Raw genomic sequence first — 202053 nt, 5'->3', positions numbered from 1 at the left:
CCGGGATCGTCATGAACAGCACCAGCGCGGTGGAGGTCAGCATCCATGCGGTGTCGCCGGAGTTGATCTTCGATGAATCGACCGAGAACGGCGCGGTCGGGGTGGCCGGCGCGGCCGCGGCGGCGGCCGATGCATCGGCGGCGGGAGCCGAGGCCGCCGGGGCAGCGGCTGCGGCGGAGGCGTCCGGTGCGGGCGCGCTCGCCGTCGTATCGGGAGCGGAGGCGGCTGCGGGAGCGGACGCATCGTCCGCGAGGGCGGTGCCGACACCGCCCGCGAGCAGCGAGCCGGCCATCAGCAGGGACATCATTAGTTTGCGCATCTTGGTTTTCCTCTTGTCGCTATCCGTGTCGCTATGTTCTGGTCTTTTACAGTGCGTCCGCGCCGGTCTCGCCGGTGCGGATCCGAACCACCTGCTCGATTGGCGTGACGAAGATCTTGCCGTCGCCGATCTTGCCGGTACGCGCGGCGCGCTCGAGCGCCTCGATCGCCTGATCGACGATGTCGTCGGATACCGCCGCTTCGATCTTCACCTTCGGCAGAAAGTCGACGACGTATTCGGCGCCCCGATACAGCTCGGTGTGGCCCTTCTGTCTTCCGAAGCCTTTGACTTCGGTCACCGTGATGCCCGACACGCCGATCGCCGACAGGGCTTCGCGCGCTTCATCCAGCTTGAACGGCTTGATGATTGCGGTAATGAGTTTCATGAAATCCTCGCTAGTTATTGCTGATCCGTTGTGCCCCGTGGCGTACCCGTGACGGCGGTCTCCTGCGCTACCGGGAAAAGCGCCCTGGCAGTGCGCGCGCGGGGCAGTAACAGCAACTCCTATGCCATGTTGTGTCGGAGCGCGCCTCGCGCGCGTGGCGCAGCGCGCCCGAGCGGCCTTGTCCGAACGGCCAGCGGCGCGGCGGGCGGTGGCGCGGCGGGGGGATCGTTGCTAGAGTGTTCGAACGTTCTGAACGCGAGGGCGCGCACCAAACACGCTCACGCGGCCGCGGCAACCAATCTGTCGCACGCACCAGAATCGCCCGTTCGCCGTAATGGGGCACGGGCGCAATGAAACATGCACATTTTTTGTGCACCAAGGGGAACACGATGAAACAACCGAACGACGTTTTTAACGACTTCCAGGCCCGCGTCAGCGATCTGTTCAAGAATTCGCCGGCCAAGGATGTCGAACGCAACGTCAAGGCAATGCTGTCGCAGGGCTTCTCGAAGCTCGATCTGGTCACGCGCGAGGAATTCGATACGCAGACCCATGTGCTCGTGCGTACGCGCGCGCGCCTCGAAGAACTCGAGCGCCGCGTCGCCGAGCTCGAGCAGAAACTGCCGCTCACGCAGACGCCGTAAGCGCTGCTCGCAGCCTTCGCGCTGCGCAGTGCCGCCCATCACAGGCAAGCGGGCCGTGACGTCATCAGCGTTTTAGGGGATTTGCGCGCGATGTGAGCGCGCCCTCCGACGGGAGAGAATATGTCGCTTGCCGTGGTGCGCAGCCGCGCGCCGGCCGCTGGCCGTGCGCCCGAAGTGACCGTCGAGGTTCACCTCGCCAATGGACTGCCGTCCTTTTCGATCGTCGGCCTGCCCGACCTGGAAGTGCGCGAGAGCCGTGAACGCGTGCGCGCGGCGCTCCAGAACTGCGGTTTCGATTTTCCAGTCCGCCGCATCACCGTCAACCTCGCGCCGGCCGATCTACCGAAAGAATCCGGTCGTTTCGATCTGCCGATCGCGCTCGGCATCCTCGCCGCAAGCGGGCAGATTCCCGCCGAATCGCTGCTCCATCGCGAGTTTGCCGGCGAGCTGTCGCTGACCGGCGCGCTGCGGCCGATGCGCGGCGCGTTCGCGATGGCCTGCGGCACCGCGCGCGGCGCTCTGGCGAACGCCGGCGACGCCGACGCTTCATCTGAAGCGCGTTCTGCGTTGCCCGCCCTCCTCGATCAATCAGCCGCACCGGCCTTCCATACCCCACAGCTTTACCTGCCGGCCGCGAGCGCGGCGGAAGCGGCGCTCGTGCCCGGCGTCGACGTGTTCGGCGCCGCCGATCTGCCGTCGCTATGCGCGCATCTCGCAGGCTCGCCGGACGCGCGTCTTAGTCCGGTCGCCGCGCCCGAGCTCAACGAGCACGCCGCTGCCCCGGCGCCGGACATGGCCGACGTGATTGGCCAGCGCGCCGCTCGGCGCGCCCTCGAAGTCGCGGCGGCCGGCGGCCATCACGTGCTGCTGATCGGACCGCCCGGCGCCGGCAAGTCGATGCTCGCGGCACGCCTGCCCAGCTTGCTGCCGCCCATGACCGACGACGAAGCGCTCGCCTCCGCCGCGCTACTGTCCGCGAGCCGCATCGGCTTCAAGCCGTCGCAGTGGCGCCAGCGGCCGTTTCGCGCGCCGCACCATTCGTCGAGCGCGGCGGCGCTGGTTGGCGGACGCAATCCGCCGCAGCCTGGCGAGATCACGCTCGCGCATCTGGGCGTGCTTTTTCTGGACGAGCTTCCCGAATTCGATCGCGTGGTGCTCGAAACGCTGCGCGAGCCGCTCGAAGCTGGCCGCATCACGATCTCGCGCGCCGCCTGGCAAGCGGATTTCCCCGCCGCCTGCCAACTGATCGCCGCAATGAACCCGTGCCCGTGCGGCTGGCGCGGCGATCCGGGCGGGCGCTGCCGCTGTACGCCTGAAGTTGCGGCGCGCTATTTGCGTAAGTTGTCGGGACCGCTGCTCGACCGCATCGACATCCAGCTCGAAATTCCAGCACTGACCGCCACCGAACTCGCGGCACGCGCCGCCACCACCGGCGAAGCAAGCGTGGCGATCGCACAGCGCGTGAGCGCTGCGCGCGAGCGGCAACTGGCCCGGCAAGGCAAGACCAACCGCGAGCTGGACGGACGCGAAGTGGACGATGTATGCCGCCCGGACGCAGCGGGCGAGGCGCTGCTGCGCGAAGCCGGCGAGCGCTTTGGCTGGTCGGCGCGGGCGTACTACCGGGTGTTGAAGGTCGCGCGCACCGTCGCGGACCTGGCTGGCGCGGCGATGCCGAGCGCCGCGCAGGTCGCCGAGGCAATCCAATACCGCCGCGCTTTTGGCTCGTTATGAGGAGAAAAAACGACTGTCAAGACTTGACTTATTCACACACGCGCGATCCTGTTAGATTTTGATACAACTCAAAAGCGCGCAGACGAGCGTCCATCCAAGCCATTGATTTAATTGTATTTTTTTAAATTCCCTACGCCTGTGGATTTTGCCGGGAGGCCCGCCTGATGGGCTTTTGCGGCCATTGAGGCCGACTTCTCAACAGAGTTATCCACAGGCTGTGCGCGCAACTCAAAAATCTCAACGTAAACCGGCAATTAGCGTACAAACCTGCGAAGGAACTTTCACTGCGTTCGGCACCTCTGAGGTGCGCCCGACCGGCCAAAAATACCGCATTCAGTACAGCTGGAACGACGAAAAAAACTGGTCGACCTGGTCTTGCGGCAGCGGTTGATCGGCGATGATCGCCGCCTGGTACACGTGCCGGCCGCGCGCGACGAGCCGCGCATATACCGTGCGCGCCTCGTGTTTGGCGCCCGCCGCGCCGCTCACCGTCATTTCCAGCCCCGGTATCTTGCCGCCCGCCGCCAGCGGGATTTGCGCTGGGTGAGCATCGGGCGTCGCGCCGATGTTGCGCGCCAGTCCCGCGCGCAGGAAATCGAGCGCGGCACGCTGGGTCGCGTCGCTGTCGTCGGGCAGCATCACGGTGCCCACCGCAAAGACCGCATTGCCCGCTTCGGCGGTCTGCATTGCCATCTGCATCGGTGTGCCGCCGATCTGCACCGCACGCTGATCGTTGCCCGGCTTGGCTGGGAAGTCGACCGTGTAGCCCTTGTCGTTGTTCATCACGGTGCGCCAGTCGAAGGTCGGTGAGCAGGCGCTGAGCGCGACGCCGAGCGCCAACGCGGCCGTCGCCGCGCCGATCACGGTTCGAGCGTGACCGGATCGCGTGAATGCGCGGAAAAATAGGCCCGCCGGTTGGAAGACGCCCGCACGGCGGGCGGACAATCGGCTGATCAACGGAAAACGGCAAGAAACGCGGGCAACTAAAGAGCAGACGCGAAGAACGGTTCGGAGCATGGGACGGAAGATCGGGCTTCTCGGAGCGTAAAGCGCCATTATCCGCTGATCGACTGCCGGGCCGACGCGCGGAGCGCAGCCGTCCCGCCATTTCGGCGCAGCCGAACCCATTGGAGCTACAATAGAAAAGCTATTCAGTACCGGCCCGCGGGCCATCACACCGCCCCATTGTTCCGCGCCGCGCGCGACTCACGAGGTTCCGTCCATGAGTTCCAATTCACCGACCGCCGTCCGGCGCACGAACCCGCTTCGCTATCTGATTGCGGTGGCCGTGGCCATTGCGCTCGCCGTCGCCGGTTACTTCGCGTTTGCCGGCCAGCAGCGCGTACCCGATGCGACCTTCACGCTGCTATCGGGACAGAAGCTCACGACCGCGGACCTCAAAGGCAAGGTTTATCTGGTCAACTTCTGGGCAACGAGTTGCGACACCTGCATGAAGGAAATGCCGCAGATGGTCGAGACCTATAACCGCTTCAAGGGCCAGGGCCTCGAATTCGTCGCGGTGGCAATGAACTACGACGCGCCGATGTACGTGACCAATTACACGCAAACGCGTCAGCTGCCGTTCAAGGTCGCGATGGACGACGGCTCCGCCGCCAAGCGGTTCGGCAACGTGCAGCTCACGCCGACCACCTTCGTCGTCGATAAAGACGGCAAGATCCTGAAGCGCTATGTCGGCGAGCCGCAGTTCGCGGAACTCGACCAGTTGCTCGCGAAAGCGCTGAAGGCTGGCGCGGCTTAAGCCGGCGCAAGCAGATCCCCACGCGCCGGCGCAACCTCCCGCCGCCGGCGTCCGCCTCCTCACCGCTCCCCTTCCCCTTTGGCCGCAAGGCCATATCGCTTGATCTTCTCGTAGAGCGTCGCCTTGCCGAGTTGCAGCCGGTCCGCCGCGACCGCGACCACGCCGCCCGCCTGCTCCAACGCCTCGGCGATCATCGCGCGCTCGAACTGCTCGACACGCTCCTTCAGCGGATGGGTGGCCCCGCCGTCTTCGCCGAACGACAGCACCGGTTCGTCGGCGATGCCGAGCACGAAGCGGTCGGCGGCATTACGCAGCTCGCGCACGTTGCCCGGCCAGTCTCGCTGCATCAGACTCGCACGTTGGCGATCGGTGAGCATCGGCGCCGGCCGCTGATAACGGACGGCAGCATCGAGCAGGAAATGCTCGAACAGCGGCACGATGTCCTCGCGACGCTCGCTCAAAGGCGGCAGCGCGATCGTCACCACGTTGAGCCGGTACAGCAGATCGCGACGGAACGAGCCATCCGCGACGTGCTCGGCCATGTCGCCTTTTGCAGCCGCGACCACGCGGCAATTGACGCGAATCGGCTGATTCGAGCCGAGCCGTTCCAGCACGCCGTCCTGCAGCACACGCAGCAGCTTGACCTGCAGCGCGAGCGGCATGCTCTCGATCTCGTCGAGAAACAGCGTGCCGCCCGACGCATGTTCGAGCTTGCCGATCCGCCGTTTGGCCGCGCCGGTGAACGCGCCCGGCTCGTAGCCGAACATCTCCGATTCGAACATCGGCTCGGGCAGCGCGCCGCAGTTCACTGCGATGAACGGCTTGTCACGCCGCGGCGACAACTCGTGCAGGCTGCGCGCGATCAGCTCCTTGCCCGCGCCGGTATCACCGTTGATCAGGACGGACGCATCGGTCGGCGCGACGTTGGCGATCAGCCGCCGCACCTGCTCGATCGCCGGACTGCGGCCGATGATGCGCGGCGCGACCGCGTTCTGCCCGGCCAGCTCACGGCGCAGCGCGAGGTTTTCGAGCACGAGCTTGCGGCGCTCCAGCGCGCGCCGCACGGTTTCGATCAGCCGCTCGGACGCGAACGGCTTTTCGATGAAGTCGTAGGCGCCGTCGCGCATCGCCTGCACGGCCATCGAGATATCGCCGTGGCCGGTGACCAGAATCACCGGCACGTCGGGCGCGCGCTCGTGGCACTGCGCGAGCAGGTCGAGACCGCTCGCGCCGGGCAGCCGGATATCGCTGACGATCACGCCGGAGAAGTCCGCGCTGATCAGCTTCGCCGCGGCCTCGACCGACGCATGGCCGACCACGTCGAAGCCCGCCAGTTGCAGGCTCTGCACGCTCGCGCGGCGCACCAGTTCGTCGTCTTCGATATACAGCACTTGCAGGCCGTCGTTCATTGCGTGTTCCGGGTGATGCTTCGGAGTGAAATCAGGAGCCCGCGGTCAGCGGATCGTGCGAGGGGCTGGTCTGCACACGCGCACGACGCAGCGTCAACACGAATGATGCGCCACCGTGCGGCGCGTTGCGCGCGACGAGCGAGCCGCCGCAATCGCGCGCGATCGACGATGAAATCGCGAGGCCAAGGCCGAGCCCCTGGCCCATTTCCTTCGTCGTGAAAAACGGCTCGAACAGGTGCGGCAACACGTCGTCGGGAATGCCGGGGCCGTTGTCGCCGACCGCGATCGACAGGTTCGCGACGCCGGCCTCCACCTCGACCGTGATATGCGGCGGGTTCATGCCGGCGGTTGCGTCGAGCGCGTTGCCGAGCAGGTTGATCAGCACCTGTTCGAGCCGCAGATCGTCGCAATTCGCGACTAGCTCCGGATGATCGTCGGCGAGATTCAGCGGCGTGCGCGCGCCGCCCGCCGCAGCGGCGGCGGCGGTGTCGGTGTCGGCCGCGATATCGATCAGCACGAACTCGAGTTCGACGCCCCGCAGGCGCTTTTGCAGCAACGCGACGACATTGCGCAGAGCCCGCACGATCGACGAGCGCGCGCTGCGCGGCCGCGCGCGGCCGACGAACAGCTTCAGCTGGTTCGTGATCTTGCCCATGCGCTCGGTGAGCGCCGCGATCGCTTCGAGATTCTCGCGCGCCGATGCCTGATCGCCGCGTTCGAGCAGCACGCGCGTGTTATCGGAAAAACTGCGCAGCGCGGCGAGCGGCTGGTTCAGCTCGTGCGTGATGCCGGCCGCCATCTGACCGAGCGCGGCCAGCTTGCTCGCCTGGATCAGTTCGTCTTGCGCGGCGCGCAGTTCCTGCTCGGCGCGTGTACGCTCGGCGACTTCCTTGTGCAACTGCTCGTTCGCCTCGGACAGATCGGCGGTGCGCTCGGCGACGCGCTGGTTCAGCTCGGCATAGGCCTTCTGCAGCAGCGCGCGGCTGCGCATCATTTCGCGCACACGCGCGCGCCGCATGCGCCAGTAGAACGCGAGCAGCACCAGCGACACATAGCCGAAGCCGGTGACGATGGTCGCCTTGCGCGCGTCGGCATCGACCGGATCGACCGGCGACATCGTGATCAGATGCCAGTCCGGCTCGCCCATGGCGTGACGCGACGCGAGGAAGCGCGGCGCGGAGCGCCCGCCGCCGATGCGCAGGATCTGCGCATTGCCTTCGAGTATGCGCTCGACCGTCACCGGTAGCGGCTCGATCGGCTGCTGCGCGTACTGGCGAGCCTGGTAAATCGAATTGGCGATCTGGCCGGGCAGCGGCCGAATCGTGTGGTACTTCCATGCCGGCACCGACGACAGAAAGATCACGCCATGATCGTCGGTGACGACGAGCGGCTCGGACGCGTCGGCGCCCTGAAACCATTCGAGATCGAGCTTGACGACCGCCACACCGACGATTTTGCCGTCGCGCCGCACCGGCTGCGAGATGTAATAGCCGGGCGCCTGCGAAATCGTGCCGATGCCGAAGAAGCGGCCGACGCCGCCTTTCACCGCATCGACGAAATATGGCCGGAACTGATAGCCCGCGCCGACGAAGCTGCCCGGCCCGCGCCAGTTGCTGGCGGCGACGCAGTAGCCGTCGAGCGAAATGATGTAGGTGACCGTCGCGCGCGCGTGGCGGTTCAGGTCTTCGAGATAGAGATTCGCGCGCTTGACGTTGGCTGGGTTCGGATCGATCAGCACGTCCTGCACGATCGGATGCTCGGCGAGCAGATACGGCAGCGATTCGTAGCGTTCGAGCGTGCTCTTCAGGACGCTCGCGGTGCGCTCGGCGCGCACCGCGGCATTGCGCCGCAGCGTGTCGACGCCGCTTTTCCACGCGAGGCTGTAGGTGAGCCAGCATGCCGCCGCGAGCCCGGCTGCGAGCGCGAAGAGAATCAGCAGGCGGCGGGTCACGTTGGCAAAGTCCGATCGATGTGCATCGGACATTGTGGCATAGGGCGGCAAGGCGTCGCCGCCAGACGCGTCGCGGGCTGGGCCGCGACTTTTGCCGGCGGTCTCGCCGGCAGACGCCTCGGAAGATCGCGCGGACGCAGGTTTCATCCTCAAGCGTCCGCGCTGGTCACGACAGGGTTGGCGAGGCGCGACTCAAACGCCGGCCGGCTCTTTGACCGCGACCTCGCCGCGCAGCATCTTGTTCAGCTTGCTGCGATCGAGCTCCTTTTCCCAGGCCGACACGACGACCGTCGCGACACCGTTGCCGACGATGTTCGTCAGCGCGCGGCACTCGCTCATGAAGCGGTCGATGCCAAGGATCAGCACCATGCCGGACAGCGGAATCGTCGGCACCACGGCCAGCGTCGCCGCGAGCGTGATGAAGCCCGCGCCGGTCACGCCGCTCGCGCCCTTCGAGGTCAGCATCGTCACCGCGAGCAGCGTCAGCTGCTGGCCCCAGGTGAGGTCGATGTTGGTCGCCTGGGCAATGAACAGCACCGCCATCGTCATGTAGATGTTGGTGCCGTCGAGGTTGAACGAGTAGCCGGTCGGCACCACGAGGCCCACCACCGAGCGCGAGCAGCCGAGATTTTCCAGCTTCAGCATCAGCTGCGGCAGCGCGGCTTCGGACGAGCTCGTGCCGAGCACGATCAGCATTTCCTCCTTGATGTATGCGACGAAACGCAGGATGTTGAAGCCCACCGCCCGCGCGATCGCGCCGAGCACGACCACCACGAACACGATCGAGGTCAGATAGAACGTGCCGACCAGCTTGAGCATCGGCAGCAGCGAGCCGATGCCGTACTTGCCGATCGTGAAGGCCATCGCACCGAACGCGCCGATCGGCGCGAGCTTCGTGATGATGCGCACCATGCCGAACAGGATGTGCGAGAGCCCTTCGATGAAGTTGGTCACCGGCTTGCCCTTCTCACCGGCCGTCGCGAGCACGGCGCCGAACAGCAGCGCGATCAGCAGGATCTGCAGGATCTCACCCTGCGCGAACGCCGACAACAGCGTGTCCGGAATGATGTGCATGAAGAAGTCGACCGTCGACTGGCCGTGCGCCTTCGCGGCATACGACGCAACCGCGCGGCCGTCGAGCGAGGCCGGATCGACGTTGAAGCCGGCGCCGGGTCGCAGCAGGTGCGTGGCGGCGAGGCCGAGCACCAGCGCGAAGGTCGAGACGATTTCGAAGTACAACAGCGCCTTGCCGCCGACGCGTCCAACCTTCTTCATGTCCTCCATGCCGGCGATGCCCGTCACGACCGTGCAGAAGATGATCGGCCCGATCACCATCTTGATCAGCTTGATGAAGCCATCGCCGAGCGGCTTCATGTCAATGGCGAGGTTCGGGTAGAAATGCCCGAGTACGATGCCGACGATGATCGCCACGATCACCTGGACGTACAGCACTTTATGGATAGGTTTCTTCACGATGGTTCCTGCGAGGGATATGAGCTGATGACCCGCCGCGAGGCGCGACACGCGAACGAAACGTCGTCGCGCGGGCGCACGTTGGCGGACCGCTGCAAAGACGACGAATTCAGAAATACCGGGAAGGGAAATCGGACATTTTGTCTCCTTGCTTTTTTGTCGGGCCGTGGCGGCCACGAGCTTTCTTTCGCAAGGTCGATGCCAGTTTGATTTCAGACTGGAAGCCTTGATTTTTATGGGTTTTCCGGCACAGCTCGGCGCGCGCCGTCCGGGTTTCCGGAAATCCGGACGAGCGCCGTCGGGGAATCCGGAATTCGGTGCGCGCGCGTTTGCGGGGAAACCCGCAGGGGTTTGTGCGGAGCTTGCGAGCGCAACGTCACGTCAACAGATCGATCCGGTCCGTGCAGATCATGTCGACGCCCCATTCTTCGAGCAACCGCGCGCGCGCCGGATCGTTCACCGTGTAGGCGAGCACGCGCAGCCCGGCCGCGCGGATCCGCGCGACCAGCGGTTCGCTCAGATAGCGGTGACTCGCGTGCAGCGAGACGCAGTCGAGTTCGCGCACGATGCGCAGCCAGTCCGCCGGCACCCGCTCGAACAGCATGCCGCGCGGCAGCGACGGCGCGGCATCGCGCGCGGCGGCGAGCGCGTCGAACGAAAACGACGACACCAGCGGCGGCGTCTGCCCTTGCCAAAGCTCGAGCGCGCCCTGGGCGACCAGTGCGCCGGTGATGACTTCGCGGCCCGGACACGGCTTGATCTCGAGGTTCGCCGCGATGCCCTCGCGCGCGCAACGCTCGGCCGCGTCGGCCAGCGTCGGCAGCCGCGTGCCGGCGAACTCCGCGCCGCGCCACGCGCCGGCATCCAGAGCGGCGAGTTGCTGCCATGTGTGCGTGGCCGCCGGCCCGTGGCCGTTGGTCGTGCGATCTAGCGTGTCGTCATGCAGCAGGAACAGCGCGTTGTCGGCGGACAGCTTCGCGTCGAATTCGACCATGCGATAGCCGTAGCGCACGCAGGCGTCGAAACCGGCCAAGGTGTTTTCCGGCGCAAGCGTACCGCCGCAGCGGTGCGCGATCAGCCGCGGATAAGGCCATTGTGCGGAGGTCCCGCGATCCCTCGGGGTTGCCACGTGTCGTTTCCTTGCTGATAGTAGAGCGGTCTATGAAAAAAGCCCGCACATCGGCGGGCTTTTCGTTTCTGCGGGCGTGAAGCGAGGCAACAGCGGCGAGGCAACAGCGGCAAGGCGCCAGCGCGTCAGACCACGCCGGCTCCATGCGCCTGCACGTCGGCGTGATAGCTCGAACGAACCATCGCGCCCACCGCGGCGTGCGTGAAGCCCATCTTGTACGCCTCTTCCTCGTACATCTTGAAGGTGTCCGGATGCACGTAAGCGCGGACCGGCAGATGGTGCTCCGACGGCTGCAGATACTGGCCGATCGTCAGCATGTCGACGTCGTGCTCGCGCAGATCGCGCATCACTTGCAGGATTTCCTCTTCGGTTTCGCCGAGGCCGACCATCAGGCCGGACTTGGTCGCGACGTGCGGATGCAGCGCCTTGAAGTCCTTCAGCAGCTTCAGCGAATGCGCGTAATCCGACCCCGGCCGCGCTTCCTTGTACAGACGCGGCACCGTTTCGAGGTTGTGGTTCATCACGTCGGGCGGCGCCGCATTCAGGATGCCGAGCGCGCGGTCGAGGCGGCCACGGAAGTCCGGCGTCAGGATTTCGATACGCGTTTGCGGCGACAGCTCGCGCGTCTGACGGATACATTCGACGAAGTGCGCCGCGCCACCGTCGCGCAGATCATCACGGTCGACGCTGGTGATCACCACGTACTTCAACTTCAGCGCAGCGATGGTGCGCGCGAGGTTGGCCGGTTCGTCGGCGTCGAGCGGATCGGGACGGCCGTGGCCGACGTCGCAGAACGGGCAGCGGCGCGTGCACTTGTCGCCCATGATCATGAAGGTCGCGGTGCCCTTGCCGAAACATTCGCCGATGTTCGGGCAGCTCGCCTCTTCACACACCGTGTGAAGATTGTGCTCGCGCAGGATCTGCTTGATCTCGTAGAAGCGCGAATTGCCGGTGGCCGCCTTCACGCGGATCCAGTCCGGCTTCTTCAGCTTTTCGATCGGAACGACCTTGATCGGGATGCGCGCGGTCTTGGCTTGCGCTTTCTGCTTCACGGTGGCGTCGTAGGCGGCGGGGGCCGGCACGCCTTCGGGCGCGGGGGTGGCTGCTGCGGAATTCGCGGTTACGTCAGTCATTCGTTCGATCCAGTCAGGCGGTGAGCGCACCGGCCTGCGGTTGGGCGACGGCCGCGGGATTGCCGTCGAGGTTTGCGGTGAGACTTGCTGCGAGGGTACGGGCCACGTCGTCCCAGCCGGCGGCGACGCCGAGCGTCGCCATGTCGACCGTTTCGAGCCCCGCGTAGCCGCATGGATTGATCGCGAGAAACGGCCGCAGGTCCATGTTCACGTTCAGACTCACGCCGTGATAGCTGCAGCCGTTGCGGATTTTCAGGCCAAGCGCCGCGATCTTGGCGCCGGCATGGAGCCCGGCGTCGGGCCCAGGCGCCACGTAGATGCCGGGGGCGCCCGCCTTGCGTTCTCCGGCGAGATTATACGCCGCGAGGGTGTCGATCACGGCCTGCTCGATCCGGGTGACCAGTTCGCGCACCATCAGCTTGCGCCGACGCAGGTCGAGCAGCAGATAGGCGACCACCTGGCCGGGCCCGTGATACGTGATCTGCCCGCCGCGGTCGACCTTGACGAGCGGAATATTGCTGTCTGCCGCGAGCAGGTGCGCCGGATCGCCGGCCTGGCCGAGCGTGAAGACGGGCGGATGCTCGACGAGCCAGATTTCGTCGGCGGTGTCGGCGGTGCGGGCGTCGGTGAAGGTGCGCATCGCGTCGAAACTGGCTTCGTAGGGTTCGCGGCCGAGCCAGCGCAGCATGGGCGGCTCGATGGCAGGTAGAGGAGACGGAGAGACCGGGGTGGCGCACATGATTCCGGGAGTTTACCGAAATCTCGGAAACCGCGCCCGCAGCCACCGGGAGCCTGCACAGGCGGGGCCGGTACCCTGCCGGCCCCGGCCTGGTACCCTGCCGGCCCCGGCCTCATGCACGGCTTTTGCGCCGCGCCACCGTCAAACGGTGTGCCAGCCGCCGCGCACACGCATCATCCAGCGCTCGCCGATGCGAGCGAGCCAGTTCAGCACGCGCTCGTCGCAGCGCGTCGGCACCGAGAACGTAACCTTCGCGAACGTGGCGCCCTCGGCGCTGAGCCAGAGCCGCTCGCCGCGCCGCAGATGCAGCGTCTGCCCGGGCTGCAGCCAGTAGTCCTTCGTGTCGTCGCTGCGCGTGACCCACACCGCGCCGCCATGCACGCGCAACTTCGTGCTGCGCGCGACCTTCAGCGGCAGCGTGTCGCCAGTGCGGATTTCATATGCAATGCTAGAGGAAATTTCTCGCATGAGGCCCTCGCCAAAAATCGTTTCATGACTAGAATCCTATGTGCAGCAAGGACTTGGGCAAAACGATCAATTTTCACCTCTATGTGAGAAATATTGCGATGGACCTGCGTCAACTCCCCGCCCTGAACGCGATCAAGGCGTTCGAAGCCGCCGCCCGCCACGAAAGCTTTTCGCGCGCCGCCGACGAGTTGTTCGTCACGCACGGCGCGGTCAGCCACCAGATCCGCGCGCTCGAGGCCGAGCTCGGCGTGTCGCTGTTCGCGCGCGACGGCAAGCGCGTGCGCCTCACCGAAACCGGCCGTCGCTACGCCACCCAGGTGCGCGCCGCGTTGATGGAGCTCGCCGACGCGACTCGCGCGATCCGTGCCGGCGACCGCGAGCGGCGCCTCGTAATATCGATGCTGTCGTCGTTCGCGGCCCGCTGGGTGACGCCGCGCATCGGCAGCTTTATCGAGGCAAATCCGCAGTGGGATCTCGAGTTGCTGACCACCAATGCGCTGACGGACTTCGCGCGCGACGACGTCGACGTCGCGATCCGTTTCGGCTTCGGCAAATATCCGGGGCTGCACGCCGAGCTGCTGCTCGACGAGATTTTCTTCCCCGCCTGCTCGCCCAACTTCAACGGCGGCAAGCTGCCGCAAACCCCGGCCGATCTCGCCAAAGTCCCGCTGCTGCGCTCCGACGACGAGCTATGGCGCCCATGGTTCGACGCCGCCGGCCTCACCGACTGGCCGGAGCCGAAGCGCGGCGCGCTGTATCAGGATTCGTCGAATCTGTTGCAGGCGGCCGTCGACGGCCAGGGGGTCGCGCTGACGCGCCGCTCGCTCGCGATGCACGAAATCGCGGCGGGCCGGCTCGTGCGGCTCTTTGATGTGGATGGGCCGAGCCCGTGGCAATACTATTTGGTCTGCCTGCCGCAGACGCTGGGGACCGCGCGGGTCAAGGCGTTTCGCGACTGGTTGTTCGACGAGGTGGCGCGCTTCAGGCTGCTGTTCGATCTCGCCTGCGAGGCGGGTCCCGCGGCGAGCGCGCGCCTGGCGGCGCAGGGAGTGACGGCGGACGCGTTGCGCGTCGCGCCGTAAGGTGAAAAACCGCGCGGTGTTACAGCACGACCTTGACCATCGGATGGCCGGTCAGCGCGCGATAGATGTCGTCGAGATGCGCGCGGCTCGTCGCCCGCACGTGGACGGTCAGCCCCGTGTAGGTGCCGCTGCTCGACGGCCGCGTCTCGACGCGCGACGCATCGACCTCGGTATCGAACACGCGCACCACTTCGACGATCGTCGCGGCAAACTTGGGGTGCGATTTGCCCATGATCTTGATCGGGAAATCGCAGGGGAATTCAAACAGTGAGTCGTTCTCGGGATTCATTCTCTACTCCTTCTTCCGCCGCGGCTTCAGCCGCCTTGGCTCGCTGATACGCCGCATACAGCTCCGCAAACACCGCGCCCGGGCGGCCCGCGCCGACCGGCGCGCCATCGAGCCGCGTGACCGGCAGCACTTCCCTGGTCGCCGAGCTGACGATGATTTCATCGGCCGCGCGCACTTCAGCTTCGGTGATCTCGCGCGCTTCGAAGCGGATACCGCATTCGGCCGTCAGCTCCTCGATGAGCCCATAGCGGATCCCTTCGAGAATCCTGTTGCTGCGCGGCGGCGCGGCCAGCACGCCATCCTTCACGATCCACACGTTCGACGACGACCCTTCGGTCAGCAAACCATCGCGGAACTGCAGCGTCTCGAAGGCGTCGTTTTCGGCCGCGTATTGCGCCATCAGCACGTTGCCGAGCAGCGACACCGACTTGATGTCGCAATTGAGCCAGCGACGATCCTCGGCGCTCACGCACGCGACACCGCTCGCGCGCTGCGCGGCGGCGGGCAGGTTCAGCGCGGTGACCATCACGAACACGGTCGGCTTCACGCCGGCCGGAAATGCGTGAGCGCGCTTCGCGACGCCACGCGTCACCTGGATGTATGCGATCGCGTCCTGATCGGCACGCAAGCCGCCGTCCGTTTCGTTGGCCTCGGCCACGCGTCCGATCAGCTCGCGCCAGCCAGCGTCGTCGAGCGGATTGGCGATGCCGATCTTGCCGACCGAGCGCGCGAGACGCGCCAGATGCTGCTTCAGACGAAACGCGGTGCGCCGTCCGCTCGCGTGCGCGTACAACGGCGCCACTTCGTAAATGCCGTCGCCGAAAATGAAGCCGCGGTCGAGCACCGGCACGCGCGCTTCGGACAACGGCACCAGTTCGCCGTTCAGATGAACGATCGGGTCCGGCGAAACCTCGGAGACAACGGTCATTGCGACGTAGCCCTTACTTTTTCTTGTTGAACATCAGCATCAGCGAATCCCACACGCGGCCCACCACACCGGCTTGCTGCACCGGCTGCAGCGCGACCACCGGGAATTGCGCGAGCACCTTGCCGTCGGCGACGAGCTTGGCGGTGCCGATCTGCTGGCCGTTGGCGATCGGCGCGACGAGCGGATCGTTGAGTTCGATCTGCGGCTTCGCCTTGTCGGCGGCGCCCTTCGGCAGCGTGATGTACTGGTCGCTCTTCACGCCGACCTGCACGCTGTCCTGCGAACCCTTGTAGACGCGCGGCGTGGCCACGACCTGGTTCGCCTTGTACAGACGCGTCGTGTCGTATGCGGTGTAGCCGTAGTTCAGCATCTTCAGGCTGTCCTGCACGCGGTCGTGCTCCTTGGTCTCGCCCATCATCACCGAGACGAGACGGCGCGACGCGTCGGTCGTGCCCGGCAGCGGACGCTTCGCGCTCGCGATCAGGCAGTAGCCGGCCGCTTGCGTGTGACCGGTCTTCAGACCGTCGACGGTCGGGTCGATCCACAGCAGACGGTTGCGGTTCGGCTGCTTGATCTTGTTGTACGTGAATTCCTTGACCGAGAAGATGTTGTAGTACTCGGGATAGTCGCGAATCAGGCGGGCCGACAGGATCGCGAGATCGCCCGCGGTCGTGTAGTGCTGCGGGTCGGGCATGCCGTTCACGTCGGCGAAATGCGTGTGCGTCATGCCGAGCTTTTGCGCCTCCTTGTTCATCATGTCGACGAACTGCGCCTCGCTGCCGCCCACCAGTTCGGCGAGCGCGATCGCCGCGTCGTTGCCCGACTGCACGATCATGCCGTACACGAGGTCGTGCACGGTCACCGGCTTGAGCGCCTCGATGAACATGCGCGATTCGTCGTTGCGCACGCGCCGCACGGCTTCGCTCGGCTCGATGCTCTGATCCATCGTGATCTTCTTCGTGTCGAGCGCCTCGAACACGAGATACGCGGTCATCAGCTTGGTCAACGACGCCGGCTCGACGCGCTCGTCGGCATTGGCGGACGCGAGCACCTGGTTGCTGGTCGCGTCGACGAGCACCCACGAGCGCGCGTTGACGCCCGGCGGCGGCACCTGCGCGAACGCGGTGCCGGCGACGAGCGTGGCCGGCAACACGAGGCCGACGGCGATGGCGCGATTGAGCGAAGCGGGAACGAAAGAAGCGAGTGACGGGAATGACGTGCGGCCAGAGGAGGAGAAACGCATAGGATCGATTCGTGCAGAAAAATTCGTTGCGCGACAGCGCGCGGAGTTGGGGGAGCCGGTCGGCGGGGCATCTGGCCGTAAAACGGCGGGCGCCCGTTGGACTGATGGCGACGCAATCGGTTCGCGAGCGCAGCGCTGCGCACCCGGCCGCGCCCTCCCGCGAAATGATTCCGCGGCGCGCGATTCTGCCGGCTGGGCGGCGCTGTGCCCAAAAAAAGAGCGCCCATTATACGCGCGCTACCTGGTCAGCTTCGCGCGCGTGTCGTCGATTTGCACACGTTTGCGCGCACCTGTCCCCCGCAAAATGCGCGTCGCGCGTTTTCAGCGCCAGGCGTCGACGATGATCCGCTTCAGGATGTGAAGCTTGCGATGCAAAAAGTGCTCGGCGCCCGGAATCACGACGACCGGCAGTTCCTGCGGCCGCGCCCAGTCGAACACGGACTGGACGGGGACGGTCTCGTCGACTTCGCCGTGGATCACGAGTGTGCTTTCGGGCACGGGTGCGACGTCCCAGCGGCTCGCCGCGGTACCGACGAACACGATGCGCTCGATTTCCCGGCCTTCATCGCGCAGCTTCGCCGCGACGTGCGACAGCACCACGGTGCCGAACGAAAAGCCCGCCAATACGAGCGGCAGATCGCCGTAGTCCGGATCTGCGCGCATGTGCTCGAGCACCGCGCGCAGATCGTCGCGCTCGCCGACGCCCGCGTCGTGCTCGCCCTGGGTCTGGCCGACGCCGCGGAAATTCGACCGGTAAGTGACGTAGTTCAGCTGCACGAGCGTGCGCGCGAGGGTCTGCGCGACCTTGTTGTCCATCGTGCCGCCAAACAGCGGATGCGGATGCGCGACGAGCGCGATGCCGCGTGGCGCGGCGCCTTTTTCGCGCACGCCGTCGGGCAGGTCCAGCGCGACCTCGATCTTGCCGACCGGGCCGTCGATCAGATACTTCTTCGTGTTGACGTTCATCGGGATGGATCGTTTTGTGGTTCGCGTTATTGATCGATCTTCAGACGCTCGACGATCTTGCCGTTCGCAAGATGCGATTCGACGATCTCGTCGATGTCGCTCTCGTCGACGTAGGTGTACCAGACCGCCTCGGGATACACGACGAGCGTCGGGCCCAGTTCGCAGCGATCGAGGCAGCCGGCCTTGTTGATGCGCACCTGGCCGGGCCCGGCGAGGCCGAGTTGCTTCACGCGTTGTTTCGCGTATTCCTGCATCGCCTGTGCGTTGCAGTTCGCGCAGCTCGGACGCTCGGCGCCGGGGTCGCGTTGATTCAGACAGAAGAAAACGTGGTGCTTGTAGAAGGAATCCATGATGTTCGGGAGGCGAGCCTGAAAGGAAGTGCAATGGCGGTGCGGACGATTATAGCGACCGGGCTGTACAGGCGTCGGGACCTGGCGGCAGGCGCAAGCACGTCACGCCCGCCTCGCGCGCCGCTTGAGCCACGCCCGCTCGACCGCGAACGCGAGCCACACCAGCGCCGCATAGGGCCATATCCATGCGAGCCAGCGCGCGAGCCCGTTGAAATGCAGATAGCGTCCCTGCCGCCAGTCGGCGAGCACGGCGTCGAAATACGGGTTCACCGGCAGCAGATTGACGAACCCGAGTGCGACGACCAGCGCGACCCCGGCGAGCGTCGCACGCAACCGCCGCCGCAGCGGCAGCGCGACGAGCGCCGCGACGGTGCCGCACACGAGTCCGATTAGCGCGCCGGGCGTCGCCCAGTCGAACGCGAGGCCCGATTGCGATTGCAGGAACGTCGCGCCGGCCTTCACGCACAAGGTCGCGACGATGAACACGAACAGCAGGCGCACGCGTGGCGCATGACGGCGCGCCGGCAGCGATGCAAGCGCGAGCGCCGCGAACAGGTTTAGCGCCGTGATCAGCGCTTCCCATGTGTCGTCGTCCAGCCACGCGGCGGCCACCGCCGGCCATGCGCCGACATGCCACGCGGACGGCGTCCACGCGAGCAGCGCGTCCTGGGTGGCCGGATCGACGCTCAGCCACAGCGCGCGCGGCCAGTTGCCGAGACCGAACAGACGCGGCGACGGATACATCGTCGCAAACGGCCATGCGGCGACGAGGCACGCGAGCGTCGCATGGCCGCGCTCGAACCACAGCAACCGCAAACGCCTGAGCAGGCCGCGGTCGAGCAGCGCGCCGGTCAACGGCGACATCACCGACGCGCCGACGAGCGCGCCCAGCGTGTTGGCGGCGAGATCGAGATTGGAGGCGACGCGTATCGGCAGATAGGTCTGCACGGCTTCCATCGTGCCTGACAGCAGACCGCCCAACACGAACGCGAGCGCGACGGCCAGCGTGCCGCGCCAACGCGGGTACACCGCGAGCACCACCAGCGCGCCGAACGGCATATAGCCGAGCACGTTGGTGACGACGTCGAACGCCGTCAGGTACTGCGGCATCGGATCGAACAGATAGGCGAACGGCGTGATGCCGAGCGAGCGCCAGCCCGAGAACGGATACCACGACCCGTAGACGATCAGCGCCGTGTAAAGCAGCAGCGCCTGACGGGCCAGCGTCGACGGGCGGCGCAGCCAGGGGCGTTCGCTCATGCAGCGCTCCGTTGCGTGCGCTGCCCGCCCGTCATTGCGCGGCGACCAGCGCCTGCGAGCCAAGCCACGTGGTGATCTGCGCGACGAGGTCGTCGCTGGCCGCGGCGAGCGCCCGCGCGCCGCCGGCCGCATCCGCCGAATGCGCGGGCGCGTGCGCGACGAAGGTCCGCTGGCCGATCACCTTGCCGCCTTGCATCAGCGTCGCGCGCGCGGTGATCGCGCCGTGGCTGTCCGCCTGGCTGTCGAACACCTGCTCGAACTCGGTCAGATCGACCCGCAGCACCGGCGCGCTCACGCCGTCCGCGCCCGTCAGCACGGTGCCGCGCTCGCTCAGCGCGTTGCGCAGGCGCTGCGTCAGCAGTTGCGACGGCATCATCGTCCAGTGGCTGTTGGCGTAGGCGGCCGTCTGCTGCGCGTCGGCATAGCTCAGCCGATAAGTCAGCCGGTCGGATTCGAGCACGGACGGCGCGCTGACCTCCAGCACCTTGACGGCCGGCAGCCGGCTCGCCGCGGCGGCCTGCGGCGGTGGTCCGAAGTCGTAGCGGACATCCGACACCACCGCGGAGGTGCCCGCGCAGCCCGCCGCCAGCACGCCGAACGCAAGCAGCGCCGCGAGCGCGGCGCGCGAGGACAACAGTCGGTCAATCGAGCGTGACATGGGTATCTTCCTCTGTTCTAGCCTGCGGATTTAGTGAGCTGCGGGCGCGGCGGCGGCGGGCCACGCGAAGCCGGCCTCGCCCGGACCCGGCGCCGGGCGAGGCGCGCCAAACAGCACGCTGCGCGGATTGGTGTTGAAGGTGTCGGCGGCGCGGTCGATCGATTGCGCCGCCGCGCGCACGTCCTCGGTCAGCGAATTGACGCGCGGCAGCGTCTCGTAGCCGACCCGCGCGGACAGGTCCTGCAGCGACATGTTCATCTGCGTGAGCGCATCGCCCGCCTGCTGCGCGGCCGTACCGACCTTGTTCAGATTGCGCTCGAGGGGCCCGTCCGGACGGTTCAGGCTCGTGATCATCTGGTTGGTCGACGCGAGCGTGCGGTTCAGCTGGTCGACCGTGCCGGGCAGCTTGCTGGCGACGGGCGCCATCTCACGAGTCAGCGTCGCGACCCCCGAGGCCGCCTGCGCGATGCTCGCCGCGGTGTCGTGCAGCTGCGCGACCATTTCCGGCGACAGCATGTCGTTCACGTTGTCGGTCACTTTTTCGAGCTTGCGCAGCAGCACCTCGCCGCGTCGCTGCAACTGGTCGAACAGACCCGGACGCATCGGCAATTGCGCGACCTTTTGGGCCGACGACGGCAGCGGCGTCAGATCGCGCCCGGTATCGTCGAGCTGGATGAACGCGATGCCGGTCACGCCCTGCAAGCCGAGGCTGCCGAACGTCGAATGCGTGATCGGCGCGTGCTCGTCGACCATGATGCGGATCAGAATCTGCCCCGGATGTGTCGGATCGAACTTGATCGACTGCACACGGCCGACGTCGAGCCCGCGAAAGCGCACCGCCGCGTCGGCAAAGAGGCCGGTCACGTTGGTACGCGCGATCAGGTCGTACGGCACCCGCACGGTGCGGTCGACGTTGAACAGATACGCCGCCAGCGCGATCGCCGCCGTCAGCACGACCGTGAAGAGCCCGGCCCAGAACGCATGCGCTTTGTTTTCCATTGTCAGTTTCCCTGGTTCATAGCGGCCCGGTTCATGGCGGCCCGGTTCATGGCGGCCCGCCTCACAGCGGCAACTCGGACGACGCCGGCTCGAGCGCCGCCTGCGGCAGCTTCGCGCGGCGCTCCGGCGGCAGCGCCTGCAGCGCGCGGCGCCCGCGCAGGCCGAGGAAATATTCGTGGATGAACGGATGGTCGACGCCCGCGGCCTCCTCGACCGGCGCGTTGACGAGCACTTTGCGATCGGCCAGCACGGCCACGCGGGTCGACAGTGCGACCATCGTATCGAGATCGTGCGTGATCATCACGACCGTCAGACCGAGCGCGCGATGCAGCCCCGAGATCAGCTCGACGAATTCGTCGGACGCCTCCGGGTCGAGGCCGGCGGTCGGTTCGTCGAGGAACAGCAGTTCGGGTTCGAGCGCGATCGCGCGCGCGATGCCAACCCGCTTGATCATGCCGCCCGACAGCGCCGATGGCATCTTCGACGCGTGCTTGCACGGCAGCCCGACCATTTCGAGCTTCAGCATCACGATGTCGCGCAGCAGGTCTTCGGGCACCTTGCCGAGCTCGCGCACCGGTTGCGCGACGTTGTCGAACACGGACAGCGACGAGAACAGCGCGCCGCGCTGGAACAGCATGCCCGAGCGGCTGCGCATCAGCAGCGCGGTGTCGGGCGAGATCGTTGCGAGGTCTTCGCCGAACAGCTTGATCGTGCCCCTCGACGGGCGCTCGAGGCCGAGAATCTGCCGCACCAGCGTGGTTTTGCCCGAGCCCGAGCCGCCGACGATCGACACGATCTCGCCGCGCCGCACGTCGAGGCTCAGATGCTGATGCACGATGTTGCGGCCGTAGCGCTTGGTGATGTCGATCACCTCGATCACCGGCTCGGCGATCGACGGTACGGGTTGGCCGCGTACGGCTTCGGTGAGTGGCGCGATCATCCTAGCCCCACGTTCTGAAAGAGGATCGCGAACACCGCGTCCGCGAGAATCACGATGGTGATCGACGTGACCACCGAGGTCGTCGTGCCTTCGCCGAGACTCTGCGAATTGGCTTTGATACGGAAGCCGAAATGACAGCCGGCGATCGCGATCAGCATGCCGAATACCGCGCCCTTGCCAAGCCCGATCCACAGGTTCGCGATCGGCACGACGTTCGGCAGCTGGCGCGCGAAGAAGCTCATGTCGATGCCGAGCACGAGCTTCGCGGCGAGCGCGCCGCCCGTCAACGAGATCACGTTGGTCCACATCACGAGCAGCGGCATCGCGACGGCCAGTGCGATCACGCGCGGCAGGATCAGCCGCAGGCCGTGCGGGATGCCCATTACGCGCATCGCGTCGAGCTCCTCGGTCACGCGCATCACGCCGATCTGCGCGGTGATCGCCGAGCCCGAGCGGCCTGCCACCAGAATCGCCGACAGCACCGGGCCGAGTTCGCGAATCACCGCGAGGCCGAGAATATTGACGATGAACTGGTTCGCGCCAAACATGCGCAATTGCTGTGCCGACAGATAGCTCAACACGATGCCGATCAGGAACGCGACCAGCGCGGTGATCGGCAGCGCGCGAGCGCCGGCGTTGTAGATGTTCGCGGAGATTTCGGTCCACGGCGTGAGTTTCGGCTTGCGCGCGATCGCGAGCAGATCGAGCACGAAGCGCCCGAGCATCGCGACGCCGCCTTGCATGTGCTCGACGAACGAGAAGAGCCCGAGGCCCAGACGCGTAAAGGGATCGAGGCGCGTGACCGGCTCGGCGCTCTCGCGCGCCGTGTCGAGCAGCGCGATGCGCTCGAAGATGTCGCGCTGCGTGTCCGTGAGCGCGGTGCCCGGCGGCATCTTGCGGCCCCACACGCGCCATAGCGCCTGGCCGCCGACGTGGTCCATCCTGTCGACGCGCGACAGGTCCCACTCGCCGATACCCTGCGCGCCGGTCAGCGAACGCAGTTGCGGAATCACGTGCCCGGTGTCGCGGTCGCGCGCGAGCGCGAGCGCCGTCCACTGGCCCGAGAGACGGACGATCTTGCCTTGGCTGCCGGCCGCGACTTCAAGGCCGGGCGGAGTGTCATTGTTCAAGGATCGCGTGAATCTGGTTATCGGATTAGCGGCCATTGTAACGAAGGCTCGGCCGCCGGTCCGCACTGATGCACATCGATCGGCGTCGCCGTTCACCGCTGCGCATTCGAGTCCCGGGCGGGGTCGCTGTGGCTACACGCTGTGGCTACAATATGGGACATGAATGCCTCCAAGACTCCCGCCTCCCCGTCCGCAGCGACAAGCGCGGCACCAGCCTCGTCGTCGGCTTCGACCGACTGGCGCATCGATCGCGAACGCGCGGTCAAGCTGTTCGGCGCGCATGCGCATGACTGGCCGATCGAAATCGTCGAAGAAACCGGCTCGACCAACGCCGACCTGATGACCCACGTGAAAGCCCTGCCGCGGCGCGCGAACGCGCTGCCGCGGCCGATCGTGCGTGTCGCGTATCTGCAGACCGCCGGGCGCGGCCGCCGTGGGCGGCCGTGGTACGCGGAGCCCGGCAACGCGCTGCTGTTTTCGGTCGCGTGCGTCTTGCCGCGACCGCTCGAAGGGCTCGGGGGCTTGAGTCTCGCGGTGGGCGTCGCGCTCGTCGACGGGCTGCGCTCGCTGCCGGTCGCGGGTCCCGGACAGATCGCGCTGAAGTGGCCGAACGACGTGCTGCTCGAAGGCGACAAGCTCGCCGGCATCCTGATCGAAACCGCGTGGAGCACCGACGACGCGAGCGCGGTCGTGATCGGCATCGGCACCAACGTGAAAGGCGCCGACGAACTCGCGGCGAAGGTCGGCGCGCTGAACGCCGAGGTACCGCCGCAGGCGCTCGGCACCGTGCCGACCGCGTTGCAACGGGCGCTGCCGAACGCGAATCTGACCGATACGCTGGCAGCCGAATTGAACGCGCTCGAACCGATGCTGCAGCGCTTCGGCGCCGAAGGCTTCGCGCCGTTCCAGCCGCGCTGGAACGCGGTGCATGCTTACGCGGGCCGCGACGTCGTGCTGCTCGAACAAGGCCAGGAGCTCGCGCGCGGCGTGGCGGCGGGCGTTGACGAGCGTGGCCAGTTGCTGCTCGATACGGCTGAGGGCCGCCAGAGCATCGCGACCGGTGACGTGTCGCTGCGCCTCGCCCACGGTGTCGCATGAGTCAGCGCGCGCCATATCTGCTGATCGACGCGGGCAATAGCCGGATCAAGTGGGCGCTGGTGCAGCCCGATGGGACGCAGTTGGCGAGCGGCGCGCTCGCGCATGACGACCTTGCCTCGCCACGCGCGCGGTCGGCTGCGCAACCCGCTTGGACTGACCGGCCGGCGCCATGCGGCGCGTGGCTCTCCAACGTCGCGGGCGCGGAGGTCGCGACGCACATCGCGGCGCTCGTCGACGCGCACTGGCCGCGACTGCCGCTCGCGACGATCCGCGCAAGTGCTCGTCGATGCGGCGTGACCAATTGCTACACGACACCGGACTCGCTCGGCAGCGACCGCTGGGCCGGCATGATCGGCGCGCGCGCGACCTTTCCCGGCGAGCATCTGCTGCTCGCGACCTTCGGCACCGCGACGACGCTCGAGGCCTTGCGCGCCGATGGCGCATTTATCGGCGGATTGATTGCGCCGGGCTGGATGCTGATGATGCGCTCGCTCGGTGAGCACACCGCGCAACTGCCGACGCTCGACGCCGCGCACGCGCGCGGCCTGCTCGACGCCGCCGATACCACCGGCGCGGGCCGTCGCGGGCCGTTCTTCGCAACGGATACGCCGCGCTCGCTGTCGGCGGGCTGCACGCTGGCGCAGGCCGGATTGATCGAGCGGATGTGGCGGGACCTGCAGGATGAGTGGCAGGTGCCGGTGCGTCTCGTGGTCAGCGGCGGCGCTGCCGACGAAGTGGCGAGCGCCCTGAAAGTGCCGCATACTCGCCACGATTCGCTGGTGCTGTCAGGGCTTGCGCTGATCGCAGCCGAGGATACGGCGCGGCAAAGCGGCTGATTGCCTGCCGTGGCTAGCGTCCGATTCACGACCGGGTGGCGCGTGATGTACGTGTAGAACGTGCGCCTGAGTTGCGCGCAATTCGCCGCCCATTTTCCGAACCCGAGTCTTTCCCGCACGCCCCAGGCTCGACTTCTTTCTGAATTGGAAACACCCACAATGCTTCGCTGGCCGATCGCCATTCTGATTGTTGTCAACGTGCTGGCTTTCGTCGCGCTGCTTGGCGCCTTCGGCCCCACACCCACCGCCAGCGGACGCGAGCCGAATCATCTGAATCGCCAGATTCATCCGGACTGGCTGAAGGTGCGGCCGGTCAGCGCCGCCGATGCGGCCGACCAGGCGGTGGTCGGCGGACCCGCGCCGCAGGCGCCGATTTCGACATCGGAGTTGCCGCAGTAAATCAGGTGAGCGACGCGATCGGTTAGAAGTTCAGCAGTGCGCCGCGCGTGTTGCGGTAACGGGCGGCATCAGCCCTGCGTCCGCACCTTCTTCAACAGCGCGCTCGTCGAGCGATCGTGCTCGAACGCAATCGCGAGCGCCTTGCCGCCCCAACCGCGCACGAGCGCCGACTCGGGCAGCGCGTCCATGTCGTAGTCGCCGCCCTTCACGAGCACGTCCGGGCGCAGCGCGGAAATCAGCTCGACCGGCGTCTTCTCGCCGAAGCACACCACGTAATCGACGCTTTCCAGCGCCGCTAGCAAGGCCATGCGGTCGGCCTCGTTGTTGATCGGCCGGTCGTCGCCTTTGCCGAGCATCCGCACCGACGCGTCGCTATTGACACCAACGATCAGGCACGCGCCCAGCGCCTTTGCGTCGGCCAGATAGGTCACGTGACCACGATGCAGGATATCGAACACGCCGTTCGTAAACACGACGGGCGCGCGCAGCGAAGGACGAAGCTTCACCAGGGCATCGCGCGTCAGAATCTTGCGTTCAAAGATGGCGGTCATCGCACGGTCACAGAGTTGGGGAATCTGGGAGTTGGGGAGTTACGGGAACAGGAATGCCAGGTGCCGTCACGATACACGCTGGACGGTTCGAAGCAAAACGGTCCGGCAAGCTCACGCTTGCCGGACCGCCGTTTGATACGGTGCTGAAACCGCCTGAGTCGTTACGCCGGCTGCTGCTGCGCCGGGTTTTGTTCAGCGGCTTGCAGACGCGCGACCACTTCCTTGCGATAACGGTTCAGTTCCTGCGCGGTGTTGAACGTGCGTTCGAACAGCAGCGACAGGTTGTGCAGAATGCGCTCGATGACCTTCTTTTCCCAGCCGTCGTCGAAACGGATCTGCTCGTCGAGCCAGCGCTCGAGCCATTCCGGATCCGGCAGACGCGACTGGATCGTGTCGCGCGGGAACAGCGCCTGGTTCACGTGCAGGTTGGTGGGGTGCAGCGGCTTTTCGGTGCGACGCGCCGACGCCATCAGCACGCCGATCTTCGCGAACGCGGCACGCGCGATGTCGCCGGTTTGCGCCATCGCCTTCTTCATGTAGCGCAGATACGCGCCGCCGTGGCGCGCTTCGTCGCGCGAGATAGTTTCGTAGATGTGCTTGATGACTGGCTCGGTATGCCATTCGGCGGCGCGGCGATACCAGTGATTCAGGCGGATTTCGCCGCAGAAGTGCAACATCAGCGTTTCGAGCGGCGGTGCGGGATCGAACTCGAAGCGCACTGCGTGCAGTTCCTCTTCGGTCGGGACCAGTTCCGGCTTGAAGCGGCGCAGGTATTCCATCAGCACCAGCGAGTGCTTCTGCTCCTCGAAGAACCACACGCTCATGAATGCGGAGAAATCGCTGTCGTGATGATTGTCACGCAGAAACATTTCCGTGGCGGGCAACGCCGACCATTCGGTGATCGCGTTCATCTTGATCGTCGCCGCCTGCTCGTCGGTCAACAGCGATGCATCGAATTTGTCCCAGGGAATGTCCTTCTCCATGTCCCATCGAACGGATTCGAGCGATTTATAAAGTTCCGGATAAAGCATGGTGTTCATAGTCCCACCCCTGTTCTGCACATACTGTGTGTGTCTGTTGCTGCTACGTGTAGCCGTTTTTACCTACGACGAACGGACGTGCCGTTTATCGGCCAAGCATTCAATTTTACGCGTTAATCAGCCGCCCAGAAGCATCGGGCAGCAAAGAAGTCCGGGCTTTTGTATTGGCGCCTGAAGCGTGAATCAGGCGCCGTGGCCAACCGTGGGGGAGGGATACCCTTTGCCTGAGGTCGAGCCAGTCTGGGTCGACAGCCGCACCGTCCCGCCCTGCACCGGTAGCGCCGGCGGCGAATGACGCGAGGGCGGCGGGATTGGTTGTTTTCGGCGCACGCCCCAAAGCCAGATCAAGCTTACATAATGATAGCACGCGCCTCCCACGAAACCCGTGACAGAAGCGGCGCGAGCGCACTGTGGTATTGACTTCTCTCAATAAAGTCGGCGATTCGCGCGGGCGGAAACCGCCGGCGCCGGAATAGGGAAAAACGCAGCCGATCAGTCGCCTTCATCATCGGCCACTGATTCCCGGCGCGCCGTCCGGCTCACGTCGACTTTTTCGGCGTTGCCGCGCTCGTTCCGGCCGCGCGTTTGGCCGACGGCGCGGCGCGCTTCGCCACCGGCCGTTTGACGGCGGGCTTCGCGTTTTGCGCGGCGGCGCCCGACGCATCGGCGCCCGACGCATCGGCGCCCGACGCATCGGCGGCCTTCGACGGTTCCGGCTTGCCCTGCGTGCCCCCGCCCGCCGCGGCGACCGCGACGGACGGCTGCGTCGTCGCGAACTGCGCGATCTGGTTGAACTGCGATTGCAGCAGATTCCACCACGCGGACGCATCGAAGCCGGGCGTCGCGGGCGCTTCCTCTTCGTCGCTGTCGGCCTGCGTGGCGCTTTCGGGCGTGGGCGCGGCCGGCTTCGTCCAGCTCGGCGCCGGGGCGGGGCGCGGGGCGGTGTTCGGCGCGTCACTCGCGGCGGCACCCGACGCAGCAGCCGCCGCCTGCGACATCGACGATTGCGCGAACGCGCCGAACGCGCGCAGCGTCGCGAGCGTCGCACGTTGCACTTCGAGCGCCTGGATCGCCGACTGCAGCATGCTCAGATTCAGCTTCAGCCATTGCTCGACCGCGCGCATGTCGGTGATGCGCTTGTCGAGCTCCTCGACGCTCGTGAGCGGCGCCATCATGTCGGACATCATCGACAGCGACGGACTCGTGCCCCCACCCGGCTGCGCGCCCGTCATGGCGGCGCCGAACGGCGACAGCCGAATCATGCTCCACATGCGATCGAGCATTTCAGCGGGCGGAAAACCGGGGAAGCCGGGAAAGGGCGGCGCGGAGCCAGTGGTGTCGGTCATGGTTGTCGCCTCGGTGCTGGATGATAGGTGGAGCGCGCGATGCCGCGCGCGTCGATTCGATCATACCGTGTGGGGTATGACATCACGATCGTTGGTCGTTACGTGGACCGCCCGCGCCGAAATCGGCCGCGCGCCGCTCGCGCAACGAGCTCAGGCCCTCGCGCACGTCGGGTCCCGCGAAGCCCATGAATTCCAGCGCGAGCGACGTATCGAACGCCGGCCCCGCCGTGCGCAGCCAGTTGTTCAACGCGTACTTGGTCCAGCGGATGGCGGTCTGCGAACCGTCGGCCAGCTTGCGCGCGACTTCGAACGCCTTCGGCAGCAGATCGCTTTCGTCGACGGCCAGCGACACGAGCCCGATGCGCTCCGCCTCCTCGCCGCTCACCGGCTCGCACAGCAGCAGGTAGTACTTCGCCTTCGCCATGCCGCACAGGAGCGGCCAGACGATCGCCGCATGATCGCCCGCGGCGACGCCGAGGCGCGTGTGTCCGTCGATGATGCGGGCCGTCTTCGCCGCGATCGAGATATCGGCGAGCAGCCCCGCGACGAGCCCCGCGCCGACCGCCGGCCCGTGCATCGCCGACACGATCGGCTTGCCGCAGTTGATCACGTTGTAGACGAGATCGCGCGCTTCGCGCCACACACGCGTGCGCACCTCGAAATCGTTCGCCATGTCCTCGACGAGCTGCAGATCGCCGCCGGCCGAAAAGCCTTTACCCTCGCCGCGAATGATCGCGACGCGCGTATCGGGATCGCGATCGATGTCGCGCCAGATTTCCGCGAGCTCGTAGTGCATGCGTGCGTTCGCGGTCGCGAGACCGCTTTTATTCGCGCCCTCGCCGCTCATCACGACTTCGAGCACGCCATGCGGATGACGCTGCAAACGCAGCGACTGGTAGTGCGCGTAGTACGCGTCGTTCGGTTGCGATGGCTGAGGCATGGTGAGCAGTCCGGAGGAGATTCGTTCAGTCGCGCGCGGAACGGCGCGCCCCGTTCAATGCGGCTGATAAAGCCACTTGCCATTGTTGATTTCGACCATCACGCGGGCGCGCTGATCGAGCCCGAGATGATCGGCCGCGCTCATGTTGACGACGCCATTGGTGTCCGCGAGACCGCGTGTTCCTTCGAGCGCGTCGCGCAGCGCGCGGCGAAACGGCGGCGTGCCGGGCGCGCCGGCTTTCAGCGCGAGCGGAATCGCATGCTCGAGCAACGCGCCCGCGTCCGACGTGTACGAACCGAATGCCGACACGCTGCCCGCGCCGTGCTGCGCCTCGAAGCGCGCGATGTAATCGAGGGCGAGACCCTTCGCCGGATGATCGGCCGGCAATTGCGCGGCGACCAGCACCGGGCTCGCGGGCAGGAACGTGCCGTTGCAATCGGCGCCGCACACGCGCAGGAAATCGTTATTCCCGACGCCGTGGTTGTGATAGATGACGCCTTTGTAGCCGCGCTCGCGCAGCGTTTTCGGCGGCAACGCGGCAGGCGTGCCGGCCGCGCCGACCACTACCGCGTCGGGGTGGGTCGCGAGAATCTTCAGCACCTGGCCGGTCACGCTCGGATCGGTGCGATTGAAACGCTCGCTCGCGACCACGTCGATGTGATGCAGCTGCGCGAACTTCGCGATCTCGGCGTAGAACGTCTCGCCGAGCGCGTCGGCCTGGCCGATGAACGCGATCGTCTTCACGCCGTGTCCGCTCGCATGCTCGGCGATCGCCGAGGCCATCATCGCGTCGGTCTGCGGCGTCTTGAAGACCCAGCGACGTTTCGCGTCGACCGGTTCGATGATTTTCGCGGACGACGCGAGCGAGATCATCGGCGTTTCGCCCTCGGCGACCACGTCGATCATCGCGAGCGAATTCGGCGTGATCGACGAGCCGATGATCGCGTCGACGTGATTCTCGCTGATGAGCTTCCTGGTGTCCTGCACGGCGTGGGTCGTGTCCGATGCATCGTCGAGCACGATGTACTCGACGTTCTGCCCGCCGATCCGTTTGGGTAGCAGCGCGACCGTGTCGCGCGCGGGAATGCCGAGCGACGCGGCCGGCCCGGTCAGCGACAGCACGAGACCGATCTTCACCTGCGCGAACGATGTCAGCGGCAACGCGCAGGCAAGCGCGGCGCACAGCGTCGCGGCGCGCCGCGCGAAGCGCCGACCACGTTGAGGCAAGCCACGCGCGCTCGTGCGCGCTTCACTGGGCGACGCGCAAGCGCGCCGACGTTCACCTGCGGAGAAGTCCAATCGCGGCATGCTGTCTCCTCACGTCGGGGTTTTCGTTGTGATGTTTGCCGCAGTGTAGCCGCGCGCGCAAGTGGCGGCATCGGGCGAAACCCTTTCGCGCGTGCCGCCCGCGTCACAGCATTGCCGCGTGAGCGCCGCGCTTCATTCGAGCGGCGCGATGCTCTGCTCGATCGCACCGAAAATCGACTTGCCCGCATCGTCGAACATTTCGATCCTCACGGTGTCGCCGTATTTCATGAACTCCGTTTGCGGCGCGCCGTGCTCGATCGTTTCGAGGCAGCGCTTCTCGGCGATACAGCAGTAGCCGCGTTTCGCGTCCTTGTTCGACACCGTGCCCGAACCGACGATGGCACCAGCACGCAGATTGCGCGTTTTCGCGGCATGCGCGATCAGCTGACCGAAGTGAAACACCATATCGGTGCCCGCGTCGGGCTGGCCGACCTTCCTGCCGTTCCAGTGGACGATCATCGGCCGATGCACGCGGCCTTCGCGCCAGTGTTCGCCGAGCTCGTCGGGCGTCACGGCGACCGGCGCGAACGAGGTGGCCGGCTTGCTCTGGAAAAAGCCGAAGCCCTTCGCGAGTTCGGCGGGGATCAGGTTGCGCAGCGACACGTCGTTGACGAGCATGACCAGCCGCACGCCGCGCAGGGCCTGCTCGGGCGTCGCGCCCATCCGCACATCGCCGGTGACGACCGCGACTTCGGCCTCGAAGTCGATGCCGTACTCTTCCGATGCGCACGCCACGTCGTCGCGCGGGCCGATGAAGTCGTCGCTACCGCCCTGGTACATCAGCGGGTCGGTCCAGAATTCGGGCGGCATTTGCGCGCCGCGCGCGCGCCGCACGAGCTCGACGTGGTTCACGTACGACGAGCCGTCGGCCCACTGGAACGCGCGCGGCAGCGGCGCCATGCACTCTTTGGCGTCGAATGAAAAGCTGTTGCGCGCACGGCCCTGGTTCAGCGCATCGTAAAGGTCGTGCAGTTGCGGCGCGTAGAAGGCCCAGTCGTCGAGCACGCGCTGCAGCGTGGGCGCGATCGCGTCGGCGATGGCCGCCGTGTGCAGGTCGCGGGACACGACGATCAGTTGACCGTCGCGCGTGCCGTCCTTCAGCGAGGCAAGTTTCATAGAGCTGTGAACCGTGTATTAGTGACGATGGAAGGAATGTATTCTACGATGGTGAATCGGCGCGGCCCAATATCTGCGTGTTCGTCGTCGTGTCACCGTAGCCGTCTCCATTACGATCACCGAACGCGCTGCCCGCGCCTTTTGCACATGTCCGCCAACGCCCGCTCCGGCACGATCCGCACCCGCACCGACCCCGCGTCCGCCGACGATCTGCTCGATCCCGCCCATGCAACCGACGCAACCGGCGCCGATGACGAACCCGGCGAACCCGGCGAAGAAAAACTGCGCTCGGGCATCCAGTCGATCGAGGTCGGTTTCAGGCTGCTCGAGGTGCTGACCCACGAGCCGCGCGCGATGATGCTGCGCGATCTCGCGCAGCGCGCGGGCATGAGTCCGGCGAAGGCGCATCGCTATCTGGTCAGCTTTCTGCGTCTCGGCGTGGTCGCGCAGGACCCGCTGTCGGGCCGCTACGAACTCGGCGGCTTCGCTTTGCAGCTGGGGCTCGCGCGGCTTGCTCGCGTCGACGGTGTGAAGCTCGCGCGCATCGCGCTCGCCGAGCTGCGCGACCGGCTCGATCTGACCGTCGGCATCGCGGTGTGGGGCAATCAGGGACCGACGATGGTGCACTGGATGGAGTCGAGCTATCCGGCCAAGGCGTCGCTGAAGCTCGGCGACGTGATGCCCTTGCTCAGTTCGGCGACCGGTCTGCTGTTCGCCGCCTACCTGCCGTCCGGCAAGACCGCCGCGATGCTCGAGCGCGAGCTGGCCGACTCGCGGCGCTCGTCGTATAGCGGCGCGCCACGCACCCGCGAAGAGGTCGACAAGGTGCTCGCCGAGGTGCGCGAGCACGGGGCTGCGCGCGTCGAAGGCATGCTGCTGCCGACGATCCACGCGTTTTCGTTGCCGGTGTTCGATTCGACCGGCGAACTCGCGCTCGGTCTCGTCGCGCTCGGCCATGAAGGCGCGTTCGATATCCGCTGGGGCGGCGAGATCGATACCGCGCTGCGCGAATGCGCGCGCAAGCTGTCATACGAACTCGGCTATAGCGCGACGCCGCGTGGCGACAACGGTTGATACGCACCGATCCTTTCACGCTCTCACCGATTCAAACGCCGATGGATTTTGCTTCCGCCAACCGCCGTCATGATCGCCTGCCCGCTTTTGGTAGCGGGCCGGGACGCGGCGCGCGCGCGTGGCGCTGGATCGCCGTCCTCGCGGCCGTCGCGGTTGTGCACTGGATCGCGGCGCAATGGTTCGAGCGCAATCGCGTGGATCTGAATCCGGCGAATCACGAGCATGTGCCGGTGCAGGTCGTGCTGCTGACGCCCGAAAGGGTCGAGCGTCAACCCGCGCCACAGCCCGCCGTGCCGGCACCGCATCCGCCCGCGCCAGCACGCAAGCCCGCGGCGAGGCCGCCGCGCGAGCAGCATGTGATGACCGCGTTGCAGCCGGCCAAACCGAACGAGCCCGCGGCCACGCCGGCATCGGAGGTGGCGGCTAGCGCGCCACCCGCCACCGCGAACGCGAACGCATCGGCCCATGCGAATGCCAGCGGCGCCGTCGCGAGCGCCCCTGCCGCGGCCAGCGCACCGCAAACGTCGCAGGGCGTGAAGTTTTCGGTACCGCCGTCGGCCGAACTCGACTACGACACGTTCTACAACGGCGTGCGCAACGCGCCCGGCACGATCCATTGGGCGAGCGACGGGCAGGGCTACGAAATGGTCGTATCAGTGCCGCTGCCGTTCGTCGGTCCATTCGTGTTTTCGAGCCACGGCGGCATCGATGCCTTTGGCCTCGCGCCGGCGCAGTACAGCGAAAAGCGTGGCCGTCGCGCCGAAGACATCGCGATTTTCAATCGCAACGACAAGAAGGTTGGCTTTACGCGCACGCCCGCCTCGTTGCCGTTGCCCGACGGCGCGCAGGATCGCTTCAGTGTCGTGATGCAGCTCGCGAGCCTCGTGCGCGGCGATCCTGACGCCTATAAGCCTGGCGTGACGCGACAGTTTTTCGTCGTCGATACCGATAGCGGGGAGAATTGGCCGATCGAGACGATCGGCGACGAAACGATCCGCGCCGCGCAAGGCTATCTGGAGACGCGTCACTTCAAACGTCTGCCGCGGCACGATGGCGACCAGCGCCGCGTCGACGTGTGGCTCGCCCCGTCCCTTGGCTGGCTGCCGGCGCGCATCCTGCAGACGGAGCCGAACGGTACCCAGTTCGAACTGGTGTGGCGCGGCAAGCTGAATGTCGATGGCACGTCGCCGGATGACCGCGGCAATGGTGGCGCGCCGGCCACGCCTGCTGCACCCGCAGCCCCCGCTGCCACGGGCCCTGCAACGCCGGCGCCGGCTCCGGCCGACGCATCGGCAGTAACACCCGAGGCCGCCCCAGCTGCACCGGTCGATTCGACCGCTCCGACCATCATCAAACCGTGACAGGTTTCGTGACAGAGTGTCACGAGCAAATCCGCACGAGATCGGCGAAACTTCCTTTGCAACGCTGACTCGCACGTCAATGGAGCCCCGTTCGCGCGAACGAGGCGACCCACCGCGCTTTTTCACTGCGTTTCCTTCAAAGGAGTCCGCATGCAAGTGAACATCAACGGTATCGACACACGCTACGTGCTGAGCAACGAAGGCGGCGGCCCGTGGCTCACGTTCATCCATCAGTTGGGCGGCGATCTTTCCATCTGGGATCAGATGGCAGGCTATTTCCGCGACGATTACACGGTGCTGCGCTACGACGTGCGCGGCCACGGCCACAGCGCGGTTGCGCGCGAGCCGTTCGCCATGCGCGATCTGGCCGACGATCTCGCCAAACTGCTCGATGCCCTCGGCGCGCGGACGACGCACCTGGTCGGCCTGTCGCTCGGCGGCATGATTGCGCAGCAGTTCGCGCTCGACCATCCATCGCGAATCGGCACGCTGACGATTGCCGACAGCACCGGCGGTACTCCGCCCGAGAACCGTGAGTTGTGGAATCAGCGCGCCGACACCGCGCGCAGCGACGGCATGGAGGCGCTGCTACCGTCGACGATCGCGCGTTGGCTCACGCCCGACTTTCAGGCCGGCCATCCCGAAGCGGTCGAGCCGATCCGTGAGACATTTGCGCGCACCTCGCCGGAAGGTTTTGCGATGGCCTGCGAGGCACTGCGCGATTTCGACCTTCGCGGCCAGCACGGCGCAATCCGCTCGCCGACGCTGACGGTGGCCGGACGTCACGACACTGGCACGCCCCCTGCTGCTACGCAGGCAATAGCGGAGGCGATCGAGGGCGCCCGCTTCGAGTTGCTGGACGCCGCGCATCTCGCGCCAATCGAGCAATCACAGCGTTTCGCCGCCTTGCTTGAATCGTTTCTGGAGCGGCGAGTCTAACCGTCAGGTCCGGAGTTTTTACTTGCGTCGTCCGGACCCACCCCTTGAATTCCATCCCACATGCTCCACCTACGGTGCAGAAAAGGGCAGGAGCCCAACGGAAATAAGGAGTGTCGCCATGCAAATGATCTATAACAGCCCTAACTACTGTGTCGTCGAGTTTCCTCCGCAGGAAGGTCTGCTTGCCATGAAGTCGGGCGGCTACGAGATTGTCGACAAGAACATGCAGCGCGAAATCTACATCGATGGGGCAATGGCGGCGCGTTTTCGCGAGCATGTGCAAAAGCTGATCGAAGGCGAGCCGACGCTCGACGAGGTTGATGAATTCCTCGGTCAATTCGACAGTCTGATGCATCAACCGGTGGTCCTGCATTGACCGGAGGGGTTCAGCTGGCGCTCTGGCGACATCGATCGACCGCACCGCGCGGCTTTGCCGGCGGGTTCCATCAAGCGGTCGGCGGCAGCGAAACGGCCCGGCAGGCTTTGGCTTGCCGGGCCGTTTTTTATTGCATCGTTTGTTAGCGCGTTTCTGAATTCCCGGCGCGGCGCGTTCGTATCGGTCGATTTTGCCGGCCGCGCCTCGCGCTCTCCTCCGCGCCGGGCGCATCCGCCCGGCTGCGGCTACAATGACAGGCTTTCCGCCAACGCCGGCGCAAGCCCTCGTCCGCCATGACCCAGCCTGCTCAATCCATCACGCCAGTCCGTTCGGAGCCCGCCTATACCCGCGGCGCAGCGCTGCCCGCGCTGCTGAACTCGCGCATCCTGATTCTGGACGGCGCGATGGGCACGATGATCCAGCGCTACAAGCTCGACGAAGCCAGCTATCGCGGCGAGCGCTTCAAGGACTACGCGCGCGACATCAAGGGCAACAACGAACTGCTGTCGATCACCCAGCCGCAGATCATCGCCGAGATTCACGAGCAGTATCTCGCGGCGGGCGCGGACATCATCGAGACCAACACGTTCGGCGCGACCACGGTCGCGCAGGCCGACTACGGCCTGGAATCGCTCGCCGTCGAGATGAACATCGAATCGGCGAAGCTCGCGCGCGCCGCGTGCGACAAATACGCAACGCCGGACAAGCCGCGCTTCGTCGCCGGCGCGATCGGCCCGACGCCGAAAACCGCCAGCATTTCGCCGGACGTCAACGATCCGGGCGCGCGCAACGTGACCTTCGACGAACTGCGCGCCGCGTACTACGAGCAGGCGAAAGCGCTGCTCGACGGCGGCGCGGACCTGTTCCTCGTCGAAACGATCTTCGACACGCTCAATGCGAAGGCCGCACTGTTCGCGCTCGACGAGCTATTCGAAAACACCGGCGAGCGTCTGCCGATCATGATCTCGGGCACCGTCACCGACGCGTCGGGCCGCATTCTGTCGGGCCAGACCGTCGAGGCCTTCTGGAACTCGCTGCGTCACGCGAAGCCGCTCACGTTCGGCCTGAACTGCGCGCTCGGCGCGGCGCTGATGCGTCCGTACATCGCCGAGCTCGCGAAGCTGTGCGACACCTACGTGTCGTGCTATCCGAACGCCGGCCTGCCGAACCCGATGAGCGACACCGGCTTCGACGAATTGCCCGCGGATACCTCTGGCCTGCTGAAAGAATTCGCCGAAGCGGGGCTCGTGAACATCGCCGGCGGCTGCTGCGGCACGACGCCCGAGCACATCGCGGCGATCGCGAAGGCGCTCGCCGAGCTGAAGCCGCGCAAGTGGCCGAGCCAGTATCTCGACGCGGCCTGAGCCCGCCTGAAACACTTCGCCCCGACGCCCTGCACGTCCTTTAACGCACGCACCCGACTCGCACACACGCCATGACCGATCACACCATGCGCCTTGCCGGCCTCGAGCCGTTCAACGTCACGTCCGGGACGCTCTTCATCAACGTTGGCGAACGCACCAATGTGACCGGCTCGAAAGCGTTCGCGCGAATGATCCTGAACAATCAGTTCGACGAAGCATTGGCAGTCGCGCGCCACCAGGTCGAGAACGGCGCGCAGGTAATCGACATCAACATGGACGAGGCGATGCTCGATTCGAAAGCGGCAATGGTCCGCTTCATGAATCTGATCGCGTCGGAGCCGGACATCGCGCGCGTGCCGATCATGATCGACTCGTCGAAATGGGACGTGATCGAGGCGGGTCTCAAGTGCGTGCAGGGCAAGGCGATCGTCAACTCGATCTCGCTGAAGGAAGGCAAGGAAGCGTTCGTTCATCATGCGAAGCTGATTCGCCGCTATGGCGCGGCTGCGGTCGTGATGGCGTTCGACGAACAGGGCCAGGCCGATACGTTCCAGCGCAAGACCGGGATTTGCAAGCGCTCGTACGACGTGCTCGTCAACGAAGTCGGCTTTCCGCCCGAGGACATCATCTTCGATCCGAACATCTTTGCGATCGCGACCGGCATCGAGGAACACAACAACTATGCGGTCGACTTCATCGAGGCGACCCGCTGGATCAAGCAGAACCTGCCGTACGCGAAGGTGAGCGGCGGCGTGTCGAACGTGTCGTTCTCGTTCCGCGGCAACGATCCGGTGCGCGAGGCGATTCACACCGTGTTCCTCTATCACGCGATCCAGGCGGGGATGGACATGGGCATCGTCAACGCGGGCCAGCTCGGCGTGTATGCCGAACTCGATCCCGAACTGCGCGAGCTCGTCGAAGACGTCGTGCTGAATCGCCGTCAAGACGGCACCGACCGCCTGCTCGAAATCGCCGACAAGTTCAAAAGCGGCGCCGCGAAGAAGGAAGAGAACCTCGAGTGGCGCAAGCAGCCGGTCGAGAAGCGTCTCGCGCATGCGCTCGTGAGCGGCATCACCACGTTCATCGTCGAAGACACCGAGGAAGTGCGCGCGAAGATCGCCGCTGCAGGCGGCCGTCCGATCAACGTGATCGAAGGTCCGCTGATGGACGGCATGAACATCGTCGGCGACCTGTTCGGCCAGGGCAAGATGTTCCTGCCGCAGGTCGTGAAGTCGGCGCGCGTGATGAAGCAGGCGGTCGCGCATCTGATCCCGTTCATCGAGGAAGAAAAGCGCCGGCTCGCGGCGGCCGGCGGCGACGTGCGCGCCAAGGGCAAGATCGTCATCGCGACCGTGAAGGGCGACGTGCACGACATCGGCAAGAACATCGTGTCGGTCGTGCTCCAGTGCAACAACTTCGAAGTGGTCAACATGGGCGTGATGGTCCCGTGCAGCGAGATCCTCGCGAAGGCGAAGGTCGAGGGCGCGGACATCATCGGGCTGTCGGGCCTGATTACGCCGAGTCTCGAAGAAATGGCCTACGTCGCATCGGAAATGCAGCGCGACGACTACTTCCGCGTCAAGAAGATTCCGCTCCTGATCGGCGGCGCGACGACCTCGCGTGTGCACACGGCGGTGAAGATCTCTCCGCACTACGACGGGCCGGTGGTCTACGTCCCGGACGCGTCGCGCTCGGTATCGGTCGCCTCGAGCCTGCTGTCCGACGAGGGCGCCGCGAAGTACATCGACGAACTGAACGCCGACTACAACCGCATCCGCGATCAGCATGCGAACAAAAAGGCACAGCCGATGGTCACGATCGCGCAAGCGCGCGCCAACAAGACGAAGATCGACTGGGCAGGCTATCGGCCGGTCAGGCCGAAGTTCATCGGCCGGCGCGTGTTCAAGAACTTCGATCTGAACGAGCTCGCGAACTATATCGACTGGGGTCCGTTCTTCCAGACGTGGGATCTCGCCGGCCCATATCCGGCGATTCTCAATGACGAGATCGTCGGCGAATCGGCGCGGCGCGTGTTCTCCGACGGCAAGTCGATGCTCGCGCGCCTGATTCAGGGCCGCTGGCTGCAGGCCAACGGCGTGATCACGCTGTTGCCGGCCAACACGGTGAATGACGACGACATCGAAATCTACACGGACGAATCGCGCACCGAAGTCGCGCTGACGTGGCGCAATCTGCGTCAACAGAGCGTGCGGCCGGTGGTCGACGGGGTGATGCGACCGAACCGCTCGCTGGCCGACTTCATCGCGCCGAAGGACTCGGGCGTCGCCGACTACATCGGCATGTTCGCGGTGACGGCGGGTCTTGGCGTCGACGTGAAGGAGAAGCAGTTCGAGAAGGATCTCGACGACTACAGCGCGATCATGCTGAAGGCACTCGCGGACCGGCTCGCCGAAGCATTCGCCGAAGCGTTGCACGCGCGCGTGCGGCGCGACCTGTGGGGCTACGCGAACAGCGAAAACCTCTCCAACGACGAGCTGATCGCCGAAAAATACCGCGGCATCCGCCCGGCGCCAGGCTATCCGGCCTGCCCCGACCACCTCGTCAAGCGCGACATGTTCGACGTGCTGCAGGCGAACGAAATCAACATGAGCGTGACCGAATCGCTTGCGATGCTGCCGGCGGCGAGCGTGTCGGGCTTCTACCTCGCGCATCCGGACAGCACCTATTTCTCGGTCGGCAAGATCGGCGCGGACCAGCTCGACGACTACGCGCAGCGGATGTCGCTCACGAAAGCGGACGCCGAGCGCGCGTTGGCGCCGTTGCTTTGAGCGTGAAGCGATACGTGGCCGGGCCGTGCGGCCCGAGCCGCGCGTGCGCGACTATATCGAGTCCGAAAGACAGAATATTTGGCGCCACGGCAATTTCGGCTTTGTAGACTGAGTCGGCTTTCATCCCGTCAGGCACGAGCACAACGCGCCGGCTCACCGAAATTGCAACCGTCAACGGAGAAAAATCGTATGAAGAAGCTGACACTGTTATTGACCGCTGTTTCGCTGGCCGCGGGCGCTTCCGTGGCGCTCGCACAACCCGCCGCGCCGGGCGGATCGAGCGCGGTCAGCTCCTACTCGCCCCCCACCGAGGCGCATGTCAAAAAGGCGAAGAAGCAAAAGAAGAAGAAAGGCGCGGCAGCGTCGGCGGCCCCCGCGAGCCAGTGAGCGGCGAGGCCGACAAGCCCTCTGAAAGACAAAGAGCCCGCGTCAAGCGGGCTCCTTTCTTTGAGTGCGCCCCAAAAGCGCTTGTGAAGGCCTTCTGAGACCGGGCCGCGGCGCTCGGGACCCAGCAGAAATCAAAGCCCCCAGACGATATCCGCGTTTTCCTTCTGCGCCGCGCGCAGCATGTCGAGGAACGGATACGCGCGCTGCGCGAGACCGGGCGGAATCTCGTGACGATCGCGGCCGTCTTCGCCCTCGTGGAAATGGCCCTCGTGCTCGGCGCGCTCCTGCTTGTCGGAGGTGATCGCGGCTTCGAGCTTCTCGATGGCCGGGCCCAGTTCGTCGTGAGTAATGACGCCCCGCTGCCCAAGGCGTTTGCCGACAATGCCGACCAGATACTGCGCCAGATTCTCCAGCATCATCACGTCCGGGCAGGCGTGGCACTTGAAAGTAATCAGCATGACTGTTCCCTTTTTCGTTATGTCGGGTTAACGCATGAGCGTCCCAAGGGCGGCAACAGCGCGCGCCTGACGTGGCGCCGGCAAGGTGCGGCAGCCCCAGCCGCTCGTGGGCAACTCATTGAACATATTAGCACCTGCTAAAATCCGTCTGAACGGAAAAGCGCGCCGCCCAGCGCCACGTATGGCAAGGCTCGACGAGCATCGCGCACGTGGGCCAAGCGGGGGCGTCGAACCATCGGCCGCGATCCGCATGCCGCGCGAGCCTGCGTGCCGGCGGGCCGCCGAGCGGAGTCCACCGGGTTGCGCTGCTTGCGTCTCGTCGCATCGCCTGGAGGACAGTCTGCCATCGGCGCCGCAAAGCGCTGCCGCGTTCAACGCTTGCGACACCGGCCTCGGCCGGCGCCTCTTCCGCCTTACCGGATTGCCTCACTGGACTCGCAACAAGCATGCTGCCCGCACATAAACACACACTCGAAACACTGCTCGCCGAGACGGTGAAGCAGATCGTGACTGCCACCCAAGGCGCGACGGAAGCCGCCTTCGTCTCGCCCACCATCGCGCTGGAGCGCCCGAAAGTCGCCGCGCACGGCGACGTCGCGTGCAACGTCGCGATGCAGCTCGCCAAGCCGCTGCGCGCCAATCCGCGCCAGCTCGCGCAACAGATCGTCGATGCGCTGCGCGTCAATCCGCAGGCCAAAGGGCTGATCGACACCGCCGAAGTGGCGGGCCCCGGCTTCATCAACCTGCGGCTCACGGCCGCAGCCAAGCAAGGCGTGATCGCCGCCGTGTTCGCCGAGAAGGACGCGTACGGCCGCTCACGGCGCGACGCCGGCAAGCACGTGCTGATCGAGTTCGTGTCGGCCAACCCCACCGGCCCGCTGCACGTCGGCCACGGCCGCCAGGCCGCGCTCGGCGACGCGCTCGCGAACGTGCTCGCGTCGCAGGGTTGGGACGTGCACCGCGAGTTCTACTACAACGACGCCGGCGTGCAGATCCACACGCTCGCCCTGTCGACCCAGGCACGCGCACGCGGCCTCGCCCCCGGCGACGAACGCTGGCCCGCGTCGGCCTATAACGGCGAGTACATCGCCGACATCGCGAAAGACTATCTGAACGGCATCACGGTCGAGGCGAGCGACGGCGAGCCCGTCACCGGCGCGCGCGACGTCGAGGACCTCGAGGCGATCCGCCGCTTCGCGGTCACGTATCTGCGTCGCGAGCAGGACATGGACCTGCAGGCGTTCGGCGTGAAGTTCGACCAGTACTACCTGGAATCGTCGCTGTACACGGAAGGCCGCGTCGAGAAAACGGTCGACGCGCTGATCGCCGCGGGCAAGACCTACGAGCAGGAAGGTGCGCTGTGGCTGCGCACCACCGACGACGGCGACGACAAAGACCGCGTGATGCGCAAGACCGACGGCACCTACACGTACTTCGTGCCGGACGTCGCCTATCACGTCGCGAAGTGGGAGCGCGGCTTCACCAAGGTCATCAACGTGCAGGGCTCGGATCACCACGGCACGATCGCGCGCGTGCGCGCAGGTCTGCAGGGTCTCGGCATCGGCATTCCGAAGGGCTATCCCGACTACATCCTGCACAAGATGGTCACGGTCATGCGCAACGGCGAAGAGGTGAAGATCTCGAAGCGCGCGGGCAGCTACGTGACGGTGCGCGACCTGATCGAATGGTCGGGCGGCGCGACGCCGGGCTCGGAAGCGGCCGTCGATCTGATCGACGAGGAAACCATTCGCCGCGGCCGCGACGCGGTGCGCTTTTTCCTGATCTCGCGCAAGGCGGACACGGAGTTCGTGTTCGACATCGACCTCGCGCTGAAGCAGAACGACGAAAATCCGGTGCACTACGTGCAGTATGCGCACGCGCGCATCTGCTCGGTGATCGCCGAGTGCAACGCGCGCTACGGCCTCGACGAGAACGCGCTCGCGAGCGTGGATCTCGCGCCGCTGACAAGCGAGCGCTCGATGGCGCTGCTCAACAAGCTCGCCGAATTCCCTGACATGCTGCAGCACGCCGCCGACGAACTCGCGCCGCACGCGGTCGCCTTCTACCTGCGCGAACTCGCCGGCGAATTTCACTCGTTCTACAATGACCGTGCCGAGCGCGTGCTGGTCGACGATGCGGCCGAACGCAACGCTCGCGTCGCGCTGCTCGCGGCCACGCGCCAGGTGCTGGCCAACGGTCTCGCGACGATCGGCGTCTCCGCTCCCGTCAAGATGTAACTCCTCCAGCGTAATATGCGCGCGGCCGTCGTTATAATCGGCGGCCGTTCCTGGATTCTTTTTGCAGGTGATTCGTACGATGGCAAAACCACGCCGCACAACAAAGCAATCGAAGCAAACCGGGGGCACTTTTCTCGGCATCGTGCTGGGCCTGATCGTCGGCCTGGCGATCGCGGTAGTGGTGGCGCTGTATATCACCCGTGCACCTACGCCGTTCGTGTCGAAGGTCGCGCCGCCAGCGGCGACCGACAACGGTGCGAGCCAGCCGCAATACGATCCGAACCGTCCGCTGCAAGGCAAGACGCCGGGCCAGCCGGTGCCGCAGGCCGCGCAACCGGCTCCGCCGAACACCGCGCCGGGCCAGACCAACGCCCAGACCCAGTCGGGCATGCTCGAAGAACCGCAGATCGTCGAAGTGCCGCCGTCGGGCGGCAACGCGAATAACAACGGCACGGCGGTCGCGCCAAATCCCGCGCAGGAGAACGGCACCGGCGGCATCGTCGCGCCGGCGCCGGCGAAGAAGCCGCAGACCTCGAGCGCGCCGGCCGCCACCGCGGCAGGCTCCGCGCCTAAGAGCGCGACCACGGCCGCCAACGCCAAGCCGGGCCCGGCCGCCGCGCCGGCGCCGGGCGAGGCGAACACCGGCTATTTCCTGCAGGTCGGCGCGTACAAGACCGCCGCCGATGCCGAACAGCAGCGCGCGCGCCTCGCGTTCCAGGGCTTCGAATCGAAGGTCACGCAGCGCGATGCCGGCGGCGTCACGTACTACCGCGTGCGCATCGGGCCGTTCTCGAAGTTCGAGGACATGAATTCGAGCCGTCAGCGTCTGTCGGACGCGGGTGTCGATACCGCGGTGATCCGCTTCACCAAACAATAAATAAACGGTAATGCCGGCCCGTACGGCGCGTCGAACTATCGGCGCGGCGCGCGAGTCACAAGCACGATGGCCGCTTCGACCTGTATTGTGGCGGACGGCCACACCGAATCCGACCAGCGGCGACGGGCCCTTAGCATGGCGTCGCCGCGCTACCGCCTTATCTGGGTCTACACAACATGAAAAAGCTGCTGAGCATCCTGTTTCTTTCGCTAGGCCTGATCGCGGCCAGCGCGCATGCGTCGCCGGCCGCGCCGGTTGCCGGCAAGGACTACACCGTGCTGGCCTCGCCGCAACCGACCGACGTGCCGGCCGGCAAGATCGAAGTGATCGAATTCTTCTGGTACGGCTGCCCGCATTGCAATGAATTCGACCCGTTCCTCGAAGCCTGGGTCAAGAAGCAGGGCCCGGACGTCGTATTCCGCCGCGTGCCGGTCGCCTTCCGCGACGACTTCATCCCGCACTCGAAGATGTACCACGCGCTCGACGCGCTCGGCGTCGCGAACGAACTGACGCCGAAGGTGTTCAACGAAATCCATGTCAACAAGAACTATCTGCTGACGCCGGAAGACCAGACCAAATTCCTCGCGAAGCTCGGCGTCGATCCGAAGAAGTACATGGAAGCGTACAACTCGTTCTCGACGCAAAGCGCGCTGCAAAAGGACAAGAAGCTGCTCGACGACTACAAGATCGACGGCGTGCCGACGCTCGCCGTGCAGGGCAAGTATGAAACCGGCCCGGCCGCGACCGGCACCCTGCCGGGCACGATCCAGGTGCTCGACTACCTCGTCTCGCAAGTCCGCGCCAAGAAGATGTAATCACGAGGCGCCGGTATGAGCTCTCCGCTGAAGGTTTTCATTACCGGCGCTTCGAGCGGCATCGGCCTCGCGCTCGCCGGCGAATACGCACGGCGCGGCGCGATTCTCGGCCTCGTCGCCCGCCGCGGTGACGCGCTCGCCGCGTTCCAGCGGTCCCATCCCCAGAACACCGTCTCGATCTATGCAGTCGACGTGCGCGACGCGGAAGCGCTCGCCGATGCGGCCGCGCGCTTCATCGCCGCGCACGGCCTGCCGGACGTCGTGATCGCCAACGCCGGCATCAGCCGCGGCGCGCTGACGGGTCACGGCGATCTGCGCACGTTCCGCGAGGTGATGGACATCAATTACTTCGGCATGGTCGCGACGTTCGAGCCGTTTGCCGCCGCGATGGCCGCATCGAAGCGCGGCACGCTGGTCGGCATTGCGAGCGTCGCGGGCGTGCGCGGCTTGCCCGGTTCGGGCGCGTACAGCGCGTCGAAATCGGCGGCCCTGAAGTATCTCGAGGCGTTGCGCGTCGAGATGCGGCCGTTCGGCGTCGGGGTCGTCACGATCGCGCCCGGCTATATCCGCACGCCGATGACCGAGCACAATCCGTACAACATGCCGTTCCTGATGGACCCCGACCGTTTCGCGGCGAAGGTCGCGCGGGCAGTCGAACGGCAGACGTCGTTCGGGGTGTTTCCGTGGCAGATGCGCGTGGCCGCGATGCTGCTGCATGTGCTGCCGCGCTGGCTCTACGACCGCGTGTTCGAACGCGCGCCGCGCAAGCCGCGCGCCACCACCGAGTAAGCCATGCAATCCCGTGCGGTCGATGCGGCCGGCGTCGCGCACGAATCCGCGGGCACCGACGCGCGCATCGTGTCGCTGGTGCCGAGCCTCACCGAAACGCTTTTCGCGCTCGGCCTCGAACGGCAGATCGTCGGGCGCACCGGCTTTTGCTTGCATCCGCGCGACAAGGTCCGGGCGGTGCCGAAGGTCGGCGGCACGAAGGCCGTCAAACTGGACGCGATCCGCGCGCTGCGCCCCACCCATCTGATCGTCAATGTCGACGAGAACGAACGCGACACCGTCGAGCAACTGCGCGCGTTCGTGCCGCACATCGTCGTCACCCATCCGCAGACGCCGCACGACAACCTCGCGCTGTTCGCGCTGCTCGGCGCGATCTTCGGGCGTAAAGAAGAAGCGCGGCGCTTGAGCAACTCGCTCGAAGCGCGTCTGCGCGAAGCCGGCGCTCACGCCTTCGCCGCGCAGAACGTGCTGTACCTGATCTGGCGCGAACCGTGGATGAGCGTCGCACGCGACACCTACATCGCCGCGATGCTGCGCCTCGTGAACTGGCATACGCTGCCCGACGTGCGCGGCGGCAGCGCGGGCGCCGCGCGTTACCCCACGCTCGACTTCGACGACGCGCCGTGGCTCGCGCAGGTCGAGCGCGTGCTGCTGTCGAGCGAGCCGTACCGCTTCACGACCGCGCATCGCGATGCGCTCGCGCGCGATCCGCGTCTCACCGGCAAGCGCATCGATCTGATCGATGGGGAAATGACGTCGTGGTACGGCGTGCGCGCAATAAGTGGCATCGGCTACCTGCTGCGTCAGGCCGCCGCAGCCTGAGGCGGCAGCATGGCCGCGCCGCCCCCATATGGATATGTCGATTAAATTGTTGTCGCCAAAATGGCCCTTCGATAAGCTTTCGCGAAGGCGCGCCGCCGGCCAGGCCTCGAAGGCCGGCCCCCAGGCCTCAGGCCGGGATCGCCCGACCTGTACGACGGCGCCGGGAACGTATCACAATCGTGGCGACGCGCGCGCCGGGACCGCTGACCGGCCCGCTCACGCATCGCCGCCATAAACACAACCAGACGCACTGCCTGACTGCGCTCGTTACCGGAGATCCTATGCGCTTCAAACTGCTCGCAGCCGCCATCCTGCTCACTGCGCCCGCGCTCGTGCTCGCCAAACCGTTGACCGTCTGTACCGAATCGAGCCCCGACGGCTTCGACGTCGTGCAGTTCAATTCGCTCGTCACGACGAATGCATCGGCCGACGTGATCTTCAACTCGCTGGTGTCGTTCGACGAAGCCGCGAAGAAGGTCGTGCCCGCGCTTGCCGACAAGTGGGAAGTGAGCCCCGACGGCCTGACGTACACGTTCCACCTGCGCCCCAACGTGCAGTTCCAAACCACCGACTACTTCAAGCCCACCCGCGCGCTCAATGCCGACGACGTGATCTTCACGTTCGACCGCATGCTCAACGACAGCAATCCGTGGCACAAGGTGGCGGGCGCGAGCGGCTTCCCGCATGCGCAATCGATGGGGCTGCCGAAGCTGATCAAGTCGATTACCAAGGTCGACGACAACACGGTCAAGTTCGAGCTGAACGAGCCGAACGCGACGTTCCTGTCGATCCTGACGATGGGCTTCGCCTCGATCTATTCGGCCGAGTACGCGGACCAGTTGCTGAAGGCCGGCCGGCAGATCGATCTGAATGCGAAGCCGATCGGCACCGGGCCGTTCGTGCTGAAGAGCTACACGAAAGACGCGGTGATCCGCTACGACGCGAACCCGACCTACTGGGGACCGAAGCCGAAGATCGAGCGCCTGATCTACGCGATCACGCCGGACGCGACCGTGCGCGCGCAGAAGGTGAAGGCTGGCGAATGCCAGATCGCGCTGTCGCCGAAGCCGCAGGATCTCGCCGACGCGAAGAACGACAAGTCGCTCGCGATCGTGCAGACGCCCGCGTTCATGACGGCCTTCGTCGCGCTGAACACGCAGCAGAAGCCACTTGAAAACCAGAAGGTGCGCGCCGCGCTGAACATGGCGTTCGACCGCACGACATATCTGAAGACCGTGTTCGACAACACCGCGACGCCGGCCGTGAACCCGTTTCCGCCGAATACGTGGAGCTACAACCACTCGATCAAGGGCTGGCCGTACGACCCGGCGAAGGCGAAGAAGCTGCTCGCCGACGCGGGCTATCCGAACGGTTTTGAAACGACGATCTGGGTGCGTCCGAATGGCAGCGTGCTCAATCCCAATCCGAAGGCCGGTGCCGAACTCCTGCAGGCCGACTTCGCGAAGATCGGCGTGAAAGCGGAAGTCAAGGTGATCGAATGGGGCGAGCTGATCAAGCAGGCGAAGCAGGGTCAGCATGACACGCTGTTCATGGGCTGGGCCGGTGACAACGGCGATCCGGACAATTATCTGTCGCCGCTCTTCAGTTGCAACGCGGTGAAGTCGGGCATCAACTTCGCGCGCTTCTGCGATCAGGACCTCGACAAGCTGATCGCCGACGGCAGAGCGACGTCCGATATCGCCAAGCGCACGAAAGCGTATGAAGCCGCGCAGCAGATCATCCACGACGAAGCGCTGTGGATTCCGCTCGGCTATCCGACCGCTGCCGCGATCACGCGCACGAACGTGAGCGGGTATCACGTGAGTCCGTTTGGTCGGCAGAATTTTGGGGCGGTGGTGGTGCAGTGATTTTGCGCCGCGGTTAGCGCAGGCGGCCCTGCAAGAAAGCCCGGTTTTTGAAGCGGGCTTTTTTTATTCAACGCGCGAATTGGCTGGTTGCATCTGACACTGCGTAACCTTTTTTCGACGTGATCTCGGGCCTTCGCCCGCCAGACCGATTCCTAATGCAATTTTCCTCAGGCAAGAAGCTGATAATTGCTTGCAAAGTAGCCGCCCACACTTTGACAGAAGGAATGGTTATGGCAATGCAAGCTCCAACGAGGACAGGTTTTGAACGGTGGCAGGATGGCGTTAGCAAGGCTGTAAGCGATGCCAAATGGAATTCCTGGGACTGCGAGATCCAGATGGCAGTCCATGAGTACAACCGCCATCTTCACGGCACTTCCGGGTACATGCCCTTGGACTGGCAGCTTATCAAGGCGATGTTGTGGGTCGAAACAGGTGCCCACGATCCTGAGTGGAACGCCAAGCCGATGCGAATTGGGGTTGCAGGCGATCCTGGATTAGCATCGCTGCTTTCAGGTAATGAAGGCGGCGATTTGATTGTGCCGCCAGCCTGGATAGGACGGCTGACAATGGCCTCAGTCAGAACGATACCGGCGTATAACATCCGTGCTGGTATTGGTTATTTGCTGATGCGCATGGCACATTTTAACTACCGAAGCGTACTTCCTGCTGACCCTAAGGTTTACGAAATCGCCGTCAGGCTAGGAGACAGCCTCGACAAGATGGCGAAGGCTCAGGGCACGACGATCGACACGTTAAAAGAGCTGAATCCCACCGCCACCGTTCTGCGACCCGGACAAGTGTTGAAGTACCGGAAGGCTTCAGTTCAAAAGGCTATTACGAGCTGGCGCCCCTTCTCCGCGGCATTGATAGCGGAGCGTTATAACGGAGGCGGTGACCTCAACTACGCCAGAAAGCTTGATTACGCTTTGTCAATGGTGCGTAAAGGAAAGGTGGCCCTATGCGCGCGATAAAGCTGATCTGTTTAGGCATGGCCGTCTGCCTGCCAACGTTGGTCCTTGCGGCCTCAACAGCTCTCGTTGCAAGCGAGCGGGCTTTACGCGAAGAATGCAGTGCATTCTCGCAAGCGGGAATGCGGGACTGTCTGGCAGAAAAAGCAGAGGCCAGTCAGAAGGCCCTCAGACGAGCCGAGGAGAAGATGGCTGGCGCCATCGCCAAATGGGATGAAGACAACAAGTACGTGAACCAGGCCAAGGCAAGACTCGTCGCATCAAACAGCAAATTCGCTAAGTACCGCGAGACTCAATGCCAGTTCGCAGCTTCGCTAAGCGGTGGTGGAGCCGGCAGTGCACGCGAAGTGCGCAGTTTGGCTTGCGTTGCGGAACTCAACAACCGGCGTGCCCAGCAACTTCGCGACGCTGCATCTGACTTGCCGTTGAAATAGTTCGAATGAACACACCCAGCACCGTTGCGCCGCTGAGTGCGCTCATATAGCGCATCGAATCGAAAAGATCACACCGCCGCAAACCGAATCACCCCATCCGCATCCTGCGTCCGCTTCAAATCCCCCACCCGCCACAGCAGATGCAAATGCGCAAGCGCCTCACCCATCGCGAATGTCATCTGATGGATATCGAGCTGGCGCTTGAACATCAACGGCACGATATCCGCGGCGCTGCGCGGCTTTTCCGCACATGCTTCGCGCACTTCGGCGAGCCGCGCGTCGTGATGCTCGCGCAGTTGCTGAATGCGCGTGCGCACGCCGCGAAACGGCTTGCCATGCGACGGCAACACGAGCGTGTCTTCAGGCATCGTCTCGTAGCGGCCGAGCGACTCCAGATACAGTTCGAGCGGCGAACCCTCAGGCTCGATATCGAACACCGACACGTTGGTCGAAATGCGCGGCAGCACCATGTCGCCGGAAATCAGCGTGCCGGTTTGCGCGCAGTACAGCGCGCAGTGCTCAGGCGAATGGCCAAATCCCGTCACCACGCGCCACGTCCTACCGCCGATCCTCACGTCCTCGGCTTCGCGCAAACGGCGGTATTGCCCTGGAATCGCCGGCACGAGGCTCGAGTAGTAGCTATTGCGATTGCGCAGTTTTTCGAGCGATTCGGCGTCGGTCAGACCGTGCCGCGCGAAGTGCCGCGCCGCGGCCTCGCCACCCGCGTTCGAGCCGTCGCCGGTCGCCATCACGCGCGCCTGCATGTATTCGCCGAGCGTCATCCACAGCCGCGCGTCCCAACGCTTTTTTTCGCCGCCGCCGCACACCCAGTGCGCGAGGCCGATGTGATCCGGATGGCAGTGCGTGACGATCACGCGCAGCACCGGCAGGCCGTCGAGCACCGATTCGAACACGCTCTCCCAATTCGCCTTGATCGTGTCCGACGTGATGCCGCAATCGACCACGGTCCAGCCTTGCTGGCCGTCGATCTCATCGCGCAGCAGCCACAGGTTGATATGGTCGAGCGCGAATGGCAGCGGCATGCGCAGCCAAAGCACGCCGGGCGCGACTTCCATCGTGCGGCCCGCGTCGGGCATCGTGTCGTTGAAGGGGTATTCGAGCTGGTGTTCGAGTGCATTCATGGGGACTGTCTTCCTCCGACGACCCTCCGGCATGGCGAGGTGTGCGATGCCGGTCGGCCGGGTTGTGGTTGCTTTCCGCTCAGGTTGACGATAACGTAAACGTCGATTCTATCGTCCAATCCGGTTTTGTGCCGACCAAGTGGCCACGAGATGTCCCGATGAATACGCAATTCACGATCACCGAGCTCGCGCGCGAATTCGACGTCACGCCACGCGCGATCCGTTTCTACGAAGACCAGGGTTTACTATCACCGAGCCGCGAGGGTTCGAGCGGCTTGCGGCGCGTCTATTCGGGCCGCGACCGCACGCGTCTGAAGCTCACCTTGCGCGGCAAGCGGCTCGGCTTCACGCTGTCGGAGATCCGTGATCTGCTCGACGTCTACGAATCGCCGACCGATACCGTGCCGCAGTTGCACGCGTTCCTCGCGACGGTCGCGCGTCATCGCGAAGTGCTCGAACGTCAGCGAGAAGATCTCGACGCGACGCTCGAAGATCTCGCGCAGTATGAAGCGCAGGCGCGCGCGCTGCTCGATGGCGCGAGGCAAGACGCCAAGCCTGCCTGAAGCGGCCTGACTCTGACCGGCGTTTGCGGAGCGCGCGTGATGAATCACTTCCCCAAGCTGTTATCGTCGCAAATCGGTTTCGACGTCGCGCAGACGATGCTCGAATGGTTCGACCGTCACTACCGGATCTTTCGCGACGCGGCGATCCACGCGAAGACGCTGTTCGAAGCCGGCGACTGGCACGGCCTGCAAAAGCTCGCGCGCGACCGCATCACGTCGTACGACGATCGCGTGCAGGAATGCGTGCAGTTGCTCGAAGACGAGTACGACGCGGAGAACATCGACAGCGAAGTGTGGCAGCAGATCAAGCTGCACTACATCGGCCTCCTGACCACGCACCGTCAGCCGGAATGCGCGGAAACCTTCTTTAATTCGGTTTCCTGCAAGATTCTGCACCGCTCGTACTTCAACAACGATTTCATTTTCGTGCGCCCGGCGATCTCGACCGAATACATCGAGAACGACGAACCTGCCGCAAAGCCGACTTATCGCGCGTATTACCCCGGTACCGATGGACTTGCCGCAACGCTCGAACGGGTCGTCACGAACTTCCAGCTCGATCCGCCGTTCGAGGATCTGACGCGCGACGTCGCCTGCGTGATGCAGTCGATTCGCGAAGCGTTCGGCGTGTTCGACGAAGCGCCGAACTTCCAGATTCACGTGTTGTCGTCGCTGTTTTATCGCAACAAGGGCGCGTATATCGTCGGGCGCATCATCAACGGCGAAGCGCTGCTGCCGTTCGCGGTGCCGCTGCGTCACGTGAAACCGGGCCTGCTCGCGCTCGACACCGTGCTGCTCAAGCGCGAGCAGTTGCTGATCATCTTCAGCTTCTCGCACTCGTATTTTCTGGTCGACATGGAAGTGCCGTCCGCGTATGTCGAGTTTCTGCGCACGATCATGCCGGGCAAGCCGAAGGCGGAAATCTATACGTCGGTGGGTCTGCAGAAGCAGGGCAAGAATCTGTTCTATCGCGATCTGCTGCATCACCTGAAGCATTCGAGCGACCGCTTCATCGTCGCGCCCGGCATCAAGGGGCTCGTGATGCTGGTGTTCACGTTGCCGTCGTTCCCCTACGTGTTCAAGCTGATCAAGGACAACTTTCCGCCGCCGAAGGAAACCACGCGCGCGCAGATCCAGCAGAAGTATCTGCTCGTCAAACGTCATGACCGGCTCGGCCGGATGGCCGACACGCTCGAATATTCGAGCGTCGCGCTGCCGCTCGCGCGGCTCGACGAAACGCTGTTGCGCGAACTCGAAAAGGAAGTGCCGTCGCTGATCGAGTACGACGGCGACAACCTCGTGATTCGCCATCTGTACCTAGAGCGACGCATGGTGCCGCTCAATCTGTTCCTGCAGAACGGTAACGACGACGACGTCGAGCACGGCATCAAGGAATACGGCGACGCGGTGAAGGAACTGATCCAGGCGAATATCTTCCCCGGCGACTTGCTGTACAAGAACTTCGGCGTCACGCGACACGGCCGCGTCGTGTTCTACGACTACGACGAGATCGAATACCTGACCGACTGCAACGTGCGCGCAGTGCCGCCGCCGCGCAACGAGGAAGACGAAATGTCGGACGAGCCGTGGTACGCGGTAGGCCCGCACGATATTTTCCCGGAGACGTACGGCACGTTCCTGCTCGGCGATCCACGCGTGCGGCGCTCGTTCATGCGGCATCACGCGGATTTCTTCGAGCCCGAGCTGTGGCAGCGATACAAAGATTTTCTGTTGATGGGCGATCTGCCCGATTTTTTCCCGTACGACCGGAGCCTGCGCTTCTGCGTGTGCTATCCGGAGCGGTTCGCCGAAGCAACCGATGCGCAGGCGAACGAGCCAAATGTGCGCGTGGCTTGATGAATCCCAAAAGGGTTCGCAGCGGGCAACGCGCGGCGGTAGCCATCCAAGCTATGACCAAGGAGCTCGAACATGAGTGACGCAAACCACAGTGGTATCAACGCCGATCCAATCGTAATCGTCAGCGCGGCGCGCACGCCGATGGCTGGCTTTCAGGGCGACTTCGCGTCGCTGAGCGCGCCGCAACTCGGCGCGGTCGCGATCAAGGCGGCCGTAGAACGAGCGGGTCTGAAGCCCGAGCAGATCGACGAAGCGGTGATCGGCTGCGTGCTGCCCGCCGGCCTCGGCCAGGCGCCCGCGCGCCAGGCCGCGCTCGGAGCGGGTCTGCCGCTCGCCACCGGCTGCACGACGGTCAACAAGATGTGCGGCTCCGGCATGCGCGCGGCGATGTTCGCGCACGACATGCTGGCCGCCGGCTCGCTCGACGTGATCGTCGCGGGCGGCATGGAGAGCATGACGAACGCGCCGTATCTGCTGCCGAAGGCGCGCGGCGGCATGCGCATGGGCCACGGCCAGGTGCTCGACCACATGTTCTACGACGGCCTTGAAGACGCCTACGACAAAGGCCGTCTGATGGGCGCGTTCGCCGAGGAATGCGCGGCGTCGTTCGACTTCACGCGCGAGGCGCAAGACGCGTTCGCGGTCGAGTCGCTGAACCGCGCGAAGCGCGCGAACGAGGACGGCTCGTTCGACTGGGAAATCGCGCCGGTCACCGTAGCGGGCCGCAAGGGTGACGTCACGATCGCGCGCGACGAGCAGCCGTTCAAGGCGAACCTCGACAAGATCCCCACGCTGAAGCCCGCGTTCAGCAAGACCGGCACCGTGACGGCGGCGAACTCGTCGTCGATCTCGGACGGCGCGGCCGCGCTCGTGATGATGCGCGAGTCGACCGCGAAACGGCTCGGCGTGGCGCCGCTCGCGCGCGTCGTCGGTCATTCGACGTTCGCGCAGGCGCCCGCGAAGTTCACCACCGCGCCGGTCGGCGCGATCCGCAAGCTGCTCGGGAAGAACGGCTGGCGCGCCGGAGACGTCGATCTGTACGAGATCAACGAAGCGTTCGCGGTCGTCACGATGGCCGCGATGAAAGAGCACGATTTACCGCACAACAAGGTCAACGTGAACGGCGGCGCGTGCGCGTTAGGCCATCCGATCGGCGCCTCGGGCGCGCGCATTCTCGTCACGCTGATCGGCGCACTGAAGAATCGCGGTCTGAAGCGCGGTGTCGCGACGCTGTGTATCGGCGGCGGCGAGGCGACCGCGATGGGTGTCGAACTGATCTGATGTATCCACAAAAACTTCGAGGAACACGATGAAAACAGTGTTGATCGTCGGTGCATCGCGTGGCATCGGCCAGGAATTCGTCCGGCAGTACAGAAAGAGCGGCTGGCGCGTGCTCGCGACCGCGCGCGACGGCGCCGCGCTCGATGCGCTCAACGAACTCGGCGCCGAAACCTTCGCGCTCGATGTCACCGTGCCCGAAGACATCGCCGCGCTCGGCTGGAAGCTCAACGGCGAACGGCTCGATGCCGCGATCCTGGTGTCGGGCGTGTACGGTCCGCGCACCGAAGGCATCGAAACGATCACCGCCGAGGACTTCGATCACGTAATGCACACGAACGTGCGCGGCCCGATGCAGCTGCTGCCAATCCTGCTGCCGCTCGTCGAGGAAACGGACGGCGTGCTCGCGGTGATTTCGAGTCGCATGGGCAGCATCGCCGATGCAAGCGGCACGACCGGCTGGCTGTATCGCGCGAGCAAGGCGGCGCTGAACGCCGTGCTGAAGCTCGCGTCGCTCGACGCGCAGCGCGCGACCTGCGTGTCGCTGCATCCCGGCTGGGTGCGCACCGACATGGGCGGCGCGCAGGCCGCGCTCGATCCCGAGCGCAGCGTCGCCGGCATGCGCGAGGTGCTGGCGCAGGCGGCGGCATCGCGCGACGCGTTCCACGGCCGCTTCTTTCAGCACGACGGCACGCAGCTCGACTGGTAGACAACTACGTTGCATGGGACCGGAGACACGCTCATGGTGCTTGATCAGGATCACCTGATGGTGCGCGACGCGCTGCGCACCTTCGTGCGCGAAGAGATCACGCCGTACGCGGCGCAATGGGACCGCGAGCGCACCTTCCCGCGCGACGTGCACCGGCAGCTCGCCGAGCTCGGTGCTTATGGCGTGCTGGTGCCCGAAGCGTATGGCGGCGCGGGCATGGACGCGCTCGCGCTCGCGTTGATCCTCGAAGAAATCGCGGCCGGCGACGGCGGCACGTCGACCGCGATCTCGGTGAACAACTGCCCCGTGTGCAGCATCCTGCTCACTTATGGCAACGACGCGCAGAAGCGCGACTGGCTCACGCCGCTCGCGCGCGGCGAGATGCTCGGCGCGTTCTGCCTGACCGAGCCGCAAGCGGGCTCGGATGCGTCGGCGCTGCGCACCACCGCGACACGCGACGGCGACGCGTACGTGCTGAATGGCGTCAAACAGTTCGTCACGAGCGGCAAGAACGGCGACGTCGCGATCGTGATGGCCGTCACCGACAAGGCCGCTGGCAAGCGCGGCATCAGCGCGTTCATCGTGCCCACCGGCACGCCGGGCTACGTGGTCGCGCGGGTCGAAGACAAGCTCGGCCAGCATTCGTCGGATACCGCGCAAATCGTATTCGAGGCGTGCCGCGTGCCGGCCGCGAACCTGATCGGCGCGCAAGGCGAAGGCTACCGGATCGCGTTGTCGGGTCTCGAAGGCGGGCGCATCGGTATCGCCGCGCAAAGCGTCGGCATGGCACGCGCCGCGTTCGAGGCGGCGCTGACTTACGCAAAAGAACGCGAGAGCTTCGGCGCGCCGCTGTTCTCGCACCAGGCGGTGCAGTTTCGCCTTGCCGACATGGCGACCCAACTCGAAGCCGCGCGTCAATTGATCTGGCACGCGGCATCGCTGAAGGACGCGGGCCAGCCGTGTCTGACCGAAGCCGCGATGGCAAAGCTGTTCGCCTCCGAAGCGGCCGAGCGCATCTGCTCGGCCGCCTTGCAGATTCACGGCGGCTACGGTTATCTGAGCGACTTCCCGGTCGAGCGGATTTACCGCGACGTGCGCGTGTGCCAGATCTACGAAGGCACGAGCGACATCCAGAAGATCCTGATCGCTCGCGCGCTCAACTGAAATTTCAATGAACAAGCCATTGTTGTCACTGCAAAGACCTGTCGACTGTCCGTGCGGGGGCGCCGCGCCCGACGCACGCGGGGGCACCGCGACCAAAGCCCCGCGTTTCGCGCAATGCTGCGGCCGCTATATCGACGGCGGCGAAGCGGCGCCGCGCGCGCTCGAACTGATGCGCTCGCGCTATAGCGCGTACGTGCTCGGTGCAACCGACTACCTGCGCGCGACGTGGGATCCCCGCACCTGCCCCGCCGATCTCGACGTCGATCCCACCGCGCCCGACGCGCCCCGTTGGCTCGGACTGCAGATCAAAGGCTTCGCCGAAAGCGATGCCGATCACGCGAGCGTCGAATTCATCGCCCGCTACAAAGTGGGGGGACGTGCTTATCGGTTGCATGAATCGAGTCGATTCGTGCGCGGCGATGATGGCCGCTGGCGTTATGTCGATGGCGACGTCAATGAGTAAATGAAGAGCACGCGACGATTAAGTAATCGCTGCATTGCGCGCCGAAGCTTTCTCGTGCCTTTCACTCGCTCTCCACAAACTTGATAAAGGCCTTTGCATAGGCCTTTTTTCGTTCCTTTCACGCGGGCTTCTTCGTTGGCCTCGCGCCACAGCACTGACACGACCTTTACTCGCCGCTTCCCGCCACATGTCCCCGGCCCTTGCCCGGCAAGGCTTTGAAGCCTCGTTCGCACATGCAGCAATTTTTTCGTCACGGGTTCTCCTTGATTGCACAAAACAAAATTGTCGTGCCAGGATGAGTCCGTAGTTTCATGACGTCACATTGCGAGAGCGGGTCATACCGGCTCCGCAACATGCAAAGGAAGGCTGACCGGCCGCTGATCGAACGCGAGCCGCGCGGACTCCGACAGCATCAAGTGACGTTCATCCTCGACGCGTGGGGTCGCGTCGGCCGTTGGGTTCATCCCGTGCGATCTCGATTTGCGTGCGTGCGCTTCCCGCAACGTTCGCGAGTGAGTCTGTTTGTGTCGAAATCGCGAACGAAAGCTGAATGTCAGCCGCGTTTTGCGCAACCGGACAGCACGGAGTTCAGGACATGTCTTTAAAGCAGGTGCGTCAATGGTGTTGAGCAAGGTTCTGACGAAGTGTGCGGCGATCTGCGCCGCGGCCACGTGTGCTGTCACGATCGCGCATGCCGATCCGCTCGTCTACTCGTCCCTTTCCGCACACGACGCGACGCCGTCGAGCGACATCCAGGGACCGCTGTCGCGCGCCCGCGTGCCGCGCCTCGCGCTGGACGACGACGTCTACCTGCCCACCGCTCACCTGAACGAAAAGATCATCCGCGTGCCGGTCGACGCCGCCGGCACGGTCACGCTTGAAACCACGATCTACAAGCCGGACGGCCCCGGCCCGTTCCCGATGATCGTCTTCAACCACGGCAAGATTCCGGGCGACCCGCGCACGCAGGAACGCAGCGACCCGCTGCCGTTCGCGCGCGAATTCGTGCGCCGCGGTTACGTGGTCGTCGCGCCGAACCGCCAGGGCTTCGGTCACTCGGACGGCGTGTACGAGCAGGACGGCTGCGACGTCGAGCGCAACGGCCTCGGCCAGGCCGGCGACGTCGCAGCGACGATCGATTACATGTCGAAGCAACCTTATGTCGACGCGACGCACATCGCGGTGGCCGGCACCTCGCATGGCGGTCTTGCGACGATCGCATACGGCACCGAAGCGGCGCCCGGCGTGCGCGCGCTGATCAATTTCTCGGGCGGCCTGCGCCAGGACGCCTGCGAAGACTGGCAAGGCAATCTGACGCGCGCATTCGGCGCGTACGGCGAGAAGACTGCGGTGCCGTCGCTGTGGCTCTATGGCGATAACGATTCGGTGTGGAACGCGCCGCTCGTCGCGGGCATGTACGCCGCGTACGGCGCACACGGCGCCAGCGCGAAGATGGTCGACTTCGGCCACTACAAGAACGACGCGCATCGGCTGGTCGGCGACCGCGACGGCGTGCACGTATGGTGGCCGGCCGTCGAAGCGTTCCTCGCGCGCGCCGGTATGCCGACTGCCGTGCAGTATCACGTCGCCGATCCGGCCGCGCCGAAGGCAACCGGATTCGCCGCGCTCGACGCGGTCGACTCGGTGCCGTACCTCGACAACGAGGGCCGCAATGGCTATCGCAACTTCCTGCATCAGTATCCGAGCCGCGCGTTCGCGGTGTCGGATTCGGGCGCGTGGTCGTGGGCCGAGGGCGGCGACAATCCGATGTCGGTGGCGGTGACGAATTGCCAGAAGCAGAGCTCCGATCCGTGCCGGTTGTATGCGGTCGATAACGCGGTCGTGTGGGGCAATCAGAACTCGCAGACGGCGGATGCAAGCGATGCCGATGCCAATGGGCGCAAAGCGATTGCGAGCCGGGAGTGAAGTACGAATAGAGGCGTGAGTCGAGGCGTGAGTCGCGCCTGATTCTGATGTGCCGCAAGCCCGCCGTATCGGCGGGCTTTTTCTTGTGCGCTCCGTTCCCCCGCAAAAAACACCTCGTCACCCCAAATTCTGGCCAGTAACAGCCCATTACTTTGACGTCGCTATCTCCGTCGATTGGCGAGCTTCCCTCACGAACTCGAACGAGCTGCATCGAACGATGCTGAACCTCGACGCCACCGCGAAAAACGAGCATTTCGCGGTTGATGCGCGCGACTAAATAAACCGCTAATCTCGACCCCGCGCACTCGCCGAGGCTTGCGTGCGTGGCAAAAAAGCACTTTGGAGTACCTCTTTGGAAAAGTCAGCAGTCCCCCCGGTCGCCCCTGACGATTGGGTCGCCCGCAGCCTGCGCGCGGTGTGGCATCCGTGCACGCAGATGAAGCACCACGAACGTCTGCCGCTGATCCCCGTCGCGCGCGGTCAAGGCGCGTGGCTGTACGATCGCGCCGGTCATCGCTATCTCGACGCGATCAGTTCGTGGTGGGTCAATCTGTTCGGTCATGCGAACCCGCGCATCAACGCGGCGCTGAAAGATCAGCTCGATACGCTCGAACACGCGATGCTCGCCGGCTGCACGCACGAGCCCGCCGTCGAACTCGCGGAACGTCTGCACGCGTTGACCGGCAACACGCTCGGCCACGCGTTCTTCGCGTCGGATGGCGCGTCGGCGGTCGAGATCGCGCTGAAGATGAGCTTTCACAGCTGGCGCAACCGGGGCTACGCCGACAAGCAGGAATTCGTCTGTATTGCCAACAGCTATCACGGCGAGACGATCGGCGCGCTCGGCGTGACCGACGTCGCGCTGTTCAAGGACGCGTACGATCCGCTGATTCGTCACGCCCACGTCGTCGCCTCGCCCGATGCGCGGCTCGCGCAAGCGGGCGAAACCGCCGTCGAGGTCGCGCGCCGCGCGCTCGACCATGTGCGCGCGCTGTTCGAGGCGCGCGCGAACCGCATCGCCGCACTGATCGTCGAGCCGCTCGTGCAATGCGCGGCCGGCATGGCGATGCACGACGCGTCGTACGTCGCCGGATTGCGCGCGTTGTGCGACCGGTACGGCGTGCATCTGATCGCCGACGAAATCGCAGTCGGCTGCGGCCGCACCGGCACGTTCTTCGCGTGCGAACAGGCGGGCGTGTGGCCGGACTTCCTGTGTCTGTCGAAAGGCATCAGCGGCGGCTATCTGCCGCTGTCGATCGTGCTGTCGCGCGACGAGATCTTCGCGGCCTTCTATCACGACGACACCGCGCGCGGCTTCCTGCACTCGCACTCGTACACCGGCAATCCGCTCGCGTGCCGCGCCGCGCTCGCGACGCTCGATCTGTTCACGAGCGACGACGTGCTCGCCGCCAACGCACGCAAATCGGCGACCCTCGCGGCCGCGCTCGCGCCGCTCGTCGAGCACGCGCAGGTGCGCAATCTGCGTCAGCGCGGCACGATCTTCGCGTTCGACGCAATGATCGACGATCCTCAGCAAGCCAAAACGTTCTCGCGCCGCTTCTTCGAAAACGCGCTGCAACGCGAGCTGTTGTTGCGCCCGATCGGCACCACCGTGTACCTGATGCCGCCGTACATCCTCGATGACGAAGAACTCGCGCTGCTCGCCACGCGCACGCGCGACACCTTCGACGCCACGCTCGCGGAGACCCGCTGATGCATCTGCTCGACACACTCGCCGAAGGCCTGAAGGAAATCGACGCGCGCGGCCTGCGCCGACACCGGCGCACCGCCGACACACCATGCGCCGCGCACATGACGGTCGACGGCCGTGAAATCATCGGCTTCGCGAGCAACGACTATCTGGGCCTTGCCGCGCATCCGCAATTGATCGACGCGATCGCCGAAGGCGCGCGCCTGTATGGCGCGGGCAGCGGCGGCTCGCATCTGCTCGGCGGTCATTCGCGTGCGCATGCGCAACTCGAATACGATCTCGCTGAATTTGCCGGGGGCTTTCTCGACGACGCCCGCGCGTTGTATTTCAGCACCGGCTATATGGCGAATCTCGCGACGCTGACCGCGCTCGCGGGCCGCGGCACGACGCTGTTCTCCGATGCGCTCAATCATGCTTCGCTGATCGACGGCGCGCGGCTGTCGCGCGCGGATGTGCAGATCTATCCGCACTGCGACATGGATGCATTGAGCGCGATGCTCGAAGCGTCGGAGGCGGACGTCAAGGTGATCGTGTCCGACACGGTGTTCAGCATGGACGGCGACATCGCGCCGCTGCCGCGTTTGCTCGAACTCGCCGAGCGGCACGGCGCATGGCTGATCGTCGACGATGCGCACGGCTTCGGCGTACTGGGTCCGCAAGGCCGTGGCGCGATCGCGCAGGCCGCGCTGCGCTCGCCGCATCTGATCTCGATCGGCACGCTCGGCAAGGCGGCGGGTGTCTCCGGCGCGTTCGTCGTCGCGCATGCGACCGTGATCGAATGGCTCGTGCAGCGCGCGCGTCCGTATATCTTCACGACCGCGTCGGTGCCGGCGGCCGCGCATGCGGTGTCGGCGAGTCTGCGCATCATCGGCGGCGAGGAAGGCGATGCGCGCCGCGCGCATCTCCAGCAACTGATCGAACGCACGCGCGCGATGCTGAAGGCGACGCCGTGGCTGCCCGTCGATTCACATACGGCCGTGCAGCCGCTGATCATCGGCGCGAACGATGCGACGCTCGACATCGCCGCGTCACTCGATCGCGCGGGGCTGTGGGTGCCCGCGATCCGTCCGCCGACCGTGCCGACCGGCACGTCGCGCCTGCGCATCTCGCTGTCGGCCGCGCATTCGCATGCGGATCTCGACCGGCTCGAGGCCGGCCTGCAACGAGCCGGAGCGCGCGCGGCATGAGCAACCTGATTAACGATGACGGCGCGCTGTCGCTGTTCGTCACCGGCACCGATACGGAAATCGGCAAGACCTTCGTGTCGTCGGCGCTATTGCGCGGCTTCGTGCGCGAAGGCCTGCAGGCAGCCGCGATGAAGCCGATCGCGGCGGGCGCGTTCGAAGTGAACGGCGTGCTGCACAACGAGGACGCGGATCAGCTCGATGCCGCGTCGAGCGTGCTGCTGCCGCCCGCCATGCGCACGCCGTATCTGCTGAGGGAACCGGCCGCGCCGCACATCGCGGCGGCGCTGGAAAACGTCTCGTTCGATCTCGAGCACATCGTCGCGTGCCATCGCGAGGCGTTGAAGCTCGCCGAGGTGGTCGTTGTCGAAGGTGTCGGCGGCTTTCGTGTGCCGTTGACCGCGACGCAGGACACCGCCGATCTCGCCGTCGCGCTGAAGCTGCCGGTGGTGCTGGTGGTCGGCATGCGGCTCGGCTGCATCAGCCACGCGCTGCTGACTGCCGAAGCGATCGCCGCGCGCGGTCTAACGCTCGCGGGCTGGGTCGCGAATCGCATCGACCAGGACATGACCTTTCCCGACGAAAACATCGCGTCGATTCGCGTGCATTTCGCGCAAGCGTACGACGCGCCGTTGCTCGGCGTCGTGCCGCATATCAGCCCGCCGTCGCCGGAGCTTGCAGCGCAACAGCTCGACATTCGACGGCTTCTGCAAACGCTGCGCCAATTGCGCGCGGCATAGCGCTGCCCCGCAGCGCCGAACCCAAATTCATCCGTTTACGAGGATCGATCACATGACACAACTGAACATCGCAGCGGGCACCGCCGACACGAGCGCCACCAACGGCAATCCGACTGCCGCCGCCACTGAAGCGAAGCCGCTCGCGCGTTGGCGCGTCGCCGATATCGTCGCGTTGTACGAACTGCCGTTCAACGACCTGCTGTTTCGCGCGCAGCAAACGCATCGCGAGCATTTCGACGCCAATGCGGTGCAACTGTCGACGCTGCTGTCGATCAAGACCGGCGGCTGCGAAGAGGATTGCGCATACTGTCCGCAATCGGTGCATCACGACACGGGTCTCGCCGCCGACAAGCTGATGCCGGTCGACGAAGTGCTGGCCGCCGCGCAGGTCGCAAAGCAGAACGGCGCGACGCGCTTCTGCATGGGCGCCGCGTGGCGCAATCCGAAGGACCGCCACCTGGAGCCGATCAAGGACATGATCCGCGGCGTGAAGGCGATGGGCCTCGAAACCTGCGTGACGCTCGGCATGCTCGAAACGCACCAGGCGCAAGCGCTGCGCGATGCGGGCCTCGACTATTACAACCACAACCTCGATACGTCGCCGGAGTTCTACGGCCAGATCATTTCGACGCGCACGTACCAGGATCGCCTCGACACGCTCGAACGCGTGCGCGACGCGGGCATCAACGTGTGCTGCGGCGGCATCGTCGGTATGGGCGAATCGCGCCGCGAACGCGCGGGGCTGATCGCGCAGCTCGCGAACATGGAGCCGTATCCGGAATCGGTGCCGATCAACAATCTGGTGCAGGTGCAAGGCACGCCGCTGACCGGGACCGAAGCGATCGATCCGTTCGAATTCGTGCGCACGATCGCGATTGCGCGCATCACGATGCCGCGCGCGATGGTACGTCTATCGGCCGGACGCGAGCAGATGGATGAGGCGTTGCAGGCAATGTGCTTCCTTGCAGGCGCGAATTCGATTTTCTACGGCGATCAGTTGCTGACCACGAGCAACCCGCAGGCGGAAGCGGATCGCAAGCTGCTCGCGCGCCTGGGGATTCGCGCTGAGGCTGCGCAGCAGATGCCGGTCGAGCAGAGCGAGTGCGAGCATGGGTGTGCGCATGGGCATGGGGATCACAACGTGGCGAATTGAGTCGTGGAAGCGCTGAGCCGCATGCGCTGCGTGCGCGAACTAATGGTCTGCGCCGCTGCATAGTGGCGAAATTCACCCCGAAAGTTGGACGTTGATCCAATCTTCGGGGTGTTTTTCATGGCGAAGCTTTGATCAGCAATTCAAGAAACCTAATCAATATACAAATTGCGTCAAATTAGGAATTGTCGCAATCGGTCTGATTTCAAAAATATCCTCGCGCATGTAGGGTGATGCTCCTGAGCACTTCAGGAGAGCATGAATGCGTAAGGCAGCCGTACGACACGGTGACTCCACCACGACACGCGGACTCGTCATGGCCTATTCGTCAAGCATCTCCGATAACGGCAAAAAGATTGCCCTGAGCGGAGACGAAGCGACATGCGGCAACTGCGAGGGCACGTTCAAGCTATTCGGCACCGGCAAGGGTCTATCCGAAAAAGGCCGGCGTGCCGTTCTCGATGGTGATCGCGTGCTATGTCCCTGCGACAAGAACCGGGTGATAGTCGGCAGTAATCCACGCGTCTTCATTGAAACTGATGACGGCTTGGCGCATGGGCAAGTTAGTGCTGCGCTCGCGGCGGCTACGTCGTCGTGGACGGCGCTCGTATATGACGAGCAGGTCTGTGCCAGCGTGGTGGGTGCCCTGCTTCCGGGCTACCCGTATTACATTGAAACAGCAGATAAACGCATACAGTTCGGCCGTCTCGACACGAGCGGTCAATTGCCACGCATCTCGAGCGGCGCGATCGCCGCCGAGTACGTTGTATATTGGGGTGACGAAGCGCTAGCGAGAATGGTCGGAGTTTCCGACTAATGCCCAACCGAAAAACGGTAGTCAGGACCAATTCGACGCCCGGCTCCCAAAAGTCAATTCAGTTGAACGCCGTCACATTTCAGCAACTTTGGGATAACTATCCATCGGGCGATCCGTACGACAATCCGGACTATCCTGACCAGTGCGCGATTCGCATGAGTGTGACCTTTCATCATGTCGGCATCCTGATGAAGTCGTTTTCCTCCAAGCTAATCACGCCGCTTGATGGACAGCCCAGCATTGGACGTATCATGCTGGACGGAAACGCAACGGCTACACGAGCCAATGAACTTGGCGAGTGGCTCAAACTTCAGCCCTTTGCCGGCATCGGCAACCCGGAGAACGTCACCGGAGCCGATTGGGTTACGAAAGTCAAAGGCCGTACCGGCATCTTAATGTTTGACCGGTACTGGAGTCGCGACACCGATTCGACGGGTAGTACAAGCGGCGGTCACATCGATCTTTGGAACGGCAACAGGTTGACGGGCTTCGGCACCGGACTCAGAGTCAGCTGGAACATTGTTATTCCGGGTATCTGGTCCGACTTTCGAAACTCGAAAACAATTCTGTTCTTTCCGGTGAAATGAGATTTTCAAGGCCTCTCGTCGGCGTCACCGTGGGAGCAGTTTGCGCCACCCTACTGTCGTGGGTCGGGCTCTACCTGTACGGTGTTTTTCTGCTGCACGGCAAAGGAAGTATCTTCGATACCTCTCGCACAGCAGAAAACATCTTTCTGATTCTCTGGTTCGTGCTGGCATGCGTGAGCTCGATAGTCGGCGGTTATATCGGCTATTCGGGCAAACGCCACCAGGAGTGATGAGGGCACGTCAGCGGCATGACCGGACGGGCCGGCATGAGCAAAGTCATGCCTCCGCAACACAACGAACCTGTTCCCGAAGCGAAACGTCGGCTTTACTTCCGATCAACAATAATCTGATCGAACGTCCCCCCATCGGAGAAGTGCGTGTCCTGCGTCTTCTGCCAGCTCCCGAACATCTCCTCCACCGTGAACGTCTTGATCGGCTTGAACTCGGCCGCGTGCTTCGCGAGGACGCCCTTGTCGCGCGGATGCAGATGATGCTGAGCGATGATCTCCTGCGCGGCCGGTGACCACAGATAGTCGAGATACGCCTGCGCTTGCGTGCGCGTGCCACGCTTGTCGACGACCTTATCGACGATCGACACCGCTCACACGAGCGCATGCGGCGCGGTTTCGATCGCCTCTTCGCGAAAGCGCAGCGGCGCCGCGCAATGCACGAGCGTATCGATGAAGTACTTCGCGCGCGGCCACGGACCGAAGCCCGCCGCCGTGTTGATATGCCCCGCGTCGCCGAGATTGACGAACGCGCTGCCGAAACGCCTCGCGAGATCGCGCGCGTCGGCGAGCGTCATCCACGGATCAGTTTCGCTGCCGATCAGGATCGACGGCACGCCCAGACGTCGCGCGTCGAACGGCCCCGCGAATTCGAACTTGCGCGGACTCGCGGGCGCGACGAACAGCACGCCGACCACCTCGCTGGCGAGCGCGCCCTGCTGCAACGCATGCGCGGTCGCGAGGCAGCCAAAGCTATGCGCGACCAGCACGAATGGACCGCGTTCGCGCGCGAGCAGATCGCACAACGACTTCGCCCATCGCGCGAGATCGGGCGCGTCCCAGTTGGCCTGCTCGACGCGCAACGAGCGCGCGAACTGCCGCTCCAGCCATGTTTGCCAATGCGCGCCTTCGCTGCCGTGCAAGCCGGGAACGGTGACGAGCCGTGGCGGCCAGCTCGATCGGGTGCATGAAAGCATGTGCGTGCCTCGCTGCGCAAGGAATCCAGGCAATCATTGTCCCGCCCGGTCGCGCATCGATGAACCAAGTTTTTGTGCTTTCGTTATCGGGCAAACGAAGAAATGCGCGGGTACGCGCGAACTCGACGCCCACCACGGCATGCATCTCGAAGCGCACGTGCGTGCGCAAACGCGCGCGATTTGCGTCGAAAAAGTAGAATGAAGCCTGTTCATACCGGGAGGAGACCCGATCCCGCACGCGTCGTCCGATTGCCGTCGCGCGCTCCGGGTCCGTCCCGCTCACGCCCACATCGACGCCGACGCACTCCGGACCGCATGAAAATACTCTTCTACGCACCGCACACCGAAGCCGCCGCGTGGCTGCACGACTTTGCGTGCGCTCTGCCCGCCGCCGAGCTGCGCGAATGGAAGCCCGGCGACACCAGCCCAGCCGATTTCGCGGTGGTCTGGCGTCCGCCGCGCGAGATGCTGGCCGGACGCAATACGCTGCGCGCGATCTTCAATCTCGGTGCTGGGGTCGATGCGATTCTCGCGCTCGAACGCGCGCATCCGGGCACGTTGCCGCCCGAGGTGCCGTTGATTCGCCTCGAAGATACCGGCATGGGCGCGCAGATGGCCGAGTACGTGACGCATGCGGTGCTGCGCTATCTGCGCCGCTTCGACGAATATCAGGTGCTGCAAGGCGAGCGCCGCTGGAAAGTGCTCGAGCCGCATCCGCGCGCAACGTTCACGGTGGGTGTGCTCGGGCTCGGCGTGCTCGGCACGCAGGTCGCGCAAACGCTCGCGTCGTTCGGCCTGCCGGTGCGCGGCTATAGTCGCGGCGAGAAGCAGATCGATGGCATCGCGACGTTCGCCGGCGACGCGCAATTCGATAGCTTCCTCGACGGCGCGAAGGTGCTCGTCAATCTGCTGCCGCATACACCCGACACGGAAAGCGTGCTGAATGCGCGAGTCTTCGCGAAGCTCGCGCGCGGCGCATATCTGATCAACGTCGCGCGCGGCGCGCATCTCGTCGAAGCGGATCTGCTCGCTGCGCTCGCGAGCGGCCAGCTCGCCGCCGCGACGCTCGACGTGTTCCGCGAGGAACCGCTGCCCGCCGATCATCCTTTCTGGCGCGAGCCGCGCGTCACGATCACGCCGCACACGTCGGCGCTGACGTTGCGCGAGGACAGCGTCGCGCAGGTCGCGGACAAGATCGGCGCGATGATGCGCGGCCAGCAGGTGAGCGGCGCAGTGCAACTGGAACGCGGCTACTGAGTGAAACCCGCACCCGCACGCGTCGCAGGCGTGCGGGCTGACTTGAATTGCAGCAACGCGGCAGCACCCATCCCGGATGGGACCGCGATCAAACCGCATCGGATCGGAGACACATCATGGCCTTACCGAAGCAAGTGAAAATCGTCGAAGTGGGTCCGCGCGACGGGCTGCAGAACGAGAAGGAATTCGTGCCGACCGCGACCAAGATCGAGCTGATCAACCGGCTGTCGGCGGCGGGCTTCCGCAACGTCGAGGCAGCGTCGTTCGTGTCGCCGAAATGGGTGCCGCAGATGGCCGACGGCGCCGACGTGATGGCCGGCATCGAGCGCCGCGACGGCACGATTTACTCGGTGCTGACGCCGAACCTGCGCGGTTTCGAAGGCGCGCTCGCCGCGCGCGCCGACGAGATCGTCATCTTCGGCGCGGCGAGCGAGGCGTTCTCGCAGAAGAACATCAACTGCAGCATCGCGGAGAGCATCGAGCGATTCGCGCCAGTCGCCGCGGCGGCGAAACAACATAAGCTGCGGATTCGCGGCAGCGTGTCGTGCGCGCTCGGCTGTCCGTACCAGGGCGAAGTGCCGGTCGCTTCGGTCGTCGACGTCGTCAAGCGCTTCGCCGCGCTCGGCTGCGACGAGATCGATATCGCCGACACGATCGGCGTCGGCACGCCGAAGCGCACGCGCGAAGTGTTCGAGGCCGTGACCGAAGTGTTTCCGCGCGAGCATCTGTCGGGACACTTCCACGACACCTATGGCCAGGCGCTCGCGAACATCTACGCGGCGCTGCTCGAAGGCGTCGAGATTTTTCATGCATCGGTCGCGGGGCTCGGCGGTTGCCCGTATGCGAAGGGCGCGACCGGCAACGTCGCGACCGAAGACGTGCTGTATCTGATGAACGGCCTCGGCATCGAGACCGGTATCGACCTCGCGCAAGTGGTCGAAATCGGCGACTTCATTTCGAACGCGATCGGCCGGTCCAACGTGTCGCGCGCCGGTAAAGCGCTGCTCGCGAAGGCGCGCAGCGAAGCAAACACCTGCGTATAACCGCAGCATCCATTTTCATTCAGGGTCCCAAACAATGAACGACCTCGCGTCCTTCGACTCCGACGATCTCGCCGCGCTGCCCGACTCGGCACGCCGCGTCGCGCTGCTGCTGCGCGAACGCGGTCACGCGGGGCGAATCGTGATGCTGCCGGAAACCGGCAAGACTTCCGCCGAAGCGGCCGCCGGACTCGGCTGCTCGGTCGCGCAGATCGCGAAGTCGATCCTGTTCCGGCGCCGCGAAGACGACGCGCCGGTGCTCGTGATCGCGAGCGGCGCGAATCGTGTCGACGAAAAGAAAGTGGCCGCGCAGGTCGGCGAGATCGGCCGCGCGGACGCGAAGTTCGTGCGCGAAAAGACCGGCTATGCGATCGGTGGCGTGTGCCCGGTCGGTCACGCGACCGAGCCGGTCACGTTGATCGATGCGGATCTGCTCGAACTGGAGAGCCTGTGGGCGGCCGCCGGTCATCCGCACGCGGTGTTCAATCTGACCGCGCAGGAGCTGATCTCGCTCACAGGCGCGCCGGTCGTCGATGTCGCGTTGCGCGAGCCGGCCTGAACACGATGGCGAGCGGCAACGATTACGACGACACGGACGACGGCGGTTGCGTGCCGTCGCCGTGCATCAGCGTGTGCAGGATGGATGCATCGACCGGCTGGTGCGAAGGATGCCTGCGCACGATCGACGAAATCGCCGGCTGGTCGACGCTCGACAACGACGCGAAGCGCGCGGTGTGGGACGCGATCGAAGTGCGCCACGCGACGTTAATGGCGCTGCGCACGACATCGACGACGAAGGAGAAGCAATGAACGCCGCGCCGCGCATCGTGACGCCCGGTGAGACGTTCAGTTCGACGCTCGAGTTGTCGGTGGATTCGATCAAATCGTTCGCGACGCTCGTCGTCGACCTGAACCCGTTGCATCACGATGAAGCGTATGCCGCGCAAAGCCGCTTTGGCGGCTTGATCGCGTCGGGCACGCAACCCACCGCGTATTTCATGGCGCTGCTCGCCACGCATTTCTCTACTTACGCGCAACCGCTCGGCCTCGAATTCGATATCAAGCTGAAGAAGGCAGTGCAGGCGCACGACACGCTGACGATCACGTGGCGTGTGCACGACGCTCACTGGAAGCCGAGCCTGAACGGCGATCTGACCTATCTCGAAGGTTCGGTGGTCAATCAGCGCGGCGAGCTGATGTTGACGGGTACCTCGACGATCCTCGTGATGCCGAAGCCCGACGCGGTCGTGGACGCGCAAGCGAGAACGGTCGCACCATGATCGCGCTGCCCGCATCGATCCGGGTTTTCGAACGCGGCTGGCTGTCGTCGAACAACGTGCTGCTCGTCGACGACACATGCGCCGCGCTGGTCGATACCGGCTATGCGACGCACGCATCGCAAACGGTCGCGCTGGTACGCAATGCGTTGCGCACGCGGCCGCTCGATCTGATCGTCAACACGCACCTGCATTCGGATCATTGCGGCGGCAACGCACTGTTGCAGGCAACGTGGCCGTGCCGCACGCTGATTCCGTCATCCGAAGCCGATGCCGTGCGCGACTGGGACGAAACTCGCCTCAGCTTTCGCGCGACCGGTCAAACCTGCGAGCGCTTCGGCTTCACCGGCACGCTGACACCCGGCGCGCGCTTGCGGCTGGGCGCACTCGACTGGGAGGTGCTCGGCGCGCCCGGCCATGATCCGCATTCGCTGATGCTCTATTGCGCGGACGAACGCTTGCTGATCAGCGCGGATGCGCTGTGGGAAAACGGCTTCGGCGTGATCTTTCCCGAACTCGAAGGCGAAAGCGGCTTCGCCGAGCAGCAGGGCGTGCTCGACCTGATCGCAACGCTCGACGTGCGCGTCGTCATCCCAGGCCACGGCGCGCCGTTCACGCAGGTCGAAGCGGCGCTCGAACGCGCGATGTCGCGCGTCGCCTGGTTGCGCGCCGATCCCGCGCGCAACGCAAAGAATGCGCTGAAAGTGCTGATCGTATTCAAGCTGCTCGAAGTCCGCGAGATGAGTGTGGATACGCTGCTGCGCATGCTCGCCGACGCGGCCGTGATGCGCGCGGCCGCGTCGATGCTGAAGCCGCGCGGCGAATGGCCCGCGTTGCTGAAGGGAATGATCGGGGAGCTCGCGGCGAACGATGGACCGCTCGAAGTGGACGGCACACGCATTCTCGCGCGGCATTGAACTGTGATGTGACCGGTTCGACCGGCGCGGTGGAAAAGCGCACCGGAACGCAAAACCGTGCTGCCAAAAAGAAAACCGCTCGACGAAGCGAGCGGCGGAACATCTGTTGGACGTGATCAGCGTCGCTGTCGATGATACGCGCGTGGGTTTTTGCATCGCATCGGTGATTTCCCTACAGAAATTTGGCGCCACGTTTTACGAATGCATACATGATCTGTCGTCAAACGGCGTTAAGCGCTTGAACGCTTGCGCGTTATTCCGGGATCCGTAGCAATATCCGATTGAATGTCGAATCGGCATCACGTGGACGATAAGCGCTTTCTCTGCGGCACGATCCGCCACCCGAGATTGACGCCTGCCGCCGCCAGCAGAATCAGCGCGGCGCCGAGCACCTGAATCCATGCGAGCGTCTGTCCGAACGCGAGCCGGTCGACGATGATCGCGACCACCGGATAGATGAACGACAACGCGCCCGTCATCGACGTCGGCAGCTTCTGGATCGCGCCATATAGCAGCACGTACATGAGCCCGGTATGGACGACGCCGAGCACGACCAGTTCGAGCCACTGCGCGCCGCTTGCCGGCAACGCGTCGAAGCGTACGAACGGCGTGAGCAACAGCGCGCCGAGCGATACCTGAATCAGCGCGAGCAGATGCGGCGGCGTGCCCTTCAGCCGCTTCGTGATGATCGACGACACCGCGTACATCGCCGCCGCACCGACCGCATAGGCGACGCCGACCAGATACTGCCCCGGCACCGCGAGCACGGCCGGCTCGACCTTCACGACGAACACAAGCCCGACGAACGCGACCACGAGCCACGCGATCGTCGATGCGCTGATGCGCTCGCGAAACACCAGCGCGCCGAGCCCGACCAACATGAACGGCTGCGTGTTGTAGACGGCCGTCGCCATCGAAATCGACGCGCGGGAATACGCGGCGAACAGCAATACCCAGTTCACGACGATCGCCGCGCCGCCGAGCAACGCGAGGCCGAGCATCTTCCACGAAAACAGCTCGCGGCGGAACAGGCCGAGTACGGCGCACACGAGCGCGAGCGTCGCGCCGCCGAAAATGCAGCGGAAAAACACCACGTTGAACGGGCTTTGCTGCGAAGACACGACGAGCCAGCCGATCGTGCCCGACATCAGCATCGCGATGCTCATCTCCGCCGCGCCACGGCGGATGTCGCTGGGCGAGCTGCTCGAGGTCGTGACGGAAGCCTTGTTTGAAGCCATGATTCGATCCCGGATTGTGACTGCATAACTGGCAGTGTAATTAATCCACCCGCGCGAATACATGGCTAAACTTAAGCGTTACCGCATTTTCACCTCATAAACGAAGGCCATCATGAGCAAACGCCTTGCATCGATCGCGCCGGTCGCACTCGACGACACCGACCGCGCACTGCTCGCCGCGCTCGCGCAGGACGCGCGCCAGCCGGTCAGCGAACTCGCGCGCATCGTCGGCTTATCGGCGCCCAGCACGGCCGAACGCGTGCGGCGGCTCGAAGCGCAGGGCGTGATCGAGCGCTTCACCGTGCAGATCGATCCGCGCGCGCTCGGCTTCACGCTGCAGGCGGTAGTGCGCGTGAAGCCGCTGCCCGGGCAGTTACATCTGGTGGAGGAAGTGATCCGGCGCATTCCGGAGTTCGTCGAATGCGACAAGGTGACCGGCGACGACTGCTTCATCTGCCGCCTGTACCTGCATTCGATCGAACAGCTCGACGAGATCCTGTCGAAAGTGACCGAGCGCGCGGAGACCAGCACGGCGATCGTCAAGTCGACGCCGGTCGCGCGACGGCTGCCGCCGCTCGGCTAACGAAGGTCCATCGCTGGTCAAACGAAGGTCGGGCCAAGCAGCCCGGCGCTTATTGTTCGAGCGTCTCGAAAAACGACAGCATCTCGGCGACCAGTTCGTCCGGCGCTTCCTCGGGCAGATAGTGCCCGCACGATAGCGCGCGGCCGCTCACGTCGCGCGCGACATGCCGCCATTCGTCGAGCGCATCGAAGCATTTTTCGATCACGCCCTTGTCGCCCCACAGCACCCGCAGCGGACAGCCGATCTTGTTGCCGCGCTCGAGATCGGCGCGATCATGTTCAAGGTCGATGCTCGCCGACGCGCGATAGTCCTCGCACATCGCGTGCACCGCACCCGGTTGCGCGAGCGCCGTCCGATACGCGTCGAGCGCGGCGGGATCGAACGGTGCGAGACCCGCGTGACGTCCGCCCATCACCGCGTCGACATAGGCGGCCGGATTTGCGCCAATCAACGTTTCGGGCAGCGGCTCCGGCTGGATCAGGAAGAACCAGTGGAAGTAGTGTGTTGCGAACGCGCGGTCGGTGGCTTCGTACATCGCGAGTGTCGGCGCGATATCGAGCAGCATCAAACGCTCGACCGCGTCGGCGTGATCGAGCGCCATCCGGTGCGCGACGCGCGCGCCGCGATCGTGCGCACAGACGAGGAAGCGCTCGAAGCCGAAGTGGCGCATCACCGCGACCTGGTCGGCGGCCATCACGCGTTTCGAATACGGTGCGTGCGCGGCATCGCTCGGCGGTTTGCCCGACGCGCCATAGCCGCGCAGATCGGTTGCGATCACCGTGAAGTGCTGCGCGAGCGGCGCGGCGCAGCGTTCCCAGATCAGATGCGATTGCGGATGGCCGTGCAGCAGAAGCAGAGGCGGCCCGGCGCCGCCCTTCACGCCGAAAATGTCGACATCGCCCACGGCGACGCGAAAAGACGTGAAATTTTCGAAGGCCATGACGTCTCGTTGATCGTTTGAGGTCCGTGCATTGTAGAAGGCCAACAGGTCCGTGCGAGGTGGGATATCCCACGCAGACATGGAACCTGAATACTCCTTCGAACCGTTCCAAACGGGCCTACCGCGCGCGGGTCACCCGCTTCGCCTATAATCGAACGACCGTTCTTAAATGTTTGGCGCGACTTCGGCATGCCGGTTTCGTTCGACTGCCACACGCATTCGCCGGTCAACACGTCGCAAGCCGTGTGCCGCTAAACTCATTCATCTATTTGCCGGGCGCACGTCGCACCGGTTGGCCCAACCTGGAGACTCGCACCATGGCATTGCCCGCCGTTCTGCAAAACCTCGCGCTGCCCGTCGTCGCTTCGCCGATGTTCATCGTCAGCTATCCCGAACTCGTGCTGGCGCAGTGCAAGGCCGGTATCGTCGGCTCGTTCCCAGCCCTCAACGCGCGCCCGGCCGAGCTGCTCGACGAATGGCTGACGCAGATCCAGGCGCAACTCGCCGGGCACAAGGCCGCGAACCCGGATGCGGTGATCGGCCCGATCGCGGTCAATCAGATCGTTCATCAGTCGAATGCGCGGCTCGAGCACGACGTGCGCGTCTGCGTCGAGCACAAGGTGCCGATCTTCATCACCAGCCTGCGCGCGCCGGCACGCGAGATCGTCGATGCGGTGCATAGCTACGGCGGCATCGTGCTGCACGACGTGATCAATCTGCGTCATGCGCAGAAAGCGCTGGAAGCCGGCGTCGACGGGCTGATTCTGGTCGCATCGGGCGCGGGCGGCCACGCGGGCACCACCTCGCCGTTCGCGCTGGTCGGCGAGGTGCGGCGCATTTTCGACGGCCCGATCGTGCTGTCGGGCTCGATCGCCAACGGCGGCTCGATTCTCGCCGCGCAGGCGATGGGCGCGGACCTCGCGTACATGGGCACACGCTTCATCGCCACCAAAGAAGCGCACGCGGTCGACAGCTACAAACAGGCGATCATCAACGCGAAGGCGTCGGACATCATCTACACGAATCTGTTCACCGGCGTGCACGGCAACTACATCCGCGAGAGCATTGCGAACGCGGGGCTCGATCCCGACGCGCTACCCGAATCGGACAAGACCAAGATGAACTTCGGCGGCGACAAGGCGAAGGCGTGGAAGGACATCTGGGGCGCGGGCCAGGGCGTCGGCCTGATGGACGACGTGCCGGACGTCGCCGAGCTCGTGCGGCGTCTGAAGAAGGAATACAACGACGCGAAGGCGCGGCTCGGCATCGCGCGCTGAGGTGAAGAACGGGGCGGGCCGGGCCGCCCGCTCCCGGCCTACATATTCCGCCGATACTGCCCGCCCACCTCGAACAGCGCGTGGGTGATCTGCCCGAGCGAACACACGCGCACCACGTCCATCAGCACCGCGAACACGTTGCCGTCGTCGATCACCGCGCGCTTGAGGCGTTCGAGCGCCTCGGGCGCGGCGTCGCGGTGGCGCGCCTGGAAGTCGCGCAACCGCCGCAGCTGACTCTGCTTCTCCGCGTCGGTGGAACGCGCCAGCACCAGCGGCCGCGGCGCTTCATGCGGATGCGCGCTCAGGAACGTATTGACGCCGACGATCGGATACGAACCGTCATGCTTGCGATGCTCGTACAGCATCGACTCGTCCTGAATCCGTCCGCGCTGATAGCCGGTTTCCATCGCGCCGAGCACGCCGCCGCGCTCGGTGAGCCGCTCGAACTCGGCGAGCACCGCTTCCTCGACCAGATCGGTCAATTCATCGATCACGAAGCTGCCCTGATTCGGATTCTGGTTCTTCGCGAGCCCCCATTCGCGATTGATGATCAGCTGGATCGCGACCGCGCGGCGCACCGATTCCTCGGTCGGCGTCGTGATCGCTTCGTCGAACGCATTGGTGTGCAGGGAGTTGCAGTTGTCGTAGATCGCGATCAGCGCCTGCAGCGTCGTGCGGATGTCGTTGAAATCGATCTCCTGCGCGTGCAGGCTGCGGCCCGACGTCTGCACGTGATACTTGAGCTTCTGACTACGCTCGCTCGCGCCATAGCGCTCGCGCATCGCGACCGCCCAGATGCGTCGCGCGACGCGGCCGAGCACCGTGTACTCCGGGTCCATGCCGTTCGAGAAGAAGAACGACAGATTCGGCGCGAAGTCGTCGATCGACATGCCGCGCGCGAGATACGCCTCGACGTAGGTGAAGCCGTTCGCGAGCGTGTACGCGAGCTGCGAGATGGGGTTCGCGCCGGCCTCGGCGATGTGATAGCCGGAAATCGACACCGAATAGAAATTGCGCACGCCGTGTTCGACGAAATACGCCTGAATGTCACCCATCACCTTCAGGCTGAATTCGGTCGAGAAGATGCAGGTGTTCTGCCCCTGGTCTTCTTTCAGGATGTCGGCCTGCACGGTGCCGCGCACGTTTTCGAGCGCGGCGCGGCGCGTTGCGGCGAGTTCGGCTTCGGTCAACGGGCGGCCTTGCTGTTGCTCGCCCAGCGCGATCTGCTGCTCGATCGCGACGTTGAAGAACATCGCGAGGATCGTCGGCGCGGGGCCGTTGATCGTCATCGAGACCGACGTATCGGGCGAGCACAGATCGAAGCCGTCATACAGCGTCTTCATGTCGTCGAGCGTGGCGACCGACACACCCGAATTGCCGACCTTGCCGTAGATGTCCGGGCGCTCGTGCGGCTCCTCACCGTAAAGCGTCACCGAGTCGAACGCGGTGGATAGCCGTTTGGCCGGCATGCCTTCCGACAGCAGCCTGAAGCGACGATTCGTGCGCTGCGGATCGCCCTCGCCCGCGAACATGCGCGTCGGGTCCTCGTTCTCGCGACGAAACGGAAACACGCCAGCGGTGAATGGGAAATAGCCGGGCAGATTGTCGAGCATCAGCCAGCGCAGGATCTCGCCGTGATCGACGAATTTCGGCAGCGACACTTTGCGGATTTCGGAGCCGGACAGCGTCGTGACCGTCAGCGCGGTGCGGATTTCGCGCTTGCGGATGCGCACCACATGTTCGTCGCCCGCATAGGCGGCCACCGTTTGCGGCCACGCATCAAGCAGCTTGCGTTCGCGCTCGCCGAGCGCGGCGCCGCGTTGGTCGATCAGCGCATCGAGCGACGAGGCGTCGCTGCCCGCCTCGCCGAGCATGCGGCGCGTCTCGACGATCTGCCAGCGTTCCCGCGCGATTTGCGCCTGCGCGTCGGCGCGCGCTCGATAGCCGCGTACCGTCTGCGCGACGTCGGCCAGATAGCGCACGCGCGCGGGCGGCACGATCGCATGCAGGTTGCTCGAAAAGCGCAGGCCTTCGGTCGCGCCGAGCCGTGCGCCGCCCTCACGCAGCCCGTGCGTGCGCAGCGCATTAGCGATGCGCCGGTACAGCGCGGTTACGCCGTCGTCGTTGAAGCGCGACGCGATCGTGCCGAACACCGGCATCGCATCGGGCGATGTCGCGAAGTCCCCGCGGTTGCGCTGCACCTGCTTCGCGACGTCACGCAGCGCATCCAGCGCACCCTTGCGATCGAACTTGTTGATCGCGACGAAGCTCGCGAAGTCGAGCATATCGATCTTCTCGAGCTGGCTCGCGGCGCCGAACTCCGGCGTCATCACGTACAGCGATTCGTCGACGAACGGCACGATCGCCGCATCGCCCTGACCGATCCCCGACGTCTCGACGACGATCAGATCGAAGCCCGCCACCTTGCACAGCATCAGCGCGGCAGGTAGCGAATCGGAGAGTTCGGTCGATGCCTCGCGCGTCGCCATCGAGCGCATATAAATGCGGGCGCCGCCGCCCCAATCGCCGATCGCATTCATGCGGATCCGGTCGCCGAGCAGCGCGCCGCCGGATTTTCGCCGCGACGGATCGATCGCGAGCACGGCGATGTTCAGCGAGTCGCCGTAGTCGAGCCGGAAACGGCGGATCAGCTCGTCGGTCAGCGACGACTTGCCCGCGCCGCCGGTGCCGGTGATGCCGAGCACCGGGATGCGTGGCGCTTGCGCGAGCGTCGCTAGCTGGTCGCACGCGGCGGCGTCGACGCTGTTCGTTTCGAACGCGCTGATCAGTTGCGCGAGGCGGCGGAAGATCGGCGCGGCGGGATCGGCGGGGTGCGAGCCAGCAGCAGTGCCAGCGTGCGGAGCATGGGCCTCACCGCAACGCGGCAACGGCCGCGCGGCCAGCTCGGCGAGCCATTCGCGCACCGGCGTCGGCCGCGCCGCGTCGGCCGCGCGCGCCCCTTCGACGCAGCGCGCGATCATGTCGTCGATCATGCCTTGCAGACCGAGCCGCTGACCGTCGTGCGGCGAGTAGATTTTTTCGACACCGTCGCGTTCGAGCGCGGCAATTTCCTCGGGGACGATCACGCCCCCGCCGCCGCCGAACACCTTGATGCGCTCGCCGCCGCTTGCACGCAGCAAATCCACCAGGTAGCGGAAGTATTCGTTGTGGCCGCCCTGATAGCTCGACACGGCGACGCCGTCGGCGTCCTCGTTGAGCGCGGCGGTCGCGACTTCGGCGACGGAGCGGTTGTGGCCGAGGTGGATCACCTCGACGCCGCTTGCCTGCAGGATGCGCCGCATGATGTTGATCGACGCGTCGTGGCCGTCGAACAGTGCGGCGGCGGTGACGAAGCGCAGGCGCCGGCCCGCGGGCAGTTCGTGGCTGCCGGCACGCTGCGGCGTGGACAGATCGGTCATGTCTCCCCCAGATCATTTAACTGATGGGTGTTCACAATCAGTATATAGAAACGGGGTAACACGGCGCCGGGGCGCGGGGCGGGCGATTGGCGACGTATGCTCGGTGCTTCCCGAAACGCTAACGCACCGCCAACGCCTTGATCTGGTCGAGCGACGGCCACAGCGATTCGTTTGCGAACCGCGCCGCCAGAAAATCGACGAATGAGCGCACCTTGGCCGATAGATGCCGTCGGCTCGTGTAGACGACGTGGATCGGCAGCTCCCGCGGCGGCACCTGGTCGACGAGCAGCGGCACGAGCCGCCCTTCGGCGAGATCGCTGCCGATCACCTCGGTGCCGAGCATCGCGATGCCCGCGCCATGCAGCACGACCACGCGCTGGGCCTCGAGCTGATTGACGATCAGATTGCCCGACAGGCGCACACGCGAGCCCGCGTCGCCGGTCGCGACCTCGAGCGCCGATACGCCCGCGTACTGCAGATAGTTGTGGCGCGCGAGATCGGCGACGCTCTTCGGCGTGCCATGCTTGCGCAGATAGGCGGGCGATGCGCACAGCACCAGATGCGCGGTCGCGATCTGCCGCGCGATCAGCGACGACGACTTGAGCCCGCCCGGCGACGCGCGGATCGCGACGTCGAAGCCCTCGTCGATCAGTTCGACGACGCGGTCGGACAGTGTCATATCGACGGTGACCTGCGGATACTGCGCGGCGTAGTCCGCGACCGCGGCCATCACGTGATTCAGGCCGAACGCCGACAGCGACGACACCCGCAGCCGCCCGTGCGGCACGACGCTTGCCGCGCCGACCGCCTGGCCGGCTTCGTCGAGCTCGGTGAGCGCCTGACTCAGCCGCTCGTAGTACTCGCGGCCTGCCTCGGTCGGCGCGACGCGGCGCGTGGTGCGGTTCAGGAGCCGCGCGCCGAGCTGCTGCTCCAGATGCATCACATGCTTGCTCGCCATCGCCGCCGACATCTCCATCTTCTCCGCCGCGCCGACGAAACTGCCGGCTTCGACCACGTGGCGAAACACTTTCATGCTGACGAGGGTGTCCATCTCAGTCGCTCGCTTCAGGAATCAATCGACGTCATTTTGCCGGGTTTATCAAAAGAACGGCAGCAAACGCTCGTATTCGGCGGCGGCCGAATACGACAAAGCCCGCGTTCCGGGCGGAACGCGGGCTTTGCGGTGACACCGTGGGCCGAGATCAGAATTTCGCGCGCAACCCCGCGCCATATGTATTTCCGCTCGACTGACCGGTGATGTGGTCATACAGGTACGCGGCATAGACATCGGTGCGCTTGGACAGCGGATAGTCGTAGCCGACCGCCGCCGTCTGGCGCGTCTGGTTCGAACCGCCGCCGTTACGCGAATACGCATACGAAGCCATCACCGAGCCAGGCCCGAACGGCACCGTGACGCCGCCCTGGCCCGTGTTGACGTGCCAGCTCGTGACCTGCTGGTTGTTATATGTGTACATGTACTGGCCGTACAGCTTGACGAACTTCAGGTCGTACGACACACCCGCCTGCGCGACGCTCTGGCTGCGTAGACCCGGCACGCCCGAGGTTTCGAAGCTGCCGAGGTCGCCCGGCACGTTGTTGAAGTTCACGTACTGGTACACCGCGGTCGCCGCGAACGGCCCGTGGAAGTACAGCACCTGGCCGCTCCACTTCTTCGCGCCGTTCTGGGTCGTGTTGCCGAGCGCGTACATCGCGGTAGCCGAAAGGCCGTTGAAGTTCGGCGACGTATACGACACCGCATTGTTCCAGCCCGAGTCGCCGGTCACGCCCTGGTCGGTCGTGTAGGTCGGGAAGGTGCCGAGGCCGAGGTACACGTGATAGACCATCGGCGAGAACCAGTACGAATCGACGAACGGGTTGAACAGGATCGTCGACACGAACAGCGGCGTCGTCAGGCGGCCGGCGGTCACCGTGCCGTACGGCGATTCGATGCCGACGTACGCATTGCGCGAGAACGTCGTGTCGCCGGTGAAGCGGCCGTACTCGCCGGTTTGCGCGCGGAAGAAGCCTTCGATGGTGAAGATGGCCTTGTAGCCGTTGCCCAGATCCTCGGTCCCCTTGAAGCCCCAGTACGACGTCGACATGCCGCCGCCCGACACGACCACCGCGGTCTTGCCGCCCGGAAACTTCTGCGAGCCGACCCACTCGTCGACCTGGCCGTAGAGTTGCACGCTCGATTGCGCGAACGCCGACGACGCGCTCGCCAGCGCGGCGACGCATGCGGTGGCCTTGAGAGTAGTCTTCAGCGCGCTGCTGAGGCTTGTGTTCATGAGTTCTCCAATCTTTGTCAAAAGGGTGTGGCTGTGCGAAAGGGGGCGCTCGCGCGAAACATCGTTGTTATCCGTTCGATCGTCGAGTCAATCTGGGCGGGTCCCATCTTTGCGGACCATTTTTATAAACAAAAATATCGCTGCTTATTGCGGGTATATCGGTCTGATTAGTTTGGTCGGTTATCGGCTTGATATGACGCTTCAGAGCGGACTGGCGCCGCCCCCTGGACGCAATGCGGCATGCGGCGAACGGCGCGCCACAGCGTGCGGGAACGCCTTAAATGACGGGCCGATGACGCGACGCGGCAGAATGCCAAGATTTGACGCTGACCGGTATTTCGATGCCGGGTGTTTTCAAAAAAGTGTGGCGTCGAAACGTCAGATTCGGGGCTACGGCGCAGAGGAAGGCGCGCGAAGCCGCGCGAGCGATCGCGGGAAGGATCAGGAAGACGGGTTTCGGGACTGCGGTTGGGGCGGTGCGGTGGTTTGCGAAATCGCGCTCGGCTAATTCCGGTACGGTGAACCGCCCGGCTGACGCGGATCGTCGGCTGGGCGTTGCATCGGGCGCGCTGCGCCACGCTCTTCGTTGTAGCGGGCGACGTCGGCGCGGATCGAGCCGTTGCGCATCGGCATGTTGGACGGGGGATGCGGCACCGGACGCGACTCCGCGCTGACCGGCGTGATCGCGCCCGCATAGCCGGACGGATCGCCGACACGGCGCATGCCGGACTCGTAGCTGCCGAAGCCATAACCGAAATTGGCGTCCGCGATATTCGAGTTGCCGCGCTGCGCGCGTGCGTCACGAGAAGCCATCGCATGGCGCGAGCCGCGCGGAGCAGGTGCGCCGCGCGCACCGGCATAACGGCCGTCGCCACGCATCTCCATGCGCGGCGCGCGCCCGGCAGTGTCGCGCGAATAAGCGCCGCCCGCGGCGGCACCGCCGCCATGCGGCCCACCCGGCTCCTTCGCATAGGCGAACGAGCACAGCACGGCGATGACCGCGCCCCACGCCCAGTGCCTCGTTCTCGACAACCCGTCCACCTGTGACTCTCACGCCCGAAGACTTGCCTGAAATCCACCGTTCGAGCTGCGATGGACCTGTTGCGGGAGGAGAAAAGCGCCGCGTTCCTATCGCGGCGCAGGGCATCCCTGCGGCCTTTGAACGAGTAATTTATGGTCGGGGACAGAGGGTGTCGAGCCAAAAAGTGTTAGGTCTCGTCGGTGGATGTAACACCCTGTTACTGCGGCGTTTTTCCGCGCCGGAGCCCTCGTGCGGACGCGCCTCGGCGGCTTGCTGGCCGGCGTTTTCGCCTGGTCCGCGCGGGCGCCGTTTGTTGCAAATAAACGCCGCTTGCAACGTCAATGGTTAAACGGTTTGTCGCGAGAAAGCACCTCGCCAATACTGAAACCTGGCGCGTCGCACGAATGGGCTCGGCCTGATTGGGGAGTCAATGCGCAAACTTCATTAATCGATTCGGCAAATGAATTTGCGTTTTCAATCGGCTTTCGACAACAATAGCCGCTTTCCATTGGCATGGACCACGCCTGACAGACCCGTCCCATGCTTACACCGCGTCATTGAATCGAGATTGCGACATGGCCCGCCCGAAATTCCTGCCCGATAACTTCACCCTGTGCCTCGTCGGCACCGTGATCCTCGCCAGCTTCCTGCCCGTTCATGGACAGGCCGCCGTGGGGTTCAACTGGGTGACGAACATCGCGGTCGGCCTGCTGTTCTTCCTGCACGGCGCCAAGCTCTCACGCGAGGCGATCATTGCGGGCGCGACGCACTGGCGCCTTCACCTCGTAGTGCTGCTGAGCACGTTCGCGCTGTTTCCGCTGCTCGGCCTCGCGCTTAAACCGGTCCTTTCGCCGCTGGTCACGCCGTCGCTCTACGCCGGCGTCCTCTTCCTCTGCACGCTGCCGTCGACGGTCCAGTCGTCGATCGCGTTCACGTCCATTGCCAAGGGCAACGTGCCGGCCGCGGTATGCAGCGCGTCCGCCTCGAGCCTGCTCGGCATCTTCGTCACTCCAGCACTCGTCAGCGTCGTCGTGACGAATCAGGCCGCGAGCGGCGGTGCGTCGCCGTGGCATACGATCGGCAACATCGTGCTGCAACTGCTCGTGCCGTTCGTTGCCGGCCAACTGCTGCGCCCGCTGATCGGCAAGTGGATCGAGAAGAATCGCGGCGTGCTGAAGTTCGTCGACCAGGGCTCGATCCTGCTCGTCGTCTACGGCGCGTTCAGCGAGGCCGTCACCGAAGGCCTCTGGCACACGATTCCGCTGTCGGCGCTCGGCGGCCTCGTCGTGGTGAGCGCCGTGCTGCTCGCGCTCGCGCTGGCCGCGACGATCTTCGCGAGCAAGCGGCTCGGCTTCAGCCGCGCGGACCAGATCACCATCATCTTCTGCGGCTCGAAGAAAAGCCTCGCCGCCGGCGTGCCGATGGCCAAGGTGATCTTCGCGTCGCATGCGGTCGGCGCCGTGGTGCTGCCGCTGATGCTGTTTCACCAGATTCAGCTGATGGTCTGCGCCGCGCTCGCGCAACGCTGGGGCGCCCGCGACCTCAGCGGCGAGAGCAATGCCGCGGCGCGGCGACCCGCCGCCGCCGTCGCGCGCCGTTGAAAACACACGCAATGCAAACAGGACATTCATAAGCGCCCTCCCTGAGCGTCGTTTTGATCGTATGAAGCAAGCCGCCTTCGGGCGGCTTTTCTTTTGGCTCTTCACTGGCCTTTGTCGTTATTTCACGCGCAAACGCTCTCGCTGTCGCCTCGGCCGGATGGCATAGGACGATTCTCGAACCGTCTCGAAAACGGCGGCCAGCCTGTTGTTTAGGCTGTTTTACTAAACACATTAGTTTCCGACAAATCCATACGATACGGGTATTTACCTGTGTCATGCTGGCGTTTTGCGGGCGGCTTTAGCTGCGTTTTACTATACAATCGCCCGACCTGAACCCGTGCTGCCTCGCCTCGCGCGGCAGCTTCATTCGATGGCCACAACCATCCGCGACGTCGCCCGCGCCGCCAGCGTTTCAATCGGCACCGTGTCGCGCGCGCTCAAAAATCAGCCGGGCCTTTCCGAGGCCACGCGCGAACGCGTCGTCGAAGCGGCGCGCCAGCTCGGCTACGACTCGGCGCAGCTGCGTCCGCGCATCCGCCGGCTGACTTTCCTGCTGCATCGTCAGCACAACAACTTCGCCGCGAGCCCGTTCTTCTCGCACGTGCTGCACGGTGTCGAAGACGCGTGCCGCGAGCGCGGCATCGTGCCGTCGGTGCTGACTGCCGGGCCGACCGAGGACGTAATTCATCAGATGCGCCTGCACGCGCCCGACGCCGTCGCGATCGCCGGCTTCGTCGAGCCCGAAACGCTCGCCACGCTGGTCGCGATGCAACGACCGCTGGTGCTGATCGATCTATGGTCGCCGGGCTTGCGCTCGGTCAATCTCGACAACGCCGGCGGCGCCACGCTCGCAATGCGCCATCTGTTCGCGCAGCAGCGCAAGCGCGTCGCGTTCATCGGCGGCTCGCTCGCGCACTTCAGCATCGCCGAGCGCGCGCTCGGCTACCGGCGCGCGTTCTTCGAAGCGGGGCTGCTGTTCGATCCGTCGCTCGAAGTGAACATCGACGCCGGGCTCGATCCCGACACCGGCGCCGCGCGCGCGATGCAGCGCCTGCTCGACGCGCCGGGCCCGCGCCCCGACGCCGTATTCGCGTTCAACGACGCCGCCGCGCTCGCCGCGCTGCGCGTGTGTCTCGCGCGCGGGCTCAGCGTGCCCGATGACATCGCGATCATCGGTTTCGACGACATCCCCGCCGCCGCCCACGCTACCCCGCCGCTATCGACGATCGCGGTCGACAAGGAAGCGCTCGGCCGACGCGGCGTCGAACTGCTGCTCGAAGACTCGCCCGCCGAACTCGAAGTCCGCTTGCCCGTTCAACTCGTTGCCCGTGCCAGTACTTTGGTGAAAACGCCATGACGCTAACCGATCCGCTTCAACTTTCCAGCGACGCCGCGAAGGCGCCGCCGTTCGCCAGCTTCCGCAAGCGCGAGTTTCTGCTCACGCACATCGAAGACACGCTGCGCTTCTACGCGCCGAACGTGCTCGACCCGAGCGGCGGCTTCTACCACTTCTTGCGCGACGACGGTTCGATCTACAACCGCACCACGCGCCACCTGGTCAGCAGTTGCCGCTACGTGTTCAACTACGCGATGGCGTACCGGCAGTTCGGCGACCCGAAGCACCTCGAATACACGCGCCACGGCCTGCGCTTTCTGCGCGACGCGCACTGGGACTCGCAGCACGAGGGCTACGACTGGGAAATCGAATGGCGCGACGGCAAACAGCGCACGCTCGACGCGACGCGCCACTGCTACGGCCTCGCGTTCGTGCTGCTCGCGTACTCGCACGCGGCGATGGCCGGCATCGAGGAAGCGAAGCCGATGATCGGCGCGACCTTCGAGCTGATGGAGCACCGCTTCTGGGACGCCGCCGCCGGCCTCTATGCCGACGACGCGTCGGCCGACTGGCGTGTCAGCACGTATCGCGGGCAGAACGCGAACATGCATACCACCGAGGCGCTGCTCGCCGCGCACGAAGCGACCCGTCATCTGGTGTATCTCGATCGCGCCGAGCGCGTGGCGTCGAATATCACGCTGCGCCAGGCGAAGCTGTCGCAAGGACTCGTGTGGGAGCACTTTCACGCGGACTGGTCGGTCGACTGGCACTACAACGAAGAGGACAGCTCGAACATCTTCCGTCCGTGGGGCTTCCAGCCCGGTCATCAGACCGAATGGGCGAAGCTGCTGCTGATTCTCGAACGCTTCCGTCCGCTGCCGTGGCTGCTGCCGCGCGCGATCGAACTGTTCGACGCCGCGATGACGCACGCATGGGACGAAGACCACGGCGGCCTCTACTACGGCTTCGGCCCCGACGGCACCGTGTGCGATCACGACAAGTACTTCTGGGTGCAGGCCGAAACGTTCGCGACCGCCGCGCTGCTCGGCAAGCGCACCGGCAACGAGCGCTTCTGGGACTGGTACGACGAGATCTGGCGCTATAGCTGGACGCACTTCGTGGACCACAAGTACGGCGCGTGGTATCGCATCCTCACCTGCGACAACCGCAAGTACAGCGACGAAAAGAGCCCGGCCGGCAAGACCGACTATCACACGATGGGCGCGTGCTACGAAGTGCTCGCCCATGCGCTCGGCGAAAACGCCGCGGCTGATTCAGCCGCTCCCGCCGCAGCGGCTTCCGCGGAGAAAGCACAATGAGCGCGACGACCAACCTCCCCGTTTTCGTATCCGCCGGCGACATCCTGACCGATCTCGTGCGCACCGGCGCATCGCACTGGCTGTCGCGTCCGGGCGGCGCGGGCTGGAACGCCGCGCGCTGCGTCGCGCGGCTCGGCCTGCCGACCGCGTGCGCGGGCTCGCTCGGCGTCGATAACTTTTCCGACGAGTTGTGGGACGCGAGCGTCGCGGCCGGCCTCGACATGCGCTTCCTGCAGCGCGTCGAGCGTCCGCCGCTGCTCGCGATCGTGCATCAGACGCATCCGCCCGCGTACTTCTTCATGGGCGAGAACGGCGCCGACCTCGCGTTCGATCCGGCGAAGCTGCCCGCCGGTTGGATGAACGCGGTGAAGTGGGCGCACTTCGGCTGCATCAGCCTCGTGCGTCAGCCGCTCGGCGACACACTGGCGAAGCTCGCCGCCGAGTTGCGTTCGCACGGCGTGAAGATCAGCTTCGATCCGAACTATCGCAATCTGATGGAGCACGGCTACGAGCCGACGCTGCGCAAGATGGCGGCGCTCGCGGATCTGATCAAGGTATCGGACGAAGACCTGCGCATGATCTTCAAGACCAGCGACGAAGCCGCCGCGCTCGCGCAATTGCGCGCGATGAATCCCGCCGCCACCGTGCTCGTCACGCGCGGCCCCGAAGCAGCGATGCTGCTCGACGGCGCCGCGGTGATCGAGGCGAAGCCGCCGCGCGTCGAAGTGGTCGATACGGTCGGCGCGGGCGATGCGTCGATCGGCGGTCTGCTGTTCAGCCTGATGAGCGCGCCGCAACGCGGGTGGCCCGAGCATCTCGCGTTCGCGCTCGCGGCCGGCGCGGCGGCTTGCGGCCACGCCGGTGCGCACGCGCCGACGCTCGACGAGGTGGTCGCGCTGCTATAAAACGCGACGCTGTAATTCTGCTGCCCTGGGGCGCGCGTAGCGTAACGGATGTCGAGCACGTCGCGCGGCGCGAAGCCGCCCCAAAGCGGGAACCGATCCCGCCACGCCGTGCTAGGATGAAAACATCGAAACCTTTGCGAAAAGGAGCGAGGCCATGGAGGACGTCACCTACACCAAAGGGCTCTACACGGCCACCGCGTCGATAAGAGAAGTCGCACATGACGCCTGGCAAGGTGTCGTCACCCTCGCGCGCGACGAAGGCGAACCCAGCGCCGATCAGGAAACCACGCTCTACGAAGTCGACTCGACGTCGTCGACGCCGGGAGAAGCGCTCGAAGAAGCCAAAGCGCTCGCACATCGTATCCTCGGGGAAATCGAACTGTAGGCCGAACCAAGGTGCAGCGCGTCGCGCGTCCTCGCGCATCGGCGCGCCGCTGCCGGATCGGCCGGCTGGAGGCGATCATGGCTGAACAGCTGTTCCAATACGGCGTGTATTCGATTCACGTTCGTCCGCTCGAACTCAGTGGCGCGCGCTGGGACGCGGAATACGAAATCCGTCATCGCGAGAAGGCCGTCAAGGCGTGGACCACGGTCGGCGGCGACGCGGGTTATGCCGAGCAGGCCGAAGCGGTGGAAAGTGCGCATCGGCAGGCGGTCGATGATATCGAGCATGGCGCGGGAATTCCGAAGCCGCACGTGTTTCCGTGACGGCGGTTGGGTGGGTGTGGCGCGCGGCTGCGCCCGACCCGCTCGCCGCGCATGATGCGACCTGACCCAGCCTGAAATCCCGGACGCGCCCGGAAGCATTTCGACGACGGCATCGCGCAACCTCGCACCCTGGCGATACATCGCGCCGCGCCGCCTTCGCCCCGCGCGGAAACTCGCGCAGCGCGCCATGCTACGCTGTCCACGTCTTCATTCCCGCGAGCGCGTGATGGCAAGCGAACCGTCAGACCGTTTTTCCACGCTCGGCGACACCGACGCGAGGCGCCGCGCGCGCGGCAGTCGCGAAATGCGTCTCGACGATCGCGTGGTGATCGCGCACGGCATGCCGACGCCGCTGTGGCAAGACCTGTATCACCGCGCGCTCGGCGTGCGCTGGCCGGGGTTCTTCGTGTCGCTCGCGCTGCTGTTCCTGCTGCTCAACACCGTGTTCGCCATGCTCTACATGCTCGGCGACGCTCCGATCGCGAATCAGTTTCCGAAGGGCTTCGCCGGCGCGTTCTTCTTTAGCGTCGAAACCCTCGCGACGGTCGGCTACGGCGACATGCATCCGCAAACCGTCTACGCGCACTGGATCGCGACGCTCGAAATCTTCATCGGCATGTCGAGCATCGCGTTGGCGACCGGGCTGATCTTCGCGCGCTTTTCGCGGCCGCACGCGAAGATCATGTTCGCGCGCTACGCGGTGATCCGGCCGATCGACGGCCGCATGACGTTGATGGTGCGCTCGGCCAACGCGCGTCAGAACGTGATCGCAGAGGCACGCGCGCGGCTGCGCATCATGCGTCTGGAGACCTCGATCGAAGGCTTTACGCTGCGCAAGCTCTACGACCTCGCGCTGGTGCGCGACCAGCACCCGGTCTTCAAGCTCGGCTGGACGCTGATGCACATCATCGACGAAGCGAGCCCGCTGTTCGGCGAAAACGCCGAATCGTTGAAAGGCCGCGACGTGTCGCTGCTGCTCACGCTCGAAGGCATCGACGAATCGACGTCGCAAACCATGCAGGCGCGCCACATGTGGACCTGCGACCAGATCGTCTGGCAGCACCGGTTCGTCGACATCATGAGTGAGCGCGACGGCGTGAGCCACATCGACTACGCGCACTTCGACGAAATCGTGCCGCTCGATGCGGCACCGCTCCAACCGGACATCGCGGCGAACACGGCGCAATAGCAATAGCCATCGTCCCATTCGCCGCCACACGATACCCCAGGGCATACCCGAAGCGCGCCGCCGCGTGGCAAATCCGGCTCAAAAGCGGGCCGAAACGCGCGACTCGTCGCGCCCATTCGCGCACGGCCGATTAAAGAAGAAATAATTCACTCTCACGAGCGCTAAAAAATAGAGTCTCTTTCGCTGCGCGGCATCCGTGACCCCACCGCCCGCGCGCGAAGCCAGAACATTGGAGACTCCCCCATGACCGCTCGCCTGCCCATCGACGGCACGCCCGCTCTCGCCGACTACAAGCTTTCCGACAATCTCACCGCGACGCGCGGCCGGATCTTTCTGACCGGCACCCAGGCGCTCGTGCGCCTCGCGCTGATGCAGCGCGCGCTCGACAAGACCCGCAACCTGAACACGGCCGGTTTCATCAGCGGCTATCGCGGCTCGCCGCTCGGCATGGTCGATCAGCAGTTGTGGAAGGCGAAAAAACTGCTCGCCGCGAGCGACATCCGCTTTCTGCCCGCGATCAACGAAGAACTCGGCGGCACCGCCGTGCTCGGCACGCAGCGCGTCGAAGCCGATCCCGAGCGCACCGTCGAGGGCGTATTCGCGATGTGGTACGGCAAAGGCCCGGGCGTCGACCGCGCGGGCGATGCCTTGAAGCACGGCAACGCGTACGGCTCGTCGCCGCACGGCGGCGTGCTGGTAGTCGCGGGCGACGATCACGGCTGCGTGTCGTCGTCGATGCCGCATCAGAGCGACTTCGCGTTGATCGGCTGGCACATGCCGGTCGTGAATCCGTCGAACATCGCGGACATGCTCGAATTCGGCCTGTATGGCTGGGCGTTGTCGCGCTTCTCCGGTGCGTGGGTCGGCTACAAGGCCATTTCGGAGACCGTCGAATCGGGCTCGACCGTCGATCTCGACGCGCTGCAAACCGAATGGACACCGCCACCGGAATTCGAAGCACCAGCCGGCGGTCTGCACAACCGCTGGCCCGATCTGCCGAGTCTGACGATCGAAGCGCGTCTGCACGCGAAGCTCGACGCGGTGCGCCAGTTTGCGCGCATGAACAGCATCGACAAGTGGATCGCGCCGAGCCCGCACGCCAATGTCGGCATCGTCACCTGTGGCAAGGCGCATCTCGATCTGATGGAAGCGCTGCGCCGGCTCGATCTGACGGTCGCCGATCTCGACGCGGCCGGCGTGCGCATCTACAAGGTCGGGCTGTCGTTTCCGCTGGAGATGACGCGCATCGACGCGTTCGTGTCGGGTCTGTCCGAAGTGCTCGTGATCGAAGAGAAAGGCCCGGTCATCGAGCAACAGATCAAGGACTATCTGTACAACCGCACACAAGGCACACGGCCGGTCGTGGTCGGCAAGCACGCCGAAGATGGCACGTTGCTGCTGTCGTCGCTCGGCGAATTGCGGCCGTCGCGCATTCTCCCGGTGTTCGCGAACTGGCTCGCGAAGCACAAGCCGGCGCTCGATCGCCGTGAACGCGTCGTCGATCTGGTCGCGCCGCAGATCCTGTCGAACGCGGCGGACAGCGTGAAGCGCACGCCGTACTTCTGCTCCGGCTGCCCGCACAACACGTCGACGAAAGTGCCGGACGGCTCGATCGCGCAGGCGGGCATCGGCTGTCATTTCATGGCGTCGTGGATGGAGCGCGACACGACCGGGCTGATTCAGATGGGCGGCGAAGGCGTCGACTGGGCCGCGCATTCGATGTTCACGAAAACCCGCCACGTATTCCAGAATCTCGGCGACGGCACCTACTTTCACTCCGGCATTCTCGCGATCCGCCAGGCGGTCGCCGCGAACGCGACGATCACCTACAAGATCCTCTATAACGACGCGGTCGCGATGACGGGCGGCCAGCCGGTCGACGGCAGCATCTCGGTGCCGCAGATCGCGCGGCAGGTCGAAGCCGAGGGCGTGTCGCGCTTCGTCGTGGTCAGCGACGAGCCGGAGAAATACGACGGCCATCACGGCCAGTTTCCGCAGGGCACGACGTTTCACCATCGCAGCGAGATGGACGCGGTGCAGCGCCAGTTGCGCGATACCGACGGCGTGACCGTGCTGATCTACGACCAGACCTGTGCGGCCGAAAAACGCCGGCGCCGCAAGAAGGGCGAATTCCCCGACCCGAACAAACGGCTCTTCATCAACGAGGAAGTCTGCGAAGGCTGCGGCGATTGCGGCGTGCAGTCGAACTGTTTGTCGGTGGAACCGGTGGAAACCGCGCTCGGTCGCAAGCGCCGCATCGATCAGTCGTCGTGCAACAAGGACTACTCGTGCGTGAACGGCTTTTGCCCGAGCTTCGTCACCATCGAAGGCGGTACGCTGAAAAAAGCCGCAGGCGACGCGTTCGATCCGCAGGCGCTCGCCACGCACGTCGACGCGTTGCCGATTCCCGCGACGCAACTCGATGCCGCGCCGTACGACATCCTCATCACGGGTGTCGGCGGTACCGGCGTCGTGACGGTCGGCGCCTTGATCAGCATGGCCGCGCACCTCGAAGGCAAGAGCGCGTCGGTGCTCGACTTCATGGGCTTCGCGCAGAAGGGCGGCGCGGTGCTGTCGTTCGTTCGCTTTGCCGCCCGCGACGAATGGCTGAACCAGGTCCGCATCGACACGCAGCAGGCCGACGTGCTGCTCGCCTGTGACATGGTGGTCGGCGCGAGTGCCGATGCACTGCAGACGGTGCGACATGGCCGCACGCGCATCGTCGTCAACACGCATGCGATTCCGAACGCGAGCTTCGTGCAGAACCCGGATGCGACGCTGCACGCCGACGCGCTGATCGACAAGATGCGTCACGCGGCCGGCGAAGAGCGTATGTCGACATGCGACGCGCAAGCGCTCGCAACGCGTTTTCTCGGCGATACGATCGGCGCGAACATTCTGATGCTCGGCTTCGCGTGGCAGCTCGGTCTCGTGCCGGTGTCGTTCGCCGCGATGATGCGCGCGATCGAACTGAACAACGTCGCCGTGCAGATGAACCAGCTCGCGTTCTCGATCGGGCGCATGGCCGCGGCTGATCCCGCCGCGCTCGAATCGCTGTGGCAGTCGCGTCATGCACCGAAGCCGAGCGTGCGGGTCGATACGCTCGACGAGCTGATCGCCCATCGCGAAGCACGGCTGCTCGCGTATGGCGGCGCGGCTTATGTGAAGCGGTATCGCTCGCTCGTCGATGCGGCACGGCGCGCGGAATCCGCCGTCGATGCGGCGAGCGAGCGCGTGACGCGCGCGGTCGCGAGCACGTTCTACCGGCTGCTCGCGGTAAAGGATGAATACGAAGTTGCGCGTCTGCATGCGGATGCCGCGTTCCGCGATGCGCTCGAAGCGCAGTTCGAGGGCGTCGCCGGCAAGGACTTCACGATCCGCTTCAACCTCGCGCCGCCGACGCTCACGCGTGCGCAGCCCGGCGCCGTGCCGACGAAGAAAACCTATGGTCAGTGGATATGGCCCGTGCTCGGCCTGCTCGCGAAATGGCGCGGTCTGCGTGGCTCTGCGCTCGATCCGTTCGGCCGCACGCTCGAGCGCAAGATGGAGCGCGAGCTCGCGAGCGATTACGAAGCCACGCTGCACCGTGCGCTAGCGAAACTCGACGCGGGCCATCTCGACGACGTCGCGAAACTCGCTGAACTGCACGCGCGCGTGCGCGGGTATGGGCACGTGAAGCTGGCGAATCTGGCGGGGGTCAAGCGTGGTGAGCGAGACCTCGCCGCGCGCCTCGGCATCGATGCGGCGACGGGTGTCGCGGTGAAGAAGTCGCTCGAGGAGATGAAGGGCGCCGGGCAATTGCGCGGCATTCCGGTGGTGGTCGCGAAGTAAGCGGTTCGTTGCGCTGCTCACCGTTGCGTCGCGTCGAGCAGCGCCCTCACCTGCATCACCTTCGCCGGATCGACTGGCGCGAGTCCGTTGCCGTTCACGCGCACGCCGGAGCCGAAATGCACGGCCTCGACGTGCGTTTTGCTCACGAACTCCGCGACCGCATCGACCGTCAAGCCGGCACCGGCGAGCACCGTGCAATGCGAGCCGGCAGCCTGCCGCAGCAGTTCGCCGATCGTCGCTTGCGCCCGCAGCACCGACGGCTGTCCGCCCGACGTCAGCACATTCGTCACCGCCTCGAAACCGAGCAATACGTCGAGCGCTTCGCGCAGATCGCGCGCCTCGTCGAACGCGCGATGGAACGTGATCGCGAGTCCATCGGCAGCTTCGCACGCGCGCGCGAGACCTTCGCGGTCGATCGCCCGCTCGGCATCGAGCATGCCGATCACGATGCCGTTCGCGCCGGCCGCCTTGACGGCCCGGATGTCGCGCAGCATCACCGCGTAGTCGTCGGCGTCGTAGACGAACGCGCGGCTATGCGGCCGCACGATCACGTTCACGGGTACGCCGGCTGCCCGGACGCCGAGCGCTGAAACCACCGCCTCGATCAACCCCACACTCGGCGTCAATCCGCCCTCGCCCATCGCGCTCACGAGTTCGAGACGGTCGGCACCGGCCTGCGCGGCAGCGCGCGCATCGGCGACGGTCGTGGCAATCACTTCGAGCAGCACGGACATGAGCGCAACCTGGTGTCGTTGAAAACGACATCATGTCAGATGCGCGCGTCGCGTTCGTCTTCGACCCAGTCGATATCGCCGCACAGCACGCAGGTCTCGCTGCCGACGCGCGTTGCCACCGACAGCGTCACGCACGGCAACGCCTCGTTGATCGAGAGATACGGCCGCGTCACGTGCACCCGCTCCGGCGCATTGATCGCGACGCTGAAGTACGGCCGACGCAGCCAGTTCGCGCCCTGCGCGTCGGCGAGCGGCAGAAAGCGCGTTTCGTGCGCCGCGCGATCGGCGCGCAGCACGACGTTGCGGCCGGCCTGGCGCCCCTTCGCGTCGAGCAGAAAACAGCGCGCCACGTGATCGAGCGCGAGGAAATTCCAGCACACCTCGTCGAGCGGCTCACCGGCGGCGAGACGCTCCGCGGCGCGCTCGAACGCGCGCAGATACGGCGCGAGCTGACTCGCGCTGCGCCGCTCGCGTGCCTCGGCCTGCTCACGATAACGCTCGGTGACTTCGCCGATGCAAACCGCCGCGTGGATCGGATCGGCAACACCCGGATTCGGCCGGCCAAAGAAAAAGCCCTGCACGAAGTCGGCATTGCAGGCGAGCGCCATCTGCGCTTCGTGCTCGGTTTCGATGCCCTCGATCAGCACGAGCTTGCCCGCTTCATGCAGCATCGCCACGAGTCCCGGCAGGATCGTCGCCATGTCGGCGCGATGCGCGGCATGCGAGAGCATGACGCGGTCGAGCTTCACGATGTCGGGATTCAGTTGCCAGATCCGCTCGATGTTCGAATGGCCGGCGCCGAAATCATCGAGCGCGATCAGGAAGCCGCGCTCGCGAAACTCGCGCACCGCATCGGCGAGTCGATCGAGATCTTCGGCGCTCTGCTCGAGCACTTCGAGCACGACGCGCCGCGGCGACAGATCGAGCCGCCGCAGATTGGCGAGCAAAGCGGCCGCGAGATACGGGTCGGTCAGCACGCCCGGGTGCACGTTCAGGAACAACCATTCGCGCTCGGCGCCGAGTACCTTGAAGTTCTCCAGATGCAGCGTCTGCGCCAGCCGGTCGACCTGCAGCGCGTCGCCGAGGCGCGCGGCCTCGCCGAACACATCGAGCGGCGACACCGCGCGATCGAGCGCGTCGTGCGCGCGCAGCAAGCCCTCATAGCCGACCGCGCGCAGGTGCGACAGACTGAAAATCGGCTGGAACACGCTGGTAAGCGTCAGTTCGCCGTGCTGCACCGAATAGCGTTGAAGGCCCGAGCTCACCTCGACCTCGAAGCCGTGCGGCATGCTCGCCGCCCTGTCCTGTTGCGCAATCGTCATGCAATCCTCTCACGCGAGAGCCGGCCGGTTCGAACGCGACCGGCAACGAGCTCTCAAAATGTGCGTCATCGTTACCGGTTAAGCAAGGTCCATGCGCACGCTGGCGCACACTGCGCTGTAACTCGGCCGAAAGATTGCACCGGCGACAGCGCTCGTGCGCTGCCCGTGGGCGTCGCGCGCACCGTTGCGGTGCACCGATCCGCAGGCCGCGTCGCGGCGAAGCTCGCGGCAACTGCGCGCGCCGCCGGGCTACACTCGACCCTGCGCATCGCGCCCTCTCCCGGGACACCCCCTCATCCCCCGAAACACACGATGGAAATTGTCTTTACCGTCCTGATCCTGCTACTCGCCGTCGCCGCGTCCGGCATGCTGACCCGCGCGCTGCCGTTCAAGCTGCCGCTGCCGCTCGTGCAGATCGCGATCGGCGCGATGCTCGCGTGGCCGCGCCTCGAATTGCACGTCGCGTTCGATCCGGAAATCTTCATGCTGCTGTTCATTCCGCCGCTGCTGTTCGCGGACGGCTGGCGCATCCCGAAGCGCGAGTTCTTCATGGCGCGCCGCGCGATCCTGATGCTCGCGCTAGGCCTCGTGTTCATGACGGTGCTGGTGGTCGGTCACTTCGTGCACGCGCTGGTGCCGCAGATCTCGCTGCCGGTCGCATTCGCGCTCGCCGCCGTGTTGTCGCCGACCGACGCGGTCGCGCTGTCCGGCATCGCCGGCAAGGGCAAGATTCCGGTGCAGCTGATGCATATCCTCGAAGGCGAGGCGCTGATGAACGACGCGTCAGGCCTCGTCGCGCTGAAGTTCGCGATCGCCGCCGCGCTGACCGGCGCGTTCTCGCTGCGTGAAGCGTCGGTGAGCTTCGTGATCATCGCGGTGGGCGGCCTCGCGGTCGGCGCGGCGGTGAGCGCGGTGTTCAGCTTCGTGTCCGCGCGCTTCCTGAATCTCACCGAAGAAGGCGATCCCGCGCCGGGCGTCGTGATGACCCTGCTGATTCCGTTCGCCGCCTATCTGACCGCCGAGCGCTTCGAGCTGTCGGGCGTTCTCGCCGCGGTCTCCGCCGGCATGATGATGAACTACGCGAGCATCACGGAAAAATGGCAGGTCGCCTCGCGCGTGCGGGCCTCGAGCACGTGGACGATGATCGAGTTCGTGTTCAACGGCATGGTGTTCATCATGCTCGGCCTGCAGTTTCCGCACATCCTCGGCCGCGCGCTGCTCGACGCGCACGAAACCAACGACGCGCAGGTTGCGCTGCTGATCGGCTATATCGTTGCGGTGGCGCTCGCGCTGTACGCGATGCGCTTCGCGTGGGTGTGGCTGCTGCGCTGGTTCGCGAGCCGCGGCGCGACGAAGCACGGCGTCGCGAACGCAGTGCCCGGGTTGCGCATGGCCTCGGTGACGACGGTGGCCGGCGTGCGCGGCGCGGTGACGCTCGCGGGCGTGCTGTCGCTGCCGGAGGTGCTGCCGAACGGCACGCCGCTGCCGGGACGCGATCTCGCGATCTTCATCGCGTCGGGCGTGATCCTGCTGTCGCTGCTGGTGGCGGTGGCCGCGTTGCCGCTGCTGCTGCGCGGCTGGCGGCGCGGCAAGGACCCGCATGCCGCCGAGGAAGCACTCGCGCGTACGCTCGCCGCGCAGTCGGCGATTCGCGCGGTCGATCATCTGCACGACACGGAATGCGCGGACCTCGAGGAATCGGCTCAGGCGTATGCGACCGATGTAACCGCGCGGGTGATGGACCTGTACCGCCGCCGCCTCGCGACGCTTGACGACGAACAGGCGCCACGCGAACTCGCGCGCCGTGCCGATGCCCTCGAATTCCGCATGAAGCTCGCGGCGATGCGCGCCGAGCGCAAGACGCTGCTCGACCTGCGCGACACCCAGCGCATCAACGACGAGACGCTGTACAAGCTGATGCGCGAGGTGGATCTGTCGGAGACGGCGCTGACCGCGCGCAAAAGGTAGGCGTTGGCTGCCGCATCGGCATCGGCACCGGCGCTCGACATGCCAGTGCCGATAAAAGACGCTCAGGCCACCGGCCCTTGCGTCGGCTTTCTTCTCAGCAGCGCGTACAGGATGATCGCGCCGAACGTCGCGGTGCCGATGCCGCCGAGCCCGAAGCTGCCGAGCTTCAGCGAGAAGTCGCCGGCGCCGAGCACGAGCGTGACGGCCGCGACGATCAGATTGCGGTTGTCGGAGAAGTCGACCTTGTTGACGACCCAGATGCGCGCGCCCGTCACCGCGATCAGCCCGAATACGACGATCGAGACACCGCCCAGCACCGGTCCCGGAATCGTCTGGATCACCGCGCCGAACTTCGGCGAGAAGCCGAGCACGAGGGCGATCAACGCGGCGATCACGAACACCAGCGTCGAATAGATCTTCGTGACCGCCATCACGCCGATGTTCTCCGCGTACGTGGTCACGCCGGTACCGCCCGCGAAGCCGGACACGATCGTCGCGAGCGCATCGCCGAGAAACGCGCGGCCGATGTAGCGGTCGAGGTTCTGGCCCGTCATCGCGCTGACGGCCTTGATGTGGCCGAGGTTTTCGGCGACGAGGATCACCGCGATCGGCGCGAGCAGCGTCATCGCGTGCGGGTCGAACACCGGCGACATGAAGTGCGGCATGCCGAACCACGCGGCATTCGCGACGATCGAGAAATCGATCGGCTTGCCCATGCCGAGGCCGTTCGTGACGATCGCGTAAATGACGTAGGCGAGCAGCAGGCCGACCAGGATCAGCAGACGCTGGAGCATGCCGCGCGTGAACACCGCGACCGCGCCGACGCACAGCACCGTGACGAGCGCCATCCACGACTCGAAATTGCTGCCGCTCACGCCATGCACGGCGATCGGCGCGAGGTTCAGACCGATCACGCAGACGATCGCGCCGGTCACGACCGGCGGCATCAGCGTTTCGATCCAGCCCGTGCCGACCGCCGCCACGATCAGGCCGATCACCCCGTACGCGACGCCGCACGCGATGATGCCGCCCAATGCGACCGCAATATTCGGGTTTGCGCCGTGTCCGCCGTAGCCGGTCACCGCGATCACTAGGCCGATGAACGCAAAGCTCGAACCGAGATAGCTCGGCACGCGCCCGCCGACGAGCACGAAGAACAGCAGCGTGCCGATCCCCGACATGAAGATGGCCAGGTTCGGATCGAAGCCCATCAGCAGCGGCGCAAGCACGGTCGAACCGAACATCGCGACGACGTGCTGGACGCCCATCGCGAACATCTGCGGCCACCCGAGCCGTTCGTCGATGCCGACGATGCCGCCTTCGGCGCCGGCAGGCTGGCGGCGCCAGCGGGGGAAATAGGATGCGGCCATCGCGGGGATTCTCCTCAGGGTCGGCGTGGTGTGTGCCGATCACGCGCTGCGGCGTGGGTCCGGCAAAAGTTACGCGCGAGTTTACGGAGAGCAATAAGGGCTGGCAAGCGGGCCGACAAGTGGCTCGGGAAACGAGCCCTGGAAGCGCGTCAATTCGTGCGGCGCGGGTCGGGGTCCGGCGTCACTGCGGCGCCGTCCCGCGCGGAGTGGTCCGTCGGCGCGCCGTACGGCATCACCCGATTGCGGCCGGCATCCTTCGCGCGATACAGCGCTTCGTCGGCGGCGTCGACGAGCGCGCGGCTCGTCGCGAGCGCCGCGCCCTGCGCGGTCGCAGCGCCTGCGCTCACCGTCAGCACGTGATGCGTGCTGGCCACATGGCGGCATTGCAGCGCCTGCACCGCCGCGCGGATCTGCTCGGCGATCCGCTGCGCGCCCGTCGCATCGGTGTCCGGCAGCAGCACCGCGAACTCCTCGCCGCCGAAGCGCGCGGCCGTATCGCCCGGACGTCGCACGTTCTGCGCGATACAGCGCGCGACGCCGATCAGCGCTTCGTCGCCGGCCGAATGGCCGTACAGGTCGTTGAAGCCCTTGAAGTTGTCGACATCGATCAGCAGCAGCGACAGCGGCCGGCCGGTGCGCTGCGCGCGTCGCCATTCGTCTTTCACGTGCTCCTCGAAGGCGCGGCGGTTGTTCAGGCCGGTCAGCCCGTCCGTGCGCGCCAGTTCGCGCAACTCTTCCTCGGCCGCGCGGCGCAGACGCAACTGGCGTGAGAACAGGATCGCGAGCGCGATGATCGTCACGTCGAGCGCGCCGATCAGCGTGCCGATGATCCATGCGCGCCGCCGCCACTCGACGTAGATGTCGCGCGTCGAGAGCGCGACGTCGAGGATCAGCGGAAAGCCGTCGATATGGCGGAACGCATACCAGCGCTCGACGCGATCGATCGCCGCCGTGCCGAAGAAGTCGCCGCTCGGCCGCTTGATGAAGCGCGAGAAGTTGGCCGTGCCGGTCAGGTTGATGCCGATCGTTTTCGGATCGTAAGGACGGCGCATCAACATCGTGCCGTCGCTGAGCATCAATGCCATCGAGCCGCTCGGCCCGAGCTTCATGCCGTCGAACAGCCGATGGAAATAGGTGAGGCGCAGCGTGCCGACCACCGCGCCGCCGAAGCTGCCGTCCGGCCTCGAGATGCGCCGGCTCAGCGCGATGCGCAGGTCGTCGTCGCTGCCGCTCGGGCTGAACGGATGGCTGATGTACAGGCCGACGTCGGGCGAAGCGCGCTGCGCCTTGAAGTAGTCGCGGTCCGCATGGTTGCTTGCGCGCGGCGGCCACGCGCGCGAATCGAAGCGCACGTTGCCGTTCTCGTCGAGCACGAATACCGAGCCCATGTCCTTTGCGCTGATCGAGCCGTCGAACAGCACCATCTGGCGGATCTCCGGCGGCAGATCGAGCACGCCCGGCTGCTTCAGTCCGTCGATCGCCGCGCGCAGCGACAGGTCGTAGATCTCGAGATTGCGCGACACGTCGCGCTGGACCAGCAGGGATATGTTGGCGATGGAGTCCTGCGCGCGCCGCAACGCATCTTCGCGCATCTGTGCGAGCAGCGACACGGCGATCGCGAGGATCGCGCCAGCCAGCAAGACACTGATTGCAATCACGTTGTTCGGTCGGCGCGTCACCATGCGTTTTTGGTTCTGACATGCGCTGAACGTCGCGCGTGAAGAAGCGGTCGCGTCTCGGCAATCACCGTCAAAACCGCGACCTACGAAAACGTGAGCGTAGCAGACATGGCGCGCAGGCAAACGTTTGCGTAGCCGGGTTTTTGCCCGCATGCACCGGAACGGCACGCCAGAAGTCCCGTCCGGCGGGGCTTGCGCCCGATCGTCAGATTATCCAGGCGCCGTCCAAATATTCGGATAGCAAATGCGAATTGGCCGGATAGTCGGCCTCGCCACTTGAGTATTCAATCGAGCCTGTCAGTTTCAAACGATTGGACACAAGGAGAGAGACACATCATGAGCGAGCAGCGCAGCGCCTCGGAATGGCGCGAATTCGTCAGCGGCTGTCTGGACTTCCGCCCCGCGGAAGGCGTGTACCGGATTGCCCGCGAAATGTTCACGGAGCCCGAGCTGTTCTCGCTCGAGATGGAGCACATCTTCGAGAAGGCCTGGATCTATGCGTGCCACGAAAGCGAGATCCCCAACAGGAACGATTTCCTGACGATGCGCGCGGGCCGCCAGCCGCTGATCATCTCGCGCGACGGCGCCGGCAACCTGAACGCGATGATCAACGCGTGCCAGCACCGCGGTGCGACGCTCACGCGTATGACCAAGGGCAACCAGTCGACCTTCACGTGCCCATTCCATGCATGGTGCTACAAGAACGACGGCCGGCTCGTGAAGGTGAAGGCGCCGGGCGAATACTGCGACGACTTCGACAAATCGGTGCGCGGCCTGAAGAAAGCGCGCATCGCGAGCTACAAGGGCTTCGTGTTCGTGAGCCTCGACGTCGACGGCATCGACACGCTCGAAGACTATCTCGGCGACGCGCGCATCTTCTTCGACATGATGGTCGCGCAGTCGCCGACCGGCGAGCTCGAAGTGCTGCCCGGCAAGTCGACCTACACCTTCGACGGCAACTGGAAGCTGCAGAACGAGAACGGTCTCGACGGCTATCACGTGAGCACCGTGCACTACAACTACGTGGCGACCGTGCAGCACCGCATCGAGGCGAATGCGAAGAAAGGGGATAACCCCGGCGGCACGCTCGACTACAGCAAGCTCGGCGCGGGCGACAGCGAAACCGACGACGGCTGGTTCGCGTTCAGGAATGGCCACAGCGTGCTGTTCAGCGACATGCCGAATCCGCAAGTGCGTCCCGGCTACGAGAGCGTGATGCCGCGGCTCGTCGAAGCCTACGGCCAGGACAAGGCCGAATGGATGATGCACCGGCTGCGCAATCTGAATGTCTACCCGAGTCTGTTCTTCATGGACCAGATCAGCTCGCAGCTGCGCATCGTGCGGCCGGTCGCGTGGAACAAGACCGAGGTCATCAGCCAGTGCATCGGCGTGAAGGGCGAATCGGCGAAGGATCGCGAGAACCGCATCCGTCAGTTCGAAGACTTCTTCAACGTGTCCGGCATGGGCACGCCCGACGATCTCGTCGAGTTCCGCGAGCAGCAGCGCGGCTTCCAGGCGCGCCTCGAACGCTGGAGCGACATCTCGCGCGGGCATCACAAGTGGGCCAGCGGCACGACCGCGAACACCACGCTGCTCGGCATCGAGCCGAATCTGACCGGCACCGAGCTGACCCACGAAGGGCTTTACGTGAACCAGCACGGCACCTGGCGCGACACGATCCTCAAGGGTCTCGACAAATCCATCGAATCGCAGGGAGAGCAGGCATGAGCCAACTCCAACACTCCGTCGAGCAGTTTCTGTATCTGAAGGCCGATCTGTGCGACAAACAGCAATGGGACGAATACCTCGATTTATTCGATCCGCAGAGCGTGTTCCATGTGCCGCAGTGGGATTCCGAGCACGTGTACACGACCGATCCGAAGCAAGGCATGTCGCTGATTTACTACTCGGATCGCGCCGGTCTCGAAGACCGCGTGTTCCGGCTGCGCACCGGCAAGTCGGCCGCGTCGACACCGCTGCCGCGCACGATGCATCAGATCAGTAACGTGCGACTGAGCGAGCGCGAAGATTCGAGCGTCGAAGCGAACGTGAACTGGTCGACGCTGTACACGCGTCACGGCTCGACCGACTACTTCTACGGCCGCGCGGTGTACGACCTGCAAGCGTCGGGCGATAGCTGGAAGATCCAGCGCAAGCACGTGCTGCTGCTGAACGACCACATCAACGCGGTGCTGGATTTCTACCATCTGTGAGCCGGGAGCACGACGATGAAACATAAGGTCGCGTTGAGCTTCGCCGATGGCAAAACCGCGTTCTTCGATGTGAGCCCGAACGAGCTGCTGCTCGACGCGGCGCTGAAGAACGGCGTGAACATTCCGCTCGACTGCCGCGAAGGCGTGTGCGGCACCTGCCAGGGGCGCTGCGAATCGGGCGACTACACGCTCGATTACGTCGACGAGGAAACGCTCAGCGAAGAGGACCTCGCGCAGCGCAAGATCCTCTCGTGCCAGACGCGCGTGAAGTCGGATGCGTCGTTCTATTTCGACTTCGACTCCACGCTGTGCGAAGGCGCCGGCACGAGCACCGTGTGCGCGAGCGTGGTCGGCGTCGAGCTGGTGTCGGCGACGACCGCGATTCTGCGTGTCGATGCGAGCGCGCATGAGCGTCAGCTCGATTTTCTGCCGGGCCAGTATGCGCGCGTGAAGGTGCCCGGCACCGAAGAATGGCGTTCGTACTCGTTCGCGAATCATCCGAACCCGCGCAACGAGTTGCAATTCCTGATCCGTCTGCTGCCCGACGGCATGATGAGCAACTATCTGCGCGAACGTTGCAAGGCCGGTGATCCGGTCGAGTTCGAGGCGCCGCTCGGCGCGTTCTATCTGCGCCAGGTCGAGCGTCCGCTCGTGATGGTGGCGGGCGGCACGGGACTCTCTGCCTTCCTCGGCATGCTCGACGACATCTCGGCGAAACGCAATGTCGCGCATCCGGTGCATCTGTACTACGGCGTCACGAATGCAGCCGATCTGTGCGAGACCGAGCGCATCAACGGCTACAAGGCGAGCATCGAAGGATTCGCGGTCGAGACGGTCGTGATGAATCCGGCGCCGGGATGGTCGGGCAAGACCGGGCTGATTCCCGAGCATTTCGACCGCTCGTTTCTCGAATCGAATGGCTTCGACATGTACGTGTGCGGACCGCCGCCGATGGTCGAAGCGATCAAGACCTGGCTCACCGAACAGGGTATTCAGGATTACCGGCTGTTTTACGAGAAGTTCGGCGAAAGCAACGCGCGATAGGACGTTCTAACGCCGCGCCGCGCGCTTCAGCGTCTCGGATGGCGACTCGCCGAACAACGCCTTGTACTCGGTCGAGAAACGGCCGAGATGCGACATCCCCCAGCCCAACGCCACCGACGAGATATTGCGCACCGAGCGGTCGTCGAGAATATCGCGCCGCGCCGATTCGAGCCGGTAGCGTTTCAGATACGCGATCGGCGCGCAGCCAAAATATTGACGGAAGCCGTCGAACAGCTTGAAGCGCGACACACCCGACGCGCGCTCGATGTCTTCGAGCGTGATCGGCTCGCGCGCGTTGTCGTGGATGAACTGGCGCGCGCGGGTCAGATAATGCGGTGGCGTCGGTGCGGTCGCGTTGGCCAGCAGTTCCGAATAGTTATGCGGCTGCGACAGCAGCAGCCCCTTCAGCAACGTCAGTTCGAACTCGCTGGACATGTAAAGCTGCCCCAGCGACGGTCCCGAGCGCTCCATCTCGCCGGCCAGGAACTTGACCATGCGCCACCACGATGCCTGATCGCCGGCGGCTGCGTCCATGTCGGGCTGGAACATGAGCGGCGCTTCGACGGGGCGTTGCAGCATCGTCTGCAGCACCTGTTGGAGCGCGGAGCGAGGAATCGCGACGTGCAGCTTGCGGCAATTGCCGGTGATCGCGAGATCCTGCGATTCCTGCGGACTGACGATCAGACCGCGATCCTGATCCGACAACCACCTCTTGCCGTGTGCTGCGAGCTCCTGTTGACCGACCATCGGCAGGCTCACGCTGTAGCAGTTCAGCGGACTGCTCTCGCTCACCGCGACCGTCACGTCGGTGCCGTATTCGACGTAGCCTATCGTCGTCGCCATCGAACGAAGTACGGTGCCGGACTGGTGGAAGCGCAAGCGCTCCGGGTGACTGACCTGGAGGCCGTGGGGGCCGCAGATGGATGCCATCCAGTTGCGGGCGCCGTCGAGGTCGTTTAACGCGGCACGGAGGTCGCGATTGCCGGGGTCCGGAGTTGACATACGTGGAGACGAGCTATTGAGGTGCGTGCCCCGAGGGGAGACAGTCCATCTGGGCGCAGAACGGGGGACATGATGGGTTTGGCTAAGCCTACCTCAACCGTGACCGCTCCGGGTGGATGAATGAGACATTGTCGTCGGGTAAACCACCGCTGTGCTGCATGGAGAATTGCTGACAAATGGAAAAGAGACCAAACTCGAACGAAAGGCGACGCATTCATCACGCATTTAAATACGCGCAAAACCGTGCAAGCTTCTATCGGTCATTTGCGTTGCCAGTTGCGCAGAAGGGCAGCGCGGTGGCTGGCGCGAGGTCGTCAACACGACGCAGCACGTCAGCGACAGCTCGACGAAGATCGGGGCCATCATGGCGATCACCGAGGTGGTGTTGCGTTTCAGACCAACATTCTCGCGCTAAACGCGGCCAGCTCGTCGAGCGCAGCCAAGGAGATCAAGGACCCGATCGCGACGTCGGTCGACCGGATCCGCGACGGCTCGGCGCTCGCTGGCGAAGGGGGAGAACGATGAACGAGGTCATGCACGCCGTCGCACGCGCGACCGACTTGATCGCAGAGGGGTGGGATAAGTTCTGACCGGTGCTTTTTCGCCTGCGCGTCGCGCCTGCTGTTCCCGAAGGCACGGCATGCGGTCATCTCGTTCATCGAGGGCAATGACGATGTGCGTTTGTCGATATAGAAAGACAAAAACCGGCGGGAGGCCGGATTTCGTTTTGAGGAGGAGGATCGAACTCCCGACCTTCGCATTGCGAACGCGACGCTCTCCCAGCTGAGCTACCCCCCCAATACAAAAATAATTCTAGCACAGCCATTTTCCCTTTTGCCAAGCCTCCAGCCCCGGGAAAACCTCATCTGGACGGCGCGCCCGCGAGCACCCAGTCGACCACCGCGCGGATATCCGCATCGCTCATCGATTGATGGGCCGGCATCGGAATCATGCCCCATACGCCGGAGCCGCCGTCCTTCACCTTGCGCGCGAGTTTGGCCGGCGCCTGCGCGTCGCCCTTGTACTTCGCGGCGATTTGCTGGAACGACGGACCAACCAGCTTGCGATCGACGGCGTGACAGCCCATGCACGCATTGGCGGCGGCGACCTGCTGGCCGCGCGGCGCCTCGGCCGCGCGAACAACCGACGTCATCGTGCCCGCCAGCGCGCCCACCACCAACGCGAACACGACACCCGCACGCGTCATACCGCGCATCAAGGCACCGCCTTCGAATTACCCGGCCGCACCGACGTCGACGAGTTGACCGGCGCAGGCGCCTGCTGATCGAGCGGCCGCGCGCTCACCGACGAATCGGGAATCGCGCCGACCGTCGGCTCGCTGACCTCGGGCTGCGAGGCGGCCACCGGCGCCGTCGCACCGGCGGCCGCAGCAGCTTCGGCTTCCTGCGGCTGGATGTACTGGAACACCTTGACCACCTCCACGACGCCCGGCACGCGGCTCGTGACGTCGGCGCCGATATTGCCCTCATTCATCGTGACGAGGCCCATCAGATAGACGTTGCCGCGCTCGGCCACGACCTTGAAATTGTTCGCCGAAATGTTCTTCTCGGCGATCAGAGCGGTCTTCACGCGCGTTTCGAGGTAGGTGTCGTTGGTGCGCGACGAGAACGAGCTCGCCGGCGCGATCGCCAGTTCATTGACGATCGTATTCACGTTGTTCATGTTCCGCACGATGCTCTCGGCACGCTGCTTCGACGCCTCGCCCGCGACCTCGCCGGTCAGCAGCACGCGGCGGTTGAACACCGTGATGTTGACGTGCGCGGAGTCCGGCAGATTCTGGCTGATCTGCGACAGCGCCTTCACCTGAATCTCGCGATCCTCGGTCTGCGCGCCGAGCGTGCGGCGGTCGGTCGCCATCAGCGCACCGCCGCCCGCCGCGGCCCCGACAGCGAGAAAGCAGCCTTGCAGCGTGGCCGACAGGCCCGCCGCGACCCCGACCACGAGCACGGTTCTCACCAGTGTCTTCTTGATGCGGAAAACGCTCATCAACTAGCTCTCCTTCGAAATCAGTCTCAGTCTTCGCCGAGCAACATGGCATCGATGCCGTCGCACAGGCAATGGATGGTCAGCAGGTGCACTTCCTGGATGCGCGCCGTGCGGTCGGACGGCACGCACACGTGGATGTCGGTGTCGCTCAGCACCTCCTGCGCGCGTCCGCCGCCCTTGCCGGTCAGCGCAACGACGATCATTTCGCGCTCATGCGCGGCTTCGATCGCGGCCAGCACGTTCGCGGAATTGCCGGATGTGGTGATCGCGAGCAACACGTCACCGGGCTGACCGAGCGCCCAGACCTGTTTCGCGTAGATCTGTTCGAACGAATAGTCATTGGCGATCGCGGTGAGCACGGAGGTGTCGGTGCTGAGCGCAATGGCCGGCAGACCTGGCCGCTCACGCTCGAAGCGGCCGATCAGCTCGGCCGCGAAATGCTGCGCGTCGGCGGCCGATCCGCCGTTGCCGCACGCGAGGATGCGATTGCCGTTGGCGAGCGCGGCGAACATCGTGTCGATCGCGACGGCGATCGGCATCGACAGGGTTTCGAGGGCTTCGAGTTTGACTGCCGCGCTGTCGCGGAAGTGTTGTTGGATGCGTTCGACTGACATCGAGTCTCTATCTTGTACCGCGAATGGACCGCACTGCGCGGCCGTGTTGTGAAGTCATACTGCCAGGCTGTGGCCGCCGATGAGTTCGCGCGGCACGCGAGCGCAAGTTTATCGCACTCACGCGCGTTGTCTGCGCTGTCGGTCAGACTTCGTCGGCGCGAAACGCATCGCGCAACCACACGAGCCTGCCGCCCTCGAACGCGACGACGTCGAAACGGCACGCGGGTTCGTCGCGCGGGCCGCGGTTCGTCGTGGCGCGCGTCGCGAGATAGTGCCGCGCCGCTCGCACGATGCGCTGTCTCTTCTGCCAACCGATGCTCGCAGCGGCACCGCCATAATGCCGCTGCGCACGCGCGCGAACTTCGACGAACACCAGCGCGCCGTCACGATCACTCATCACGAGATCGATCTCGCCGCCCCGACAGGTGACGTTGCGCGCCACGAAGCGCAGACGCTGGCGCTGCAAAAATTCTCGCGCGCGTGCTTCGAAAGCCGCGCCGACGGATTTGGACTGGTGAGCGCAGGAAAAGTTGTGGGCGGTTTTTGGACCGGCGTTTATGGGCATCTTTTGCGCAGTCTTCGGCGCGGCCTGCTCGCGCAAGCCCACATGGCACAATGTCGGCCTCGTTCCGTCTCCGTCTGTTTGTGTCTTCCGTGTCATGACTCCTCTCTCCGAACTCGCGCAAGGGCAGCAGTACCCCGCCGCCGCGCTGTATGTGGTGGCCACGCCGATCGGCAACATCGCCGACATCACGCTGCGCGCGCTGCACGTGCTCGGACTCGTGGATCGCATCGCCGCCGAGGACACCCGCAACACCGGTCAGCTGCTCGCGCGCTACGGCATCTCGAAGCCGCTCGTCGCCGTGCATCAGCACAACGAGCGCACCGCCGCGCAGCGCGTGATCGAGTATCTGCAGGCCGGCGAGCGCGTGGCCTACGTGTCCGACGCGGGCACGCCGGGCATCTCGGACCCCGGCGCCAAGCTCGTCGATGCCGTGCGCGAGGCCGGCTTCGTGGTGGTCCCGCTGCCCGGCGCGAGTGCGCTCGCCACCGCTCTCAGTGCGACCGGCGACTGGGTCGCGACGTTCTCGTTCCTCGGCTTCCTCCCGCCGAAGCCGAAGGCGCGCGCCGCCGCCTTGCAGGCGCTCGCGCAACATCCTCACGCGATGGTGTTCTACGAAGCGCCACACCGGATCGTCGAGACGGTGCAGGCGCTTGCCGATGCGTTCGGCGGCACACGCCGTCTGCTGATCGCGCGGGAACTGACGAAGTTACACGAAGCCCTGCACCAGGGCACCCTGGCCGAAGGGCCAACGTGGCTCGCTGCCGACGCGAACCGGCAGCGTGGCGAATTCGTGCTGGTGGTCGAAGGCGCGGCGCCCGAAGCGGCCGGCGAGCGCGATCACGACGCGCTGCTCGGCATCCTGCTGGAAGAATTGACGGTGAGCAGCGCGGCGAAGGTCGCGGCGGCGCTCACGGGCGCATCGCGCAACGTGTTGTACGCGCGCGCGCTGGCGCTGAAGGAAGACAAGCCCGAAACGTGAGGGTCGAGCCCGGCGGGTAAAAGGCTGACGGCAACAGAAAAGGGCCGCATGTCGCGGCCCTTCGATTTTCTGCAGACGGTTGGTTCAGCCGACGCGGCATCATCGCCACGTAACGTCACATCACTTGTTCGAATCCGAGTTCGACGCGAGCGTCTCGTTCAACTCGGCGCGCGCTTCCTGCTGCGTGAGCCCTTCGATCTTGACCCGCGCGGTGCCGGCGTGGCGCATGTCGAGCATGGCGGCGGCCGCCATCGACAGGTCGATCACGCGGCCGCGGGCGTACGGACCGCGGTCGTTGATCCGTACGATCACCGAGCGCGAATTGGCCGGATTGGTCACGCGCACGTACGAGCCGAGCGGCAGGGTGCGATGCGCGGCCGTCAGGGCATGCATGTCGTAACGCTCGCCATTGGCGGTGCGGCGGCCGTGGAAGAAGCGTCCGTACCACGACGCGCGTCCGATCTGATGGAAGTCCGCGACGTCGACGCCGTCGTCGGTGAGCGGCTGCGCGTCAGCCAGCGGCGACGCGGGCGCGCTCGACGCGCTCGGGCTCGAGGCCGGCGCGCTACCGAACGATTGTGGTCCGAAAGAGCTCAGGTGCGTGTTCTTTGTACTTTGCGGCGTGTCGTTCGCGGACGTATCGCGCGCGCCCGGAGGCGTGGTACAGCCGGCCAGTACAAAAAAGGCAAAAAGAGTCCCTAGACCACGGGTTAGCCGAGTTTTCATAAGACGTGCAATCACATTGTCGAGCCGCGTCACCCGCAAAACTGCTGGGTAGGTTGCTTGCGGCTCCGGCGGTAGGGACGACAACGCGCCGCGCGAAAATGCGCAGTACGTCAAAGCCCGGATACGGCTCACTCAGCCGCTACCGCACGGTTAATTTTCACGTCTGGCGCAACCTGTCCCCGGCAGCCTGACCAGACCCCACATGCCGCCAACTGAACGTGGCAATGACACGTTCTTGCGCGCGCAACTCAGCGCGCAGGAACGGCGGCGTAGGCCCCACCCAGCGTCACGGAGGTTAATTCCGTAGCAGGCGCGCGGCGCCTGGCTGGGCAAGACGTGTGCATCGAACGCATCGATACTGGATGGCCGTCGGCATTCCGACAGCCCTTACTTGAACGGCGAGCGGCATTCCCTTTTTGTGGAAACGCATCGCCTTGTGGCAGCACAATTCCTAGTGCATGAAGTCCATTATACCCAAAACTTTTTTCTGGGATGGCAAGCTGCTCAAAAACTTGATCAATCTTCACATTTATCGCAAAAATGGACTTGCGAAAGACGAAGACGGGCCGTGAGCCGGCCCCGTCGCATGGGCAGCGGAAGCTGTCGCGAGGCCCGGTACAATCAACGTTTTTCCAGCGCGTCGTCCAGCCATGAAAGTCACCCTGATCCCCGTCACGCCGTTCCAGCAGAACTGCTCGCTGCTCGTTTGCGAGGCCACCGGGCGCGCGGCCGTCGTCGATCCGGGCGGCGACCTTGACATGATCCAGCGCGAGATCGCGCGGCAGAACGTGACCGTCGAAAAGGTCTCGCTGACCCATGGCCACATCGATCACTGCGCTGGCGCGAAGACGCTCGCCACCCACTACGGCGTGCCGATCGAAGGTCCGCATCCCGACGAGCGCTTCTGGCTCGACATGCTGCCGGACCAGAGCACGCGCTTCGGCTTCCCGGCCGCCGACGCCTTCGAGCCGGACCGCTGGCTACAAGACGGCGACACCGTGCAATTCGGCGACGAAACCCTCGAGGTCTACCACTGCCCCGGCCACACGCCGGGCCACGTGGTGTTCTTCAGCCGCGCGCACCGGCTCGCGCTGGTTGGCGACGTGCTGTTCGCCGGCTCGATCGGCCGCACGGATTTCCCGCGTGGCAATCATGCGGACCTGATCCGCTCGATCCGCGACAAACTCTGGCCGCTCGGCGACGACGTCACGTTCGTGCCCGGCCACGGCCCGACCTCGACGTTCGGCGCCGAGCGCCGCACGAATCCCTACGTCGCAGACGGAGTGGGCGCATGAGCAGCGAAATCTATGTCAGTACCGACGTCGAAGCGGACGGCCCGATCCCCGGCCCGCATTCGATGCTGAGCTTCGCATCCGCCGCATACACCGAAGACAAGCAGCTGATCGCGACGTTCTCGGCGAATCTCGAACTGCTCGAAGGCGCAGCGCCGCATCCGGTTCAGGAAGCGTGGTGGAAGACCCAGCCGGAAGCATGGGCGGCCTGCCGCCAGGACTTGCAGAAACCCGAGGCCGCCCTGACCGCCTATGTCGAATGGGTCGAGGCGCTGCCGGGCAAGCCGGTGTTCGTCGCGATGCCGGCCGGCTTCGACTTCACCTATATGTTCTGGTACATGATGCGCTTCGTCGGCCGCTGCCCGTTTTCGTGGTCGGCGCTCGACATCAAGACGCTCGCGTTCGCGATGACCGGCCTGCCGTACCGCAAGAACATCAAGCCGCGCTTTCCGAAGCACTGGTTCGACGAGCATCCGCACACGCACGTCGCGCTCGACGACGCGATCGAGCAGGGTGCCCTCTTTTGCAACATGCTGAAGGACTTGCGCGCGCGTCAACCCGAGCTGCCGGGGGAGGGCAAGGATGATAGGGACGGCTCAGGGCAAAACGCCGCTCCCGACCCGCTAAATTAGGCAATCCCGCTCGCGAGAGCCGTTTTACATTGCGTTTCGTTTTCGCGCCCTCTACCATGCGTTGATACGGCGACGCTAACGGAGGCGCAGTTGACACTCGATACGTTCTCACAGAAGATCCTGCGCCTACTGCAGCTCGACGCACGTCGTTCCGTGCAGGAAATCTCCGACCAGGTCGGGCTGTCGAGCACGCCGTGCTGGCGGCGCATCAAGGACATGGAACAGTCGGGCGTGATCCAGCGCTACACGGCGCTGCTCGATCGCGAAAAACTCGGCTTGCACGTGTGCGCGCTCGCGCATATCCATCTGACGCGCCACACCGAAGGCGGCGTCGAGCAGTTCGAGCGGGAAATCGCCACCTGCCCCGAAGTGACCGAGTGCTACAGCACGACCGGTGAATCCGATTACATCCTGAAGATCGTCGCGCCGGACATCAAGGCGTACGACAGCTTCCTGCACGAACGCATTTTCAAGATTCCAGCCGTCGCGCAGGTGCGGACGAGCGTCGTGCTGCGCGAAATCAAGTTCGATACGCAGTTGCCGTTGTGACGGATGCCCCCGCTGAGGGCGGCATGAAGGTTCGCGGCATCGGGTGTCCGAAACTCATCGGACTCAGGCGGCGTTGTGAGGCTCCGTGGCAATTGACCGACCGCCGGGGGCGACGCCGGTCTTGAGTTCCGCCGCCGGACCGCCTTGCGCGGCCGAGATATCCCGTTGCAGCAGCACGTCTAGCTTGCGCGCGCCGAGACGACGCTTGAGCGCCTCCAGATCGACGCGCCCAAGCGACTGCGCCTCGCTTTCCAGCAGACGCGCGGCCTCTGGGCCGTCTGCAGCGCGCCCTTCAACGGACGCCGCCGCCGGTAACACCACCTCCACGTCGAGCCCGGTGCTCAGGTAGTGCAGATTTATCGCAGCGGCCTGCAAGCCCCAGGCCGCCAGCGCCGCGTCGACCTCGGCGGTCACGCGCTCCCGCGGCGGCAGATCGACCGGTGGATGCGCGAGCGCATCGTTTTCCGGATCGACGTGGATCAGCGCGTCGAGCACGCGCTTGTCGGTCAGCACACGCAGCCGCGCCGACTCCGCGATGTAATGCCCTTCCGATACCGAAATCATCGGATCGACCAGAATGTGCGCGTCGACGAGCGCGAAATCGCCCATCTTGCGCGTACGCATTTCGTGCACGTCACGCACGCCGGGGGTGGCCATCAGCAACGCGCGCATGTCGGCCACGGCGGTTTCGTCGAGCGCGCGGTCTGACAGATCCTGCAGCGCGTCCCAACCGAAGGTCCAGCCCATGCGCGCGACCATGAAACCGACGATGGCCGCTGCGATCGGGTCGAGCAACCGCAAGCCGGCGAGACTACCGATCACGCCGATTCCCACCACCAGCGACGACGCCGCGTCCGAGCGCGCGTGCCATGCGTTCGCGATCAGCATCGCGGAACGCACGCGCTTCGCCTCGCGCAGCATGTAGCGAAACAGCGCTTCCTTGCAGACCAGCACGAGCGCCGCGACCGCGAGCGCGCTCATGTGCACGGCGGGAATATTTTGCAGGTCGGCGAGCCGCGTACCGGCGCGCCACAACATGCCGACGCCGACCGAGATCAGCAGCGCGCCGAGAAATAACGACGCCACCGTCTCATAACGGCTATGCCCGTAATTGTGATCCGCGTCGGGCTTGGCCCCGCTGTGCCGATTTGCAATCAGCACGACAAAATCGGAAATAAGATCGGCAAGGGAATGGATACCGTCGGCAACTAGCGCCTGCGAGTGCGCGATCGTGCCGATGGCGATTTGCAGCGTCATCAACACGCTATTGAGCGCAATACTCGCAAAAGTACTTTTGCGCGCAACGCGTTGTTTCTCGGTGGTTTGGGCGATCGCGGCGGACTGCATGCTGAAGTGGCGGAAAGGTCAATTATCGTTATTGTAGCCGCCGCGAATCGCGCGCGCAGGGAAAAGCGGAAAAAACCTTTTTAAATCAATCGCTTATCTAAACGAAAAGCATTCGCGTTCCAGTTGCCTGAAGCGCATGCGACAAAACACTCGGCGCCGCAAATGACGAAAACCGCGCCCTGAACGGTGCGCGGCTTTTTGAGATTCTGCAGCAGGCTATAAACGCGGTGGATTGCCGCTATTCATACTACGTGCGGCCAACCCTCACTGCCCGCCTGATCGTGATTACTTCTGGATCAGAAACTTTTCGCGATCAAGACCCGCAATCCAGCGCGGCGGCTTGCCGCGACCGGACCACGTGCTGCCGCTTTCCGGATCACGATATTTAGGCGCGACGCCTGCGCGCGGCCGGCTCGCTTTAGCGCCTTTCGGTGCGCGGCCGCCGCCGAGTTCGCTCAGCGAAATGCCGTAATCCGCCATCTTCTGCTTGATTTCATTCAAGACTTCCGCGTATTCGCGCGACTTCGCTTCTTCAATCTGCTTTTCGAGCTTCTCGCGCTGTGCGAGCAGTTCCTTGTAAGAAGACATAGGTTTCCCTTGTGGTATGGATAAATGACCGCCGGTCTTTTGCCGACTCGCCTTTGAAGGTTTCATGCCTCGGAATTTGACGGCGAGATTAACACAAAATGGAAAGGCTGGATAAGCAACCAGAAAAAATTAATTTAAATTCGTTTCAAAAAATTTCCTGCGCTGCTTTTGGGTCGGACTACGGCCTTTCTAATCGCTGATTTCGCATGTCGCTAAAAAAGTCCACTCATCTGCATATTTACACGATTTAACTATCAAGAAATGAGACTTGAGCGGTCCATTGCACATCGAACATTTCACGGCATGAAAGCTTTGGCTTGGATAAGCCGCCCAATATTGAGACAAAGACCCCGTTCGCGATAAATGCTTAATCCGCATGCCGCTCGATGCAGACTTCGAGCGCGGCGTGCAATGTCCCGGTATCGGACCGGGCGCCATCGAATGCGAAACGGTGGCGCACGCCGTTGCGTTTCAGATCGGCGCCATAACGGTCGACACCCAGCAATTCGACGCCGCCCGCGCCACTCAGCCGGTGGCCGAATTCCGCGATCAGCGCGTCCTCCTCGCTGACTGCAAGCGGCGGCAGCGGATCGAGTTCGGCGCCATCGAGCCAGCCCATCGCGCCAAAGCCGCCGATGTAGCGCAGCCGCTGGATCTCCATGATCCAGAACGTGAAATCGCCCAGCATCAGGTAGCGCTCCGCGTCCGGATGATAGCGCAGGTAGCGCCGCGCCAGTTCCGGGCTCGAGCCGACCGGCTCGAAGCGGCCAAGCAGCGTGACGCGCTGGCCGCCCAGCACGTCGCCGTTGGGTGCGTCGACGGCCAGAAAACCAGCGCGCGGATCGGTGTGCAGGTTGTGCGTGTGCTCCGCGAGCCGGCTCACGAGGATCGTCGGACGATGCCGCGCGTCCGGCGCGAACGGCAGCACCGACGGATACGGAAAGCCCTCGGGCTGGCGAGCGTGCGTGGCGAGCGTGCCGACCGTGGCCGTGTGCAGCAGATGCAGCGGAGCGTGAGCCGGAATGTTCAACTGAGCGTTCCTCGGTGAATTTGGAATGAACGGAAAGCGGCGAGCGGCAGAAAAGCCGCCGCGCACGGCAATGCAAAAACCAACTGCGGCGTGCCATGACATCACAGCCGGCAATACCGCCAGGTTGCATCCCCAGCCTATCAATCGTATGCGCCCGATCCCACGGCTCCAAGCATTCGCCACCACGCTTCGATAGAATCGAAGATCCGCTTTCAATGCGCTTTCTCGCGCACTTCGCCTCGAGACCTCCGTGCCCGATCACCAAGCCTCCGAATTCGCCGTCCTGCCCGCCGCGCATCGCAATCTGTCCGTCACCGCACGGCAACGCGCACGCATTGCCACGATGGCGGTATTTTTCATCGCCGGCATGATGTACGCGTCGTGGGGCGTGCACGTGCCGACGGTGCGCGACCGCTTCCATCTGAATCCGGCGATGCTGTCGTTCGCGTTGTTCGCGGTGGCGGGCGGATCGATCGGCGCGATGGTGACCAATGCGTCGTGGATCGCGCGGGTCGGCACGCGCCGCGCCTGCCTGACCGGCGGCCTCGCGATGGCCGCCTGCGCCGCGCTGATCCTCGTCGTGCCGGCGTACTGGATCCTGCTCGTCGTGCTGGCCGTCTTCGGCGCGGGCATGGCCACGCTCGACGTCGCGATGAACGCCGAAGCGAGCGCCGTCGAAAAGGCGCTCGGCAAGCCGATCATGTCGTCGCTGCATGGGATGTTCAGCCTTGGCGGCATGTTCGGCGCGGCGGTGGGCGGGGCGCTGCTGTCGCGCGGCATGGCGCCGGCTGTGCATCTCGCGCTCGCCGCGGCGGCCAGCGCGCTCGTGCTGGTGCTCGCGTGCCCGTCGGTGCTGCCGCACGTGCCGCACGCCGAGCATCCCGATGCCGCGACGCCACGCGCGAGCCGCTGGCGCTCGCCGGCGTTGTGGGCGCTCGGCACGATGGCGCTGGTCGCGCTGATCGCCGAAGGCGCGATGTACGACTGGGCCACGGTCTATATGCGCGATGTCGTGCTCTCGACGCCCGCGCTCGCCAGCGCCGCCTACGCGGCGTTTTCCGGCGGCATGGCGGCAGCGCGTTTTGCCGGCGACGCGGTGCGCGCCCGCTTCGGCGCGCCGCAACTCGTGATGATCAGTGCGGCGCTCGCCTGCGCCGGGATGGTCGACGCGCTGCTGCTGCCGAATCCGGTGGCCGCGCTCGCCGGCTTTGCGCTGATCGGCCTGGGCCTCGCGAACATGATGCCGGTGCTGTTCGCCGCGGCCGCGAGCGTGAAGGGCATCCACGCGGCCGAGGGGCTCGCGCACGTCGCGGGGCTGGCCTATTTCGGGTTGCTGCTCGGACCGGTGATCATCGGTGCGGTCGCGCAGGTGACCAATCTGACGATCGGGCTGTCGGTCGTCGCTGTGTGCGCCGCGATGATCGCGCTCGTCGGGCCGAAGGTGCTGCGGCGTTTGAAGATCTGACGCAAACGCAACGCCAAAAAGAAGAGGCACGCAAGCCTGACGGCCCACGTGCCTCTTTGGCGGCAAATCGAAGTGCGGCCCGACGCCGCCTTCGACCACACCGAATCTACATCTTCACGACGTCGAGCAGCGTCTTCTTGCCTTGCTTGTAGTTGTACAGCGAGATCACGCCGTGCTGCAGGTCGCCCTTCGAGTCGAACGTCGTTTCGCCGATCACGCCCTTGTAGTCGGTCGTCGGCATCGCTGCCAGGATCTTCGCCGGATCGGTCGAGTTAGCGCGCTTCATCGCGTCGACGATGATGTACACCGCGTCATACGTGAACGGCGCGTAAATCTGGATCGGCTGGCCGAAGCGCTTCTCGTACTTCGTTTCGAACGCCTTGCCGCCCGCCATCTTTTCGAGCGCCATGCCGGCTTCCGAGCAGACGATGTTGTCGGTTGCGTCGCCGGCCAGGTCCGACAGCTTGTCGGTACACACGCCGTCGCCTGCCAGCACCTTCGCGCGCAGGCCGAGCTGCTTCGCCTGCTTGGCGAACGGGCCGCCGGTCGCGTCCATGCCGCCGTACATGATCGCGTCGGGATTTTCACCCTTGATCTTCGTCAGAATCGCTCGGAAGTCGACGGCCTTGTCGTTCGTCGCGTCGTGCGACACGACCTTCATACCGAGCGACTTCGCCGTCTTCTCGAATTCGTTCGCGAGACCCTGGCCGTAAGCGGTCGAGTCGTCGACGATCGCGACGCTCTTCACCTTCATGCCCTTCGCCGCGTAGTTCGCGAGAGCCGGGCCTTGCTGAGCATCGGTCGCGACGACGCGGTAAGTCGTCTTGAAGCCTTGCTGCGTGTAGGCCGGGTTCGTTGCCGACGGCGAGATCTGCACGATGCCCGCATCGCTATAGATCTTCGATGCCGGGATCGAGGTGCCCGAGTTCAGGTGGCCGACCACGGCGACGACCTTGTCGTCGACGAGTTTCTGCGCAACCTGCGTGGCCGTGCGGGGGTCGGCCGCGTCGTCCTGCGCGTCGAGTTGCAGCGTGATCTTCTGGCCGCCGATCGTCAGACCCTTCGCGTTGATTTCCTCAATGGCGAGGCGTGCGCCGTTTTCGTTGTCTTTACCCAGGTGAGCGATACCGCCAGTCAACGGCGCGACGTGACCGATCTTCACGACCGTGTCGGCCGCGGCCGATGTTGCCAACGTCGCGAACAGCACCGCCGCAGCGCTGATCGGCAACAGCTTTTGAATCTTGATGTTCATGTAAGTCTCCAGTTTCGGTCAAAACAACGTAATCGCCCTGTGCCCCGCTTCCCCTACACGTGTCGCTCAGTCCCGTGGACGACCACGCCGGTTGCATCGTTCATGCACTTGGCCAGTACGTTTACCGGACTGTTTGTGACAGTTGGCAAACCGTACTTGCGCGCAAGTGTAGGCCATCAAATTAATTTGCGGGAATTTTTTGAGAAAGTGGGAACAACACTAATAGCGCAGTTCCCGGGCGAACCGCTCGTGGCTTGGGCGAGCGGGCCGGAAAGCCCCAGCCCATGCGGGTTTCCGCTAATTAGGAAGTTTCTCCGCGGGCGCGGATTTAGCCATTTTCCGGCTTCTGTCACAGATGATTCGAAGGGTTTTTCAACTCAAAAATGTGGCGTGCCGCACAGGATTGTGAGTGCGGTAAAAAACTTAAATCAGCCTTAAATCGGCCATGCAATCAACGCGAGAACGCGGCGATTCGCACGGAGGCCGCCTGCCATTCCTGCTCGAGCTGCGCCATCAGTTCGATCGCGCCGATTGCTTCGGTGCGCGTGTGGCCAAGCGGCGCACCCTGCCCCGCCCACAACGACAGGTAATCGCCGTTCTGCGCACGCGCCGCGTTTTGCCGCAGCTCCTGCGTCAACGCGTTTTGCACCGGATACGGCGCGATGCTGTCCGCCGATTCGCGCAAACGTTGTATCAACGGATTGCGGATGCCGCGCGCGTGGCGGCCCGTGATCGCGCGCGTCACCGTGGTCGAGGTATCTGACATGCCGCGCACGCGGGTTTTCCATACCTCGGGGACCGCGCTCTCGCGGGTGGTCAGAAACGCGGTGCCCATCACCGCGGCTTGCGCGCCCAGCGCGAGTGCCGCGACGATGCCGCGACCGTCCATGATGCCGCCGGCCGCGAGCACCGGCAGCCCGGTCGCGTCGACCAGTTGCGGCACGAGCGCCATCGTGCCGACCAGCGCATCTTCGAATGCGCCGATGAACGTGCCGCGATGCGCGCCCGCCTCCGCGCCTTGCGCGGCGACGGCATCGGCGCCCGCATCGCGCCACGCGATGCCTTCTTCAACATGCGTCGCAGTCCCAACTACATAGCTGCCGCTCGCGTGCAAACGCTCGACGTCGTCCGCTGCTAGCAGTCCGAACGTAAAGCCGGCGACCGGCACCCGCAATTCGATCAGCGTGTCCAGTTGCGCGCGAAAGTCAAGCGCATAGCGTGCGAGCGGCTGTCCCGGCGGCAAGCCGAGATCGGCGTGCAGCGGATCGATTGCGTCGAGCGCGCGGCGCACGGTGGCTTCATCGGGCGAGACCGGATCGAGCACGAACAGATTCACGCCGAACGGGCGATCGGTCAGCGCGCGAATCGCCGCGACCTCGCTCGCGATCTTCTCGGGCGCGAGCGCCGCCCCCGCGAGAAAACCAAGTCCGCCCGCATTGGATACCGCCGCGACGAGCGCCGGCGTCGTCGCACCGCCGGCCATCGGCGCCTGCACGACGGGTACCCGCATCTGGAAGTGCTCGGCGAACGGCGTCACGAAACTGCCTTCATTCATGTTCGTTTCCTTGCGGCGCAAAGCCGTCGATGTGCTGATTCATGCGCTCGCCAACATGTTCGCGAGATGCGCTGACACGCGCGAGCCATCACGCGCTGACTTTACCGACACGCGCCATCGCGGAGAAATGAATTATCGAGATCGTTTCAATCGCCTGACGAGAATCGAAGCACTTCGCATCACCCGCGAGGCCCCGCTCCGCCCCCCTGCAAGGCGATTCTTTTGATGGCAAACTAACCGCCCGTTGCAGGGCCTCGTGGCCTTGAGCGTTCCGTACACACCGACCTCGCGCGGCGCTCGCGCGAGTCAATGGAGAACAGCATGAGCACGACTTCCCGATGGATCGACATCCCCGCCGGCAACGACAGTTTCGGCGGCTACCTCGCGCTGCCGAAGGGCGGCAAGGGACCGGCCGTCATCATCATTCAGGAAATCTTCGGCGTGAACGGCCATATCCGCTCGGTCGCGGATCAGTACGCGCAGGACGGCTATGTCGCGCTCGCCCCGGACGTGTTCTGGCGCGTGCAGCCGCGCGTCGAATTGACGTATGACGGCAAGGATCGCGAAAAGGGCATCGAGCTGATGCAGAAAACCAAGGTCGACGACGCGGTCGCCGACCTCGGCGCCGCCGCGGCCGCCTTGCGCGCGCTGCCGGAAGTGACCGGCAAGATCGCGGCGATCGGCTACTGCTTCGGCGGCCGTCTCGCCTATCTGGCCGCGGCGGCCGGTTCGGTCGACGCCGCTGTCGCCTACTACGGCGGCGGCATCCATAACCATCTCGACAAGGCCGCGAACATCAAGGTGCCGATGCAGTTCCACTACGGCGAGCTCGACGCGCATATTCTGCCGTCGGACATCGGCCAGATTCAGGAGCGCTTCGCGGGTCGCGCCGACGTGCAATTCAACATCTACCCGAACGCCGATCACGGTTTCAACTGCTCGGAGCGTGCGTCGTACAACCAGCACGCGTCGGCATTGGCGCATGGGCGCACGCTGACGTTCCTCGGCGAGCGGATGTAATCCGCGGTTCCGGCATTCAGTCGGACCGCCGCGTTGCGCATGTGATCGCAAGCTCGCGCATTTGAAGTGCGCACTCGAATTCACATGAGTCACGGCGGCGCTCAACTCGGGTACTCTGTGCAAGACGGCGTGTCGGCCGACACGCCGTCTTTTCACATGTGCGACGCCCGAGCGGAGCAACGCGATGCCGAGCGAAACGCCCCCGTCGCGCGTGCATGGCCGGCCACGAATTCAACGCAGCATGCCAACCGACCGCGAGGGCTCAACCGACGTGCAATCAGACTATCTCGCTCATGACGCCATCGGCCTCGCCGAACTCGTGCGCACGCGCCAGGTCAGCGCGCGCGAATTGATCGACGTCGCGATCTCGCGCACCGAGGCCGTCAATCCCGCGATCAACGCGGTCGTTCTGAAGGACTACGATGCGGCCCGCCAACGTGCGTCGCGCGAAGACGCGAATCGCGCGAATACCGTCGACGACGCGAACGGAACGGACAACTCCGCCGCCCACGCCGCGCTCGCCGGCGTGCCGTTCCTGATCAAGGATCTCGGCGCGCCCGTTGCGGGACTGCCCATGGCAATGGGCAGCCGACACTACCGGCACTTCATTCCGACTCAGGATGCGCCGGTCGTCGCGCTCGCGAAAGCGGCGGGTTTGAATATCTTCGCGAAGACCAGCACGTCCGAGCTCGGCCAGATGCCTTATACGGAGCCCGAACTATTTGGCGCGTGCCGTAATCCGTGGAATATCGATCACACGCCGGGCGGTTCGAGCGGCGGCGCGGCGGCGGCGGTCGCTGCCGGCATCGTACCGCTCGCGCATGCGTCGGACGGCGGCGGCTCGATCCGGATTCCGGCGTCGTGCTGCGGACTGTTCGGCCTGAAACCCTCGCGCGGTCGCGTGCCGCGCGCGGCGCAGGCCGGCGCCGGCGAACTCGGCATCGATCACGCCGTGTCGCGCAGCGTGCGCGACAGCGCGTTGCTGCTCGATCTGCTGGCCGGCAACGCCGAGCGGCCGAGCGGCGCGCCCGACACCTTTCTCGGCGCGACGCGCGAGCCGTGCAAACCGCTGACGATCGCCTACGTGACCGAGCCGATGCTCGCGCCGTCGTTATCGGCCGATGCGCGCGCCGCGCTCGACGACGCCGCGCAACTCGCGAGCTCACTCGGCCATCGTCTGGAGCCGGTGTCGCTCGGCGTCGATTTCGCGGCGGTCCGTCATGCGTTCCTGACGCTGTGGTCGGTGAGCGCCGAGGACCTCGTGCTGAACGCGGAGCGCATCACCGGCCACAAGCCAACGCGCGGCGAGTTCGAGATTTCGACATGGGCGATGGCGCACGTCGGCCGCAAACTCGGCGAGCAGGGCTTGCCGGCCGCGCTCGACGAACAGCGCCGCATCAGCGCGCGTCTGACCGACCTGCTGAACCGCTACGACGTGCTGTTGTGCGCGACGCTCGCGTCCGCGCCGATCAAGATCGGCGAGATGCGACCAAGCTCGGTCGAGCGCATGCAGATGCGCGCGATCACCACGATGCCGCTAGAACGATTGATGAAGAAACTGCTGTTCGAAGCGTCGAACAAGGCATTCGCGTGGGCCGGATGCACGGAGCTGTTCAACCTGAGCGGCCAGCCGGCAATGTCGGTGCCTTTGTACTGGAATGCGCGCGGGCTGCCGATCGGCGTGCAGTTCGCGGCGCGTATCGGCGGCGAGGCGACTCTGTTCAGACTCGCCGCGCAACTCGAGGCGGCACGGCCGTGGTTCGACAGGCGGCCACCATTGATGAATGCGCGCCGCTAAAAGTCCAACGGCCCGCTGCAATGAAGCTTTGAAAAACCGGCCCGGCTTGCGCAGCGCAGCCTGCGCCGCGCGCGGCGCGAAGCGCCACGATGCGCACAATCGCGGGATGCGCCGCGGTATTGCGGCGCATCCCGTGCGTGCTTGCAAGCACCTCAGGCGCAGGCTTGCTCAGGCCTTCTTGTTATAGGCGCTGCACCATCCCGTTGCCGCGACCTGCTTGCCCGCGAACATCGGGCAGCCGCCGTAAGCGTCGCCCGCCTTGCCCTGGAAGAAGCTGCAGTTGCTGCATTGCTCGCCAGGCGTGTATTTGGCGAATTTCGCCTTGTCGACCTTGCTCGCGTCCGCCTTGTAGCCAAGCGCCTGCGCGGTCGGATCGGTTTCGGAGACTTTCGGCGCGTCGGCGAACGCCTGGCGCGACAGCGCGAGCGTCGATGCCACACCGATGCTGGTGATCAAAAACGTACGACGGGAAGATCTCATGGGGAACGCACTCCATTTATATGGGAATCAACGCCGTTCTGATGACAGCGTTCGCCAAGCATAGCAACGTAGCCGTCGCCCGTGATATTCCAAATGTTAAAGATAAGCGGATCGGTACGGTCCAAACGCGGCCTCAAGGCCGCCCGCTCAGCTCGCAGACCCGCTGCGCAATCGCAAGCGATGCGGTCAACCCCGGCGACTCGATGCCGAACAGATTGACGAGCCCGCGCACGCCATGCGCGGCCGGCCCCTGGATCATGAAGTCCGCGGCGGGCTCGCCCGGGCCGGACAACTTCGGACGAATACCGGCGTACGCCGGCTGCAACGCGCCATCGGGCAAGGCCGGCCAGTACGCGCGAATCGCCGCATAAAACGACTCCGCGCGACGCGGATCGACGTCGTAATTGATCGCATCGATCCATTCGACGTCGGGGCCGAAGCGCACCTGGCCGCCCAGGTCGAGCGTCAGATGCACGCCGAGGCCGGCTTCGTTCGGCATCGGGTAGATCAGGCGGCTGAACGGCGCGCGCCCCGAAATGCTGAAGTAATTGCCGCGCGCCAAGTAGAGCGGCGGCACGTGGCGCGAGTCGAGTCCGCGAATCTTGCGCGCGAGTGCGTTCGCATGCAGACCCGCGCTGTTGATCACGCAGGCAGCGCTGATCGTGGCGGGCGCCGCACCGCCGACCGCGATGGTGAAACGGCCGTTGTGAGCCTCGATCGCCTCGACCGGCGCATGGAACGCGTACACGGCGCCGTCGCGCTCGGCATCGCCTTGCAGCGCGAGCATGTACTGATGACTATCGACGATCCCCGTCTGCGGCGAAAACACCGCCTCCACGCATTCGAGCGCCGGTTCGAGCGCCTGCGCCTGATCGCCGGTGACGCGCATCAGGTCGAGCACGCCGTTGTCGCGCCCTTTGGCCATGATGCTTTCGAGCTGCGGAATCTGGTTGCGCGAGGTGGCGACGAGCAGCTTGCCGCAGCGCGAATGCGGCACGTTGCGCTCGGCGCAATAGTCATACAGCATTTCGCGGCCGCGCACGCACAGCGTGGCCTTCAGCGATCCGCGCGGATAGTAGATACCCGCGTGAATCACTTCGCTGTTGCGTGAACTCGTGCCCACGCCGATGGCGTCGGCGGCCTCCAGCACGATCACCTCGCGCCCGCGCGCCGCCAGCGCGCGCGCCGTCGCGAGGCCGATCACGCCGGCGCCGATCACTACACATTCGATCTGATCCATATCCGTTGACGCGGCGCATTGGGCCGCGCGCTGCCTCGTTCAACCGATGGAAGGAAGACAAGTACGGCACCTCGCCGCCGCGTTCCGTTTGTTGTCGAACGCATCTGTCCGCTGGTTTGCTTATGTCTTTTTATCACCGCCACGGAAAATTGTACGACTCGGTACAGACAGAAGTGACAAACGTTCGTGCGCGCCGACCAGGCGATGGCGGCGCAAGCTGGCTCGATTCTGCGCTCCACATCGAAAATAGCAATAATTGCCGCGGCATTCTCCACGCAGGCTGTACAAATTTGCCGAGACAGCTCCCCAAATTCCAGAGAAGCGGGGTTTGGATGCGAAAAACCGACCGAAAACCTCAAAAACCGATCGGTTTTCGCCGGTTTCCGTAATCGAGGCGGATATCGGCGGGCTCGATCTGGTCGCGTCCCGCGATGCGCGCCGCGCCGAAGCCGTTCAGGATCGCGCGGCGCATCTCGCGCGGCGACGCCCGTTTGAGCGCATCGAGCGTCGCTTCGCCAAGCGTCCCCGGAAAGCGCAGGCCCCAGTTGTGCGCGCCGCGGATCTCGTCGTAGATCGACTGCGCGATGCGTCGCGCGCCGGCGTGGTCCGGCGGCGAGATCTCGTAGACGTTCATGCGGTTCAGGATCGGCTCGGGGATCGCGCGTTCGTCGTTGGCGGTCGCGATCCAGATCACGTTGCCCGCGTTGATCGGTATCTCGGCGAACTCGTCGATGAAGCTCTGGGCGGTGTCGTGTTCGAGTAGCGCGTACAGCGCGCCGAGCGGATCGTATTGCGAATCGCCGCTCGCCTTGTCGATTTCGTCGACGGCGATCACCGGGTTCGCGTAGCTGCCGTTCACGAGTGCATCGAACACCTTGCCCGGCTTCGCGTTCTTCCATTGCGACGACGCGCCCGACAGAATCCAGCCCGCCGTCAGCGAACTCATCGCGACGTATTGGTACGCGGTGCCGAGCAGGCGCGCGAGCTGCTTCGCGAAATGCGTCTTGCCGATGCCGGGCTCGCCGAGCAACAGGATCGGCATCAGTTCGAGCCGGTCCTCGGTTTCGAGGCACAGCGCGACCTGCTTGCGGATGTCGTCGAGCGGTGCGGAGAAATTGGGCAGCGCGCCGATCAGATCGTCGATCGACGGCATCCGGTTCGGCTTCACGCAGAATCGCAGATTGCCGGACTTCAGCATCTTTTCGTAGGTCGCGCGCAGCGCCTCGTTCGCGCCCTCGCCGAGACCGTTCAGCGCGCTTTCGACCTCGTCGAGGTCATACACCCGGCTGAACGAGGCCACGGCGATTTCCTGTTTGACCATTGCTGTCGTCATCGCTCACCCCGTTTGGCTGATTCTGCAGCGGCGGCGCCTTGTGAGCGCCGGTTCGAGTCCAGTGTAGCGAGGACACAAACGCGTGCAAGCCAGCAGTCATGTGGCTCTGCTGCTAACGATCGCTGGCATCCCATCCTTATCTGGAATGGAGTGTTGCTGAACCGGCCCTCGTCGACCGTGTCAGAAATCGTTGCGGCCATCGGGGGTAAGATGGCTCTCTAATTGCTACGAGGCACCCACGCAAACGACGCGTAAGCGGAGATCCTTTTTATGTGGAAAACCAGTATCGTGGCCATGCTGCTTGGCGCTTCGTTGCTCGCCCACGCGCAACAACAGCCAGCGCAGCAGGTCGTGCAATGGCAGCTGCAGGTGGTGAAAGATGGCCAGCAGATCGATTCGTTCGACGGCACCACCACCGTCGGCCAGGCGCGCACGGATACGCATCACCAGGTCGTGCAACATGAGGTCGGCTGCAAGGACCAGCCGGCCGGCAGCATCGATCTGTCACGCACGATCACGGTGTCGCCGCTGCGCGTCGATCCCGAGGGCGTGATGTTTTCGATCGACACGCAGGAAACGCTCGAGGACGACAATGCGCGGCGCACCGACATCGGCTGCAAGCTGCCGCCGCAGCCGCGCCAGGTGAGCGCGAGCCACCCGGGTCTCGTGGTGCCGCCGGATCAATGGGCGAGCTGGACGATCGTCGATCACAATCCGAGCCTCGTGTACCGCGTGCATGCGAACGTCGTGAGCAACGGTGCGAACGGCAACGGCACGAACGGCGGCATGAGCGGCAATGGCGCCGCGACCGGCAGCAGCAATCCGAACTGACAGGAACCGCGCGCCTTACCGACGCGCTCAAACAGCACACGTGGATAACGCGGCATGCGAAACCCAGAAGAACTGATCCGCGAGAGCCTCGCGCCGAACGATTTCGTCGCGGTGAGCTGGAACCTGCACAAGGGCCGCACGCCGCTCGGTTTTCAGGCCTGGCAGGCGATGCAGCGCTGGGTTCAATCGACCCACGCCGACGCATACTTCCTGCAGGAAGCGATGGCGCGGCGTATGCCGTCGCCGGTATTGGCGAGCAGTTTCGGCACGCCGATGGGCGATCCAATGACCGATGTATGGCACTGTCAGGCAACCGAAATCGCGCGCGCGCTCGAACTCGAAGTCGCGCTCGGCCCGAACGTGTTCAAGCCGTCATGGCGGCACGGCAATGCGATCCTGTCGCCGCATCCGCTCGATCTCGGCGGCCGCTGGGACATCTCCGCGCACCGCTTCGAAAAACGCGGCCTGCTGGTCGCGCGTGCGACGTTCGGCGGACGGCTCGTCACGTTGCTCTGTGCGCATCTCGCGCTGACGCGTCCGGCGCGGTTGCGGCAGATGGACTGGATCGCGCACTGGATCGCGAAGGAAGCCCCCGACGGTCCGCTGGTGCTGGCCGGCGATTTCAACGATTGGCGCAACGACTCGGTGCCGCTCTTTCGCGAGCATGGCTTGCAGGAAGTCGCGACGCTGCTCGGCGAACCGGCGCGCACGTTCCCGGCGTTCTCGCCGGCGCTGTCGCTCGACAAGATGTTCGTGCGCGGCATGCAGCCGGTCGAATGGATCCAGCCGACGCAGGAGACCGCGTGGCTGTCCGATCATTTGCCGTATATGGCGAAGTTGCGGCTGGAGTGAGCGCTTCTGTCGGTTGAGCTTTCGCCAACGGAAAGCGCGTCCCCCCTCACTCGCGATGCGGCGTCCAGCTCAACGCCGCTTCGATCTCCTCCCCCGGCTGCAATTCGCAGCCACCGACGTGTTCTTGTGTACCAACCGCGTTGAAGCAATCGGTCGTATTCGTGACCGGTTCCACACATAACTGCGGATCGTTGACCGGCGCGAACACGACCAGGTGATCGAACGGCGCGTCGGCACGCATCGTCAGATTGCGGCGCTCGTCGGGCCACGCGATCGTCGCCACGCGCGACCAGTTCGAAAAGTTGTTGTCGAGATCGAACGCATCGGGCGACATGCCCGCGCGCAATGCGTCGACGGCGGGATGCGGGCTGAGATGCGTCGGCAGCACGTCGGTGTCCGCGTGCCACATCGCCTGCACGTCGGCATGGATGCGCGTCGCCGGGGTGCGCGGATAGTACGGATGATGGCCCATGCCGAACGGCATCGGCCGGCCGGCGAGATTGCGCGCGGACATCGTGATGTGGAGCGCGCCACCGCGCAACTCGATACGCTGCCGCGCGCGATAGCGAAACGGCCAGTCGTTAGTCACGCTCGCATCCGGTTCGTGCTCGAAGTGCAAGTCCACCGCGCTTTCGCTGCGTGCGCCGACGCGCCACGGATGCCGCCACGCGTTGCCATGCAGCGCGTGGGCGAAACGCGGGTCGTTGCCGGCGAGATCGATCGTCGCGCCGTCGAACGCGAAGCGCGCATCGCGAATCCGGTTGCAGTATGGGAACAGCGGAAAGCTCGCCATGCGCAGCGGATCGCGCGCTTCGAACGCTTCCGGCAGCGCCGGCCGCAGCCAGTGCAACGGACCTTCCGGCGTGACTTCGTAGAACGCCGCGAGCGCGCCGCCAACGTCCGGCGCGAGCACCGCTCGCAACGCACCGGCCGACAACGTGACGAGGCGCGCGGCGATCACGGGATCGTCGAGCCATGAGCGTTGAGTCGCCGATCGAGTCACGGCATATGCCTCGCGCGGCCGGGCAGGATTCAGGGAAACGTCGCGCATGGTCAGACGAGGCGAAACCGCGAGCGGAAAGCGGCATCAACGTGCATTCATATCTCCTTTGACTGCCGCGCACCCCGCGGCCGGAGGACCACCTCAGTCCGCCCCGTCGAGAATCGCACGACACCGCACCATTGGTCAATATTATTAGTAATAAATTCGTTCAAAAATGGCTGGTAACGGACCGTACGCTCCGTTCCCAAATGGCGGGTTAGCGCGCGTTGCCGCGCGCATATTATTAGTGGTACCGTCAGCAGCATGATGCCGCTGGCATTCCCCCGCTTCAGCGCCGCCTCGGCGCGGCCCGCACAATGAAAAAATCGACTCAACGCCGTCCCACCATGACCGACGTCGCGAAGCTCACCGGCGTGTCGCAATCCACCGTCTCGCTCGTGCTCAACAACGCGGCCGGCGCAAAATTCTCCGATGCGACCCGCAACAAGGTGCTGAAGGCCGCGCACGACCTCGGCTACCGGCTGTCGCTGCGCGCGCTCGTAGCGGCATCGAGCGACGAGCGCAACCTGATCGTCTATCTGGCCGACGAAATCTCGACGAGCCCGCACCCGGTCGTCAACATCGACGGCGCGCGCGACGCCGCGTACGCGAGCGGCAAGATGCTCGCGGTCTACTCGACGCACGGCAACGCCGACATCGAAAAACAGGTACTCGACACGGTCCTCACCAATCCGCACGTGTTCGGTGTGATCTACGCGACCGTCTACACGCGCAAGGTCGCGCCGCCGAGCGCGCTGTCGCAGGTGCCGACCGTGCTGCTGAACTGCTACACCGGCGACAGCACGTTCTCGTCCGTGGTGCCAGCCGAGGTCGCGGGCGGCCATCTGGCGACCGAGTACCTGCTGCAGGCCGGCCACCGGCGCATCGGCTACATCAACGGCGAGCCGTGGCAGGACGCCGCGAAAGACCGCCTGAAGGGCTACCGAACCGCGCTCGCGACCGCCGATCTGCCTTTCGCGGCCGAACTCGTGCGCGACGGCGACTGGAGCCCCGGCCTCGGCTTCGAGCTGACGCTGTCGCTGATGCGCGAGGCCAATCCGCCCACCGCGATCTTCTGCGCCAACGACCTGACCGCGATCGGCGCGATCGAGGCGCTCAAGCAGCTCGCCCTGCGCGTGCCCGAGGACGTGTCGGTGCTCGGCTACGACGACCAGGAAATCGCGCGCCACACGCATCCGCCGCTATCGACGGTGGTGCTGCCCAACTACGAACTCGGCCGCTGGGCCGTCGAAACGCTGCTGCAGGAAGAGCAGAATCGCGCAGCCGGCGCGCCGGTGCGCCATCGCACGGTCAAGCTCGACGGACCGCTGGTGGAACGCACCTCGGTCAGGGTAATTACCGAGGCAAAACCGGCGGCAATTAATATTATTAGTGATTGACAGATAATAATTTTGAGTGGAATAATCGGCACGTCGGGTCGGGAAGACAGCGCGCCGGTGGGTCATAGCCAATCGCGCGCTCGCCGGCGAACCAACGTCGCCCCCCCGGCTGGACAGAGGCAATCCCGAGCAGCACGAAAAGCAAATAAATACCCCGCCCGCACGGTCCGCGAGCACCGTGCACAAGTGGCGCCATCTCGCGATGCAGCGCGAAGTGATCGTGCTGCTCGCGATGCTGCTGTTCAACCTGATATTCACGCCGCACTTCTGGTGGTTGCAGACGTTCAACGTGAACATGACGCAGGTCGTGACGATCGTGATCGTCGGCATCGGCATGACGCTGGTCGTCGCGACGGGCGGCATCGATCTGTCGGTGGGCGCGTCGATGGCGATTTCGGGCGCGCTTGCGCCGAGGCTGTTTCTCAACATAGCGGGGCCGCTCGGCGTCGGGCTTGCGTTCGTGCTGCCGGTAGTCGCGGCGGCCGCATGCGGCGTGTTCAACGGCCTGCTCGTCACTCGTTTATCGGTGCAGCCGATCGTCGCGACGCTCGTGCTGTTCATCGCCGGACGCGGCATCGCGCAGGTCGTCACCGACGGCAGCCTGCAGGCGTTCGACACGCCAGCCTTTCAGTGGATCGCGCTCGGCAAGGTCGCGGGCGTGCCGTTCCAGGTGCTGCTGATGCTCGCGCTGGTCGGCGGGTTCGCATAGGTCGTGCGCAAGACGTTGTTCGGCCAGCATCTGCTGATCACCGGCGGCAACGAAAAAGCCGCGTATCTGTGCCGGCTCGACACAGCGCGCGACGCACGCGGCGCGATGCGCCTGCCCGTATCACCAACCCGTCGAAGCCAGTGTATGAACCGGATGCAGATATCGCACGAGAAGCCTCCATTTGACACCTCCTACTCGCATGGGCGGCCGCAGCCGCCAGGACGAGTCGCGCACCCACCGCACTGCCTGGCTTCGCGCGACTCGCGCCCTGCGTAAACGAGGCAACGTCGGGCGTATTCCCCAAAAAATCGCGGCGTGCAAACGATAGTCGAAAGCGAGGCGATCTCGATGGCGCCGGCAGGGTTCCGCCCCATTTGCCAGTTTTATCAGCAGGGTCAATGCTGCAGCGCACGCCGCCTTTCGGTATCATCCTGAAAATGTTGCCCTTGCGGCGCGTCGCTTTCGCGCCTGCCGGGCAACCAATGGCAGCCGCCTTTCGCGGCGTTCGCCGAATCGCCGTACCCCGCTGAAGCACGGCCGCACTCACGCCAACGTACTTCGCGGCGCCAGCATGCCGGCGCCGCCGCTTCCCGGTTTGGCAACCCGCTTTACCACGCTCGGCCGCCGCGCCGCGGCCCCGCCCCGGCGGGCACGGTAAAATGACGGATTGCGCGGGAGTCCCGACCACGGGTCAGCGCAGCATTGCCCTTGCCGTGCCGGCCGGCTCAGACGACTGGCCGCCTTTGTTTTCGCACTATCCAAGAAGCCATGAGCAACCTGAATTCACAAACCGTCCTGAGCGTCCATCACTGGACCGATACGCTTTTCAGCTTCACCTGCACGCGCGATCCGTCGTTCCGTTTCGAAAACGGCCAGTTCACGATGGTGGGCCTGCAGGTCGAGGGCAAGCCTCTGCTGCGCGCATACAGCCTCGCCAGTGCGAACTACGAAGAACATCTCGAATTCCTCAGCATCAAGGTGCAGGACGGCCCGCTCACATCGCGACTGCAGCACCTGAAGGTCGGCGACGAAGTGCTGATCGGCAAGAAGCCGGTCGGCACGCTGGTGGCCGACAACCTGCTGCCGGGCAAGACGCTGTGGCTGTTGTCCACCGGCACGGGCCTCGCGCCGTTCATGTCGATCATCAAGGATCCGGACATTTACGACCGCTACGAGCGCGTGGTCCTCACGCATACCTGCCGTTTCGTCGACGAACTCGCGTACAAGGAATACATCACCGAGCACCTGCCGGCGCATGAACACCTCGGCGAGTTCGTACAGGAAAAGCTGCTGTACTACCCGACCGTCACGCGCGAGGCGTTCCAGAACCGCGGCCGCATCACCGAGCTGATCGAAACCGAAAAGCTGTTCGCCGACCTCGGCGTGCCGGGTTTCTCGCTCGAGGACGACCGCGTCATGCTGTGCGGAAGCCCGCACATGCTGCGCGACACGCGCAAGCTGCTCGAAGACGCGGGCTTCAAGGAAGGCAGCAACAACGAGCCGGGCCATTACGTGGTCGAAAAGGCCTTCGTCGGCTAAGCCGGCCGGCATTCTTCTTCACGGCCCGCGCGCCGCGAATTCCAAAAAAGGAGCCTCCGGGCTCCTTTTTTTGTTGCTCCGTTACAAATTGGAGCGCGTGGCGTCACCTTCGCTGTCAGAATTCCTCTGACAGCACGAGTCCGCGGTAAACATCATGTAATCTCTGAAGACTCTGCGCTAAGCCTTGGTGGGACTGCTTTTTTAATCTTTTTGAGATATCATCGCGCCGCGAGATCAGACGAATTCATGCACCGATCGTCGTCCACCCGAGTTGTTACTGAATGTAAATTTCGTTACGTTGGGCCATCGTGTTTCGTCCGACGCGAAACCTCGTGATTCGCGGGCTTTGAATGCGTCTGCGCGTGCCCGCTTCGCCGTCCACTCCGCCTCCTGAGAGGGAAATTCATGGATACGTCGACTGCCGTCCCGTTCAACGCTGCGCTGGCTTCGGCCGCGCAGCGTGATGGCTTCGACATGCCATCGCTCGCCGCGCGCGAGATCGAGCGGCTGCGCGCGCGGGTACGCGAGCTGTCGGCCGAATTGGTCGACGCGCAGGAAAGCGTGCGCCGTCACGTCGCGCGCGAGCTGCACGACGGCGTCGGCGCAGAGCTGACTGCGACGCGCTTCGCGTTCGCCGGCATCGAAACCTGGCTGCCCGCCGACGCGCCGCCTCAATGCGCGGCCGCGCTCGCGGTCGCGAATCGTTCGCTCGACGCCGTGCAGGCGGCAAATCGCGACGCCATCGCGCAACTGCACGCGCCGTCGTTCGAGACAGGCCTCGCCGGCGCGCTGCAGTGCTGGGCACGCGACTTCTCCATGCGCACCGGCTTGCGCACCACCTTCACCTGCAGCGGTGACGCGCGGCTCGCGCGCCTGCCCGCCGATGCCGCGCTCGCCGTGTTCCGCGTCGCGCAGGAAGCGCTGAACAACGTCGCGAAGCACGCGCGCGCGACCTGCGCCGACCTGCGCGTCGAAACCGGTGCGCGTCATCTGAGGCTCCTCGTCAGCGACGATGGCATCGGCCTGCCGCGCGGCGCGCGCGAACGCGGTGGCCAGAAAAAAACCGGCGGTCGTTTTGGCCTCGCCGGCATGCAGGCGCGCTGCGCCGCATTCGACGGCACGCTGCGAATCAGCGCGAGGCGCACGAGAGTCGATCGTGGCGAGGACAGCGGCACTGGCAGCAACGGCGCCATCACCCCGCGCGGCACCCTGATCCAGGCCCGCTTCGCGTGGCACGCGCTGCGCGCGGCCGCCCCAACGCCGCGCGCCGCCCGGCGCGCGCTGCAATCGTGAGCCCGCGACCATGAGCCTGCGCATCCTGATCGTCGAAGATCACGCGGTGGTCCGCCAGGGCGTTCGCCAACTGCTGCTCGATCGCGGCGTCGCGCGCGAGGTCGCCGAGGCGCAAAGCGGCTCCGAAGCGCTCGACCTGGTCGTCCACCAGAGCTTCGACGTCGTGCTGCTCGACATTTCGCTGCCCGACATGAATGGCGTCGAGGTGCTCAAGCGTCTGAAGCGCAAGGCGCCGCGCGTCGCGGTGCTGATGTTCTCGATGTATCGCGAGGACCAGTACGCGGTGCGCGCGCTCAAAGCCGGCGCGTCCGGCTATCTGTCGAAGACGGTCGATGCCGCGCAGATGATCGGCGCGATCCAGCAGGTCGCGGCGGGCCGCAAGTACGTGAGCCCCGAGATGGCCGAGGCGCTCGCCGACTACGTGTCGTTCGACGGCGAGCAGTTGCCGCACGAAAAGCTGTCCGATCGGGAGTACCAGACGCTGTGCATGCTCGCGTCAGGCAAACGTCTCACCGATATCGCGGCCGCGCTGTCGCTGTCGGTGAAGACGGTCAGCGTGTACCGCACGCGGCTGCTCGACAAGATGAAGCTGCGCAACAACGCCGAGCTGACCTTCTATGTAATGAGCAACCGCCTGGTCGATCTGAATCCCGCGATGGCGGGCTAGTCCAGCAGGCGCCGCCTGCCGTGCCTCTCGCTGTCGCCCCGCTTCCCACACCGCAAGACCATCTCGAAATCACCTCCTGGCGGGAGTTTCCGCCCATCGCCTTGGCCCAGAAAGCGCCGCGCGAACCAGCCCGGCGACACGCATCCGCTAGAATCGCGGGTTTTCCCGACATTCGGCGCGCAACACGCGTGCACCACTGGAGACCCACGCCAATGTCCCTGTTTCGCAAAAAGAGCGTCGAGCACATGCTTGCGGCGAGCGCTCAGAGCGCCGGCCTGAAAAAGGCGCTGGGCGCGCTCGACCTGACTTTCCTCGGCGTCGGCGCCATCATCGGCACCGGCATCTTCGTGCTGACCGGCACGGGTGCCCTACAGGCCGGCCCCGCGCTGATGATCTCGTTCCTGATCGCGGCGATCGCCTGCGGATTCGCCGCGCTCGCCTACGCTGAATTCGCATCGACGATTCCGGTCGCCGGTTCGATCTACACGTACTCGTATGCGACGCTCGGCGAGCTGGCCGCGTGGATCATCGGCTGGGACCTGATGCTCGAGTACGGGCTCGCGACCTCGGCGGTGTCGGTCGGCTGGTCCGGCTATCTGCAGTCGTTGCTGTCGGGCTTCGGCGTATCGCTGCCGATGGCGCTGAGCGCAGCCCCCGGCGCCGTGCCCGGACACGAAACGCTGTTCAACCTGCCCGCCTTCCTCGTGATGATGGCGATCACCACGCTGCTGTCGCTCGGCGTGCGCGAATCCGCGCGAATCAACAACATCATGGTTGCGATCAAGGTCGTCGTCGTGCTGCTCGTGATCGGCGTCGGCGTGTTTCACGTCACGCCGGCCAACTGGCACCCGTTCATGCCTCACGGCTGGAGCGGCGTGTTCGGCGCGGCCGCGGTGATGTTCTTCGCGTTCATCGGCTTCGACTCGGTGTCGTCGGCGGCCGAAGAAGTGAAGAATCCGAAGCGCGACCTCCCGATCGGCATCATCGCGTCGCTCGGCGTGTGCGCGGTGCTGTATGTGGCCGTGGCCGCGGTCGTCACCGGCATCGTGCCGTCCGGGAAGTTCATGGGCATTTCGCACCCGGTGTCGTACGCGCTGCAACTCGCGGGGCAGAACTGGGTCGCGGGCTTCATCGACCTCGGCGCCGTGCTGGGCATGCTGACCGTGATTCTCGTGATGGCTTACGGTCAGACGCGGGTGATCTTCGCGATGTCGCGCGACGGCCTGCTGCCCGCGAAGCTGTCGAAAGTGCATCCGCGTTTCGCGACGCCGTTCTTCACGACGTGGCTCGTCGGCATCTTCTTCGGCCTGATCGGCGCGCTGGTGCCGCTCAATGTGTTGGCTGAGCTGATCAATATCGGCACGCTCGCGGCGTTCTCGATGGTATCGATCGCGGTGCTCGTGCTGCGCAAGACGCACCCAGAGCTGCCGCGCGCGTTCCGTTGCCCTGGCGTGCCGGTCGTGCCGGTGCTCGCGGTCGCATCGTGCCTGTTCCTGATGCTGAACCTGCAAGGCATCACGTGGGGCGCGTTCGTGATCTGGCTGCTGATCGGCATGTTCATCTATTTCGGCTACTCGCGCCGTCATTCGAAACTGGCAAAGTAAAGCGCCGTTTCGATGAAGCCTCGCCAATGAGCTGAATGCTCGCGAGCGTGGCCTCGCTTTCCGCTGATCTATCGATGCGCCCCGTCATGCTCCGCAGACGGGGCGCTCGTCTTTACGGCGTTCCATTCCGTGGCCGCCGTGTTCTCTTCGTGCGCTCGCGCGCGCCGAACACACTTCCCCTCATAGCGCGCCCGCGCGATTTGTGCTTTACTTTTCGGCAGATTTGTAAAACCCGTAGCACCCTCATCGGACTTGGCGAATCGAAGTCAGCACGCAGTCGAAGCAAAGCAGGGGCAATAACAATCACAGGTCCGGTCTCACCCACAGCAACTATCTTGCATGGGATCGTGGTCTGCGCCGAGGCAGGGATCGATACGCCGAAGCGCTCGCTCCGATCAATATAGGAGACAGCTTCATGGCGATCAGCATCAGTCTGACGGTCAATGGCGCGCCCGTGAGCGCCTCAGTCGACCCTGGCACCCTGCTTGTCCAGTTCCTGCGCGATCAACTCCGTCTGACCGGCACCCATGTCGGCTGCGATACGGCGCAATGCGGCGCCTGCACCGTCCATCTGAACGGCCGCGCGATCAAGTCCTGCAACATCCTCGCCGTGCAAGCCGATGGCGCGGAACTCACGACCATCGAAGGGCTCGCGCACAACGGCGCGCTGCATCCGATGCAGGCCGCGTTCAAGCACTGCCACGGTCTGCAATGCGGCTTCTGCACGCCGGGCATGGTGATGAACGCGGTGTCGCTGGTGCAGCGTCAACCCGATCTGACCGGCGACGAGGTGCGCGAGCAGCTCGACGGCAATCTGTGCCGCTGTACGGGCTATCACAACATCGTCAAGGCCGTGCTCGAAGGCGCCGCGGGTATGAAGTCCGCCGCATCGAGCGCATCTGCCGGCGCGAATGCCGCCGGCGCCACCGCCGCTTGAGGAGCCGACGATGAACGCACCCGATACACAGAGCCTGATTGGCGCCGCCGTCGAACGCAAGGAAGACTATCGCTTCCTGACCGGCAAAGGCCAGTACACCGACGACATCGTGCTGCCGCAGCAAACCTACGCGGTGTTCCTGCGCTCACCGCACGCGCACGCGAAGATCGGAAGCATCGACACGAGCGCGGCCAAACAGTCGCCGGGCGTGATCGCGATCTTCACCGGCGCGGATCTCGCCGCCGACAACGTCGGCGGACTGCCGTGCGGCTGGCTGATCCACAGCACCGACGGCAAGCCGATGAACGAGCCGCCGCATCCGGTGATCGCGCATACGAAAGCACGGCACGTGGGCGATCAGGTCGCGCTCGTGATCGCTGAATCGATCAAGGCGGCGAAAGATGCGGCCGAACTGATCGAAGTCGATTACGAAGAACTGCCGGCCGTCGTCGATACCGCGCATGCGGCCGACCCTGGTCAAGCGGCCGTGCACGACGAAGTGCCCGACAACGTCTGCTACAACTGGGGCCACGGCGACAAGGCCGCGACCGACGCCGCGTTCGCGAAAGCCGCACACGTGACCACGCTCGACATCGTCAACAACCGCCTCGTGCCGAACGCGATCGAACCGCGCGCGGTCAACGCGAACTATTCGGCGCAGGACGAGAGCTACACGCTGTACGTCGCGAATCAGAACCCGCACGTCGAGCGGCTGCTGATGGCCGCGTTCGTGCTGTCGCTGCCGGAATCGAAGCTGCGCGTGATCGCGCCGGACGTCGGCGGCGGCTTCGGCTCGAAGATCTTTCTATACGCCGAAGACGTCGCGCTCACCTGGGCGTCGAAGAAGATCGGCCGGCCGGTCAAATGGACCGCCGAGCGCTCCGAGGCGTTCCTTTCCGATGCGCACGGCCGCGATCACGTGACCAAAGCCGAGCTTGCGCTGGACGCCGACGGCAAGTTCCTCGCGATGCGCGTGCATACGATCGCGAACATGGGCGCGTATCTGTCGACATTCGCGTCGAGCGTGCCGACGATCCTGTACGCGACGCTGCTCGCCGGGCAATACGCAACGCCCGCGATCTATGCCGAAGTGAAGGCGGTCTTCACCAACACCGTTCCGGTCGATGCGTATCGCGGCGCGGGCCGGCCGGAAGCGACGTTCGTCGTCGAGCGTCTGGTCGAAGCCGCGGCGCGCGAGATGAAACTCGACCCCGCGGAAATCCGCCGCCGCAATTTCATCACGCAATTCCCGTACGCGACGCCGGTCGGCCTCACCTACGACACCGGCGACTACAACGCGATCCTGTCGCGCGCGCTCACGCTCGCGGACGTCGAGGGCTTCGCCGCACGCCGGCAGGAATCCGAAAAGAACGGCAAGCGCCGCGGCCTCGGCTACTCGTGCTACATCGAGGCATGCGGTCTTGCGCCGTCGAACATCGCGGGCGCGCTCGGCGCGCGCGCGGGCCTGTTCGAAGTCGGCCAGATCCGCGTACATCCGACCGGTTCAGTCACCGTGTTCACGGGCTCGCACAGTCACGGCCAGGGCCATGAGACGACCTTCGCGCAAGTCGTCGCGGACCGCCTTGGCATTGCCCTCGAAAGCGTCGAGATCGTGCACGGCGACACCGGCCGCATCGCGTTCGGCATGGGCACGTATGGTTCGCGTTCGATCGCGGTCGGCGGCTCGGCCATCTCGAAGGCGCTCGACAAGATCGAAGCAAAGGCGAAGAAGATCGCCGCGCATCTGCTCGAAGCGTCGGCTGAAGACATCGAGTTCAAGAACGGGGTGTTCCGCGTCGCGGGCACCGACCGCACCAAGGCGTTCGCGGAGATCTCGCTCGCCGCGTACGTGCCGCACAACTATCCGCTCGACGTGCTCGAACCGGGGCTCGAAGAAAGCGCGTTCTACGATCCGACCAACTTCACGTATCCGTCGGGTGCGTATATCTGCGAGATCGAAGTCGATCCGGACACCGGCGTCTCCCGCATCCAGCAGTTCACCGCGGTCGACGATTTTGGCAACGTGATCAATCCGATGATCGTCGAAGGTCAGGTGCATGGCGGGCTCGGGCAAGGCATCGGTCAGGCGATGCTCGAGCGCTGCGTGTACGACAACGACAGCGGCCAGTTGCTATCCGGCTCTTACATGGACTACGCGATGCCGCATGCGTCCGACCTGCCCGACTTCACGGTCGAAACGTCGAAGGGCACGCCGTGCACGCACAATCCGCTCGGCGTCAAAGGCTGCGGCGAAGCGGGCGCGATCGGCTCACCGCCGGCCGTGATCAACGCGATCATCGACGCACTCGCGCCGCTTGGCGTGACCAATCTGCAGATGCCGGCCACGCCGCATCGCGTCTGGTCCGCGATTCAAGCGGCGAAGCAAGCCTGACCCAACGATCCTGAGCGGAGCATTCGACATGTATTCATTCGAGTATCAACGCGCGACGGATCCGCAAGCGGCCGCCGCAGCCCTCGCCGCCGACAGCGACGCAAAGTTCCTCGCCGGCGGCCAGAGCCTTCTGCCGACGATGCGCCTGCGTCTCGCGCAGCCGTCGCAACTGATCGACGTGACGCGCATTCCCGCGCTAAGGACGATCACCGTCGATGCCAGCACGGTGACGATCGGCGCAGCCGTCTGTCACGCGGACGTCGCCGAACACGCGGACGTGCGGCGCGTGTTGCCCGCGCTCGCGGAGCTGGCCGCGAATATCGGCGATCGCCAGGTGCGCGCGCTCGGCACGATCGGCGGCTCGCTCGCGAACAACGACCCGGCCGCGTGCTACCCGGCGGCGGCGATGGGCCTCGATGCGACGATCGTCACGGACCGGCGGCGCATCTCTTCGGCCGATTTCTTCGTCGGCATGTACGAGACCGCGCTCGCGCCCGACGAGCTGATCGTCGCCGTCGAGTTTCCGGTGCCCGAGCGTGCCGCATACGAGAAATTTCCCAATCCGGCGTCGCACTTCGCGTTGGTCGGCGTGTTCGTCGCGAAGTCCGCGAGTGGCGTGCGAGTGGCGGTGACGGGCGCGGCGGCGTCGGTATTTCGCGTGCCCGAGCTCGAAAGCACGCTGTCGGCGAACTTCACGCCCGAGGCGGCACGTGCAGTGAGCGTGTCGCCCGACGAGCTGAACGACGACATGCACGCGAGCGCCGCGTATCGCGCGCATCTGATTCCGGTGCTCGCCGCGCGCGCGGTCACGAAGGCAAATGCCTAGCGATCCTCGCTAGGCGCCCCGGCTTGCCGCGCCTTCACCACGGTGCGCGCAAGCCGGCTTCGTTCACTTCGCGAGCCGGCGCGACAGTTCGACGCCGGGCTCGCGGCCATTGCGTTCTTCACTCGCGCCACGCTTTGCCATGGCCTGTCGCGCAGATTCAGGATCACCATGCAGCCGGCTTCGATCGACGACACCCTCGCCCAACTCGCCGCCCAACGCTATTTCGCGAGCCGCGAGCTCGCGACCGCACTGTATCTCGCGCTGCGCATGGAGCGGCCGTTGTTCGTCGAAGGCGAGCCGGGTGTCGGCAAAACCGAGCTCGCGAAAGCCGCGGCGGGCATGCTCGGCACCACGTTGCTGCGCCTGCAATGCTATGAAGGCCTCGACACCGCGAGCGCGCTCTATGAGTGGGACTACCCGCGCCAGATCATGGCGCTGCGGCTTGCCGAAGCGAGCGGCGAGCGCCCCGACAACGACACGCTATATCGTGGCGAATTCCTGCTGAAGCGTCCGCTTCTGCAGGCGTTGATGCCCGACGAAAACCATCCCGGCGCGCGGCGCGTGCTGCTGATCGACGAAATCGACCGCGCCGACGAACCGTTCGAGGCGTTCCTGCTCGAACTCCTGTCCGACTTCCAGGTATCGATTCCCGAATACGGCACCGTGCGCGCGACGCAGCCGCCGCTCGTCATCATGACGTCGAACCGCACGCGCGAAGTTCACGACGCGTTGAAGCGCCGCTGTCTGTATCAATGGATCGGCTATCCGGACCGCGATCGCGAACTGGAGATCGTCGCCGCGCGCGCGCCGCAAACGTCGGCGCAATTGCAGCGGCGCGCGGTCGACTTCGTGCATCGGCTGCGCGGCATGGATCTGTTCAAGGCGCCCGGCATCGCCGAGACGATCGACTGGTGCCGCGCGCTCGAAGCGCTGTCGGTCACGGAGCTCGATCCGCAATCGGTGCAGAACACGCTCGGCGTGCTGCTCAAGTATCAGGACGATCTCGCGCGTGTGGATGCCGCGCAGATCGCGCAGTGTCTGTCCGGGTGAGGGTCGTTGGCATGACGAACGGAACCGGCTCGGGCAGGCTCGACGACACGAACCAGCACACTGCGCCCACGCTCGCGCGCAACGTCGTCCATTTCGTGCGCGTGCTGCGCGGCGCCGGCTTGCCGATGTCGCCCGCACAAGCAGTCGACGCACTCGCCGCGTTGCAGTGGATCGACCTCGGCCGCCGCGACGACGTGCACGCCGCGCTTGCCGCGCTGCTCGTCACCGCGCCCGACGAACGCGAACTCTTCAATGCCGCGTTCGATCTGTTCTGGCGCGACCCCGATTGGGAAGGCAAGCTGCGCGCGCTGCTGCTGCCGAAAGTGCGCGACGGGCTGCCACCGCCGAAGCGCAACAACCGTCTCGCCGATGCGCTCGCGGTGCGCATGCCACCGTCGCCGCATCTGAATGCGCAGCAGGAAACCGAGCAGCAAGAGTTGCATGCGCAGTTGACGTTCAGCGCGCAAGAGCGGCTGCGTCATCGCGATTTCGACACGCTGAACGCCGACGAATGGCGCACGCTGCGGCATCTGATTCGCAGCCAGCGGCTGCCGCTCGCAACCGAATCGACGCGGCGCCTGAAGGCGGCATCGCACGGCACGCATGCGGACTTGCGCGCGAGCGCGCGGCATGCGGTGCGCGCCGGTGGCGACTGGACCGTGTGGAAGTATCGCGCGAGGGTCGAGCGCAAGCCGCCGCTCGTGCTGCTGCTCGACATTTCCGGCTCGATGAGCAACTACTCGCGCGCGGTGCTCTACTTTTGCCACGCGTTGTTGCAGTCGCGCGAACGTCTGCAGGTGTTTCTGTTCGGCACGCGGCTCACGAACGCGACGCGCGCATTGCGCGAACGCGATCCGGACGTCGCGATCGCGACGCTCAGCGACCAGGTGGTCGACTGGTCGGGCGGCACGCGCATCGGCGCGGCGCTCGCCGAGTTCAACCGACGCTGGGCGCGCCGCGTGCTCACAGGTCGTGCGACGGTGCTGCTCGTCACCGACGGTCTCGATCACGAAGCGATCGACGTGCTCGATACCGAAATGGCGCGCCTCGCACGCTTCGCGCATCGCGTCGTGTGGCTCAATCCGCTGCTGCGGTTCAGCGGCTTCACTCCGAAGGCGCGCGGCGTGCAGGCGATCCTGCCGTATGTCGACGCGCATCGTCCGGTTCATAATCTAGACAGTCTCGCAGCATTCGGCCACGATCTCGCGCAACTGACGCGCGCGCCTCGCCACGCCGTCGCCGCGACGACACTCGCAGGAGCAACGTCATGGAATTGAGCGAAATTCATACGCTGCCGGTCGCGCAGCAGCAAACGTGGGACGCGTTGAACGACACGGAGATTCTGCGCGCTTGCATCCCCGGCTGCGAAAGCATCGACCCGGACGGCGAAAACGCGTACCTGGTCACGCTGGTCGCGGCGGTGGGCCCGGTCAAGGCGCGCTTCAAGGGGCGCATGCAACTGACCGATATCGACGCGCCGAACACCTACACCATTGTGTTCGAAGGCCAGGGCGGCGCCGCGGGTTTTGCCAAGGGCAACGCGCAGGTCTCGCTCGAAGCCGACGGCGATGCCGCGACGAAGCTCTCCTACACCGCCAATGCGCAGGTCGGCGGCAAGCTCGCGCAGATCGGCTCGCGGCTCGTCGACGGTGCGGCGCGCAAGATTGCGGGGGAGTTTTTCAAGCGCTTCGGCGCCCAGCTCTCGGGAGACAATAGCGCTGTTGAAACAGCGGAAGGCAACGCCCCGGTGGATACCGAAACCGAAACCGAAGCCGCATCCGCCTCCGAGCAAACGGAATCGAACGAGGCCGCGGACGGCGAGTCCGGCGGCGAAGCAAAGAAAGGGAAGAAATCATGGACAGCGTGGATCTCGAAGTTCTGAAAACCAGCGCCCGCTGGCTGGCGGACGGACATCGCGCGCTCCTCGTGACGGTCGTGAAGACGTGGGGCTCGTCGCCGCGTCCCGAGGGCGCGATGCTCGCGGTGCGCGACGACGGCCTCGTGGTGGGCTCGGTGTCGGGCGGCTGCATCGAAGACGATCTGATCGATCGCGTGCGGCAACGGGGCATCGAGCAGACACATCCGGAGGCGGTGAAGTACGGCATCACGGCCGAGGAAGCGCATCGCTTCGGCCTGCCGTGCGGCGGCACGATCCAGCTCGTGCTCGAACCGTTGACGCGGCAAAGCGGCATCGCCGAGCTATGTCACGCGGTCGAAAATGGCCGGCTCGTCGCACGCGAACTCGACATGACGACGGGCGCGATGCGGCTCGACGACGCGCAGGCGACCGACGGCGTGCATTTCGACGGTGAGCGTCTGTTGACGATCCACGGCCCGCGCTACCGGATGCTAGTGATCGGCGCCGGGCAGTTGTCTCGCTACCTGTGCCATATCGCGGTGGGACTCGATTATCAGGTGACGGTCTGCGATCCGCGCGAGGAATACACCGAGGAATGGGACGTGCCGGGCACGAAGATCGTACGCACGATGCCGGACGATACCGTGATCGACATGAAGCTCGACGAGCGCTGCGCGGTAATCGCGCTCACGCACGATCCGAAGCTCGACGATCTCGCGCTGATGGAAGCATTGAAGACGCCGGCGTTTTATGTCGGCGCGCTCGGCTCGCGCAGGAACAATCACGCGCGACGCGAGCGCCTGAAGGAGTTCGATCTGAACGAAGCCGAACTGGCACGCTTGCATGGACCTGTCGGCATTTATATCGGCAGCAGGACGCCGCCCGAGATCGCGGTGTCGATTCTGGCGGAGGTGACGGCGGCGAAAAATGGCGTGTCGCTGCCGACGCTATTGCAGGTCGAAGGCGCGAAGGCCGCGCGGGAGATTGCGGCGTCGGGTGGCGCCGCTTACAGCGTGTAGCCCGTCGACATCGCGCAATTAAGTGCTTTGCTCAATGTCGACAGGCGGCAGGCTCGCCGTGCATACCCGGCGAACCCTCTTTCGATCGCTTCCAAACGCTACGACCTGCTCGCCGACAAGGCGCTGTATGCGGACGCGCGCGGCTTCAGCGCGGTGACGCCGGTCACGCGCGACGGCCGCACGCGCTACGAATTCCGCTACGACAAGGCACACTTCGACCGGCTCGAACGCGGCTCGGTCGCGTACGTGTCGTACGGTGATCGGCTGATGGTGTCGACCTTCCCGAGCTATGCCGCGTTCGCCGCCTCCTACCGCAGCTCCGCGGCCGACCCGGGCGCGCACGAAGTCGCGATCCAGATCGACGTTGGTGGAGTCGTCGAATGTGGCGTCGCAGGCGCCTTGACCGTCAAGACGTCAAATCGGCCACAACGGCCCTTCCTGCATCGCGCCGATCTGCTCGCGCATCTCGAGGATGCGATCTTCCCAGTAGCGCTGCGTGTTGAACCACGGAAACGCGGCCGGAAACGCCGGATCGTTCCAGCGGCGCGCGAGCCATGCCTGATAGTGAATCAGCCGCAACGTGCGCAGCGCTTCGATCAGATACAGCTCACGCGGCTCGAATTCGCAGAAATCCTCGTAACCGGCGAGCAGATCGGCCAGCGCGCGCGACGCCTCCGCACGCTCGCCCGGCAGCAGCAGCCACAGATCCTGAATCGCGGGCCCCATGCGGCTGTCGTCGAAATCGACGAAATGCGGGCCCGCGTCGGTCCACAGCACGTTGCTCGGATGACAGTCGCCGTGCAGACGCAACCTGCGAATCTCGCCAGCCCGCTCGAACGCATACGCGACGCCTTCGAGCGCGAGATTCACGACGGTTTCCCACGCGGTGCGCAGATCGTCGGGAACGAAACGGTGCGCGAGCAGGAAGTCGCGCGGCTCGTAGCCGAACGTGTCGATGTTTAGCGTGGGACGTTCTACGTAGTCCTGGGTCTGCCCGATCGCATGAATGCGTCCGATGAAACGCCCCAGCCATTCCAGCGTGTCGCGCCGGTCGAGATCCGGCGCGCGACCGCCGCGTCGCTCGAAGACCGAGAAGCGGAAGCCGTCGAAGCTGTGCAGCGTGCGGCCATCGAGCACGCGCGCGGGCACGGCTGGGATCTCGCGCGCGGCGAGTTCGGCGACGAACGCGTGCTCTTCGAGAATCCCCGCGTCGCTCCAGCGCTCGGGACGATAGAACTTCGCGACCACGGGCGGACCGTCTTCGACGCCGACCTGATACACGCGATTTTCGTAGCTGTTGAGCGGCAGCAGACGGCCGTCGGTACGCACGCCGGTCGTTGCGAGCACGCCGTCGATCGCGTCGAGCACGGTTTCCGGCGTGAGCCGCGCGAATGGCACGGCGCCATCGGCGCCGGCCTCGGGATAGGAATTGTCGGGAATGGTGTCGTTCATGCCCCGCATTGTGCGCCGCGTCGCGGGGAAAGACGAGGGCGACGACTCGCAATGCGTGCGTGGCATCGCTAGAAATACGGGCTGATTTGGGACGCGCCGTGGATCGACGCGCGCATCGGCCCACGGCGATGCTGACGAGTCGATCTCACCTTACAGCATCACTACAGCCCGCACCTGCGGGTCACGCAACGGCAATGAGCAACCGGTAAGTCTCTCGTTCAATGCGTCTGCGCGCCGGCCGGACGTATCAGGTCGCCGGTATCGATCAGATCTTCCAGGAAAAAGGGTTCGGTATTGAGTTGCTGCGAGGCGCCGGGCTCGCCGGCGTACCACGCCACCATCGCCATGTCGCCAAGAATGCGCATGACGATTCCGCGCGCGCCTTGCGGAACGGCGATATGTACCGATCGGACAATGGAACCGACTTCCATGATAATTCCCCGCTTCCCTTAGCCGGCTTTATGATTTCACGCCGGTCGAGGTGATGATAAAAACGCCGCTTCGCATTTGACGTTGCGTGCGCACTTAATCTGTCGCGCGCATGGCGCGTGAGAGGTTCGAGTCATTTTTCCCGCTTTGCGGGGCTTTGGGAAGGCGAATAGAAGGCTTTCACCCGTCGTTTCGCCCTATTCCCATTACGTTGCGTACGGCCGATTATCTCGGCCTCAGACGTCGTAATGCAGACCATCATAAACCCTGCGGGGGGTGACATCAAAAACGTGCACTGCCGGAACGATCTGCCAGACGCGGGCGCCGCGCGGCTTCGCACCTGCCTTCGCGCCTGCGTTTCCGATCCGCGCGGCGCGCTCGCCGCTCATTTCATTCGTCTTCGCTAGTCATGTGGATCGTTCGTCTCGCGCTACGGCGCCCCTATACGTTCGTCGTGCTGGCGCTGCTGTTGCTGACCGTCGGACCGTTGACCATTCTGCGCACGCCCACCGACATCTTTCCGAACATCGATATTCCGGTGCTCTCGGTCATCTAGTCGTATAACGGCCGGCCCGCCGACGAAATGGAGCGGCGCATCGCGCTGAACTACGAGCGCGGCTTGTCGGTGGCGGTCAACGATATCGAACACACGGAATGTCCACGCTCGATATCGTCGAGCGCATCAAGACGATGATGCCGACGCTGCGCCATCTGGTGCGGCCGTCGCTGAATATCGACCCCGTCGCCGACCAATCGCTGTTCGTGCGTGCATCCGTGCAGGGCGTATTGCGTGAAGCGCTGATCGCCGCGTGCCTGACGGGCCTGATGATTCGATTCCGTTGTCGATGATCACGTCGATCATCGCGTTGTCCGCGCTCGGTCAGACGATCAACATTATGACGCTCGGCGGGCTCGCGCTCGCGGTCGGGATTCTCGTCGAGGATGCGACCGTCGCGATCGAAAACAACAGCCATCAGCTCGAACAGGGCAAGACGCTAGAACAGGCGATTCTCGACGGCGCGCATCAGATCGCGATTCCGACGCTGGTGTCGACGCGGGCGATCTGTATCGTGTTCGTGCCGATGTTTCTGCTCACCGGTGTCGCGCACTATCTGTTCATTCCGCTTGCCGAAGCGGTGGTGTTCGCGATGCTCGCGTCGTACTTCTTCTCGCGTACGCTCGTGCCGACGCTCGCGAGTCGCTGCTGTTGCTGCCGTTTATCGGCCGCGACTTTTTCCCCGCCGTCGATGCCGGCACGATCGCGCTGCACATGCGCGCGAAAACCGGCATGCGCGTCGAGGAAACCGCGGTGCTGACCGATCGTGTCGATGCGCGCATCCGTCAGCTGATTCCGGCCGGCGAGCAGCATTCGATCATCGACAACATCGGTCTGCCGGTGTCGGGTATCAACCTTTCGTACAGCAACACGGGCACGATCGGCACATCCGACTCGGACATCCTGATCACGCTGAACCCCGATCATCATCCGAGTGCCGGGCGACGACGCGCTCGTGCATCCGTCGACGGCGACTTCGGGGGCGACGCGGGCGCCGGCGCCGGGCAGTGAAGCCGGGGCGCACGGCTAGCGCCGGGAGACAGGCGCGCGACGTGCTGCGGATGGAGCGCTGCGGGTCACCATTGGCACGCCGCGTTGCCCGCGACGCCGGCTTGAAAGGCGTTTTCAGCGTATCCTTAACACTTTTGCGCGTTTCCGTGTGACCCAAGGAGTTTTGTTGTGACCCTGCCGCCGCAATCCCAGCGGACTGCATCTGCCGTTCCCTCCCGCGGCGCAGCTTCAGCTGCTTGCGCAAGCACCACCACCGTGTCGGACATCCCTTATCTCGAACGCGGCTCGCGCGCGTACTGGCGTGCCAGCCTCGCGCTGCTGTTCGCCGGCTACGCGACGTTCTCGCTGCTCTACTGCGTGCAGCCGCTGCTGCCGTCGTTCTCCGAAGCGTTCAACGTGACGCCGGCGCAAAGCAGTCTGTCGTTGTCACTATCCACTGCTGCGCTCGCGCTCGCGATCTTCGTCGCCGGTTTCGTCTCCGAGGGTTGGAGCCGGCACAAGCTGATGACGCTGTCGCTGACGGTGTCATCGGTGCTGACGATTGGCGTATCGGTCGCGCCGCACTGGCACCAGCTGCTCGTGCTGCGTACGCTCGAAGGGCTCGCGCTCGGCGGCGTGCCGGCCGTCGCGATGGCTTATCTCGCCGAGGAAGTGCATCCCGACGGCCTCGGCCTCGCGATGGGCCTGTACGTCGGCGGCACGGCGATCGGCGGCATGGCCGGGCGAGTCATCACCGGCGTGGTCGCGGATCTGTTTTCGTGGCGCATCGCGATCGGCACGATCGGCGTGCTCGGCCTGCTGTCGATGCTCGCGTTCCGCGCGCTGCTGCCACCGTCGCGCCATTTCGTGCCGCGCCGCGGGCTCGGCTTCGCGCATCACCGCACGCTGCTGTTGCGCCAGTTCACGCGACCGGGTCTGCCGCTGCTGTTCCTGCTCGGCTTCGTGCTGATGGGCAGCTTCGTCACGCTGTACAACTACATCGGCTACCGGCTGCTCGCGCCGCCGTATCAGTTGAATCAGACGGAGATCGGCGCGATTTTCATCGTCTATCTGGTTGGCGTGGTCGCGTCGCCATGGTCCGGGCGCATGGCCGACACGTTCGGCCGTGCACGCGTGCTGATCGGGAGCCTGCTGCTGATGGTGCTCGGCCTCGCACTGACGATGCTGCATCCGCTCGCGGCGATCGCGACCGGTATCGCCTGCGTGACGTTCGGGTTCTTTGCCGGGCATTCGGTCGCGAGCGGTTGGGTCGGGCGTCTGGCGAAAGACGCGAAAGGCCAGGCCGCTGCGCTGTATCTGCTCGCGTACTACATCGGCTCGAGCCTGGTCGGTTCGTATGGCGGCCATGTGTGGGCCGGTCAAGGCTGGAACGGCGTCGTCGGGCTAGTCGGTGCGCTGCTCGTGATCGGCTTGATCGCGGCGAGCCGCCTGCGCGGGCGCGAATAGCCCGGCGCATCGGTCGCGTTGCGCGGTGCAGGCACCGCGAGCCGACCGCAATCAGCCAACCCGCATGGATCGGCGGCAAAACGAAAGGCTTGCGTAAGCGAACGTTTGCTATTTTCCCTCGCGTTTTGTTGCGCCGCGCCAATCGCCGCGGGCCGCGCCGCGCCTGGGTTCAGCAGCTTACGAATAAGCGCCGACGCGCCAGCTTGCGCCGTCGCGCCGCTCGATCGGTCTCCTATACTCGATTCGTGCAACCGCGCGGCATGATTTCGAAGCCGCGGCCTCTGCCGGAACGACACAGCAACCATCCCGCATGGGAGGAGACGAAGATGACCTACTTTACGATCGGCGATTTCATCCTGGTCATTCCGATGGCATTGGCGGGCGCGCTATTCGTCGGCGCGCTGCCCTGCAAGACCGAGTTGCGACACAACGGGCTGCGTGTGCTGGGCGCGCTGATCGGTGTGATGTGCGCGGTGGCGCTGGTCGAGGGTCTGCCGGCGCTCGTGTAGCGGCTCGGCGAAATACCTGCAGAAAAGCCGCACGCTGAGCGTGCGGCTTCGTTTTGCCCTTGCGTCCGTCCGCCTGTTGCGCGGACGCGCTGGCTCCTCACGCGATCAGATCGCCTGATCGGTCGACGGCTTTTCCCATAGATTGATCCCGCCTTCGGTCGCATAGCGATCGATTTCGGCGAGTTCGTCGGCCGAGAATGCGAGCTTCTTCAGCGCGCCGACGTTCTCGCGCACCTGCTCCGCGCGGCTCGCGCCGATCAGCACCGAGGTCACGCGTGGATCGCGCAACGCCCACGCGAGCGCCATCTGCGCGAGGCTCTGACCACGGCGCTGCGCGATGTCGTTGAGCTTCCGAACGTGCTCGATGTTCCGCGGGCTCAGATGCTCGTCTTTCAGCGAACCGCCGCCCGGCTTGTTGACGCGCGCATCTTCCGGCACGCCGTTCAGGTACTTGCCGGTCAACAATCCCTGCGCGAGCGGCGTGAACGCGATCGTGCCCGCGCCGACTTCATCGAGCGTATCGAGCAGGTCGTGTTCGATCCAGCGGTTCAGCATGTTGTACGACGGCTGATGGATCAGCAGCGGCACCTTGTATTCGGCGAGCAGCTTCGCCATTTCGCGCGTCTTCGCCGACGAGTACGACGAGATGCCGATGTACAGCGCCTTGCCCTGCTGCACCGCGCTCGCGAGCGCGCCCGCGGTTTCCTCGAGCGGCGTGTGCGCGTCGAAGCGATGCGAATAGAAGATGTCGACGTAATCGAGGCCCATGCGCTTCAGGCTCTGATCGAGACTCGCGAGCACATATTTGCGCGAGCCGCCGCCCTGGCCGTACGGACCGGGCCACATATCCCAACCGGCCTTCGACGAAATCAGCAACTCGTCGCGATACGGTTTGAAATCGTCCTTGAACAGACGGCCGAAGTTGGTTTCCGCGCTGCCGTACGGCGGGCCGTAGTTGTTCGCCAGATCGAAGTGCGTGATGCCGAGGTCGAAGGCCGTGCGCAGGATGTCACGCTGCGTCGAGATCGGCGTGGTGTCGCCGAAGTTGTGCCACAGGCCGAGCGACAGCGCCGGCAGTTTGAGACCCGACTTGCCGCAGACGCGGTATTGCATGTCCGAATAGCGTTCTGAAGCTGCTTCGTAAGCCATTGCTGGTGTCCTTGTCGATGAGATCGCCCGAGGATGGCGGGCGTGAGGATTCGCGCGTTGCGGGAGGCGTGCTGCTGGGGAGATTTGTTGTCGTGGTGTCGCCGCGGTGCGGCCAGACCGCTATGTTAGCCAATCGACGCGGCGCTTGCAGCGCAACCAGTATGCAGGATGGACGAGCACGCACGCCTCACCTACACTCTGGCCGGTTCAGGTTGATGGGAGGTGCAGATGACGAAAGCGATTTCGATCGCGCTGATTGTCGGCGGTATCGTGCTGCTGTATTTCGGCGGGCAGGCATTCAATTCGGTGAGCAGCGACGTGTCGCGCTTCTTTACCGGCTCGCCGAGCAACAAGGCGATCGTGCTGATCGTCGCGGGCGTGGTGGCGACGCTCGCCGGGCTGACGGGAATCGCGATGTCGGGGCGCAAGCGCTGAGCATCGGCGCGAGGCCCGCGACCAAAATAATCTAGAACACAATCTCGGGCTTCGCGGCCGAGCGCGTGCCGGGCAGCGGCACATTGCTTGCGCCGTGATAGGTGAACACCAGCGAGAACTTCACCTGGTCGCTCAGATTCTTGCCGGCCGAGTGCAGCGTGTTGCAGTGAAAGAACACCACGTCGCCAGTCTTCAGCTCGGGCGACACCGCCGTGCGGATCGCGGCCTCGTTCTCGGCGAGATCCGCGCGGAAAAACTTCGCTTCGTCGAAACGGTCCGATGTGAACGCGGCGCCGTGCGATTGCGGCACGAACCACAGCGCGCCGTTATCGACGGTTTCCGGGCCGACCGCGAGCCACACCGACATCAGATCGTCGCGCTCGAACGACCAGTAGCGCACGTCGCGATGCCAGCCGGTCAGGCTGCCGTACGCGGGGTGCTTGGTCATCATGCAGTTGTGATGCGCGCGCGACAGACGCGGCTCCTCGCCAAAATACAGCTCCATCCAGCCACGGATTTCGGGCGCGGTCGCCCATTGCGCGAACGCGGGGTGACGACCGTACGCGTCGAGCAGGCGCCGCACCGTATGTCCGCCTGGAGCATCCTTCGATGACGGCGCGCCCGGATACTGCAAATCCGCTTCGAATTCGATCGGCGCCGCCGCTTCCTGCAGCTGCCGCTGCGCGATCCGCTTCAGCTCGTCGCAACGCTCGGGCGACACGAGTCCTGGCACGACGACAAAACCCTGCTCCCGCAACGTTTGAATCTGCTCTTTCTTCGAATGGAGTGACATGGCGTTCCGTGACTGTCGACTAACTGATGTTCGATTGTAAAACGGGCGCGATCGGGGTGCGTTGGTTCACCGCGAGAGGCTCCTGTGTCCTGCTGATCTTTTGCGCCGATCGCCTTCGCTTTTCGCGGCGCGCCAATGCACCGGTTTCAGGCGCGCGGCGCGCCCGCACCGCACATTCGCTGGGCAAACGCGCACGCAAATCGCCCGGAAGGGGTGACAGCAGACTGGCATCCGCGACGATTCGATCCGCGGAGAAATCCGGTCTCGCAGGGTAATAACCGACTTTCTGACGTCATGATTCCCGTGTAGCCTGCTCGCATGTCGATCGTCGCTTACGCAGTTTTCTGTTGTGCGCAGGCCGTCAGGGCCCGTGCCGTCGGTTTCTCCGCGTTGTACCTTCGCTGCGCTGTGCGCCGTGTTTCGCGTCGCAATCTCCCGCGCCACGACCCGCACCGAATTTCCCGCTTTCAGGCCGTTCATCGCAACCCCGTCATTGGCACATATGGTGCTGTTTGTCCGTGCACATCCGGTGCACGCGCCGACGTGCGGTTCATTGCCTAAATGTGAAGCCATGCATACTCTTTTGAGCACCCGTCTTACCCGCGCCGCGCTGAAAGCGGCGCGTCCCGCGCGCCGCCATATGATGCGGGCGCTGCGCCATCATGCCGCGCGCACCCGCGCGCTCGGCGAGCAGTGGCGCGACGCGAAGGCCGTCGACGGCTTTCGGACCTGGTTCCATACGTTCTTCTCGGCGCTACGCCAGCAGAGCGGCACGCGCCGTCTGTCGCTGCGCACGCTGCTGCGCAAACCGACACCGTTGCGCCTCGCGGTCGCGAAACGCGCGCCGACGGTGCGCACGCCTGCGAGCCGCCGACCGCGTCGCCTGTTGACGAGCAGCGGCGGGTGGTTCGCGTTTGCGTTTGCGTTTGCGAGCCGGTGAGATTGCTGGGCCGGTGAGTTGCAGTTGCGCGTTGGTGGCTAGACCGCTGATCTGCCGACCGGCTGGCCGTTCACCGCTGGGCTGACTTCGAGCACCGCAAGACTTCGAGCGCGCCGCCTCGACGACGTGCTTCGCGCGGCGGCATCGCTACGCCATCGATAGACAAAGCAAAACCCCGCCGGCTCACGCCGGCGGGGTTTGTTTGCTTTCAAGCGGCGACCGGCTCGCGCTTATTCGGCAAGCGCCGCGACCGGCTCAGTGCCTGCCGCTTCGGCGAGTGCGAGCGCCTTGTCGGTGGCTTCCCACGTGAATTCCGGCTCTTCGCGGCCGAAATGACCATACGCCGCGCTCTTCTCGTAGACCGGGCGCAGCAGGTCGAGCATCTGGATGATGCCCTTCGGACGCAGGTCAAAATGCTGACGCACGAGTTCCGTGATCGTCGCATCCGACACGCGGCCGGTGCCGAACGTGTTGACCATCACCGAGGTGGGCTGGGCGACGCCGATCGCGTACGACACCTGGATCAGGCAGCGCGATGCGAGGCCCGCGGCCACGATGTTCTTGGCGACGTAACGGCCGGCGTACGCTGCCGAGCGGTCCACCTTCGACGGATCCTTGCCCGAGAATGCACCGCCGCCGTGCGGCGCCGCGCCGCCGTACGTATCGACGATGATCTTGCGGCCCGTCAGACCGCAATCGCCCTGCGGACCGCCGATCACGAAACGACCGGTCGGGTTCACGAGGAACTTGATGTCACCCTTGATCAGCTCGGCCGGCAGCGTCGGCTTGATCACTTCCTCGATCACCGCTTCGCGCAGCGTGTCGAGCTCGATGTCCGGCGAATGCTGGGTGGACAGTACGACGGTGTCGATCGAATACGGCTTGCCGTCGACGTAGCGCACGGTGACCTGCGACTTGGCATCCGGACGCAGCCAGGGCAGACGGCCGTCGCGGCGCAGATTCGCCTGACGCTCGACGAGGCGGTGCGACAGGTGGATCGGCAGCGGCATCAGTTCCGGCGTTTCCTCGCACGCGTAACCGAACATCAGGCCCTGGTCGCCCGCGCCTTGATCGAGGTTGTTGTCGTGCGCGCGGTCCACGCCCTGGGCGATGTCCGGCGACTGCTTGTCGTAGGCGACGAGCACCGCGCAGCCGCGGTAGTCGATGCCGTAGTCGGTGTTGTCGTAGCCGATGCGCTTGATCGTGTTGCGCGCGATCTGGATGTAGTCGACGTTCGCGGTGGTGGTGATTTCACCGGCCAGCACGACGAGACCCGTGTTGCACAGCGTTTCGGCCGCGACACGCGAGTACTTGTCTTGAGCGAGGATGGCGTCGAGGATCGCGTCCGAGATCTGGTCCGCGACTTTGTCGGGATGGCCTTCGGAAACGGATTCGGAAGTGAAGAGATAGTCGTTTGCCACGTTGCAGACTCCTGTTAGTGGTTACGGTTGCGTTCCACGTAGCCGACTTCGGGAGTCTGAAGCGGCGACGCTTTAGCGGATTACCTGACCGATGGACGCATAACCCATGAAAACCCATGGACCGCACCCGCCGGCTTCGCCCCGCAAGTTGTCTATTAACTCGGCGAAGCCCTTATTATAGCGACTTCCTTTGAATGTCACAGAGTCGAAACGAGTGCGGTCTCACGTCAATTTTTCCGCTTTCCACGATTTCGCCCCCTGCGGCGCCGCGCGCCTGGAGGCTGCATGCTGAGCCGCTACGGCGCGAAGCTCGCGATCGGGCTGCTCAAACTCTTTGCGCTGTTGCCTTACGGATTCGTCGCCCGTCTCGGTGACGGGCTCGGCTGGCTGCTCTACCAGATCCCGAGCCGTCGCAAGCGCATCGTTCATACGAATCTGAAGCTGTGCTTCCCCGACTGGAGCGACGAGCGCCGCGAGGACGTCGCGCAAAAGCACTTCCGTCATGCGATCCGCAGCTATCTCGAGCGCAGCGTGCAATGGTTCGGCTCGGCGAAGAAGCTCGAAAAGCTGATCCAGCTCGACAGCGCGATCGACCTGACGGATCCGAACCTGCCGCCCACATTGTTTCTCGGCTTTCATTTTGTCGGCATCGAGGCCGGTTCGATCTTTCTGAACTACTCGCTGAAGCGCCAGTGCGGCTCGCTCTATCAGCCGATGTCGAATCAGGAGTTCGAGGAAGTCGCGAAAGCAGCGCGCGCGCGTTTCGGCGCGGACATGGCGAGCCGCGCGGACAGCGCGCGCGTCGTGCTGCGCTGGCTGCGCGAACGCAAACCGGTGATGCTCGGCGCGGACATGGACTACGGCGCGCGCAATTCGACGTTCGTGCCGTTCTTCGGCGTGCCGACCTGCACGCTGACCGCAGTCGGCCGTCTCGCCAAGGTCGGGCACGCGCAGGTCGTACCGTTCATCGGCGAGGTGCTGCCGAACTACAAGGGCTACCGGCTCAAGGTCTTTAAACCTTGGGACGACTATCCGACCGGCGACGATGACGCTGATGCGCGACGCATGAACGAGTTTCTCGAAGAGCAGATTCCGCTGATGCCCGAGCAGTATTACTGGGTGCACAAGCGGTTCAAGACACGCCCGCCGGGGGTGCCGGGGGTGTATTGAAGGTGGGGCTGGGCTCCTTGCATGCCGTACCGTTTCCGATGTGCCAACGTGTATCATCTGCTATTGGCCGAGCACGGCTCCAATGGGTGATTCACCCAACGGCGGTGAGGCCGGGATTTTCGGCTCCGCCCGCACGCGCGAAGCCCTACGCAGCAACGGATACACGGAAAACGTGAAGCTCAAATTCACCAAAATGCACGGCGCGGGCAACGACTTCGTCGTACTCGACGGCTATACCCAACCGGTTGATCTAACCACGGCGCAGGTGCGCGCGTTGGCGAACCGCCATTTCGGCGTCGGCGCCGACCAGTTGCTGCTGGTCGAAAAGCCGACCGTCGAAGGCGTCGATTTCAGATATCGCATCTTCAATTGCGACGGCGGCGAGGTCGAACACTGCGGCAACGGCGCGCGCTGCTTCGTCAAGTTCGTGCGCGAGCGCGGCCTCACCGACCAGCGCAGCGTGCGCGTGCAGGTCCAGAAAGGCACGATCACGCTGACGATGCAGGACAACGGCGAAGTGATCGTCGACATGGGCACGCCCGTGTTCGATCCCGAACTCGTGCCGTTCGCGACCAAGGGTCTGCAAGGCCGCCGCGAAGGCGAGGATACGCTCTGGCCGCTCGACGTGAACGGCACGACGCGCTGGATGTCGGTGGTGTCGATGGGCAATCCGCACGCCGTGCAGGTCGTCGACGATGCCGAGGTGTTCCCGGTGCTCGCCGAAGGTCCGGCCATCGAGCGGCACACGCGCTTCCCGCAGCGGGTCAACGCGGGCTTCATGCAGATCGTCGACCGCAACGAGATCAGGCTGCGCGTCTACGAACGCGGCGCGGGCGAAACGCTCGCGTGCGGCACCGGCGCGTGCGCGGCGGTCGCGGCCGGCATCCGGCGCGGGCTGCTGGATTCGCCGGTGCTCGTACATACGCACGGCGGCGATCTGACCATCACGTGGGACAGCGCGCACCCAGGCGCGCCGCTGCTGATGGCCGGCCCCGCAGTTACCGTCTTCGAAGGGGAGATCGAGTTGGCCGAAGAGGCGTCGAGCGCCTCGTCGGACTCGACGCAGCACAATCCGTCCAGCCCGGCCGACATGGCGCCCTCCGTCTAACTCATTGACCGACGCGCCGCCGTGAGGCGGCCGTCCCGTAGTCCTCTAGCCGAAACCATGAACGATCGCGAAGTCGCCGAATACCTGCTCGCCAATCCCGAATTCTTCGTCGAACACGCGGAAACGCTCGCGACGATCCGGCTCGCGAACCCGCACGGCAAAGCCGCGGTGTCGCTGCAGGAGCGGCAGATGGAGATGCTGCGCGACAAGAACAAGCATCTGGAGCGGCGTCTTGCCGAACTGCTGCGCTACGGTCACGAGAACGACAGCATCGCGTCGAAATTCAACCGCTGGACCATCCGTGTGATGGCCGAGCGCGATCCCTACGCGCTGCCGCGCACGATCGCCGGCGGTCTGCGCGACATCTTCGACGTGCCGCAAGCGGCTCTGCGCGTGTGGGACGTCGCCGAGCCGTATGCGCAGGCGGACTTCGCGCGCCACGTCAGCGAGGAAGTGCGGATTTTCGCGGGCAGCCTGAGCACGCCGTACTGCGGCGCGAACACCGGCTTCGAGGCCGCGCAATGGCTCGCGCAAGCTGCGGCCGCGTCCCACGGGACGACCAACCCGGCGGCAAGCGCGACAACGAGCGCGACCGACGAGCTCGGCGTCGCCTCGAACGGGTCGGCGCAGAGCACCGAATCGATCGCGCTGCTCGCGCTGCGCGACCCCGACGGCGCCGAAGACGCGCCGACGTTCGGCCTGCTCGTGATGGGCTCATCCGACCCGCGGCGCTTCCACGAAGGCATGGCCACCGATTTCCTCACGCAGATCGGCGCGCTCGCGAGCGCCGCGCTGAGCCGGCTGCTGCCGCGCTGAGCCGCGCCACGCAACGTCACCGCGTACCGTGACCGCCGCCGACCCGATCGCCGCCTACCTGTCGCATCTCGAGCACGAGCGGCGGCTGTCGGCGCACACGCTGCGCGGCTACACGCATGAACTCGCGGAACTGAAGCAACTCGCCAAAGGCCGAGCGCTCGAAAGCCTCACCGCCGTCGACATCCGCGGCGCCGTCGCGCGCGCGCATGCGGGCGGTCTCACCGCGCGGTCGATCGGCCATCGGCTGTCGGCATGGCGGGCGTTTTATCGCTGGCTCGCGGGCCGCGTCGAGTTGCCGGCCAATCCGGTCGCCGCGGTGCGCGCGCCGAAGCAGGCGAAAATGCTGCCGAAGGCGCTTTCCGTCGACGACACCGCGCGCCTGATGGACAGCCCGCCCGCCGACTCGCCCGAAGGCCTGCGCGATCACGCGATGCTCGAGCTGTTCTACTCGTCGGGCCTGCGCCTCGCCGAACTGGTCGGCCTCGACGTGCGTTTCGCCGATGTCGACGGCTATCGCTCGGCCGGCTGGCTGAAACTCGATTCCGGCGAAGTCGAAGTGCTCGGCAAAGGCAACCGGCGGCGCGTCGTGCCGGTGGGCAGCAAGGCTGTGGCGGCGCTGAACGCATGGCTCGCGGTGCGCGAACCGATGGTCCGCCACGATCCGCATCCGCTGTTCCTGTCGGCGCGCGGCAACCGGCTGTCGCCGAACGTCGTGCGCGAGCGCGTGAAGCGCGCGGCGCTCGCCGCCGGCATTCCGGCCAACGTGCATCCGCACGTGCTGCGCCATTCGTTCGCGACGCACGTGCTGCAGTCGAGCGGCGATCTGCGCGCCGTGCAGGAACTGCTCGGCCACGCGAGCATCACCGCGACGCAGGTTTATACGGGCCTCGATTTCCAGCACCTCGCCCACGTCTACGACAGCGCGCATCCTCGCGCAAAGAAACGCAACTGATCACGCGACTGACGCCGCGCGCCACGACGCGCCGCCTTCGCTTGCACCTTACCTACACCTGATGAATACCCTTACGCTCAAACCGTCGAAAGAAAAATCGCTGCTGCGCCGCCATCCGTGGGTTTATGCCAATGCGATCGAGCACGTCGACGGCCGCCCCGCGCCCGGCGCGACCGTGCTCGTGCGCGCGCACGATGGCCGCTTTCTCGCCCGCGCCGCCTACAGCCCGCACTCGCAGATCCGCGCGCGCGTCTGGAGCTTCGACGAAGCCGAGCCGATCGATCACGCGTTCTTCAAGCGCCGCGTTCAGCGCGCGTTCGCGCATCGTCAGGCGATGGTGCGCGACACGGGCGCCGTGCGGCTGATCTTCGGGGAGGCGGACGGTCTGCCGGGCCTGATCGTCGATTACTACGTCGCCGAGGACGCGGATCAGCGCAGCCAGATCGTCTGTCAGTTCATGGCGGCCGGCGTCGAAGCGTGGAAGGACGCGATCGTCGCGGCGCTGGTCGGCGCGACCGGCTGCCCGAACGTCTACGAGCGCTCGGACGTGTCGATCCGTCAGAAGGAAGGGCTCGAGCAGATCACCGGCGTGCTCGCGGGCGAGCCGCCTTCCGAGAAGCTGATCGCGAGCGAAAACGGCGTGCGCTATCACGTCGACGTGCGCAACGGCCACAAGACCGGCTTCTATGTCGACCAGCGCGATAACCGTTTGCTCGTGCAGCAGTTCGCGAAAGAGCGCGACGTGCTGAACTGCTTCTGCTACACCGGCGGCTTTTCGCTCGCGGCGCTCAAGGGTGGCGCAAAGCGCGTGGTGTCGGTCGATTCGTCGGGTGAAGCGCTCGCGCTCGCGCAGCAGAACGTCGCGGCCAACGGCTTCGACGCCGACCGCGCGACCTGGCTCGACGCCGACGCGTTCAAGACATTGCGGCGCCTCTACGACGAAGGCGAACGCTTCGACCTGATCGTGCTCGATCCGCCGAAATTCGCGCCATCGCGCGAGCACGTGGACCGCGCCTCGCGCGCGTACAAGGACATCAATCTGACGGGCCTGAAGCTGCTGCGCCCGGGCGGTTTGCTGTTCACGTACTCGTGCTCGGGCGCGATCGATCCCGAGCTGTTCCAGAAGATCGTGTCGGGCGCGGCCGCCGACGCACGCGTCGACGCTCGCATCCTGAAGCGCCTTGGCGCGGGCGTCGATCATCCGCTGCTCACTGCGTTCCCCGAAGGCGAGTATCTGAAGGGGCTGCTGTTGCAAATCGCCTGATCGCCCTCATTCTCCCGGTGATTGCGCGTGGCGGCGGCGGCGGCTGCGGCCCGCCTCCGCGCAGGCGCCATCAGCCGGCCGCAGCGCGGCCGCCCCTGCGCCCGCCAGGCAAATATGTTTCAATGACCGGCTGGACGAGGCTCGCGCCATCTGGCTGCGGCGGCCCCGCCTAACGCATCTGGCTAGCCTTGCGCTAGCGTCCGATCACGCACCGTTTCACGACTTACAGGCGACCCACATGATTCCAGTCACCATCCTGACCGGCTTTCTCGGCAGCGGCAAGACCACCCTGCTCAAGCGCATCCTGAACGAAAAGCACGGCATGAAGATCGCCGTCATCGAGAACGAGTTCGGCGAAGAGAACATCGACAACGAGATCCTCGTGCAGGACACGAGCGAGCAAATCATCCAGATGAGCAACGGCTGCATCTGCTGCACGATTCGCGGCGACCTGTCGCGCGTGCTCAACGATCTGGCCGCGAAGAAGCAGGCGGGCGAAGTGGACTTCGACCGCGTCGTGATCGAAACCACCGGCCTCGCGAATCCGGGCCCGGTCGCGCAAACCTTCTTCATGGACGACCAGATCGCGAGCGAATTCCTGCTCGACGCGATCATCACGCTGGTCGACGCGAAGCACGCGAACCATCAGCTCGACGAGCACGAAGTGGTGCAGCGCCAGGTCGGTTTCGCGGACCGGCTGTTCATCACGAAGGCCGATCTCGTCGACGAGCGGCACATGGGCGATCTGCGCCACCGTCTGCTGCACATGAACCCGAAGGCGGCGATCAAGGTCGTCAATTTCGGCGAGGCGGACATCAAGGAAATTTTCGATCTGCGCGGCTTCAACCTGAACTCGAAGCTCGAAATCGATCCGGACTTCCTGAGCGAAGACGAACACGCGGATACCCACGCGCACGCGCACGACGAGCACGGCCACACGCAAGGCGACCATGACCACGATCACGCCAATTGCGATCATGACCATGGCCATTGCGATCACGAAGGCCATGATCACGGACATCACCACCATGCGCATCACGACGACAAGATCAAGTCGTTCGTGTACCGCAGCGATCGTCCGTTCGATCCGAACAAGCTCGAAGACTTCCTCGGCGGCATCCTGCAGATCTATGGCGAGCACCTGCTGCGCTACAAGGGCGTGCTGTACATGAAGGGCGTCGATCGCAAGGTCGTGTTCCAGGGCGTGCATCAAATGATGGGCAGCGACCTCGCCGCGAAATGGCAACCGGCCGAGAAGAAGACCAACAAGATGGTGTTCATCGGCATCGAACTGCCGCGCGATCTGATCACCGACGGTCTCGACGCCTGCCTCGCCTGAGCGGGCGCAGCGCCGTCGCGCAAGCAAGCCTCGGGCACACCCACGACACGCCGCGCGCAGCGCGGCATGCGCCGTGCTACTTCTAGTGCGGTGAGACGCCCGCCGCCGACTGCGCGGGCGTGAATCCTCTGCTGAAACTGCGACGCCGCGGCGTCGAGGCCTTTCGAATCCAGGCCATATGAAAAACGCGTGAAAACCCTGCTGTATTAAAGCGTGCACGACCATCGCTTTTTGGCTTTCTGCGCGTTATATTTTCGGGATATCGCAGCGCCGCAGGCCGGCTTTCAGCAGTTGCGGTGCCGTATTGTGATTCAGTTACAATACGTGCCCACTGGAGAATGACAACGAATTGCCCGGTCGCGCGTATCTCGCGACGGGCCTGAAACGGCGCCGGAAAATCTTGTCCGGAGACACGCCGAAAACGCCGGCGGGCATGGCCTGAAAGGGCACGCGCTCGTCGGCGAGCGATGCCTCAGGAGCATGTGTGAATCGGTTTCCAGAGGAGTTCGGCCCCGCAGCGGCGTAGCTAGCAACGCCCGGTGTGTGGGCGCCAGGCGCTTCGGCGTCACGACAGTCCAACGTTCGTGGCCACCCTGCGCTGCGCGTCCGCGCGACGCGTTTGCGGGCAATACGAAAGTGCGGGCCCTATGAGTTTTGCCTCACATTGAAGAAGTAAGCCAGATGACGACGAAACGACTCTTGACCGAAGCCGAAATCCTGAAGATGAGCGACAAGGATTACATGAATGCGGATCAGCTCGCCTTCTTCAAGAACAGGCTCGAACAGTTGCAGGCGGACATTCTCCGCAATGCCGGCCAGACGACCGAGAACCTGCGCGAAACGGTCATCGTGCCGGACCCGGCCGATCGCGCCACGATCGAGGAAGAGCATGCGCTCGAACTGCGCACGCGCGACCGCGAACGCAAGCTGCTGAAGAAGGTGCAGCAATCGATCGCGCGAATCGAGGCGGGCGACTATGGCTGGTGCGAGGAAACCGGCGAGCCGATCGGCATTCCGCGTCTGCTCGCGCGGCCCACGGCTACGCTGTCGCTCGAAGCCCAGGAGCGCCGCGAACTGCGCCAGAAGCTGTTCGGCGACTGATTATCTGCGGCGCGGCTTCGGCTTAGCGCCCTGAAAACGCTGCTTCGTCGAGAGGCGCACGGTGAACCGTGCGCCTTTTCTTTTTGCGCGACATCCGCGCATGCTCCGCCATCCGTCCCGCCCCGCCGTCCCTTCCCGCCTCGTTTCTCAGGCTCCCTGAGCGGATTTTCAGTTTTTCGTCCTAGGCCTTCCGGCGGATCTTGATATGACCGCGTGCGCCCTAAAATAGATCGGACATGCGCTCACGAGCGCGCCAGCCGGCGCGCCGTCCGCTGACTGGATTCATGCGGTAGCGCACGGCGCTGCCGCGTCCTACCCGTTTTGCAAAGAGGAACGCATATGGAGCAATTTCACGGCACGACGATCGTTTCCGTGCGCCGCGGCAACAAGGTGGCGCTCGGCGGCGACGGCCAGGTCACGCTCGGCAACATCGTCATGAAAGGCGGCGCGAAGAAGGTCCGGCGCATCTACAACGGCAAGGTGCTGGTCGGCTTCGCCGGCGGCACGGCGGATGCCTTCTCGCTGCTCGACCGCTTCGAGGCGAAGCTGGAAAAACATCAGGGCAATCTGACGCGCGCGGCCGTGGAGCTCGCGAAAGACTGGCGCACCGACCGCATGCTGCGTCGTCTCGAGGCGATGCTGATCGCCGCGGACGCGACCACCACGCTCGTCATCACCGGCAACGGCGACGTGCTCGATCCCGAAGGCGGCATCTGTGCGATCGGCTCGGGCGGTGCGTACGCGCAGGCGGCCGCGAAGGCGCTTGCCGACAACACCGAGCTGTCGCCGCGCGACATCGTGGAGAAGTCGCTGGAAATCGCCGGCGACATGTGCATCTATACGAACCATAACCGCGTCATTGAGACGATCGAGTAAGGACCCATCGATGAGCACCATGACCCCCGCCGAGATCGTCTCGGAACTCGACAAACACATCATCGGCCAAGGCCGCGCGAAGAAGGCCGTGGCGGTCGCGCTGCGCAACCGCTGGCGCCGTCAACAGGTCGACGAACCGCTGCGCCAGGAAATCACGCCGAAGAACATCCTGATGATCGGACCGACCGGTGTCGGCAAGACCGAAATCGCGCGGCGTCTCGCGAAGCTCGCGGACGCGCCGTTCATCAAGATCGAAGCGACCAAATTCACCGAAGTCGGCTACGTGGGCCGCGACGTCGACAGTATCGTGCGCGACCTGATCGAAATTTCGGTCAAGCAGACCCGCGAAACCGAAATGCGCAAAGTGCGGACCAAGGCCGGCGATCTGGCCGAAGACCGAATCCTCGACATCCTGCTACCAACCGCACGGCCGGTCGGCTTCGGTTCGAGCTCGAGCTCGATCGACACCGCCGATGAAGGCAGCACGACGCGTCAAACGTTCCGCAAGCGCCTGCGCGAAGGCCAGCTCGACGACAAGGAAATCGAGCTCGACGTCGAACAGCCGCAGGTCGGCATGGACATCATGGGGCCGCCGGGCATGGAAGACATGACCGAGCAGATCCGCTCGATGTTCGCCAACATCGGCGGCGGCAAGAAGATGCGCCGCAAGATGAAGGTCAAGGAAGCGCTGAAGGTGCTCACCGACGAAGAAGCCGGCAAGATGCTCAACGACGAAGAGGTGAAGAGCAAGGCGGTGCAAAACGTCGAGCAGAACGGCATCGTGTTCCTCGACGAAATCGACAAGATCGCGTCGCGCAACGAAGCGGGCGGCGGTGAAGTGTCCCGTCAGGGCGTGCAGCGCGATCTGCTGCCGCTCGTCGAAGGCACGACGATCAACACCAAGTACGGCATGGTGAAGACCGATCACGTCCTGTTCATCGCGAGCGGCGCGTTTCATCTCGCGAAGCCGAGCGATCTGATTCCCGAGCTGCAGGGACGCTTCCCGATTCGCGTCGAGCTCGATTCGCTGTCGGTCAACGACTTCGAATCGATCCTCGTGTCGACGGACGCGAGCCTCGTCAAGCAATACCAGGCCCTGCTCGCGACCGAAGACGTGCACCTCGAATTCGCCGACGACGGCATCCGCCGTCTCGCCGAGATCGCGTACTCGGTCAACGAGAAGACCGAGAACATCGGCGCGCGGCGTCTTTATACGGTGATTGAAAAACTGCTCGAAGAAGTGTCGTTCTCGGCCGGCAATCATTCGGGCCATGCAGTGCAGATCGACGCGGCGTATGTCGATAGCGCGTTGAACGAAATCGCCGAAGACGAGGATCTGTCGCGCTACGTGCTTTGACATGCGCGGTGACAGCCGCGAAGCGCTGATGCATGAAAAACGGGCTGCCTTCGCATAGGCAGCCCGTTTTGTTTTGTGCCGCCCTTCCCGCGGCGGCGCCTCGAACAGCCAACGCCGCGCCAGAAGATCGCCGCCTACTGCTTCACCGGCCGCTTCGCCAACTTGCGCTGCAACGTGCGCCGATGCATGTTCAACGCGCGCGCGGTCGCCGAGATATTGCCGTTGTGTTCTGCGAGCACACGCTGGATATGCTCCCATTCGAGCCGCGCCACCGACAGCGGCTGCGGATGCTCGATCGCCTCCTCGGCCTGCAACGCGCTCGCCTCGCTTTGCAGCGCCGACAGGATCGTCTCGACGTTGGCGGGCTTTGCGAGATAGTTGTCGGCGCCGTCCTTGACCGCCTGCACCGCGGTGGCGATGCTCGCGTAGCCGGTCAGCACGAGCATGCGCGCATCGGGCTGCAGATCGCGTAACGGCGCGACGAGCGTCAGGCCGGAGTCGTTGCCGAGATGCAGGTCCACGGTGATCTCGCTGAATTTCTGCTGATTCGCGAGCCGGATCGCCTCGTCCGCGTTGTGTGCCTCGGTCACCGTGTAGCCGCGCCGCGTCAAGCCGCGCGCGAGGATGCCGGAGAACACTTCGTCGTCGTCGATCACCAGAAAATTCTTCTCGCTCATGCCTGTTTCTCCGTGTTGGATGGCGCGGCGCCATGTGGGCCCGCTCCGGAAATCTTGCGCGCGGCGAGCGGTAGTCGCAGCACCGCTCGCGTGCCGCGCGGCCGTCCGCCGTTGGCGTCGGTCAGCTCGATCGATCCCTTCAGACGCGCCGCCGCCGAAAACGCCAGATACAGGCCGACGCCGTGACCGCCCTGCGTGCTCTCCACCGGCATCGCGCCGAGCGAGCCGCGCAGCGCGGCCGGAATGCCCGGACCGTGGTCGCACACTTCGAACACGATCTGGTCGCCGCGTGACGCGAGCACGCAGGACAGTGTCACGTGATCGCGGCTCGCGCGCGCGGCGTTGTCGAGCAGGATCGTCAGTATCTGGCTAACGGCCACCGTGTCGTTGAGACTGACATCGGCGGGCGGTGTGCCAAGCCGCTCGAACTTCACGTGAGGATGGCGCAGGCGCCATTGCCCGGCAAACGATTCGAGCCATTCGTCGACCGGCTGGCGGTTCGTCGTGGTCGTTGCGCGGCTGCGCAACCGCGCGAGCGCCGACGTGCACAACATCATCTGCTGCTCGAGCAGCTCGAGATCGGCGCGGTAGGGGGCGAGTCCCGCGTCGGTCCGCGCCGCGTCGCGCAATTCTTCGGACAACATCGCGATTGTAGACAGAGGGGTGCCGATTTCGTGGGCCACGGTGGCCGCCTGCACGCCGAGCGCGACCGCCCGTTCGTCGTGGAGCAAGCGCTGCTGCGCTTCTCCAAGCGCTGCGTCACGTAGCCGCAGCGCTCGGGACATGCGCGCGACGAACCACGCAATCAGCCCCACGCTGACCATGAAGTTGACCCACATGCCCGAGCGGTAGTAGTCGAACAGGTTGGCGGGATTCTCGAGATTGAGCGGCACGGAATCGAAACTGAGCATCGCGTAGCAGGCGACCGCGAACGCCGCGAGCCAGGCCATCAGATACCACGGCAGCACGGCCGCCGCGATCGCAAGCGATGGCAGGTACAGCGACACGAACGGGTTGGTGGTGCCGCCGGACAGGAATAGCAGCGCCGACAACGCCCCAAGATCGACCCAGATCTGCCCGAACAGCTCGAGGTTGGACTCGGGACGCTGCTGCGACACGCGCCACCACGTGAGCGCGTTGAACAGCACTTCGAGCCCGATCACGAGCAGCATCGCGGGCAACGGCAGATTGGCGCCGATGAAGATCTGCACGAACGCGATCGTCAGCAGCTGACCGATGATCGCGAGGCTGCGCAGCCAGAACAGATGACCGAGATTGACGCGGCCGGTGTTGGTTATACGGTGCATGACCCTAGTCTACCCGTTACGCCGCCGCGGCCCGAGCCAGTGGCGCCGCGGCAGATGAAGCCCGTTGCTTCGCCGCCGCGGCCAAACTGCACCCTCTCGACGACGCCCGCCATTATTGGCCCACTCGACCCGGGAAACGCCGTCGCACAATTCCGCGCCGGCTACACGCTGCGGATGGCCAGCCGGCACGCCGAGGCGATCGCCGCGGATCGGCAGCCGCGGTTCGGCGAATGGGAGCCGGCGCTGGAAGCGATTGTGCGCGATCTGCGGGCGCGGGTGGCGCAGCATCGCCGCGCGTCGGCGGTTTCTGATCGGCCCCGGGGCAAATCCGACCATCACGGCCGCTCATGCTCACTCGCCTCGTGTGTCGCCTGTGCAATCTCCGCGGCCAGACACTCCGGGCACAGACACCGGCCGCCTGGCTTTAACCGCTCGACCGGTAGCGGCGGCAGCGCGCGGCACCAGCAGTTGGACGGCTCAGTCTGCATGCCGCAGTCGAAAGCATTGCCGCAGCGCGGACAGCGTGCGCTGCGTTCGGAGCGGGGGGAAGACGATTTCATCGCAGATCGGCGCTCAGGGCCGGGGACATTGATCAAGCCATGATGCCATGACTGACACGCTCAGGTGCAGTCGTCCGTTCGGCCAATGCACAGCCGTCACGCAAGTGCGTTACGCTTGCTGTTCGCCACCCCCGCGGCCCGTCATGGTGCGGTACGCCAAGCCTGCACCGCCCGTCGCTCGCGCCGCGGCCGAAAACCCTGTTGCAGCGCGCCAGTCCTGTACAATTCGCGCTGTTTCAACTGTTCCGTGCCCGAGCCTGCCGCCATGTCCGAGCTTCCCGACCTCTCGCAGATTGCGCCCACCCTGAAAGCCGAAATTCTGGCCGAGGCGCTGCCTTACATCCGTCAGTATCACGGTAAGACCGTGGTCATCAAATACGGCGGCAACGCCATGACCGAAGAGCGTCTGAAGCAGGGCTTCGCGCGCGACGTGATTCTGCTGAAGCTGGTCGGCATCAACCCGGTCATCGTGCACGGCGGCGGTCCGCAAATCGACCAGGCGCTTAAGAAAATCGGCAAACAGGGCACGTTCATTCAGGGCATGCGCGTCACCGACGAAGAGACGATGGAAGTCGTCGAATGGGTGCTCGGGGGCGAGGTGCAGCAGGACATCGTGATGCTGATCAACCACTTCGGCGGCCACGCGGTCGGCCTGACCGGCAAGGATGGCGGCCTGATCCACGCGCGCAAGATGCTGATGCCCGATCGCGAAACTCCGGGCCAGTACGTCGACATCGGCCAGGTCGGCGAAGTCGAGTCGATCAACCCGGCGGTCGTGAAGGCGTTGCAGGACGACGCGTTCATTCCGGTCATCTCGCCGATCGGCTTCGGCGAAGACGGCCTGTCGTACAACATCAACGCGGATCTCGTCGCGGGCAAGCTGGCGGTCGTGCTGAACGCCGAAAAGCTCGTCATGATGACCAACATCCCCGGCGTGATGGACAAGGAAGGCAATCTGCTGACTGACCTGTCGGCGCGCGAAATCGACGGTCTGTTCGAAGACGGCACGATCTCCGGCGGCATGCTGCCGAAGATCTCCTCCGCGCTCGATGCGGCGAAGAGCGGCGTGCGCTCGGTGCACATCATCGACGGCCGCATCGAGCACTCGGTGCTGCTCGAAATTCTGACCGAACAGCCGTTCGGCACGATGATCCGCTCGCATTGAGCGTTGCGGCATCCCCGGCACAGGGGTTGCGTCCGAGCGGCGCGACGCCTGTGCCCCACCTCGCGGCGGGCAGCCCATGCGCGCCCCCGAGCGTTGATGTGGCAATCTCTGCGCATCCGCAGCATGAAACGCCCGTCAGCGGCTGAAGAAATCCACCATGCGCACCCCCACTTCGCGGCGCCGCCGTCCTGACCTCGCAGGCGGCAAGCCCGTCTGGCTATTCGATCTCGACAACACGCTGCACCGCGCGTCACATGCCATTTTCCCCGCGATCAATCGCGGCATGACCCAGTACATCATTGACGCGCTGCAAGTCGACATCGACGAAGCCAACCGTCTGCGCACCGGCTACACGCTGCGCTACGGCGCAGCACTGCTCGGTCTCACGCGCCACCATCCGCTCGACGCGCACGACTTCCTGAAGGTCGTGCACACGTTCCCCGACCTCTGCTCGATGATCCGCCACGAGCGCGGCGTCGCGCGTCTGATCGCGGCGCTGCCGGGCCGCAAGATCGTGCTGACCAACGCGCCCGAAACCTACGCGCGCGCGGTGCTCGCCGAGTTGCGCATCGAGCGGCTATTCGAGCGCGTAATCACGATCGAGCACATGCGCGATCGCCGCCAATGGCGCGCGAAGCCCGATCACGCGATGCTGCGCCGCGCGATGCGCGACGCGCACGTGTCGCTGAAAGACGCGATCCTCGTCGAGGACACGCGTTCGCACCTGAAAAACTATCGGCGGCTCGGCATCCGCACCGTGTGGATCACCGGGCACCTGCCGCGCAAGCCGCACGCGGGCGGTGTACCGACGCGCCTGCCGGGCACCGGCCGGCCGCATTATGTCGACCGCAGCATTCGTTCGCTAAAATCGCTACGACCGGGCACGCGCTCGGTTCGATGGAAGGGACGCAAGCCGGGACAGTAGGGACGAAAGCCGCCAACGACATCAGCCGGGGGACCACAGCCATGCAGCCGATCGACAAGCCTGACGAAACCTCAGCCGCAGCCTCCCCCGCGGCGCCGGCCGCCACACGCTTGCCGCGTCCGAAGCCGGGCGAGCGTCGCGTGCACATCCTGCAGACGCTTGCCAGCATGCTCGAGGCGCCGAAGCGCGAGAAGGTCACCACGGCCGCGCTCGCCGCCCGGCTAGGTGTGTCGGAAGCCGCGCTGTATCGCCATTTCGCCAGCAAGGCGCAGATGTTCGAAGGGCTGATCGAGTTCATCGAGCAGACGCTGTTCGGCCTCATCAACCAGATCACCAATCACGAAAACAACGGCGTGCTGCAGGCGCGCGCGATCGCGCTGATGCTGCTCAACTTTCCCGCGAAAAATCCCGGCATGACGCGCGTGCTGACCTGCGAGGCACTGATCGGCGAGCACGAGCGACTCACCGAGCGCGTGAACCAGATGCTCGAACGGGTCGAGGCATCGCTGAAGCAGTGCTTGCGGCTCGCGCAGACCGAAGCGCTTGCCCGTGCGAATAACGACGCCACAGGCAACGCTGGCCCGCAGACCGCACCGCAATCCGCTGCGTTGCCTGCCGACTACGATCCCGCAATTCGCGCGAGCCTGGTGGTGAGCTATGTGATCGGCCGCTGGCATCGCTATGTGCGCAGCGGTTTCGCGCGGCCGCCCGCCGAACACGCGGACGAGCAACTGCTGCTGATTCTTCAGTAATCCGCGAGGACTCGCACCCTTCGCGCGGCATCGCCCGTGCCGCTGCCGCGCGGAATTTTCCGCTATACTTTGCGCCTGATGTTGCCGCGGCCTGCCGATGCATAACGGACCACGCCAAGGCATCCCGAAGCACGTTGCACCCGGTTTCACACCCCTTCACGCGCCGATTTGCTGACTCGATTGCGGGCGCGCGAACCCTTGGCCCCAGGCCCGCGGTTCACTATAAATGCGGCTAAAGAGGTCGTCAGCTGCGCACACCGTCCTTCTCTTCGTGCTTCGCCGACGCCGTTTAGCCGCCCTGTTGACTCAATGGCGGAATGAATGGAATCCATCGGCATCGTCGCTCCCCAAAAAATGCATTTCACCGAGCCGCTGCCATTGCGCAACGGCAGCTCGCTCGCAGGCTACGACCTGATGGTCGAGACCTACGGCACGCTCAATGCCGCGCGCAGCAATGCGGTGCTCGTGTGCCACGCGCTGAACGCATCGCATCATGTGGCGGGCGTGTACGCCGACGATCCGAAGGACATCGGCTGGTGGGACAACATGGTCGGCCCGGGCAAGCCGCTCGATACCGACAGGTTTTTCGTGATCGGCGTGAACAACCTCGGCTCGTGCTTCGGCTCGACCGGGCCGATGAGCATCGACCCCGCGACCGGCAAGCCGTATGGCGCGACCTTTCCGGTCGTCACCGTCGAAGACTGGGTCAACGCTCAGGCGCGCGTCGCCGACGCGTTGGGCATCACGCGCTTTGCCGCCGTGATGGGCGGCAGTCTCGGCGGCATGCAGGCGCTCGCGTGGAGCATGATGTATCCGGAGCGGGTCGCGCATTGCATCGTGGTCGCATCGACGCCGAAACTGTCCGCGCAGAACATCGCGTTCAACGAGGTCGCGCGCTCGGCGATCCTGTCGGACCCCGACTTCCACGGCGGCAACTACTACGCGCACGGCGTGAAGCCGAAGCGCGGCCTGCGCGTCGCGCGGATGATCGGCCACATCACGTATTTGTCGGACGACGACATGGCCGAAAAATTCGGCCGCTCGCTGCGTCGCGCGGAAGGCGCGCTCGATGACTACAACTTCAGCTTCGACGTCGAATTCGAAGTGGAATCGTATCTGCGCTATCAGGGCGACAAGTTCGCCGACTACTTCGACGCGAACACCTACCTGCTGATCACGCGCGCGCTCGACTACTTCGATCCGGCCAAGGCCTTCGACGGCGATCTGACCGCCGCGCTAGCGCACACCACCGCGAAGTATCTAATCGCGAGCTTCTCGACCGACTGGCGTTTCGCGCCGGCACGCTCGCGCGAACTGGTGAAGGCGCTGCTCGACCACAAGCGCACGGTCACCTATGCGGAGATCGACGCGCCGCACGGCCACGACGCCTTCCTGCTCGACGATGCGCGCTATCACAACCTGCTGCGCGCCTACTACGAACGCATTGCAAACGAGGTCAACGCATGAACCAGCGAGCACTTGATTACCTGGCATTGCGCCCGGACTTCCGCGCGATCGCCCGCTGGGTCGAACCGCGCGCGACCGTGCTCGATCTCGGCTGCGCGGACGGCTCGTTGCTGTCGCTGCTGAACGAAGAACTGGACGTGCAGGGCTACGGCATCGAGATCAACGACGCCGGCGTGCTCGCCGCGACGCAGAAGGGCGTCAACGTGATCCAGCAGAATCTCGAAGACGGCCTGCGCCTGTTCGAAGACGGCAGCTTCGATTTCGCGGTGCTGTCGCAGACGCTGCAGACGATTCATCAGACCGCGGCGATCCTGCGCGAGACGGTGCGCGTCGGCAAGCAATGCATTGTGTCGTTTCCGAATTTCGGCTATTGGGCGCATCGGCTGTCGGTGTTGCAGGGGCGTATGCCGGTGTCGAAGTCGCTGCCTTATCAATGGCACAACACGCCGAACGTGCGTGTGCTGACGATCAAGGACTTCGAAGCGCTCGCGCCCGAAGTCGGCATCGAGATTCTCGATCGCGTCGTGCTGCATGACGGACAGGTGGTGCGTTGGGGCGTGAACTGGCGTGGTAGTCTTGCGGTCTATCGCGTCAAGAAAAGCTAACGTCACTTATCCACATGTCGAACCCGCCGCACGAGGCGCCCGCACTTACCGCTCACGAAGAACATCCCGGCTGGCGCGCGTTTTTGAATACGCGCATGCTGATTTGCGTCTTTCTCGGCTTCACGTCGGGATTGCCGCTGTTTACGCTCGTCTACCTCGTGCAGGCGTGGCTGCGCTCGGAAGGCGTCAATCTGAAGGAAATCGGTCTCTTCGCGCTGATCCAGTTTCCGTACACCTGGAAATTCGTCTGGGCACCGCTGATGGACCGCTACGTGCCGCGCGTGCCCGGTTGGCGGCCCGGCAGACGGCGCGGCTGGATGCTCGTGACGCAATTGCTCGTGGCCGGCGCGATGGCGACGCTCGGTTTCGTGTCGCCACGCGAATCGATCTGGAGCGTCGCCGCGCTGACCGCTCTGGTCGCGTTCTTCGGCGCGAGCTCCGACATCGTGATCGACGCGTACCGGCGTGAATTGCTCAGCGACACGCAGCAGGGCCTCGGCAACGCGGTGCACGTGAACGCGTACAAGATCGCGGCGCTCGTGCCCGGTTCGCTCGCGCTGATTTTGTCCGATCATCTGCCGTGGAGCACCGTCTTCATCGTGACGGCCGCGTTCATGCTGCCGGGCGTTCTGATGACGCTGGTGGTGCGCGAGCCCGAGGTGCACGGCGAGCCGCCGAAGAATCTGCGCGAGGCGATCGTCGAGCCGTTCAGGGAATTCATTCAGCGCGACGGCTGGCGCGCTGCCCTTTTCGTGCTCGGCTTCATCTTCCTGTACAAGCTCGGCGATACGATGGCGACCACGCTGTCCACGTCGTTCTTCCTCGACATCGGCTTTTCGCGCACGCAGATCGGCGTGATCGCCAAGACCACGGCGTTCGGCGCGAGTCTCGCGGGCGGCATCGTCGGCGGGATCTGGCTGATGAAGATCGGCATCGGCCGCGGCTTGTGGATCTTCGGTTTGCTGCAGATGGTGTCGACGCTCGGCTTCGCGTGGCTCGCGCATCTCGGCCCGGATTCGCCCGGACTTGCCGCGATTTACAACATTGCCGTCGCACTGAGCCAGGGGACGACGAAGCTGCTGTCGTTCGTCGGCATCGACTGGAGCGTGCAGCTCGATCCACGCTCGGTCGCGCTCGCGCTCGTGTACGGCTTCGAGACCTTCGCCACCGGTCTCACGATGGCCGCGTTCACCGCGTATATCGCGAGCACCACCGATCCGCGCTACACCGCGACGCAGTTCGCGCTGTTCACGAGCCTCGCGTCGGTGCCGCGCACGCTCGCGTCGGCGGCGAGCGGCTATGTGGTCGCGCGGATGGGCTGGTTCAACTACTTCATCCTCTGCACCGCGCTCGCGGTGCCCGGCATGCTGCTGCTGGTGCGTATCGCGCCGTGGAGGGAACGGTCGTGAAGGTACCGATTCCGACCCGCGCGCGCCGCACCGCACTCGGCGCCGTAAGCGTCCTCGGTTGCGCGAGCGTCGCGCTGGCGATGCCGGCGGGCGCCTATGCGGCCGGCACGCCGGCGATTGGCGCGAGCCCGGTGAGCGGCGCGCAAGCGCCCGCGCCGGCCGCCGCCGCCGCCGCCGCGACCACCAGCGGTGCGACGCCCAACCCGGCCCCGATGCCTGCGGCCAGGTCCGCGACCAGCGGCACCAGCGCCGCGGAAAACGCGACTTCGGCTGCAGCCGGCAACAGCGGCAACAACAGCGCCGGCGGTGCCAAACCTGGCGCGGATAACAGCACCGGTGCCAACGCCGGTGCCCCGAGCACGCCCAGCGCTAGCGGTAGCGCTCCGGGCGCCGCTACTTCCGGCTCCGCGCCGCAGCCCGCGCACGCCCCCGCCACCGCCAAAGCGCCCGCCGCGGCATCGGCCCCCGCGGCCGTCCCGCCGCCCTACTACGTGAGCCCGCAACTGCGCTACGGCGGCTACATCGTGTTCCGCAACCTGATCCCGTCGTCGATGCTCGAGGCGCAGGCCGCCGAGGAGTTCAACCAGATCGTCTACGGCGCCAGCCACGCGAACCGCCTGTACGGCGATACGGACGCGCGCGTGACGCGCGTGCGCTCGATCATCGACCGGATGATTCCGTACGCGTTGAAATGGAACGAGCGAGCCAAGCTCTGGAAGTGGGAAGTCGCGGTGGTGCGCTCGAACGACATCCGCATGTACTGCCTGCCGGGCGGCAAGATCGTCGTCTATAGCGGGATTCTCGATCGCGTCCGCCTGAACGACAACGAGGTCGGCATGCTGATCGGCCATGAGATCGCGCATGCGTTGCGCGAGCACGCGCGCATGCGGCTCGGTCAGTTGCAGGCGAGCCAGCTCGATTCGTCCGGCACGATTCCGCAACTGTTCGGCCTCGCCGATCTGGGCATGGCGCCGCTCGGCATCGGTTCGCGTCTGCTGGAAATGAAGTACGAGAGCACCGACGAAACCGAAGCCGACGTGATTGGCAGCGATATCGCGTCGCGCGCCGGCTTCGATCCGCGCGCGGCGGTCACGCTGTGGGATAAGCTCGCGAAGGCGACGCGCGGCAGTCGCGAGCAGGGCTTCATCTACGTGCACCCGTACACGCCGGCGCGCCGCGACGACATCATCAAGCGGCTGCCGGACATGCTGCCGCTGTACGCGAAGGCAATCGGCAAGAGCGTCGACGAGTTGCCCGATTATGCAGGCATCGGTCGGCCGACCCGCAAGCCGGCGCGCGACTGATACCCCGGTTCTACGACTGCCGGCGGGCCACGGCGCTGCACGCGTCGCGGCCGGTGGGCTTACTTTTTGACCTTATGGTCGTAGTCGACGGTCAGCGGCGCATGGTCGCTGAACTTGATGTCGCGGAACACGTCGGTGCGCTTCGCCTTGCTTGCGATGCCCGGCGTCGCGATCTGGTAATCGATCCGCCATCCGACGTTCTTCGCATACGCCTGACCGCGATTGCTCCACCACGTGTACTGCTCGGGCCGCTGGTCGAGCGTGCGGAACACGTCCACATAACCGACTTCGTCGAACAGTTTGTCGAGCCATGCGCGCTCTTCGGGCAGGCAGCCCGAATTCTTCTGGTTGCTCTTCCAGTTCTTGATGTCGATTTCCTTGTGCACGATGTTCACGTCGCCGCACACGATCACCTCGCGCTCCTTCGCCAGTTCGGCGAGATGCGGCATGAACTCGTCCATGAAACGGAACTTGGCCTGCTGGCGCTCGTCGCCGCTCGACCCCGACGGCACATACACCGAGACCACCGACAGCTTGCCGAAACGCAGTTCGACATAGCGCCCTTCCGGGTCGAACTCCTCGCTGCCGAAGCCGATGACCACTTCGTCCGGCTCATGACGCGTATAGACGCCCGCGCCGCTATAACCTTTTTTCACCGCATGCTGGAAATAGCCGGTGAAATCGTGCGGCGCCATGAACTCCGGCGTCATGTCGTCCTGCGCGCATTTGATTTCCTGCACGCAAAGCACGTCGGCGCCCTGTTCGCCGAACCAGTCGAAAAAGCCCTTCTTCGCCGCCGAGCGGATGCCGTTGAGGTTGGCGGTAATCACACGCAACATGTCGTTCCTCTTTTGTTCGATTCGTTTCTGAAGCCAAGGGGCAAGGCCGCGTTCACTCGACCTTGATGCCCTTCAGCGATTCCTTGGCCGGCGGATATTCGAGCTTCAGCGCGTCGAGCGTGCGCAGCAGCAGTTCGGCGACCATCAGGTTGCGATGCGTCTTCGAGTCGGCCGGAATCACGTACCACGGCGCGTATTCGGTCGACGTGGCGGCCAGTGTCTCGCGATACGCGGACTGATACGCGTCCCACTGCTTGCGCGCTTCGAGATCCGACACGTCGAATTTCCAGTGCTTCAGCGGATCGTCGATGCGCTCCTGCAAACGCACACGCTGCTCGTCCCTTGAAATGTGCAGCATGCACTTGAGAATCGTCGCGCCGCTGTCGGCTAGCATCTCCTCGAACTGACGGATGTGGCGGCACCGCTGCTGGAACGCCGCGGCGTCGAGCGCGCCCAGCACGGTCGGCACGAGCAGGTCTTCGTAGTGACTGCGGTTGAAGATCGTCAGCTCGCCGGCCGCGGGTGCCTGCGAATGCACGCGCCACAGGAAGTCGTGTGCGAGTTCGACGGGCGTCGGCGCCTTGAACGGCACGATGCGCAAGCCGAGCGGATCGACTTCGTGAAATACCGCGCGGATCGTGCCGTCCTTGCCGCTCGTGTCCATGCCTTGCAGCACTAGCAGAATGCGGCGCTTGCGCTGCGCGTGCAGCCGCTCCTGCAGGTTGTCGAGCAGCAGGCCTACTTCCGACAGACGCGCGCGGTCCGCGTCTTTCGAGCCGCTCGAAAACGGCTTCGCCTTCGGATCGAAATGGTCGAGCGAGAAGTGGTTTTTTTTCTTGCCGTCGTCGAAATACGGCACGCGGAAATCGTCGAGATCGGGTTGCTTTGTCATGCATACACTCCAAGGTCTACGCTTACCTATGCTTAACCGGCTCAAGCGAGTCCGCAAAATAAAACGGGCCGTTGCCCTGCTTGGATCCGGCAACGGCCCGTGGTGACACGGGCGCGATCACGCCCGGCCCGCGGCACTTCAACTCAGGACAACTTCTTCTTGAGCAATTCATTGACCTGAGCAGGGTTGGCCTTACCCCTGGTTGCTTTCATCGCCTGACCGATCAGCGCGTTGAACGCCTTTTCCTTGCCGGCGCGATATTCGTCGACCGACTTCTGGTTCGCGGCGAGCACTTCGTCGATGATCGCTTCGAGCGCGCCGGTGTCCGAAATCTGCTTCAACCCTTTCGCCTCGATGATGCGATCGGCGGCGGCTTCGTCGGTGGCCTTCTCTTCCCAGATCGCGAGGAAGATTTCCTTCGCGATCTTGTTCGAGATCGTACCGTCGGCAATACGTTGCAGAACCAGCGCCAGCTGCGCGGCCGAGACCGGGCACGCGGCAATGTCGAGGCCTTCGCGATTGAGCTGCGACGACACTTCACCCATCACCCAGTTCGCCGCGACCTTCGCGTTGGCCGCACCGAACCTGGCGACCACCGCTTCGTAGTAAGCGGCCGTCGCCTTGCTCGAGGTCAGCACGTTCGCGTCGTACGGCGTGAGTCCGTACTGCGACACGAAGCGCCGCTGGATCGCTTCCGGCAGTTCCGGCATCTCGCTCTTCACGCGCTCGACCCACGCGGCGTCGATCACGAGCGGCATCAGGTCGGGGTCGGGGAAATAGCGGTAGTCATGCGCGTCTTCCTTGCTGCGCATCGAACGCGTCTCGCGCTTGTCCGGATCGTACAGACGCGTTTCCTGCACCACCGTGCCGCCGTCTTCGATCAGCTCGATCTGGCGACGCACTTCGTACTGGATCGCTTCTTCGAGGAAGCGGAACGAGTTCAGGTTCTTGGTCTCGGTGCGCGTGCCGAATTCCTTCTGGCCGACCGGACGCACCGACACGTTCGCGTCGCAGCGGAACGAGCCTTCCTGCATGTTGCCGTCGCAGATGCCAAGCCACACGACGAGCGTGTGCAGCGACTTCGCGTAGGCAACGGCCTCGGCCGCGCTGCGCATTTCCGGCTCGGTGACGATTTCGAGCAGCGGCGTGCCGGCGCGATTCAGGTCGATGCCGGTCATGCCCGCGAAGTCTTCGTGCAGCGACTTGCCCGCGTCTTCCTCGAGGTGGGCGCGCGTCAGGTTGATGGTTTTCTCGTACGCTTCCTTGCCCGCCTTTTCATTGGCCGGCACCTGGATCGTCACCTGACCGCCCTGCACGACGGGAATTTCGTACTGGCTGATCTGGTAGCCCTTCGGCAGGTCGGGGTAGAAATAATTCTTGCGCGCGAAGATGCTGCGCGGTGCCACCGTTGCGCCGATCGCGAGGCCGAACTGAATGGCGCGTTCGACCGCGCCGCGGTTCATCACCGGCAGCGTGCCCGGCAGGGCCAGATCGACGGGGCTGGCCTGCGTGTTCGGCGCGGCGCCGAATTGCGTCGCGGTGCCCGAGAAGATTTTCGAACGCGTCGACAACTGCGTGTGGGTCTCCAGACCGATCACGACTTCCCATTGTTTGGTCATGGTGCTCACACTCCTGCCGGTGCCTGACGGTGCCAGTCGGTCGCGCGCTGGAACGCGTCGGCCACCTGCAGCATCCGGGCTTCGTTGAAATAGTTGCCGATGATCTGCAGACCGACCGGACGCTGCGCGTTCGCGCCCGCGCCGAAACCGCACGGCACGCTCATGCCCGGCAGGCCGGCGAGGCTCACCGACAGCGTGTAGATGTCGGCCAGATACATCTGCACCGGATCGTCGCCCTTCGCGCCGATGTCCCACGCCACCGACGGCGCGACCGGCCCCATGATCACGTCGCACTGGCTGAACGCTTGCTGGAAGTCCTGCGCGATGATGCGGCGGATCTTCTGCGCCTGCAGGTAGTACGCGTCGTAGTAGCCGTGCGACAGCACGTAGGTGCCGACCAGAATGCGGCGCTTCACTTCCGGGCCGAAGCCTTCGGCGCGCGACTTCTTGTACATGTCGAGCAGATCGCGGTACTCGGCCGCGCGATGGCCAAACCGCACGCCATCGAAACGCGACAGGTTCGACGATGCTTCGGCCGGCGCGATCACGTAGTAGACCGGGATCGACAGTTCGGTCTTCGGCAGCGACACCTCGACCAGCGTCGCGCCGAGCGCTTCGTACTGCTTCAAGGCGGCATCGATCGACGCGCGCACGTCGTCGGCGAGACCGGGGCCGAAATACTCCTTCGGCAGGCCGATGCGCAGACCGGCGAGCGGCTTGTCCGTGCCGCCGTCCTGCCACGACTTGCCGAGATAGCGCGTGTAGTCCTCGTGCTCGTGCGAGAGGCTCGTCGAGTCGCGCTCGTCGAAGCCGGCCATCGCGTTGAGCAGCGTCGCGCAGTCCGCGGCGCTTTGCGCCATCGGGCCGCCCTGGTCGAGCGACGACGCGAACGCGATCATGCCGTAGCGCGACACCCGGCCGTACGTCGGCTTGATGCCGGTGATGCCCGAGAACGACGCCGGCTGGCGGATCGAGCCGCCGGTGTCGGTGCCGGTCGCGGCAGGCGCGAGACGCGCAGCCACGGCGGCAGCCGAGCCGCCCGACGAACCGCCCGGCACGGCCTTGCGGTCCCACGGATTCTGCACGGCGCCGAAATACGAATTCTCGTTGGACGAACCCATCGCGAACTCGTCCATGTTGGTCTTGCCCACGCACACCATGCCGGCGTTCTGCAGACGCGCGACCACGGTCGCGTCGAACGGGCTTTCGTAGTTCGCGAGCATCTTCGAGCCGGCCGTGGAGCGCCAGCCCTTCGTGACGAACACATCCTTGTGCGCGATCGGCAGGCCGACCAGCGGGCCCGCATGGCCGGTGTGCAGCAGCGCGTCGGCGGCTTTCGCCTGCGCGAGCGTCAGTTCCGGATCGACCTGAATGAACGCGTTCAGGCTATTGGCCGCGTCGATCCGCTTCAGGTACAGCTTCGCCAGTTCGACTGCGGAGCATTCCTTGGCCGCGAGCGCGGCGCGCAGTTCGCTCAAAGTTTTTTCATGCATTGCGTTTTATCCTGGAAAGCGCGGCAGCGTGGTCACGCCGCCGTGGAGGCGTTCGGTTGCCCGTCGGCAGACCGGCCCGGCAAGGTTCGCCGCGACGACGCGCGTCTGGACCACGGAGGCTCGCGCCGACGCAGACCCGGGGTCTGCCGGGCGGGTCTTATTCGATCACCTTCGGCACGAGGTACAGGCCGTCCTGAACGGCCGGCGCGGGGCGCTGGAAAGCCTCGCGCTCGACCGTCTCCGTGACGGCGTCGTCACGCAGACGCAGCGCGACGTCTTCGATCTGCTCGATCGGGTGGGCGAGCGGCGCGATGCCGGTGGTATCGACCGCCTGCATCTGCTCGACGAGGCCGAAAAAATCATTGAGCTGGGCACGCGTGCGCTCGGCGTCGGCATCGGCCAGTTCGAGTCGCGCGAGATGCGCGATGCGTTTTACATCGATCAGGGTCAGAGCCATGCAGTCACCGGAAAGGGTGGAATGTCACAACAGTTAAAAAGTCGCGTTGTAACAGCGGGTTACGACAAGATAGGACAATCCGGAAAAAGGAGCGGCAATGACAAAATGTGCGCTCCGTTTCCTTCAAAACATCCAAAATTATAAGGTATCATTACGCGTTCGACCCAAACCCGGACCGACTTACCAAGGCCTTACGGACAATTCCAAGAACGTCCGGCGCTTTCCGCCCTGGCTTTGCAACGGCCTCCGGTAGACTCCCCCGCGGCTTCAAGTTCATGTGGCGTCGCTACCGCCCGGTTGAAGCTGTTATTTTTCCGCTGCCGCCCTACGCATACGGTGCGAGGCCCGGCCCCCAGCGAGACAGGATTTTGAATGTTCGGTTTTTTGCGCAGCTACTTCTCCAACGATCTGGCGATTGACCTCGGCACCGCCAACACCCTTATCTACATGCGCGGCAAGGGCATCGTTCTCGACGAACCGTCGGTCGTGTCGATCCGCCAGGAAGGCGGCCCCAACGGCAAGAAGACCATTCAGGCAGTCGGCAAGGAAGCCAAGCAGATGCTCGGCAAGGTGCCGGGCAACATCGAGGCGATCCGCCCGATGAAAGACGGCGTGATCGCCGATTTCACAGTCACCGAGCAGATGATCAAGCAGTTCATCAAGACTGCTCACGAATCGCGCATGTTCTCGCCGTCGCCTCGCATCATCATCTGCGTGCCGTGCGGTTCGACCCAGGTCGAGCGTCGCGCGATCAAGGAAGCCGCGCACGGCGCGGGCGCCTCGCAGGTGTATCTGATCGAAGAGCCGATGGCTGCCGCGATCGGCGCGGGCCTGCCGGTGTCGGAAGCAACGGGTTCGATGGTCGTCGACATCGGCGGCGGCACGACAGAAGTCGGCGTGATCTCGCTCGGCGGCATCGTGTACAAAGGCTCGGTGCGCGTCGGCGGCGACAAGTTCGACGAAGCGATCGTCAACTACATCCGCCGCAACTACGGCATGCTGATCGGCGAACAGACCGCCGAAGCCATCAAGAAGGAAATCGGCTCGGCGTTCCCGGGCTCCGAAGTCAAGGAAATGGAAGTGAAGGGCCGCAATCTGTCGGAAGGCATTCCGCGCAGCTTCACGATCTCCAGCAACGAAATCCTCGAAGCGCTGACCGATCCGCTGAACCAGATCGTGTCGTCGGTGAAGATCGCACTGGAACAGACGCCGCCGGAACTCGGCGCGGACATCGCCGAGCGCGGCATGATGCTGACCGGCGGTGGCGCGCTGCTGCGCGACCTCGATCGCCTGCTCGCCGAAGAAACCGGCCTGCCGGTGCTCGTCGCCGAAGACCCGCTGACCTGCGTCGTGCGCGGCTCGGGCATGGCGCTCGAACGCATGGACAAGCTCGGCAGCATCTTCTCGTACGAGTAAGCGAGCCTTCCTCCCATGTCAGTAGCGCGGATCTGGCACACGGCCCCTTGCGGGCCGCTTTGTCGCTGGCTGGGCCGACCAGCCTCCGCTCGCTGACCGCGCGCGCCTTGCGCGTCGCCGTCTCACCCAACCGCTCACGCCCCCGGCGCCGACCATGGAATACAGTCCGCCGCCCCTGTTCAAGCAAGGCCCCTCCGCTCTGGCCCGACTGGTGTTCTTCGTCGTGCTGGCGCTCGCCCTGCTGATCTCCGATGCCCGCTTCCAGACGCTCGAAATCGTCCGCGGCGTGCTCGGCGCGGGTCTTTATCCTTTGCAGCGCGCAGCGCTCGTGCCGCGCGACATCTTCATGGGCGCCGCCGACCTCGCCGTGACGAGCGCCACGCTGCGCGACGAGAACGCGAAGCTGCGCGCGAAGGATCTGCGGCTGTCGCAGCAGGCCAATCTGGCCGCGTCGCTCGCCGCCGAAAATGGCCATCTGCGCGCGCTGATGCAACTGTCGCAGAGCCTCACCACGCAATCACTGCCCGCCGAAATCCAGTACGACACGCGCGATCCGTTCACGCAGAAGGTCGTGATCGGACGCGGCGCGCAGCAAGGCATCCAGAACGGCTCGCCGGTCGTCGACGAAGATGGCGTGATCGGCCAGGTCACACGGGTGTTCCCGCTGCAGGCCGAAGTCACGCTGCTGACGGACAAGGACCAGGCGGTGCCGGTCGAAATTCTGCGCACCGGCTTGCGCAGCGTGATCTACGGTACGCCGAAGGGCGACACGCTCGATCTGCGCTTCGTGCCGATCAGCGCCGACGTCCAGACCGGCGACGAGCTCGTCACGAGCGGCCTCGACGGCCTGTATCCGCCGGGGCTGCCGGTCGCGAAGGTGGTGCGCGTCGACAAGCAGGCCGACACCGCGTTTGCGCGCGTAGTCAGTCTGCCGGTCGCCGAGGTGCGCGGTGCGCGTCAGGTGCTCGTGCTGCACGTCCAGAACAACGCGCCGCCGCGCCCGGCGGACGAACCCGACGCGGCAACCGTCGCGAAGGAAGCGAAAGCGAAGAAGGGCGCCAAAGCAGCGGACGGCAAGGGCGCGTCGGACAAATCCGCCGCCAGGCCAGCCGACAGGAACGCCGCCGACAAAGCGGCAACCGAAAAGCCCGCGGCCAAATCCGTGGAAAAGGCGCCGGGCAAAGCTGCGGCCGACAAGAAGTCCGAAAAGCCCGCAGCCGACAGGAAAGCCGAAAAGCCGGCCGCCGCGAAGAACGTGAAGCCGCAAGCCGAGCCGGGGGCTCAGCCATGAATCGCCCGCAATACATCCTGCAGCCGGTCAACCCGTACTTCATCGCGTTCAGCCTCGCTTCCGCGTTCCTGCTGAACCTGATGCCGTGGGGGCGTCTCGCCGGCGTGCCCGATTTCGTCGCACTCGTGCTGCTGTTCTGGAATGTCCATCAGCCGCGCAAGGTGGGCATGGGCATCGCGTTTCTGCTCGGTCTGCTGATGGACGTGCACAACGCGAGCCTGCTCGGCGAGCACGCGCTCGCCTACACGCTGCTCTCGTACGGCGCGATCACGATTCACCGCCGCGTGCTGTGGATGTCGCTCGGCGTGCAAACGTTCGCGGTGATGCCGCTGCTCGTCGTCGCGCAACTGGTGCCGTTCGTGATCCGGTTGTTGACCGGCGCGGCGTTTCCGGGCTGGAGTTATCTGATCGACGGTTTCGTCGAAGCTGCGCTGTGGCCGGTCGCCAGCATCTTGCTGCTGATGCCGCAGCGCCGCCCCGCCGACCCGGACGATACGCGCCCCATTTGATCCCGCATCGGGCCCACCGGCCGCGGCCAGTTTGGGCGCACACTCTTGACGGCCGCATGCCGGCCTTTTGCAGAATCGCATGACCGAATTCAAGGACACTCAGCAGCAGCTCACGAAATTCCGCCTGCGCGTCGCGGCGGCTGGCCTGTTCGTGTTTGTCTGCTTCGGGCTGATCGGCTTTCGCTTCCTGTTCCTGCAGGTCTGGCACTACAGCAAGTACTCGCTGCAAGCCGATGAAAACCGCATCTCCGTCGCGCCGATCGTGCCGAACCGCGGCATTATCACCGACCGGAACGGCGTCGTGCTCGCGAAGAACTACTCGGCCTATACGCTCGAAATCACCCCGTCGAAGCTGAACGACACGCTCGATAACGTGATCGACAACCTCGCCACCGTCGTGTCGATCGATGCGCGCGACCGTCGCCGCTTCAAGAAGCTGCAGGAAGACTCGAAGAACTTCGAAAGTCTGCCGATACGCACGCGCCTGACCGACGACGAAGTCGCGCGCTTCACCGCGCAGCGCTTCCGCTTCCCTGGCGTCGAAGTGCGCGCGCGGCTGTTCCGCCAGTACCCGCTCGGGCCGACCGCCGCGCACGTGATCGGCTACATCGGACGGATTTCGCAACGCGACCAGGACCGCATCGACGACGCCAGCGATCAGAACGACAGCGATCCGGACCACTATGATCCGCGTCTTGACGCGAACAACTACAAGGGCACCGATTACATCGGCAAGATCGGCGTCGAGCAGAGCTACGAGACCGAGCTGCACGGCCAGACCGGTTTCGAGGAAGTCGAGGTGACGGCGGGCGGCCGCCCGGTGCGTACGCTGTCGCGCACCCAGGCGACGCCGGGCAACAACCTCGTGCTGTCGCTCGACATCGGCCTTCAGCAGGTCGCCGAGCAGGCGTTCGCCGGACACCGCGGCGCGCTCGTCGCGATCGAGCCGTCCACCGGCGACGTGCTCGCGTTCGTGTCGGCGCCGAGCTTCGATCCGAATTCCTTCGTCGACGGCATCGACCAGCAGACCTGGGACGAGCTGAACAACTCGCCGGACCATCCGCTCCTGAACCGGCCGCTGCACGGCACCTATCCGCCGGGCTCGACCTACAAGCCGTTCATGGCGCTCGCCGCGCTGACGCTGCACAAGCGCACGCCGAGCTGGGGCTTCCAGGACCCCGGTTACTACACGTTCGGCGGCCACACGTTCCGCAACGACGTGCGCTCGGGCCAAGGCTGGATCGACATGAACCGCGCGATCGTGGTGTCGAACGACACGTACTTCTACATGCTCGCGCACGATCTCGGCGTCAACAACATCGCGAACTTCATGAAGCCGTGGGGCTTCGGGCAGATCACCGGCATCGACATCGCCGGCGAAGCCAAGGGCATCCTGCCGTCGACCGACTGGAAGCGTCACGCGTACCGCCGCCCCGAGCAGCAGAAGTGGTACGAAGGCGAAACGGTCAGCCTCGGCATCGGCCAGGGCTACAACTCGTTCACGATCCTGCAGCTCGCCCATGCCACCGCAACGCTCGCGAACAACGGCGTCGTGATGAAGCCGCACCTCGTGCGCGACATCGAGAATCCGATCACGAAGGACACGCGGCCGGTGGTGCGCGATCCGAGCGACAAGATCGCGGTCAAGCAGCAGGACATCGACTTCATCAAGCGCGCGATGGAAGGCGTGGTCACAAACGGCACGGCGGCCAAAGTGTTCGCGGGCGCGCCATATCAGGCGGCCGGCAAGACCGGTACCGCGCAGGTGTACTCGCTGCAAGGCGCGAACTACAAAGGTCACGCGGTTGCGGAGAATTTGCGCGATCACGCGCTGTTCATCGCCTTCGCGCCGGCCGATCAACCGAAGATCGCACTCGCGCTGGTCGTCGAAAACGGCGGTTGGGGCGCGGAGGCGGCCGGTCCGATCGCGCGCAAGGTGCTCGACTATTACCTGGTCGGCAAGAACAAGCCCGGCGCGGAAGAAGCGGCTGTCGCGGTAGCGGCATCGACCACGCTCGAAGCATCCGCGCCGCAGGTCGGCGATACGCCTGCATCGCATGATGGCGCTCAGCCGCTCAAGATTGCGGCGGGCTTCAAGGCACTGCCGATGCCAGGGGCGGCGGCTGCCGCGATGGCCTCCGGGGCGTCGGCGGCCGTTGCGGCCTCGGGCGCGAATGACGCGTCTGCGCCGGTGGCGGCGTCGGCTGGCGCGGCGGCAACGGTGCCGGCCAGCGCGCCGGCAGCGGCTTCGGCCACCGCAGCGCGCGCGGCCTCAGCGGCCAAGCCGGCAGCGGCTTCGTCCGTGGCAAAGAAATCCGCGTCGCGTACGTCCGGCGCCCCGCACCGACCCCGTCCGGCAAGCGAGCCGGCGCCGAGCGTCGCGGCACCATCGCGCGAGGACAGTTTCCAGGGCGCGTCGCCGCGCCAGCCGGCCGTCGGCGGCATCGACGAATAAGGAGAAAGGCATGCAATTCGACAAGCGCGCCTGGCTCGAGCGCATCAAGCGGATGTTCGTAGGCTTCGACCGTCCGCTCGCACTGATCGTGTTTCTGCTGCTGTGCGTCGGCATCGTCACGCTGTACAGCGCGACACTCGACATGCCGGGCCGCGTCGAAGACCAGTTGCGCAACATCCTGCTCACCTTCGTGCTGATGTGGGGGCTCGCCAATGTGCCGCCCAATACGCTGATGCGCTTCGCGGTCCCGCTCTATGCGTTCGGGATCGCGCTACTGGTCGCGGTCGCGATGTTCGGCCTTACGCGCAAGGGCGCGAAGCGCTGGATCAACGTCGGCGTGGTGATCCAGCCATCGGAGATCCTGAAGATCGCCACACCGCTGATGCTCGCCTGGTACTACCAGCGCCGCGAAGGCGTGATGCGCTGGTACGACTACCTGGTCGGGTTCGTGATCCTGATCGTGCCGGTCGGCCTGATCGCGAAGCAGCCCGACCTCGGCACGGCCGTGCTCGTGTTCGCGGCCGGCCTGTTCGTGATTTACTTCGCGGGGCTGAGCTTCAAGCTGATCGTGCCGGTGCTGATCGCGGCCGTGATTGCGGTTGCGTCGATAGCGGCGTTCCAGGACAAGATCTGTCAGCCCGAAGTGCAGTGGCCGCTGATGCACGACTACCAGAAGCACCGCATCTGCACGCTGCTCGATCCGACCTCGGACCCGCTCGGCAAAGGCTTCCACACGATTCAAGCGGTGATCGCGATCGGCTCGGGCGGCCCGCTCGGCAAGGGCTGGCTGAAGGGTACGCAGGCACATCTGGAGTTCATCCCCGAGAAGCACACCGACTTCATCTTCGCGGTGTTTTCGGAAGAGTTCGGTTTGGCAGGCGGAATCGTGCTGCTCACGCTGTACATGCTATTGATCGCGCGCGGGCTCTACATCGCGGCCAACGGCGCGACATTGTTCGGGCGATTATTGGCCGGCTCGTTGACGATGGCGTTCTTCACGTACGCGTTCGTCAATATCGGCATGGTGAGCGGGATTCTGCCGGTGGTCGGCGTGCCGTTGCCGTTCATGAGTTACGGTGGCACCGCGCTGACTACATTGGGCGTCGCGGTCGGGCTGATCATGAGCGTCGCGCGACAGAAGCGGTTGATGCAGAGCTAACCCGTAGCTAGCGGCACGCAGCAAACGACAATGCAAAAAAGGGCGCTCGTTGCGAGCGCCCTTTTGCTTTATCGCCGCTTCGTTACTGCGGCTTCACTTCCTTCTGATCGCGCAGCTGCGCGCTCAACTGCTGATACTTCAGGCGCGCGGCCGGATCGCCCTGCGCCGCCGCGGCCGCGTAATATGCGCGCGCCACATTCAGATTCCGGTCCACACCATCGCCGCCACGCTCGTAGAACGAGCCGGTCACGTACTGCGCGGTCATGTCGCCGCCCTGCGCCGCTTTCTTGTACCAGACGAACGCCTGCTTGTTGTCACGCTCGGTACCGCGTCCGTCGAGGAACTGATTCGCGAGTGCGAGCTCCGCCTGCACATGGCCCTGCGCGGCCGCCTTCATGAACCAGCGATGCGCCTCCACCGGATCGCGCTCGACGAACTCGCCATCGTCGTACATCTTGCCGTACACGTATTGCGCATGCGACATGTTCGCGTCAGCGGCCTTGCGCAGCCACTTCTTGCCTTCGTCGACGTTGACCGGCGTGCCTTCGCCGTTGAGCAGCATCATCGCGTAGTTGAATTGCGCGAGCCGGCTGCCGCGCTCGGCGGCCTGGCGGAATTCGCTCAGCGCCGCGCCGAGATTGCCGGCGTTGTAGTCGGCCACCGCGGATTGCGTCTGCGGATCGTTCGCCTTGGCGACGTGATCCTGTGCATACGCGGCGTTCCACGCCCCAGTCGCGAGCAGCGCCACCGCCATGCTCACTTGCGCGGTCACTCGCCCGGCGCCCCCCTGCACTCTGCCGTTCATGACCTCACCTCCTGTAATGCCTGGCGCGTCGCGCGCAACATCCAGATCACGTCGGCGGCTAGCGCGACGAAGCGAAAACCGGCGTCGCGATGCTGCCACGCGCTCGCCACGTCCATCGCGAAGATGCCGGCGGCAATGCCGGCTTTGTCCGCCGCGCTGACGATACGCGCCATCGCCGCCTGCACGTCCGCGTGTTTCGCGTCGCCGAGATGACCAAGGCTCGCGGCCAGATCGGCCGGCCCGACGAACAGGCAATCGACGCCCGGCGTCGCCGCGATCTGCTCGACCTCCCGCAAGCCGCGCGCCGATTCGATCTGCACAATCGTCGCGATCTGGGCGTTGGCCGTCTGCACGTAATCACGCCGCATGCCGTAACCGGCCGCGCGCACGACGCCCGCGACGCCGCGCAGGCCGTCGAGCGCCTCGGCGGTCGGATATTGGGTGAGCCGCACGGCGCGTGCCGCGTCTTCGGCGGATTCGATGTTCGGGAACATCAGCGTGCGCGCGCCGGCGTCGAGCACGCGCTTGACGAGCCACGGCTCGCTCGCGGGCACCCGCACCACCGGCTCGCTCGGCAGATGGGCGGCGGCAATCGCGCGCAATTGCGACTCGACGCCGCCGCTATCGTTGGGCGCGTGCTCCATGTCGATCAGCAGCCAGTCGAAGCCGGCGTGCGCGAGTGCTTCGGCGGCGGCCTCGCTGCCGAGCGACAACCACAGCCCGATCAGCGGCGCGTTGTCCTTCAGACGTTGTTTGAGGGAGTTGGTGAAGGTGCTCATCGGCTGGCCTCGCGCAGGTTTGCAATGCGAAGCGGGGCCAGATAGTGGATCAGGCAGGCACCGGGGCGCTGACGGCCTCGTTGCCTGCTGCGACGCGATGCGGTGACCGGCATGTCTCGCTCCGTGTGTTGGTCGGAACGATAATACCGTGACAATAACGCGAGAAGTTCGTTCGCGCGGCGGGGCGTGGGTTCAGGTGGGAAGCGGGTCGCGGACCACCTCGGCCCAGCAATTCGGCGTCTCGTACAGACGCACCTTGTGCAGGCGCAGGTTCACGCCGTAGTGCGCGTCGTAGACGTTCGCGAGAATGTCGAACGCAATCGCGGCGAGGTTTTCGACGGTCGGAATGCGATCGATCACGACCGTCTTGTGATCCGCCATGCTGTCGAGGAAGCCACGCACCTGCGTGTCGCCTTCGTAGACGAGAAACGCGTGGTCCCACTTGTCGACCAGGTGCTCGTTGGCGAGCGACTTCACGTCGGCGAAGTCCATCACCATGCCGCGATCGGGCGCGCCTTCGGTGTCGACCAGATCGCCTAGCAGCGTGATTTCGAGCACGTAGCGATGGCCATGCAGATTACGGCACTGGCTGCGGTGATCGGGAATGCGGTGGCCCGCGTCGAATTCGAGTTTTCGGGTAATCGTCAGCACGGCAAATCAGGGAATGTTCAGATACTTGTGAGTCTGCATCGACAGGCGCCACTGCGGATGACGTTTGCACCAGTCGATCGCGAGCTTCGTGTTGATGTCGCGCGACGGGCCGTCCATCGGCTGGACGAGGAAATACTCGAAGTCGAGCTTGGCGTAGTCGGCGAGGCGCTGGTTGTCCTGCGGGATCACGACCTTCAGTTCGTTGCCCTTCGTCACGACGAGCGGCGCGTCGGCCTTCGGGCTCACGCAGATCCAGTCGATCGTGTCGAGCACCGGCAGCGAGCCGTTGGTCTCGATCGCGATCTCGAAGCCGGCCGCGTGCAGCGCGTCGACGAGCGGCTGATCGAGCTGCAGCATCGGCTCGCCGCCAGTGCACACGACGAAGCGTTCGCCCTCGCCTTGCGGCCATTGCGACGCGATCATCACGACCAGTTCGTCAGGTGTGCGGTACTTGCCGCCGTTCTCGCCGTCGGTGCCGACGAAATCGGTGTCGCAGAAACGGCAGACGGCGTCCGCGCGATCCTCTTCGCGGCCCGACCACAGATTGCAGCCCGCGAAACGGCAGAACACGGCCGGCCGCCCGGCATTCGCGCCCTCGCCCTGCAACGTGTAGAAAATTTCCTTGACCACGTACGTCATGCTGCTTTCTGTCCTGTGTTCCTGAATCAATGATGCTCAATGATGGGCGCTCTCGCGCGAGCCGTCAGACCGGCTCGGTGACTTTTTCGCCGGCGAGGTAGGCCTCATAGCCACGTTTGCGCAACCGGCATGCCGGGCATTCGCCGCAGCCGAAGCCCCACGAGTGCAACTCGGCCCGTTCGCCGACGTAGCAGGTATGCGTCTCGACGCGCACCAGTTCCACCAATGCGTCGCCGCCGAGCGCGCGCGCGAGGCGCCATGTGTCGGCCTTGTCGAGCCACATCAGCGGCGTCTCCAGCGCGAAACGCGCGTCCATGCCGAGATTCAGCGCGACCTGCAGCGCCTTCATCGTGTCGTCGCGGCAATCGGGGTAGCCCGAGAAGTCCGTCTCGCACATCCCGCCGACCAGCACCTGCAAACCGCGCCGATACGCGATGGCCGCGGCGATCGTCATGAACATCAGATTGCGGCCCGGCACGAAGGTGTTCGGCAACCCATTGGCCGTGGCTTCGATTTCGATCTCGCGCGTCATCGCGGTGTCGCTGATCGCGCCGAGCAGCGACAGGTCGATCGTGTGATCGTCGCCGAGACGATCGGCCCACGCCGGAAACGCACGCGCGACGGCCTGACGGAATCCTTCGCGGCATTCGAGTTCGACACGATGACGCTGACCATAATCGAAGCCGACCGTTTCGACCGTGTCGTAACGGTCGAGCGCCCACGCGAGACACGTGGCGGAATCCTGGCCGCCGGAAAACAGCACGAGCGCGCTACGCTTAGCGTCTTTGCGGATCACCGTGATACTCCGTGAATGAGAGTGCCACGTCGCGCTGCGCGAGGTGCGCCACGCAAGCAACGCGGCGCGACGTGTGCCGGCACTGTGCCGGCCCAAAGCAGTATAGGTCGCGCGTTGCGCGGGAACGTGGCTGGGCGCTTATACCGCCGATCGTCGGGCGAAGGATTGGGTGCTTCGGTGCGACATGCTCGGCACTGCATTCGCGCGGTACACGACCGCGTGCGACGCCTGCATGCAAGTCCTTGAACTGGCGCGATTTTATCACCCGACACCGAATGTCGCCGACGCCAGCTGTCCCACCCGCGCGGCTTCAACTGCATGGCAAGCTGAAGTGACGACTTGTCCGCCAAACGGAAAAGCCCCAAGGAATCTTGCGATTTCCTGGGGCTGAATCCTGGTGGCCTGGGGCGGAATCGAACCACCGACACGCGGATTTTCAATCCGCTGCTCTACCAACTGAGCTACCGGGCCAACGAAGAACGAAACTATATCAAGCGATCCGCAGTTCAGCAAGCCCTTTCATAAATAATCTGCCGGGCCGCGTTCGCATGCAACACGTGGCGCTCACTCCCCTTTGTTCTTGCCGAGATCGACGCCGAGTTGCTTCAGCTTGCGATAAAGATGCGTGCGCTCGAGACCGGTCTTCTCCGCGACACGCGTCATGCTGCCGTTCTCGCGCGCGAGGTGATATTCGAAGTACGCGCGCTCGAACGCATCGCGCGCATCGCGCAGCGGAATGTCGAACGAGATCGACGCAGTTTGCGCGACGAGCGTGCCGCCGCCGACGCCATCGGACGACAGTATCGGCAACGCGGCCGCCGACGCGACTGACGATGCGCTGACCGGCAACGCCGGCTTCGCCGCCACGCCGCCAGGCACGGCCGCCGCGTTACCACGCGCGAGTCCCTGCTCGACCGCCTTCAGTAGCTTCTGCAACGCGATCGGTTTTTCGAGGAAGTTGAGCGCGCCGATCTTGGTGGCCTCGACCGCGGTGTCGATCGTCGCGTGACCGGACATCATGATCACGGGCATCGTCAATTGACCTTGCGCGGCCCATTCCTTGAGCAGCGTCACGCCGTCGGTGTCCGGCATCCAGATGTCGAGCAGCACGAGGTCCGGCGCCTGACGCAGACGGAACTCGCGCGCCTCCTGCGCGTTTTCAGCGGCCTCCACGACGTGTCCCTCGTCGCTGAGGATCTCCGAGAGCAGTTCCCGGATGCCCATTTCATCATCTACCACCAGGATGGTTGCCATTTACGCTGCCCTTGTCTGCACTGTTGCTTTTGTCGTTCCCTGCGACGCGCCGCCGTGCGCCGGATGCGCACCCGAACCAGGTGCACCCGGCTGCGCGGAGTCGTCCGCCAGTTGAAGGAAGAGAATCGAAATCTGCGCGCCTTCGATCACGTCGCCGGCCTTCATGCGATTGCGAATGTCGATGCGCGCGCCATGTTCGTCGACGATCTTCTTGACCATCGCAAGTCCCAGACCCGTACCCTTGGCCTTGGTCGTCACGTACGGCTCGAACGCGCGCGTGAGGATACGCGCGGGGAAGCCTGGTCCGTTGTCCGACACTGTCAGACGGACCGCGACGCGTGCCTTGCCTTGCGCGTCGGGGTCTCCGTATTCTACTGTCCTCGTCTCGAGCAAAACACGCGGATGCGCGACTTCGGCGACCGCGTCCTGCGCGTTCTGCAGCAGGTTGTGGATCACCTGACGCAACTGCGTCGCGTCGCCGCGTATCGCGGGCAAGGCCGCCAGCTCGACCTGGATCGCGCCCTTGCCTTCTTCGATACCGTACAGCGTGAGCACCTCGCTGACCAGACCATTCAATTGCAGATGCGCGAGTACCGCGGGCGGTGTGCGCGCGTAGTCGCGGAAATCGTCGACCATCTGCTTCATCGCGGCGACCTGATTGACGATCGTCGTCGCGCCGCGCTTCAGCACGTCCGCATCCGACGGCGCGAGCTTGTCGGCGAGCTTCATCTGCAATCGTTCGGCCGACAGTTGAATCGGCGTGAGCGGATTCTTGATCTCGTGCGCGAGGCGCCGCGCGACTTCACCCCATGCGATCGAACGCTGCGCGGAGATCACGTCGGAGATGTCGTCGAACACGATCACGTAGCCCGCGGTCTGCATGTCTTCAGCGTCGCGCTCGTTCGCCGCGAGGAGGCGCGCGCCGCGCACGAGCAGCGTGAGCGGCTCGGTTTCGCCGGGCACCGGCACCGAGAACTGCTGCTGCCAATGGCCGTTGTCGTCATGGCCGTCTTCACTCGCCGCTTCGCGATCGGCGAATGCCTTGCGCACCATCGCGCCGAATTCGCCGAGCACGCCGATCTGATCGAGCGACGAGCCGAGCACCGTCTGGAACGGCTGACGGAAAATCCGCTCGGCGCCTCGATTCGCGGTGGTCAGCCGGAATTGCCGGTCGAACACGAACACACCCGCGGTCAGGTTCGCGAGGATGCTCTCGAGATACGCCTTCGAATGCTCGAGCGCGATACGATTTTTCTCGACCGCCCCGCGCGCTTCCGACAACTGCCGCGTCATCGCATTGAACGACTGCGTGAGGAAACCGAGTTCGTCGCGCGACTTGATCTCGCGCTTTGGCGTGTAGTCGCCCTCGGTGATTTCCTTGGTGCCCTGCGCGAGCAGGAATAGCGGCCGCGCGAGCTGATTGCCGAGCGCCAGCGCGAGCATCATCGCGATGAAAGTCGCGAGAAACAGCGACAGGGTCAGCGTGCCGATGTACATCTTGCGCAAGCCGGTGCGGCCGAGCGCCTTCTCCTGATACTCGCGATACGCGCGCTGCACCGAGTCGGCGTTGCGCGCGAGTGTGGTCGAGACCGGCTGCGTCAGTTGCAGGAAGCGCTCGGCGGGCTGCAACAGCGACGCGTTCGCATCGGGAATACGCTGCACCACGCGCAGACGCAGCGCTCCCTTGCCGCCGTGCGCATTCGGATCGCCGTCCACTTCGCCTTCGATCGCCGCATAGCCGTGGCCACGCGCCTGCTCGATCATCAGCGGTGTCGGCAGATCGTTCGGCAGCAGCATCGCGTAGTTGCCGGACGCCTGCGCGACCACGTGCATGTCCGGCGTCGCGCCAGACATGCTGCGGGTCGGCTCGACGATCGTCGCGTCCTGCACACCGAACTGGTCGCGCAAACGCAGCAGCGTCAACGTGGTGCCGGCCGCATCCGCACTCGCGAGCTGCTCGGACATCAGACGCGCCTTCGTCTGCAGATCGGACAGCGACGCGTCGAGCATGCCGCGCCCGAGGTTGAGGCCGGACGCGAGCGCGGTTTCGACGTTCACGTCGAACCACGACTCGATGCTGCGCGACACGAACTGATACGACACGATGTAGATGATGCCGCCCGGCACCACACCGACCAGCGCCATGAAGAACGCGAGCTTCGCGAGCAGCCGTGTGCCGAATTTGCCCGTGCGTAATCGCACGATGATGATGACGACGAGCGTCGCCACCACCAGCAGAAAGATCAACGCGACCGCGACGTTGGCCGCATACAGCCACTGGTAATAGCGGTCGAAGAATTCGGTGTTCGCACTGGCGGCGGCCAGCAACACGAGCAGCAACACGGCCGTCACCGCGACCGTCGACACGAGCACGCGCACGACGATGCTGCTGACACTGGTGGAAGATGAGCGCACTTTATTTAGCACGATCGGCGGCCGTGAAAGTGAAGCGCTTCCAATCGGAGGCGAGGTTCCAGTCGCGGTTGTTCACCGCATCGATCTGGAACGGCTTGGGCATCAGCCCGATGTCGAGTTGCATGCGCACGGACGCGTTATAGGTTTCGCCGACCCGCACCTGATTGCGGTCGATCACGTGCCACGACGTCACGTGCTTGATCACCGCGAGCGCATCGTTGAGCGTGGAAAAGCCGAGCTGCAAGCCGCCCGACTGCACGCTCGACACGCGATATTCGCGCGTGAGCGGCTGGAACGACAGCCGCAAACTTTGCGACACGCTGACCGGCTGCTCGTCGAACCAGTACCAGCGCGGCCGGCTCAGTTCGAAATCGGTCGTGAAATAAAGCGGAATGCCTTTGTTGACCGCGTCTTCGAGATTGCTGTTCAGCGCGAATTCGAAATGCGCGTCGAGACTCCAGCCGCCGTTGTCGGCCTGCAGCGACGCCCGCTGCACCGCTATCGAGTCAGCGTGCGCCGCGCCCGGCGCTGCAAGCCAGACGGCCAGCGCGATCCAGAGCACGGCAGCGAGCCGAAGCGGGAAGAAGCGTTTTATGGTCACCGTTTCTGAAAGCGCGCGTAGAAAAATCCGTCGTGGTCTGAGTTCGTGCCGGCGCTGAATTCAGCGGGTCGTCCAGCATGAGAACCGGCCGATGGGTCGGCGGGCGCGCGGGCAACTGAGGGTAAAAGCTGCCCCGGCGCGTCCAATCGTACCGCATCCTGGTGCTGGTTTCCAAACCACTGTGCCTGCAACTCGCCCTCTTCGGGGAAGATCGAACAGGTAACGTAAAGCAACTCGCCGCCCGGTTTCACGAGCGGCCACAGCGCGTCGAGAATGCGGCGCTGTTCGGCGACGAGCGCGGCGATATCGGACTGCCGACGCAGCCAGCGAATATCCGGATGACGCCGCACGATGCCCGACGCCGAGCACGGCACGTCGGCGAGGATGCGGTCGAACGGCTGGTCGAGGTCGTCGTGCCATTGCGCGGGGTTGCCCGCGTCGCCGATGCGCACTTCCGCTTCGAGCTTCAGACGCCGCAGGTTTTCGCCGATGCGGCGCGCGCGAGACGCATCGCTTTCGAGCGCGACCAGTTGAATGTTGGCGAGTTCGAGCAGATGCCCGGTCTTGCCGCCAGGGGCCGCGCATGCGTCGAGCACGCGCATGCCGTCGCGCACGCCGAGCAATTGCGCGGCGAGTTGCGCCCCTGCGTCCTGCACGGACACGACACCTTCGCTGAAGCCCGGAATGCGCTCGACCGGCATTGGCGTCGCGAGCGTGACCGCGTACTCGCCAGCCTTGCTTGCGGCGATCTGCTGGCGTTGCAGCACTTGCAGATAGGCGTCGACCGTCGAATGGCGCGCGTTCACGCGCAACGTCAGCGGACCTTGCGTGTTGCCGGCGGCCAGCACCGATTGCCACGCCTCGGGCCATGCGCGCTTCACCGCGTCGATCCACCAGGCCGGATAGTTCCAGCGCGCTACTTCGTCGGCTTGCACGGAGGCGAGCAACGTGTCGCGCTCGCGCAAGAAGTTGCGCAGCACCGCGTTGACGAGCCCCTTCGCGAACGCGAACTCGCGACGCGCGCCAATCACCCTGACCGCCTGGTCGACGACCGTGAACGGCGTGTAGGCGGCGCTCGCTTCGTCGTCGACGAGCAGCGCGAGCGCGCACGCGAGCACATGCGCGACGTGCGGCGGAGGCGCCTTCTTCACCAGCTTCGCGATCAGCCACTCGGCGGTTGCGAGACGGCGCATCGTGCGATAGGCGATATCCTGCACCGCGCCGCGCGCCGCTGCGGCGTTGTCCTCGGGCACCGCCACGAAAACGCTTTGCAGCGCCGCGGGCAAGGCCGCGCCGAGACGCACGGCGCCGACGGCCTGGGCCGCGCAATCGAGTGCGAACCCGAGCGATTCGGGCGACAGTTGCAGCGTCGACAAACGGGATTCGCGCGAACGCGCCGACGAGGAAGCAGAACGCGAAGAAGGCTTTGGAGTCATGAAGGGAGCAATGGCAAGCCGCACGGTGCGCGCGGCGCAATCAGCGCACATTGTAGCGTGGCGCCGGTGGGGCGCCGCCATGCGTGGGTGGTGGCCGCAGACGCTGTCGCGCAGTGGCGACGAACGGTGCGAACAAAAGCGGGCCTCGCGGGCCCGCTCTTCAGTACTTCAGGCTCGACGCGCCGAGCGACGCGGCGCCTCAGTCGAAGCGCCCGGTGCGCGCCATTTCCATCAAACGCGCGATGCGTTCCTCGGTCGCAGGGTGCGTCGAGAACAGACTCGCGATACCGCCGCCCGACAGCGGATTCATGATCATCATCTGCGCGGTGGCCGGATGCGCCTCGGCCGTCGGGAACGGAATGCCGCTCGCATAGCGATGGATCTTGTCGAGCGCCGACGCCAGTGCCTGCGGGTCGCCCGAAATCTGCGCGCCGCCCCGGTCGGCTTCGAATTCGCGCGCACGCGAAATCGCCATCTGGATCAACGCACCCGCAATCGGCGCGAGCAGCGCAACCGCGATGCTCGCGATCGGGTTCGCGGGACGGCCGTTTTCGTCGCGGCCGCCGAAGAACATCGCGAAGTTCGCCAACGCGGAAATCGCGCCGGCCATGGTCGCCGAAATCGTCGAGATCAGAATGTCGCGATGCTTCACGTGCGCGAGTTCGTGCGCCATTACGCCGCGCATTTCGCGCTCGGACAGTACGCGCAGAATGCCGGTGGTCGCCGCGACTGCCGCGTGCTCCGGGTTGCGGCCGGTGGCGAACGCGTTCGGCGCGTCTTCGTTGATCAGGTAGACGCGCGGCATCGGCAGGTTCGCGCGCGTGGCGAGATCGCGCACCATCCGATAGAACTGCGGCGCGCTGTTTTCGTCGACTTCCTGCGCGTTGTACATGCGCAGGACCATCTTGTCGGAGAACCAGTACGAGAAGAAATTCATCCCAAGGGCAATCACGAGCGCGACCATCATGCCGCGCGACCCGCCGATCATCCCGCCGATCACGATGAAAAGGGCCGTAATCGCGGCCATCAACATCGCGGTTTTCACCCAGTTAAACATGTCTGCAACTCCTTGCCCCGAGCGTGGCCTTCATCTCCGTGCCGCGCGATTGCGGCGCCAGATTGTAAGCGAAATGTTAGATATGGGCGATGCGGGAAAATTCAATCATCGCGAGGCGCTCGCGAGTTTGATGCCCAGGCCGACGAACGCGCTGCCGACGCCGCGATCGAGCCAGCGCTTGACCACCGGTTTGCCCGAGAAACGCTGCGTGACGCTTCCCGCGATCCACGCGACGAAGCTGTTCCAGACCATGCTCATCAGCACGAAGACCGCACCGAGCGTGAGAAACGCGAAGGTCTTGTGTTCGCTGCCCGTCGTGACGAATTGCGGGAAGAACGACACGAAGAACAGCACGACTTTCGGGTTCAGAACGTTGGTCCAGAAGCCTTGCAGGAACAACTGCCGCAGCGACTTCGGCGTGGACGACGCGCGCGCATCGCCGGCGGGCGCATCCGCGGCCGGTTTCGCGAAGATCAGGCGCACCCCCAGATAGATCAGATAAATCGCGCCGACGAACTTGACGATGGTGAACGCCGTAGCCGACGCGGCCAGCAGCGCGGTCAGTCCAAACGCGCAGGCAAGCGAGTGAATGCAGCAGCCCGCCGAAATGCCGAGCGCCGACATCAGCCCCGCGCCGCGGCCCTGGGCGACGCTGCGCCCGACGATATAAGCGGTATCCGGCCCCGGCGTGATGTTCAGGAGAAAAACCGCGACGATGAAAAACTCGAAATGGACGATGCCGAGCATGTGATGCACCCTCGAAAACCTAGTCTGCTGCATGGAGGATTCTAACGCGCGTCGCGCTCGCGGCGGGCGCGGAGAACACCGGCCGAATGGACGATGCTCCGGCGTGCGAGACGCGCTTATTGCGCCTCGGGAAGCTGGAAGCGCTGGCCTGCGGCGAGCGGCGAGCCAGCAAGGAATTCGCGCACCGGCAGGCGCTTGCCGCCGGGCTTCTGCAATTGCGTCAGACGCAGTGCACCTTCGCCGCAAGCGACCAGCACGCCGTCGGGCGCAACCTCGACGATGGTGCCTAGCGCCTTGTTGCTGCCCGACGCCGGCGAGGCCACGGCGGTGGCGGCCCAGATCTTGACGGTGCTGCCGTCGTCGAGCGTGCCGGCGCCGCCGGGGAACGGGTCGAACGCGCGCACCTGACGCGCCAGCGCCTCGGCCGGCCGGCGCCAGTCGAGCGCCGCTTCGTGCTTGGCGATTTTCTCGGCGTAGGTCACGCCGTCGGCCGGTTGCGGGATCGACGTCAGCTTGCCGCTGCGCTCGAGCTCGATCAGTGCGTCGACGATCAGTTGCGCGCCGTCCGCGGCGAGGCGGTCGTGCAGCGTGGCGGTGGTGTCGTCGGCGGAGATGGGGGTGCGTACTTCGGAAATCATCGCGCCGGAGTCGAGTCCAGCGTCCACCTGCATCAGCGTGATGCCGGTTTGCGCGTCGCCCGCCTCGATCGCGCGATGAATCGGCGCCGCGCCGCGCCAGCGTGGCAGCAGCGACGCGTGGATGTTGATGCAGCCGAAGCGCGGAATGTCGAGCACTTCCTGCGGCAGGATCAGCCCGTAGGCGGCGACAACCATCACATCGTGCGGCGTCGCGCGCAGTTGCTCGATGCCGGCGGCGGCTTCCTGTGGATATTTGCCAGCGCGGCGCAGCGACGTGGGCTGCGCAACCGCGAGGCCGTGCTCCTGCGCGTAGCGCTTGACCGGACTCGCCTGCAGCTTCATGCCGCGACCCGCCGGCCGGTCCGGCTGCGTCAAGACGAGCGGCACGGCAAACCCGGCGCCATGAATCGCGGCCAGCGCGGCCGCGGCGAATTCCGGCGTGCCGGCAAAGATGACGCGCAACGAATGACTCATGAATGGGGCGGTGGGCAAGTTGAAAGCGCGTTACATCGCGTGGGCGAGCTTCTTCATCTTGCTCTTGATGCGCGTTTGCTTCAGCGGCGACAGATACTCGACGAACACGCGGCCCATCAGGTGATCCATCTCGTGCTGGATGCACACGGCGAGCAGCCCCTCGCAATCGAGCTCGAACGTTTCGCCCTTCTCGTTGAGCGCACGCACGCGCACTTTCTCGGCGCGCTCGACGTTGTCGTAGATCCCGGGCACCGACAGGCAGCCCTCTTCCGACAACTTCCTCTCATCGCTCGACCAGACGATTTCCGGATTGATGAACGCGAGCAGTTCGTCGTGCGTTTCCGACACGTCGATCACGATCACGCGTTCGTGCACGTCCACCTGGGTGGCGGCGAGGCCGACGCCGGGCGCCGCGTACATCGTTTCGGCCATGTCCGCGACGAGACGGCGGATACGGTCGTTGACCTCCGGGACTGGCTTCGCCACCTTGTGCAGCCGTTTGTCCGGGTAATTGAGGATGCTCAGTAAAGCCATGATTTCGAGTGTGATTTGAGACGCCGCCATCCGTTGGAGGCTCGCGTTGGCCATTTGGCCAGGTTGTGAGCCCGTCGTAATACGCAGAGGATAGATGATGTCGAACCGGTTCGATTCAACGCGCCTCGTGCGCCCGACGACGAACCCGCGCCGGTAAGCGCGGCGCCGCGATTATTCGCGGCTCATTGCCGTTTTTTTTCCGCGTTTTTATTTCGGATGATGAAAATTTTAGCATGGCGCCCGCCTGCCCGCAGGCCCCGCCAGAGGAGCGACCCGCATGCAGACCTTGCCCGCGACCCGTATCGAACTTGCCGCCTGGCTGCGGTTGTCACTTGCGCCGGGCCTAAAACCCGCGGCGTTGCGCCTGTTGCTGGGCGCATTCGGGCTGCCGCGGGCGCTGTTGGCGCAGTCGCCGGAGACGCTCGCGGAGGTGGCCGGTGACGCCGCGGCGCGCGCGGTGCTGGCGCCGCCGGGTCCAGCGTTCGACGGCCAGCTCGATGCGGTGCTCGCATGGCGCGAGCAGCCGGGCAACCAGATCGTCACGCTCGACGATCCCGCCTATCCGCCCGCGCTGCTGACGATCCCCGATCCGCCACCGCTCCTATATATAAAGGGCCGGCTTGATCTGCTGCATACGCGCGCGGTCGCGCTGGTCGGCAGCCGCAGCGCAACGCCGCAGGGCATCGAGGATGCGCGACGGTTCGCGCGAGAACTGTCGACGGCGGGCGTGACGGTCGTATCGGGGCTCGCACTCGGCATCGACGGCGCCGCGCATCGAGGCGGGTTGGAAGGTGTCGGCGGAACCGTCGCGGTGGTAGGCACCGGCGCGGACCTCGTCTATCCCGCCGCACATCAAGCGCTCGCGCGGCAGATCGCCGCGCAGGGTGCGATTCTCTCGGAGTGGCCGCTCGGCACGCCGGCACGCGCCGCCAACTTCCCACAGCGCAACCGGCTGATCGCTGGGCTGGTCAGCGGAGTCGTGATCGTCGAGGCGGCTATGCGTTCCGGTTCGCTCATTACCGCGCGGCTTGCCAATGAGATGGGGCGCGACGTGTTCGCGTTGCCCGGATCGATTTACGCGCCGTTGTCGCGCGGCTGTCATCGGATGATCAAGCAGGGAGCGCGGCTCGTGGAAACGCCTGACGAGGTGCTGGAGGAGCTCGGTTTTGCCCCGCGGCCGGCGGGCGATGCGAGACGCTCGGCGAAGCGGGCCGCGCCGCTGGAGCATGCGGGTTTGCACGTTTCGTCGGGTGGGACCGCTTTGCCCGCTACGACCGCAGCCTTCGCCGACTCACCGGCGTCCGGGCCGCCCCCGCAGCCGGCGCTCGCCCCTGACGCACAGCGTCTGCTCGCCGCGCTCGGCCATTCGCCGACCACGCTTGAAATTCTCGCCGCCCGTACCGAGATGGAGGACGCCGCCCTGCACGCCGCTTTGCTCCGGCTCGAACTCGCCGGCGAGGTCACGCTGCTGCCCGGCGGCCGCTTCATGCGAGCCCATCATGACTGAGCCGAGACTGACCGGCGTCAATGCAGATTGGCAACTTTTCGCGACCGGCCATGCTACATTCGCGCCAAAGCACCCGACAAAGCACACAAGGAAATCACTTCATGCCCGCGCTGAACCTCGACACCGACCAGGACCGGATCGCCGAGCGCGTCAACGAACCCGACACGCTGTTCGTTGCATGCCTGTGCGCGGAGTGGTGCGGAACGTGTCGCGAGTACCGGGACTCCTTCAACCAACTGGCCGAGCGACACCCGGAAGTCTGTTTCGCATGGATCGACATCGAAACTCATGCGGATCGGTTCGACGATCTGGACGTCGAGAATTTCCCGACCGTCCTGATCGAAGACTCGGTGACGACACGGTTTTTCGGTACGGTTTTGCCACAGGCGTCGATCGTCGAGCGGATGCTGTCGGATCTGACCGCGCTGCCCGGCGTAACCGGTGCGCCAAAGCTGCGGCCGGCGCTGGCGGTCGCCTGAAGGCGGCCTCGCGCGCCGCCCGGTCAAACGGAAAGCTTCGCGGCGCGCGGCTTGCGGCACAGGCCCCCGCCGATCACCTGGGACAGCATCGCGGCTGGCATCGCTGTCCGCACGCGGCGTTTGCCGCAGTTGATCAACCGCCGGACGCGCAATTATGATGACGCGCTTTTATGGCACTTGGCCCGTTGGGTTCGCACCTTGTGCTATAAAGCGGTCGTTATTGGGTCGAAAGAGGTCTCAAAGCGAGCGCCGCGCGCCATGTTGGCGCTCAAGGCCACCAACCCGGATCTACCAACCTCACATCGAGTCATGTCCAAAGCACTGATCATCGCCGAAAAGCCTTCTGTCGCGAACGACATCGCGCGCGCTTTGGGCGGCTTTACCAAGCATGACGAGTACTACGAAAGCGACGACTACGTCCTTTCGTCGGCAGTGGGCCACCTGCTGGAAATCGCCGCGCCCGACGACTACGAAGTCAAGCGCGGCAAGTGGAGCTTTGCCAATCTGCCCGTCATTCCTCCGCATTTCGATCTGAATCCGATCGCGAAGAGCGAGTCGCGCCTGAAGGTGCTGACCAGGCTGATGAAGCGCAAGGACATCGACCGTCTGATCAACGCATGCGACGCGGGGCGCGAGGGCGAACTGATTTTCCGCCTGATCGCGCAGCACGCGAAAGCCAAACAGCCGGTGCAACGGCTGTGGCTGCAGTCAATGACGGCCGGCTCGATCCGCGATGGTTTCGCGCGTCTGCGCAGCGACGAAGAGATGCAGCCGCTCGCCGACGCGGCGCGCTGCCGCTCGGAGGCGGACTGGCTCGTCGGCATCAACGGCACGCGCGCGATGACCGCGTTCAACAGCAAGGGCGGCGGCTTTTTCCTGACCACGGTCGGGCGCGTGCAGACGCCGACGCTATCGATCGTCGTCGAGCGCGAAGAGAAGATTCGACGCTTCGTGCCGCGCGACTACTGGGAAGTGAAGGCGGAGTTCGTCTGCGCGGGCGGCTTCTACGAAGGCCGCTGGTTCGACCCGAAATTCAAGCGCGACGAGTTCGATCCGGAGAAGCGCGATTCGCGCCTCTGGGCGTTGCCAGCGGCAGAGACGATCGTCGCGGCTTGCCGCGGACAGCTCGGCACGGTGACCGAGGAGTCGAAACCGTCGACGCAGCTGTCACCCGCGCTCTTCGACCTGACCAGTCTGCAGCGAGAAGCCAACGGCCGCTTTGGCTTTTCGGCGAAGAACACGCTGGGTCTCGCTCAGGCGCTGTACGAAAAGCACAAGGTACTGACCTATCCGCGAACCGACGCGCGCGCGCTGCCGGAAGACTATCTGGACACGGTCAAGCAGACGCTCGGCATGCTCAAGGAGAGCAACAACTACCTGCCGTTCGCGAAGCAGGTGCTCGACAAGGGCTGGGTGAAACCGAACAAGCGCATCTTCGACAACTCGAAGATCAGCGACCACTTCGCAATCATCCCGACGCTGCAGGCGCCGAAGAATCTGTCCGAGCCGGAGCAGAAGCTCTACGACCTCGTCGTGAAGCGCTTCCTCGCCGTGTTCTTCCCTGCCGCCGAATCCCGAGTGACGACGCGTATCACCGAGGTGGTCGGCCATCACTTCAAGACCGAGGGCAAGGTGCTCGTCGAGCCTGGCTGGCTGCAGATCTACGGCCGTGAAACCAGCGGCGATGACGCGAACCTCGTGCCGGTGCAGAAGGACGAAAAGGTCAAGACCGACAAGATCGCCGCGCAGCAACTGATCACGAAGCCGCCCGCACGCTACAACGAAGCGACGCTGCTGTCGGCGATGGAAGGTGCGGGAAAACTGGTCGAAGACGACGAATTGCGCGAAGCGATGGCGGCCAAGGGGCTCGGCACGCCGGCAACGCGCGCGGCGATCATCGAAGGTCTGCTCACCGAAAAGTACCTGATCCGCGAAGGCCGCGATCTGATTCCGACCGCCAAGGCCTTCCAGCTGATGACGCTGCTGCGCGGCCTCGGCGTGAAGGAGCTGACTGCGCCGGAGCTAACCGGTGAATGGGAATACAAGCTGTCGCAGATGGAGCGCGGCAACCTGCCGCGCGACGCGTTCATGCAGGAAATCGCGCGCATGACGCAGACCATCGTCAAGCGCGCGAAGGAATACGATTCCGACACGATCCCGGGCGATTACGCGACATTGCAGACACCTTGCCCGCATTGCGGTGGCCAGGTGAAGGAAAACTACCGGCGTTTCGCGTGCTCGAAGTGCGAGTTCTCGATCTCGAAGATTCCGGGCGGCCGTCAGTTCGAGATCGCCGAAGTCGAAGAACTGCTGCAGAACAAGACGATCGGGCCGCTGTCGGGCTTCCGCAGCAAGATGGGGCGGCCGTTCTCGGCGATCCTGAAACTGTCGCTCGACGACGAGATCAAGAATTACAAGCTCGAGTTCGACTTCGGCCAGGACGCGGCCGGCGAAGACGGCGAGCCGCCCGACTTCTCCGATCAGCAGCCGGTCGGCGCGTGTCCGAAGTGCCAAGGCCGCGTTTTCGAGCATGGCATGAGCTACGTCTGCGAAAACTCGGTGGCGAATCCGAAGTCGTGCGACTTCCGTTCCGGCAAGGTGATCCTGCAGCAGGAAATCGCCCGCGAGCAGATGGCCAAACTGCTCGAGGAGGGTCGCACCGATCTGCTGACGAACTTCAAGTCGTCGCGTACCGGCCGTAACTTCAAAGCTTTCCTCGTCAAGCAGAACGACGGCAAGATCGGCTTCGAATTCGAGAAGAAGGAGCCGGCGGCGGCGAAGACCGCAGCGGCGAAGACTTCGGGTGCTCGTTCCGCGGCCAAGGCGATGCCGGAAGCGGACGAAGGTGATACCGCGGTGGCCGTGAAGGCCGAGCCGGCGGAAAAGAAGGTGGCGGCGAAGAAGGCTCCCGCTGCCAAGACCGCGGCGGCCAAGAAGGCACCGGCGAAAAAGACCGCGGCGCGAAAAACCGGCTAGTAGGGCGAGATTCGGATCGGCGGCTCGCGGTGGTAGCAGGAATAGCTACATTAGCCATCGCAGTCGGCGATCCGTGCACAGCCCGCGGTGTAGTCCGCATCTGTCCAATCGGCATAGGGGGTAGCCAAGAGGCTACGCCCCTGCCACACCACCCGGCATGCGGGTCCGCACCGGGCGGTTCGGGAAGTTGAGGTCAGGA

Annotated in this window: 184 protein-coding genes, 2 tRNA genes and 7 pseudogenes; 109 read left to right on the top strand and 84 right to left on the bottom strand. The window is 65.0% G+C overall.

The window, feature by feature from the left end; all coding sequences use genetic code 11:
* Together HDG37_RS22385 and HDG37_RS22380 are read right to left on the bottom strand one after the other, a co-directional pair.
* A pseudogene (locus tag HDG37_RS22385) lies at window positions 1-319 on the bottom strand (ammonium transporter); the annotation flags it as partial.
* A 46-nt stretch (window positions 320-365) separates the two neighbouring features.
* Complete coding sequence (locus HDG37_RS22380; protein ID WP_013088261.1) at window positions 366-704, bottom strand: P-II family nitrogen regulator; 339 nt, start codon at window positions 702-704, stop codon at window positions 366-368.
* Between the two features lie 389 nt (window positions 705-1093).
* Here HDG37_RS22380 and HDG37_RS22375 point away from each other — a divergent pair, with 389 nt between their 5' ends.
* Together HDG37_RS22375 and HDG37_RS22370 are read left to right on the top strand one after the other, a co-directional pair.
* On the top strand, window positions 1094-1348 hold the full coding sequence (locus tag HDG37_RS22375; RefSeq protein ID WP_184051383.1) for an accessory factor UbiK family protein: 255 nt from the start codon (window positions 1094-1096) through the stop codon (window positions 1346-1348).
* 120 nt (window positions 1349-1468) lie between these two features.
* The gene (locus HDG37_RS22370) at window positions 1469-3079 is read left to right on the top strand and encodes a YifB family Mg chelatase-like AAA ATPase (RefSeq protein WP_184051381.1); all 1611 of its coding nucleotides are present in this window, start codon (window positions 1469-1471) and stop codon (window positions 3077-3079) included.
* 333 nt (window positions 3080-3412) lie between these two features.
* Here HDG37_RS22370 and HDG37_RS22365 read toward each other — a convergent pair whose 3' ends face one another.
* Window positions 3413-4096, bottom strand: a complete 684-nt coding sequence (locus tag HDG37_RS22365; protein WP_184051379.1) for a hypothetical protein — start codon at window positions 4094-4096, stop codon at window positions 3413-3415.
* 205 nt (window positions 4097-4301) lie between these two features.
* Between HDG37_RS22365 and HDG37_RS22360 the strand changes: the two genes are divergently transcribed.
* A complete protein-coding gene (locus HDG37_RS22360; RefSeq protein WP_184026536.1) occupies window positions 4302-4838 on the top strand; it encodes a TlpA disulfide reductase family protein in 537 nt (178 codons plus the stop codon).
* Between the two features lie 59 nt (window positions 4839-4897).
* Here HDG37_RS22360 and HDG37_RS22355 read toward each other — a convergent pair whose 3' ends face one another.
* From HDG37_RS22355 to HDG37_RS22325, 7 genes are all read right to left on the bottom strand, one after another.
* Window positions 4898-6247, bottom strand: a complete 1350-nt coding sequence (locus tag HDG37_RS22355) for a sigma-54 dependent transcriptional regulator (RefSeq protein ID WP_018419283.1) — start codon at window positions 6245-6247, stop codon at window positions 4898-4900.
* A 31-nt stretch (window positions 6248-6278) separates the two neighbouring features.
* A complete protein-coding gene (locus HDG37_RS22350; RefSeq protein WP_184051377.1) occupies window positions 6279-8345 on the bottom strand; it encodes an ATP-binding protein in 2067 nt (688 codons plus the stop codon).
* A 45-nt stretch (window positions 8346-8390) separates the two neighbouring features.
* Complete coding sequence (locus HDG37_RS22345) at window positions 8391-9671, bottom strand: dicarboxylate/amino acid:cation symporter (RefSeq protein WP_184051375.1); 1281 nt, start codon at window positions 9669-9671, stop codon at window positions 8391-8393.
* A 376-nt stretch (window positions 9672-10047) separates the two neighbouring features.
* Window positions 10048-10800 carry a glycerophosphodiester phosphodiesterase gene (ugpQ, locus tag HDG37_RS22340; protein ID WP_184051373.1) on the bottom strand — a complete coding sequence of 251 codons (753 nt, stop codon included), beginning with the start codon at window positions 10798-10800 and terminating at the stop codon, window positions 10048-10050.
* Between the two features lie 125 nt (window positions 10801-10925).
* Complete coding sequence (lipA, locus tag HDG37_RS22335; protein WP_184051371.1) at window positions 10926-11933, bottom strand: lipoyl synthase; 1008 nt, start codon at window positions 11931-11933, stop codon at window positions 10926-10928.
* A 13-nt stretch (window positions 11934-11946) separates the two neighbouring features.
* Entirely contained in the window at window positions 11947-12672 is a 726-nt protein-coding gene (gene lipB / locus HDG37_RS22330; RefSeq protein WP_184051369.1) for a lipoyl(octanoyl) transferase LipB, read from the bottom strand.
* Window positions 12673-12813: 141 nt separating this feature from the next.
* Window positions 12814-13140, bottom strand: coding sequence for a DUF2917 domain-containing protein (locus HDG37_RS22325; RefSeq protein WP_184051367.1), 327 nt, complete (start codon window positions 13138-13140; stop codon window positions 12814-12816).
* Window positions 13141-13238: 98 nt separating this feature from the next.
* Here HDG37_RS22325 and HDG37_RS22320 point away from each other — a divergent pair, with 98 nt between their 5' ends.
* Window positions 13239-14222, top strand: coding sequence for a transcriptional regulator GcvA (locus tag HDG37_RS22320; RefSeq protein ID WP_184051365.1), 984 nt, complete (start codon window positions 13239-13241; stop codon window positions 14220-14222).
* A 19-nt stretch (window positions 14223-14241) separates the two neighbouring features.
* Here the strand turns inward: HDG37_RS22320 and HDG37_RS22315 are convergent, their stop codons facing one another.
* The 10 genes from HDG37_RS22315 to HDG37_RS22270 form a co-directional block, all read right to left on the bottom strand.
* Window positions 14242-14511, bottom strand: a complete 270-nt coding sequence (locus tag HDG37_RS22315) for a DUF493 family protein (protein WP_184051363.1) — start codon at window positions 14509-14511, stop codon at window positions 14242-14244.
* On the bottom strand, window positions 14483-15439 hold the full coding sequence (locus HDG37_RS22310; protein WP_184051360.1) for a D-amino acid aminotransferase: 957 nt from the start codon (window positions 15437-15439) through the stop codon (window positions 14483-14485). Before HDG37_RS22310 ends, HDG37_RS22315 begins: the two co-directional genes overlap by 29 nt.
* A 13-nt stretch (window positions 15440-15452) precedes the next feature.
* On the bottom strand, window positions 15453-16682 hold the full coding sequence (locus tag HDG37_RS22305; RefSeq protein WP_184051358.1) for a D-alanyl-D-alanine carboxypeptidase family protein: 1230 nt from the start codon (window positions 16680-16682) through the stop codon (window positions 15453-15455).
* A 321-nt stretch (window positions 16683-17003) separates the two neighbouring features.
* A complete protein-coding gene (locus tag HDG37_RS22300; protein ID WP_090802833.1) occupies window positions 17004-17648 on the bottom strand; it encodes an alpha/beta hydrolase in 645 nt (214 codons plus the stop codon).
* A 26-nt stretch (window positions 17649-17674) separates the two neighbouring features.
* Complete coding sequence (locus HDG37_RS22295) at window positions 17675-17998, bottom strand: ferredoxin (RefSeq protein ID WP_090802831.1); 324 nt, start codon at window positions 17996-17998, stop codon at window positions 17675-17677.
* Window positions 17999-18100: 102 nt separating this feature from the next.
* Window positions 18101-19258 (bottom strand): VanZ family protein, encoded by a 1158-nt coding sequence (locus tag HDG37_RS22290; protein ID WP_184051356.1) that lies wholly within the window; start codon window positions 19256-19258, stop codon window positions 18101-18103.
* 31 nt (window positions 19259-19289) lie between these two features.
* Window positions 19290-19916 carry an ABC-type transport auxiliary lipoprotein family protein gene (locus HDG37_RS22285; RefSeq protein WP_184051354.1) on the bottom strand — a complete coding sequence of 209 codons (627 nt, stop codon included), beginning with the start codon at window positions 19914-19916 and terminating at the stop codon, window positions 19290-19292.
* 30 nt (window positions 19917-19946) lie between these two features.
* A complete protein-coding gene (locus tag HDG37_RS22280) occupies window positions 19947-20915 on the bottom strand; it encodes an MlaD family protein (protein ID WP_184051352.1) in 969 nt (322 codons plus the stop codon).
* Window positions 20916-20976: 61 nt separating this feature from the next.
* Window positions 20977-21855, bottom strand: a complete 879-nt coding sequence (locus HDG37_RS22275; protein WP_018419267.1) for an ABC transporter ATP-binding protein — start codon at window positions 21853-21855, stop codon at window positions 20977-20979.
* The gene (locus HDG37_RS22270; RefSeq protein WP_184051350.1) at window positions 21852-22985 is read right to left on the bottom strand and encodes an ABC transporter permease; all 1134 of its coding nucleotides are present in this window, start codon (window positions 22983-22985) and stop codon (window positions 21852-21854) included. Before HDG37_RS22270 ends, HDG37_RS22275 begins: the two co-directional genes overlap by 4 nt.
* Window positions 22986-23144: 159 nt before the next feature.
* Here HDG37_RS22270 and HDG37_RS22265 point away from each other — a divergent pair, with 159 nt between their 5' ends.
* From HDG37_RS22265 to HDG37_RS22255, 3 genes are all read left to right on the top strand, one after another.
* Entirely contained in the window at window positions 23145-24083 is a 939-nt protein-coding gene (locus HDG37_RS22265; protein ID WP_090802821.1) for a biotin--[acetyl-CoA-carboxylase] ligase, read from the top strand.
* Entirely contained in the window at window positions 24080-24919 is an 840-nt protein-coding gene (locus tag HDG37_RS22260; RefSeq protein WP_184051349.1) for a type III pantothenate kinase, read from the top strand. The genes HDG37_RS22265 and HDG37_RS22260 overlap by 4 nt, the downstream gene beginning before the upstream one ends.
* Window positions 24920-25078: 159 nt before the next feature.
* Entirely contained in the window at window positions 25079-25318 is a 240-nt protein-coding gene (locus HDG37_RS22255) for a hypothetical protein (RefSeq protein ID WP_090802818.1), read from the top strand.
* Window positions 25319-25386: 68 nt separating this feature from the next.
* Here the strand turns inward: HDG37_RS22255 and rfaE2 are convergent, their stop codons facing one another.
* The 6 genes from rfaE2 to HDG37_RS22225 form a co-directional block, all read right to left on the bottom strand.
* Entirely contained in the window at window positions 25387-25869 is a 483-nt protein-coding gene (gene rfaE2 / locus HDG37_RS22250) for a D-glycero-beta-D-manno-heptose 1-phosphate adenylyltransferase (protein WP_184051347.1), read from the bottom strand.
* 161 nt (window positions 25870-26030) lie between these two features.
* Window positions 26031-26909: a ferritin-like domain-containing protein gene (locus tag HDG37_RS22245; RefSeq protein WP_184026492.1), complete on the bottom strand. Its 879-nt coding sequence runs from the start codon at window positions 26907-26909 to the stop codon at window positions 26031-26033.
* 539 nt (window positions 26910-27448) lie between these two features.
* Window positions 27449-28255, bottom strand: a complete 807-nt coding sequence (locus HDG37_RS22240; RefSeq protein ID WP_184051345.1) for a PhaM family polyhydroxyalkanoate granule multifunctional regulatory protein — start codon at window positions 28253-28255, stop codon at window positions 27449-27451.
* Between the two features lie 82 nt (window positions 28256-28337).
* Window positions 28338-29195: an enoyl-CoA hydratase/isomerase family protein gene (locus tag HDG37_RS22235; RefSeq protein ID WP_184051343.1), complete on the bottom strand. Its 858-nt coding sequence runs from the start codon at window positions 29193-29195 to the stop codon at window positions 28338-28340.
* 54 nt (window positions 29196-29249) lie between these two features.
* Window positions 29250-30503 carry an ABC transporter substrate-binding protein gene (locus HDG37_RS22230; protein WP_184051341.1) on the bottom strand — a complete coding sequence of 418 codons (1254 nt, stop codon included), beginning with the start codon at window positions 30501-30503 and terminating at the stop codon, window positions 29250-29252.
* A gap of 132 nt (window positions 30504-30635) precedes the next feature.
* On the bottom strand, window positions 30636-31619 hold the full coding sequence (locus HDG37_RS22225; protein ID WP_184051339.1) for a fumarylacetoacetate hydrolase family protein: 984 nt from the start codon (window positions 31617-31619) through the stop codon (window positions 30636-30638).
* A gap of 147 nt (window positions 31620-31766) precedes the next feature.
* Between HDG37_RS22225 and HDG37_RS22220 the strand changes: the two genes are divergently transcribed.
* From HDG37_RS22220 to HDG37_RS22190, 7 genes and pseudogenes are all read left to right on the top strand, one after another.
* Entirely contained in the window at window positions 31767-32693 is a 927-nt protein-coding gene (locus tag HDG37_RS22220) for an IclR family transcriptional regulator (protein WP_184051337.1), read from the top strand.
* A 41-nt stretch (window positions 32694-32734) separates the two neighbouring features.
* Window positions 32735-34054 (top strand): DUF3108 domain-containing protein, encoded by a 1320-nt coding sequence (locus tag HDG37_RS22215; protein ID WP_184051335.1) that lies wholly within the window; start codon window positions 32735-32737, stop codon window positions 34052-34054.
* Between the two features lie 150 nt (window positions 34055-34204).
* Window positions 34205-34993 (top strand): alpha/beta fold hydrolase, encoded by a 789-nt coding sequence (locus HDG37_RS22210; RefSeq protein ID WP_184051333.1) that lies wholly within the window; start codon window positions 34205-34207, stop codon window positions 34991-34993.
* 118 nt (window positions 34994-35111) lie between these two features.
* Window positions 35112-35369, top strand: a complete 258-nt coding sequence (locus tag HDG37_RS22205; RefSeq protein WP_062125693.1) for a DUF3567 domain-containing protein — start codon at window positions 35112-35114, stop codon at window positions 35367-35369.
* A gap of 293 nt (window positions 35370-35662) precedes the next feature.
* The gene (locus HDG37_RS22200) at window positions 35663-36733 is read left to right on the top strand and encodes a homocysteine S-methyltransferase family protein (protein WP_184051331.1); all 1071 of its coding nucleotides are present in this window, start codon (window positions 35663-35665) and stop codon (window positions 36731-36733) included.
* Window positions 36734-36792: 59 nt separating this feature from the next.
* Window positions 36793-39522: pseudogene (metH, locus tag HDG37_RS22195) on the top strand (methionine synthase); the annotation flags it as partial.
* 189 nt (window positions 39523-39711) lie between these two features.
* Window positions 39712-39909: an acid-shock protein gene (locus HDG37_RS22190; protein ID WP_184051327.1), complete on the top strand. Its 198-nt coding sequence runs from the start codon at window positions 39712-39714 to the stop codon at window positions 39907-39909.
* 131 nt (window positions 39910-40040) lie between these two features.
* On the opposite strand, the gene HDG37_RS22185 is transcribed toward HDG37_RS22190, so the two are convergent.
* Window positions 40041-40367, bottom strand: a complete 327-nt coding sequence (locus tag HDG37_RS22185; protein ID WP_018419249.1) for a DUF1840 domain-containing protein — start codon at window positions 40365-40367, stop codon at window positions 40041-40043.
* A gap of 446 nt (window positions 40368-40813) precedes the next feature.
* Here HDG37_RS22185 and argS point away from each other — a divergent pair, with 446 nt between their 5' ends.
* The 8 genes from argS to HDG37_RS22145 all read left to right on the top strand — a co-directional run bounded on the left by argS (window position 40814) and on the right by HDG37_RS22145 (window position 49177).
* Entirely contained in the window at window positions 40814-42604 is a 1791-nt protein-coding gene (gene argS, locus HDG37_RS22180; RefSeq protein WP_184051325.1) for an arginine--tRNA ligase, read from the top strand.
* Between the two features lie 79 nt (window positions 42605-42683).
* Window positions 42684-43481: an SPOR domain-containing protein gene (locus HDG37_RS22175; protein WP_184051323.1), complete on the top strand. Its 798-nt coding sequence runs from the start codon at window positions 42684-42686 to the stop codon at window positions 43479-43481.
* 176 nt (window positions 43482-43657) lie between these two features.
* Window positions 43658-44296, top strand: a complete 639-nt coding sequence (locus HDG37_RS22170) for a thiol:disulfide interchange protein DsbA/DsbL (RefSeq protein ID WP_184051321.1) — start codon at window positions 43658-43660, stop codon at window positions 44294-44296.
* A 15-nt stretch (window positions 44297-44311) separates the two neighbouring features.
* Window positions 44312-45085 (top strand): SDR family oxidoreductase, encoded by a 774-nt coding sequence (locus HDG37_RS22165; RefSeq protein ID WP_184051319.1) that lies wholly within the window; start codon window positions 44312-44314, stop codon window positions 45083-45085.
* Window positions 45086-45088: 3 nt separating this feature from the next.
* Window positions 45089-45907, top strand: coding sequence for a helical backbone metal receptor (locus tag HDG37_RS22160; protein WP_184051317.1), 819 nt, complete (start codon window positions 45089-45091; stop codon window positions 45905-45907).
* Window positions 45908-46188: 281 nt separating this feature from the next.
* Complete coding sequence (locus HDG37_RS22155; RefSeq protein WP_184051315.1) at window positions 46189-47775, top strand: ABC transporter substrate-binding protein; 1587 nt, start codon at window positions 46189-46191, stop codon at window positions 47773-47775.
* 230 nt (window positions 47776-48005) lie between these two features.
* On the top strand, window positions 48006-48746 hold the full coding sequence (locus tag HDG37_RS22150; RefSeq protein WP_184051397.1) for a LysM domain-containing protein: 741 nt from the start codon (window positions 48006-48008) through the stop codon (window positions 48744-48746).
* Window positions 48734-49177 carry a lysozyme inhibitor LprI family protein gene (locus tag HDG37_RS22145; RefSeq protein ID WP_184051313.1) on the top strand — a complete coding sequence of 148 codons (444 nt, stop codon included), beginning with the start codon at window positions 48734-48736 and terminating at the stop codon, window positions 49175-49177. Before HDG37_RS22150 ends, HDG37_RS22145 begins: the two co-directional genes overlap by 13 nt.
* Before the next feature lie 68 nt (window positions 49178-49245).
* Here HDG37_RS22145 and HDG37_RS22140 read toward each other — a convergent pair whose 3' ends face one another.
* Window positions 49246-50319 (bottom strand): MBL fold metallo-hydrolase, encoded by a 1074-nt coding sequence (locus tag HDG37_RS22140; RefSeq protein WP_184051311.1) that lies wholly within the window; start codon window positions 50317-50319, stop codon window positions 49246-49248.
* A gap of 158 nt (window positions 50320-50477) precedes the next feature.
* Between HDG37_RS22140 and HDG37_RS22135 the strand changes: the two genes are divergently transcribed.
* From HDG37_RS22135 to HDG37_RS22070, 14 genes are all read left to right on the top strand, one after another.
* A complete protein-coding gene (locus HDG37_RS22135; RefSeq protein ID WP_184051309.1) occupies window positions 50478-50882 on the top strand; it encodes a MerR family DNA-binding transcriptional regulator in 405 nt (134 codons plus the stop codon).
* 39 nt (window positions 50883-50921) lie between these two features.
* On the top strand, window positions 50922-52739 hold the full coding sequence (aceK, locus tag HDG37_RS22130) for a bifunctional isocitrate dehydrogenase kinase/phosphatase (protein WP_184051307.1): 1818 nt from the start codon (window positions 50922-50924) through the stop codon (window positions 52737-52739).
* Between the two features lie 72 nt (window positions 52740-52811).
* On the top strand, window positions 52812-54020 hold the full coding sequence (locus tag HDG37_RS22125) for an acetyl-CoA C-acetyltransferase (protein ID WP_184051305.1): 1209 nt from the start codon (window positions 52812-52814) through the stop codon (window positions 54018-54020).
* A 28-nt stretch (window positions 54021-54048) separates the two neighbouring features.
* Window positions 54049-54726 (top strand): SDR family oxidoreductase, encoded by a 678-nt coding sequence (locus HDG37_RS22120; RefSeq protein WP_184051303.1) that lies wholly within the window; start codon window positions 54049-54051, stop codon window positions 54724-54726.
* 33 nt (window positions 54727-54759) lie between these two features.
* On the top strand, window positions 54760-55890 hold the full coding sequence (locus HDG37_RS22115; protein ID WP_184051301.1) for an acyl-CoA dehydrogenase family protein: 1131 nt from the start codon (window positions 54760-54762) through the stop codon (window positions 55888-55890).
* 7 nt (window positions 55891-55897) lie between these two features.
* Window positions 55898-56353 carry a YchJ family protein gene (locus HDG37_RS22110; protein WP_184051299.1) on the top strand — a complete coding sequence of 152 codons (456 nt, stop codon included), beginning with the start codon at window positions 55898-55900 and terminating at the stop codon, window positions 56351-56353.
* Window positions 56354-56971: 618 nt separating this feature from the next.
* The gene (locus HDG37_RS22105; RefSeq protein ID WP_184051297.1) at window positions 56972-58279 is read left to right on the top strand and encodes a dienelactone hydrolase family protein; all 1308 of its coding nucleotides are present in this window, start codon (window positions 56972-56974) and stop codon (window positions 58277-58279) included.
* Window positions 58280-58328: 49 nt separating this feature from the next.
* Entirely contained in the window at window positions 58329-58556 is a 228-nt protein-coding gene (locus HDG37_RS22100; protein WP_184051295.1) for a hypothetical protein, read from the top strand.
* A gap of 75 nt (window positions 58557-58631) precedes the next feature.
* Complete coding sequence (gene bioA, locus HDG37_RS22095; protein WP_184051293.1) at window positions 58632-59993, top strand: adenosylmethionine--8-amino-7-oxononanoate transaminase; 1362 nt, start codon at window positions 58632-58634, stop codon at window positions 59991-59993.
* On the top strand, window positions 59993-61177 hold the full coding sequence (bioF, locus tag HDG37_RS22090) for an 8-amino-7-oxononanoate synthase (RefSeq protein WP_184051291.1): 1185 nt from the start codon (window positions 59993-59995) through the stop codon (window positions 61175-61177). The genes bioA and bioF overlap by 1 nt, the downstream gene beginning before the upstream one ends.
* A complete protein-coding gene (gene bioD / locus HDG37_RS22085) occupies window positions 61174-61914 on the top strand; it encodes a dethiobiotin synthase (protein ID WP_184051289.1) in 741 nt (246 codons plus the stop codon). Before bioF ends, bioD begins: the two co-directional genes overlap by 4 nt.
* 52 nt (window positions 61915-61966) lie before the next feature.
* The gene (gene bioB, locus HDG37_RS22080) at window positions 61967-63067 is read left to right on the top strand and encodes a biotin synthase BioB (RefSeq protein ID WP_184051287.1); all 1101 of its coding nucleotides are present in this window, start codon (window positions 61967-61969) and stop codon (window positions 63065-63067) included.
* A gap of 313 nt (window positions 63068-63380) precedes the next feature.
* On the top strand, window positions 63381-63881 hold the full coding sequence (locus HDG37_RS38820) for a PAAR domain-containing protein (protein ID WP_221312104.1): 501 nt from the start codon (window positions 63381-63383) through the stop codon (window positions 63879-63881).
* Entirely contained in the window at window positions 63881-64468 is a 588-nt protein-coding gene (locus HDG37_RS22070) for a type VI secretion system amidase effector protein Tae4 (RefSeq protein ID WP_184051285.1), read from the top strand. Before HDG37_RS38820 ends, HDG37_RS22070 begins: the two co-directional genes overlap by 1 nt.
* A 325-nt stretch (window positions 64469-64793) precedes the next feature.
* On the opposite strand, the pseudogene HDG37_RS22065 reads toward HDG37_RS22070, so the two are convergent.
* A pseudogene (locus tag HDG37_RS22065) lies at window positions 64794-65066 on the bottom strand (sulfate ABC transporter substrate-binding protein); the annotation flags it as partial.
* 3 nt (window positions 65067-65069) lie between these two features.
* Window positions 65070-65672: an alpha/beta hydrolase gene (locus tag HDG37_RS22060; RefSeq protein WP_184051283.1), complete on the bottom strand. Its 603-nt coding sequence runs from the start codon at window positions 65670-65672 to the stop codon at window positions 65070-65072.
* A gap of 315 nt (window positions 65673-65987) precedes the next feature.
* On the opposite strand from HDG37_RS22060, the gene HDG37_RS22055 reads away from it, so the two are divergent.
* From HDG37_RS22055 to HDG37_RS22030, 6 genes are all read left to right on the top strand, one after another.
* Window positions 65988-66929: a glyoxylate/hydroxypyruvate reductase A gene (locus HDG37_RS22055; RefSeq protein ID WP_184051281.1), complete on the top strand. Its 942-nt coding sequence runs from the start codon at window positions 65988-65990 to the stop codon at window positions 66927-66929.
* Window positions 66930-67045: 116 nt separating this feature from the next.
* Complete coding sequence (locus HDG37_RS22050; protein WP_184051279.1) at window positions 67046-67972, top strand: hydroxymethylglutaryl-CoA lyase; 927 nt, start codon at window positions 67046-67048, stop codon at window positions 67970-67972.
* Window positions 67973-68006: 34 nt separating this feature from the next.
* The gene (locus HDG37_RS22045) at window positions 68007-68528 is read left to right on the top strand and encodes a YbaK/EbsC family protein (RefSeq protein ID WP_184051277.1); all 522 of its coding nucleotides are present in this window, start codon (window positions 68007-68009) and stop codon (window positions 68526-68528) included.
* A gap of 5 nt (window positions 68529-68533) precedes the next feature.
* Window positions 68534-68779 carry a DUF1289 domain-containing protein gene (locus HDG37_RS22040; protein WP_184026326.1) on the top strand — a complete coding sequence of 82 codons (246 nt, stop codon included), beginning with the start codon at window positions 68534-68536 and terminating at the stop codon, window positions 68777-68779.
* Window positions 68776-69249, top strand: coding sequence for a MaoC family dehydratase (locus HDG37_RS22035; RefSeq protein ID WP_018419225.1), 474 nt, complete (start codon window positions 68776-68778; stop codon window positions 69247-69249). The genes HDG37_RS22040 and HDG37_RS22035 overlap by 4 nt, the downstream gene beginning before the upstream one ends.
* Complete coding sequence (locus HDG37_RS22030) at window positions 69246-70163, top strand: MBL fold metallo-hydrolase (RefSeq protein ID WP_184051275.1); 918 nt, start codon at window positions 69246-69248, stop codon at window positions 70161-70163. The genes HDG37_RS22035 and HDG37_RS22030 overlap by 4 nt, the downstream gene beginning before the upstream one ends.
* Window positions 70164-70462: 299 nt before the next feature.
* Here the strand turns inward: HDG37_RS22030 and HDG37_RS22025 are convergent, their stop codons facing one another.
* Entirely contained in the window at window positions 70463-71401 is a 939-nt protein-coding gene (locus HDG37_RS22025; protein WP_184051272.1) for a DMT family transporter, read from the bottom strand.
* Window positions 71402-71513: 112 nt separating this feature from the next.
* Between HDG37_RS22025 and HDG37_RS22020 the strand changes: the two genes are divergently transcribed.
* The gene (locus tag HDG37_RS22020; RefSeq protein WP_184051270.1) at window positions 71514-71984 is read left to right on the top strand and encodes an Lrp/AsnC family transcriptional regulator; all 471 of its coding nucleotides are present in this window, start codon (window positions 71514-71516) and stop codon (window positions 71982-71984) included.
* Between the two features lie 49 nt (window positions 71985-72033).
* Here the strand turns inward: HDG37_RS22020 and HDG37_RS22015 are convergent, their stop codons facing one another.
* Window positions 72034-72924 (bottom strand): alpha/beta fold hydrolase, encoded by an 891-nt coding sequence (locus HDG37_RS22015; RefSeq protein ID WP_184051268.1) that lies wholly within the window; start codon window positions 72922-72924, stop codon window positions 72034-72036.
* A 317-nt stretch (window positions 72925-73241) separates the two neighbouring features.
* On the opposite strand from HDG37_RS22015, the gene HDG37_RS22010 reads away from it, so the two are divergent.
* Window positions 73242-74201 (top strand): nitronate monooxygenase family protein, encoded by a 960-nt coding sequence (locus HDG37_RS22010; protein WP_184051266.1) that lies wholly within the window; start codon window positions 73242-73244, stop codon window positions 74199-74201.
* A 38-nt stretch (window positions 74202-74239) separates the two neighbouring features.
* Here HDG37_RS22010 and icmF read toward each other — a convergent pair whose 3' ends face one another.
* The 4 genes from icmF to HDG37_RS21990 form a co-directional block, all read right to left on the bottom strand.
* Complete coding sequence (icmF, locus tag HDG37_RS22005; protein WP_184051264.1) at window positions 74240-77620, bottom strand: fused isobutyryl-CoA mutase/GTPase IcmF; 3381 nt, start codon at window positions 77618-77620, stop codon at window positions 74240-74242.
* Window positions 77621-77738: 118 nt separating this feature from the next.
* Window positions 77739-78671 carry a LysR family transcriptional regulator gene (locus tag HDG37_RS22000; RefSeq protein ID WP_184051262.1) on the bottom strand — a complete coding sequence of 311 codons (933 nt, stop codon included), beginning with the start codon at window positions 78669-78671 and terminating at the stop codon, window positions 77739-77741.
* 151 nt (window positions 78672-78822) lie between these two features.
* Window positions 78823-79908 carry a porin gene (locus HDG37_RS21995; protein ID WP_184051260.1) on the bottom strand — a complete coding sequence of 362 codons (1086 nt, stop codon included), beginning with the start codon at window positions 79906-79908 and terminating at the stop codon, window positions 78823-78825.
* Window positions 79909-80412: 504 nt separating this feature from the next.
* Window positions 80413-80949 (bottom strand): hypothetical protein, encoded by a 537-nt coding sequence (locus tag HDG37_RS21990; protein WP_311541513.1) that lies wholly within the window; start codon window positions 80947-80949, stop codon window positions 80413-80415.
* Between the two features lie 555 nt (window positions 80950-81504).
* Between HDG37_RS21990 and HDG37_RS21985 the strand changes: the two genes are divergently transcribed.
* From HDG37_RS21985 to HDG37_RS21950, 8 genes are all read left to right on the top strand, one after another.
* Complete coding sequence (locus HDG37_RS21985; RefSeq protein WP_184051258.1) at window positions 81505-82530, top strand: bile acid:sodium symporter family protein; 1026 nt, start codon at window positions 81505-81507, stop codon at window positions 82528-82530.
* Window positions 82531-82900: 370 nt separating this feature from the next.
* Window positions 82901-83887, top strand: coding sequence for a LacI family DNA-binding transcriptional regulator (locus HDG37_RS21980; protein WP_184051256.1), 987 nt, complete (start codon window positions 82901-82903; stop codon window positions 83885-83887).
* A complete protein-coding gene (locus tag HDG37_RS21975; RefSeq protein ID WP_184051254.1) occupies window positions 83884-85185 on the top strand; it encodes an AGE family epimerase/isomerase in 1302 nt (433 codons plus the stop codon). The genes HDG37_RS21980 and HDG37_RS21975 overlap by 4 nt, the downstream gene beginning before the upstream one ends.
* Window positions 85182-86090, top strand: a complete 909-nt coding sequence (locus HDG37_RS21970) for a carbohydrate kinase (protein ID WP_184051252.1) — start codon at window positions 85182-85184, stop codon at window positions 86088-86090. Before HDG37_RS21975 ends, HDG37_RS21970 begins: the two co-directional genes overlap by 4 nt.
* A 154-nt stretch (window positions 86091-86244) precedes the next feature.
* On the top strand, window positions 86245-86475 hold the full coding sequence (locus HDG37_RS21965; RefSeq protein WP_018419210.1) for a hypothetical protein: 231 nt from the start codon (window positions 86245-86247) through the stop codon (window positions 86473-86475).
* 77 nt (window positions 86476-86552) lie between these two features.
* Window positions 86553-86798 carry a hypothetical protein gene (locus tag HDG37_RS21960; RefSeq protein WP_184051250.1) on the top strand — a complete coding sequence of 82 codons (246 nt, stop codon included), beginning with the start codon at window positions 86553-86555 and terminating at the stop codon, window positions 86796-86798.
* 226 nt (window positions 86799-87024) lie between these two features.
* The gene (locus HDG37_RS21955) at window positions 87025-87987 is read left to right on the top strand and encodes an ion channel (RefSeq protein WP_184051248.1); all 963 of its coding nucleotides are present in this window, start codon (window positions 87025-87027) and stop codon (window positions 87985-87987) included.
* Window positions 87988-88230: 243 nt separating this feature from the next.
* On the top strand, window positions 88231-91818 hold the full coding sequence (locus HDG37_RS21950) for an indolepyruvate ferredoxin oxidoreductase family protein (protein ID WP_184051246.1): 3588 nt from the start codon (window positions 88231-88233) through the stop codon (window positions 91816-91818).
* A 17-nt stretch (window positions 91819-91835) separates the two neighbouring features.
* On the opposite strand, the gene HDG37_RS21945 is transcribed toward HDG37_RS21950, so the two are convergent.
* Together HDG37_RS21945 and HDG37_RS21940 are read right to left on the bottom strand one after the other, a co-directional pair.
* Complete coding sequence (locus HDG37_RS21945; RefSeq protein ID WP_184051244.1) at window positions 91836-92552, bottom strand: copper homeostasis protein CutC; 717 nt, start codon at window positions 92550-92552, stop codon at window positions 91836-91838.
* A gap of 35 nt (window positions 92553-92587) precedes the next feature.
* Window positions 92588-93874 carry an EAL domain-containing protein gene (locus HDG37_RS21940; RefSeq protein ID WP_184051242.1) on the bottom strand — a complete coding sequence of 429 codons (1287 nt, stop codon included), beginning with the start codon at window positions 93872-93874 and terminating at the stop codon, window positions 92588-92590.
* Between the two features lie 312 nt (window positions 93875-94186).
* Here HDG37_RS21940 and HDG37_RS21935 point away from each other — a divergent pair, with 312 nt between their 5' ends.
* The gene (locus HDG37_RS21935; RefSeq protein WP_184051240.1) at window positions 94187-95842 is read left to right on the top strand and encodes a Na+/H+ antiporter; all 1656 of its coding nucleotides are present in this window, start codon (window positions 94187-94189) and stop codon (window positions 95840-95842) included.
* Between the two features lie 62 nt (window positions 95843-95904).
* Here HDG37_RS21935 and HDG37_RS21930 read toward each other — a convergent pair whose 3' ends face one another.
* Window positions 95905-97212, bottom strand: coding sequence for a solute carrier family 23 protein (locus HDG37_RS21930; protein ID WP_184051238.1), 1308 nt, complete (start codon window positions 97210-97212; stop codon window positions 95905-95907).
* A gap of 149 nt (window positions 97213-97361) precedes the next feature.
* Entirely contained in the window at window positions 97362-98894 is a 1533-nt protein-coding gene (locus HDG37_RS21925; RefSeq protein WP_184051236.1) for a diguanylate cyclase, read from the bottom strand.
* Between the two features lie 333 nt (window positions 98895-99227).
* Here HDG37_RS21925 and antA point away from each other — a divergent pair, with 333 nt between their 5' ends.
* The 3 genes from antA to antC are packed head-to-tail and all read left to right on the top strand — an operon-like array spanning window position 99228 to window position 102148.
* On the top strand, window positions 99228-100619 hold the full coding sequence (antA, locus tag HDG37_RS21920) for an anthranilate 1,2-dioxygenase large subunit (protein WP_184051234.1): 1392 nt from the start codon (window positions 99228-99230) through the stop codon (window positions 100617-100619).
* On the top strand, window positions 100616-101104 hold the full coding sequence (antB, locus tag HDG37_RS21915; protein WP_184051232.1) for an anthranilate 1,2-dioxygenase small subunit: 489 nt from the start codon (window positions 100616-100618) through the stop codon (window positions 101102-101104). The genes antA and antB overlap by 4 nt, the downstream gene beginning before the upstream one ends.
* 15 nt (window positions 101105-101119) lie before the next feature.
* Entirely contained in the window at window positions 101120-102148 is a 1029-nt protein-coding gene (antC, locus tag HDG37_RS21910; RefSeq protein WP_184051230.1) for an anthranilate 1,2-dioxygenase electron transfer component AntC, read from the top strand.
* A gap of 6 nt (window positions 102149-102154) precedes the next feature.
* Here the strand turns inward: antC and HDG37_RS21905 are convergent, their stop codons facing one another.
* The gene (locus tag HDG37_RS21905) at window positions 102155-103150 is read right to left on the bottom strand and encodes an AraC family transcriptional regulator (RefSeq protein WP_184051227.1); all 996 of its coding nucleotides are present in this window, start codon (window positions 103148-103150) and stop codon (window positions 102155-102157) included.
* A gap of 245 nt (window positions 103151-103395) precedes the next feature.
* Here HDG37_RS21905 and HDG37_RS39445 point away from each other — a divergent pair.
* A pseudogene (locus HDG37_RS39445) lies at window positions 103396-103722 on the top strand (methyl-accepting chemotaxis protein); the annotation flags it as partial.
* A gap of 156 nt (window positions 103723-103878) precedes the next feature.
* Here the strand turns inward: HDG37_RS39445 and HDG37_RS21900 are convergent.
* The 5 genes from HDG37_RS21900 to HDG37_RS21880 all read right to left on the bottom strand — a co-directional run bounded on the left by HDG37_RS21900 (window position 103879) and on the right by HDG37_RS21880 (window position 106336).
* A tRNA-Ala gene (locus HDG37_RS21900) sits at window positions 103879-103948 on the bottom strand.
* A gap of 64 nt (window positions 103949-104012) precedes the next feature.
* Window positions 104013-104366, bottom strand: a complete 354-nt coding sequence (locus tag HDG37_RS21895; RefSeq protein ID WP_184051225.1) for a c-type cytochrome — start codon at window positions 104364-104366, stop codon at window positions 104013-104015.
* Window positions 104366-105157 (bottom strand): BON domain-containing protein, encoded by a 792-nt coding sequence (locus HDG37_RS21890; RefSeq protein WP_184051223.1) that lies wholly within the window; start codon window positions 105155-105157, stop codon window positions 104366-104368. Before HDG37_RS21890 ends, HDG37_RS21895 begins: the two co-directional genes overlap by 1 nt.
* A gap of 26 nt (window positions 105158-105183) precedes the next feature.
* Window positions 105184-105771 (bottom strand): phosphoheptose isomerase, encoded by a 588-nt coding sequence (locus HDG37_RS21885; RefSeq protein ID WP_184002795.1) that lies wholly within the window; start codon window positions 105769-105771, stop codon window positions 105184-105186.
* A 142-nt stretch (window positions 105772-105913) separates the two neighbouring features.
* Window positions 105914-106336 carry a YraN family protein gene (locus HDG37_RS21880; protein WP_260334958.1) on the bottom strand — a complete coding sequence of 141 codons (423 nt, stop codon included), beginning with the start codon at window positions 106334-106336 and terminating at the stop codon, window positions 105914-105916.
* Window positions 106337-106430: 94 nt separating this feature from the next.
* Between HDG37_RS21880 and rsmI the strand changes: the two genes are divergently transcribed.
* Window positions 106431-107315 (top strand): 16S rRNA (cytidine(1402)-2'-O)-methyltransferase, encoded by an 885-nt coding sequence (gene rsmI / locus HDG37_RS21875; protein ID WP_184051219.1) that lies wholly within the window; start codon window positions 106431-106433, stop codon window positions 107313-107315.
* Between the two features lie 120 nt (window positions 107316-107435).
* Here the strand turns inward: rsmI and HDG37_RS21870 are convergent, their stop codons facing one another.
* Window positions 107436-108041, bottom strand: a complete 606-nt coding sequence (locus tag HDG37_RS21870) for a septal ring lytic transglycosylase RlpA family protein (protein ID WP_184051217.1) — start codon at window positions 108039-108041, stop codon at window positions 107436-107438.
* 650 nt (window positions 108042-108691) lie between these two features.
* Here HDG37_RS21870 and HDG37_RS21865 point away from each other — a divergent pair.
* From HDG37_RS21865 to HDG37_RS21855, 3 genes are all read left to right on the top strand, one after another.
* On the top strand, window positions 108692-109336 hold the full coding sequence (locus HDG37_RS21865) for an MBL fold metallo-hydrolase (RefSeq protein WP_184051215.1): 645 nt from the start codon (window positions 108692-108694) through the stop codon (window positions 109334-109336).
* Window positions 109333-109965, top strand: coding sequence for an exonuclease (locus HDG37_RS21860; protein WP_184051213.1), 633 nt, complete (start codon window positions 109333-109335; stop codon window positions 109963-109965). The genes HDG37_RS21865 and HDG37_RS21860 overlap by 4 nt, the downstream gene beginning before the upstream one ends.
* 90 nt (window positions 109966-110055) lie before the next feature.
* On the top strand, window positions 110056-110514 hold the full coding sequence (locus HDG37_RS21855; RefSeq protein ID WP_012431468.1) for an Lrp/AsnC family transcriptional regulator: 459 nt from the start codon (window positions 110056-110058) through the stop codon (window positions 110512-110514).
* 63 nt (window positions 110515-110577) lie between these two features.
* Here the strand turns inward: HDG37_RS21855 and HDG37_RS21850 are convergent, their stop codons facing one another.
* The 3 genes from HDG37_RS21850 to HDG37_RS21840 form a co-directional block, all read right to left on the bottom strand.
* The gene (locus tag HDG37_RS21850; protein ID WP_184051211.1) at window positions 110578-111861 is read right to left on the bottom strand and encodes a cation diffusion facilitator family transporter; all 1284 of its coding nucleotides are present in this window, start codon (window positions 111859-111861) and stop codon (window positions 110578-110580) included.
* Between the two features lie 285 nt (window positions 111862-112146).
* Window positions 112147-112449 carry an H-NS family nucleoid-associated regulatory protein gene (locus HDG37_RS21845; RefSeq protein WP_008921239.1) on the bottom strand — a complete coding sequence of 101 codons (303 nt, stop codon included), beginning with the start codon at window positions 112447-112449 and terminating at the stop codon, window positions 112147-112149.
* Between the two features lie 367 nt (window positions 112450-112816).
* Window positions 112817-113479, bottom strand: coding sequence for a HugZ family protein (locus HDG37_RS21840; protein ID WP_184051209.1), 663 nt, complete (start codon window positions 113477-113479; stop codon window positions 112817-112819).
* A 250-nt stretch (window positions 113480-113729) separates the two neighbouring features.
* On the opposite strand from HDG37_RS21840, the gene HDG37_RS21835 reads away from it, so the two are divergent.
* Window positions 113730-114944: an MFS transporter gene (locus tag HDG37_RS21835; RefSeq protein ID WP_184051207.1), complete on the top strand. Its 1215-nt coding sequence runs from the start codon at window positions 113730-113732 to the stop codon at window positions 114942-114944.
* A gap of 106 nt (window positions 114945-115050) precedes the next feature.
* Here the strand turns inward: HDG37_RS21835 and HDG37_RS21830 are convergent, their stop codons facing one another.
* Together HDG37_RS21830 and HDG37_RS21825 are read right to left on the bottom strand one after the other, a co-directional pair.
* Window positions 115051-116196 carry a branched-chain amino acid ABC transporter substrate-binding protein gene (locus HDG37_RS21830; RefSeq protein ID WP_184051205.1) on the bottom strand — a complete coding sequence of 382 codons (1146 nt, stop codon included), beginning with the start codon at window positions 116194-116196 and terminating at the stop codon, window positions 115051-115053.
* Window positions 116197-116647: 451 nt separating this feature from the next.
* Window positions 116648-117751: a nitronate monooxygenase family protein gene (locus HDG37_RS21825; protein WP_184051203.1), complete on the bottom strand. Its 1104-nt coding sequence runs from the start codon at window positions 117749-117751 to the stop codon at window positions 116648-116650.
* Between the two features lie 321 nt (window positions 117752-118072).
* Between HDG37_RS21825 and HDG37_RS21820 the strand changes: the two genes are divergently transcribed.
* Together HDG37_RS21820 and HDG37_RS21815 are read left to right on the top strand one after the other, a co-directional pair.
* Window positions 118073-118771 (top strand): dienelactone hydrolase family protein, encoded by a 699-nt coding sequence (locus tag HDG37_RS21820; RefSeq protein WP_018419150.1) that lies wholly within the window; start codon window positions 118073-118075, stop codon window positions 118769-118771.
* Window positions 118772-119012: 241 nt separating this feature from the next.
* A complete protein-coding gene (locus HDG37_RS21815) occupies window positions 119013-120569 on the top strand; it encodes an amidase (RefSeq protein WP_221312102.1) in 1557 nt (518 codons plus the stop codon).
* Between the two features lie 168 nt (window positions 120570-120737).
* Here HDG37_RS21815 and HDG37_RS21810 read toward each other — a convergent pair whose 3' ends face one another.
* The 3 genes from HDG37_RS21810 to HDG37_RS21800 form a co-directional block, all read right to left on the bottom strand.
* Complete coding sequence (locus HDG37_RS21810; protein WP_026225561.1) at window positions 120738-121049, bottom strand: high-potential iron-sulfur protein; 312 nt, start codon at window positions 121047-121049, stop codon at window positions 120738-120740.
* Between the two features lie 133 nt (window positions 121050-121182).
* Window positions 121183-122289, bottom strand: a complete 1107-nt coding sequence (locus HDG37_RS21805) for an NAD(P)/FAD-dependent oxidoreductase (protein ID WP_184051201.1) — start codon at window positions 122287-122289, stop codon at window positions 121183-121185.
* Window positions 122290-122644: 355 nt separating this feature from the next.
* Window positions 122645-123622 (bottom strand): AAA family ATPase, encoded by a 978-nt coding sequence (locus HDG37_RS21800; RefSeq protein WP_184051199.1) that lies wholly within the window; start codon window positions 123620-123622, stop codon window positions 122645-122647.
* A gap of 270 nt (window positions 123623-123892) precedes the next feature.
* Between HDG37_RS21800 and HDG37_RS21795 the strand changes: the two genes are divergently transcribed.
* Both HDG37_RS21795 and HDG37_RS21790 read left to right on the top strand, forming a co-directional pair.
* A complete protein-coding gene (locus tag HDG37_RS21795; RefSeq protein ID WP_184051197.1) occupies window positions 123893-124453 on the top strand; it encodes a hypothetical protein in 561 nt (186 codons plus the stop codon).
* Window positions 124454-124507: 54 nt separating this feature from the next.
* Window positions 124508-125305, top strand: coding sequence for an endonuclease/exonuclease/phosphatase family protein (locus HDG37_RS21790; protein ID WP_184051195.1), 798 nt, complete (start codon window positions 124508-124510; stop codon window positions 125303-125305).
* 46 nt (window positions 125306-125351) lie between these two features.
* Here the strand turns inward: HDG37_RS21790 and HDG37_RS21785 are convergent, their stop codons facing one another.
* On the bottom strand, window positions 125352-126356 hold the full coding sequence (locus HDG37_RS21785; protein WP_221312101.1) for an aldose 1-epimerase: 1005 nt from the start codon (window positions 126354-126356) through the stop codon (window positions 125352-125354).
* A gap of 338 nt (window positions 126357-126694) precedes the next feature.
* Here HDG37_RS21785 and HDG37_RS21780 point away from each other — a divergent pair, with 338 nt between their 5' ends.
* From HDG37_RS21780 to HDG37_RS39435, 14 genes and pseudogenes are all read left to right on the top strand, one after another.
* Entirely contained in the window at window positions 126695-127747 is a 1053-nt protein-coding gene (locus HDG37_RS21780) for a LacI family DNA-binding transcriptional regulator (protein ID WP_184051391.1), read from the top strand.
* 202 nt (window positions 127748-127949) lie between these two features.
* A pseudogene (locus HDG37_RS39440) lies at window positions 127950-128546 on the top strand (ABC transporter permease); the annotation flags it as partial.
* Window positions 128547-129224: 678 nt separating this feature from the next.
* Window positions 129225-129995 (top strand): ferredoxin--NADP reductase, encoded by a 771-nt coding sequence (locus HDG37_RS21770; RefSeq protein WP_018419136.1) that lies wholly within the window; start codon window positions 129225-129227, stop codon window positions 129993-129995.
* A gap of 405 nt (window positions 129996-130400) precedes the next feature.
* On the top strand, window positions 130401-131288 hold the full coding sequence (locus HDG37_RS21765; protein WP_184051192.1) for a sensor histidine kinase: 888 nt from the start codon (window positions 130401-130403) through the stop codon (window positions 131286-131288).
* A gap of 10 nt (window positions 131289-131298) precedes the next feature.
* On the top strand, window positions 131299-131955 hold the full coding sequence (rqpR, locus tag HDG37_RS21760) for a response regulator transcription factor RqpR (protein WP_184051190.1): 657 nt from the start codon (window positions 131299-131301) through the stop codon (window positions 131953-131955).
* Between the two features lie 212 nt (window positions 131956-132167).
* A complete protein-coding gene (locus tag HDG37_RS21755) occupies window positions 132168-133559 on the top strand; it encodes an amino acid permease (protein ID WP_184051188.1) in 1392 nt (463 codons plus the stop codon).
* Window positions 133560-133974: 415 nt separating this feature from the next.
* On the top strand, window positions 133975-134496 hold the full coding sequence (locus HDG37_RS21750) for a (2Fe-2S)-binding protein (RefSeq protein ID WP_184051186.1): 522 nt from the start codon (window positions 133975-133977) through the stop codon (window positions 134494-134496).
* 10 nt (window positions 134497-134506) lie between these two features.
* Window positions 134507-136888, top strand: coding sequence for a xanthine dehydrogenase family protein molybdopterin-binding subunit (locus HDG37_RS21745; RefSeq protein WP_184051184.1), 2382 nt, complete (start codon window positions 134507-134509; stop codon window positions 136886-136888).
* A 28-nt stretch (window positions 136889-136916) separates the two neighbouring features.
* Window positions 136917-137714 (top strand): xanthine dehydrogenase family protein subunit M, encoded by a 798-nt coding sequence (locus HDG37_RS21740; RefSeq protein WP_184051182.1) that lies wholly within the window; start codon window positions 136917-136919, stop codon window positions 137712-137714.
* A 168-nt stretch (window positions 137715-137882) separates the two neighbouring features.
* Window positions 137883-138764, top strand: coding sequence for a MoxR family ATPase (locus tag HDG37_RS21735; RefSeq protein WP_090802637.1), 882 nt, complete (start codon window positions 137883-137885; stop codon window positions 138762-138764).
* 11 nt (window positions 138765-138775) lie between these two features.
* Window positions 138776-140041, top strand: a complete 1266-nt coding sequence (locus tag HDG37_RS21730; protein ID WP_184051180.1) for a VWA domain-containing protein — start codon at window positions 138776-138778, stop codon at window positions 140039-140041.
* Window positions 140032-140646, top strand: coding sequence for a CoxG family protein (locus HDG37_RS21725; protein WP_184051178.1), 615 nt, complete (start codon window positions 140032-140034; stop codon window positions 140644-140646). Before HDG37_RS21730 ends, HDG37_RS21725 begins: the two co-directional genes overlap by 10 nt.
* Complete coding sequence (locus HDG37_RS21720; protein WP_184051176.1) at window positions 140619-141641, top strand: XdhC family protein; 1023 nt, start codon at window positions 140619-140621, stop codon at window positions 141639-141641. The genes HDG37_RS21725 and HDG37_RS21720 overlap by 28 nt, the downstream gene beginning before the upstream one ends.
* A gap of 99 nt (window positions 141642-141740) precedes the next feature.
* Window positions 141741-141995, top strand: a pseudogene (locus HDG37_RS39435) (hypothetical protein); the annotation flags it as partial.
* Between the two features lie 60 nt (window positions 141996-142055).
* On the opposite strand, the gene HDG37_RS21715 reads toward HDG37_RS39435, so the two are convergent.
* From HDG37_RS21715 to HDG37_RS21705, 3 genes are all read right to left on the bottom strand, one after another.
* A complete protein-coding gene (locus tag HDG37_RS21715; RefSeq protein ID WP_409260238.1) occupies window positions 142056-143102 on the bottom strand; it encodes a serine/threonine protein kinase in 1047 nt (348 codons plus the stop codon).
* A 209-nt stretch (window positions 143103-143311) separates the two neighbouring features.
* On the bottom strand, window positions 143312-143524 hold the full coding sequence (locus tag HDG37_RS21710) for a hypothetical protein (protein ID WP_018419122.1): 213 nt from the start codon (window positions 143522-143524) through the stop codon (window positions 143312-143314).
* A 234-nt stretch (window positions 143525-143758) separates the two neighbouring features.
* Complete coding sequence (locus HDG37_RS21705) at window positions 143759-143911, bottom strand: hypothetical protein (RefSeq protein WP_184051172.1); 153 nt, start codon at window positions 143909-143911, stop codon at window positions 143759-143761.
* 20 nt (window positions 143912-143931) lie between these two features.
* Between HDG37_RS21705 and HDG37_RS21700 the strand changes: the two are divergent.
* The 3 genes and pseudogenes from HDG37_RS21700 to HDG37_RS21690 form a co-directional block, all read left to right on the top strand.
* Window positions 143932-145062: pseudogene (locus HDG37_RS21700) on the top strand (efflux RND transporter permease subunit); the annotation flags it as partial.
* A gap of 282 nt (window positions 145063-145344) precedes the next feature.
* The gene (locus HDG37_RS21695) at window positions 145345-146535 is read left to right on the top strand and encodes an MFS transporter (RefSeq protein ID WP_311541512.1); all 1191 of its coding nucleotides are present in this window, start codon (window positions 145345-145347) and stop codon (window positions 146533-146535) included.
* 326 nt (window positions 146536-146861) lie between these two features.
* Complete coding sequence (locus HDG37_RS21690; protein WP_090805541.1) at window positions 146862-147044, top strand: hypothetical protein; 183 nt, start codon at window positions 146862-146864, stop codon at window positions 147042-147044.
* A 105-nt stretch (window positions 147045-147149) separates the two neighbouring features.
* Here HDG37_RS21690 and mgrA read toward each other — a convergent pair whose 3' ends face one another.
* On the bottom strand, window positions 147150-148193 hold the full coding sequence (mgrA, locus tag HDG37_RS21685; protein ID WP_184051169.1) for an L-glyceraldehyde 3-phosphate reductase: 1044 nt from the start codon (window positions 148191-148193) through the stop codon (window positions 147150-147152).
* Between the two features lie 228 nt (window positions 148194-148421).
* Between mgrA and HDG37_RS21680 the strand changes: the two genes are divergently transcribed.
* Window positions 148422-148628: a DUF3185 family protein gene (locus HDG37_RS21680; RefSeq protein WP_018419114.1), complete on the top strand. Its 207-nt coding sequence runs from the start codon at window positions 148422-148424 to the stop codon at window positions 148626-148628.
* Window positions 148629-148659: 31 nt separating this feature from the next.
* Here the strand turns inward: HDG37_RS21680 and HDG37_RS21675 are convergent, their stop codons facing one another.
* On the bottom strand, window positions 148660-149421 hold the full coding sequence (locus tag HDG37_RS21675; protein WP_184051167.1) for a phytanoyl-CoA dioxygenase family protein: 762 nt from the start codon (window positions 149419-149421) through the stop codon (window positions 148660-148662).
* 571 nt (window positions 149422-149992) lie between these two features.
* Between HDG37_RS21675 and HDG37_RS21670 the strand changes: the two genes are divergently transcribed.
* Entirely contained in the window at window positions 149993-150361 is a 369-nt protein-coding gene (locus tag HDG37_RS21670) for a hypothetical protein (RefSeq protein ID WP_184051165.1), read from the top strand.
* Window positions 150362-150591: 230 nt separating this feature from the next.
* Here the strand turns inward: HDG37_RS21670 and metK are convergent, their stop codons facing one another.
* The gene (metK, locus tag HDG37_RS21665) at window positions 150592-151782 is read right to left on the bottom strand and encodes a methionine adenosyltransferase (RefSeq protein ID WP_184051163.1); all 1191 of its coding nucleotides are present in this window, start codon (window positions 151780-151782) and stop codon (window positions 150592-150594) included.
* A gap of 285 nt (window positions 151783-152067) precedes the next feature.
* On the opposite strand from metK, the gene HDG37_RS21660 reads away from it, so the two are divergent.
* The 9 genes from HDG37_RS21660 to hslU all read left to right on the top strand — a co-directional run bounded on the left by HDG37_RS21660 (window position 152068) and on the right by hslU (window position 161765).
* The gene (locus HDG37_RS21660) at window positions 152068-152952 is read left to right on the top strand and encodes a lipid A biosynthesis lauroyl acyltransferase (RefSeq protein WP_184051161.1); all 885 of its coding nucleotides are present in this window, start codon (window positions 152068-152070) and stop codon (window positions 152950-152952) included.
* A 172-nt stretch (window positions 152953-153124) separates the two neighbouring features.
* On the top strand, window positions 153125-154060 hold the full coding sequence (gene dapF / locus HDG37_RS21655) for a diaminopimelate epimerase (protein ID WP_184051389.1): 936 nt from the start codon (window positions 153125-153127) through the stop codon (window positions 154058-154060).
* Window positions 154061-154117: 57 nt separating this feature from the next.
* Entirely contained in the window at window positions 154118-154876 is a 759-nt protein-coding gene (locus tag HDG37_RS21650; protein ID WP_184051159.1) for a DUF484 family protein, read from the top strand.
* A gap of 28 nt (window positions 154877-154904) precedes the next feature.
* Window positions 154905-155828, top strand: a complete 924-nt coding sequence (gene xerC, locus HDG37_RS21645) for a tyrosine recombinase XerC (protein WP_184051156.1) — start codon at window positions 154905-154907, stop codon at window positions 155826-155828.
* 61 nt (window positions 155829-155889) lie between these two features.
* A complete protein-coding gene (locus HDG37_RS21640) occupies window positions 155890-157092 on the top strand; it encodes a class I SAM-dependent rRNA methyltransferase (RefSeq protein WP_184051154.1) in 1203 nt (400 codons plus the stop codon).
* 238 nt (window positions 157093-157330) lie between these two features.
* Window positions 157331-158431 (top strand): GTP-binding protein, encoded by a 1101-nt coding sequence (locus HDG37_RS21635; RefSeq protein WP_184051152.1) that lies wholly within the window; start codon window positions 157331-157333, stop codon window positions 158429-158431.
* 681 nt (window positions 158432-159112) lie between these two features.
* Window positions 159113-159532, top strand: a complete 420-nt coding sequence (gene dksA, locus HDG37_RS21630; RefSeq protein WP_090802202.1) for an RNA polymerase-binding protein DksA — start codon at window positions 159113-159115, stop codon at window positions 159530-159532.
* A 339-nt stretch (window positions 159533-159871) separates the two neighbouring features.
* The gene (gene hslV / locus HDG37_RS21625) at window positions 159872-160408 is read left to right on the top strand and encodes an ATP-dependent protease subunit HslV (RefSeq protein ID WP_184051150.1); all 537 of its coding nucleotides are present in this window, start codon (window positions 159872-159874) and stop codon (window positions 160406-160408) included.
* A gap of 10 nt (window positions 160409-160418) precedes the next feature.
* On the top strand, window positions 160419-161765 hold the full coding sequence (hslU, locus tag HDG37_RS21620) for an ATP-dependent protease ATPase subunit HslU (protein ID WP_184051148.1): 1347 nt from the start codon (window positions 160419-160421) through the stop codon (window positions 161763-161765).
* Between the two features lie 134 nt (window positions 161766-161899).
* Here the strand turns inward: hslU and HDG37_RS21615 are convergent, their stop codons facing one another.
* The 3 genes from HDG37_RS21615 to HDG37_RS21605 all read right to left on the bottom strand — a co-directional run bounded on the left by HDG37_RS21615 (window position 161900) and on the right by HDG37_RS21605 (window position 164309).
* Window positions 161900-162442 carry a response regulator transcription factor gene (locus HDG37_RS21615; RefSeq protein ID WP_184025882.1) on the bottom strand — a complete coding sequence of 181 codons (543 nt, stop codon included), beginning with the start codon at window positions 162440-162442 and terminating at the stop codon, window positions 161900-161902.
* Window positions 162439-163749 carry an ATP-binding protein gene (locus tag HDG37_RS21610; protein ID WP_184051146.1) on the bottom strand — a complete coding sequence of 437 codons (1311 nt, stop codon included), beginning with the start codon at window positions 163747-163749 and terminating at the stop codon, window positions 162439-162441. The genes HDG37_RS21615 and HDG37_RS21610 overlap by 4 nt, the downstream gene beginning before the upstream one ends.
* Window positions 163750-164084: 335 nt before the next feature.
* Window positions 164085-164309, bottom strand: a complete 225-nt coding sequence (locus HDG37_RS21605) for a cysteine-rich CWC family protein (RefSeq protein WP_090802208.1) — start codon at window positions 164307-164309, stop codon at window positions 164085-164087.
* Between the two features lie 265 nt (window positions 164310-164574).
* Here HDG37_RS21605 and argB point away from each other — a divergent pair, with 265 nt between their 5' ends.
* From argB to HDG37_RS38815, 7 genes are all read left to right on the top strand, one after another.
* Window positions 164575-165474 carry an acetylglutamate kinase gene (argB, locus tag HDG37_RS21600; RefSeq protein WP_018419098.1) on the top strand — a complete coding sequence of 300 codons (900 nt, stop codon included), beginning with the start codon at window positions 164575-164577 and terminating at the stop codon, window positions 165472-165474.
* 157 nt (window positions 165475-165631) lie between these two features.
* Window positions 165632-166399 carry a pyrimidine 5'-nucleotidase gene (locus HDG37_RS21595; protein WP_184051144.1) on the top strand — a complete coding sequence of 256 codons (768 nt, stop codon included), beginning with the start codon at window positions 165632-165634 and terminating at the stop codon, window positions 166397-166399.
* A 41-nt stretch (window positions 166400-166440) separates the two neighbouring features.
* Window positions 166441-167151 carry a nucleoid occlusion factor SlmA gene (slmA, locus tag HDG37_RS21590; RefSeq protein ID WP_184051142.1) on the top strand — a complete coding sequence of 237 codons (711 nt, stop codon included), beginning with the start codon at window positions 166441-166443 and terminating at the stop codon, window positions 167149-167151.
* A gap of 321 nt (window positions 167152-167472) precedes the next feature.
* On the top strand, window positions 167473-168618 hold the full coding sequence (locus HDG37_RS21585) for a homoserine O-acetyltransferase (protein WP_184051140.1): 1146 nt from the start codon (window positions 167473-167475) through the stop codon (window positions 168616-168618).
* Entirely contained in the window at window positions 168615-169223 is a 609-nt protein-coding gene (metW, locus tag HDG37_RS21580; RefSeq protein WP_090802214.1) for a methionine biosynthesis protein MetW, read from the top strand. The genes HDG37_RS21585 and metW overlap by 4 nt, the downstream gene beginning before the upstream one ends.
* A gap of 14 nt (window positions 169224-169237) precedes the next feature.
* Window positions 169238-170632: an AmpG family muropeptide MFS transporter gene (locus HDG37_RS21575; RefSeq protein WP_184051138.1), complete on the top strand. Its 1395-nt coding sequence runs from the start codon at window positions 169238-169240 to the stop codon at window positions 170630-170632.
* Window positions 170614-171936, top strand: a complete 1323-nt coding sequence (locus tag HDG37_RS38815) for a M48 family metallopeptidase (RefSeq protein WP_184051136.1) — start codon at window positions 170614-170616, stop codon at window positions 171934-171936. The genes HDG37_RS21575 and HDG37_RS38815 overlap by 19 nt, the downstream gene beginning before the upstream one ends.
* 59 nt (window positions 171937-171995) lie before the next feature.
* Here the strand turns inward: HDG37_RS38815 and HDG37_RS21565 are convergent, their stop codons facing one another.
* The 5 genes from HDG37_RS21565 to gatC all read right to left on the bottom strand — a co-directional run bounded on the left by HDG37_RS21565 (window position 171996) and on the right by gatC (window position 177236).
* Window positions 171996-172775 carry an exodeoxyribonuclease III gene (locus HDG37_RS21565; RefSeq protein WP_184051134.1) on the bottom strand — a complete coding sequence of 260 codons (780 nt, stop codon included), beginning with the start codon at window positions 172773-172775 and terminating at the stop codon, window positions 171996-171998.
* 52 nt (window positions 172776-172827) lie between these two features.
* Window positions 172828-173667 (bottom strand): PPK2 family polyphosphate kinase, encoded by an 840-nt coding sequence (locus HDG37_RS21560; protein ID WP_184051132.1) that lies wholly within the window; start codon window positions 173665-173667, stop codon window positions 172828-172830.
* Window positions 173668-173810: 143 nt separating this feature from the next.
* Entirely contained in the window at window positions 173811-175286 is a 1476-nt protein-coding gene (gene gatB, locus HDG37_RS21555) for an Asp-tRNA(Asn)/Glu-tRNA(Gln) amidotransferase subunit GatB (protein WP_184051130.1), read from the bottom strand.
* 5 nt (window positions 175287-175291) lie between these two features.
* Window positions 175292-176779 carry an Asp-tRNA(Asn)/Glu-tRNA(Gln) amidotransferase subunit GatA gene (gene gatA, locus HDG37_RS21550; protein ID WP_184051128.1) on the bottom strand — a complete coding sequence of 496 codons (1488 nt, stop codon included), beginning with the start codon at window positions 176777-176779 and terminating at the stop codon, window positions 175292-175294.
* Window positions 176780-176936: 157 nt separating this feature from the next.
* The gene (gene gatC / locus HDG37_RS21545; protein ID WP_184051126.1) at window positions 176937-177236 is read right to left on the bottom strand and encodes an Asp-tRNA(Asn)/Glu-tRNA(Gln) amidotransferase subunit GatC; all 300 of its coding nucleotides are present in this window, start codon (window positions 177234-177236) and stop codon (window positions 176937-176939) included.
* Window positions 177237-177608: 372 nt separating this feature from the next.
* Here gatC and HDG37_RS21540 point away from each other — a divergent pair, with 372 nt between their 5' ends.
* The 5 genes from HDG37_RS21540 (at window position 177609) to rodA (ending at window position 184066) form a co-directional block, all read left to right on the top strand.
* Window positions 177609-178652 carry a rod shape-determining protein gene (locus HDG37_RS21540; protein ID WP_004189550.1) on the top strand — a complete coding sequence of 348 codons (1044 nt, stop codon included), beginning with the start codon at window positions 177609-177611 and terminating at the stop codon, window positions 178650-178652.
* 154 nt (window positions 178653-178806) lie between these two features.
* The gene (gene mreC, locus HDG37_RS21535; RefSeq protein WP_184051124.1) at window positions 178807-179943 is read left to right on the top strand and encodes a rod shape-determining protein MreC; all 1137 of its coding nucleotides are present in this window, start codon (window positions 178807-178809) and stop codon (window positions 179941-179943) included.
* Complete coding sequence (gene mreD / locus HDG37_RS21530; protein WP_018419085.1) at window positions 179940-180452, top strand: rod shape-determining protein MreD; 513 nt, start codon at window positions 179940-179942, stop codon at window positions 180450-180452. Before mreC ends, mreD begins: the two co-directional genes overlap by 4 nt.
* A 79-nt stretch (window positions 180453-180531) precedes the next feature.
* The gene (gene mrdA, locus HDG37_RS21525; protein WP_184051122.1) at window positions 180532-182907 is read left to right on the top strand and encodes a penicillin-binding protein 2; all 2376 of its coding nucleotides are present in this window, start codon (window positions 180532-180534) and stop codon (window positions 182905-182907) included.
* Between the two features lie 10 nt (window positions 182908-182917).
* The gene (gene rodA, locus HDG37_RS21520; RefSeq protein ID WP_184051120.1) at window positions 182918-184066 is read left to right on the top strand and encodes a rod shape-determining protein RodA; all 1149 of its coding nucleotides are present in this window, start codon (window positions 182918-182920) and stop codon (window positions 184064-184066) included.
* An 82-nt stretch (window positions 184067-184148) separates the two neighbouring features.
* Here rodA and HDG37_RS21515 read toward each other — a convergent pair whose 3' ends face one another.
* The 14 genes from HDG37_RS21515 to def all read right to left on the bottom strand — a co-directional run bounded on the left by HDG37_RS21515 (window position 184149) and on the right by def (window position 196892).
* A complete protein-coding gene (locus HDG37_RS21515; protein ID WP_184051118.1) occupies window positions 184149-184871 on the bottom strand; it encodes a tetratricopeptide repeat protein in 723 nt (240 codons plus the stop codon).
* A complete protein-coding gene (locus HDG37_RS21510; protein ID WP_184051116.1) occupies window positions 184868-185650 on the bottom strand; it encodes an HpcH/HpaI aldolase/citrate lyase family protein in 783 nt (260 codons plus the stop codon). The genes HDG37_RS21515 and HDG37_RS21510 overlap by 4 nt, the downstream gene beginning before the upstream one ends.
* A gap of 192 nt (window positions 185651-185842) precedes the next feature.
* Window positions 185843-186298: a 6-carboxytetrahydropterin synthase QueD gene (queD, locus tag HDG37_RS21505; protein WP_184051387.1), complete on the bottom strand. Its 456-nt coding sequence runs from the start codon at window positions 186296-186298 to the stop codon at window positions 185843-185845.
* A gap of 9 nt (window positions 186299-186307) precedes the next feature.
* Window positions 186308-186940 carry a 7-carboxy-7-deazaguanine synthase gene (gene queE, locus HDG37_RS21500; protein WP_184051114.1) on the bottom strand — a complete coding sequence of 211 codons (633 nt, stop codon included), beginning with the start codon at window positions 186938-186940 and terminating at the stop codon, window positions 186308-186310.
* A gap of 64 nt (window positions 186941-187004) precedes the next feature.
* On the bottom strand, window positions 187005-187736 hold the full coding sequence (gene queC / locus HDG37_RS21495; protein WP_184051112.1) for a 7-cyano-7-deazaguanine synthase QueC: 732 nt from the start codon (window positions 187734-187736) through the stop codon (window positions 187005-187007).
* Between the two features lie 395 nt (window positions 187737-188131).
* Window positions 188132-188207: transfer RNA gene (locus HDG37_RS21490), tRNA-Phe, on the bottom strand.
* Between the two features lie 93 nt (window positions 188208-188300).
* Complete coding sequence (gene esaR / locus HDG37_RS21485; RefSeq protein WP_184051110.1) at window positions 188301-188990, bottom strand: response regulator transcription factor EsaR; 690 nt, start codon at window positions 188988-188990, stop codon at window positions 188301-188303.
* A complete protein-coding gene (locus tag HDG37_RS21480) occupies window positions 188991-191417 on the bottom strand; it encodes a PAS domain-containing sensor histidine kinase (protein ID WP_184051109.1) in 2427 nt (808 codons plus the stop codon).
* Window positions 191407-192006, bottom strand: a complete 600-nt coding sequence (locus HDG37_RS21475; protein WP_184051107.1) for a DUF4390 domain-containing protein — start codon at window positions 192004-192006, stop codon at window positions 191407-191409. Before HDG37_RS21475 ends, HDG37_RS21480 begins: the two co-directional genes overlap by 11 nt.
* On the bottom strand, window positions 192003-193442 hold the full coding sequence (rsmB, locus tag HDG37_RS21470; protein ID WP_184051105.1) for a 16S rRNA (cytosine(967)-C(5))-methyltransferase RsmB: 1440 nt from the start codon (window positions 193440-193442) through the stop codon (window positions 192003-192005). The genes HDG37_RS21475 and rsmB overlap by 4 nt, the downstream gene beginning before the upstream one ends.
* Window positions 193443-193641: 199 nt before the next feature.
* Window positions 193642-194499, bottom strand: coding sequence for a zinc metalloprotease HtpX (htpX, locus tag HDG37_RS21465; RefSeq protein WP_018418965.1), 858 nt, complete (start codon window positions 194497-194499; stop codon window positions 193642-193644).
* A 105-nt stretch (window positions 194500-194604) separates the two neighbouring features.
* Complete coding sequence (locus tag HDG37_RS21460; RefSeq protein WP_184051103.1) at window positions 194605-195246, bottom strand: LysE family translocator; 642 nt, start codon at window positions 195244-195246, stop codon at window positions 194605-194607.
* A gap of 116 nt (window positions 195247-195362) precedes the next feature.
* Window positions 195363-196358: a methionyl-tRNA formyltransferase gene (gene fmt / locus HDG37_RS21455; protein ID WP_184051101.1), complete on the bottom strand. Its 996-nt coding sequence runs from the start codon at window positions 196356-196358 to the stop codon at window positions 195363-195365.
* 30 nt (window positions 196359-196388) lie between these two features.
* A complete protein-coding gene (gene def / locus HDG37_RS21450) occupies window positions 196389-196892 on the bottom strand; it encodes a peptide deformylase (RefSeq protein WP_184051099.1) in 504 nt (167 codons plus the stop codon).
* Between the two features lie 277 nt (window positions 196893-197169).
* Between def and dprA the strand changes: the two genes are divergently transcribed.
* The 3 genes from dprA (at window position 197170) to HDG37_RS21435 (ending at window position 201854) form a co-directional block, all read left to right on the top strand.
* Window positions 197170-198399 (top strand): DNA-processing protein DprA, encoded by a 1230-nt coding sequence (gene dprA / locus HDG37_RS21445; RefSeq protein WP_184051097.1) that lies wholly within the window; start codon window positions 197170-197172, stop codon window positions 198397-198399.
* A 101-nt stretch (window positions 198400-198500) separates the two neighbouring features.
* Entirely contained in the window at window positions 198501-198878 is a 378-nt protein-coding gene (locus HDG37_RS21440; protein ID WP_184051095.1) for a thioredoxin family protein, read from the top strand.
* A gap of 309 nt (window positions 198879-199187) precedes the next feature.
* On the top strand, window positions 199188-201854 hold the full coding sequence (locus HDG37_RS21435) for a DNA topoisomerase III (protein WP_184051093.1): 2667 nt from the start codon (window positions 199188-199190) through the stop codon (window positions 201852-201854).
* The last annotated feature ends 199 nt before the right edge of the window (window positions 201855-202053 follow it).

Origin of the sequence: Paraburkholderia sp. MM5384-R2 (assembly GCF_014201025.1) — a bacterium.
In the GTDB taxonomy this organism is placed as follows: domain Bacteria; phylum Pseudomonadota; class Gammaproteobacteria; order Burkholderiales; family Burkholderiaceae; genus Paraburkholderia; species Paraburkholderia tuberum.
The sequence above is the reverse complement of the archived record's forward strand: the minus strand, read 5'-3'. Positions and strand labels throughout refer to the sequence as shown.

Excerpts from the sequence above, each read along its gene's own strand:
- HDG37_RS22050 (WP_184051279.1), top strand. The coding sequence starts at position 67,046 with ATGGCCTTACCGAAGCAAGTGAAAATCGTCGAAGTGGGTCCGCGCGAC.
- HDG37_RS22120 (WP_184051303.1), top strand. The coding sequence starts at position 54,049 with ATGAAAACAGTGTTGATCGTCGGTGCATCGCGTGGCATCGGCCAGGAA.
- HDG37_RS21950 (WP_184051246.1), top strand. The coding sequence starts at position 88,231 with ATGACCGCTCGCCTGCCCATCGACGGCACGCCCGCTCTCGCCGACTAC.
- HDG37_RS21740 (WP_184051182.1), top strand. The coding sequence starts at position 136,917 with ATGTATTCATTCGAGTATCAACGCGCGACGGATCCGCAAGCGGCCGCC.
- HDG37_RS21845 (WP_008921239.1), bottom strand. The coding sequence starts at position 112,449 with ATGTCTTCTTACAAGGAACTGCTCGCACAGCGCGAGAAGCTCGAAAAG.
- HDG37_RS22125 (WP_184051305.1), top strand. The coding sequence starts at position 52,812 with ATGAGTGACGCAAACCACAGTGGTATCAACGCCGATCCAATCGTAATC.
- HDG37_RS22235 (WP_184051343.1), bottom strand. The coding sequence starts at position 29,195 with ATGCCTCAGCCATCGCAACCGAACGACGCGTACTACGCGCACTACCAG.
- HDG37_RS21720 (WP_184051176.1), top strand. The coding sequence starts at position 140,619 with ATGGACAGCGTGGATCTCGAAGTTCTGAAAACCAGCGCCCGCTGGCTG.
- HDG37_RS21780 (WP_184051391.1), top strand. The coding sequence starts at position 126,695 with ATGACCGACGTCGCGAAGCTCACCGGCGTGTCGCAATCCACCGTCTCG.
- HDG37_RS21515 (WP_184051118.1), bottom strand. The coding sequence starts at position 184,871 with ATGAACGGCAGAGTGCAGGGGGGCGCCGGGCGAGTGACCGCGCAAGTG.
- HDG37_RS21970 (WP_184051252.1), top strand. The coding sequence starts at position 85,182 with ATGAGCGCGACGACCAACCTCCCCGTTTTCGTATCCGCCGGCGACATC.
- metW (WP_090802214.1), top strand. The coding sequence starts at position 168,615 with ATGAACCAGCGAGCACTTGATTACCTGGCATTGCGCCCGGACTTCCGC.
- mgrA (WP_184051169.1), bottom strand. The coding sequence starts at position 148,193 with ATGGCTTACGAAGCAGCTTCAGAACGCTATTCGGACATGCAATACCGC.
- HDG37_RS22220 (WP_184051337.1), top strand. The coding sequence starts at position 31,767 with ATGTCCGCCAACGCCCGCTCCGGCACGATCCGCACCCGCACCGACCCC.
- queE (WP_184051114.1), bottom strand. The coding sequence starts at position 186,940 with ATGACGTACGTGGTCAAGGAAATTTTCTACACGTTGCAGGGCGAGGGC.
- HDG37_RS21885 (WP_184002795.1), bottom strand. The coding sequence starts at position 105,771 with ATGTCAGTCGAACGCATCCAACAACACTTCCGCGACAGCGCGGCAGTC.
- HDG37_RS22240 (WP_184051345.1), bottom strand. The coding sequence starts at position 28,255 with ATGACCGACACCACTGGCTCCGCGCCGCCCTTTCCCGGCTTCCCCGGT.
- HDG37_RS21510 (WP_184051116.1), bottom strand. The coding sequence starts at position 185,650 with ATGAGCACCTTCACCAACTCCCTCAAACAACGTCTGAAGGACAACGCG.
- HDG37_RS21650 (WP_184051159.1), top strand. The coding sequence starts at position 154,118 with ATGAACGATCGCGAAGTCGCCGAATACCTGCTCGCCAATCCCGAATTC.
- HDG37_RS22285 (WP_184051354.1), bottom strand. The coding sequence starts at position 19,916 with ATGTCACGCTCGATTGACCGACTGTTGTCCTCGCGCGCCGCGCTCGCG.
- HDG37_RS21985 (WP_184051258.1), top strand. The coding sequence starts at position 81,505 with ATGGCCCGCCCGAAATTCCTGCCCGATAACTTCACCCTGTGCCTCGTC.
- HDG37_RS22375 (WP_184051383.1), top strand. The coding sequence starts at position 1,094 with ATGAAACAACCGAACGACGTTTTTAACGACTTCCAGGCCCGCGTCAGC.
- HDG37_RS22300 (WP_090802833.1), bottom strand. The coding sequence starts at position 17,648 with ATGAACGTCAACACGAAGAAGTATCTGATCGACGGCCCGGTCGGCAAG.
- aceK (WP_184051307.1), top strand. The coding sequence starts at position 50,922 with ATGAATCACTTCCCCAAGCTGTTATCGTCGCAAATCGGTTTCGACGTC.
- HDG37_RS21615 (WP_184025882.1), bottom strand. The coding sequence starts at position 162,442 with ATGAGCGAGAAGAATTTTCTGGTGATCGACGACGACGAAGTGTTCTCC.
- HDG37_RS21785 (WP_221312101.1), bottom strand. The coding sequence starts at position 126,356 with ATGCGCGACGTTTCCCTGAATCCTGCCCGGCCGCGCGAGGCATATGCC.
- rsmI (WP_184051219.1), top strand. The coding sequence starts at position 106,431 with ATGACTCCTCTCTCCGAACTCGCGCAAGGGCAGCAGTACCCCGCCGCC.
- HDG37_RS22150 (WP_184051397.1), top strand. The coding sequence starts at position 48,006 with ATGGCAATGCAAGCTCCAACGAGGACAGGTTTTGAACGGTGGCAGGAT.
- HDG37_RS21690 (WP_090805541.1), top strand. The coding sequence starts at position 146,862 with ATGACCTACTTTACGATCGGCGATTTCATCCTGGTCATTCCGATGGCA.
- HDG37_RS21660 (WP_184051161.1), top strand. The coding sequence starts at position 152,068 with ATGCTGAGCCGCTACGGCGCGAAGCTCGCGATCGGGCTGCTCAAACTC.
- HDG37_RS21935 (WP_184051240.1), top strand. The coding sequence starts at position 94,187 with ATGGAAATTGTCTTTACCGTCCTGATCCTGCTACTCGCCGTCGCCGCG.
- HDG37_RS22190 (WP_184051327.1), top strand. The coding sequence starts at position 39,712 with ATGAAGAAGCTGACACTGTTATTGACCGCTGTTTCGCTGGCCGCGGGC.
- HDG37_RS22185 (WP_018419249.1), bottom strand. The coding sequence starts at position 40,367 with ATGCTGATTACTTTCAAGTGCCACGCCTGCCCGGACGTGATGATGCTG.
- HDG37_RS22155 (WP_184051315.1), top strand. The coding sequence starts at position 46,189 with ATGCGCTTCAAACTGCTCGCAGCCGCCATCCTGCTCACTGCGCCCGCG.
- HDG37_RS21440 (WP_184051095.1), top strand. The coding sequence starts at position 198,501 with ATGCCCGCGCTGAACCTCGACACCGACCAGGACCGGATCGCCGAGCGC.
- HDG37_RS21980 (WP_184051256.1), top strand. The coding sequence starts at position 82,901 with ATGGCCACAACCATCCGCGACGTCGCCCGCGCCGCCAGCGTTTCAATC.
- HDG37_RS22165 (WP_184051319.1), top strand. The coding sequence starts at position 44,312 with ATGAGCTCTCCGCTGAAGGTTTTCATTACCGGCGCTTCGAGCGGCATC.
- HDG37_RS21705 (WP_184051172.1), bottom strand. The coding sequence starts at position 143,911 with ATGAGCGGCGAGCGCGCCGCGCGGATCGGAAACGCAGGCGCGAAGGCA.
- bioF (WP_184051291.1), top strand. The coding sequence starts at position 59,993 with ATGCATCTGCTCGACACACTCGCCGAAGGCCTGAAGGAAATCGACGCG.
- HDG37_RS22310 (WP_184051360.1), bottom strand. The coding sequence starts at position 15,439 with ATGACCGTTGTCTCCGAGGTTTCGCCGGACCCGATCGTTCATCTGAAC.
- HDG37_RS21605 (WP_090802208.1), bottom strand. The coding sequence starts at position 164,309 with ATGAAATCGTCTTCCCCCCGCTCCGAACGCAGCGCACGCTGTCCGCGC.
- HDG37_RS21870 (WP_184051217.1), bottom strand. The coding sequence starts at position 108,041 with ATGAAAACTCGGCTAACCCGTGGTCTAGGGACTCTTTTTGCCTTTTTT.
- HDG37_RS21610 (WP_184051146.1), bottom strand. The coding sequence starts at position 163,749 with ATGCACCGTATAACCAACACCGGCCGCGTCAATCTCGGTCATCTGTTC.
- dprA (WP_184051097.1), top strand. The coding sequence starts at position 197,170 with ATGCAGACCTTGCCCGCGACCCGTATCGAACTTGCCGCCTGGCTGCGG.
- HDG37_RS38820 (WP_221312104.1), top strand. The coding sequence starts at position 63,381 with ATGGCCTATTCGTCAAGCATCTCCGATAACGGCAAAAAGATTGCCCTG.
- HDG37_RS22355 (WP_018419283.1), bottom strand. The coding sequence starts at position 6,247 with ATGAACGACGGCCTGCAAGTGCTGTATATCGAAGACGACGAACTGGTG.
- HDG37_RS21755 (WP_184051188.1), top strand. The coding sequence starts at position 132,168 with ATGTCCCTGTTTCGCAAAAAGAGCGTCGAGCACATGCTTGCGGCGAGC.
- HDG37_RS22380 (WP_013088261.1), bottom strand. The coding sequence starts at position 704 with ATGAAACTCATTACCGCAATCATCAAGCCGTTCAAGCTGGATGAAGCG.
- fmt (WP_184051101.1), bottom strand. The coding sequence starts at position 196,358 with ATGAGTCATTCGTTGCGCGTCATCTTTGCCGGCACGCCGGAATTCGCC.
- HDG37_RS21770 (WP_018419136.1), top strand. The coding sequence starts at position 129,225 with ATGAGCAACCTGAATTCACAAACCGTCCTGAGCGTCCATCACTGGACC.
- HDG37_RS21955 (WP_184051248.1), top strand. The coding sequence starts at position 87,025 with ATGGCAAGCGAACCGTCAGACCGTTTTTCCACGCTCGGCGACACCGAC.
- HDG37_RS22280 (WP_184051352.1), bottom strand. The coding sequence starts at position 20,915 with ATGGAAAACAAAGCGCATGCGTTCTGGGCCGGGCTCTTCACGGTCGTG.
- HDG37_RS22175 (WP_184051323.1), top strand. The coding sequence starts at position 42,684 with ATGGCAAAACCACGCCGCACAACAAAGCAATCGAAGCAAACCGGGGGC.
- HDG37_RS22000 (WP_184051262.1), bottom strand. The coding sequence starts at position 78,671 with ATGGACACCCTCGTCAGCATGAAAGTGTTTCGCCACGTGGTCGAAGCC.
- HDG37_RS21810 (WP_026225561.1), bottom strand. The coding sequence starts at position 121,049 with ATGAGATCTTCCCGTCGTACGTTTTTGATCACCAGCATCGGTGTGGCA.
- hslU (WP_184051148.1), top strand. The coding sequence starts at position 160,419 with ATGAGCACCATGACCCCCGCCGAGATCGTCTCGGAACTCGACAAACAC.
- gatC (WP_184051126.1), bottom strand. The coding sequence starts at position 177,236 with ATGGCTCTGACCCTGATCGATGTAAAACGCATCGCGCATCTCGCGCGA.
- HDG37_RS22265 (WP_090802821.1), top strand. The coding sequence starts at position 23,145 with ATGAATGCCTCCAAGACTCCCGCCTCCCCGTCCGCAGCGACAAGCGCG.
- HDG37_RS21960 (WP_184051250.1), top strand. The coding sequence starts at position 86,553 with ATGGCTGAACAGCTGTTCCAATACGGCGTGTATTCGATTCACGTTCGT.
- slmA (WP_184051142.1), top strand. The coding sequence starts at position 166,441 with ATGCAGCCGATCGACAAGCCTGACGAAACCTCAGCCGCAGCCTCCCCC.
- HDG37_RS21830 (WP_184051205.1), bottom strand. The coding sequence starts at position 116,196 with ATGAACATCAAGATTCAAAAGCTGTTGCCGATCAGCGCTGCGGCGGTG.
- HDG37_RS22365 (WP_184051379.1), bottom strand. The coding sequence starts at position 4,096 with ATGCTCCGAACCGTTCTTCGCGTCTGCTCTTTAGTTGCCCGCGTTTCT.
- HDG37_RS21860 (WP_184051213.1), top strand. The coding sequence starts at position 109,333 with ATGAGCAGCGAAATCTATGTCAGTACCGACGTCGAAGCGGACGGCCCG.
- rqpR (WP_184051190.1), top strand. The coding sequence starts at position 131,299 with ATGAGCCTGCGCATCCTGATCGTCGAAGATCACGCGGTGGTCCGCCAG.
- HDG37_RS22140 (WP_184051311.1), bottom strand. The coding sequence starts at position 50,319 with ATGAATGCACTCGAACACCAGCTCGAATACCCCTTCAACGACACGATG.
- HDG37_RS21895 (WP_184051225.1), bottom strand. The coding sequence starts at position 104,366 with ATGCGCGGTATGACGCGTGCGGGTGTCGTGTTCGCGTTGGTGGTGGGC.
- HDG37_RS21825 (WP_184051203.1), bottom strand. The coding sequence starts at position 117,751 with ATGAATGAAGGCAGTTTCGTGACGCCGTTCGCCGAGCACTTCCAGATG.
- HDG37_RS21795 (WP_184051197.1), top strand. The coding sequence starts at position 123,893 with ATGTGGAAAACCAGTATCGTGGCCATGCTGCTTGGCGCTTCGTTGCTC.
- HDG37_RS21735 (WP_090802637.1), top strand. The coding sequence starts at position 137,883 with ATGCAGCCGGCTTCGATCGACGACACCCTCGCCCAACTCGCCGCCCAA.
- HDG37_RS22030 (WP_184051275.1), top strand. The coding sequence starts at position 69,246 with ATGATCGCGCTGCCCGCATCGATCCGGGTTTTCGAACGCGGCTGGCTG.
- HDG37_RS22320 (WP_184051365.1), top strand. The coding sequence starts at position 13,239 with ATGGACCTGCGTCAACTCCCCGCCCTGAACGCGATCAAGGCGTTCGAA.
- rodA (WP_184051120.1), top strand. The coding sequence starts at position 182,918 with ATGCAATTCGACAAGCGCGCCTGGCTCGAGCGCATCAAGCGGATGTTC.
- HDG37_RS21965 (WP_018419210.1), top strand. The coding sequence starts at position 86,245 with ATGGAGGACGTCACCTACACCAAAGGGCTCTACACGGCCACCGCGTCG.
- HDG37_RS21730 (WP_184051180.1), top strand. The coding sequence starts at position 138,776 with ATGACGAACGGAACCGGCTCGGGCAGGCTCGACGACACGAACCAGCAC.
- HDG37_RS21940 (WP_184051242.1), bottom strand. The coding sequence starts at position 93,874 with ATGACGATTGCGCAACAGGACAGGGCGGCGAGCATGCCGCACGGCTTC.
- HDG37_RS22025 (WP_184051272.1), bottom strand. The coding sequence starts at position 71,401 with ATGGCTTCAAACAAGGCTTCCGTCACGACCTCGAGCAGCTCGCCCAGC.
- HDG37_RS21710 (WP_018419122.1), bottom strand. The coding sequence starts at position 143,524 with ATGGAAGTCGGTTCCATTGTCCGATCGGTACATATCGCCGTTCCGCAA.
- HDG37_RS22060 (WP_184051283.1), bottom strand. The coding sequence starts at position 65,672 with ATGCTTTCATGCACCCGATCGAGCTGGCCGCCACGGCTCGTCACCGTT.
- HDG37_RS22360 (WP_184026536.1), top strand. The coding sequence starts at position 4,302 with ATGAGTTCCAATTCACCGACCGCCGTCCGGCGCACGAACCCGCTTCGC.
- HDG37_RS21635 (WP_184051152.1), top strand. The coding sequence starts at position 157,331 with ATGATTCCAGTCACCATCCTGACCGGCTTTCTCGGCAGCGGCAAGACC.
- HDG37_RS22170 (WP_184051321.1), top strand. The coding sequence starts at position 43,658 with ATGAAAAAGCTGCTGAGCATCCTGTTTCTTTCGCTAGGCCTGATCGCG.
- HDG37_RS22020 (WP_184051270.1), top strand. The coding sequence starts at position 71,514 with ATGAGCAAACGCCTTGCATCGATCGCGCCGGTCGCACTCGACGACACC.
- HDG37_RS22145 (WP_184051313.1), top strand. The coding sequence starts at position 48,734 with ATGCGCGCGATAAAGCTGATCTGTTTAGGCATGGCCGTCTGCCTGCCA.
- HDG37_RS22040 (WP_184026326.1), top strand. The coding sequence starts at position 68,534 with ATGGCGAGCGGCAACGATTACGACGACACGGACGACGGCGGTTGCGTG.
- HDG37_RS21565 (WP_184051134.1), bottom strand. The coding sequence starts at position 172,775 with ATGTTGCGTGTGATTACCGCCAACCTCAACGGCATCCGCTCGGCGGCG.
- HDG37_RS21640 (WP_184051154.1), top strand. The coding sequence starts at position 155,890 with ATGAATACCCTTACGCTCAAACCGTCGAAAGAAAAATCGCTGCTGCGC.
- HDG37_RS21670 (WP_184051165.1), top strand. The coding sequence starts at position 149,993 with ATGCATACTCTTTTGAGCACCCGTCTTACCCGCGCCGCGCTGAAAGCG.
- hslV (WP_184051150.1), top strand. The coding sequence starts at position 159,872 with ATGGAGCAATTTCACGGCACGACGATCGTTTCCGTGCGCCGCGGCAAC.
- htpX (WP_018418965.1), bottom strand. The coding sequence starts at position 194,499 with ATGTTTAACTGGGTGAAAACCGCGATGTTGATGGCCGCGATTACGGCC.
- argS (WP_184051325.1), top strand. The coding sequence starts at position 40,814 with ATGCTGCCCGCACATAAACACACACTCGAAACACTGCTCGCCGAGACG.
- gatB (WP_184051130.1), bottom strand. The coding sequence starts at position 175,286 with ATGACCAAACAATGGGAAGTCGTGATCGGTCTGGAGACCCACACGCAG.
- HDG37_RS21925 (WP_184051236.1), bottom strand. The coding sequence starts at position 98,894 with ATGGTGACGCGCCGACCGAACAACGTGATTGCAATCAGTGTCTTGCTG.
- gatA (WP_184051128.1), bottom strand. The coding sequence starts at position 176,779 with ATGCATGAAAAAACTTTGAGCGAACTGCGCGCCGCGCTCGCGGCCAAG.
- antC (WP_184051230.1), top strand. The coding sequence starts at position 101,120 with ATGAAACATAAGGTCGCGTTGAGCTTCGCCGATGGCAAAACCGCGTTC.
- dksA (WP_090802202.1), top strand. The coding sequence starts at position 159,113 with ATGACGACGAAACGACTCTTGACCGAAGCCGAAATCCTGAAGATGAGC.
- HDG37_RS22370 (WP_184051381.1), top strand. The coding sequence starts at position 1,469 with ATGTCGCTTGCCGTGGTGCGCAGCCGCGCGCCGGCCGCTGGCCGTGCG.
- bioB (WP_184051287.1), top strand. The coding sequence starts at position 61,967 with ATGACACAACTGAACATCGCAGCGGGCACCGCCGACACGAGCGCCACC.
- HDG37_RS21765 (WP_184051192.1), top strand. The coding sequence starts at position 130,401 with ATGGATACGTCGACTGCCGTCCCGTTCAACGCTGCGCTGGCTTCGGCC.
- esaR (WP_184051110.1), bottom strand. The coding sequence starts at position 188,990 with ATGGCAACCATCCTGGTGGTAGATGATGAAATGGGCATCCGGGAACTG.
- HDG37_RS21890 (WP_184051223.1), bottom strand. The coding sequence starts at position 105,157 with ATGAGCGTTTTCCGCATCAAGAAGACACTGGTGAGAACCGTGCTCGTG.
- HDG37_RS21975 (WP_184051254.1), top strand. The coding sequence starts at position 83,884 with ATGACGCTAACCGATCCGCTTCAACTTTCCAGCGACGCCGCGAAGGCG.
- HDG37_RS22325 (WP_184051367.1), bottom strand. The coding sequence starts at position 13,140 with ATGCGAGAAATTTCCTCTAGCATTGCATATGAAATCCGCACTGGCGAC.
- HDG37_RS22350 (WP_184051377.1), bottom strand. The coding sequence starts at position 8,345 with ATGAAACCTGCGTCCGCGCGATCTTCCGAGGCGTCTGCCGGCGAGACC.
- HDG37_RS22245 (WP_184026492.1), bottom strand. The coding sequence starts at position 26,909 with ATGAACACCATGCTTTATCCGGAACTTTATAAATCGCTCGAATCCGTT.
- HDG37_RS22290 (WP_184051356.1), bottom strand. The coding sequence starts at position 19,258 with ATGAGCGAACGCCCCTGGCTGCGCCGCCCGTCGACGCTGGCCCGTCAG.
- HDG37_RS21560 (WP_184051132.1), bottom strand. The coding sequence starts at position 173,667 with ATGACAAAGCAACCCGATCTCGACGATTTCCGCGTGCCGTATTTCGAC.
- HDG37_RS21575 (WP_184051138.1), top strand. The coding sequence starts at position 169,238 with ATGTCGAACCCGCCGCACGAGGCGCCCGCACTTACCGCTCACGAAGAA.
- HDG37_RS21585 (WP_184051140.1), top strand. The coding sequence starts at position 167,473 with ATGGAATCCATCGGCATCGTCGCTCCCCAAAAAATGCATTTCACCGAG.
- HDG37_RS21595 (WP_184051144.1), top strand. The coding sequence starts at position 165,632 with ATGCGCACCCCCACTTCGCGGCGCCGCCGTCCTGACCTCGCAGGCGGC.
- HDG37_RS22105 (WP_184051297.1), top strand. The coding sequence starts at position 56,972 with ATGGTGTTGAGCAAGGTTCTGACGAAGTGTGCGGCGATCTGCGCCGCG.
- HDG37_RS21435 (WP_184051093.1), top strand. The coding sequence starts at position 199,188 with ATGTCCAAAGCACTGATCATCGCCGAAAAGCCTTCTGTCGCGAACGAC.
- HDG37_RS22275 (WP_018419267.1), bottom strand. The coding sequence starts at position 21,855 with ATGATCGCGCCACTCACCGAAGCCGTACGCGGCCAACCCGTACCGTCG.
- HDG37_RS21930 (WP_184051238.1), bottom strand. The coding sequence starts at position 97,212 with ATGGCCGCATCCTATTTCCCCCGCTGGCGCCGCCAGCCTGCCGGCGCC.
- HDG37_RS21995 (WP_184051260.1), bottom strand. The coding sequence starts at position 79,908 with ATGAACACAAGCCTCAGCAGCGCGCTGAAGACTACTCTCAAGGCCACC.
- HDG37_RS22070 (WP_184051285.1), top strand. The coding sequence starts at position 63,881 with ATGCCCAACCGAAAAACGGTAGTCAGGACCAATTCGACGCCCGGCTCC.
- HDG37_RS21725 (WP_184051178.1), top strand. The coding sequence starts at position 140,032 with ATGGAATTGAGCGAAATTCATACGCTGCCGGTCGCGCAGCAGCAAACG.
- antA (WP_184051234.1), top strand. The coding sequence starts at position 99,228 with ATGAGCGAGCAGCGCAGCGCCTCGGAATGGCGCGAATTCGTCAGCGGC.
- icmF (WP_184051264.1), bottom strand. The coding sequence starts at position 77,620 with ATGACCGATCTGTCCACGCCGCAGCGTGCCGGCAGCCACGAACTGCCC.
- HDG37_RS22115 (WP_184051301.1), top strand. The coding sequence starts at position 54,760 with ATGGTGCTTGATCAGGATCACCTGATGGTGCGCGACGCGCTGCGCACC.
- HDG37_RS22135 (WP_184051309.1), top strand. The coding sequence starts at position 50,478 with ATGAATACGCAATTCACGATCACCGAGCTCGCGCGCGAATTCGACGTC.
- HDG37_RS22055 (WP_184051281.1), top strand. The coding sequence starts at position 65,988 with ATGAAAATACTCTTCTACGCACCGCACACCGAAGCCGCCGCGTGGCTG.
- bioD (WP_184051289.1), top strand. The coding sequence starts at position 61,174 with ATGAGCAACCTGATTAACGATGACGGCGCGCTGTCGCTGTTCGTCACC.
- HDG37_RS22225 (WP_184051339.1), bottom strand. The coding sequence starts at position 31,619 with ATGAAACTTGCCTCGCTGAAGGACGGCACGCGCGACGGTCAACTGATC.
- HDG37_RS21820 (WP_018419150.1), top strand. The coding sequence starts at position 118,073 with ATGAGCACGACTTCCCGATGGATCGACATCCCCGCCGGCAACGACAGT.
- HDG37_RS22160 (WP_184051317.1), top strand. The coding sequence starts at position 45,089 with ATGCAATCCCGTGCGGTCGATGCGGCCGGCGTCGCGCACGAATCCGCG.
- HDG37_RS21675 (WP_184051167.1), bottom strand. The coding sequence starts at position 149,421 with ATGTCACTCCATTCGAAGAAAGAGCAGATTCAAACGTTGCGGGAGCAG.
- HDG37_RS21790 (WP_184051195.1), top strand. The coding sequence starts at position 124,508 with ATGCGAAACCCAGAAGAACTGATCCGCGAGAGCCTCGCGCCGAACGAT.
- HDG37_RS22230 (WP_184051341.1), bottom strand. The coding sequence starts at position 30,503 with ATGCCGCGATTGGACTTCTCCGCAGGTGAACGTCGGCGCGCTTGCGCG.
- antB (WP_184051232.1), top strand. The coding sequence starts at position 100,616 with ATGAGCCAACTCCAACACTCCGTCGAGCAGTTTCTGTATCTGAAGGCC.
- HDG37_RS21865 (WP_184051215.1), top strand. The coding sequence starts at position 108,692 with ATGAAAGTCACCCTGATCCCCGTCACGCCGTTCCAGCAGAACTGCTCG.
- HDG37_RS21745 (WP_184051184.1), top strand. The coding sequence starts at position 134,507 with ATGAACGCACCCGATACACAGAGCCTGATTGGCGCCGCCGTCGAACGC.
- HDG37_RS21750 (WP_184051186.1), top strand. The coding sequence starts at position 133,975 with ATGGCGATCAGCATCAGTCTGACGGTCAATGGCGCGCCCGTGAGCGCC.
- HDG37_RS21680 (WP_018419114.1), top strand. The coding sequence starts at position 148,422 with ATGACGAAAGCGATTTCGATCGCGCTGATTGTCGGCGGTATCGTGCTG.
- HDG37_RS22200 (WP_184051331.1), top strand. The coding sequence starts at position 35,663 with ATGACCCAGCCTGCTCAATCCATCACGCCAGTCCGTTCGGAGCCCGCC.
- HDG37_RS22215 (WP_184051335.1), top strand. The coding sequence starts at position 32,735 with ATGGATTTTGCTTCCGCCAACCGCCGTCATGATCGCCTGCCCGCTTTT.
- HDG37_RS21945 (WP_184051244.1), bottom strand. The coding sequence starts at position 92,552 with ATGTCCGTGCTGCTCGAAGTGATTGCCACGACCGTCGCCGATGCGCGC.
- HDG37_RS22305 (WP_184051358.1), bottom strand. The coding sequence starts at position 16,682 with ATGCGTTTCTCCTCCTCTGGCCGCACGTCATTCCCGTCACTCGCTTCT.
- HDG37_RS22010 (WP_184051266.1), top strand. The coding sequence starts at position 73,242 with ATGGCATTGCCCGCCGTTCTGCAAAACCTCGCGCTGCCCGTCGTCGCT.
- HDG37_RS21805 (WP_184051201.1), bottom strand. The coding sequence starts at position 122,289 with ATGGATCAGATCGAATGTGTAGTGATCGGCGCCGGCGTGATCGGCCTC.
- rfaE2 (WP_184051347.1), bottom strand. The coding sequence starts at position 25,869 with ATGACCGCCATCTTTGAACGCAAGATTCTGACGCGCGATGCCCTGGTG.
- HDG37_RS21850 (WP_184051211.1), bottom strand. The coding sequence starts at position 111,861 with ATGCAGTCCGCCGCGATCGCCCAAACCACCGAGAAACAACGCGTTGCG.
- def (WP_184051099.1), bottom strand. The coding sequence starts at position 196,892 with ATGGCTTTACTGAGCATCCTCAATTACCCGGACAAACGGCTGCACAAG.
- HDG37_RS21460 (WP_184051103.1), bottom strand. The coding sequence starts at position 195,246 with ATGCTCGGCATCGTCCATTTCGAGTTTTTCATCGTCGCGGTTTTTCTC.
- HDG37_RS22255 (WP_090802818.1), top strand. The coding sequence starts at position 25,079 with ATGCTTCGCTGGCCGATCGCCATTCTGATTGTTGTCAACGTGCTGGCT.
- HDG37_RS21905 (WP_184051227.1), bottom strand. The coding sequence starts at position 103,150 with ATGTCAACTCCGGACCCCGGCAATCGCGACCTCCGTGCCGCGTTAAAC.
- HDG37_RS22045 (WP_184051277.1), top strand. The coding sequence starts at position 68,007 with ATGAACGACCTCGCGTCCTTCGACTCCGACGATCTCGCCGCGCTGCCC.
- HDG37_RS21715 (WP_409260238.1), bottom strand. The coding sequence starts at position 143,102 with ATGCGGGGCATGAACGACACCATTCCCGACAATTCCTATCCCGAGGCC.
- HDG37_RS22260 (WP_184051349.1), top strand. The coding sequence starts at position 24,080 with ATGAGTCAGCGCGCGCCATATCTGCTGATCGACGCGGGCAATAGCCGG.
- HDG37_RS21540 (WP_004189550.1), top strand. The coding sequence starts at position 177,609 with ATGTTCGGTTTTTTGCGCAGCTACTTCTCCAACGATCTGGCGATTGAC.
- HDG37_RS21880 (WP_260334958.1), bottom strand. The coding sequence starts at position 106,336 with ATGCCCATAAACGCCGGTCCAAAAACCGCCCACAACTTTTCCTGCGCT.
- HDG37_RS22295 (WP_090802831.1), bottom strand. The coding sequence starts at position 17,998 with ATGGATTCCTTCTACAAGCACCACGTTTTCTTCTGTCTGAATCAACGC.
- HDG37_RS22035 (WP_018419225.1), top strand. The coding sequence starts at position 68,776 with ATGAACGCCGCGCCGCGCATCGTGACGCCCGGTGAGACGTTCAGTTCG.
- mreC (WP_184051124.1), top strand. The coding sequence starts at position 178,807 with ATGGAATACAGTCCGCCGCCCCTGTTCAAGCAAGGCCCCTCCGCTCTG.
- mreD (WP_018419085.1), top strand. The coding sequence starts at position 179,940 with ATGAATCGCCCGCAATACATCCTGCAGCCGGTCAACCCGTACTTCATC.
- HDG37_RS22315 (WP_184051363.1), bottom strand. The coding sequence starts at position 14,511 with ATGAATCCCGAGAACGACTCACTGTTTGAATTCCCCTGCGATTTCCCG.
- lipB (WP_184051369.1), bottom strand. The coding sequence starts at position 12,672 with ATGTGCGCCACCCCGGTCTCTCCGTCTCCTCTACCTGCCATCGAGCCG.
- HDG37_RS21800 (WP_184051199.1), bottom strand. The coding sequence starts at position 123,622 with ATGACGACAGCAATGGTCAAACAGGAAATCGCCGTGGCCTCGTTCAGC.
- HDG37_RS22205 (WP_062125693.1), top strand. The coding sequence starts at position 35,112 with ATGCAAATGATCTATAACAGCCCTAACTACTGTGTCGTCGAGTTTCCT.
- HDG37_RS22210 (WP_184051333.1), top strand. The coding sequence starts at position 34,205 with ATGCAAGTGAACATCAACGGTATCGACACACGCTACGTGCTGAGCAAC.
- mrdA (WP_184051122.1), top strand. The coding sequence starts at position 180,532 with ATGACCGAATTCAAGGACACTCAGCAGCAGCTCACGAAATTCCGCCTG.
- argB (WP_018419098.1), top strand. The coding sequence starts at position 164,575 with ATGTCCGAGCTTCCCGACCTCTCGCAGATTGCGCCCACCCTGAAAGCC.
- HDG37_RS22110 (WP_184051299.1), top strand. The coding sequence starts at position 55,898 with ATGAACAAGCCATTGTTGTCACTGCAAAGACCTGTCGACTGTCCGTGC.
- rsmB (WP_184051105.1), bottom strand. The coding sequence starts at position 193,442 with ATGACTCCAAAGCCTTCTTCGCGTTCTGCTTCCTCGTCGGCGCGTTCG.
- HDG37_RS21815 (WP_221312102.1), top strand. The coding sequence starts at position 119,013 with ATGCCAACCGACCGCGAGGGCTCAACCGACGTGCAATCAGACTATCTC.
- HDG37_RS22015 (WP_184051268.1), bottom strand. The coding sequence starts at position 72,924 with ATGGCCTTCGAAAATTTCACGTCTTTTCGCGTCGCCGTGGGCGATGTC.
- lipA (WP_184051371.1), bottom strand. The coding sequence starts at position 11,933 with ATGACTGACGTAACCGCGAATTCCGCAGCAGCCACCCCCGCGCCCGAA.